Origin of the sequence: Pseudoalteromonas sp. SCQQ13 (genome assembly GCF_015864415.1) — a bacterium.
Classification (GTDB): domain Bacteria; phylum Pseudomonadota; class Gammaproteobacteria; order Enterobacterales; family Alteromonadaceae; genus Pseudoalteromonas; species Pseudoalteromonas nigrifaciens.
In genome coordinates, this window is the sequence record NZ_JADYXG010000005.1 from 1 (window position 1) to 181472 (window position 181472).

Sequence of the window (181472 nt, forward strand, 5' to 3'; positions counted from 1 at the left end):
CTTCTTGCTCTGGCGTAGGATTTAGCCTGTAGTTGTATCTAAGCGTCTTTTTCATATACTGTATAGACTACTGTATGAAAATAAGTTGTCAAGATGGAATATGAAACTAAATCTCACTGTAACTATTTAATAGCGCTACATTTAATACTTGTGGTTAAATATAGAAAACAATTGTTAAAAGGTGATGTAGGTGATTTTGTAAAACAAAAAATCACTGAAATTGCAGAGCGCTCAGAATTTAATATCGAAGAGATCGAGGTGGACAAAGATCATATACACATATTGCTAACGATCTCTCCCAATATTAGCGTTGCGAGTTACGTTAGGAGAATTAAACAATCTACAATGCAAAGTCTATGGTCGAGATTTAAATGGTTTAAAAAGCAATTCTGGGTTAAAAAAACATTTTGGTCTGACGGATATTTTGTTTGCTCTGTTGGAAATGCGGCTGCTGATACAATTCGAAAATACATTCAAGAGCAGGGCTAACTATTCCGATAAAAACCAATAACGCAATTGCAAATCAATATCATTTAGATTAAGTTAAACGCTTTATTTTTGAACCTTTTGGAAAACACCATGTCGTCCTCTAAAGTTTTGCGTTTATCTAAACTAAGCCTTATTACCTCTTTAATTTTATCTGGGCATGCATTTGCAAAAAACGATAAAAGCGAGCAGCAAATTGAAAAGATTGCTGTGTATGGTCAACATCATAAAAACTATATTACCGAAGAAGCACAATCGGCAACCAAACTAGGTTTAACCATAAAAGAAACTCCGCAGTCTATTTCAGTTGTTTCTCGCGCTTTAATGGATGATTTTTCACTCGATGATATAAACGCAGTGCTAGAAAGCACGCCGGGTGTAACGGTAGAGCAAATAGAAACCGATCGTACTTATTTTAAAGCCCGTGGCTTTGATATTACAAATTTTCAAGTTAATGGTTTAGGTATTCCACAAAGCTCGGGATCAATTCAAGGCAGCCTTGATACCTCAATTTACGACCGTGTAGAAATAGTTCGTGGCGCGAACGGTTTAATGACAGGTACAGGTAACCCTTCTGCTACTGTAAATATGGTGCTAAAAAAACCAACTTACACAACCCAAGCTAATGCATCTGTTTCGTACGGCTCATGGAATAAAAAACGCTTAGATTTAGATGTATCAACGCCTATTAATGAAGAGCATGCTGTTAGAGCTGTATTTACCAAACAAAAAGCCGACTCATATCTAGATCGCTACGAAACAGATAAAACCGTTATTTATTTAGCCTACGAGGGAAAGTTAACCGATAACACCCTGCTAAGTGTTAACTACGTTAATCAACAAAAAGATGCCGATAGCCCACTTTGGGGTGCACTACCACTTTATTATACCGATGGCACACCAACAGACTATGACGAATCAACTAGCACTGCGGCTGACTGGTCTTACTGGGATAACAGTGCCGAGCAAGTATATGTAACGCTTGAACAAAATTTATCAGCAACATGGGTGGCTAAAGCGCGTTACGCTCATGTTGAAAACGAGCAAGACTCTGAATTATTTTATGTATACGGTACCCCTGATAAAGACACCGAACTTGGCTTAATCGGTTACGCAAGCCGTTATGATTATAGCGATAAGCACGATTTATTTGATCTATATGCGAGTGGTAAATTTGATTTATTTGGCCAAGAGCACGACTTGTCATTGGGTGTTAGCCAAGCAAAAATGGATTACACCGAGCAATCTCTTTACGATTACACCACAGGGAATGGTTTTCCGGCAATGCCGTCACTTAAAACGTGGGATGGCGTAATACCACAAGCAACACTTACAGATAGTGTAAATGGTAGCAATATAACTAATGAGCAAAAATCTGCTTATATTTCTACTCGTATCAAATTAAGCGAACCTTTAAGTCTACTAGCTGGTGTGCGTTACACTGATTGGAAAACAACAGGCACAGCTTATGGCGTTGCGCAAACACAAAGTGACTCACAGCTAATACCCTACATTGGCACTGTGTATGACTTTAACGAGTCTTTATCGGCTTATGCAAGCTACACAGAAACATTTGTGCCGCAAAAGGAGCTTGATATAAATGCCAACCAACTTGCACCTATTACAGGTAAAAGTAGCGAACTAGGTGTTAAAGCCCAGCTTTTAGACGAGCAAGTTTTTGTAACACTTGCTTACTTTGATACAAAACAAGATGGCCTTGCTATCGCTATACCTAACTCATTACCCGACGATACTCGTTACTACGCAGCGGATGGTATTAACAGTAATGGTTTTGAAGTAGAGCTAAGCGGTAAGTTTACAGATGACTTGAGTGCAAGCATTAGCTTTAGTAATTTAAGCATTGATGGCGATGACACAGTAAAAGATTACACCCCAGAAAATCAACTCAAGGTGGCAGCAATCTATCAAGCTCCTTTCATTGATGGTTTATCGTTTGGTGCAAATTATCGCTGGCAAGATTCAACAAGCCGAGTCCAAGTCAGAGATACTAACAAAATCGCAAGCGTGACTACAAAGCAAGATGCCTACGGATTACTTGATTTAATGGCAACTTATAAATTGAGTGAAAATATAGGCGTTACTTTTAATATTAATAACACCACAGGTGAAAAATACTTACACAGCCTATATTGGGCTCAAGGTTACTATGGTGCACCGCGTAACTACGCTCTATCTGTAAATTGGCAGTTGTAAATTTAAACCAAAAAAAAGCGCTAACCATCACTGGTTAGCGCTGCTTTAAAGCTCGGGTCAAATCAAGCTTAAATATTTAATACTGCTTAAAGGTCAGCTTCATCGCCTAACTTATCTTCACCATCGTCTGGTTCAATAGTTGCTTTAAGTAAAAGCATTTCGCGTAACTTGCCTTCAATTTCGTCTGCGATTTCTGGGTTTTCTTTTAAAAACTTAATTGAATTAGACTTACCTTGGCCAACTTTATTACCACAGTAACTGTACCAAGCACCTGCTTTTTCAACAATTTTGTGCTTCACACCTAAGTCAATTAGCTCGCCTTGTTTAGAAATACCTTCACCATACATAATGATAAATTCGGCTTGCTTAAATGGCGGTGCTACTTTGTTTTTAACAATTTTAACCCGGGTTTCGTTACCAACAACCTCATCGCCTTCTTTTACCGAACCAATACGACGAATATCAATACGTACCGATGCGTAAAACTTAAGTGCGTTACCACCCGTTGTTGTTTCTGGGTTACCAAACATTACACCAATCTTCATACGGATTTGGTTAATGAAAATACATAAGGTGTTCGAGCGTTTAATATTACCTGTTAGCTTACGTAATGCTTGCGACATTAAACGTGCTTGTAAGCCCATGTGCGAGTCGCCCATGTCGCCTTCAATTTCAGCTTTTGGTGTAAGTGCTGCAACCGAGTCAATAATAACTACGTCAACCGCGCTTGAGCGTACTAGCATGTCACAAATTTCGAGTGCTTGTTCGCCAGTATCTGGTTGCGATACAAAAAGCTCATCTATGTTTACACCAAGCTTTTGTGCATAAACTGGATCAAGAGCATGCTCAGCATCAATAAAGGCACATGTTTTGCCTTCTTTTTGTGCTTCAGCGATAACTTGCAAAGTAAGCGTTGTTTTACCAGACGACTCAGGACCATATACTTCTACAATACGCCCCATAGGTAAGCCACCTATACCTAAGGCAATATCGATACCTAATGAGCCTGTAGATACAGATTCAATGTTTAACGCTTTGTTATCACCCAATTTCATAATTGAGCCTTTACCAAATTGACGTTCAATTTGTGATAAAGCCGCGTCCAACGCTTTTTGTTTGTTATCGTTCATTTTACTCTCCAAATCCAGCTAATGCGACAAGTATACTGTATGAAATCACAGTATCAAGTTAATTTTATTATTTTATCTGCTCTATTATAGTTTTTAAAGAAAATACAATAGCTTGCAGTCTAACCTGTGCTCTATCGCCGGTAAATACTTGTTTAAATACCAGCTGCTTGTCGTTAATGTGTAGTCCAAACCATACTAAGCCTACCGGCTTATCTGGGGTTGCTCCTCCTGGGCCTGCAATACCCGATACAGTAATTGCAATATCGGCATTAGTTGCTGCAATTGCGCCTAAAGCCATCTCACGCACCGTTTGCTCGCTTACCGCCCCATATTGCGTTAATGTGGCGGCACTTACATTTAGTAAATCTTGCTTTGCTTGGTTACTGTAAGTTACAAATGCACGGTCAATATAGGCAGAGCTTCCAGGGGTGTCGGTAAGTGCATAACTTACCCCGCCACCAGTACATGACTCAGCAGTAGTGATCCATAAGCATTTATCCGTTAAAATAGCGCCTAATTGCGCAGCAAGTGTTTTAATCTCTTGATGTAATTCCATATTCAGCCTTTGGGTAAATACATGTCGTTTGATCTTTATGCTCCACACACTATAAAACAACAAACCCCTATGATGCAGCAGTATCTAAAAATAAAATCAGAGCATCGCGATATTTTATTGTTTTATCGGATGGGGGATTTTTATGAACTCTTTTTTGATGACGCAAAACGCGCCGCTCAATTACTCGATATTTCGCAAACTCAGCGCGGTAAAGCCGGTGGCGATCCTATTCCTATGGCCGGTGTACCTTATCATGCCGTAGAAAACTATTTAGCCCGTTTAGTGCAAATGGGCGAATCTGTTGCTATTTGCGAACAAGTAGGCGATCCGGCTACCAGTAAAGGGCCTGTTGATCGCAAAGTGGTGCGTATTGTCACCCCAGGTACTATTTCTGATGAAGCCCTACTGCAAGAGCGCCAAGACAACTTACTTACCAGCGTATGGCAGAGTAAAAATGGTACTTATGGCATTGCTTATCTTGATATTAACTCGGGTCGTTTTAACGTTGTAGAAGTTAGTACCGACGAGGCATTTACTTCAACTATACAACGCCTCGCCCCTGCAGAATTACTGTATAGCGAAAGCTTCGAAAATGTTCATTTAATTGAGCACATTAAAGGCGCGCGTCGCCGCCCTGAGTGGGAGTTTGATTTAGACACCGCCCAGCATTTATTGTGTGAGCAATTTGGTACAAAAGATTTAGTCGGTTTTGGCGTTGATAAAGCCCACTGCGCCTTAGTTGCCGCAGGTTGTTTAATGCAATACGTTAAAGACACTCAACGTATTGCATTACCCCATATTCGTGCCATTACTCTTGAACACAACGAGCATGCCGTTATTTTAGATGCTGCTACTCGTAAAAATTTAGAGCTGACCGTTAATTTATCAGGTGGATTTGAAAACACGCTAGCGCAAGTACTTGATAAAACAGCAACCCCTATGGGATCTCGTTTACTTAAGCGCCGTATTCATACCCCGGTGCGTAATAAAGACGAGCTAAACTCGCGGTTAAACGCTATTAGCGCAATTTTAGATGTACAGCTTTGTGGTGAGCTACACGAATCATTAAGAGAAATTGGCGACGTAGAACGTGTTATTGCCCGCCTTGCTTTGTGCACTGCTCGTCCTCGCGATTTAACTCGTTTGCGCAGCGCCTTACAAGCACTTGCACCGCTGCATACTTTATTAAACGATGCCAGCGATCCGCGCATTGCCAGCATTATTAAGCAATCGCCTGAGCTACCTGATTTACAAGCGCTATTAGAGCGTGCAGTAATCGAAAACCCGCCGGTACTTATTCGCGACGGTGGTGTAATTGCCCCTGGTTATAACAGCGAGCTTGATGAATGGCGTAACTTAAGCAAAGGCGCAACCGATGTGCTTGATCAGTTAGAGTTACGAGAGCGTGCACGTACAGGGATCAGTACCCTTAAAATTGGTTATAACCGAGTACACGGCTTTTTTATTGAAGTTAGTCGCGCCAATGCGCATTTAGTGCCTGCCGATTATATTCGCCGCCAAACACTTAAAAATAATGAACGCTATATTATTCCTGAGCTAAAAGAGCACGAAGACAAAGTACTTGGCAGCCAGTCAAAAGCATTAGCGCTCGAAAAGCAGCTTTACGAAGAGCTATTTAGATTTATTGCGCCGCATATTGAGCAATTACAAATAATGGCAGCCGCCCTTGCCGACTTAGATGTGCTAAATAACTTAGCAGAGCGTGCACTTACACTTAACTACGCTAAGCCGATACTTTGCGATAACGACAACATAAGCATTAAACAAGGTCGTCATCCTGTGGTTGAGCAAGTAATGAAAGAACCCTTTATTGCCAACCCAGTAGAGCTAAATGCACAACGTAAAATGTTAATAATTACCGGTCCAAACATGGGTGGTAAATCAACCTATATGCGCCAAACTGCACTTATAGTGCTAATGGCTCATATTGGCAGTTACGTACCCGCAGACAGCGCTAAAATAGGCAATATTGACCGTATATTTACTCGCATTGGCGCAAGTGACGATCTCGCCTCAGGGCGTTCTACCTTTATGGTAGAAATGACCGAAACCGCCACGATTTTAAATAATGCCACAGCGCAATCTTTGGTATTAATGGATGAAATTGGCCGCGGAACAAGCACTTACGATGGGCTTTCGCTTGCGTATGCTACTGCCGATCATTTAGCGTCAAAAATATCAGCAAAAACCTTGTTTGCCACCCACTACTTTGAGTTAACCGAGCTTGCAGAGCAAACGCCTGGGCTGGTAAATGTGCACCTTGATGCCATAGAGCATAACGACACTATTGCCTTTATGCACACGGTACTTGATGGCGCAGCAAGTAAAAGCTTTGGCTTACAAGTTGCTGCACTTGCTGGCGTACCCAAGTCTGTAATAAATCAGGCAAAACAAAAGCTTAAACTACTCGAAAATCACCAAAGTGTCACCGCGCCTAATATTGAGCAGCAAGCATTTACCTTTAATAATCAAGCCCAACAAATTAGCCCTTCTGAAGTAGAATTGCAGTTAACGGCTATCGATCCTGATAATCTATCACCGCGACAAGCTCACGATTTACTCTATAAATTAAAAGCACTTCTTTAATTTACAAACAAAAAAAAGCTGAAGAATAAAACCTTCAGCTTTTTTACACATAACATGGTACTTTATTAAAACTTACGCAAAGTGCTCAAATAAACTCTCTGTGCTTAAGCCTTCTTGTTGCAAAATATCTTTTAAACGACGTAATGCTTCTACCTGAATTTGTCTAACGCGTTCACGGGTTAATCCTATTTCACGGCCAACATCTTCAAGCGTTGATGGCTCATAGCCTAATAAACCAAAGCGACGGGCTAACACCTCACGCTGCTTTGGGTTTAGCTCTCCTAACCAGTCAACAATGTGTTTATTCATATCGTTATTTTGTACTTCGCCCTCAGGACCAACATTGTTGTCATCGGCAATAATATCGAGCAAAGCGGTATCGTTTTCGCCGCCGATCGGCATATCAACCGAGGCTATTTTTTCATTCAAGCGCAGCATTTTGGTGACATCTTCAACCGGCTTATCTAAACAAGCTGCTATTTCTTCGGCGGTTGGTTCATGATCTAATTTTTGAGTTAGCTCGCGCGCGGTACGTAAATATACGTTAAGTTCTTTTACTACATGTATTGGCAAGCGAATAGTGCGCGTTTGATTCATAATGGCGCGTTCTATCGTTTGGCGTATCCACCATGTTGCATAAGTAGAAAATCGAAAGCCACGCTCAGGATCAAACTTCTCTACGGCGCGAATTAAGCCTAAGTTACCCTCTTCAATTAAATCAAGTAACGCTAAACCTCGGTTGTTATAACGACGAGCAATTTTTACTACAAGGCGCAAGTTACTTTCAATCATGCGCTTGCGAGACGCTTCGCACCCTTTTAAAGATTTACGAGAAAAAAACACCTCTTCCTCAGCGCTTAACAACGGAGAAAAACCAATTTCACCTAAATAAAGCTGAGTAGCATCTAAATTTTTAGTGACTTCTTCTTTGACAAAAACGTCATCATCCACAGCTTCAAGCAGCGGTGTTGAATCATCATCAACAGCAGTTTCATCTAATTTATTATCTACGAGGGTGTTTTTATCAACTTTTGCTGCATCAGCCATAAGACTTCTCCTGAGCAAGTTATCAATATCTTTAAAAATTAGGGAAGGTACTTAGCAGGATTTACAGCTTGCCCTCGGTAGCGAATTTCAAAACGAAGTGCCGTTACCGCAGATTCTGTATTTCCTATCTCTGCTATTTTTTGTCCAGCCTTAACTTCCTGTTTTTCTTTAACAAGTAGTTTCGAGTTGTGTGCATAAGCACTCAAGTAGTCGTCATTATGTTTTAAAATAATTAAACTACCATAACCTCGAAGCGCATTACCCGCATAAACCACTGTTCCTTGTGCGGCGGCTAAAACGGCAGCCCCTTTTTTATTAGCAATCTGTAAACCTTTGTAGCCATTTTCCTTGTTCGAAAAGCGTTGTGTTATTTTGCCTTTTGCTGGCCAAAACCACTGCACTTTACTACTCGACAAATGCTTAGAGTTACTAATTTTTTTATTGGCTTGTTTCTGAACATACCCTCGTTGTTTAGGCTTATCAAGCTCTTTCTTTGATTTATTGTTATTTTTTTGTGAAGTTTTTGCGAATTTTTTAATAGGAGGAGTGTATTTTTTTGTCTTTTTGTCTTTTTTTGCTATGGCAGAAAAGGAAATACTCTGCCCGGGGAATATTGTGTAAGGTGCTGGTATTGAATTATTTTTTGCTAAGGTTCTAACATCTTGGCCTGCACTAAATGCAATTGAATAAAGTGTATCGCCTTTTTGAACAGTATATTTATCGCCATTAATGTTAATTTTTCTGCCGTAATTATTAACATCATTATTTAAACTACTGACAGGCGCCGGAACATGGCTAGACGAGCAAGCAAAGAGCAAAATACTAATAAATAAAGCAACATAACATTTTATTTGTTTATTCACTGTATTTAGCTCCTTATGTTAATAACATTATTTTATAGTGCTTAACGTAATAAAATGTATGCAACTGCAATTAAAAGCACAACTGCCCATCCAAGCACTTCAATGTATTGACGTAATTTTTGCTCCATTTTAACACCGCCCCACTTCATCAGTGCAGCAACTAAAAAGAACCGAGCGCCTCGCCCTACTGCAGACGCAATTAAAAACGGCAAAAATGCCATTTGTAATACCCCTGCGCCTATAGTAAATACTTTATAAGGAATAGGCGAAAAACCGGCTATAAATACCACCCACACGCCATAGTTTTTAAACCAATCAAGTGCAATATCAAATTTATCTTGCCAGTGCATTTGTACTATAAGTGGCTCAACAACCGGTTCAAATAACCAAAACCCGAGTAAATAACCTACTATGCCACCAACAACAGACGCTATAGTGGCAAAACTTGCAAACCGCCATGCTTTTTTAGGCTGAGCAAGCGACATTGGTGCCAGCATTACATCAGGAGGGACAGGAAAAAACACAGACTCTGCAAAGCTCATTGCAGCTAAATAACGCTCAGCATGACGGTGCTTAGCCCACACTAGAGCCATATCGTATAACTTAGTAAACAACTTCAAAATGAATTCCTATTCAATATCACCAGCGACTAGCGGTACAAATCTAACCGGCGCAATTACGTGTTCTGTGTAGTTATTGCCATTGCGAATAACCATAGTTAATTTTTGCTCTTGCTCGCCAATTGGGGCAAGTAACACACCACCATCTGCTAATTGAGCTAATAGATCTTGCGGGATTTTAGCCGCGGCTGCGGTGACTATAATGCCGTTAAACGGCGCTTGCGACTCCCAACCTTGCCAGCCATCGCCATGTTTCATTGCCACATTATATAAATCGAGCTGATGTAAACGGCGCTTAGCTTGCCATTGTAATGCTTTAATACGCTCTACTGAGTAAACCTTGGTAAATATTTTAGCCAGTATTGCCGTTTGATAGCCCGATCCCGTGCCTATTTCTAGCACCTTGTCGCGCACACCAGCTAATTGCAACAGTTCGGTCATACGCGCCACAATATAAGGCTGCGAAATAGTTTGCCCTTGGCCTATTGGTAACGCAGTATTTTGATACGCTTTATGTTGCAGCACGTCACCCACAAATATATGTCGTGGTATTTGTGCAATCGCATCTAGTACTTGCGTATCCTCAACACCTTCACGCTGTAATAGCGCTGATAGCGCCTTGGCGCTGCGGGTATAATTAGCCAGCACGGTTTATCTCCAAATCAGCTAACCACTCCCCTACCGCTTTAATACTCTCGTTAGCGGTCATATCAACACTCAGTGGGGTAACCGAGGCATAGCCATTATTAATTGCATGAAAATCGGTACCTTCACCTGCATCACTTTCTGTCCCTAAAGATCCGTACCAGTAAATATCTCGACCCCAAGGATCGGTTTGCTTGGTCATGGTTTCGGCTTTATGGCGCGCACCCAAACGCGTTACCTGCACGCCTTTTAATTCGCTTAGAGGAATGTCGGGTACATTAATATTTATAATTTGATCTTTTGGTAGCGGATGCGACGCTAAACCTTTAATAATACTTATAGTTACCGCTGCCGCCGTTTCAAAATGCTCGCCGTGGTGCGAACACAAAGACACCGCAATAGCAGGCAAACCTAAATGGCGTCCTTCTGTTGCTGCAGCTACCGTGCCTGAGTACAAAGTGTCGTCACCTAAATTAGCGCCGTGGTTTATACCTGCGACCACTAAATCGGGCATTTCATCAACAAGCTGGTTAACGCCTAAATGCACACAGTCAGTAGGTGTACCATTAACCGATATAAAGCCATTTTCAAGCTTTGTAGCACGCAGTGGGTTAAGCAAAGTTAACGAGTTACTTGCACCACTGCAGTTACGGTCGGGGGCAACTAAAGTGACTTCGGCAATTTGCATTAATGCTTGATATAACACCGCAATACCTTTAGCGCCTACACCATCGTCGTTACTTAATAGGATCTTCATCTTTGCTGTCCTTTTCTTTTCGCTCGCGTGGGCTTGCGTCTGTGTAATCCACCAGCTCACGTAATAATGCCGTAGCAAAACAGCCTTTTGGTAAACCAAAACTTAACTTCAAAGTGCTTTCATCTATGGTTTCTACGCTAAAATCTTGCGGGATTAAACGCAGCATTCTGCGCTCATTTTTTAGCCCTAACTCGCCTAAACCATCGCACCAAGACTGATAAGGCCCAAGCCATACTTTTTCTTGTTCGGTGAGCCCTTTTTCGCTTTTACCTACCATAGGTGCCGACATCATAATATCGCCAGAGGCTAAGCGGGCAATATTTTCATCGCTAATAGCGTCTTCAAAAAAGGCGTTACTGCCGCTGAGCATAAATACTTCACGGTGCATGGTTTTAGCTAAACCATGCTCCTTTACTCGTAAACTTACGAGTTGATTAAATACATGCGAGCGCGCTGCAGAAATAATAATACCGCGTAATTTTTTATCGCGAATACGCTCACCTGCAAACATTTTTTCAGCCATTACCAGGTTATGACCATCACGGCCAAAGCGTTGCTCGCCAAAATAGTTAGGCACGCCACTGCGTACCGCATTAATACGGCACAAAATATCCAGAGGATCGGTAACATTGCGCAGCGTAATAGTAAATTTATTACCTTTATGACAGCCCGTTCTCAGTTTACGTTCGTGGCGTTGCTGCGATACAACAAACACGCTTTCGCTGTTTAAATCACTAAAATCAATCGGTTTTTTAATGGGTACTTTTACACTAAACCACTGCGAACACACTCCGTGGCGATCTTTCATCCCGGCATAACTTACATCGCGTGGTGATACCCCAGCTCGCTGCGCAATTAACTTTGCTACGTACTGGGTGTTTTCGCCTTTTTTTACTACTTGCAAACAAACATGCTCGCCGCTACCGGTAAACTCAATGCCTAAGTCTTCATCTACCATAAAGTCTTCGGCTGTGGTTTTAAAGTCAGCTTTTGATAACGGTGCGCCGTATAAATAATTTAAATCGCTCATGCGTTTGTTTTACTCATTGACTCTTTGTTCATAATTACCACTGCATGGCTCGAAATGCCTTCTTTTCGCCCTTCAAAACCGAGCTTTTCGGTGGTTGTAGCTTTAACATTTATTTGCGATAGTTCGCAGTTTAAATCACTTGCAAGGTTGCTACGCATAGCTTGAATATGAGGCAACATTTTTGGCGCTTGTGCCACTATAGTTACATCTCCATTGCCCAATACATAACCTTGCTCTTTAGCTAAGCTCACCACATGACGCAGTAATATTCGGCTGTCGATATTTTCATATTCACTGGCCGTATCTGGAAAGTGTTTACCAATGTCGCCCATTGCAAGCGCGCCTAAAATAGCATCGCACAGAGCATGAATAGCAACATCGCCGTCGGAGTGCGCTAAAAAACCTTGCGGATAATCAATCTTTTCGCCGCCGATAGTTAATGGGCCAACACCGCCAAATTTATGCACGTCAAAACCATGACCAATTCGTATCATAATGCATTCTCGTTTTGTTGTTTTTGAAGTAAAAAACCAGCCAAGTCTAAATCCTCAGGAGTGGTTATTTTAATATTATCGCTACGCCCTGGTATTAATTTTACTGGCTTGTTAGCCCATTCAATGGCGCTTGCTTCGTCGGTAATAACTGCGCCGCTTGCCAGTGCATTTTGCAGCGCATTTTTAAGATCTTCGTATTTAAAAAACTGCGGAGTAAGGGCTTGCCATAAATCATCTCGGGGTACGGTTTGCTCAGCATAAATATGGCCACGTTTTATAGTGTCTTTTACTTTACTGGCTAAAATTCCGCCTTCATCGGCGCTTATACACTCATTTATAAGTGTATTTATGTCGTCAATAGTAACTAGCGGGCGGGCAGCATCGTGCACAAGTACCCAGTCAGGCGGGTTGGCGGCTAAAAAAAGCAAACTATTTAAAACGGAATCTGCACGCTCTTTACCGCCACAAGTACGCACAATGCGCGCATCAATCACTGGCAATTGCTCAAAGTAAGGATCGTTTTCATTTAGGGCTACAACAATTGTATTAAGCTGCGCTAAAGCAGATAATTTTGTGAGCGTATGCTCTAAAATAGTTTTACCTGCTAATTTAATATACTGTTTAGGTGCATTATGTTTCATTCTGCTACCAACCCCGGCAGCAGGTATAATGGCAGCTATAGTTGGTTTATTTGTCATATTATTGTTGAGCTGGTAAAACACGTATAAATGTTTCGCCCGCTTTAATCATTCCTAATTCGTTACGTGCGCGCTCTTCTATGCCTTCATGGCCAAGCTTTAAATCTTCTATATCGGCGGTTAATACTTTATTGCGTTTAATCAATTTTTCGTTAGTTTGTAAATGAGATGCAACCGCACTTTTTAAGCGTGTGTAGTCTTGTACGCCATTATGGCCAAACCACAATCTATACTGCACAAACAGTGCTAAACATAACAAGCCAACCTGAAAAAACCGCATTTAACACTCCTTATTTTAAATTCAAATAAACTTATTTAATTAACCAAGTTACGTTTGTAATCGTTTTACATTGCGCCAATTTATACTTCCTGCCAGTAGCATTTCGCGCAGCGATAAAACCCGTGGCAAACAACGCTTTGAAAACTGCCATTGGTGCCCGCAACACGCCGCGGTTAATGACACTTTACTCGGCGTTAATAATTGCGCGTTTGGCAGCTCAAGTCCCTGCCCCGAAAACGCAAACCAACCTAGCTCATTACAATGCACTTTATTGTCGCTTACTTGGTCTAGGCTGTCTATTCTAACGCGAATTTGCTCATCACTACGTACTAAAATAGGAATTATTAATCCGACTTTGGCATTATGTTGATAAAAAAGTTCATTTGCTTGAATGTTAATCTCTGGTGGGGTCGGTTTTTGCTTTGCAAGCCAAGAGCCATTTTGCGAATCTAGTTTAAAAGGCGAGCTTGTATTAGCAACTAATGTGGCAGCACGTTCAATGTAATAAGGTAGACTTTTTAATTGGCGACGCAGCCTATCGCTATTAGGCTCAGCGACTAAACGCTGAACCTCACGTTGATAAAATGCATTACACAATTGTGCATATAACACTTTTTTTGCATCGGCTTGCCACATTTCAACTTGTTGTGGCGCGCCAACAGGCTCATTTTTTGCTGCCAATTGCCGTACTCAAAAACACTTAGGTAAATGTTTTATAACACAGTACTGCATAATTTTTAAGCGCCGAGTGCTAAATTAAGCGCTTGGCTTTTCACCTAATTTAGCCATGCCCGACTCTAAAAACTGCACTACAGTATTGCGTTTTTTACCTATGAATAAACTGCCGTCGGCTAAAAACATAAAGTTTTGCCAGTTGCGTTTAAACACATCAAAGGTGGTTTCAATAATATTGTCGCGTGCCATGCAAAAATAAACAGTGGTATTAGCTTGCCAATCTAAGTGCGCTAAAATAGCTTCGGGAAGTTGTTCATCGCCGTTTTCCCATGCGCTTTCCCAGTTTACTTCTTGGCTATAACTTTCATCTTGACCACACCAATCTGTTTTATCAAAAAAATCAGGGTGATCAAACTCACGGCTCACCATAGTTGTCCACAGTACAGCTGCGCGCTCAAGGCTCATAGGTTTAATGTTTGCAGCATCGTCGGCTGAAACAGGCATGTCTTTATGGCGAAAAACCCATGCTTTTTTGTAATCATCTAGCGTAATATAGTTCATAGTATTGGCAAATTAGTTAGCATTAAAAGTGCAGAAACAAATTATACAAGAGATCAAAACATGACTACAGCAATAAAACCAATTTCCCTCAAATCAGGCATATACCAACACTACAAAGGGGCACAGTACAAAGTGCTTTATGTAGCCACTCACAGCGAAACCAGTGAGCAACTGGTAATTTACCAAGCGCTATACGGTGAGTTTGGTATATGGGCACGCCCTTTAGAAATGTTTAGCGAAACAGTTGAAAAAGATGGCAAAACTATTCCTCGGTTTAGCTACCTTGGTGAAGCCGGTTAACTATGGCATGATAGGATTATAAAAACTCATCTGACCTGTGACGAAAAGAAGGTAATAAAGTGCAATTTAATTCAACCGACAATTACATCGCCAGCTCTGCGCTTAAGCAAGCTGTAAACGCGGCTATTATGCTCGAAAAACCACTTTTAATTAAAGGTGAGCCGGGTACAGGTAAAACCATGCTAGCTGAAGAGCTGGCAAAAAGCTTAGATACCGAACTTATTCAGTGGCACATTAAATCGACCACCAAAGCGCAGCAAGGTTTGTATGAATACGATGCGGTTTCGCGCCTGCGCGACAGCCAGCTGGGCGACGAGCGCGTACACAATATTAGTAACTACATAGTCAAAGGCAAACTGTGGCAAGCATTTACTTACGCCGACCAACACGGTAAACGCCCTGTATTATTAATAGATGAAATAGACAAAGCCGATATTGAGTTTCCAAACGATCTACTGTTAGAGCTCGATAAAATGGAATTTCATGTTTACGAAACCAGCGAGCGAGTAGTAGCAAAAGAGCGCCCTATTGTGATCATCACCTCTAATAACGAAAAAGAGCTGCCCGACGCATTTTTACGCCGCTGCTTTTTTCATTACATTGATTTTCCATCTGCCGATGAAATGCAGCAAATTATTGACGTGCACTACCCTAACGTTAAGCAAGATTTAGTACGCCAAGCACTCGAAGTGTTTTTTAACCTACGCGAAGCAAACGGTCTTAAAAAGAAGCCATCTACCAGCGAATTACTCGACTGGTTAAAGCTACTTATGGCAGAAGATATAGACGCAAAAACACTCCACGACAAAGCTAAAAAAGGCGGTTTAATGCCAATGTTTGGCGCATTACTTAAAAATGAGCAAGACATAAGCCTAATCGAAAAACTCGCGTTTATGAGCCGCTAGGGCCTGTTGACCTTTCAGGATTAAAATTTGTTCTAACTAAGGACGATTTAATCGTGGCGCGAGGTTTGTAACCTAGTGGGCTAAGTAAAAGCCGAGCAACAAAGAGTTAATCGTCCCTAGGACGAACCTTCAGGCAGCGCGTGTTTGGTATTTATGCTGCGTTATCGCCTATTTATGGGGAATAACCACACTACATAGGCTCTGCCTTGCCTAAATACCAAACACACTGCTGCAAATTTAACCTCGAAAGATAAACAGGCCCTAACATGTTAGTACAGTTTTTTTTCACGCTGCGTAAATACCGTTTACCGGTAAGCCTGCGCGAGTTGCTTGATTTAATTAACGCCTTAAAAAAGGGTGTTATATTTGCCGACGTAGACGCTTTTTACCATTTAGCACGCACTATAATGGTAAAAGACGAAACGCACTTTGACCGATTCGACAAAGCCTTTAGCGACTACTTTAGTGGTATTGCCGACCTTGATTTGCTCGAGAGCTTAAAGCAACAGCACAACTTACCAGAAGATTGGCTGCGTAAAGAGTTTGAAAAAAACCTTAGCGATGAAGAAAAAGCCCAACTTAAAACCATGGGCGGCCTCGACGAGCTAATGAAAACCCTAAAAGAGCGCTTAGAAGAGCAACAAAAACGCCACGCAGGCGGTAATAAATGGGTTGGCACTGGCGGCACCTCACCTTTTGGTGCTTATGGCTATAACCCCGAAGGTGTGCGCATAGGCCAAGACGGCAACCGTAACCGCCAAGCAGTAAAAGTGTGGGATAAACGCGAATATCGCAATTTAGACTCCGACCGTGAAATTGGCTCGCGTACTATTAAACTTGCCCTTAAAAAGCTACGTAAATTTGCCCGCACTGGCGCCAGCGACACGCTAGATTTAAACGAGACCATTCGCGCTACCGCAAAACAAGGCGGTATGCTTGACGTAAAAATGGCACCAGAGCGCCACAATGCAGTAAAAGTACTCATGCTATTTGATATTGGCGGCTCAATGGATGACTACATTCATACCTGCGAAGAATTATTTAGCGCCGCCCATGGCGAATTTAAACATTTAGAGTTTTACTACTTTCATAACTGCCTATATGAGCACGTGTGGCAAGACAACCAACGCCGCCACTCAAACGTAATAGACACCATGACGCTAATTAATAAGTTTACCAGCGACTACAAAGTAATATTTGTAGGCGATGCCACTATGGGCCCGTACGAAATAGCCTACCCCGGCGGCTCGGTAGAGCACTACAACGAAGAGCCCGGCAGTGTATGGTTACAACGTGTCACAAATCACTTTGATAAAGTGGCTTGGCTCAACCCACAACCCGTTGAACACTGGCCGTACTATCAATCAATAGGTTTTATTAAAGAGCTGATGAACAACCGCATGTATGCGCTGAGTTTAGATGGAATAAGTAGAGCGATAAAAGAGCTGAGTTGATATTGCTATTAATGTCAGCTCAGTACAAGTAAATGTCACTCAAAAAGTAGTAAAGGCAGACGCGACTCCATTCTCTATTACTTTTGTGAGTGTTTAATGACATGTAACTGACTACAAGTAGATTATGGACCTAAGAAGTATGGATAAATCAGATAATGAAAACATAGCACACACGGTCAAACTTTATTTGTTTGAAGCGAAAGATCATCCAATAAATGATGAGTGTAGAAAGTATAAAATTCAGTTACTAGCATACTCATCGCTGGCATACTTTTTGTTACTATTCCTCAAAGGTCGAGAAATTACTTCTTTTTTAGGAATAAAGATTGATCCAGGAGTATCTTCTCTTACATTAGCTGGGGCACTATGTTTTATAATTGCTTACTATGTGTTTGTTTACTGGTTAACATTACAAGAATCAATCAACAGTTGGTGCATCAAAAGTGGTAAGTCATCAAGTCCTATTAAAAAACAAAATATTAGTGATACCTTTGATTTTATCCCTTCATCTTCTTTAGCAGTAAATAATTCGAAGGCTATTGCTGCACGTGAAGAGAGTAATGATGCTTTTTACAAAATAGATCGCTTAATACCAGAAGATTGGCGTGAAGAAAGTCTCAAAGCAGAGTTGGCAACACTTGAAAAGTTTACAAAGAACAATAACTTTAAAAATACCATTCCATCTAGCTATGAAAATCTAAGTGATACATATGAGCACTACTTCAATTCGCTAACTACAATTGCAATAACCTTTCAAGAGATGCATAAGCGCTTAAAGCTAGGAGGGAAAATAAATCAAAGTAATTTAGACGACGTTGAATATAAATTACAACAATTAAAAGAATTTTACGGAGATAACCAGCCTGAATTAGTTGTTGTACTCCCTATGGCAAGGCAAGTTCATCAAAAAATGAAATCGTTAGCTGATTATTACAGCGGAATCACGACAACATTCCAACAAGTTGAAAATGAAAGGTGTCAGATAATAAACAATATTTTGAAATCCAATGACTACTTGTCAGAGCAAATTTATACAAAATTAGATAGCTTATCTTTAAAAAGAAACTTTTTTAACGAAACATTGCCATATAAACTAATCCCTTTTGGTTACTCGAGTTTGGTAATACTTTTAACAGTATATTTTTTTGTTTGCCCAGCAGCTAAGTGAAGGAAACCCTCACTCGTATTTTTAGCTTGTTTAAGTGTAGCGAGAAAATAGGTATCAAACACTACATTGAGATCAAAAAATCACATTAAGGTCAGGTCTTTTTTTTGACTTTTAAGATAAATAAGCGGGTTTACCTAAATGCCTCATTCATTTTGATAAGGCTTATAAAACTCTACAACTCAGCTATATGATTCAATGTCTCAGGATGACGCTGCACAAGCTTTAATAAAGTAATTGCTTGCCCATTAGGCGCGCTACGTCCTTGCTCCCAGTTTTCGAGCGTTCTTGCTGAGGTATGTAGAATGTTTGCAAATACATCGCACGCCATAGTAAATTTTTCTCGAATATTCACTATTTCATCGGGTGAGATAGCAAGATCGTTGATATCATTTACTGTATGAGTACGCAATGTAAGCTTATCTTGTGAATGCGCTTTAGCATCAACAAGCGCTGTAGTTAATTCTGAAAACAAATCACGTTTGCTCATTGCGCCACACCTCTAAGAATTATTTCAATTGCTTTTTCTGACCTGCTGTTAAATCGGTTACTTCGTTTTTACTATAGATAGCTATATAGGTAATTAGCGTACAAATGCAATGTACGCTAATTTATTGCTTTATTGAATTTTTTTACTTACATCATCATCCACACAACAAATGCCACAGAAAAACCGACTAAGTACAGTAGCCCTACCCAGCTTAAACTTTTAAGTAGTACGCCGTGTTTAATGCTGGGCTCGGAGCGCACAAGGCTAAAGTTTAGCCAAGCAAATATAGGGGTGGTTACAAATGACAGTGTCATGGCAAAGGTAAGCATAGGACCTAAGGCTGATTCAAAAAATAAAATAACCGCCATACCAGCAAGTGCTTGCAGTATTAGCCATGTATTTAAGCTGTGTTTTGATTGCTTAAAACCAAGTAATTTATGCGATTCGTTTAAAGTACGCGCATAACCATCTAGTACCGTTAATGTGGTGCCAAACATACATAAAAAAGCAATGGCTGATACTAGCGGCCTTGCCCACTCACCAATGGTAAGTGCGTACATATCAATAAGCTGTTTGGCAAAAGCGACCCCACCGAGTTCTATATTACTGCTTTGCCCGTATTGCACTAATACACCTAAGCTAAAAAACACCAGCGCTAAGCCTGCGGTTAACCAGTAACCCACGTTAAAGTCGAATAAGCCTTCGCGTTTAGATATTGTTTGTTGTGTTTGTTTTTCTTTTAACCACAGTGAGCTAAGTGCGGATATTTCAATGGGGGCGGGCATCCAGCCCATTAGTGCCACCATAAAGCTAAGCATGGCTAACTCATACGGCGAAGGGCCTACATAGTCAGCAGGTGCCATTGGGCCATTACTAAAGGCAATAGCGAGTGCTATTAATGTTGCTAATGTAAGTAGCCCCATAATGCCTTTTGCCACGTTATCTAGCGCTTTAAAGTGCCCTAGCAAAAGTATGGTTAAGCACACGCCAAGTAAAATCCAACACAGCAGTGTTATTTCTATTGTGATAGGTAGTGCGTAATGCAACAAGCTTGCGGTGAGTAATAATACGCCTGCGGTATTAACGATAGCGGCAACAACATTAAGAACAATGAAGCTGTAAAAATAAAATGGCCCTTTGCTTTTATAACCCTCTACTAGGCTATTTTTGGTAGCGAGTGTGTACTCCATGCCAAAGCGAAAAAATGGGTACTTTAAAACGTTTACTACTAAAATAAGCCAAAATAATTGCCAGCCAAATATGGCTCCCGCTTGGGTTGATGCCACTAAATGTGAACCACCAATTGCAGCGGTTGCCATTAGAATTCCCGGCCCCAATGCATTTAAGCGAGTTTGCCAATTTGATACTACAGAGCGCATGTGTGTACTTACTGTTTATTTATAATAATGAATAAATTACAGAGTTTTAACGCAAAATGAAAGCTGAAAAGTATTAATAAATGAGGGGGTAAAACGAAGCTAATAAATAATGGTTTTAGGCCCTAAAAGTTAGGGCCTAAACTCTAAAAACGTTAACGAAGATCCATCTCTTGGATGATTTCGTGTGCAATTTCTGGGGTTGTTATTTCTGGTTTTTCATGCAAATTAGCTTTAATTTGCCCTTTGCGATGTTTTAGTGACGTATCTAGTTTTTTTGCGGCACTACTAATTGCTGGATACAGCACTTCGTTTTCGCCCTTAACCGATATACGTGCACCTTCGTAAATAGTGCTAATTTCCGCTTGAAGCTTGTTGTGAACTTTAGAAAGAATAATGTCGAGCGCGATCAAAGATGGAAAGTGATTCGCTATTTTTGAAAACTTTTCGTTTACGTGTTCTCTAATTGAATCAGTAACGTCAACATGGTGACCTGTAAGATTAATTTTCATTTTATATCCTTTTATGTGTTACTTCATAGTTAGTATTGGGGGCAATATGAATTAACACAAGGAGAAATGTAACTATTTAAGCAAATATTTGTTAGTAAAGCTGATTTAGATCACTCACTGAGCATTAAACATGCAAAAGCCCGCATTATACGGGCTCTTTAAGCGGTTAAATAACATACTAACCGCGTTGTATTTGTGCTATTAATCTGTGTATGAACAGCAATAATCAGCAAAATCGCTTACTTTTACCTTAAAGCTTACGTTTGCATCAACATTAAATGATTCGCCCGCATTAAATGTTTTCCACTCGCTTTCACCTGGCAATAAAATATCCCACTGCCCTGCTAATAATTCCATACATTCTTTTTGGTTAGTGTCGAACACAAACTCACCTGGTTGCATAAAGCCTAATGTTTTTGCTTCACCACTGCCTAATAAAACGGTTCGGCTTGACACTTTGCCATCAAAATACACATTGGCTTTTTTAATTACACTAACATTTTCGAACTTTGACATATTTAGCTCCTGCTAATAATTTAAGATTTTTATTTATAAATTTTATCGCACTACCTTGCCTGATAGCTTACTTTCTTGCAAGGAAAGCAGTATTGCTTTAAGTGAAGTTGTTTCATATTCGGGCATAAAAAAACCCGCAACATATGCGGGTTTTTCAATTGCTTACTTTATTTAATCAAAGGCGATTAAAAAAGTTCGTTTGCTTTGTTTACTATGTTCTCAACAGTAAAGCCAAAGTGCTCAAACAGCTCACCTGCAGGCGCTGACTCACCAAAGGTAGTCATACCTACTACTGCGCCATTTAGGCCAACGTACTTGTACCAGTAATCAGCAATACCTGCTTCTACTGCTACGCGGCGTGAAACAGATGCTGGCAATACACTTTCTTTGTATGCTGCGCTTTGCGTTTCAAAAGCATCAGTACACGGCATAGATACAACACGTACCTTTTTACCTTGCTTGCGTAGTTCGCTTGCAGAATCTTGTGCTAGTTGCACTTCAGAACCCGTTGCAATGAAAATAAGCTCTGGATTGCCGTCGCAGCTAAGGATGTAACCACCCTTTTTAACGTCGCTCAGTTGCTGTGCGTTACGTGCTTGTTGCTCTAAACCTTGGCGAGTAAAGATTAGTGATGTAGGACCGTCTTTACGCTCAATAGCTTGTTGCCATGCAATTGCCGACTCCACTTGGTCACATGGGCGCCAGTTGTATAAGTTAGGCGTTAAACGCATGCTAGCAATTTGCTCTACTGGTTGGTGAGTTGGACCATCTTCACCTAAACCAATTGAATCGTGCGTGTATACAAAAATGCTTGGTTGCTTCATTAATGCAGCCATACGTACGGCATTTTTTGCATATTCAACAAACATTAAGAACGTAGCACCGTAAGGAATAAAGCCTTTATGCAGCGCAATACCATTCATAATTGCCGACATACCAAACTCACGTACACCGTAGTAAATGTAGTTACCGCTTGCATCGTCGCGTGTTAAGCCTTTAGAGCCATCCCAAATTGTTAAGTTTGAGCCAGCTAAATCGGCTGAGCCACCCATAAATTCTGGTAATAACGGGCCAAATGCATTTAATGCATTTTGCGACGCTTTACGCGATGCAGGGTTTGCAGGGTTTGCTTGCAGCTCTTCAATGTACGCTTGAGATTTTTCAGCCCAATCGCCAGGCAGTTCGTTGTTAATACGACGCTTGTATTCTGACGCTAGCTCTGGGTATGCTTTTGCGTATGCTGCAAATTTTTCATCCCAGCTTGATTCAAGCTGTTGACCTTTTTCTTTGCTATCCCATTGTGCATAAATGTCTGCAGGGATTTCGAATGCATCGCCAGTCCAACCTAAAAATTCGCGAGACGCTTTAATTTCGTCCTCACCAAGTGGTGCACCATGGCAGTCGTGGCTACCCGACTTATTAGGTGAGCCGTAACCAATAATTGTTTTACAACAAATTAGTGATGGCTTATCGGTAACACTTTTAGCTTCTGCGATTGCAGCACTTATAGCATCGCTGTCGTGGCCATCAACACCGCTAATTACATGCCAACCGTATGCTTTAAAGCGAGCTGGCGTATCATCGGTAAACCAACCTTCTACTTCGCCATCGATTGAAATGCCGTTGTCATCCCAAAATGCAACAAGTTTACCCAGACCTAATGTGCCTGCAAGTGAACCAGCTTCATGAGAAATACCTTCCATTAAGCAGCCGTCGCCCATAAATGCATAGGTAAAGTGATCAACAATATCGTGACCTTCACGGTTAAACTGTGCAGCTAGCGCTTTTTCGGCAATTGCCATACCTACTGCGTTAGTGATCCCTTGACCTAACGGGCCGGTAGTAGTTTCGATTCCTGGTGCATAACCGTACTCTGGGTGACCAGGTGTTTTTGAATGCATTTGACGGAAGTTTTTAATTTCGTCTAACGGTAAATCATAACCCGTTAAATGTAATAAAGAATAAATAAGCATTGAACCGTGGCCGTTCGATAATATAAAGCGATCTCGGTCAGCCCACTCTGGGTTTGTTGGGTTATGTTTTAGATAATCGCGCCATAATACTTCTGCGATATCTGCCATGCCCATAGGGGCTCCAGGATGACCAGATTTGGCCTTTTGTACTGCGTCCATTGACAAGACACGAATAGCATTTGCAAGTTCTTTGCGAGATGGCATGAATTCTCCTACCTTAATATATTTTTGCGCGGGTATTTATGTATTCGATTATGCCGCCGTATAACTTGGCGACTAGTGTATAGTCCATTCTTACTTATTGTAGGGGCGGTGTGCAATTAAAAACCCATAATAATAGGTCATTATGAATATTTTTTGAGACCGAAAAGTTATTAAATATTTTATTTAGACGTCTAGGCGTAAAAACACTATGCAAGATGTTTTGTTTTCGATAAAATACGCCCCTTAATTTTTAAGCGCTAATACCGACGTTTGTGAAGCGCAATATTTGTGAGCAGAAATACAATGGCAAAACATTTATTTACTTCTGAATCTGTTTCTGAAGGTCATCCGGATAAAATCGCCGATCAAATCTCTGATGCGGTACTTGATGCTATCCTTGAGCAAGATTCTCATGCCCGAGTTGCGTGTGAAACTTACGTAAAAACCGGTATGGTTATGGTTGGTGGTGAAATCACTACTAGCGCATGGGTTGATATCGAAGAAATTACACGTAAAACAATTCGCGACATTGGCTACACTAATTCAGATATGGGTTTTGATGCAGATTCATGTGCAATTTTAAACACTATTGGTAAACAGTCTCCTGACATTAACCAAGGTGTTGACCGTACTAGCCCAGAAGAACAAGGCGCTGGCGATCAAGGCTTAATGTTTGGTTACGCATGTAACGAAACTGAAGTACTAATGCCTGCTCCTATTACCTACTCACACCGTTTAGTGCAGCGCCAAGCACAGGTTCGTAAAAGCGGCGAGCTTAACTGGTTACGCCCAGATGCAAAATCACAAGTTACGTTTGCATACGAAAACGGCAAGCCAGTAGGTATTGATGCTGTTGTACTTTCTACGCAGCACAGCGAAGATATTTCACAAAAAGATTTAATCGAAGCGGTGATGGAAACTATCATCAAGCCGGTACTTCCTGCTGAGCTAATTACTAGCGCGACTAAGTTTTTTATTAACCCAACAGGTCGCTTTGTAATTGGCGGACCAATGGGCGATTGTGGCTTAACCGGTCGTAAAATCATTGTAGATACCTACGGCGGCATGGCTCGTCACGGTGGCGGTGCTTTCTCTGGTAAAGATCCATCAAAAGTTGACCGTAGTGCTGCCTATGCTGCACGTTATGTTGCTAAAAACATTGTTGCTGCTGGCCTTGCTGATAAGTGTGAGCTACAAGTATCGTACGCTATTGGTATTGCAGAGCCTACGTCTATAAGCGTAGAAACCTTTGGTACCAGCAAACTAGAAGAAAGCCGTTTAATTGAGCTTATTCGTGAGCACTTTGACTTGCGCCCTTACGGTTTAATTAAAATGCTTGATTTAGAGCGCCCTATCTACCTTCCAACGGCGGCTTACGGCCACTTTGGTCGTGAAGAGTTCCCTTGGGAGCGTACTGATAAAGCAGAAGCACTTCGCGCTGCTGCTGGTCTTTAAGCCAACATACTATTAAAAATATAAACGGCCCTTTTAAGGGTCGTTTTTATATCTAAAGCTTATTATTCAAGCCGTGAAACATAAATCACTCTCGAATTGTTTTGCACTTTCGGTATATACTCGTTTTACTATAAAAGCTTAGGGAATTAAAAATGGCCGACAACTTTCGTGTTACCTTTGTAGGACTCGCTGAGGGCGTTGACAGCAAAGCTGTTACTGCCATGCTTGCTACTAAATTAAAAACATCAAATGAAAAAGTGTCGCTTTTTTTTAATGGTAAACCGCTATTTGTGCCAAGCAATAAAGACAAAGCCCTAAAGCAAGCCAAACTACTTGCCAGCTTAGGTATTAAAAGTAAGCTGCAGGCTGTTACCAACCCTAATCAAAATACTCAACTGGCAAGTGCAACGAGTAGCCAGCGCGATGACAGAATTTTTGATGCGCTTGATTACATTACCAGTAGCTTAATTCGCCTTGAAGAAAAACTAGACGAGCTTGAACAGCGCCTACCCGAGGTTGAAGCCACACCAATTACCGATGAACACATAGAGTGGCAAGACGATGATCTTATGCTTGATGATGAGTTGCTCACACCACTGCAAAAACGCAGTAATGTGTTGTTATATTCACTCATAGCAACTGTGGTTACTTTGCTTATTTTATTAGCAATATATTTAACCGTCCCTAACTTATTCTCTTTTTAATTACGGGGTGAAATCCTAAAGTGAGCAATAAACGTGCAACAATAAGAGCGTCTGTCCGCGAACTGCGTAATAATTTATCAAGTAACCAACAATTAATTGCCGCCCAATCGCTAAAAGTGAATTTTATTCAATACTTAAATGGCAAAAAAAACACTAAAAAAGAACATATTGCCATTTATTTTAGTAACGACGGCGAATTAGATACCTCATTGTTAATTAATGAATTATGGGATAAAGGGCACACCCTTTACCTGCCTGTAATTCACCCCTTTAACGGGGCTAATTTACTATTTCAGCGTTATGAAAAAAACTCACCCATGAAGGCAAACCGCTATGGTATCTTGGAACCTAAGCTCAATTGTACTCAAATATGCCCGTTACCAGAGCTTGATTACCTACTTATGCCATTAGTGGCATTTGATAACCAAGGTAATCGCTTAGGAATGGGGGGTGGGTTTTACGATCGGACATTGGCGCGGCTACACCAGCAACACTGGCAAAAGCCGCAACTTATTGGTTTAGCACATGAATGCCAAAAAGTAACAGCTTTACCCATAGAATCATGGGATGTGCCACTTAAAACAATTATCACCCCAGATAAAACATACTGTTGGTAAAGCGTTACTTTGTATACCAGCAGAAATTTTTGACATAAATGAGCATAAAACAATGACACAAGACGAATTAAAAAAAGCAGCTGCTTGGGCAGCGTTAGAGTTTGTAAAAGAGAACACTATTGTAGGCGTAGGTACAGGCTCAACGGTTAATCACTTTATTGATGCACTAGGCTCAATAAAAGACACCATTAAAGGTGCGGTTTCTAGTTCAGAAGCCTCAACAGCTCGTTTAAAAGCGCTAGGCATTGAAGTATTTGAACTTAATGACGTTGATGTTTTAGATGTATACGTTGACGGCGCTGATGAAATTAACGCCCATAACGAAATGATTAAAGGCGGCGGTGCAGCCCTTACTCGTGAAAAAATAGTAGCAGCGGTAGCTAAACAATTTGTGTGCATTGTAGATGACACCAAATTAGTAGCAACCTTGGGTGGTTTTCCACTGCCGGTTGAAGTTATACCCATGGCACGCAGTTACGTAGCACGCGAATTATTAAAACTTGGCGGTGATCCTGTGTATCGCCAAGGTGTAGTTACCGATAACGGTAACGTTATTTTAGATGTACATAATTTAAAAATTACCCAAGCTAAACAACTTGAAACACAAATTAATCAAATTGTTGGCGTAGTTACCAACGGCCTATTCGCAGAGCGTGGCGCTGATAAAGTGATTATCGGCACTAAAAATGGGCCACAAATTAAATAGGATGAGGTTATGAGTAAGGTATCGTTGGCAAAAGACAAAATTAAAATTCTTTTGCTTGAAGGTGTTCACCAAAGCGCTGTTGAAACGCTAAAACGTAACGGTTATAGCAACATCGACTATGTTAAAACATCCTTACCTGAGGACGAGCTAAAAGAACGTATTAAAGACGTACACTTTGTGGGGCTTCGTTCTCGTACTCATATTAACCAAGCTGTGTTAGAAGCAGCTGAAAAGCTCGTTGCGGTTGGCTGTTTTTGTATTGGCACCAACCAGGTTGACTTAAATGCGGCGCGCGAACGTGGTATTGCTGTATTTAACGCACCATTTTCTAACACCCGCTCGGTTGCAGAGCTTGTACTTGGTGAAATACTGTTGCTATTACGCGGTATTCCACAGCGTAATGCTGCTGCACATCGTGGCGGCTGGTTAAAAACCGCAAACGGCTCGTTTGAAGCTCGTGGTAAAACATTGGGTATTATTGGCTATGGCCACATTGGTACCCAGTTAGGTATTATGGCCGAAAATATTGGTATGCATGTTGAGTTTTACGATATTGAAGATAAGTTATCACTTGGCAACGCTAAGCAAGTACATAATTTAACTCAGCTATTACAACGCTCTGATATTATTACGTTGCATGTACCTGAAACCCCACAAACTAAGAACCTTATTGGTACTGCCGAACTTGCGGTTATGAAACAGGGCGCTATTTTAATTAATGCGTCTCGCGGCACTGTAGTTGATATTGATGCATTGGCAGAAGCGCTTACCGACAAAAAACTCAGCGGCGCAGCAATCGATGTATTCCCGGTTGAGCCTAAATCTAACGATGAAGAGTTTGTATCGCCACTGCGTAATTTCGACAATGTTATTTTAACGCCGCACATTGGTGGTTCAACTCAAGAAGCACAAGAAAACATTGGTATTGAAGTAGCTGGAAAACTAGCTAAATACTCAGATAACGGCTCAACTATTACTGCTGTTAACTTCCCTGAGGTTTCACTACCAGAGCTTGCTAATCGTAGTCGCTTACTGCATGTACATCACAACCGTCCTGGCGTATTAACACAAATAAACCAAGCGTTTGCGCAGCACGGTATTAACATTGCCGCGCAGTACCTACAAACGGATGAGTCAATTGGTTATGTAGTTATTGATGTAGATACCGACCACTCAGAAGTTGCCCTTAAAGAGCTAAGCGCTGTTGAAGGCACGATAAGAGCACGTATTCTGCACTAACTAATTTAAGTTTTAGAAAATTTTAAGCCGCGTTTGCTTTATAACAAACGCGGCTTTTTTATTGTCCTACTTAGCGGTAAAACTAATTAAAAGAGTAATAAATTTAATTTTGATTAACGGCCTGCTCTATTCTTTTATCTGGCACTAACCATAACAGCGCCACTGCCACATATATTACTTGTGCTAACCATGGTGCTACAAATGCTACGCCTACTGCCGATAAGTAAAGCGCCATAGACACTTTGCCTTTCCAGTCTGCACCGATTGCTTTGCGCAATACAGAGCTGCAGCCATCTGTCGCCATTATGCTGCGTTGTAAAATATTATACGCAATCGCCGCCATAAACAGCACGGCACCATAAGTCGCGGTAGGTAGTGTCTCAAAGTGATTACCTCCCATCCAACTGGTCGAAAACGGGAATAATGATAACCAAAAAAGTAAATTTAAATTTGACCACAATACCCCACCCGAAACACTGCCAGCAGCGTGTAATAAATGATGATGGTTATTCCAGTAAATCCCTACGTATACAAAACTTAAAACATAGCTAAAAAAGTTAGGGAGCATAGGCACAAGTGCTTCAATTCCCGCGCCTTCAGGTATTTTTAGCTCCAATACCATAATGGTAATAATAATTGCCAACACACCATCACTAAAAGCTTCTAATCGACCTTTTCCCATCTGTAACCCCATTCAACTTTAAGTAATTAGTTTGAGCCTTAATGGCTATTTAATATGATAAATAACAGTTTTTATAGTAATGAATACTAACGATAAAATGAGTACTGGTAAACTAATTGTTAATTTTGAGAGTTAACACCTAGTCTAAACGCAAAATTTACGCATAAAAAAGCGCGAGTTAAACCCACGCTTTAATTATGTGTATCGTGCTATCATTTTTAACTGATATCGCGATTGCTATAGCTACTTTTAGTCGCCTTTAACTTCTAGATTAATGTACTCTACAAGCTTTTCAGGCTGGCCTATTAGCATCATTATTTGTTGGTTAACTTCCATCATAGTTTTGCCTTCAGGTAGTTTTGCCGACACGCTAAATGAATTTAAGCCTTTAACAAAGCCGCTAATCGCTCCTGCAATTTCTTCGGTTACTGGCGCTTGCTGTAGCTGCTGCTCAACCATCATTTGCATTTGCTCAACACTCATACCTTGCTTAATAAGCTCGCTTTCTAGCAATGCTTTAAGCTCGCCTTGGTTATTAAGTTCAAAGTTAACACTGCGCGGCTCTAACTTACTCATAGCTTGCATTATTAGCGTTTGCTGCTGTAATTCTTGCTCATAAGTTAAAGGTTCGCTGCCCGCTGCTTGCTGCGCTTTACTGATCGCAAGCGATGCATCCATAAGTGCTTGTGTGTTTGCCAGACCCATATTCATATTAAAGCTAACAATGTCTTTTGCATCTAACTTAACTACCACATCGCTGTCGCCCGATTTTTCATCGTAATCAAGTGATGAATGTAAATCGTAACTGGCCGACGCTAACATAGTATTTGTATCGGCTGGTAATTTAGCCACAAAGTCTTTATTAAATTGAAAGCTTTTTACATCAAATGTAGTGTGTGGTGAAATTTTATCGGTTTCGTAGCCTGTCACTTCAATGCTTTGAATACTGGCAACATTATCGCCTTCAGAACTAATGACTTCCATATTGCTAATTTCTACACTATTGGAAATAACACTAGCCGATAAGTCTGCATACTTAAATGTAGCGCCGGTTTGCTCGCTCACTAGTGCTAGTTGCTTATCTATTTCTGCACGTACTTCTTTAGTGGCTACGTGATTTGCATAACTTACGCCACCAACACCGGCAGCTACAATTGCTGCAGCTATAACTAACTTTTTCATGTTATTTCCTTATTTAAGTCTTTATATAAATTGTTTCAGCTCAAGAGTAACATTGCAGAACATCACCGATAAGCGTTTTTGCTAATTAATTAAACTAAGTAACTCATGTACTGTTTTTATCGGGGTGATCTTAGCGCCCAGCCCTTCCATTGATTTATGGTAATTACGAAATGGAATAAATATTTCCGTAAAGCCATGCTGCGCAGCTTCTTTAACGCGCGGTACGCCACTGTCTATTGGGCGTACGTCGCCATTTAAGCTCAGCTCTCCCATAATACAAGTGGTACGTGGCACAACAAAATCATTTAAGCTGCTAAGTAGCGCAGCAACCAACGCTAAATCTATACAGGTTTCTGATTCATCAATTTTTAAGCCACCCACTATATTAAAAAACGTATCGTGAAATATTTTAGTTTTTGTGTGCTTACGCAGTATGCCGGTGAGCATTTTTATTCGGTTCATGTTTAAACCAACGCAAACACGCTGCGGAAATTCCGCCTCAATCTCAGTGGTTAAACATTGAATTTCGAGTAATAAATTACGATTACCTTTACGAATACACGTAATTGCAGAGCCAGGTGAATCTGTAGTTGAGCCTGATAAAAATATTTCGCTGGGGTTATCAACGCTGAGCATACCGCGTTCGCACATTCTAAAAATACCGACTGTATCTATATCACCAAAGCGGTTTTTATTTGCTCGTAAGGTACGAATTTGCCCATCGTTAGTATCTATATGCAATAGTGCGTCAACTATATGCACCAGCGTTTGCGGACCAGCTATTTCGTTGTTTTTATTTACATGGGCAATAATGAACATAGTGACATCATTTTGCTTACAGTATTGCGTAAGTGCTTGCGCGGCACTTTTTACTTGCGAAGGCGAGCCTGGGCTACCGTTAGCTGTGTCGGTAACCACTGCTTGAATGGAGTCTATTACTGCAAACTTAATTTTATTTTTATCGAGTTCTTCAATGATGGTTTCAACACTGGTTTCGGAAAGTAAATAAAGCGCATCAGGGTTATAATTTAACTTTAAACGATTCACTCTGTTTTTAAACTGCGATAAAGATTCTTCTGCGGTACAGTAAAGTGAGGGCATGCGTTGTGACATTCGTGCCACTAAATCAGATAACAAGGTTGTTTTACCAGCCCCTGGATCGCCAGAGATTATATTAACTGACCCCGTTGTTACACCGCCACTTAAAACACGATCGAGCTCGCCAATTTCAGTTAACTGTTTTTCAGTTTCTGCGGTAGCAATATCATTAATTTTTTTAGAACCGCCACCAATCCCCCCAGCATAACCACCTACACTTACGCGTGCCGATGCTTTTTTACTTTGCCCTGCTGACGGTTTAAATTCTGCTAATGTGTTCCATGCACCACAGCGGCATTGACCTTGCCAACGTTGGTAGTTCATGCCACATTCGGTACAAACAAACTCTACTTTTGCCGCTTTAGCCATTTATAACTTTACCTACTATTCTTTAATTTTAAAAATACTTAATGTTAAGTGCTTATTTTACCATTTTAAACTTTCGCCTAACAATGAGTCATACCAACAAGATAATTTAGCACTACTATTATTATCTATTAATGCTGTTTTCTTTTTTACTATACTTTAGGGCATACTTATTGCTTGAATAATAGTTTAAAGTAACTTGCCAATAAATTGGTATTTAACACATAATAACAAGCGCTAAACTGTAGTTACTCGAATAATCGTACCTATATTAACAACAATAACACGATACGACATTTATTGAGTTTTCTAATAAATGGATTTAATAGTATACCTACTTTTTTAATTAGACGGTGATGGTTTTATAAATGGCTGAAGACATACTGCTCAAGCACGAAGATCTTATATCTGAATTAAAACATTATTTAGGCAACCCTAAATTTGATTTAATTTTTAAGTCTAAAATAGCTGGGCTTACAAAGCCTGAACAGTTTTTAATGAAAATGGAAATGACACGCTTATCTCAGCCGATAGCGCGCTTTATTGACTTACGTGGTTTAGTGACTGGGCAGGTAAAGCCTTATGATCACAATGGCAAACAACATTTCATGGATGAAACAGCGATTGAAGTATTTGAAGCTGCGCTAAAACAACACGGTGGTTATACCCTTGCCGTTTATGAGGCAGTGATGAACACCGAAAATAATCATCGGGTGTTACAACGCAAAACCACAGAAAAAATTGCAGAGCAAGCCATTGATGACTCCCTTAATACAAATGTTATAAAGTTTGCCTCTTATGAAAGCCGCTCTGAAGAGCGAATGAACTATTCAATTAAAGTAACGGTTGAATACAAAGACAAAAAAAGTATTGCTGCTAGCACTTCCGATATATCCCTCAGTGGTTGTAAAATAAAGCTAGCCACTCGTTATGTACTAAAAAAAGGACATTTAATCGCCTTGCGTTTGGTAGGTTTAGAGCAAGACTTTGAGCTAGGTTTAAAAAATGGCATTCAGTATGAGGTTGTCGCCGTAGAAAATATTTCTAAAGAGTTTAATCATATTCGTTTAAAACGCACCTTTATTGAAAATAATGAAGCGTTTGATAATTTTTTAGAAAGCTTTATCCACGGTAATAAACGTCGCTATAAAGTAAACCTTGATAATACGCTCGATGCTGTGGTTTCTAAGGGTTACGAGCAATACTATATTCCACGCGTCACCTCTTTATATGTGTTTTTAAGTAAAAAAGACAATGTACTTTATCCTAGCTTAAGTCTAACCACCGAAAACAACATTTTTATTCAACGTTACTTTACCGATGAACGCCAAAACCCTTGTTTATACAGTGTGCTTAATGAGCAACGCATTAATGCATTACTTTTAAAACAGGCTCCAGTTAAAGAAGATTATTTATATACTTTTACTCATATTTCAGCGGGCAAAATTTATTATTATTCTGCAACACGTAATGAGCTTGAACAAAACCCTCAGCTAAAAAACTTATTTTTAGGTTTTGGCAGTCAAAAAGACACTTGGCAGTGCTTTAAAATACAAATTATGCCAAGCCATCCAGATGACTCATTTATTCCTTTATCGTTACCAAACACTGTAAGTAAAAATATTGAAAAGCTCAATAAGCCGCCTTCTCCTCGGGTAGAAGGGTTAGTGAAAAATGTAAAATATATGGTGGTACTAACTGCTATTGGTAATAAAACTGAACAGCAACACTATCAGCAATTAAATTACGATAAAGCTTTGATTAATCAATTGAAGAGTTTTGGCCATAGCAAAAGTAAGTCTGCGCCTTATTTAGATATTGTACCTTTAGAGTATGTAAATCTTCGCTCTGATAAGCGCTACTTATATAAAACGAATGTGTCGATTAGCGTAAACGATGAGGTAGTACATGGCCTTACTCGCGACTTTTCGGTTATGGGCTTGCAGCTTGAATGCAAACAACCAGTAAGCTTAAAAAAAGGCGACATTGTTTTACTCTCGTTTCCTGACTTACAAAAAATAACCAAAACATATCAGCTTAGTGAGCTAAAGTACGAAGTGATGGCTGTAAATAAGTCGTTCACTATTATTAATTTAAAAGCCAGCCGAGTTGCCGACTTACCCCATGCTGGAGTGCTGTTTTTTACGCAGTTAATTAACAGTAATAAAGATAAACTAAAAGTGTCAGAAGAAGCGCCTAAAGTGCCAGGGCTCTCTACAGCACTTAGAAATATGGTAACTAAAAGCGTTTGCCAGTTCCCACTTTATTTACATAAAGAAGGAGCGCACTTTAAAGCAGGTGCAATTGGCTTTGGCTTATACCCTAGCCCACTACATGTGCTTTTACAAAACTTTGGTTTGTTGGGTAATAAAACCGATTTATCGAGCATTATTACTGATGAGCAAATCGTTAATGTGATCACCCCACAGATAAAAGATCTTAGCCGCCAAGATCCGCCAAGCGCCTTTACACTTGTGATTAATTTTGATCCCCGTAAGGGCAGTATTTCAGAGTCTATTACCAGTTATTGCATAGCAGGTGAGGATTATAATGATTTTCAGGAACAAATAAGCAAAGGCTTAAAGTCGAATCTTATTTTTGTTATGCGCTTGTATATATCACGTACTGGACGCCCAGATACCGATTATTTATCTAACGAACTAAAATATGTGAGTCAATATGCGCTGCATAAAGCAAGGGAATTAGAAGAGGCATTGTGGTCTGTAGCGGGTGTCGGTGATATTGTCGATATCACCGAAGAAGCCTTAAGCCATTTAAAACTTGAACAGCAACAAGTTGACCAAATGGGTCGCCGCAAACTGCTTTGGCTAAACCGCCTGCGTTAAACAGTAGCCTCACTATTTAATGGTATAGCTAGCATATACAGTAATTGTAATAACGAGCCTTGGCAAATAGCTGCTTGGGCTTGCTCAACCACTTTTGCTTTACCATGTACTGCTACACCTAGCCCTGCTGTTGCCATCATTTTTAAATCGTTAGCCCCATCGCCAATCGCCACTGTTTGCGACTTTATTAACCCCAGCTGTTGCTGTAATGACTCTAAAATAATGGCTTTTTGCTGTGCATCTACAATTGTGCCTAATACTTTACCTGTGAGCTTATTATCTTTAAATTCAAGCACGTTAGCGTGTACTTCATCTAAATTGATTAACGCTTGTACTTGCTCTGCAAAGGGTACGAAACCACCCGACGCAATGGCTAAGTGCCACTGATGCTGTTTAAGTATTTGGCAAAGCATTTTAATACCCGGCATTAAAGGTAAATTATTTTTTAACTCATCTATTAAGCTTTTTTCAATTCCGGTAAGTTTAGCGACGCGCTGATTTAGGCTTTCACTAAAATCAAGCTTACCAGCCATTGCCAGTGCTGTTACCGAAGCAACCTCATCGTATACGTTAGCTAAGCGTGCAATTTCATCTATGCACTCAATAGTAATAGCGGTTGAATCCATATCCATTACCAATAAACCTGGCTCATACAAGTTGGGTGGGCAAGCTATTTGCACTAGCTGAAAATCAAGTGTGCTGGAAAATTGTTGTAATACTAGCGGGTTAATCGGCAGCTCTGCTTGCTTAATATAAAAACACAGTGCCGCTGGTAAACTTAAGTCCGGCTGATACTGGCAAAGCCCTGTAACGGTTTGATTATGCTTCGCAAAAAAATCTATTATGGCTTTAATATGGGTAATACTAAAATTGCCAGCAAAGGCAATACTAAATAAACCTTGGTGTTTATTAGGTAGGTTTTTTAACGGTAAAAACACCTCATCCTGATAGCTAAACCATTTATTTAATACTAACTGCGTTAATGGTTGCTCAGCACCAGGCTGTGCCATGTTCGTTTGCGACATGGATTCTCCGTGAATTTTTTTGTTATCCTGATAGCTACTTACAAAATGTTAAATATATTACTTGCGCTAAATTCGCCATCAGGTGGGGTTTAAGGTTATAGTATACCCAAACAACTTGGGTATAGCATTTGTAACATCAAATCAAAATGCTGTCAGTAGTATATACGGTGACTATGAAAAATAACCATCTTAAAAACCCTATCACTGCCTCACAAAAAAAACGCTTAGTGCGTTTATTGCTTGCTACTGCCTGCTTAATATTACTGAGCTGGGTGGGCATTAATAGTAGTTTTCAAAGCCACCAATTACTTTATGACAGTGCCGATAGTACGGCAAAATCGCTCACCAAATTTATGGCATTAAATGCTAAAACCCCGTTAATTGAAAAAAACAAACCGCAACTTAATGCATTATGTAACAACATAAGCAAAGATGAATTTGTACTTTCAGCCACAATTTACGACCAGCAAGGCATGCTTATAGCCAGTAGCGATAATTGGCAATCGCTGCATGTTAGCGGCCAGCTATCTGAATCAACTCCTGGTGTTAGTAAACTTAAAACACCGTTTATAGAGCCCGTGGTAAGTGACGACGACAGACCTGTTGGTTTTGTATCTATTACTTATTTAACCCGTGCGGCAGTTACATCTAGCCACAATCATTTTCATGACTTAGGTCGCCAAGTATTATTAATGTTGGTAATTGCATGTATTTTTACTTGGCAATTTGGCCGTGGCTTAAAAATATGGCAGGTTAATCGCTATATACAAAAAACATCACAGCATGAGTCGTAAAGCTCTGTAGCTAGTTGCTCTTTGTGTTGTTTGGGCTTTAATTCACACAATACATCAAATACCCGCACTATTTGCAGCGGCGTATTGATCTCCCCTTGATAACCACATAGCGGCATTGATGGCGAGTCGGTTTCAAGCACTAGGTGCGATGTATTTATATTGGCAATTACATCGCGCGTTTTAACCGCTCGCGGGTAGCTAATAACACCGCCTACACCGAGCTTAAAACCTTGCTTAATATAATATTGAGCTTGTTGAAGTGATCCCGAAAACGCATGAATAACCCCTCCATACTTAGGCTTACAACGCTTAAACGACTGCGCTATTAAATCATGGCTTTGCCTATGATGCACAATTAACGGTAACCCTAGCTGATTAGCCAATGCTATTTGTTGTTCAAATAGAAAGGTTTGTTTGGAGAGGTTTTCAATACTTCGATCTAGACCGCATTCGCCAATTGCCACCAGCTGGTTTTTATTGGCCGTAGCAAATGTAAATAGCAGCTCTATATGGGACTCTTGATGCTGATTTAAAAAGTAAGGATGCAGTCCTGCAGCTATTTTTACGCCTGCAAAGTTAATTTTAAATTCAAGTAATGCACGCGATTGGGCCAAACTAATACCGGGCACCACAAACTGCTCAACTCCCTTTGCTACACACTCGCTAATGAGTGACTCGCGGTTTGAGTCAAACTCTGTAAAGTCGAGGTGGCAATGAGAGTCAATAAATTGCATTGTTACTTACTCATCGATTTATTAAGGGTTTAAGCGTGTAATTTGCCAGCTGTTGTCTGCTTGGCGCTGATACATAAAGCGGTCGTGCAGGCGGTGTGCCCCACCTTGCCAAAACTCAATTTTTTGCGGTACAACACAATAGCCACCCCAAAAGTCAGGTAAAGGAATTTCACCTTTAGCAAACTTGTTTTTCATATTGGCAAAGGTTTCCATCAACACTTTACGCGATGAAACTGGGCGACTTTGTGCTGATGCCCACGCTGCTAGCTGGCTTTCTTTAGGGCGAGATAAAAAGTACTTAGCCACCGCAGAAGTAGGTAAAGGTTTAGCCTCGCCATACACAATTACTTGGCGTTCCATAGGGTGCCAAGGAAAGTGCAGCGATATTTTATTATTACCTTTAAGCTCCTGCGCTTTGCGCGAACCTGTATTAGTAAAAAACACAAAACCATCATTATCTAAATGCTTAAGCAATACAATGCGCTGCGAAGGCTGCCCGGTATCATCAACTGTCGCCACTACCATAGCGGTTGGATCAGGTAAATTACTTGCTACAGCGTGCTCAAGCCAGGTTTCAAACTGTTTAAACGGATCATCAAGCAAGTTATCTTCGCTTAACGCGTTTTGCAGGTATTCACGACGGATATCTTCGAGTTTCATAATAAATCCTTTAAATAAAGCGTTAGAAAAGAGCTTAGAGTAACGAGCTTAAATAGTGATGCTAGTAACAACAAACATCAAGCTTTAGGTATATTCGATACCGGTAAACACAAAATTTTTAGTGTATGCGATAGCAATAAACATCGAGCTTTAGGTATATTCGATAGCAATAAACACAGAGTCTCAAGTTTATGCGATAACAATAAATACAGAGTATCAGGTGTATCGTTGGGTTTCGTTTCACTCAACCCAACCTCGGTGTAAAGCGTTACATCTGCAAGTGTAGGAGTGCTAGCAAGGCGGTAAAACTATTTATGCCAAGGAGCATACGGTTTGTATGTGATCTTAAGCTAAATAGTTTTACCAACGCAGCTAAAGCGAACTACACGCAGCAGAAGGTGATTACATTTGCTCCATGACTTCAATGCCTAGTAAGTCTAATCCCGTCTCTAACGTTTTAGAAACCAAATTACATAACACTAAACGGCTATCACGTACGTTTGGCTCTACGCCTTCTTTAAGTACTGGGCAGGCTTCGTAGAACGTCATATATAAGCTTGCTAGTTCATATAAGTAACCACATAGTACGTGTGGTGTGGCTTCGCTGATCATTAAATCAAGTACTTCTTCAAGCTGCAGTAACTTAAGCGCTAGCGCTTTTTCTTGCGGCTCTACGATAGTAACGTTTGAATTTAGTGTAGCTGCATCAACGCCTGATTTACGAAAAATACTGCGTATACGCGTATAGGCATATTGTAAGTAAGGTGCTGTTGCGCCTTCAAAGCTTAGCATGCTGTCCCAGTTGAAAATATAATCACTGGTGCGGTGCTTAGAAAGGTCGGCATATTTAACTGCGCCAATACCTACTTTGCGGGCAATTTCGCTGCGCTCTTGCTCTGATAAATCAGATTCACGCTCGGCTAATTTTATTGCTGCGCGATTAATCGACTCTTCGAGTAAATCGGCAAGTTTAACTGTGCCACCGGTACGGGTTTTAAATGGTTTGTTGTCGGCGCCCATCATGGTGCCAAACGGGCAAAACTCATAGCTAGTTTCATCGCGTAAAAAACCAGCCTTACGTGCTGTAAGCTCTACTTGGTTAAAGTGCAGGCTTTGGCGCGCATCAACAAAAATTAAGATACGATCGGCACCCAACTTATTTGAGCGGTAATCACATGCGGCTAAATCTGTAGTTGCATATAAAAAGCCGCCACCCGATTTTTGTACAATAAATGCCGATGGTTCGCCATCTTTGTTTGCTAGTTCATCTAAAAATACAACCTGTGCGCCTTGCGACTCCACGGCAATATTTTTATCTTTTAATAAACTAATAATGTCATTTAGCTCAGCGTTGTATGCGCTTTCAGCCATAATATCAGCTTGTGTAAGCGTTACATTTAAGCGCTTATATACTTCTTCAGAGTGCTTAACTGAAGTGGCAATAAAAAGCTTCCACAGTTTTTCACAATGCGCGTCGCCGCCTTGTAATTTAACTACATAATTACGTGCTTTGTCGGCAAAGCCTTCTTCATCGTCAAAACGTTTTTTAGCGTCGCGGTAAAAGGTTTCTAAATCGGCAAGTGCTACTGTATCTAAATCTACGCCTTGGCTAATTTGATCTTCTAAATGCGCAATCAACATACCAAATTGTGTGCCCCAATCACCCATGTGATTTTGACGCACAACGCTGTCGCCTCTAAATTCAAGCGCACGCACAATCGCATCACCAATAATGGTTGAGCGTAAATGGCCTACGTGCATTTCTTTAGCAAGGTTTGGCGATGAGTAATCAACAACCACTTTTTGTGGGTTGGCATGCTCGTTTACGGCAAGCTTGGCATCGCTATTAGCGGCTTTAACGCTTTGCGCTAAAAATTCTGGCTTTAGATGAATATTAATAAACCCTGGACCCGCTATTTCAGTTTTTTCGGCAATGTCGCTTACATCTAGGTTATCAATAATTTTTTGCGCAAGCTCTCGTGGGTTGCTTTTCATTTTTTTAGCCGCGCCCATAGCTGCATTAATTTGGTAGTCACCAAATTGTGGACGAGTACTTTGTGTAACTGCTGGGTTAGTATCTGCTGGTAAGCCTACAGCTGTCATAGCGGCAATGGCTTTTTCTACTAAAATAGTACGAATGTTCATATTTTTTACCTTAATAAGCCCGCCAAAGCAGGCTTTTAAAATTTTACTAAGCTGGCTTTAGTTTTCGCGTGTATGGCTAAAGGTGACTTCTGGGTAGCGCTCTACTGATAAATTAAGGTTTACACGGCTTGGCGCTATGTAAGTTAAATTATCGCCGCCATCTAAGGCTAGGTTGCTTTCACATTTACGCTTAAAGTCTTCAAACTTTTTAACGTCGTCGCTGCTTACCCAGCGGGCTGTATTTACGTTAACCCCTTCGTAAATTGCATCTACGTTATATTCTGCTTTTAAGCGCGCTACAACCACATCAAACTGAAGTACACCTACTGCGCCTACAATTAAATCGTTGTTTATTAGCGGTCTAAATACCTGTACAGCACCCTCTTCTGAAAGTTGTACTAAGCCTTTTAATAACTGCTTTTGCTTAAGCGGATCACGTAAACGAATACGGCGGAATAATTCCGGTGCAAAGTTAGGAATACCACTAAACTTAAGCTTTTCACCTTGGGTAAAAGTATCACCTATTTGAATCGTACCGTGGTTATGTAAACCAATAATGTCGCCAGCGAATGCATCACCTGCGCGCTCACGATCGCCAGCCATAAACGTAACCGCATCAGAAATACTTACTTGTTTGCCAATTCGCACATGATTCATTTTCATGCCTTGGCTGTATTTACCCGACACTATGCGCATAAAGGCAATTCGGTCGCGGTGTTTCGGGTCCATATTGGCCTGAATTTTAAATACAAAGCCAGTAAAGTTCTCTTCAGTGGCAACTACTTGGCGGTCTTCTGTTTCACGTGGCAATGGCGTTGGCGCCCATTTAGTTAAGCCGTCAAGTACATGGTCAACACCAAAGTTACCTAGTGCTGTACCAAAATAAACTGGCGATAGTTCGCCGGCTAAAAACAGCTCTAAATCAAATTCATTTGATGCGCCAATAACCAGCTCTAGCTCATCGCGTAATTGCGCGGCAAGATCGTCCCCAATAGCATCAACCAGTTCTGGGTTATCTATCCCTTTAATGGTGCGCACGTCTTGAATTTTATGACCTTGGCCAGTTTTATATAAAACCGCTTCATCGTTATGGATATGATAAACGCCTTTAAAGCCTTTACCACTCCCAATCGGCCAAGTAATAGGCGCACACGCTATTTTAAGCTCGGTTTCAACTTCGTCAAGCAGCTCCATTGGGTCGCGTATATCACGGTCACATTTATTCATAAAAGTAACAATTGGCGTAGTACGCAGGCGTGTTACTTCCATTAATTTACGCGTACGGTCTTCTACACCTTTGGCCGCATCAATAACCATTAAGCACGAATCGACTGCTGTTAGGGTACGGTACGTATCTTCTGAGAAGTCTTCGTGTCCAGGTGTGTCGAGCAGGTTAACCAAGGCGTTTTTATATGGAAACTGCATTACTGAGGTAGTAACAGAAATACCACGCTCTTTTTCCATGTCCATCCAGTCAGATTTAGCATGCTGGTTAGAGCCACGGCCTTTTACTGTACCGGCTTTTTGGATAGCCTGTCCGAATAAGAGTACTTTTTCGGTGATGGTGGTTTTACCCGCATCTGGATGCGAAATAATCGCGAAGGTACGTCGTTTATTAATTTCACTGAGGAGATTTTGCTCTGCCATTAAAAAAGTTCTTTTAGTTTGAATACGGACATTTATGTATGCTGACGTTTCAGAGCTAATATTGCTCAACCCCGAAAGCTCAACACACCCTAGGAAGAACCCAATTTGGCTCCTCACACGCGATCCGTTATGTTAATCGTAATTGAAGACTATTTTCGCTGATCTTCACTCTATAAACAATCAATGCTTAGTTATTAACTGATTCTTTTTTTATTAACTCTCCCAGAGCGCGTATTTACTCAATTATTGTCCTAAATTGTGCTTAGTTATAAATATTACCAGCACAATAAACAAACGCTAAGCTTGAGTAATATAGCTGTAAAACATATTATTACTAACATTACATGGAGGATGTGTTGTTTGGTAATGAAAACCAGTAAGTTAAGCATTAGGTTATTATGGTATATAACGCCGTTAGTTATACTTCCGCTGTTATTTTTAGGTGGTTTTACGCTAACTAATGTAACCAACTCAACACAAAAACAAGCTGATTTAATTATGAGCCGGTTTGTTGAACAACAACAACAAAAAGTATTTAACTATATTGACTCATTTCAATCCACTGCTAAGCTATTATCCACCTCACCCGTATTGAACGATTTTTTAGCTAACGATTTACATGCTGATGGTGGCTACACCTATCGCCTAGGTGCGTTAATGGATGTGTTTGCCAGTTATAGCGAGGCCTATCCCGATATTATTAGCATTAACTTAATGTCGGTAAATGGCAAAAGCGATGCCTACTACTCAAGTAATTTAAGCATAGCGCCAAAATCGTATCCTTTTTTTGAAAAAGTACAGCAAAGTAATTTAAGCCAACAGCAGTTTATGATGCAAAAAGCAGATGGCACCACCAGCTTGTATTTTATTCAGCGTATTTATAGCATTGACTACTATCTTAAGCGCCCGCAACAGCTTGGTTTTATAGTACTGCATATTGACCCTTCTATTCTTAATACCAGTATTTTAGAAGCCCCTTACAACAACACTCTCAACTTACTCGTTAGTAACGAGGGGAAAATTTTATTTAGTTCCGATTATAATATTCGTGGCCAATACATTAGTGAATTTGAGCTCAACCAGGTACATAACTTAGCCGACATTGGCTCTTTATCAACCATAGAGCTTTCGAGTATAGATAAAATAGAGCGGATGATTTTTGCGGTGCAAATGAGCGGTGGTTATTATGTATCGACTATTCCTAAAGCCGTTTTGTATCAATCGGGTAAGGCTATTAGCTTAATTACCGGCTTAATTGTTATTATTTCGGTTATTACGCTGCCAATACTTATTTTTATTGTAGTGCGTAATTTATTACTTAATCCTATTGAGCTATTAGGTGCAGCTAGCCACCGTGTAGGTGATGGCGATTTAGGTGTTTCACTGCCCGCGCACACAGATGATGAAGTAGGCATATTGTTTAACGACTTTAATCACATGGTTAATCAAATTAGGCATTATCAAGAGCAGTTAGAAGAATATAAACATCACCTCGAAGACAAAGTAGAAAGCCGCACCAAAGCGCTAGAAACCATGAACAGCCAGTTAGAGCTTGCGATTGGCCAAGCAGAGCAAGCAAATCAACTTAAAAGTCGCTTTTTGGCTAATATGAGCCACGAAATTCGTACCCCACTCACGGCAATAATGGGCTTTACCGAACAGCTTTTACATAACGATAAAATCACCAACAACAAACAGCATTTAGGCACTATTTTACGCAACTCTAAGCATTTACTAGAGTTAATAAATAACATTTTAGATTTGTCTAAAATTGAAGCCGAAAAAATTGCTGTAGAGCAAGCCCCACTAAATGTAGTGCGCTTAATGCACGACATTGAGTCAATTATTGAACCGCTGGCACAACAAAAAAAGCTAAAGCTCAGTATTAATTATCAACTCCCGTTACCACACACTATAAACAGCGACGAAACCCGCTTAAAACAAATACTGATCAACATTGCCAGCAATGCAGTTAAGTTTACCGAGCAAGGCCATGTATCTATAACGGTTCATTACCTACCAAGCCAAGAGCTGATGTTTGTAATACAAGATAGCGGAATTGGTATGGTTGAAAGTCAAATTAAGCGCTTATTTACTCCTTTTGAGCAAGCAGACGCTACCACAACCCGTCGCTTTGGCGGCACCGGGCTTGGGCTATGTATTTCAAAAAATTTAGCACAACGTCTTGGCGGTGATATAACCGTTAAAAGCGAATTAGATGTAGGTAGCTGCTTTACTATAACCATAGCCTGTAATTTACAAACGCCATTAGCCGATAACCTGTTTTTAGAGCAATCCAATCAACTCATTCCAGAAAAAGATCCGCTGCTTTCCTTCGCTAGTAATAATTTTGATGCACATATTTTAGTGGCCGAAGATAACCCCGATAATCAATTATTAATAAAGCTGCTGCTGCAAACTTGGGGATTAGAGCCCGACATAGCAAACAATGGCGCTGAAGCGGTAGAAATGGCGCTAGTAAACGACTATCAGTTAATTATTATGGATATGCAAATGCCAGTAATGGGTGGCCTAGAAGCGACTAAAATATTACGCCATGCAGCATACGACGGCCCTATAATCGCACTCACTGCGAATGTAATGAACCATGACGTAGACACATATATTGCTGCAGGATGCGACAAGGCTCTGGCGAAACCTATAGATAAAGATGCCCTAGAAAGCGTATTAGTAAGTTACCTACACCTTGAAAAAGACAATCAAAATAAATGGGACGACATACTCAAAAGTGAAAAATTCCAACAAATAAATGCAAATTACGTCGCTAACCTGCCAACTTATTTAGATGAAATAAAAAGCTTACAATTTTCGGGTAACTTAGTCGCATTACGCGCATTAGCACATAATATAAAAGGCAGTGCTGGGTGTTTTAACTTTGATGATATTTATCACTGTGCTGCGCGTTTAGAAGATCATTTAAAAAGCGATAGCAAAGCCGCGTTAAACGAATTAACAGCTAACTTAATTAACGCTATTGAGCAGGTTATTAGTGAGCAAAGTAAGCCGGTATAAGTTATCGGCTTACTGCAACAATATTCTTTATACAGTTATCACTGCAAACTCTTCACTACAAAATATTATTGAAAGTTTAAGCCCAGTGCCATGCCCATTAAAATAGCGTCTTCAAATCCGTTTTTAGCAGGATTGTCGCTTGGGTAATAGTTTTTACGCACTGACATTTCTATAAAGCCTGCATTTTCGTAGAGCTTTATTGCGGGGGTATTTGATTCGCGTACTTCTAAAAATAAATTTTCAGCATTTTGCTGCTCACCATAATCAATAAACTGGTTCAGTAGCTGTTTTGCAATGCCTTTTCCTTGCTCGCTTGGGGCAACGCAAATATCCATCAAGGTAAAGTCGGGCCCGGCCTTTTCGCCAATATAAAAACCTACCATGGTACCGCCGTTAAACGCTGCTAAATTAAAATAGCGCCCACCAATACATGAGCTCATGGTATTTAACGTCCACGGGTGGCTGTGGCATGCGGTTTCTATAGCCATTAATTGCGGTATAGCGGTTGCGTCTACTAATTTAAAGTTTATCAAGATGGTCACTCATTAAAGCCCATAAAGCACGTTTATCGGCAGTACTGAGCTGTGAATTTGTTAAAACTAACTGATCGCCATGTAATTGCAGTTCCGTGCCTTGTATTACACTATTGATGGTAATGGGGGCTATGGCACGCTTTATATCTGCAAATAACTGGCTTGTGAGCGAAATAGGCTCAGGCGCGACGCTGTCTGCTTTAGTGTCAGTTGCTTTATTATTTATTGGCTGGTTATTAACCGTTTGATAATGCTGATTTAATTCGAGGTTTTCTATACCAAAAACAGCTGCGTAACGTGAATGCATAACGACTCGATGAAATTAGTAAGTAAGGTAATATAAGAAGTAATAAATTCGATGTAAAGAAGAAATGGCAGGGGCGGAGAGATTCGAACTCCCAACCGTCGGTTTTGGAGACCGCTGTTCTACCAATTGGAACTACGCCCCTGCAATACCGACGAATTATAGAGACCTTTGGCCAAAGGTAAAGAAAAAAATCATCTTTTTGGTTTGATTGCCTTTTAAATAAACAAAACGACGAATTAGCAGGCTAATTCTTCATTTTTTAATTACTTAGACTCAGGCAAATATTAATAGCCGAGCACTAAATTAATTATTTTTACGTTTTGTGAATAAAAATATAATAGCAATAAAGTGCTGTCGCTTACTTTATCTCACTGTGCTGATACTACTATTTGTTGTGGTTCAATAAAACTAGGCACTAATTTAGATAGTTTGCTAATAACTTACTGATAGCTTACTGATAGCTTACTGATAGCTTACTGATAGCTTGCTGATAATTTGCTGATGGTTTCTAGGCAGCTTTTAGATACTTTTTAAATAGTTTTTACAATTTGAATAACTCAAGCTCCCTGCCTTATTAATTTTAGCATGCTCTTAAACCTTCGCTATTCCCTTTAAACTTGCTCTTGTAGCTAAATTATCACCTTCAAACCATATTGATAAGAACAAAGCGTACTACTATTCCGCCCCCCTTTGGCTATCGCCTTTTGGCGCATTTTTAGAGCCATGCTGGTGATAATATTACCGGTTACACAAAATAAAATGTAAAGCCGATAGCATTGACACAGAGTCGATTCCTCCTTACCATTGGAATAATAGACCAGTCGTTATAATTTGAGGTATTTTAGTTATGAGTGAAAAAGTAAAGCCGAAAGACGTTCTAATTGAGACGGCATCACGCTTATTTAGAGTGCGCGGATATTGCGGAGTGGGCCTAAATGACATAATTGAAGAAAGTGGCGTACCTAAGGGCTCCTTGTATTACTACTTTCCAAAAGGCAAAGAGCAGTTGGCGACTGCTGCAATTAACAATACTAAAAGACTTGTTATGGAAGATATTCAAAAAAACTTTGCGGGTGTATCCAATCCAATAGATGCTTTTCAAGCTTATGTTTATGAATTATCCAGAGTGTTTGGACAAGGCGGAACCCCTCTTGGTTCTCCAATTGGCACTATTGCTGGAGAAAAACATTCCACTAGTGAACCTATTCGCTTGGCGTGTGAAGCGACCTTTAAAAGTTGGCAATCTATTTATACTGAAAAGTTTCTTGAAGCAGGCTACACAGAACAACAGTCCACAAGTTTAGCTACTGTTTTTCATGCGCTAACTGAGGGCGGTATTCTCTTAGCTTTAACAATGAAAACGGGCAAGCCGCTTGAAACAATAGCAGAGCAAATTCCCTCATTGCTTATTAAAAAGTAAATTTAAAAAGTAAATAAAGTATCAACCAACACAGGTCAATTTAGTTAATCAGCGAAGAGAGTTTTAATGTCTACAATTGCATATGAACAAGATAAAACAGTTATAAGACCAGTCCCTATTCTAATATCCTTTTTAATTGCCGGATTCATTGGCTTATTTAGCGAAACAGCTTTAAATATGGCACTTGGCAATTTAATGAGTGAATTAGATGTTGTTTCCTCTACCGTGCAGTGGATAACAACAGGTTACTTACTGACTATGGGGATCCTCATTCCCGTTTCTGCACTATTAATACAATGGTTTAGTACACGGCAATTATTCGTTGCTTCGTTACTTTTTTCGATTATTGGAGCGATAGTTTCCGGTATAGCCCCCTCTTTTAGTGTTTTGCTATTAGGTCGTATTATTCAGGCAATCGGAACCGGCTTATTAATTCCCTTAATGTTCCATACAGCCCTCATCATTTTCCCTGTTCATAAAAGAGGCACTATTATGGGATTGATTGGCCTTGTTATGATGACAGCACCGGCTGTTGGACCAGCTACTTCGGGGCTGATTATTGAGCTGTTGAGCTGGAATTGGATTCTTTGGTTACTCATTCCGTTTCTTGTTTTTTCATTAGTATACGGGCTGGCTTATGTGCAGAACGTTTCTGTTTTGAGTAAGCCTAAAATAGATGTGCTGTCAATTTTGTTATCGACTGTCGGGTTTGGTGGCATTGTATATGGCTTTAGTATTGCGGGTGAAAAAGGATGGGGGAACTTACTGGTAATTAGTACCATTATAATTGCGCTAATCTCTCTTATTATATTTTCGTTAAGACAGTTTAAACTCGATAAACCAATGTTAGATTTACGTACTTTAAAATATCCAAAGTATACTTTAGGTTTATTGAGTGTATCTGCCACATTCATGATTATTTTATCAACCATGATTCTTTTGCCTTTATATTTACAAATTGGCCTTGGATTAACTGCGCTTACTGCTGGCCTTGTGCTTATGCCAGGTGGAATAATAAATGGTGCTTTGTCTCCGATCGCGGGGCGTATATTTGATAAGTTTGGCTCTAAGTGGCTACTTACACCTGGCTTTATTATTATGATTATTACGCTATGGAATCTGTCGAATGTAACCACAGAAACCTCTATTGCAATGGTTATCTTTTTGCATTCATCTCTCATGATTGGCGTAACATTAATTATGATGCCTGCGCAAACAAATGGTTTAAATGAGCTCCCCAGAGAACTATATGCTGACGGGACCGCTTTAATAAACACTTTACTGCAAGTATCAGGCTCAATTGGCACCGCCTTGGCGATTACAATCATGTCGGCTTCTCAAAATAGTTTTTTGGAAAACGTGGCCGATCCATCAGCGCCCTCTGCAGTAAGTAGCTCATTAACAGCGGGTGTACAAACAGCGTTTATTTTGGGAATTGTACTTGCGATTAGCGGGTTAATTATGTCGTTCTTTATAAAGTCATCTAAAAATACTTAAAGTAATATTAGCAACAAAAAAGCCCATGAAATCATGGGCTTTTATTTTTATATACTGCTAATACTAGCTAGTAGCTAACGCGCGATTATTCCCACTCAATAGTTGCAGGTGGTTTACCCGAAATATCGTAAACAACACGCGAAATACCATCAATTTCATTAATGATACGGTTTGAAACCACACCTAAAAATTCATATGGTAAATGTGACCAGCGCGCGGTCATAAAGTCGATAGTTTCCACGCAGCGCAGTGATACAACCCAATCGTATTTACGCGCATCACCCATAACCCCTACCGATTTAACCGGTAAAAACACAGTGAACGCTTGGCTTACTTTATGGTAAAGCTCTGCTTTGTGAAGCTCTTCGATGAAAATAGCATCGGCGCGACGCAGTAAATCACAGTATTCTTTTTTAATTTCGCCAAGTACACGCACACCTAAACCTGGTCCAGGGAAAGGATGACGGTAAAGCATGTCGTACGGTAAACCTAGCTCTAGGCCAATTTTACGTACTTCATCTTTAAATAACTCACGTAGCGGCTCAACTAGGCCCATTTTCATGTCTGCTGGTAATCCGCCCACATTGTGGTGCGATTTAATTACGTGTGCTTTACCGGTGGCAGATGCCGCAGATTCAATTACGTCTGGGTAAATTGTACCTTGCGCTAACCATTTTGCATTTTTAAGCTTTTTAGCTTGCTCATCAAATACATTAATAAACGTGTGGCCAATGGCTTTACGCTTATCTTCTGGGTCTGACTTACCAGCAAGGTCATTTAAAAATTGCTCTTCGGCTTCAACTTTAACAATGTTTAGGCCAAACTTATTACCAAACATGTCCATAACTTGCTGGCCTTCGTTTAAACGAAGTAGGCCGTTATCAACAAATACACAAGTTAGCTTTTCGCCAATTGCACGGTGAATAAGCATAGCCACAACCGATGAATCAACACCGCCCGAAAGACCTAAAATAACTTCGTCATCGCCAACTGTTTCTTTAATGCGCTCAATGGCATTATCGATAATTTTTGCTGCAGTCCATAATTTTTCACAACCACAAATATCAATAGCAAAACGCTCTAATAAACGCTGCCCTTGATGTGTGTGCGTTACTTCTGGATGAAACTGTACGCCGTAAAAGCGTTTTTCTTCGTTCGACATTGCCGCATGCGGACACGTAGATGTTTTAGCTGTGGTTTTAAAGCTTTGTGGAATATCCATTACTTTATCGCCATGGCTCATCCATACATCTAGTACGCCATTGCCGCCGTCGGTGATATGATCTTCTATCGCATCAAACAACGCACAATTACCCACTTTTTCTACTTGGGCGTAACCAAACTCTTTTTTATCAGAGCTGTGTACACTGCCGCCAAGCTGAGCTGCCATAGTTTGCATGCCGTAGCAAATACCTAGTACTGGCACACCAGCATTAAATACATATTCAGGAGCGCGTGGGCTGTTTTCAAGTGTTGTCGACTCTGGGCCACCAGAGAGAATAATACCTTGTGGGTTGAACTCGCGAATTTGCTCTTCGGTCACATCCCATGCCCACAGTTCACAGTAAACACCAATTTCGCGCACACGACGGGCAATTAATTGAGTGTATTGTGAACCAAAGTCTAAAATGAGAATTCGTGAATCGTGAATGTCTTTGCTCATGGAGTATCTCGTAAAGTCAGATGCTAAATAATGCTACTGATATAGTGAGTAGCTATTTAAAAAGGGCTAGTAAAACTAGCCCATAAATTGATGTAATTACGGCTGATTAGCCTAAACGGTAGTTAGGTGCTTCTTTAGTGATTTGCACGTCATGTACATGCGACTCACCCATACCAGCTGAAGTAACACGTACAAACTGTGGTTTGGTGTTTAGCTCTTCAATAGTGGCACAACCGGTTAAGCCCATTGCGCTGCGCAGGCCGCCCACTTGCTGATGGATAATAGTTGCAATAGGACCTTTGTACGCTACGCGACCTTCAATACCTTCTGGTACTAACTTGTCGGCTTCGTTTGACTTTTGGAAGTAACGATCTGATGAACCTTCTTTTTGATCCATCGCGCCTAACGAGCCCATACCACGGTATGATTTGTAGTAACGGCCTTGGTAAAGCTCTACTTCGCCAGGTGCTTCTTCAGTACCAGCAAGCAAAGAGCCCACCATTACACACGATGCACCAGCAACAAGTGCTTTTACAATATCGCCAGAAAAACGAATTCCGCCATCGGCAATTACCGGAATATCACGGCCTTTTAAGCCATCAACAGCATCTGAAATAGCCGTAATTTGTGGCACACCACAACCCGTAACAATACGCGTAGTACAAATAGAACCTGGGCCTATTCCTACTTTAACCGCATCAGCTCCAGCGTCTGCAAGCGCAACAGCGCCTTCTGCTGTTGCTACGTTACCAGCAATAATTTGTAAGTCTGGGTATTCTTTGCGGGTTTTCGCAACGCGGTCAATAACACCTTGAGAATGGCCGTGCGAAGTATCGATAAGTAATACGTCAATACCTGCTTCTACTAATGCAGCAATACGCTCATCAGTACCTGCGCCAACACTCACAGCAGCACCTACACGCAAACGACCTTGGTCGTCTTTACAGGCATCTGGTTTTTCTTGTGCTTTTTGGTAATCTTTTACGGTGATCATGCCCTTTAGTTTAAACGCATCATCAACCACAAGAATTTTTTCAATGCGGTGTTCGTGCATTAAGCCTAAAATCTCTTCGCGCGCAGCACCTTCGTTTACAGTAACTAGCTTGTCTTTTTTAGTCATAACAGTAGAAACAGGCTGTTCAAGCTTAGTTTCAAAGCGCATATCACGCCCTGTTACAATACCAACAAGATTGTTATCGCTATCGGTTACTGGAAAGCCCGAAAAACCTTTTTCTTGCGACAGCTCAAGTGCATCTGCAATGGTTAAGTCGGCAGTTACTGTAATAGGATAAGTAACAATACCCGCTTCATAGGTTTTAACTTTACGAACGTTTTTCGCTTGTTCTGCAATAGTCATGTTTTTATGAATAAAACCAAGACCACCTTCTTGCGCAAGGGCAATAGCTAAACGAGCTTCGGTAACAGTATCCATAGATGCTGAAACAAGCGGCAAGTTAAGTTTGATTCCACGCGTTAAGCGAGTTGAAATATTTGCCGTATGTGGCAAAACAGTAGAATGACCAGGTACTAAAAGTACGTCATCAAAGGTAAGAGCTTCTTTAGCGATTCTAAGCATTTTGGCAACTTCTCACATGGTGGATCTAAGATAAGGAATTGCGGCCAAATTTTAACAGCGTTGCTGGCACTAGTAAATCATATTTTGTAAATATTTATGATAAACTAGGGTTATAAATAGTTTTTGGTAGTTTTTTATGTTTTCGAAGCCTTTGCAAACGATTTACACCGTGTCACGCCTTAATAGAGAAATACGCGCCCTACTCGAGCAAGGCTTTGCCTCGCTGGTACTAACTGGCGAAATTTCGAACTTTATTACTCCGGCGTCTGGGCATTGGTATTTTTCGTTAAAAGACGATAAAGCACAAATAAAAGCAGCCATGTGGCGCGGCAATAATCGTAACCAAAGTTACCGACCCATTAACGGTGCGCAGGTAACGGTAAAAGCGCGCGTTTCACTTTATGAACCACGCGGCGACTATCAACTTATTGTTGAGCATATGGAACCTGCTGGCGAAGGACAACTTAAGCAAGAGTTTGACGCCCTAAAAATGCGTTTAGCCGCTGAGGGGCTATTTAGCTCGGTTTATAAAAAACCTCTACCGCAAAACATTAACCGTATCGGGGTAATAACCTCTGCAACTGGCGCGGCCATAAAAGATATTTTAACCGTACTAAAACGCCGCGCACCGCAGTTAGAAGTTATTATTTACCCAGCTATGGTGCAAGGTAAAGACGCACATCTGCAGTTAATTAAACAAATAGAGTTGGCTAATATTCGCAGCGAAGTAGACGTGCTTATTTTAGGGCGTGGTGGCGGCTCTTTAGAAGATTTATGGTGTTTTAACCATGAGCAACTTGCACGCGCTATATTTAATAGCCAACTGCCTATTGTGAGCGCGGTAGGCCACGAAATCGACACCACTATTAGCGACTATGTAGCCGACGTACGTGCAGCTACGCCTTCTGCGGCGGCAGAGCTGGTAAGCCCTAATACGCAAGAGTTACATAATAAAGTAACTCAGCTAGTTAACCGTCTTGCTAATGCGTTTAAACACGATATGAGCGAAAAGCGCGCTCAAGCATTACAACTACAGCACAGGTTAAATTTATGCCATCCACGTAATCAGTTAAATCAAAAAGCGCAGCGCTTGGATGAGCTAAGCATTGCACTACAACAAGCTATGCGTAATAGTTTATATCAACAAGAGCGCACCCTTAATAATTTAACGCCTAGATTAATGCGCCAATCACCCGACAAAAAGCTCACTCAAGCAAGTCACCAACTCGCACAATTACAAACTCGGCTTAACCAAGCAATACAGCAGCAATTACAGCAAGCTAATAACAGCTTAGCACTGCAGGCAAGTCGCCTAGATTCGGTAAGTCCACTTAATGTATTAGCGCGAGGCTATAGTATTACAAAAACAGATAAGCAAAAGGTGGTTAAATCAGTAGCGGATGTAAAAGTCGGAGATACTTTAATTACTGAACTGGTTGACGGCACGCTACACTCGCAAGTACTAAGTTAGCAGCGTCTTACTCTTTAGTGCTCACTATAAAGTCTATCTGTTCATCGGTTGAATTTGACGAAGTGAGCTTAAATTGCTGCCACCATGGCATTAGCGCTAATTTATCGTTCAGCTCGCGCCACTGCACATGCCCTTGCTGATTAGTTTTATCGGCAACTAGGCTAAACTTACAAAGTGTTTGTTTGCACTCTAAACTAGTTAGTTGCGCGGTATTACTTAAATCGCTGGTAATTAAAAAATCAGTTAGCGCGGTTTCTACTTCGTAGCTCCACTGGCTATTTTCATCCTCAGCTATAAACTTCTCTTCTAACTGCTTAGCAAAATCAAGCTGATCTAGTTGCGCTAATTTTAACGCTTGTTCAACGCGTTTAAGTTGTTTGTTTTTAAGCTCAAGCTCATTGGTAAGCGTGGCAATTTTATGCGTATATGGCGCAATACTCTCAGCCTGGGAGTTACCATCGGCAGGGTTAACATGCTCGTCAGTACTATTGAGTGACTCATCGTTAGCTTGCTTTATAACAATACTTTTATAAGGAAACGGCTGGCTTTGTTGCGCTTGAATAGGCATAGAATGTAAAAACAAAAAGTAACCACTGGTTAATCCTACGCCTAAAATAAAACAGCACAGGCCAAGTAAGTTACTTTTGTTTAGCATTTTAAATTGCTCATTACTTTATAGCATAGAGCTAGTATGCGATTCATTTTCAGGCTCAGGTTTAGCTAAAAAGTTTTGGTTCATACTTTTTGCAGGGCATTCGCAATCTGGGCGACCAATAATTTTTGCCGGTACACCTACCGCTGTAGTGTGTGGCGGTACATTACTTAGCACAACAGAGCCTGCGCCAATACGCGCGCCCGCGCCCACTTCAATATTGCCTAATATTTTAGCCCCAGCACCAATAAGTACCCCGGCTCTAATTTTAGGGTGACGATCGCCTTGCTCATTGCCCGTACCACCTAAAGTAACCGACTGCAGTATTGATACATTATCTTCAATTACCGCCGTTTCACCAATAACAATACCGGTTGCATGGTCAAACATTATTCCTTTACCCACTTTACAAGCAGGATGAATATCAACGCCAAATACTTCTGAGCTACGGCTTTGAATAAAGCGCGCCAACTCTTTACGGTTTTGCGTCCACAAACAATTAGCTAAACGATGCGCCTGAATAGCATGGAAACCTTTTAAATTTAATATTACCGTAAGGTAAGTTTCGGCTGCAGGGTCACGATCTTTTACCGCTTTAATATCGTGAGCAACGTGCGTTAGCATACGCTCACACCTTACAAACGACTGATCAAATAGCTCACGAATAGTAAATGCCGACACCACCGCATCTGCCAATTTATTAGCAACAATAAAACTCAGCGCCGCCCCTAAACATTCATGGTTCAAAATACACGAATAAACATGGCTCGCTAAAAGAGGTTCGCGTTTTACTACTTCATTTGCTTCGCTGCGAAGCTGTTGCCAAATTTCATGTCGCATATTACTGCCTTTGTTGATCAAAAAGAGCCTTTTGCTAAGTTTAACGGATTTAGTCACTAAGGTGTTAATCCCTTAGTTATTTGTTGTGGTTATTAGATATAACTATTTTTATAAAACAAAAATGCCCCAACTATTTAAAACAGTTGGAGCATTTAGTTTTTTTAAGTTTAAACTTACTTAAATACTTTATCTACTGCTATTACTGCAATATTTTTTGCCGGAATAGCTAATTTGTAATCGGCAATCACTTTATCTTCTGCAACAAGCTCTGCTGGTTTATCGGTATTATAAACCATTGGCGATGTTTGCTCAGGCGCTAAACGCTTTTGCATATCAGCGCCGTCACCGGTAATAAATACATAATGGATATTATCGGTTTGTAGATTATCTTTAATAACGCGGTTTACATCCTTTACTGTTAGCGTTTTAAGTTTGTTAGTTACGTAACTTACAAAGCTGTCGGTATTGTAAAACTGGCTATCAAGTGCATAACCTAGTTGGCGATTTTGGCTTGCCACCATTTGCGGCACAAAGTTAATTAAAAAGTTACGTGTGGCTTCAAAGTCGTCTTCACTCATGCCATTTTTAATTAGCTTATCAAGCTCAAACAAGGCGGTACGAGTCGCAAAATGCGCATCGTTATTAGAGCGAAGTGGGCGTAACCACACTTGAAATATTTGCTCAGAGCGCCCTAGGTTTGCATCAGGCTTAGTTTGAAACATACCACGCGGAAAGTATTCAATGTACGCGTAATCGCCGTAGTTCATGCCACGGGTTTCACGAATACGCTCATATAAAAAGCTGTTAGAACTACGGTGCTCACCAAAGTAAGAACGCACTAACCACAGTGCAGTCCAATCCTCACTACTTCTTATTGTATCAATTGGAAAACCAAACGATACCGCTGTCGACTGCGCACTCTTTTCAACAATAGTAGCATGATGGCCTTTAAGCTCAGGCGCATCAGGAATACTTAAACGGCTTTGCTCGCCTTTAGGCAGGCCTGCTAAATCAGCTAACATAGTGGCTTTTAGTTTTTCCGGTACTGCACCAATTAAGCCAAGTGTTAGCTTAGATTGCGTAAGCTCTGTGTTATAAAACGTTTTAACATCATCAAGCGTAAGTGCTTCTAAATCTGAAATATCACCATAGTTGTAGCTTTCATAAGGATGGCCTTTGTAAAGCGCGCTGTAGAGTACTTCTTTACCTAGTTCTTCATCGTTAGATGCTTTTAAGCCCGATTTAATACCGTCAATTAGCTCTTTTTTAAGGCGCTTAAAGTCATCTTCTCTAAAACCGGGATTAAGTAACTGATCGCTCACTAATGCATACCACTTAGCAGCGTTATCTTTATGAATACGCCCTTGAAACGACAGCATTTCTTTATCTATTTGATAACCAAAGCTACCTGCCAGCGGATAAAGTGCTTGTTTAATATCTTTATAGCTTGTTGATTGTGAGCCACCTTGCGCCAGCATAGCTGCAGTTAATGCGCCAAGGCCTTTTTTACCTTGCGGGTCAGCAGCAGCCCCGGTATTGAATAAAAAGTTAACGTCGATTAATGGCGAGCTGTTAGTTTTATCTAGTACTTTAAATGCAGCAGCCTGAGGTGCTTGCTCCAGTTTTGCAACCAGTGCGTTTAAATCAACCTCTTGCTCAAAATTTGGCGCTTTATCAAGTGCCGACATAGTCACGGTAGTGCGTGCATTATCAACAAAATACTTGTTAGCAATTGCTTTAATATCTTCAGCTGTTATTTCATCTGAGGTTTTATATAGCTGGTTTATTACCCTAGGGTCACGCTCAAAATGCATATAGCTTGCAAGGGTTGCAGCAATTGCTTGCGACGAATCTAAACCATTTATAAAGCTGTATTTAAGGTTAGATTTTAAGTCGCTGAGTTTTTGGCTATCTACTAACTCAGTACGCGCTTGGGCGTAGGTACGATTGATTGCATCGCGTACTTTGGCTAAATCGTCTGCTTTTTCTACTTTTACAAATACATGCAGTAAACCCGGATCTTTGGTTTCTGGATTATAGCTAAACATTTGGCTGGCAATTTGTTTATCTACCACTAGCTCTTGGTATAAATCTGAGTTGTTTGAAAAATAAAGCTGCGAGAGTAAATCAAGCGCAGCTCTGTCTTTTTTAGCCGGCTCCCACGCAGTGCCTTTATACGATACTAATAACCAATGCCCTGGTAAGCCTGGGTTTTGTTGATGACTATATTTTGGCGCTTGCTGTGTTGGCTCTGCTTTAATGTCGGCAACATAGTCACCCTTTTTCCACGCACCCCAGTGTTTTTTAACCATAGCCATAGTGGCTTTTGGGTCTACATCACCCACAATTACAAGTGATACATATTCGGGCTTATAAAATTTGGCAAAAAATTCTTTACCATAAGCCATTTGATCAGGCATGGCTTCTATGTCTTTAAAAAAGCCCATAGTGGTGTGTTTATAAGTGTGTTGCTCAAAGGCCTCTTCGCGTACTGCGCTAAGTAATTTACGCACTGGGCTGGCATTATTTTTTAAGTACTCGCCTTTTACCGTTTGCGCTTCGGTTCTAAATTGCTCTTCGGTATAGGTTAAATTTTGAAAAATATCAGCTTCAAGTTCAAGTACTTTATCAAGATGCTGCTTTGAAAAGTTTAAATGATAGTTAGTGTAATCGTTGGTGGTGTAAGCGCGGTTATCAACGCCAGAATTTTTTAAAATACTTGAATACACGGCCTCAGGAAATTTTTCAGAGCCTTTAAACATCATGTGTTCAAAAAAATGCGCAAAGCCCGTTTTACCCGCTTGCGTTTCATTACGTGATCCTACCGATACAGGAATTTGCAACGAGACTACATCAGGGTAATCGGTTTTAACCACCATAACGCGCAAGCCATTTTCAAGCTCTTCTAGTAAGTAGTCTTGTGAAAAAACGCCCTCGCCCGTAGTGTTTGTTTGTTGTTGTGTTACTGCTTGGCTCGTTTGATTTTGTTCAATAGCGCAACCCGACAGTGCCAGCGATACCGCTAAACTGGTTGCTAAAAATTTAAATTTCATTGTTTTTCCTTTTATAGCAATCAATTTTAATCGCTAAACGTTGAGCTAGTTTAATAAAAAGTACCATCTGATTATGCCGCAAAGCCGCCAATAATAAGAGCCTAAAGCGTTGTTATTATGTAAACAACTGTATCAAATTTACTAATTGGTAACGAGCTTGTATGAATAAACCTCACTACGATTGAAAAACTTTCATTAAATAAAGCTATCTAGCCATCTAAATGGCTGCTATATTAATTCCATCGTAACAAACTAAGCTGGAATGAGGATTATGGCTTTATCACTTCAAGAGAAAATAGAAGATAGCAATCAAGGCGTATACCTTATTGGTACTACGCCGCCAAAAATTGGTACCGATAAAGCGCAACTAAAAACCATTGCAGAAAAGCTATTGGGTCGCCTACACGAAATTGAATACGACGGCGTAATAATTTACGACATTCAAGACGAAAGCAGCCGTACTAATCAAGCGCGTCCGTTTCCATTTAGGCAAACTGTCGATCCACGTGAATACAGCAACCTATTACGTGGCTTATCGCACCTTGATGTAATTACCTATAAAAGTGTGGCGCAACGCAGTGCGAACGAGTTTAAAGATTGGCTAAGTGAAACTAAAAACGACTACGATTTAAAAAATATTGTTTTAGTAGGTAGCCCATCATCGATAGGCGATATAAAACTAAGCCTACCAGATGCGTATAAAACGCTGGCAGAGCAATCTGATGACTTCTTTTTAGGCGGCGTTACTATTGCAGAGCGTCATTCTAATAAACGTAATGAACACGAGCGCCTAATAGAAAAAACCGCTCAAGGCTGTAAGTTCTTTATTTCGCAAGCGGTTTACGACGCACAAGCAACAATAGAGTTAATAACTAGCTATGCACGTAGTTGTAAAGCACAAGGGCTTGAGCCTAAGCGCCTTATTTTAACTTTTACTCCGTGCGGCGGCGAAAAAACCTTAGAGTTTATGCAATGGTTGGGGATCTCAGTGCCAGAGGCCACTAAATGGCGCATGCTTGATGCGAACAATACGCTGAGTGAATCGGTACGTATTTGCCGCGAAAATCTCGATTTAATACTTAAAAGCTGTGCGCATTTAAACGTGCCGCTGGGCTTAAATATAGAAAGCTTAACTAACCGTAAAGAAGAAATTGACGCATCAATTAACTTATACCGCTTATTAAAAGCCACCATGGAATTAAATCTAGCTGAAAAGTTAATAGCTTAAGGGCTAAGCATTTAATACAAAACCAGATTAATTAGTTACACTCTTTGGCAAGCCTTATAGCTTGCCTTTTTTTATTTTAAATTTGAGAAGTAACGTATTTAGTTAAAGGTAAGGGGAAATTAGCAGTTATGTGCTAAATGCATTTTGCGCTTTATTATCAATATTAACTATGTTTACTTTTGTTGCTGGCCGCTTTTGTTACTAACCTTTTGCCCTGAATAGCTTTTTAACGCAGCTCCCATAGCAGCGCACATAACACCAAAAATAACTCCTTCGTTAGATATAAACCTAAAGCTGATAAAAATATCTAATAAACTTATTATTGCCAGCGATAAAACTAAACCTATGCCTGAATACAGCAACCATGTTTTAGTAACTTTGTTCATAAATTAATTCCTTTTAAATGCTAAATTTAGCCTAATACAACCCCGCGGCTATTTTTCGGGGTCGTATTATTTCACTGACAATTGAAAGTCAAAACTAAAAAACTGTTATTTACGTCTTCTACTTGGCTCTCTTTGTCCTGTAATGCGTTTTTTATCGCGGTCTTTTCGTGATTTATTGGTGTTTTTGCGGTTATCTTTTGGCTTTTTGTTTGGATCTGGCTCGTAGCCTGCTAGCCACTGTGGCGTTAAGCGGGTATCTAACAGTACTTCTATTTCTTCAAGTAACCATTGCTCGTCAATACTTACTAGCGACATTGCAAGCCCTTGCTCACCAGCGCGACCTGTACGGCCAATGCGATGTACGTAGTCTTCGGCTATGTATGGCAGTTCAAAGTTAATTACAAATCTAAGTGTTGGAATATCTAAGCCACGTGCGGCTACATCGGTAGCAACTAATACACGGGTAATGCCTTCTTTAAAGTTTTGTAGTGCACGGTCGCGTGCGCCTTGTGATTTATCACCATGGATTGACTCGGTTTTTAAACCGTCTTTACACATTTCTTTAGCCAGTTGGTCGGCCATTTGTTTGGTGCGGGTAAAAATAAGCACTTGGCGCCAATTTTTCATGCCGATCATGTGCGATACCAGCTCGCGCTTGCGATCCTCGTCTACTGAGTAAATTACTTGCTCAACCTCAACTGCTGCTGAGTTGCGTTTATCAACTTCAACTAATTCTGGGTTTTTAAGTAGTTTTTTACTAAGCGCAAATACGCTGTCATCAAAAGTCGCCGAAAATAACAAAGTTTGGCGATCGCCTGGAATATGGCGCAATATACGTTTAATTTCGTCAATAAACCCCATATCAAGCATACGATCGGCTTCATCAAACACCAGTGAGTCAACACTTGAAAGCACCACACTGCCTTTAACAATATGATCGAGTAAGCGCCCCGGGGTGGCTACTATTACTTGCGCATCTTTTAGGGCTTTTATTTGTGGGCCTATGCTTGCGCCGCCATACGCTAATGCCCCTTTAATATTGGTGCCTTGGGCATATTTTTCAAAGCTGGCAAATACTTGCTGAGCAAGTTCGCGAGTTGGCGTTAAAATTACCACGCGAGCAACACCTGGCTCATCTTTTTTAGGGGTGTTTAAAAGTTTGTGTAGCAGTGGTAGTACAAACGCTGCGGTTTTACCTGTGCCAGTTTGTGCACTGCCCATTACATCACTGCCCGCTAAAATAGGCGGGATGGTTTTAATCTGAATTGCGGTAGGTTGAGTGTAATTATTTTGCTCAATCGCAGTTAATAACAACGGGTCGAGATTAAGTGATGAGAACGTAGTGGCAGACATAGGCTTAGCTTTAAAATGACAAAGAGCGCTATTGTACTCATATTCACTCATGCCGTAAATTAGAGTGCTTGAGAAAACTATTTAATCGTATTTATCTGCTTTTATTTGTGCCAATAAAAAAGGCGCTAAATAGCACCTTTTAAAATTCATCTCGTTTTTAAGCTGGTTTTAAATTTGCTTTGCGCTCGTTGTAAAAAGCAATCAAATCATCAACCGTAGCTTGGCAGTACTCGCGAATACCCGATACCACCATGTGCTTTTCACCAAAACCCACTTTTTTACCGTTTTCTAGCAAATTAAAGCGCAAAGTAATTTTGCCGCGTTTACCTGTGTATTCAAAACTAGGCTCTGCAAATTCAAGTGTCGGTGCACTAATTTCAACAGTATCAAGATTTATAATCATCGATTCGTAAATAATCATCGGGCGTGCAGGGTTAATCATTACCTCTTGCTTACCCATGAGCGGAATAATCACGTGCGGAAACGCTGCGCCTGAAAACTCAACATAATTTTTAATCAAGCTATTAGTAAGTGCTGGGCATTTGCTGGTTTTACCTTCGCGTTTTACCTTTAAAATTACTTTATCGCCGTTTGTTACATCAAATTCATCGGCCTCTGCAGGGAAGCTAAGTTTGGTATTTTCGTCAACCATACCCGCAAAAGTAAACTCCATGCGTTCACTAATACCGTAACGATCTAATACTAATGAAAAAAGTAAGTCTCCTGGAGCACAAAATTTCTTCGCATCTTTATCGTGAAGTGGGTTGTAATCATCAGCAATACACTTGGCGAAACGACAGCCTTGCTCACGAGAGATCGAAACATAATCAGCATGTTGCTGATAAAAAGGACTTAACATAGGGTGTTCACTACTTAAACGGCTTATAACCTGGCTATACTAACAGAAAAAATAAAATGAGAGGTCGAATCTGTTAGATTAGTTACTAAATAAAACAGAGTAATAAAAAAATAATGACTTTTTATTTATTAGCATTATCGATTATATGTGTTTTTCCGTACTGTAAAGTATCAATAATACGGCAACCACTTTGGCACTACTTAATGGCTTTAAGTGTTATATGTGCGTATTTTGAGGGTTATATAAATTTATATGGACTGTTCAGTACTGGGCTTTACGTTGCTTTATATCACTTTGTGCTATATACAAAGCAAACAATAATACGCGCTATTTTAAGCACTGTTTTTATAGTTTCCTCATTGGCATTAGCGCTTCATTGGGTGCCTGGTTTTAACAACCTTCCTATTGCTATAAACGAGCATATTACCAGCGATGCAATTGCTTTTACCCTTTATGCTAATTTTGATAAAGCTATGGCTGGCCTCTTTCTTTGTGCTTACTTTTATTCAAATATAAAGCCTTTAAAAGCAGAGTCTAAAAAGACGACTTCATTAATTAACCCCCCTATTTTAATAATTATTACTACCATTTTAGCCGCACTTACTGCAGCTTTAATGCTTGGGCTGGTAAGCTTTAACCCTAAGGTTCCTGACTTCTGGTTAGCATTTATTGCTATAAACCTTTTATTTACCTGTGTTGCTGAGGAAGCTTTATTTAGAGGCTTATTACAAACCAAGCTTAGCCAAATTATTACGCCTACCCGCTTGGCAATATTTGCGCCTGTAATTACTGCAGGTATTTTTGCTTTGGCACATTTTGCTGGGGGAGTTAGCTATGTATTAGTTTCATTTATTGCAGGTTTGGGATACGGCTATGTTTTTTATAAAACGCAGCGTTTAGAGTGGGCTATTTTATGCCATTGGTTAGTAAATATTTGTCATTTCTTTTTGTTTACTTATCCTATGCTAAGTAAAACCGAGTGCATATAAAGTCATTTACAAATACTAACAATTTACTCAGTAGTAAACATTGCCCACATCTGATTTTGTTAGTAATTTACTACTTCAAACAATAAATTAAAGGACTAATTAATATGCTACGTTTTATGGCAATAATAACTGCACTGGCTACTTTAAGTGGTTGCTCAAACATGACTTTTCATACTGATATAAACAACGACGTTTTATCTCAAGAAATTGGTACCTACGTTAATAAAAGAGATTTGCAGCAGTTTTACAGCGACCAAGAAGCACACGAAAGTGGCGCTACACTTTTAGGCCGAATAGCAGGTGAAAGCTGTGATGGCGATGGTATGGGTAACAATAATGTAAGCTATAACCGTTCTAAATCAAATGCTATTGATTTACTTAAAGCTGATGCCATGCGCAGAGGCGCAAATGCTTTTACTATTAACTCTTGTAGCGAAACCTCTGTATCGTATTGCGACCTATCTGTTTTATGTACCGGACAGGCCTACGACTATTAATAAATCATATATTAAGTGCAAAGCTCAGTAGCACACGCTTTCCAGACTCGATTTTAGATACGCTGTGTTCGTACTTATCGGGCCTAAATAAATACACCCTATTAAACCAGTTAATAATACATTTAGCGCATTTAAACACCCCACCGCTTTTAGGTTTTACTAATACAAAGTTGAGTTTGTAATAGCGCCCTTGCTGCACCGGATCAATATGGTTCATAACGCTGTGGTTTGTAGGGTAAGTAACTAAATTTATAGAAAATACACGACTACTAAAAATGGCTTTGTTTTTAACGGTTGCAATCATACTGCCTCCTATGAGTTTATATGCCGCATTGTAGCATTTAGTAAATTATGAATGCTTAGACTAAACAATATCAAAATACGATGTCATATAACTAAACAACCTGAAACAAAAAAGCCGAACTTATTTACTAAGCTCGGCTTTTAAAAATGCATTATTTAGCAATTATGCACTTGGGTATTCGCGGTAGGCACGTTCGATATTTTTAGCCTGCTTTTTAGAAATACCTAAATGCGCCAATGCTACACGTAAACGAGCACGCGATAGGTCAGAGCCTAATATTTCCATAGCATCAAGCACAGAGGTAGATGACGTTTTACCCGTAATTGCCACAAAAATCGGCTCTAAAAAGTCTTTAATTTTAAGCTCGTGGAACGTTGCTACTTCTTTTGCAATGGCAAAAATAGCTGATTTATCAAAGCTACGTAGGCCTTCTAGCTGCCATACAAAAAATTGTAGTGCTTGGCGAATTACGTCTTCATCGGCTTTGCCCGCTGTTAATAGCGCAGGATCATAAGTAGGTATACCGCCTACAAAGTGCCCTGCTAAGTCAACTAAGTCCGACAATGTGTTAATACGTGCTTTGGCTTCTGGTAATACTTTAGCTAGCATTTCGCCATTAAACTTCCAATCAACAAAGCGCTGAATTAACTGCTCGTCAGTTAGGTTTTCGCGGATCCACATGCCGTTTAACCAGCTAAGTTTATCTACGTCGAATACTGGGCCACCTAGTGACACGCGCTTCATATCGAAGTTTTCAATCATTTCGTTAAGAGTGAATTTTTCACGCTCATCTGGCATTGACCAACCCATGCGGCCTAAATAGTTAAGCACGGCTTCTGGCAGGTAACCCATTTCTTTATAGTAGTTAATAGAGGTTGGGTTTTTACGCTTAGACAGTTTTGACTTATCTGGGTTACGCAGTAGCGGTAAATGCCCAAGTACTGGCGCTTCCCAACCAAAATCTTCGTAAAGTTTTAATAGTTTAGGCGCTGAGTTAATCCACTCTTCGCCACGGAAAATATGGCTAATTTGCATATGGTGATCGTCAACTACGTTCGCTAAAAAGTAAGTTGGGAAGCCATCAGCTTTTAATAGCACTTGCATATCGACGTTTTCCCACGGGATCTCAATTTCGTCGCGTAGGTAGTCGTTAAATTTAAAAGTGCCTTCGCTAGGGATTTTCATACGTATAACGTAAGGTTTACCCGCTGCTAGGTTTGCTTTAATTTCGTCGTCTGTGTGGTTTAAGCCACGGCCGTCGTATTTAGGGCGTAGACCTTCTGCCATTTGCTCTTCGCGCATTTTATCCAGCTCTTCGCTTGTTGCAAAACAGTAAAATGCTTTGCCGTCGTCAACGAGTTGGTGTGCGTATTTTTTGTATAAATCGCTACGCTCAGACTGGCGGTACGGGCCAAACTCACCGCCCACATCTGGGCCATGATCCCACTCGAGTCCTAACCAACGCAAACTATCCATAATTGCTTGCTCTGACTCGGCAGTGCTACGTACTTGGTCGGTATCTTCAATGCGAAGTACAAATTCACCACCTTGCTGTTTAGCAAAACAGTAATTAAATAAGGCGATATAAGCGGTGCCAAGATGCGGGTCGCCAGTTGGCGACGGGGCAACACGGGTGCGAATTGTCATGGTAATGTCTCTTTTAATAAGTGAGATGGTAAAGTTATTTATGCTGCTACTTTGTTTATATAAGCAATAATATCGTTTGATTCGTATAGCCAAGTTACTTGGCCATTTTGCTCGATGCGCAGACAAGGCACTTTAACTTTTCCGCCTTGTTCTAGCAGTTCTTGACGATATTGCTCATTACTTTTTGCATCACGCGTTTCTATTTTAAGGCCTTCGCGCTTAATAGCACGGCGCACTTTTACACAAAACGGGCATGCTTTAAATTGATAAAGCTTAAATTGTGCGGTTTGCTGATCAAGCTGCTGTTGCACTTCTGGAGCACGTTTTTTACTACGTGGCGTAAATACAAAATTAAAGAATAAAATTATACTTCCTAATAACCAACGAACTAATTTCATTAACTGCACTCTATTTACAACAAATTTAAGGTGCCAGATTTTAACACAAAAATAGCAGCAAAAAAGCTCAAATATACTCAGCCAGTATATTTGAGCTTTGTAAGCTCAACCTCGGGTCAGGTTAATTATTTAGCTACTAAAATGGGAGCTTATTTATTCAGCTATACTGCTTTTTATTACAGTAAAATTAAGTCATCGCGATGCAGTACTTCTGCCCCGCCATCGTAATCAAGTAATTCACCTATTTGCTTAGAGTGCGCGCCTTTAATTTTATTAACTTCGCTGCTGCTAAAGCGGGTTAACCCACGAGCAATAAGTTGTTTGTCGCTATTTATTACACTTATTAGATCGCCGCGCTCAAATGCCCCCAACGCATTGGTCACGCCTTTAGCAAGTAAGCTTGCACCTTTAGTTTGCAGCGCGGTTATTGCACCGGCATCAATAACAATTTGCCCGCTACTTTTAGGTCCAGCGAGTAACCACTTTTTACGCCCTTCTTTTGGCGCAGTGAGCTTTAAAAAACGTGTGCCGGGCAGTTGCTCGCTCATACATTTTAAAATGACATTTTTACCCGCACCTTTGGCAATTATAACCTCAACCCCAGCACGCCTTGCAATGTCGGCTGCTTGTAGTTTGGTTGCCATACCGCCGGTGCCCAAGTTTGTGCCACTACCACCAGCAAGCTGGCGCAATTCGTCGTTAATATCACTCACTTCACCAATTAATGTGGCATCGGCATTAGTGCGCGGATCGCTGGTAAATAATCCTTCTTGATCGGTAAGCAATAACAGCTTATTGGCATTAGCTAAAATAGCCACCAACGCTGATAAATTATCGTTATCGCCTACTTTTATTTCACTAGTAGCAACCGCATCATTTTCGTTAATGATGGGCACTACGTCGTAGTTTAATAATGCATTTAGTGTATCGCGGGCATTTAAATAGCGCTCTCGGTCGTTAACATCGGCGCGGGTTAACAGCATTTGCCCTACGTTTACACCATACAAAGCAAACAAGCTTTGCCAAATATGAATGAGCTGGCCTTGACCAACTGCTGCTAGCATTTGCTTATCTATTACGCTGCGGCCACAGGGCTTTAGTAATTGTTCTCGTCCGGCCGCCACGGCTCCGCTCGAAACTAAAATAACGTGATGCCCTTGCTTTTTAAGCTCACAACATTGGCGCACTAGTTCAACCATATGCGCTTTATCTAGCTTATCGGTGCCGCCAGTCAGTACGCTTGTACCTAGCTTTACAACGATTACCTGATCCCTTTGCATTTATTTTTACTACTGAATAATTAAAGATGAATTTATTTATACCAGCTGGGTATTTTTCAACAAGTAAAATATATTCATGCTAGGATCTGATTTTATTCAATTGTGTAAATTACCTGCTATGCCTGCCAGTTTATGTTTAATTATTGCCACCTTTTTATGGGGTAGTTCCTTTATTGCACTTAAGTATGCCATTGCTATTTACGACCCCGCTTTGGTGATATTTTTACGCATGCTAACCACATTATTTTTATCGCTGTGCTTATGGCGCTATGTAATACGCTTTGAATACAGAGTTGGTGACTGGAAGTATTTAATTGCTATGTCGCTGGCTGAGCCTTGCTTGTACTTTTTATTTGAAGGCCATGCAATGGAATATACCTCGGCATCGCAGGCGGGGGTAATTGTGTCGTGCTTGCCTATTATTATTGCTGTACTGGCTTTTTTTATGCTTAAAGAATACATCAGTAAATCTATTATTATTGGCTTTACTTTTTGTATTGGTGGCAGCATTTTGCTCACTGTGCTTTCACCAAACTCCGATCAAGCGCCTAACCCATTATTAGGTAATTTTTTAGAACTTATGGCCATGGTATGTGCGGCGTTTTATACCGTTTGCATTAAACACTTAGCGAGTCGTTATTCACCGTTAACGCTTATAGCGCTGCAAGGCATTAGTGGCAGTTTATTTTTTGCACCGTTTTTGCTTTTTATCGACCTACCAAGCGAAAATCAACACAATATAACCGCTTTATTAAGTATTTTATATTTAGGCTCGTTTGTTACTTTAGGCGGTTATGGTATGTATAACTACGCTATTAGTAAGGTATCGGTATTAACCGCAGCGGCTTATTCAAATTTAATTCCTATATTTACGCTGATTCTTTCGGCCATCATTTTAAATGAAGTGCTTAACTTGTGGCAGTGGCTGAGTATATTTGTGGTATTTGTTGGCGTAATGATCAGCCAACGTCATCAAGAATTAGTGGTTGATATCCCCAGCGCCGAGTCGGGCGAGGATATTTCCACCGATCTTACTACCTCCGATATCATATCGGCCGAAACCAATAGCCTAAATTCGGTTCCCGATGCTAACGCGTCAAAAGGGTAGCACGTTAGTAAATACAATTGTGCAGTGTGTAAAAATGTGTTTTCTGACTCATGAATTACCTCGCTGCCGGTTACTTTATAATGCTGCAAGGTGCCATTTTGTAATTGCAGGGTAAACTGCTCTCCCACTTTAACGTGCTGTAAAAAAGCAAAGTGAGTGTCGTTATGCCCTGCAATGAGTGCCCCAGCTTGTTTACTACCAAGCTCTGCTGCGGGTAAAAAGTGGCTGGGCGCAAAAGCTAAATTACGCCCGCTAGCACCTGCTAATACGGTGAGTTTTTCATTATGCGCCGGCCAATTTAATTGTGCGGTTACATAACTATCGGCGTAAAACCATGGCTTAACTTTTGCTTCAGGCGTTTTAAGAGCCTGCTGCCAGGCCTGTTCAATTAGTAATTGCGCCAGCCATGCTTTGCCTTGCATGTAAGCGCCATGACCAAATAACCCCAAACCAAGTATTAATAGCCCCGCGCTTAGCCACTTTTTCATTTAAAACGCCTTACTAGCACAAACCCACTTAACAATAAAATTCCTAATATTATATGTACTTTGCTTTGCCCATCGGTTTGTGGCAAACGCATTGCCATACCCTGAGGAACTGCGTTAGTAGCATTAGCTGTTTGTTGTGCTATTGGATTAATTTGTGTTTGCTCTATTGCTATAAAAGCCGTGAATGGGCTGAGTAATTGATGAGTAAGCGCCAATTGTTGCACTTCGTCTTTAACTGCATTTTGTGAGTTATAGAGCAGCAACGACTTAATTTTTTGACGAGCCCACAGCTTAGCAATTCCTTTAGCATTTGAGCCTGCTTGTGTGTTTAGGTTAATACTAATAGGCCCTTGTGCAGTTTGCCCGTTTAATATTACATTACTGGCATTATTGAGCTTTATAGCCACCATTATTGGCTCATTAAAATAGAGATCTGGCAGTGGCGAAGGCCAAAAGTCTAGGCTATTACCGTTTTCATCGCTTAGCGCTAAATTAGTAATTGCAGGATGTGCGAGCTTATCAAATAACTGCTGCATTTTAGGTTGCACCTCGCTAGTGCTGCCTATAAAAGTAAACGAGCCCTTGCCTACATCTGCCGCACGGCGCATAAAAAAGCTATTGGGGGCGCTGCCAATACCAACTGTAAATAAGCGGCTATCGCCTAATTTAGCTTGAATACTTTTAAACAGTGCATCTTCGTTGCTTACGCTACCATCGGTTAAAAATATTACTTGGCGTACAAAACCATCAAACTGCGAACCATCTAAAACGGCATCAAGTGCGCCTTGTATTTCTGTACCGCCGTCGGCTTGTAACCCATATATAAAGCGCTCTGCGCGGCGTAAATTAAAGCCACTTGCAACTAAAGGTTTATCGCTCATTAGGGTTACTACATTATCAAACCCTATAATGTTAAAACTGTCGTTACTGTCTAGCAGCGATAGCGCATAAAACAATGCGTTTTTAGCTTGCTCCATAGACTGCCCATGCATAGAGCCCGAAGTATCGACTACAAATACTGTTTCGCGGGCTAATCGCTGCGTTGCTATAAAGTTATCTGCAGGCGGCATTAGCATAGCGAGCCCGTAGCGCTCGCCATTTTCAAACTGCTCGGTAAAAAATGCAGCTTGGGCTTGCTCTTTTTGCAGAGGTTTAAACTCCAGTACAAAGTCGCGGTTTAGCGCATTTTGCTCATTTAACTCTATTGAGTATTGTCCAAATGCAGTGTTTTGAATATTTACATTATGAAATTTAGAATTTATATCTACCAGCTCTAAACCTACGTCTATATCTAAGTTTAAATTAAACTGACTACTTGGCTTATCGTCATTTTTTTGCGTGCTATAAACTGGGCTTAGCCAACCATGTGGTAGCGAGTTAGTTGGTTTTTGGCTTTCTTTATTTATGTCAATTTCACCTTGGGTTACATGATAACGCGGTGTGATTGTGCCCGGAAAGCGCACTGTAAAGGTGCCGCTGCTGTAATCAATTATTTCTTGATATTCCAGCTCAATAATAACCTGCTCCCCAGGGGCTATATTAGCTACGTTTGTAATAAACATATTAGCGCGTTGCTGGCGTACTAGTGCTGCTTGCTTGCCGGCCTGTTTGGCTTCTGCGTATTTTTTTTCGGCCGCCACTTTTTTATCAATTTGGCCCTTAATTACTCGCTCGCCAATACGCATGGTCATAGCATGTACTGCGCTTTCATCGGGCAGCGGAAACACATAACGCGCATTAACAGCAAACGGGTTTTGGTTTTGATAAGTTTGTTTAACTACAACATGATTTATAAGTCCGGTTAATGTCATATTTGCATCACTTTTTAATATTATTGCAGGGCCTGCTTGTGCGCCGCTGCTATCAAAAAGTTCTAACTTGGGAGAGTGTGCGTGGCTTTTAAAGCTCGTTAACATCACCAGTATACCCAGTGTAAAAAGGCTTACCCATTTAAGGGTAAGCACTTTGCTTGGTTTACTCAAAAAAAACATAAAATCACTCCATCGAAGGCTTTAATTTAATTACTTGCTGTTTGGCTATTTACAGGATTTATTAAACGAGTAGTAAGGGTTACCCGCCGATCAAACGTGTTGTCTTCTACTGTGTTAGTTTTAGCAAGTGTTTGCTGCTCACCAAATGCTTGCGTGCTTAAGCGCGTGTGGCTTACGCCCTGTTTTATTAAATAGCTTTGCACCGCATTTACACGTGCTTTTGAAAGTAAAAGGTTGGCTTGTTCATCACCGCGTTGATCGGCAAACCCACTTAAATCGAGCGCTAACTGTGGCTGGTTTTTTAAAAGCGTAACGAGTTGGTCTAACTGCAATGCAAAATGTGGCGCAATAACACGTGAGCCGGTTTTAAACTGTACTGTCATGGCAAGTAAATTATTAATTTGCGATTGTGTTAACTGCTCATTTTGATTAGCAAGCACTTCGATTTGTTGCTCTAACTGGCTGTTATGGCTAAGCAGGTGTTGGTAGTCGTTGGTTTTTTCTGTCATTACAATTATTGCACGCTGTTGCTGGGCAATTTTGTTATCAGCAACTTTTGCATCGCCTATTAAACCACCAGCAAATGCTCCCACAAAAGCACCAATAGGGCCGCCTACTACACCACCTATAATAGCGCCCGATCCTAAGCCTATTGCGGTTTTGGTGTGCGCTTCTTTTGTAGCCGTATTATTAGAGGTTGATGCTAATGCGGGACCGCAAAAAACGGCCGCTAGGGTTAGCGCTATTAATGTCTTCTTCATGATTGATCCTTAAACTTACTTTTTAATTTATGATGTTTTGTTTTGATGGGTGTATTAAAACAAGCTCAAGTGGCAACAAAGGGGAGCAAAAATGGCAAACCACTGAGCAATTGTGGCAAAAAAAAGGCAATTGCCTTTTTAAGCGTACTTAGCTTAAAAACTTCGTTATAGTGCGTTGGTAATAAAGAGGATAAACCCAGAAATGAAAAAAATAGCCATTATTGAAGATGAACCCGCCATTCGCGAAAACTACACTGAAATGCTCAGCGCACAAGGTTATCAGGTAACTGGGTATGCAAATCGTAGTAGCGCAGAAGCGGCGTTTAAAAATGCCCTGCCCGATTTAGCCATTGTTGATATTGGCTTAGGTAATGAAATAGATGGTGGTTTTTTGCTGTGCCAAACATTGCGCTCACTGTCTAAAACGCTGCCTATTATTTTTTTAACCGCTCGCGATAGCGAAATAGACACTGTATGCGGCCTACGTATGGGCGCCGACGACTACCTCACAAAAGATATTAGTTTGGCTCATTTAGCGGCGCGTATTGGTGCGCTATTTCGTCGTATGGAAGCACTTAAACAACCTGCCGACGAAAATGCACTTATAACTCGTGGGCCGCTAACGCTCGACACACAGCGCATGCAGGTGTTTTGGCAACAACTATTAGTTGATTTAACAGTAACCGAATTTTGGATGTTGCACTCCCTCGCACAGCGCCCCGGACATGTTAAAAGCCGTAATGAATTAATGAGTGATGCTAAAATTTATGTAGACGACAGCACCATAACTTCACACGTAAAACGTATTCGTAAAAAATTTATAGCACTCGATAGTAACTTTGACTGCATAGATACAGTGTATGGCATGGGCTACAGGTGGGAGCAAATTTAATGTTGCGATTTGGCCTACGTAGTAAGTTTATTTTACTTTCTTGCTTTTTATTTTTATTGCCCTGGTTGGGCTACGAATATGTGTGGGAAATGGAAAAGTTTTTACGCCAAGGCCAAGAAAAAACCTTAGTAGGCACTACCCGTGCCCTCGCCACTGCCCTGCATGAACGCCCTGCATTATTTGATCAGCAAACTAGTTTTTTAGATCAAGTTGTAAAGGGCCGCGATCTATACGCGTACAACCTTAAAAATCCTATTCAACTCGATGGTAAGCTCACAGATTGGGAGAGCTATCAGGCATTATTTTGGCAATACGACAAACGCTACTTACAAAAAACCGACAACAAGCATCAAGCCAGCGATCTGTCGTTTGAGCACATGGTAGGAAAGTTTGATAATTACCTTTATGCACTGTTTAAAGTAACTGATAACCAACTCGTTTATCGGCCAAAAAACAGTTTAAGTATTACTAATAACGACCATTTAAAAATTGGCTTAAAAACACCTGATGGGCAGTTTAACCGCTATATTATTGCGCCACGGCAAGATGGCTGGGTAAACGCTTTTAATGCAGATAGCAAAGTACCCTTTACAAAAATTCAGGGCTATTTTAGCAGTACGACGGCTGGCTACAATATTGAGCTACGCTTTCCTATTAGTATGCTTGGCAATAAGCTTGGCTTTGCCATTGTTGATGTAGATAACAAAGAGCCCTTGTTAGAACCTAAAATAATGTCGACCTCAAATTTAAATAACCCCAGCGATTTAGGTTCAGTACTTGTGCCCTCTCCCGAAATTAATCGTATTTTAAAAGGCATGGGCCACAGTGGCAGCCGTATTTGGGTGGTCGATAAGCATCATAGAGTATTAGCACAATCGGGCTCGATTCATCATGCCGATGGCGTATGGGCTGACGGCCTTGCCAATCAAGCTCCTGAAACTTGGTGGCAACAGTTTGAGCAAAACTACTTGCATCCCCTTTATTATAAAATTTTAACACGCCCCGAAAACGAATTTTTAGATACTCTGCACGACGTAGCAGCTATGCAAGGCAGTCATTTAGCCAAAGCACTAAAAGGCCAGCCTGCATCATCGTGGCGATTAACCCCCGACAGTAAAGCCGTTATTTTATCGGCTGCTTACCCTATTTGGATCCAAGATAAAGTAATTGGCGCGGTAATAGCCGAGGAAACTACCAATGGCGTACGTACACTGCGTAATAAATCGCTCGAAAAATTATTTAACGTTATTTTAGCCGTGATGCTTATTGGCACAGTAACGTTATTCTTTTTTGCCTCTCGAATATCGAGCCGTATTAGGCGTTTGCGCGATACTGCAGAGCAAGCTATAGATGCACAAGGGCGAGTTACTGGCAGTATTAATTACAGCGATGCTAATGACGAAATTGGCGATCTATCACGCAGTTTTGCTAATATAGTCAGCCGCCTTGGTGGCTATACCAACTATTTAGAAAATATGTCGTCGCGGTTATCGCACGAGCTGCGTACACCTGTTGCGGTAGTGCGCTCATCGCTCGAAAACCTACAAATGCAACCACAAAGCGAGCTGAGTCAAAAGTACTTAGATCGCGCCAGTGAAGGCGTTGAACGCTTAGGTAAAATTATTACCACCATGAGCGAAGCCACTCGCTTAGAGCAAAGTATTCAAAGCAATGAGCCTGAGCCATTCGACTTACAAAAAGTAATAAGTGGCTGCATGCAGGGCTACCAGCTGACTTACCCTAAGCAGCTGTTTACACTTGATATATGCCAAGCTGCGCTTCCTATGCAAGGCGCACCAGAGTTTATAGCGCAACTGCTCGATAAGTTAATTAATAATGCAATTGAATTTAGCCACGCAGAAAAGCCAATTAGTGTTAGCTTAAAGCAAAACGACAGTGCAGCAATTTTAACCGTAGGGAATTATGGTCCATTATTACCTGCAGGTTTAACTGAGCATATTTTTGATTCTATGGTGTCGGTGCGTAGCCAGCAAATGCAGCAACAGCCACATTTAGGATTAGGACTCTATATTGTAAGGTTGGTGTGCGACTACCATAATGCCAGTGTAACCGCTAAAAACAATCAGCAGGGCGATGGCGTAGTGTTTACTGTAAGCCTGCCATTAGTTAAGTAAAAGTGGGTTGTAATTTACTTAACTAATACTCGCCACTGGGTTGGCTTTTTTTGGGTTACAATTTAGTAAGAGTTAAAATGTAACTGTTCACTTTTAATTCAGTGGCAAAACCCTAACCTAGCGCTAATCACCCTAAGCTAAGGTTTAATCATGCACCCATTATTAGAGCAAGAAGAGTTAGATTTTATATTTGAATTATATAGGCCAACAACAAGCACTAAACCTGTAAGCGAGCAGAGCCAAAACCGCAACTATAAAAAAGTAACGCAGCGCCAGTGCAATAAAGATAACAGCACATCAAGTTACTTAATTTAATTACTTTTAATGCCCTACTCACTGTGCCTGTTTTTCTCGTGTTAAAAACGCTTTTACACAGTTTATTTCCGCTTGTTTAACTTCCTCGCCTATTTCTGGGCCTTTTTTGCCGCTGTTAAGTGCAGCTTGTACCACTTGTTTTTTATCTAGCTTTAATAGTTCTGCATGAATAGCACGCAGCTTAGCTGCTTGCGGGTAAGGTTTATCTACGAGTGTTTCGCCGCGCCCTTGTGCATCGCATTGGCATGCTTGAGTAAAAGCAATAAAACGTTGTGGATGAACCAAGGCGTTTAAATTAGTCACAATTAACTTATGAACCGTTTCGGGCCTTAATTGCTCTAATGTATGACAAAGAGTGTGATTATCGCTAGTAAGTACGCCAATATCGCGAAAGCAATTAGGTATTTTTAAACGTTCACAAAACTGTTCAACTACAGCAACCCCATCTCGTTCATGGCCACGTAAATTACCGCGTTTTTTAAAACTGATCGCTTTACCAAAGTCGTGAGTTAATGCAGCAAAACGCGTTGCTAAATCAAAATTCAAATCGGCTGCACGCCTAAGTACTAACATGGTATGCACAAACACATCACCCTCGGGGTGATGTTGTTTAGGTTGCGGCACATTAACCATTTTCTCAAGCTCGGGAAAAATCCCTAAGCCTTGCAACGCTTGAAAATAAAGTTCGGGATGCTTTTCACCCAGGGCTTTTTCGGTCTCTAACCATACTCGCTCTGGCACTAAATGATTAAGCTCGCCTTGCTGCTTAAGCTGTTGCATTAGTGCATAAGTGCTCGGATGTATACGCCACTCGCTGCCAAAACGGGCTAAAAAGCGAGCTATACGCAACACCCGCACTGGGTCTTCTACAAATGCATCTGTTGTATGGCGCAGTATTTTATCTTTAAGGTCTTGTTGGCCGTTAAATGGGTCAATTATATTATCGTTAGCATCGAGCGCCATAGAGTTTATAGTTAAATCACGTCTGGCTAAGTCTTCCTCTAGAGTCACATCTGGGCTGGCATCAACCACAAAACCGGTATAGCCTTTACCACTTTTACGCTCAGTGCGCCCAAGTGCATATTCTTCTTTGGTTTTTGGGTGTAAGTAAACCGGAAAGTCGCTACCTATCGGCACAAAGCCTAGCGCTTCCATTGCCTGTGGCGTTTCGCCAATAACAACATAATCGTTGTCATTTGATGCTCTTTTTAGCAGTAAATCACGCACTGCACCACCAACTAGGTAAACCTGCTCCAATGCTTTATCCACGTAACCTCCAAAAACAAATACCAAAACCGCAATTAATGGTACTAATTATACCCAAAACCATATTAAAAGTCTGAGTAGTTTGACCTACCGCTAACTTGCTCATTACAATAGCGCTTTATTTTTAGCTAAAGTCATAACAACAATGAAAAAGCACTCTGCAAAAAAAGAACTCATGCTACTGCCTATATTACTGGTGGTTATTTTAATGTGTGTGGTGGGGCACTTTTTTATGCAAGCGGATTATCAAGACAGTAACATGATTGAATACATGTTAGCAGCGCTGCCATTTGCAATGTTTGGCTTAGTGGTTGTAGCCTTTAAAATGGCGGCTAAAAGCGAAAAAGAAGAACAAAACGAGCAGGATTCTTAATCCTGCGTTATGTGTTTAAAGTACATGATAACCAAACCAATCAGGTTTAATTTTTTGTGCTTGCCCACTTGGGGTCAGTTTTATACTAAGCTGGCTGTCGAGTAAATCTATTGCAAAGCAATCGTCTACGTCGTGTAAATCATCTTTATGAATATGGCTAAAGCCAGCGAGTAAATCGTTTTTAGCGCGCTGTTTGGCCTCTTGACTACTGCTTGCTACATACAGTGCAAAGTCGTGTTGCTCAGCCATTAAATCGCTTCTGTAGGCGCCTAAGTTTACAAAGTAAAGCTGTTTAGTTTGCTCAACGGGCGTGTCGCTTACTGTAACTTTATAACCATCTATGTGGTTAATTGCCATATAGCTATCCATATGCACGCTGTTTTTGTCGCCCACCCATTGGCTTTTTAATTTAGTATAGGTTTGCTCAATGTTTTGCCCAACTACAAAACGAATGTCGTGCATTTCTATATGACAGCCCTGAATTCGCCCACCTAAATACACCATAAATAACTGCATGTTTAGTTCCTATAAATTGGTTATTTAAGCTAAATTATCAACATCTATATTGTGCTTTTTAATCAGTTTATAAAAATCTGAACGGTTACGTTTAGCTAGTTTTGCGCCTTCGGCGACATTTCCACCAGCCATTTTAAGGGTGTTTATTACGTAGTCGCGTTCAAATTCTTTTTTAGCGTCGTTTAGCGACAATGGCTCTACATTTTTTTCGTTGCTATTTAATGCACTTAGCACTAAATGCTCTGAAATAACTTCGCTTGGGGTAAGTGCTACAACTTGCTCTACCACGTTTTGAAGTTGGCGAATATTACCTGGCCAGTCGTAACGCACGAGTGCGTGCATGGCGTCGTTGGCAAAGTGTTTTTCGCTTTGCTTCATTCGCTTTGCAATACTGGCGCTAAAGTATTGTGCAAGTAGACTTATATCTTCGCGACGCTCGCACAAAGGAGGGAGTTTTAAATTAACCACGTTTAAGCGGTAGTATAAATCCTCCCTAAACTGCTGATTTATAATCGCTTCGGGGAGGTTTTTATGAGTTGCCGATACAATGCGAACATCTATGGCTATTTCTTCTTGAAAACCGACTGGACGTATGGTTTTTTCTTGCAATACGCGCAGTAACTTAACTTGTAAATTAAGCGGCATATCACCTATTTCATCTAAAAATAAGGTGCCTCCCTCAGCTTGTTGAAACAGTCCTTGGTGATCTTTTATTGCCCCAGTAAACGAGCCTTTTTTATGACCAAATAATTCTGACTCTAGCAGTTCACCCGGTACTGCGCCGCAGTTTATCGCTACAAATGGGCCTTTACTTACATGGCTATGCTGATGAATAGCTTGAGCTAATAACTCTTTACCCGTACCACTGGCTCCCGATATTAATACGTTAACTTGCGTTGGCCCTAGCAGTTTAACTTGCTCTAGCAAATGTAGCATAGCGCCGCTACGAGTAACTATATTGCTAGTGGGTATTATTTCATCGGCATTTACGCCGTGTATTTCTATCGCTTTTGCTAAGCTGTCGAATAACTCGTCTTTATCTATTGGTTTGGTAATAAATGCAAAAATGCCTTGTTTGGTAGCCTCTACCGCATCAGGAATAGAGCCATGCGCTGTCATCATAATAACGGGCAATGCCGGATAGCGGCTTTGCAATTGGCGGTGCAGTGCCATGCCATCCATTTCGTCCATGCGCAGGTCGGTTACTACGGCATCGAACACTTGGCTTTTTAATATTTGTAACGCAATTAGGCCGCTCTCGCAGGTGGTAACCTCGTAGCCTTTTGATTCGATACGAATAGCGAGCAATTTTAATAAGCTGGCATCGTCATCCACTAATAATACTTTTGCACCTTGCGGTTTTATTGCTGGCATAACTACTGCTCCTTAGTTTCTTCGCGTAATAACAGTTGCTGCTCTATGGTTGCTAATGACGAGAGCGTTTGTTGCATTTTATTATTAAGTGCTTGCTGCTCTTTTTTAGCATTTATTTGTAGTGTTACTTGTTGTTTTTGTAGCCATAAATACTGTTTTATATCGTCTGGCCAATAGTAAGCTTGGTCAAGTTTAAGTAACTTACTCATTACCGTATTAGGATCGCTACTAGTGTTTAAACACATAAATTGAAAAAAGTTTTTTAGTTCTTTTTCGCCAACAAAATCTTTGTTATCTGGGGTTAACTTAAAACCACCACATTTATTAGCATGCCAGGCTATTACTTGCTCCGCAGGGGGATACATAGGATCGCTTTTAGGCCGAGGCTTTGGGCTTGGCTGGCTGTTTTTATCGCTCGTTACTTTAGTTTGAGTTTGCGCCACTGGGCTATCAACCACTTGCTGTTGGGGGTTATTAGTTTTGCACCCCGATAAAATGATGGCACTGCCACACACACATAAAATAGCCATTAAACGCGAGGTCATGCTAGTTAACTCCTTGATTTGTTATTATGGGAAGCGTAATTAAAAATCGACAACCTTGGGGTTCATTTTGCTCTATTAATAATTGTCCGTTTAATTGCTCTACTGACTCTTTAACAATAGTTAAGCCTAAGCCACTGCCTTGTAGCGTAACATTTTTGCTATGCTTACCTTGATAAAATGCGCTAAAAACATGTGCTTTTTCGTGCTCTTTAATTCCGCATCCCTCGTCGCTTATCGCCATTTTTAGCTTACTGTGCTCAAAGGTTAACGCTATAGATACTGCCTGCCCGTGTTGTGAAAACTTTAAGCCATTAGAAATTAATTGCACTAAAATCATTTCAATTAACTCCCCAGGTAACGCAAGCGCCTTATTAGGTAAGTTGTTATGCCAAATAAGGGTTTGCTCTCGGGCTGTTAGGCGGTGCTCAAAATGACTATTAATTTTATTAATTAAATGATTAAACTCAACCTCACTTACGCTGTCTTTACTAGTACGAATCGCGTTATAACTAAGTAGGCTGTCAATCATAGTACGAAGGCGCACCATAGACTGGCTAATAAGCTCAAGTACTGCGCGTTGCTCTTTAGTTATAGGGCCAACTATTTCATCGCTGAGCAAGTCGGTGCCCTCGACCATTGAGGCTAGAGGTGTTTTAAGTTCGTGGGTAACGTGGCGTAAAAAGGTGTCTTTTTGCTGCTCAAGTATATGTAACTGAGCTTGCACCCATTGTAATTTATTACCTAATTCAACTAGCTCTGCTGAGCCTTGCACGGCTATTTTTTGTTGCCAGTCACCTTGCCCTAATTTACCAATAATTTTAGTCAGGCTTTTTAAGCGGCCACTTATACGCCACAAAAAACCGCCTCCTACTAAGAGTGTTAGCGGAATTAGCGCCACCAGCCAGTTAATAAATGAAGTTTGTAACTGCGCTATTTCTTTTTGATTATTAGTAATTTGGGTTTCGCTTTTATCGCGTAACCATAAGGTAAGTTCGGCGAGTAAATCGCTAATAGGTAAAAATAAGGCTACCTGCTGTTGTTTTTGTTCAACAAGTTGAGTGTGTGCTAGTTGCAGAGTATTCGTTAAACGCTGCCATTGTGCGGTGTGACTTTTACTGGGCGCTACACGTGTAAGATCTTCAATACTTTGTAGCGATGCTTGCCACTTATCAACTATGAGCGTATCGAGTGACTCACTTTTTAGTACCCAATTTTGCCGAGTAGCGCGCTCTAAACTATTGAGTTCTTGTTTTAAAATATTAAACGATTTAGTTACTTGGTAGTTATTACTAACAATTTGCTGAGTTACAGCTAACTGCTTATTAAGCGCATTTAAAAATACAATAACCACTAACGATAAGGGTAATAACGACAGCAACATGCTCATTACAAACTGGCTAATTAAATTAGGGCGCCAATTAAGTATTGCTTTGTATTTTTCAGCCATCGCTGCTGGCATTGCATCCATCCTTTAGTAACTTTAAACAGCCTATTATTAAGCGTTTAAGTTATACACTAGCTGAATCAATTTATATATCTGTTATTCGTACTGTAAAGCTGCCTGTTGCCAAACAGCAACAACTCAACTCTTTGATTTGTATTGCTTCTTTATTTATAAGCCAAATTTCGTTGCAAAAAACACACAGATACCTGTAAAACTTGCTTAACCTATAACACCAAAAACCATAAGCAACTGAATTTAAAGGATAAAAATAATTGGCATCGTTTTTGTAATAGTTAATCTAAGTTTATCTTATAAGGAAATGACCATGAGTAATCGCTTTTTAATTATTATGCCAATCGTTGCGCTAGGCTTTTTGAGCGCTAACGCGCTGGCAATGGATGTACAAGCTACTTTTAATGAACTTGATAAAGACAGTAACGGTACTCTCAGCGAAGCTGAAGCTGGTGAGGACGCCGTACTTCATGAAAACTTTTCACAAATAGATACTGATCAAAATGGTCAGCTGTCGCTAGATGAGTTTAAACAGTTTATTAAGTAACTAACCTAGTAACAAAAGGAGTTTTTTATGAAACAGCTTATAGCCGCATTTTCGTTACTGTTTTTAGTTATTAGTGCTACTGCCCTGGCTTCATCGTTTAATGCTCGTTTTGCTTTTTTAGATAAAAATATGGATGGAAAAATATCTATTACCGAAGCCAAAAAAGATAAAGAAGTAATGAAACAGTTTTCTGATTTAGATGAAAATAACGATGAAATGATCTCTAAAAAAGAGTTTGAGGCGTTTAAGCCTTAAGTTTAAATTCAAGTTTGGTCTTGTAAAATTAATTAAAAGTATTTGCTATAACCCCTGAGGGAGTGTGTAAATGGATTTAATGTTGGGCGTTAAATTATGGCAAGTACTTTATTTTATTACGAATGACATTAAAATGAGCTTTGCGAAGGAGCACCATGAAGATACGCGCTTGTTTAGTTAGTTGCTTATTATTACTAAGCTTTAATTCATTAGCACTTGATGTAAAGCAACGTTTTGATCACCTTGATACAGATCAAAGCGGCTATTTAATTCACCATGAGCTTGAGGCTCAACCGCACTTACTAAACAACTTTAGCAAATGGGATAAAAACCAAGATAATAAAATTTCATTGGTTGAATTTAAAAATTATCTTACGAATAACCTCTACTGAGTAATTTATGAAAAATATAAGCTATATAGCGCTCGTTGCGCTTAGTATTTGTAGCACACCAAGCTTTGCCAGCAGCAATAACATTGCCAAGCAATTTGAAAAATTTGATCGTAACCAAAACGGCTTATTAAGCCGAGCAGAAACAGCCAGTGACCCTGCCCTATGGTCTCGTTTTGCAAGTTACGATAAAGACAAAGACGGCCACCTTTCTTTAAGCGAATTTACACTTTATGCAAGTCAGTAATTAATTTACCAATAAATTAACTGGCTTACTCTGCACAAATAACAATCCAACCACCTCAAGTGGTTGGTATTATAAAAGTGAGTTTGTTATGTTAAAGCCATTAACAATAAAAATAAGCTCACTATGCCACTCAAAAAAATAATCAAACCTTTGCTACTCGCTTGCCTTTGCGCAGGCTCAAGCCTTGCGGTTGCGCAAACTAAAGTTATTTACAACGCCAACGGCTACACACCTTTGTACAAAGGTGAAGTGCAGCAGTTTTCTACTTTAGTTATAAAAAACGGTAAAGTAGTTAAACTTGGCGGCGATACGCTAAAAAATAGCTTTCCTGATGCCAAGCTTATTGACGCTCATGGCAATACGCTACTACCGGGTTTAATTGACGCACACGGTCACATTATTGGTTTAGGTAATAACCTGTCACAATTAGATTTACGCGGTGCGCTTTCTATTGATGAAGTTACTAATAAACTCAAGGTATTTGCAAATAACAAACAAGGTTGGATTATTGGCCGTGGCTGGAATCAAGAGCTGTGGCAAAAAAAGCAGTTTCCTACCGCTGCCGATTTAGACAAAATAGTGAGCGATCGCCCTATTGTACTATCGAGAATTGATGGCCACGCTATTTGGGTAAATAGCAAAGCCCTAGAGCTTGCGGGCATTACTGCAAACACCCAATCGCCAGAAGGCGGCGAAATTATTAAAGACGAATTTGGCAATCCTACTGGTATATTTGTAGATAAAGCAGAATCGTTAATTAAACAATTTATGCCAAAACCATCAAAACAAACTCTTAGTGACTCTTTAGATGCTGCCGGTAATCATTTATTAAGTTTAGGGATTACCTCAACCCATGATGCGGGTATAGATAAAACCACTTGGGAATTATACAAAGAACGCGGTGAACTAGGCAATTTACCACTGCGTATTGTGGCAATGCTCAGTGGCGCGAGTCCTGATTTAAAAACTATGTTAAAAGCAGGTCGATACCAAGATGCCAACGACTTTATGTCTATTCGCAGCGTTAAGGTTTATGCTGATGGCGCATTAGGTTCGCGTGGCGCGGCGCTAATTGAGGATTATGCCGACAGAAAAAACCACCATGGCTTAATGCTCGAAACCCAGCAAAAACTAGAAGAGCTATTTACGCTTAGTTTTAAAAGCGGTTTTAGTGCCAACACCCATGCAATTGGCGACAAAGCTAACCACGTTGTATTAGATGCTTATAAAAATGTATTTAAAGCAACCGGCGGAATTTTACTACGTAACCGTATGGAGCATGCACAAATAGTAACGCTTGATGATATTAAGCGCTTTAAAACATTAAAAATTATTCCTTCAATGCAACCAGTGCATGCCACCTCTGATATGCACATGGCAGAACAACGCTTAAGCGAAAAGCAATTAGCGGGTGCTTATGCATGGCAAACCTTTTTAAAACAAGGGTCAGTGATTGCAGCAGGATCTGACTACCCAATAGAATTGGCAAATCCTTTTGATGGCTTGTATGCAACAATTACTCGTATGGATCACAACCAACAACCAACCCAGGGCTGGCGCGCTAGCGAAGTATTAAGCCGTGAAGACGCACTGCGTGCTTTTACCCTAGGCGGCGCTTATGCAGCGCATCAAGAGTTTAAAGTGGGTAGTTTAGAGCAAGGAAAGTGGGCCGACTTTATTTTAATAGATAAAGATTATTTTAAAGCCCCGGTTGATGAACTATATAAAATAAACGTATTACAAACATGGATTGCAGGCAAACTTCGTTACGAAAAAGAGGCTGTGACTGCGCAATAAACTGAATACAAACTGAAAATAATAAATTAATGATAAAATTTAATTAAAGTAATCAAAAAGTGTGTCGATAAAATGGGGTATTTAAAAATCCCCTTATGTTTCAGGAAGAAAACATGTTATCTAAAAAAATATCTCTTACTTTATCGGCACTTTTTACCCTTTCACTTTCAGCTTGTTCTAGTCACCCTGTTTACAATGGTCACGCTCCTCATAATGACTATTCTCATAACAAAAGGCACGTTCAAAATGACTCGCCTCGCGTGAGTAACTGGCAGTTTCCAGAAAAAAATTACCGCCCAATAAATAGCAGTAAATTACTTAGTAATTACACCGAACAATTAGCCATGAAGCTAATTGAAAATATGAATTACATAAATAGTAATACCCCTATTGCCATTACTTCTTTTGTAAATTTAGATGATAACCTACAAACAACTAATATTTTTGGTAACCATTTAGCTGAGAGCTTTATTACTGAACTACAAGAGTTTGGATTATCTGTTGTAGATTACAAACACACAGGTACTGTACATGTAACCCCAAATGGCGACTTTTCATTTAGTCGTAATGGTCGAGAAATTAAAGGCTACCCGCATATTGAATACACTTTAACTGGCACACTTACTTACACCAATCGCGGTGTTATTGTAAACGCACGTATTATTGGCGCTAAGTCAAAGGTAGTGGTGTCTTCGGCTAAAGGATTTGTGCCTAGCTTTGTGGTTGAGTCGTTATATCCCACTCGCCGCGTTGACGGCATAGCGCTTGACGTAATCTTATAAAAACTAAAAAGGATTAGCTTAGACTAATCCTTTTTAGGCTCTGGCTGTTTATTACGGTATAATTTAATAATATGATACGCGTTTACAAACGCGAGTAAGCCGTTAGTAAAGGCAACGGGTACTGCACCAATAGCTAAGCCATAAATAGTAAAGGCGATACACCCAAATAAATTATACCAACGCAGCTTTACCACGTCGGTCATTGTTAACGATGCAACCAGTAAAGCAGATGCTATATAACCTAAATATTCCCAACTCAATTGTTCTCTCCTAGGCTTTAGGTTAGCATTGCATATTAAACTTTAGTACATTGAATCTGTACAGCAACGTAACAGCTAAATAAAAGTTAACCTATAAATGGCTTAAAACTCTGTTGGTTATCAGCAGCTATACTGCTCAAATAATTAGTCCAACAGTGCCAGCCCATTATATTAGCAGCACCTGATATGTTAATTAATTTAACATAATTTCTTAGAGCTTTGATGCTATCGCCATTAAGGTGCAATAAATAGGACAATTGTCCGAAGAGTATGATTGATGTTTCAATACCATTTTTCCAGTTATCTTGTTGAACAACTACTTACCTTTGCCGGTAGTAGTTATCAGCAATCAAAAAAAGAAATATTAATACAACAAGACCAGCCTTTAACTAAGTTGGTACTTGTGCGCAGCGGAACTGTGTCGTTTAGTTACGATGTAGGTAACGGACGACGCCTGCTGCTTGGTCAACTCGATTGCAATAACACCCTCATTGGTGAAATAGAAGCGCTCAATAATAACCCCTGTATTTATACAGTAACCTGTTTTAGCGATGTAACTTATAATTTAATTGAGTTAAAGCATTGGCGTGCGTTATTACTTGAAAAACCTGAGCTGAGTTTATACACAGCACAAACTATAGCGGCTAAATTTCAAGAAAATCAAAAAATAAACCTAGATAAATTATTACTGCCACTGAGCTATAACATAGCTAAAGACTGCCTACTAAGAGCCGAGAACAACAACCCTACACTGCTGCGTGCGTACCCTACGGTAAATGCCGAAGCAGAACGTTTTGCAACCACTGAGCGCGCTTACAGGCGCGTTGTAACAGAGCTCGTAGAAAAAAGCTTAGTACAAAGAAGTACCCAAGGTTTATTAGCAGTAGATATACCGCGCCTAAGCCAATATGTAGATAGCTTTGCGCAATTGTAATTTATTACATCAGGTTACATAGGTTGAAGCGTTAAGTTTTATCCATAAAAAAAGGCCTTAATGGCCTTTTTTTATTTATGCAGGTTGATTATTTTTCTAGCAAAATGTCATGTATTTTTGCTAGGTCTGATTTGCCAGCAATAATTTCATCCGGTGTTAAACCCGATAACTCATGCGGAAACACTAGCCATTCTTCAGACTCATGAATATAGTAATCTGGCTTCATGTCTACTTTAGAGTTTTTAGGCTTGTAGTAAGGGCATGCAATGCGAATATCGCGCGGTAAGTTTAAACGCATTAGCTCTGAAAGCTTTTCTTTTAATGCAAAAATACTGCGGCCAGAGTCAAACACATCATCAACAATAAGTAATGAGTCACCTGCATTAGCATTTTCTACAATGTAGTGTAAACCATGTACTTTTATCTCTTTAGATTGCTTTCCAATGCCATAATAAGACGATGTACGTACCGCAATGTGATCGGTTTCAATGCCTTTGTAATCGTAAAATTCTTGCACTGCAATACCTATGGGTGCACCACCTCGCCAAATACCAATAATGAAATCTGGACGAAAGCCATCATTATACACTTGCGCTGCTACGCGAAATGAATCTTCAAGTAATTGTTGAGCCGTGATATAGCACTTATCTGACATAGTTAGGATCCCAGTGGTGAGTACAACATTTGAGCGCAGCTTAGATTAAAGCTGTAAATGAAACGTTCAAACATCTAAGGCGAGGGATTTTACCGTAATTTAAATCAAAATGCTTGTTTGCAGCACAAAAAAATAGGCACCAAACGGTGCCTATTATAATTTTTTAATAAACTAACTCTGCAAATATTACGCTTTTTCTAACAAGGTGCGAGCAACAGTACGCATGCCTTGTGTGGTAGCGCCTGCAGCCCATTGGTTAGTGCTGCTCATATTAAATGCAGCTGCCAGATCAATATGCACCCAGCCTTTGCCATCATTTGCTACAAAGCGCGATAAGAAACCAGCCGCATTTGATGCACCACCATAACCACCGCCTTTTTGCGCACGGCTGTTAGCTGTATCGGCATAAGCCGATGGGCAGTTTTGCTGATGCCACTTTTCAAGTGGTAATGGCCACGCTGCTTCCATTTCTTGAGAAGCAAAGTCTTCAACTTCACGTACTAGCTCTTTATCAAGTGCAAACAAAGCATTGTACTCTTGGCCAACAGCAACTAGCGCAGCGCCGGTTAGTGTTGCAGCATCAATAATTAATGGCGCACCACTCTCACCTGCAGCCATTAAGCCATCAGCTAATACTAAACGCCCTTCAGCATCAGTATTTACAATTTCAACTGTAGTGCCATTTTTATACGTTAAAATGTCACCTAATTTATAAGCATGGCCAGAAATTAAGTTTTCTGCACAGCATAAAAACAGCTTAATACGTTTTTCAATACCGCGATTAATAGCCAGCGCCAAACCAGCCGTTACTGTAGCAGCACCGCCCATATCGCACTTCATGCCTAGCATACCTTCGCTTGACTTAATTGAGTAACCGCCTGAGTCAAACGTAATCCCTTTACCTACAAGCGCAGCGCTTACTGGCGCATTTGCGTCGCCTGTTGGGTTGTAATCAAGCTCAAGTAAAACTGGCGGGCGAACACTACCACGGCCAACAGCATGAATACCGATCCACTGTTGCTCTAATAATGCATCGCCTTTAATAATTTGGTAGCTCACATGCTCAGGCGCTAACGATTGAATAAATTCAGCGGCTTTTTCAGCAAGGCTTTCTGGGTAAATATCATCGGCAGTACCGTTAACCATTTCGCGAGCCCAAATAGCTGAGGTTTTTAAGTTACCTAGCTCTTTAATATCTGACTGTGCGTTGTCAACAAAGGTAACGCCATTTAACGATTTAGGCGTTACAAACCCTTGATAAAACGCCCACTGGCTTTCGGTACACCAAGTATCGCCAGTTAGTTCAACAGCTTTTACGCCTTGAGTAGCAATAGTACGCGCTGCTTTTTGAACATTTTTTAATGTTTCTTGCTCAGATAAATGAACGGTTGCCCCGTGTTCATTAAAAGATAACGACGCGTTTTCGCCCCAATGGCTTGGTGCTGACTGCTCGCTTAGTTGAACAACAAATTTTTCACTCATGTTAGAATATCCTTGCACTTAAATGTGCCACCGAGTTTACTATAGAGCGCTTGAGTTCCCAACAGCTTGAGATAAATAACATAAATTACGCTACGGAAGTTATTATGAAGTACCAACCTGCCCTGCAATCAGCCACCTTATTAAAACGCTATAAACGTTTTTTAGCTGATTTACAGCTCAGTGATGGCTCAGAGTTTACCGCCCATTGTGCCAATACAGGTAAAATGACTGGCTGCGCTGAACCCGGTTTTAATGCTTTTTACTCCACCAGTACTAATAGCAAACGCAAGTACCCGCAATCGTTAGAGCTCACCCAAAATAGCTTATCGCAACTTATTTGCGTTAATACCGCAGTAGCAAATAAAGTGGTTGCTGAAGCTATAAATGCCAATCTTATTAGTGAGCTTAACAATTATGAGCAATTACAAAGCGAAGTTAAATATGGCAACGAAAACAGCCGTATCGACTTTTTACTAACCAGCGATGAGCGTCCTAATTGCTACGTTGAAGTTAAATCGGTAACGCTCTTAAGCCAAGATAACCCCCGCAGTGGCCAAGGCTACTTTCCTGATGCACCAACTCTGCGCGGGCAAAAACATATTCGCGAATTAATAGAGATGGTGGAGCAAGGTCATCGTGCAGTATTACTTTTTGCTGTACTGCATCAGGGAATAAATCAGGTAAGCGCTGCTGCTCATATAGACAATAAATATGCACAGTTACTAAATGAGGCAATTAACCAAGGCGTTGAGGTATTTGCATATAAAGCAGATATTTCTACCAATGAAATCATCTTAAAAGAGAAGCTCCCTTTTATATAATCATCATTTAATACAAAGTGTTGTAATTAGGTTTTGGTAAATACAAATATAAAGCAGCGGTAATGGGCTAAATATATAAAGTAAACTTTAAGTAACACCTTGTTTTTTAACTTTTAGCCCACATATATAGGCAAGTTTAGAAACCGATAGTGCGATTAAAAAAAGTACAAATATTACTTATCATACTTTTAAATCAATAAACGTGGTTACAGCTAATTCGATTAATTAAAAATAAATTTGCCTAGGGTATAAGATTCTGTTATTTATACCGCCGGCTAATGCTGAGGCATTAAATTAAGGATTTAGGAGAGAGTTATGCCAAACCAAAATAGATTAGGATTATTGGCTCAAGCCGGTTTAGAACCATACCAAGAAAAACCAGGTGAAGAGTATATGAATGAAGCACAACGTGTTCATTTTAAAACAATTTTAGAAACTTGGCGTAACGATTTACGCAACGAAGTTGATCGTACTAAATCGTATATGCAAGATGAAGCTGCTAACTTTCCTGATCCAGTTGACCGTGCTGCGCAAGAAGAAGAGTTCTCTTTAGAACTGCGTACTCGTGACCGCGAACGTAAACTGATCAAAAAAATTGAAAAAACAATCAACTTAATTAAAGAAGATGATTTTGGTTTTTGTGAGTCTTGTGGTATCGAAATTGGTATTCGCCGCTTAGAAGCGCGCCCGACTGCTGATTTATGCGTAGACTGTAAAACACTTGCAGAAATTAAAGAAAAGCAATCTGGACGTGGCTAATTAACTTATATTAATTAGTTATGTTTACTACAGCCGTTATTACGCCAACGCGTAAATACTGCGGTCGCTTTGCACCGTCTCCTTCTGGGCCATTACATTTTGGCTCATTAGTAGCGGCTGTAGGTAGCTATCTTGATGCTAAAGCTAACCAAGGAAAATGGTTAGTTCGCATCGAAGATATAGACACCACTCGCGTTGTAAAAGGCGCCGACACCGACATTCTAAATACCTTACAAGCCTATTCTCTGCACTGGGATGAAAACGTCGTTTATCAAACACAACGTTTAGATTTATACCAAGATGTTGTTAACTCTTTACACAATAAAAACCTTATTTATGCCTGTAGTTGCTCGCGCAAACAAATTAAAGCTATTGGCGGAATTTACCAAGGTCATTGTAAAAACCTGCACCAAGATATAACCCACAGTGCCCTGCGCCTTAGCCAAAGCTTTGCCACCAACCAATTTAACGATTTAATTCAAGGCGACATAAACGTTAATAACGCCTTTGCTGCCGAAGATTACATAATAAAGCGCAGCGATGGTTTATTTGCCTACCAGCTTGTGGTGGTAATTGACGATATAGACCAAGGGATCACGCGCATTGTTAGAGGGGCTGACCTAATTGAGCCTACCGTTCGCCAGATCAGTTTGTTTAAACAACTTAATAGCCCTGTCCCCCAATTTGCTCATTTACCCTTAGCAGTTGCAAAGCCAGGCTTTAAGCTCTCAAAGCAAAATTATGCGCCAGCAATTTGTAAGCAAAACCCTAAACCGGTACTTATCGATGTGTTCGCGTTTTTAGGCCTAGCAGTCCATAGCCAGCTTATGGACTTAAATATTGAGCAACTACTTGCATGGGGGGTAAATAACTTTAGCTTAAATCAAGTGCCAAACCTTGCTGAAATTCAAATTTAGCAGTCCACAACTCCCCGCGCGCAATAATTTAGACCTTTAAGTAAATAAAAATCGCTAAAAATGGCTTAATTTCAGTGCAGCAACTTAATTTTTAAACCTTGCTGGTATATGATAGCCGCCTAAATATATGCTATTTACATTAATCAGCCAGTAATAGGTTATAACACCTACATTTGCTGTAATTTTGATTGCAATGGCAAGTCAATCAACACCTTCTAGGAGACAGACTATTATTTCCAAGCTTTTTCAATTTTGTCGACAAATAATCGGCCCAAATGCCAGTGCCGAAAACACGGCAATAAGCAGCGAACCGCTAGTGATCTCACGAGGTGAACATGGTATTTCTCGTAAACAATTTAGCCCAAATGCAATCAAAGTTTTATACCGTTTAAAAGATGGTGGTTTTGACGCCTACCTAGTTGGTGGTTGTATTCGCGATGTATTGTTAGGTCAACAGCCAAAAGATTTTGACGTGGTAACAAATGCCACGCCAGAACAAGTTAAAAAGTTATTTAGAAACTGTCGTTTAATTGGCCGCCGCTTTCGTTTAGCTCACATTGTATTTGGTCGTGAAATAATAGAAGTAGCTACCATGCGCGGGCACCACGAAGCGCCAGAGGACAAAAACCAAATAAGCCAATCGAGTGAGCAAGGACAATTGCTACGCGACAACGTATTTGGCAGTATTGAGGAAGACGCAGAACGCCGTGACTTTTCAATCAATGCACTTTATTACTCAATTAACGATTTTTGTATTTACGATTACGCCAATGGTTTAGCCGCAATAAAAGCTAAACAAATTGAGCTAATTGGCGATCCAGAAACGCGTTACCGTGAAGATCCGGTGCGCATGCTACGTGCGGTACGCTTTGCCACTAAGCTAGATATGAAAATTGCACCAAACAGCGAAAAGCCGATGACTGCTTTAGCAAGTTTGCTAGATAACATTCCACCGGCGCGTTTGTTTGAAGAAATACTCAAACTGTTTTTAAACGGCAAAGCACAAGCTAACTACTTAATGCTGCGCAAATACGGCCTATTTAACTCACTGTTTCCAGAGCTAAACCGTATTTTAGATAATAATCCTGGCGGGCTTGAAGCCACTTTTATTGAAAACATGTTTAAAAATACAGACGATCGTATTAACGCAGATAAAAAAGTAACCCCTGCGTATGTATTTGCTGCGCTACTTTGGTTTCCGCTATTAGAGCGCACTAAAACAGTACAAAATGAAGAGCAGCTCTCTGAATACGATGCATTTTCGCAAGCAATTAATAGTGTACTTAGCGATAACGCCCAGCACATAGCTGTTCCTAAACGCTTTACTTTAGGCGCACGCGACATTTGGCATATACAGCATCGTTTAGATAAACGTGCCGGCCAACGTGCATACAGATTAACGCAGCAACCTCGCTTTAAAGCCGCATACGACTTTTTATTAATGCGTGTAGAGGCAGGAGAAACACAACATAGCGAGCTTGCTCAGTGGTGGACACAATATTTGAGCCTAGATATTAATGGCCAAAAAGAAATGGTAAGAACCTTGGGTCAGCCTGCGGGGCCAAAACCACGCAGACGCGCTCGCCGTCGTACACCTAAAAAGCCAACAGAGTAACTTCTATGCACTGTGTTTATTTAGGTTTGGGTGCCAATTTAAACTCACCAAAAAAGCAGCTTGATAACGCTATTGCCGCGCTTAAAAAGCTGCCAGATTGTGAATTTATAAGTGTTTCGCATTACTATACGAGTAAGCCCATGGGCCCACAAGACCAACCTGACTATATTAACGCCGTTGCCTGCATAAACACTACGCTTAGCCCTGAAAAGCTGCTTGATTTAACCCAAGCAATTGAGCTTGAGCATGGCCGTGTTAGAAAAGCCGAGCGTTGGGGGCCACGTACTTTAGATATAGATATGTTATTGTTTGACGCACAAACAATTAATACCGAGCGCCTTATAGTGCCTCATTATGGTTTAACTGAACGTGAGTTTGTTGTGTATCCACTGCTAGAACTTGCGCCAAAACTTATTTTACCCAGCGGCATTGCACTACACACTATTGCAAATACATTACCGCTTAACAATTTACAACAATTACCACAGTAATTAACTAAGGCTTATGCCGGTGAGAAAATTATGTCTAAAATAACAGTTTCAACTTTAAATAAAATGAAAGCAGAAAAAAATAAAATTACTGCTTTAACAGCTTATGATGCCAGTTTTGCTAAGTTATTTCATGATAACGGCGTTGAAGTTATTTTAGTTGGCGACTCTTTGGGTATGGTATTACAAGGCGGCGACGATACACTTGGCGTAACTAATCAAGATATTGCCTATCACACTCGTTGCGTACGTGCGGGTAGCCGTGAGCTGTTTGTAATTGCTGATATGCCGTTTATGACTTATTCGAGCCCCAATGACACCTGTAAAAATGCCGCTGAGCTAATGCGTGCTGGTGCTAACATGGTTAAGTTAGAAGGGGGTGAATGGCTTTTTGAGAGCATTGAAGCCCTAACTCAACAAGGTATTCCTGTGTGTGGTCATTTAGGCCTAACGCCGCAGTCGGTACATGTATTTGGTGGTTTTAAAGTACAAGGGCGTGCAGAAGAGCAAGCACTAAAAATAATTGCCGATGCTAAAGCCCTTGAAGCGGCTGGCGCACAATTATTAGTACTGGAATGCATTCCAAGCGCACTGGCAAAACGCGTTACCGACGCATTAACTATTCCTACTATTGGCATTGGCGCGGGTAATACTACCGATGGTCAAATATTAGTAATGCACGACTTAGTAGGTATTTCTGCTGGGTTTATTCCTAAATTTTCGAAAAACTTTTTACTCGAAACAGGCAATATGCCTGAAGCCGTTAAAAAGTATTGTACCGATGTAAAAAGCGGTGCCTTTCCAAGTGCCGAACACGAGTTTAAATAATGCAGTCAATTACTGAAATTAAATCATTACGTAGCCAAATTAAAGCATGGCGCCAAGCCGGATTAAGCATCGCCCTAGTACCCACTATGGGCAACTTGCACTTAGGCCACTTTTCGTTAGTCGAAAAAGCAAAAATGATGGCCGATAAAGTCGTAGTAAGCATTTTTGTTAACCCTATGCAATTTGGCGCTAATGAAGACTTAGACAATTACCCTCGTACCCTTGATGAGGACAAGCGTGGCTTAGCCGACCTTGAAACTGATATTGTATTTACGCCAAGTGTAGAGACTATTTATCCTAATGGTTTAGCTGCACAAAGCTTTGTAGATGTACCTGATATTTCATTAGGTTATTGTGGTGGTTCACGCCCAGGGCACTTTAGAGGTGTGGCAACAGTTGTTACTAAACTCTTTAATTTAGTGCAGCCAGATTACGCTTGTTTTGGCGAAAAAGACTTTCAGCAGCTACAAGTAATTAAAACTATGGCTCGCGACTTATCGATTCCGGTTGAAGTTATTGGTGTATCAACTATGCGTGAAGTCTCTGGGCTTGCTATGAGTTCGCGTAATGGTTACTTATCGAATGAGCAAAAAGACAGTGCCACCGCACTTTTTAAAGTGCTTAATAACTGCGCTGAGCAACTTAAAAGTGGTAATACTGACTTTGCTACGCTGGAAGAAACAGCCAAACAAAGTTTACAGCAAGCTGGATTAAAACCAGACTATTTTTCGATAGCTCAACGAGATACGTTAAAAGCTGCTACACTCGATGATAACAAATTTGTTATTTTAGCCGCGGCCTATTTAGGCAGTGTTAGATTAATCGATAACCTTCAGGTTGAAGTTTAATATAACCGCGACTTTCATTTAAGGATAAGCATGCATACTTTAATAAAAATGAGCGCAGTAGCCCTTACATTTATGCTATTAGCAGGTTGTCAGAATAACGCTGGAAATCCAGAGTTAAATCAATGTGCACAACAAAACTATCAATGCGAAAGTAGTTGTGAGCAACAATCAACTGGCGAAGGTTTAAAGCAGCAAGTATGCTCAGCTAAGTGTGTTGAGAGCTATAATCAGTGTAAAGCACAAGCCGAAAACTTAGGTAACATATAAGTATTAAGCTTGTACCTGAACAGTAAATATAAAAAAACCGCTCAATGAGCGGTTTTTTATTGCGTATAATTTAGTGACTTAATTTAAGCCTAACTTTTTAAGCTCAACTTCAGCCAATTTGGCTGAAAGCGGTACATAACCGTCTTTTTCTACAATTTTTTGCCCATCTTTCGACAATACCATTTTTAAAAATTCAGCTTCAATTGGTGCTAATGGTTTATTCGGGTGCTTGTTCACGTAAAGGTATAAAAAGCGCGACAGCGGATACTTACCTTGTGCTACATTTTCAAGCGTTGCATCAACAAAGTGGCTGCCTTTTTTGGCCAGTGGAACTGTGCGTACACCAGAGGTTTTATAGCCAATTCCTGAGTAGCCAATCGCGTTCAATGAAGATGAAATAGACTGCACTACAGATGCTGAACCCGGTTGCTCATTTACGTTATTACGAAAGTCGCCTTTACACAGTGCTTTCTTTTTAAAGTAACCATAAGTGCCTGATACCGAGTTACGCCCATACAATTGAATATCTTTAGCAGCCCATTCTCCAGTTAAACCTACGTCACTCCAGCGGTTAACTTGCTGCGTTGCACCGCACTTACGAGTAGATGAAAAAATAGCATCTATTTCATCAATACGTAGCCCTTCTATAGGGTTGTCTTTGTGTACAAATACCGCAAGTGCATCGATGGCAACCCGTACTTCTGTGGGTTTATAACCATGGCGTTTTTCGAATGCTTCAACTTCTTTTGATTTCATTTTACGGCTCATTGGCCCTAAATTTGCTGTGCCTTCGGTTAATGCCGGTGGCGCAGTTGATGAGCCAGCTGCTTGTATTTGAATATTTATATTTGGATAAATACGTTTATATTCTTCAGCCCAAAATGTCATCATGTTCGCTAATGTGTCTGAACCTACCGATGAAAAGTTCCCTGAAACACCACTAATTTTTTGATACTCAGGTAGTGCGTTATCCAAAGCGACTGCTTGTGCAGATACAAACGTTGTAACAGCCACACCCATTGCGGCAACTAAGTTTTTAAATTTCATGTGGGGTTCTCCAATTTGTTCGTCCCATTTTTTAACTGTGTTCACTGTAAATTGTGTAGATGACAGTGATATTACCCTTAAATGACACTTTTATGACTTGCCACTTGTTTGTACTGTGCTGCTCATAGGTACTATTTTATTACTTGAAAAATCAAAAGAAAAACACGAACCTTGACCCAAAACACTACTAATCTTTAACTGGCTATTGTGGCGAGTTAATACGTGTTTGGTAATTGCGAGCCCAAGGCCTGAACCACCTGTAGTGCGACTGCGCGCTTTATCTACCCGGTAAAAGCGCTCCGTTAAACGATTTATATGCTCAGGCGCAATACCATCACCATTATCGGTTACGCTAAAGCAAGCTCGATCGTTTTGACGCTGCCAACATATTGTTATTTTTCCGCCTGGTTTAGTGTAATGAATGGCGTTAAAAACTAAATTAGAGAATGCACTGCGCAGTTCATCTGCTGATCCGCTAATATCTAAGGAAGTATCAATATTAAAAATAAGCTGATGCTTTTTTTGCTGATTAATTGAGTTAGCTTCTGTTTGAATATAGTTAAGTAGTAAGGGTACATTAACCGCTTTATCGTTATTTTGCTTACGCGCACCTTCTATACGTGATAGTGATAGCAGCTGAGTAACTAAACTGTCCATGCGTTTGCATTGCTCAAGCATAGTATTTTGGGCTTTATTCCACATTGCGGGCGGTGGCATCATGTCGCTATCCATCATCTCAAGATAGCCTGTAACCACCGTGAGCGGAGTTCGCAGTTCATGCGACACATTGGCAACAAAGTCTTTGCGCATTTGTTCTAGTTGCTTTAAGCGGGTTACATCGCGTACTACTACCATTAACTGTGTGCTGGCATAGGGCATAACTCTAAACTCAAGTATTTGCTCTATGTTATGACCACTTTCAAGCTCCAGTGGCTCGGTAAATTGGCCGCGGTGCATATACTTAGCAAATTTAGGTTCACGAATTAAGTTATCCAGACGCTGCCCTTGATCTGTAGGCCACTGCAAGCCTAATACTTTTAATGCCAGTTGATTACACCAATAAATGGTTAAATCATTTTGCAGCACTATCACCGCATCAGGAATGGCTTCAGCACCATCACGAAAGCGATGAATTAATGCCGATAGTTCATTACGCTTTTTACGATTACGATGCTGCAGCTGATAAATACCTTCGAATACCTGCTCCCATGCGCCCTCTCCTTCGGGCGGGTTAAAGCTTTGTTGATTAAGCAACCAATCACTTAAACGATAAAGTTGGTAGTAGTGCCAAATAAGTAGCGAAAATGAGCCTAAAAATAACAACAAAAATGGGGCACCTACTAACAGCCCTATTAGCAGTAAAGGTATAAAATAGATAAACAGCCGTTTAACTAAGGTGCGTTTATTAATAACTCTATACATACACTGTTACCTTAAAGTCGCTATCCATTGGTACTTAGTTAAGCTGCAAGTACATTATAATTTACTTGAAAAGCGATAACCTGCTCCGCGTACCGTTTGCACTAAGCGGTCATGCCCTAAGGGTGAAATAGCTTTACGTAAGCGGCGAATGTGTACATCAACCGTACGGTCTTCAACGTATACGTTAGTACCCCAAACTTGATCAAGTAATTGCTCACGGCTATATACGCGCTCGGTGTGGGTCATAAAAAAGTGTAGTAATCTAAATTCGGTAGGCCCCATATCAAGCTCACTGCCACCTGAGGTAACGCGGTGCGAAATAGGATCAAGGCGCAGGCCATGTACGTCAATTGCTTCTTCTAATGAGGTGGGCGACACACGACGTATAACCGCTTTAATGCGGGCCATGAGTTCTTTGGGCGAAAATGGCTTAGTAACATAGTCATCGGCACCTACTTCTAGGCCGCGTACTTTGTCTTCTTCTTCGCCACGAGCGGTGAGCATAATAATGGGAATAGCGCGCGTGTATTCATTTTGTTTAAACTTTTTAGCAATTTGAATTCCGCTACCCCCTGGTAACATCCAATCGAGTAATACCATATCTGGGTATGGCTCTACCATTGCCGCAATAGCAGAGTCGTAATCTTCTGCTTCAATTGCCTGAAATCCATTTTGTTCTAAAACAAAAACCAACATTTCTCTGATCGGTGCTTCATCATCAACGACTAATACTTTACGTGACATTCCATTTATCTCTTAGCTATCGAATTTGTTTTCATTATTATGACTAAGTATGACACTTTTATGAAAACCTAGCGCGTAAGTTAATATAACAGTAAAAAAACACAAAATAGTGACAAAATAAATATTTACACGCAATTATAGCGATAAAGCAAAGCGTATAGCAGGATCATTATTTTACTAACATTGTGTGTTAAAGCAGCCAACTTTGTTCACTTAAATAGCATACGCTAACCTAGTAATACAATTATGATCTGCATTGTGATGATCTTAAATTAAAAGATCAGAGTTTTATTAAGCAGATCCGTTTTGGGATCACTATTATACCCAGTGAAATAGCTAAGTTGATGATTGTTTGTACTATTCTTTTATTTAATAATGAATTTAAGTGTCAACTAGGGCTAAAATACCCGTTTACTTAGTAAAGTAATGATCTCAAACTGATCACGTTAGTAATTCAGTGATCCTAATTACCTGCTGTTAGTAAGATATTGATCCCTAAACGGCATAAAAAAAGCCAGTGACAATGCAACTGGCTTTAGTAAAAAGTCTAAAATGATCAATTATTTAATGCGTGGGTCTAACTCGCCGCTTAAATACTTAAGATGCATTTCATCTAATGAAATTGGTTTAATTTTGCTAGCTTGGCCTGCTGTACCAAACGACTCATAACGCGAAATACAAATATCGGTCATGGCTTGAGTTGCTGCCGCTAAAAATTTACGCGGATCGAAGTTTGCCGGATTAAGCGCCAAATGGCGACGCACCGCACCGGTAGATGCTAAACGTAAGTCTGTATCAATATTAACTTTACGTACGCCAAACTTAATCCCTTCAATAATTTGCTCTACTGGCACACCGTAAGTTTCTGGAATTTCGCCACCGTACTGATTAATTATTTCTAACCATTCTTGTGGAACCGATGATGAGCCATGCATTACTAAGTGAGTATTTGGAATACGTGCATGAATTGCTTTAATACGATCAATCGCTAAAATATCATCCGTTGGTGGACGAGTAAATTTATACGCACCGTGCGATGTACCACAAGCAATTGCCAGCGCATCAACATGGGTTTTATTTACAAAGTCAGCCGCTTCTTCTGGATTAGTTAGCATTTGCTCAGTGGTTAATTTACCCTCTGCGCCAATACCATCTTCTTCGCCTGCTTCACCTGTTTCAAGCGAACCTAAAACACCCAGTTCGCCTTCAACAGAAACACCACACGCATGTGCCATTTCTACAGTTTTACGGGTTACTTCTACGTTGTATTCGTAGCTTGAAGGTGTTTTACCATCGCTCAATAATGAGCCGTCCATCATTACTGATGAAAACCCAAGTTGAATTGAACGCTGACATACACCCGGTGATGTACCGTGATCTTGATGCATAACCACTGGAATATGTGGCCACTCTTCAACCGCTGCTAAAATCATATGACGAATAAATGGGGCACCAGCATAAGCACGTGCGCCTGCAGAACCTTGCACAATTACAGGGCTATTGGTTTTGTCAGCCGCTTCCATTATTGCGCGCATTTGCTCTTGGTTGTTAACGTTAAAAGCAGGTACGCCATAACCATGCTCAGCGGCATGATCCAGAAGTTGTCGCATACTGATTAAAGCCATTGGGTTTTCTCCAATTTTTTGATAGCAGTTCTCTGCCATCTAGTTTGAACGGATGTGTTAGTTTGGCGCAATCACTGCGCCACGAATTAGTACTGATAAACTGTAACTAACGCGTAAAATTAATTATTAAATTAGGGTGAGAGGTATTTAATAATTAATTATTGCGGATGAAGTAACCTCCATCCGCTTACGCCTAAATAAAATAAATTACTTAGCGCGCGATTCTAGCATCTCAACTGCTGGTAGCTTTTTGCCTTCTAAAAACTCTAAAAACGCACCACCACCAGTAGAAATATACGATATTTTATCGCTAATGCCGTACTTATCAATTGCCGCTAAGGTGTCGCCACCGCCTGCAATCGAAAACGCATTTGAATTAGCAATAGCTTGGGCAATAGCACGAGTACCGTTACCAAATTGGTCAAACTCAAACACGCCAACAGGGCCATTCCATACTACAGTACCTGCATTAGCAATTATTTTTGCCAGCTTGTTTGCTGTATCTGGGCCAATATCAAAAATCATATCGTCGCTGGTAACTTCACTTACATCTTTAAGTGTTGCTACTGCTGAGTCTGAAAACTCATTACCTACAACAACATCAGTCGGTACTGGAATTTCACCATTGTTAGCAACAGCCGCTGCGCATAAGCGATTCGCTTCATCCATTAAATCAGCTTCGTAAAGCGATTTACCAACAGGATAACCCGCCGCCGCAATAAAGGTATTAGCAATACCGCCACCGGTTACTAGCTGATCAACAATTTTTGATAGTGAATCAAGCACTGTTAATTTAGTAGACACTTTTGAACCACCCACAATCGCCACTAATGGGCGAGCTGGGTTATCAAGTGCTTTGCCAAGAGCTTCAAGCTCTGCCGATAATAATGGCCCTGCACACGCAACATCTGCAAATAAACCTACGCCATGGGTAGAGGCTTGTGCGCGATGCGCCGTACCAAATGCATCCATTACGTAAACATCACATAATGCTGCAAGTTGTTTAGATAGCGCTTCGTCGTTATTTTTTTCGCCTTTGTTAAAGCGTACGTTCTCAAATACCACCACTTCGTTATCAGCAAGTTCAACACCGTTTAGGTAGTCTTTTTCTAAACGTACTGTTTGCTCTAGGGCATCGTTTAAGTAATTAACGACAGGAGCAAGAGAAAACTCTTCGTCATATTCCCCTTCCGTAGGGCGGCCAAGGTGTGACATAACCATTACTTTTGCGCCTTTTTCAAGGGCTAACTTAATTGTTGGTAGCGCCGCACGAATACGCGCATCTGACGTCACTTTACCTGCTTTAACGGGTACATTTAAATCTTCACGAATTAATACACGCTTGCCGTTTAAATCTAAATCTGCCATTTTTATGACCGACATGAACATCTCCTTAGTTAACGATACTAAACCCAATAAAAGGCGGTTATTTTATATTAGTTATTTTTTCTAACGCGACCATTGCACGCGCAGTGTCGAGCATTCGATTAGCAAAACCCCACTCGTTATCGCACCAAACTAGTAACTTTATCAGTCGTTTATGACTAACTCGTGTTTGGGTACCATCTATAATACAAGAATGTGGATCATGATTAAAATCAATCGATACTAGTGGCTCTGCGGTGTAACTTAAAATGCCTTCAAGGCGATCTTTAGCTTGTGCTTTAAGCGCGCTATTTACTGCATTTAAATCTACATCGGTATTAACCGTTACACTTAAATCCATAGCCGTTACGTTAATAGTAGGCACGCGTACAGCAATGGCTTCAAAGCGGCCTTTAAATTTAGGTAAAATACGGTCTATACCGCGGGCTAGTTTTGTATCAACTGGAATAATAGATTGACTGGCTGCGCGTGTACGGCGTAAATCGTGGTGGTAGGCATCAATTACCGGCTGATCGTTCATCGAGGCATGTATTGTGGTAATAGCACCCGATTCAATACCAAATGCATCATCTAACACTTTAATAACCGGCACTACACAGTTAGTAGTACACGAACCATTAGAGACGATAGTGTGCTCTGGTTTTAGCTCATCGTCATTAATACCATAAACAATAGTGGCATCAACATCGTTATCAGCTGGATGCGAAAACAACACTTTTTTAGCGCCTGCGGTTAAATGTAGCTGTGCATGTTCGCGCGAGTGATAAACCCCAGTACATTCAAGTACTACGTCTACACCTAAGGTTTTCCAAGGTAATTCCGCCGGATTTGGCTCACAGAAAAGAGCAATAGCATCGCCTGCTACGCTAATGGTGTCCTCACCAAGCTTTACAGGAAAAGAGAAACGACCATGAGAGGTGTCGTATTTTAATAAGTGAGCAATAGCTTCAGGGTCAGCAAGTTCGTTAATCGCAACAATTTTTATCTCGTTGCTCAAACCTGATTCGTATAACGCGCGGACAATATTTCGACCAATACGACCAAAACCATTAATTGCAAGTTTGATTGCCATGAAATATAAAATCCACTCTTTTGCGTGCAGATAAAGGCAATATGCCTTTTAGATGGCGGTATTGTAATCGACCTTGAGCTTTATTATAAGAGGGAGCGATTAGAAACTTTAAATAAATGATAAGTTAAAAATTAAATATTAACTTATAAGCTGCTAGAGGCTCGGCTATAGCTAAGGTAATAACCTTAGCTATAGCCGAAGCAGTTAAATTTTATGTAGTGTTACTCTAATTAATAGCTACACCCTAGCAGCTAAAACTTAATTATTACCATAGCCATTTATTAAAGTTATTTATCACCTAAATACTCTGCCATTATTTGTTCAATTTTTTGATCTTCTGCAAGCCTTAATAAAACTAAGTTAACGTCGTTAACTAGTTTACTGTCGGCTCTAAATGCGAAGCCGTAACCTTGCTTATAATACTCCGCACTTGGAATATGAATATTCTCTGCTTTATGTTTATTTTTATAAAACAACAATTGTGGACGGTCAAAAACAACGCCATCCACACTTTTATCTTTTAGTCTTTCCATGGCTTGGCTTAGGTTATTTACCAATACTTTTTGGCCTTGATGTTCTTCAATAAAGCCTATAGCTGGCGAGCCTGCTGATGCTGCAATTTTTTTACCTGGAAATTGTTCAACTTGTGTAATAGTAGAACTGCTAAAGCTTGATACGGTAAGAGTACTGGCAATACCTGCAATCATTGATGTAGCAAAAATTAATGAAATAATCATCCAACAACCAGCTACAACTCGGCCTTTTAAGCTCACCGGTGCCATGTCGCCATAACCTGTTGTACTCATAGTCACTATGGCTAGCCACATACCGTTAGCTATCCCTCTTTTTGGATCTGCAGGAAACTGCTCTGGAGAATGTTTGCGCTCAGCAAGCCAAAAGAGCAGCCCAACAATGGCCAGCAAAGATAAAAATATGGCAACAGCAATTAGTAATTGTATGCTAAAAAAAGGTTTTATTTTACCCCAAATACTGGCATTTTCATCGCGCGAGGCAATAGTAAGGCTCGATTGGTAATAAGGCTGAGAAAACAGAAACTTTTCCACTCGCTCCGAGGTAATACTAATCGGCCCAGCAAGTAAATCAACTTCGCCTTGCTGCAAAGCGGTAAGTGCCTCATCAACCGTAGTAAAATATTTATATTGGTATTCCCAATTTTTTTTATCGGCTATATTTTCCCAAATTGTAAGTGAAATCCCCTCTAGTGAATTATTTTGGGGATTGTGTATAACAAAGGGAGCATCCCCCGCTACACCAACGGTCAAACCTGTCTCTGGCAAAGCACTTTGAGCATGCACCGATAAGGTTAAAATTGCCATAAGGCTTAAAGCGCCTACACGTAATGAATTTAATATTTTTGTTAGCATAAAAACTCAATTGTTTGGGGTGATGTGAATAGCTTATAAGCTCACAAACATACTAATAGAATATGTATAAGGTTACGAAAGTGTAAAATAGTTTCAAGCTAAGGTCAAAAATAGCTTGATTTAGCGCTTAATTTTCAGATGGTAGCCTTAGCTTTCAGATAAAAATAAAAGCCAAGTACGGTGTTTAAAATGCATAAACACTATTTATTAAAGAGGTTAAGAGTGCATAAAGTAGTGATTTAAATCGTAGCAAATAAAGCTAGCAACTAAACAAGCTCCCTCACTTTTAATCCTCTGCCACTACTTATTTGATGGCACTGCGCCAAAAATAACTCTGCTGTGGCTTGTGCGTCGGTAAGTGCGTGATGACAATGATAACTAGGCAGTTCGTAGCGATTACGACATTCGTTTAACGTTAAATCATCTTGCTTTATTTCGACGCCTTGATGTTGCAGGCGCTTTTTTTCTATTTGTAAGGTGCAGAGTATTAGTTTTGGCCGCGTAGTAATATTGGCATTTTTAAGCGCTGGTTTTAAAAAACCCCAGTCGAGCATGGCATTATGAAACACTAAAATACAGTCATTAAAGTGCTCACTAAGGTGCTCTAAAATACTATGTAAACTTTGCCCTGCAGCTACATTATCATTATTAATGCCGTGATAAACTGGGCTTTGTGCCAAGTTTTTAACCTCTTTATTAATTAAATGCTGCGACTGACTCATTTTTATACATTGATTTTCTATAACCACCCAAGCTAGCGACACTATTTCGTGCTGCTTGGCGTCAAGCCCAGTTAGCTCTAAGTCAATCACTAGGTAGCGCTGCTTTAAAGCAGCATGTGCCAGTAGCTGTCGCCTTTTAAAATAACGGGTAATTAAGCGCTTAACCATAATGTTTATTACTCGCTTTGTCCGCCGCTTTTTTATAAACAGCCATGCTATAAGCTACCACGGGCAAATTTAAACACAGCGGCTTGCTGCGCTTGTTTTACCAGATAAAATGCTTCTTTGAGTTGGTGGCGCTCTAAAGAGTTTAATTGGTCGGGGTTAATACAATTACTGGGCAGCCCTTCTTGATTTATTTGCGTGCTTAATCGCAGCTGGGTTAAAAAACGCCAGCAATCTTTTAGGTTATAAATATCTTCTTTGCTGAGTAAAGTGTGTTTTAACAATGCGTCTAAACGCTCTTGGGTATTGGCACGGCGAATCCCCGCTCTTAATGCATATAAACGCACTATGTCGTTAATTATTACTACGCCACGTTTTTTTAAGTCGATATATTTATAGTTTTTTTCTGTTTTTTCGGTTTTAAAATTATTAAACAAGCCTATAGGCACGCTGTTTGAGTCAATGTCGTTGGCCATGGCGGCGTAAAATAATTCGTTGCGTGACATGTGCGTAAGTTGCTCATAAAACTTACTATAAAGTGTGTGTGAGCCTTCGATAAAGCGTAAATCAAAAAATATTTTACAGTTGAGCATGGCTTGAGGGGTTGGGCTGCTTATCCATTTAAAAAAGCGCTCGCGCCAGTCACTAATACTCATTCGGCACAACTCGCTACTGGCCATTATATTGCCAGGGCAACGTCTAATGCCGCACTCTACTAAGTTTTCGCAAACATATTCCCCCATGCCTTTAAAGTAGGCTAACTCATCGTCATTTAAACCATCGGGTAATAATAAGCCATTATCTTGATCTGAATGTAGAGTTTGTTCTTCACGGGCTTGCGAGCCAAAACAAATAAAACTAAAACTACTTGGTGCTACTCCATGTTCTTGTTGATACAAATAAATTAGCCGCGAGGTGAGTGCATCGGTTAGGCCACTGAGTAATTTGCCAATTAGCGATATGTCGTCAATATTGTACGAAAAGCCGCGTAGCAACTCTGGGATCTCTTTGGCGTAGCGTTTTAAATCGGCAATAGCACGCGCTTTATAAATACGACCTATAAGTTGTACCGGGTCGCTTTTTTGCTGGCGTAATAAATCGGTACTGGTGATCATTCCCAAAGGTTTGTGGTTTTCGTCAAGTACTGGAATATGATGAATATTATGTTTAAGCATTAAGTGTAGCGCTGAAAACACCCGGTTATTTTCAAAAATAAACTTGGGTTTTGCTGTCATTATGCTGCTTACGCTTTGCTGAGGATCAACTTCATCTGCCAGTACCCGATTACGCAAGTCGCGGTCGGTTACTACCCCAACTAAGTGCGCATCTTGGGTGATCATAATAGATGACACACCATACTCTTGCATTTGTTTTGCCGCGTGGCGAATACTCGAATCTGGCGTTAAAGTAATGGCTTTTCGGGTCATTAACTCTGATATTTTCCTCTCCGACCAGCTTTCTGTTTTACTTTTATAATGTGATGAGAGTAGGCGGTTTGCATGAGCGCGAACAAAATATTGTTCAAACGGTTTATATTCGCGGCGCAAATAATCAAACGACTCCTGAGGCAGCATATACACTATGCCCTCTTTTTGTACTTCTAACCTGTTTTGCATCGCCTCACCGGTTAATAGCGACGGAAAACCAAAATAATCACCTTGTGCTAAACGCGTAACTATATCGCCTTTACTATCCACTAAATCGTATAAACCTGAGCGAATTAAAAATAACTTAGGGTGATCACTTTGCAGCCATTGTGCTTGGTTTTCACGGTTGAGGTAAGCAATATCAAGGTGCTTTACAAAATAGCTGCAAGCACTCGCCTCAAGCATGCTAAACGGGGCCTGCATAGTTACAAACTGGGTTATATCTTGCTGCTCTGCACTCATAGTTACGCTCGTTAAGTGATTTATATAAGGTTTAATGTAATCATTTATTAAACAAATAAAAAGCCCGACTTAAGTCGGGCTTTTGGTACTTTTATTGCCTGTTAAGCAAATAGACTTAGTGATCGTGAGCTTCACTAGATCCTTTAGGATTACGAATACCTTCAACCAACTGTTGAATTTCCAGTGGTGTCGGTTTAGTAAATTTAAGTACTATTGCAGCAACTGCAAAGTTAATTATCATACCCACTAAGCCAATACCTTCAGGTGAAATACCTAAAAACCAATGCTCGGCACTATTAAGCTCTGGGCTAACAAATTTAAAGTAAATAATATAGCCAGCGGTAAAACCAATACCCGTTACCATGCCAGCAATTGCACCTTCTCTGTTCATTGCTTTAGAGAATATACCCATAATAATAGCTGGGAAGAAACTCGCTGCCGCTAAGCCGAAGGCAAATGCAACCACCGATGCCACAAACCCTGGCGGGTTAATCCCAAAGTAGGCGGATATAACAATAGCGACCATGGCAGCTAACCTCGCTGCGAGTAACTCTTGCTTATCGCTAATATTAGGCTTAAGGGTTCGCTTGAGTAAATCGTGCGATACGGAGGTAGAAATAACTAACAGTAAACCTGCGGTTGTTGATAATGCTGCTGCAATACCACCGGCAGCAACTAGGGCAATAACCCATGCTGGTAAGTTAGCAATTTCTGGATTAGCAAGTACCATAATGTCGCGGTCAACATCTACTTCATTAGCACTGTTTGGATCGTCAATGCTGCCTGAAGTGTAAAACATTTTGCCATCACCATTTTTATCATTAAAAGTAATTAAGCCGGTACGTTCCCAGTTTTTGATCCACGTTGGTGCTTGTGCATACTCTGTACCGCTACCATCTTTACCGTTAATAGTATCAACCATGTTTACGCGAGCAAATGCAGCAACTGCTGGTGCTGTAGTATAAACAATAGCAATAAACACTAAGGTCCATGCCGCTGATATACGCGTATCTTTAACGCGAGGTACAGTGAAAAAGCGAACAATTACATGTGGTAAACCTGCAGTACCCACCATTAATGCACCGGTAATAGCAAATACATCAATCATACTCTTAGAGCCTTCGGTATACTGAGAAAAGCCCAATTGCGAACTTATGCCATCTAGCTTATCAAGTACATAAGCACCTTCTCCGCCAATTAATGTGGCACCAAAACCAGTTTGTGGCAAAAAGTGACCTGTCATCATCATAGAGATAAAAATAGCCGGTACTAAGTAAGCAAATACCAACACACAATACTGTGCAACTTGCGTATATGTAATGCCTTTCATACCACCTAAAACAGCATAAAAGAATACAATAACCATACCTATGTATACACCGGTTTCAATTTCTACTTCTAAAAAGCGAGAAAAAACCACGCCTACGCCACGCATTTGCCCTGCAATGTAGGTAAAACAAATGAATATGGCACAAAAAATAGCAACTAAACGCGCTGTACGTGAGTAGTAACGGTCGCCAATAAAGTCTGGCACAGTAAACTTGCCGAATTTACGTAAGTAAGGCGCTAAACACATGGCAAGTAATACATAACCACCTGTCCACCCCATTAAGTAAACGCCGCCGTCGTAACCCGCAAACGAAATAATACCCGCCATTGAAATAAACGACGCCGCGCTCATCCAATCGGCAGCGGTTGCCATACCATTAGCTAAGGGAGGTACGCCGCCACCCGCTACATAAAACTCTTTAGTTGAACCCGCTCGGGCCCAAATTGCAATGCCGATATAAAGCGCGAAGCTTAAACCAACAATTAAAAACGTGAGTGTTTGAACATCCATTGCTTAGCTCCTATTCGTCTACGCCATATTTTTTATCTAACGTATTCATTTTGACTACGTACACAAAAATCAAAGCCACAAAGGTATAAATTGAACCTTGCTGGGAGAACCAGAAGCCAAGTTTAAACCCAAAAAAACGTACTTCATTAAGTACATCAACCAGTAATATGCCAAAACCAAATGACACGACAAACCACACTGCTAATAATTTAAATAACAGTGAAATATTTTCCGCCCAATAAGCTTTTGCTTGTTCTTCATCTTTAAAAGCCATTTTTATTTTCCCCTTTAAGCATCACTAAAAAGTAATGAGTGGTTTATTTTTCATCTACCAATTTAGCAACGCAATGCAAATATTGAATTGCGACCATAGTCGTAACAGCCTGTTAACCTTTTGGCGAAAAACCAGTATTTAGCTGATATTAAAATTAAAAAGCATTATTTTTCAGCTATTTAAAACCTTACTCAGATCCCACCCGTTAACATTTTGATAAAATTTAGATTGCATGCGACATTAGTCTTATACTGTATTGCTATAATTTAATGTTTATAAATAGCAATTAAAAACAACAGCTTAAACTTATAAATAAATATCGCACCCACACTTAATTCAAGCTCTGGTATTGTGTATAGTCCATGCTAGTTGAGTGCATATTCAAAAAGGTTTAATAAATACATGACTGCCGTACTAATTTTTGTTGCTTTGAGCTATATAGGAGTGCTGTTTTGGCTCGCAAGTTGGGGCGATAAAACCACGCCTTTGGCTAAGCGTATTAGTCATCATCCTTTTGTGTATGCATTTTCACTAGGCATTTATTGTACATCTTGGACCTACTACGGCTCGGTAGGAACTGCAGCCACAAGCAGTTGGAGTTTTTTGCCCATACTACTAGGCCCCGCATTATTATTTTTTTTCGGCCAAGGTTTTTTACGTAAATTAGTTTTAGTGAGCAAAAAACAAAATATTACCACCATTGCCGACTTTATTTCTGCCCGTTATGGCAAGCGCCAAACCACCGCTATTATGGTGACTTTAATCGCGCTATTAGCGACTATTCCGTATATTGCGCTGCAATTAAAAGCGCTCAGTTCGAGCTTTTTACTGCTACAAACAAGTAATAAAATATCTGGAGATATAGTCGCCCTGTCGGCAACCTTAATTATGGCGTTATTTGCAATATTTTTTGGCACTCGAAAAGTTGATGTCACTGAATATCGTTCAGGGCTAATGCTTGCTGTAGCGTTTGAATCTCTCATAAAATTAATTGCACTCATGGCTGTAGCTGGGCTGGCTGTGTATTCTTTATTTAACTTACCTGAGTCTTATGCTAACCAAGTAGACGAGCCTTTGTGGACACACTGGGCCGACTTTGACTTTTTTAGTTTTAACTTTGTTGGTCAGTCATTAATGGCTGCGGCGGCTATTATTTGCCTACCGCGTCAGTTTCATGTGACCGTGGTCGACAATCAAGACAAGCGTCATTTATTTACCGCGCGCTGGGCGTTTCCACTGTACTTATTACTTACCGCAGCAATGATTTTTCCAATAGCAACTGCCGCTATTCACCCAGAAATAGGCCGTAGTTTTTCACCCGACAGCTTTGTGTTAGCCCTGCCAATGCTGCACTATAATGCCTTTTTAACCACCTTCGTTTTTATTGGTGGCTTGTCGGCTGCCACTGCTATGATAGTGGTAGCAACACTCACTTTAAGTACTATGATTTCAAACGATGTAGTACTGCCCCTAATACTGCGTCGCAAATTTAAACGCAACTTAATAACCACCAGCTATAGATCGAGAATACTATTAGTACGACGCTTTGCTATTGCCGGTATTTTAACCTTGGCTTATTTTTATCAGCATTGGTTTGGTCACGGAAGTGCATTAGCGAGCATGGGCCTGGTGGCATTTTCGTTAGTAACCCAATTATTACCCGCTATTGTAGGTGGTTTATATTGGCGAAAAGGCCATGCTTATGGCGTTTATGCGGGCTTACTTGCAGGCTTTATATGCTGGGTGCTGTTTTTAATGCTGCCTATTTTAGATGCTGGCAACACGCTAAATAACGAGCTACAACAAACCCTTATGACCCGCGGCACGCTGATTGCGTTATTTGCTAACATAGGTTGTTATATTAGCTTTTCGTTAGGGGCTGAGGAGCGATTAATTGATAAAATTCAGGCTGCTGCATTTGTTAACCCAAAAGATCAGACTATTTTATCAAAGCGTTTAAATAAAGATGTTAAAGCCACAGTATACGACTTTAAAATACTGCTACAGACCTTTTTAGGTATTCAGCGCAGCCAGCAAGTATTAGCCAATTATGCCCTAGCCCATCATTTAAGTGACAACAACGCGCACCCCAAACCTGAGTTTATTGCTTATTGCGAACGTGCGTTAACCGGTGTGCTTGGTGCATCGTCGGCTCAGGCATTAGTGCACACTGTATCGTCTGGTAAGCGCATGGCATTTGAAGAAGTGGTTAACTTTTTTGATGAAACCACCCAAGCACTGCAATTTAACCAAAACTTATTGTTTACCTCGCTTGAAAACTTAAGCCATGGTCTTTCTGTGGTCGACAAAGATTTAAAACTTGTTGCTTGGAATAAACGCTATAGCGAAATGTTTAATTACCCTGAAGGCTTTTTAGAAGTGAGCCAACCGGTAGAAGACATAATACGTTATAACGCAGAGCGTGGTGAATGTGGTCCAGGCGAAATAGAACGCCATGTAGATAAGCGGGTTCGTCATTTAAAAAATGGCACCTCGCATCATTTTATTCGCCACCGCCGCAACGGCCAAGTGTACGAAATGATAGGTAACCCTTTGCCTGATGGCGGCTTTGTTACCAGCTTTTCAGACATAACAACACATATTAATACTCAAAATGCGCTGGAAGAAATTAATATCGATTTAGAAAACCGCATCGAGGCGCGTACTCAAGAAGTACAAACCATTAATAAAGACCTTCAAGCGCAAATAGATAGCCGAGTCCAAACTGAGCAGGCGCTAACTTTAGCCAAACGTGAGGCCGAAAAAGCCAACGACAGTAAAACCCGCTTTTTAGCACTGGCGAGCCACGATATTTTACAGCCATTAAATGCCGCGCGCTTATACCTTGCCGCCATCGACGAAAAGCAGCTCAATAGCACTAATCAAAATAATCTTGATAAACTAGGAGACAGCCTAGACTCTACCGTGCATTTAATGTCGGCTCTGCTCGAAATAGCCAAGTTAGAACAAGGCGCAATGGCGCCTACACCACGCCACTTTTGTATTGACGATATTTTGCAACCGCTTAAAAGCGAGTCGAGTATTTTACTCAGTGTAAAAGGGTTATCGTTCAAAGTGCTTTCTAACCAACAAATAGTGCACAGCGATATTACTTATTTACGACGCATTATCCAAAACCTGCTCTCTAATGCAATTAAGTACACACAAAGCGGTAAAGTTTTAATTGCCTGTAGAAACCGTAAACATAGCCTGCGCATAGAAGTATGGGATACAGGACAAGGGATCAGTGAAGCAGAGCAAGCTAAAATTTTTAATGACTTTTACCGGGTTGAGGCTGGCGACAATAAAGGCATAGGCTTAGGTTTAGGAGTAGTAAAAAGAATGGCTGACTTACTCAGCTTACCGCTTGATGTATGCTCAGTGCCTAATAAAGGCAGCCGCTTTAGTATTGAAGTACCTTATGGTGATGCAAAATTTGTACAGCATAAAAGTATTGCTAATAGTGTAATGGAAAACCGCGCCGCCATTAATATTGTTGCCGTTGACGACGATCCTGCCAATCTAGCTGCCATGGCAAGCTTACTCAACAAATGGCAAGCCAATTACACCTTATTTGATAACGTTGAACAGGTGCTTGCGCACGCTAATGAGCACAGCGCACCCGATGTGATTTTAATGGATTACCAGTTAGGTAATGATTGCGACGGCATAACACTTATAAAAACCCTGAGAGATATTTGGCAACACCAAGTCCCTGCTATCTTAATAACAGCGGTGCGCGATGAAGAGCTTAAACTAGAAACTAAAGCGGCTAATATTCATTACCTAAGTAAGCCTATTAAACCGGGCAAACTAAAAGCGCTGCTAAATCACAGCACTTAAATATTACACCCAGCCTGCTAGTAATAGCGGGCTGGGTTTTCCTTTGCTTTATTTTATAAAGGCTTAAGCCAGATTAGCGCGGCTTCTCAGCTTTTGAAACAACCAGCTCAGCCCCACTAAAGATAACCCTAATCCAATAAACGATATCGCTTTTAGTAAACCTGTTAAGTTTGCCATATCGATTAAAAATACTTTTAAAATAACCGCGGCCAATAAGCCTAAACCTACTTTTTGTATTAGTAGCTGATTTTTAAGATGGCCCACAATAACCGTACTTGCTCCCAGTACTAGCCAAATAATAGAATAGCTGTAAAGCTCAGCGTTACCTACCCCCTTAGATAAGTAAATATACGCCCCTTGCCAATATTGACGAATTAAACTGTTAATTGCCAAGAAGGTAAATGCCCCCGCAATTGCGAGAACTATTGCAATTACCTTAGTATTTATAGCTTTGCTATTTATAGTTTTAAGTAACCTTGCTAACCACAAAGTTAACCCTGCAGGTACTAACCATAATAACAATAACCAGTTAAATATTGGCGTTGTACCAATATCTATTGCACTCAATAACGGATTGTCGTCAACTAAGGTTTTTAGTGCAAACACACCAGCTAAGCCCGCCAATGCAAAGCCGCCAATGCGATACAGTTTTGCTAAACTCCCTGCTATTCGCGCGCGATATAAATACACACAACCTAACCCAAGCCAGTTACAAACCAGTAATACTTGCTCGTAAAAACTCAATGAATCAAATTGTGGATAATGCCCTACTAGCTGATAACTGGTTTCGGTGGTAATAAATAATGCCAAGCAATGCAGCGCTGCACCTTCTAGCCATAACTGCATTTTTGATGTGTTAAAACATCTTGCTGCAACATAAAATAGCACCGTACACAGCGGGTACACCACTATACTCCAGTGCAAACCAAAAATAGTAAGAGCCTCGTAACTTGGTGTCCAAGGTGAGAAAGTTAGTCGCAATAATAATGCTGCCACCAGTGCTTTAATAGGCCAATGTGGCATAGGTATGCTGTGGCGTTTGATCAGCAAGCTAATCAATAACACTTGAATAGCCAGCGCTATAGTTAAGCCACTGTCGTTTAATAGCATAGTAATCGCGAGCGTAATATTAGCATTTGCTGCTATCCAGTAGGTAAAACGCTGATACAAACTAGCACTGTGCTGCGCACTTTTTATTAAAACAGCACTACCAACAAGTAATATAACTGCCCAAAGCGGATACGCTGTACTTAACGCTGAATTAGGAATAAGTGCGTATAACGTGGCTATCATTAAAAAGAAACTAAATGCGCCGGTAATATGAAATGCCAAGCGCTTAGGAAACTTACGACCAAAATAAAGGCCATAAGCAGTCAAAGTAAAACCTAGTATTAAACCTAGTCCATATTCTTGTTTAAATATAAACAAGGCATCATCAAAATCAAAAGTTTGCTGGGTACTGACTAAAACGACCAGGGCTATGACTAAACACACAGCTTGCCATAAATCCCAGCGGCTATTTTTTAATACTAAAAACAGCATTAGCACTAAAGTTATTAAGCTAAATATCTGAAACTGCACGTCGAACCTATGCAATAGCATCATCAAAATAAACGGTGCGGTAAACACTAACATTAACGGGTGATCGGGCAGTACATTAATTAAACGCTTTAAGCTGTGCGGGCGAAACTCAATTAGTGTAAACCTTCCCCCTAAACGAGGGATAGCTACGAGGCCAATAATACTGGCGACTGCATAAACACCCAGTAACCAAATGGTGCTGCTTTCGAGTAAAACAAAACCCGCTAAGTACCAAAAAACATGCCCAGCCCAGAGTAAATACCACAGCCAAATACGCTGTACTTGGTGCGCCACTATGGCGGCAAATAAACTAACAAAGCCAACATACATAAATAAAGAAAATAAATTAACGCTATTACTACTAACCCAAATAGGCACGCTGTAGGCACCAATAATGCCCAAAACAGCAAGTAAAGGGCCAAACTTAATTGCCATAACGCTTGCACTTAAAGCTATAATCGCCAATAGCACAAATGCAACAGTGGAGCTAAGCATGGCGTAGTTACTGTAAGCAAGTAAGGCTAACGCAAAGCAGGTAATAAAGCCGCCACTAGCAAGGGCTGCCGGAATATAGTTATTAAACCCTTCAAATACAATGCGTTTATAATGTAAATACCCAGCAGCTGCTATTAAACCAAGGCCAAATAGTGCACCTAAACTCAACCGCATAACGGGTGAAAGTAACCCAGCTTCTAAGCTGTATTTTGCTAAAAAAATACCGCCAAACGCAAGCGCTATCGCGCCTATCCAGGTCATCCAGTTTTCTTCAAATCCTGCACGTAATTTATTAAATAATGTATGTAAAACGCTAGGTTTTTTAGGGAAGGTATTTGTTTTAGCTGTTTTAGTAACTGCAGCTTCATTGCCGCTTATAGCCGCAGTTTTTACCTGCGTTGAAACAGTTGCTGGTGTGCTTACTTGTGGTTGTGGTTGCGCTTGTGGTGGTGCTTGCTTACTAGCAAGCGGTGTTAATTGCTCTTGTTGCTGGAGTAAACTATTAACTTTAGCTGTTAACTGCACAACTTGTTGCCTTAAACTTTTAAGCTGTGTAAGTGCAATAAACCCGCAAATAGCGCCTGCTATTATCGCTAATATAAATAGCCCTACTAACCCAATCAACTCATCCATGGCATGCTCTTATTATTTTATTTAATATAAATTAGCGGTATTAAATTACCGTCGTTAACCACCATATACCGATTACAAAAACAGTTAAAGTAATCATGGCTTTAGTTTTATGTTTACTAATAAGTTGCTCGGCTTTATTACCGGCGTAATACACAACTACCGCTAAAGCAAAATATCGTATAGCACGCGAAATTGCGCTGGCTAATAAAAATAACCCGAGGGAATATTTAGTCGCCCCCGCTGCCAGCATGGCTATTTGAAATGGAATAGGCACTATGCCTAGCGTTATTACAAACCAGAAGCCTTGATTGTGCATTTGTTGTTTAACATTTTCAAACTGCTCGGGGCTTGAGAAACTATTAATAACCCAATCGCCAACTGCATCAAATAAGTAATAACCCAGCGCATAACCAAATAACGCCCCCACAATACATCCCAAAGTGGCCATTAAAGCAATAAGCCATAATTTTTCACGACGCGCTTGCATTAAGGGTACTAAAACAGCTTCAAGCGGAATAGGTACTATGGTCGACTCTAAAAACGACGCCACGGTAATGCCACTGAGCATATGTTTAGATTCAATAAAATTACGTGTTTTTTGTTTAAGCTTTTTTTGAATCGCCATAGTAAATCCTTTTCACTTATAAATAAGAACAAGAGTATTCAATGAGCTAATAATTACATATTTAGGTTAATACACGCTGAAAACACTGTGCTAAATTTATCAGGTCCTAGGGCGTATTAACAAATTAGTAATATCCATAAGAATATTTTATTATGTGCCCATGCAGTTAGATTCCCTATCACAGTAGTTATTAATTTATGCAAAGTGCGCGTTTTATTCCCTTTAGAAAGCAAGATATTGTTGATATGTGTAGCGAAGAGCTCAATAACAGCACACAACAAACATCGTTTAAACAGTTTTGTGATTTACTAGCTAGCCTTATTCATTACGATTACCACGCAACACTTGAGGCACTTAAAAACAATTATGCACCATTTGATCCCAATAGCGACACACGATCTTTAGCCCCCGTATCGGCAGAACAAAAAGCACAGTGCCAACGTGAGTTTGCTAAAGACTTTGCCAAGGTACTTAACGCCGCTAATTTTGAAGTAATCACCAATGAAGACTTACAAGACGCATTAAACGAAGAATCACTATTTAAGGTGCGCCTTGAAGTTGAATTTGACGACTTTGAAGAAGTGGTATTTTATCGCCGTGGCGAGTCGCAGCTCACTGAAACGATTACCAGCTTTTGGGGCTTGCGTAAAAAGCCGCTGCATTTTACTAATTACGATCGTGTTGCGGTGTTTATTCGCTTTAAAGATAGCGCTTATTTTGAAGCTAAAAACAAAACGCCACTGGGATTTGAGCCAAGTTCAACCATAGTAAAGTTGTTTCAAAATGTGCCTAAGGCCGATCTCGAAATGCTATTTCCTAATAGCGAAGTGCGCATGCGCCCTATCGATAAGGTCATTATTGGATCGTCTGCTTTAGTTGGCGGTGCAGTGGTACTTATTACTAAATTGGGCGCATCAATCGTATTATTGCTTGCTCTGTTTGCTTTTTGGGGTGGTTTTAGAAGTGAAGCTGTAGAAATGACCCAACAACACTTTATTACCTTTGCTATCGGTATGGGCGTGTTTGGCAGCTTTATTTTTAAAGAATGGAGTAAGTTTAAAAACCGCAAAATAAAATTTATGAAAGCCCTAAGCGATAACCTCTACTTTAAAAACCTCGATAACAACGCGGGCGTATTTCACACGCTTATTGATGCCGCCGAAGAAGAAGACATAAAAGAAGCCTTGCTTGCGTATACCTTTTTACTAAAATCGGAAAGCGGATTAAGCGCACAAATGCTTGATGAGCAAATAGAGCATTGGTTTAAAAGCAAATACCAGTGCGTTCTTGATTTTGAAATTAGCGACGCGCTTGAAAAGCTGGTACGTATGCGTTTGGTAACGTGTAGTAACGAAATAGAAGGTAATGAAGTGTATAGCGCGCTGAGTTTAGAACACGCAAAAACCATTTTGGATGAGCGCTGGGATAATCTTTTTCAATATAATTAATGTAGTATTTTTACTAAATAATACTCAAAAAGAGCAGCTGTAAATACAGCTGCTCTTTTGATCAAGCTTTAAATAGCGAGTACTTAAGCTAACTCAGCTTCTGCTTTTTTAGTAAATTTAGAATGCACTAACTTATAAAGCGCAGGCAATATTAATAGTGTTAGTAGAGTTGATGAAATAATTCCGCCAACCACAACCGTTGCTAAAGGTTTTTGCACCTCAGAACCCGTCCCCGAATTAAGCGCCATAGGTATAAAGCCTAAACTTGCCACCAGCGCCGTCATCAGTACTGGGCGCAGGCGCTGTAATGCGCCGCTGTGAATTGCATCAAACAAACTTAAACCATCGCTTCGTAACTGCTTAATAAACGACAGCATAACCACGCCGTTTAATACCGCTACACCACTTAAGGCTATAAAGCCAACACCCGCTGAGATTGAAAGCGGCATATCGCGCAGCAATAACGCAAGTACACCACCCGTTAATGCCAGTGGCACACCACTAAATATAATTAATGAATCACGAAGCGATCCAAAGGCGCTATAAAGTAAGCCAAATATAAGCAGTAAAGTGACCGGCACAACTAATGATAACCGCTTACTTGCCGATTGTAGCTGCTCAAACGTGCCGCCATATTCAAGCCAATAGCCACTTGGTAAGTTAAGTGATTCATTCATGCTCGCTTGCGCATCACTTACAAAGCTTGCTAAATCGCGCCCCTCTACATTGGCAGTTACCACTACGTTGCGCTTACCACTTTCGCGGTTTATTTGATTAGGCCCTTTTTCAATGCTGATTGTCGCTACTTCGCCAAGCGGTACAAATGCAAGTTCTGGGTTGCTATCTTTAGGTAAAGCAACTGGCAAACGGGCAAGTGCTGATACATCGCTCGACCAACGCCTATCAAGGCGCACTAATAACGAAAAGCGTTTATCGCCCTCAAAAATTAGCCCGGTTTGCACACCACCAACAGCGGCGGCAAGTGTTTGTTGAATGTCGTTTACACTTAAGCCTAATAACGCCATGTGGTCGCGCATTGGTGTTACCGAAAGCGTTGGCAACCCTTCCATTTGCTCCAAACGTACATCGGTAGCGCCTGCAATATTACGCATTAAGCCTGTGGCTTTTTCGCCAAACTCTTTAAGTACGCTTAAGTCGTCACCGTAAATACGCAGTGCTACATCGGCGCGCACACCAGCAATTAACTCGTTAAAGCGCATTTCTATTGGTTGTGTGAATTCGTAATTATTACCGGGTACATCGTTAACACGAGTACGAATTTGCTGAACCAACTCTTCTTTAGTGAGTGCTGGATTTGGCCATTGTTTTTGAGGTTTTAACATTAAAAAAGTATCGGCTACGTTTGGCGGCATAGGATCGCTTGCCACGTCAGCAGTACCAATTTTTGAAAAAACGTTAGCGACTTCGGGTTGCTTTAAAATGGCTTGTTCAAGCTCTTTTTGCATTTGTACCGATTGCTCAATACCGGTGCCAGTAATGCGCAGCGCATGCATAGCAATATCGCCCTCATCAAGCTGCGGTAAAAATTCTGCCCCCATATTTTTAACTTTAAAACCAAGCACTAATACTAATGCAGTGGCAATACCCACCATAAGCCACGGTAATTTAAGCGATATACCAAGTAATGGCTTATACACTTTTTTAACGCCGCGCATGACTGCGTTTTCGGTTTCATTAACCTTACCGCGAACAAATACCGCAATAGCAGCAGGTACAAAGGTAACGCCAAATATAAGCGCGCCTATTAATGCAGCAACTACAGTAAACGCCATTGGCTGAAACATTTTGCCTTCAACGCCGCTTAGTGCAAATAAAGGTAAGTAAACCAGCATAATAATAACAATACCAAATACAGCCGGTGTAAATACTTCTTTGGTGGCGGCGGTCACTACATTTAGACGCTCATTTAAGGTAAGTAGCCTGCCATGTTTATGCTGAGCTACACCGAGTTGGCGCAGGCAGTTTTCAACAACAATTACAGCGCCATCAACAATTAAACCAAAGTCGATTGCACCTAAGCTCATTAGGTTACCCGATACGCGATTACCCACCATACCTGTAACGGCAAACAACATACTCAACGGAATAACCATTGCCGTAATTAGCGCGCCCGTTACATTACCCAGCAGTAATAGCAAAACTACTATCACTAAAACGGCACCTTCAAATAAGTTGGTTTGCACAGTTGCTATGGTTTTATCAACAAGCGTAGTACGGTCGTAAACCGCTTCAACAATAACGCCAGCGGGTAAGCTTTTTTGCACATCAACTAACTTATCAGCCATAGCTTTTGCCACCACGCGGCTGTTTTCGCCAATGAGCATCATGGCGGTGCCGAGCACGGTTTCTTCGCCGTTATAAGTCGCCGCACCGGTTCTAAGCTCTTTACCTAAAAGCACGTTAGCCACATCTTTAATGCGTACAGGTGCGTCGTCGCGCTTAGCAACAACGGTATTGGCTATGTCTTCTAGCGTTTTAAGCTGCCCTGGCGAGCGTACTAAATATTGCCCATCAAAGCGCTCAATATAGCCTGCGCCTCGGTTACTGTTATTAACCTCAAGTGCACTAATCACATCGCTAATAGTAAGCTTATAGGCAATGAGTTTTTTGGGCACTGGCGCTACTTGGTATTGACGCTCAAAACCACCTTGGCTGTTTATTTCGGTTACGCCTTTTACTTTTAAAAGCTGCGGACGAATAACCCAATCTTGCAAAGTACGTAAGTCTTCTGCGTTATATGGCGTGCCATCGTCTTTTAACGTATTAGGCTCTGTATGCACAGAGTAAGTAAAAATTTCCCCTAGGCCGCTAGCAATTGGTCCTAAGTTTGGCTCAATATTGGCTGGCAAGTCTGAGCGAATACTTTGAATACGCTCACCTATTTGCTGGCGCGCCCAATAAATATCGGTGCCTTCATCAAAAATAACCGTTACTTGCGAAAGCCCATAACGCGAAAGCGAACGGGTATAATCAAGCTTAGGTATGCCCGCCATGGCGGTTTCTACCAAATAAGTAATGCGTTGCTCTACCTCTAATGGCGTAAACCCCTGCGCTTTGGTATTAATTTGCACTTGTACGTTAGTTATATCGGGTACTGCGTCTACCGCTAAATTTTGAATATTGTATACACCAAATCCAGCAAATAAAAATGTAAGCGCAAGCACCAGCATGCGGCGTTTAACCGCAAAAGAAACTATCCAATTAATCATGGTGCCTCCTAGTGAGCGTGGCTTGCGCCGCTTTTTAAAATATCGGCTTTAATTACATAACTATTGTCTGTTACGTATTCGCTACCCGCGTTTAAGCCTGTTAGTACTTCTACCCATTCGCTATTTTTTGCACCTAAGGTAACGGGGCGCACTTCAAATACATTATTTTTACGAACAAACACACTTGTTTGACCGTTAAACTCTTGAATAGCGTGTGGCTTTACACGCACGCTGGCATTTATTTTAGCCATACTTACATCGCTATTTATATGCATGCCTGGGCGCCAATGCCCGTCTGGGTTATTAAGCTCTATACGTGCACGGGCTATGTGCCCTCCAGTCATCATTGGGGCTATAAAAAACACTTTGCCTTGCGTATTTAAATGATGATGTAAGTCGTACACTTTAGCGCTTTGCCCTATGGCTAGCTTTTCAATGTTTTCGGGAAAAGCCGACAGCTCAACCCATACTTTATCAAGGTTAACTACTTGCATAAGTGCGCTGGTGCTTGCAAGCTCACCACGCTTTAAATATTGCTCAGTTACAACGCCACTAATAGGGCTTTTAATGGTGTAGTTTTGTAGTGTTTCGCGGTTAGTGATACTTACAAGCACCTCGCCTTTTTTAACGCTTTGGCCAATGCTTACAAAAATATCGCTGATCAATCCTGTATACGGCGCCATTACTTCTACTGTGCCGTGCTGGGTTGGCGCAATAACACCAAAAAGCGTGTCGGTAATATCTACCTCACCACTTTGCGCTATCTCAGTTTTAATACCTGCGCGCTCAATAGCTCGCTCTGTTAACGTGGTACGGCCTTCGTGTTGCTCGTACTCATAGCTAATACTCTCACCGTTATAATTAGCAGTAACGGCAAGTACAAATGAATGCGGTTCGTTAATTGATTGCGTGCTTACAAGGTAGTCGCCCTCAGCTGAAAACTGTATATTTTGCGGCGCTTCAACTAATCGTTTTAAACTCATTGTTATGTTTAAATCACTTATATTAATTGGCTTGCTTTGCTTGTAAGCGTATATACGCAGCTCAACATTACCGGCAAATTCTTGTAATTTAAGTTCAAGAGTTAACTTAGGATCAACTAATAAAAAACCACCGTGTGGACCTTGCTTTTGCTCGTGTTGTTCTGTTTCTTTATGACCTGACTCGCCATGCTCAGCAGAGGCAAATACATCTGTGCTTAACACGCTGCCAGCAAGTGAAAGTGATACTAATAATGCAATTATATTTTTATTCATGATTGGTAAGTCTCAATTAAAGATTGGCCAGTTAAACGCTCAAGAGTAAGTAGCACTTGGTACAGCTCTGCGTGGGTTGCAATGAGTGCGCGTTTAGAGTCAAAGTGTGCTTGCTGGGCATCGAGCAACTGCAACACCGAAATTTGCCCGCGTTGATAGCTGTTTAAGCTTTGCTCAATCAATGTTTGTGTCTGAGGAATTATTTGCTTATTTAATAACGTGGCTTGATTTGCTATCCCTTGATAATAAGCATACAGAGTACGTACTTGCTGGCGTAACTGAACTCGCAACTGCCCTTGCTGCTGGTTTAAAAGCGCAAGTTCACTTGCTGCTGCAGCAATATTACCGCTATTAGCATTACTGATTTGCAGTGGCATAGAAAACGAAAACAACAATGAGCTAGAGTCATTTTTTTGGTTGTAACGCACACCACCACCTACATTAATATCGCTTTGCCCATTGGCTTTTTGCAGCGCTAAGTTAGCCGTTTGCTGTATATATTGCTGCTGAAGTAAGGCAAATTCAGGTGCTAAATTTACCGCATCTAAAAGCGCTTGCTGTGACTTAAGCGGCGTGATGACGTTAATATTTCCCGCTAAAAAAGCACTACTTTGCTCATCAATCCAAAGCTCATTAAGTAATAAACGCGCGCGCTCAAACTCACTTGTTAGCTTTACTTGCTCAAGCTCTACTTGGCTAAGTGCATAACGCATACGACTTACATCGGCTTGCGATACAGCCCCGGCATTTGCTCTTTGCTCAATTGTTTTGAGCGCCTGTGTTACAACGCTTTTTCGCTCAACATTTAATGCTAATAAGGTTTGAAATTTAAGTGCGCTATAGTAACGCTCTGCGGTGGTAGCTAATAACGCTAAACGAGTATTTTGATACTGTATAGCCTGCGCTTTAATATTTGCAGTAGCAAAACCTACTCTACTTTGGCGTTTATCGCCCAGCTCAATAAGTTGGCTAAGCCCGAGCGTTATTTCAGCGCCTTTTACGCCACGCGCATCATTGGTGCCTAACACGTTTTCAACCGCAACACTAAGCACAGGGTTTGGCGAAAGTGTGGCTTGTGATTTAAGCGCGCTCAATATTTTTTGATGATAGGGGTAGCGTTTTAATATCGGATTTTGTTGCTCGGTATTACTCAGTGCTTGCTTAAGCGTGAGTATATTTTCACTGGCACTAACATTAGCCAGCGCATTAAATACCGGCAGCACGCAAAGTAGTGCCACCAGCATAATTGGTTTTTTATTCATATAGCTTGTCCGTTTTTTAACAAACAGGGTTAACTTACAAAATAATTTAAAATTAAAAATCGCAATGTAAATTTGTAAGCAACCTAAATATGCATATAACACAGCCTATATAGCGTCTAAACGCAGGCAGTAAAATGCACCATATTTTATTAAGGTAAATTAAAACTAGCTAAGTGAAATAGGAGGGCGCGACATAGGTGGATAAATTAATCCACAATAGCGTACAGGTAACGCGGGGTTACTCTGCTCAGGGCTGATTGAATGATTTACTGTACTGTAATAGCCACTATGACAATGTTGGTGGGCATGAATTTCGGCAGAGGCTTGAGCCTCATTTTGGCTACCATCGGCAGTTATATTACTTTGTAACTGCGCGCTGGTTATGTGATCCACGTCTTCTTGTAAATGATACGCAGCACCATCACAGCTAATAAAGCTGTGTACAAGTACTAAAAGTATCACTATTAAAAAACGCTTTGAATGCATTGTCTGCCTACAAACTCTAAAAAGAAGTCCCTTCTAAATACTTGAATATAAAAGGAGTCAGCAGCATAATAAACCTTCTAGTTACTGGAAGGTCAATATGCAAATCAAGCAACTTGCTCACTTAGTTAATATTAATGCAAAAACAATTCGCTATTACGAACAAATAAACCTTATTCCTGCTCCAAAAAGAGAGAGCAACGGCTATAGAACCTACACCCAAGCAGATACAGAGCGTCTTATTTTTATTCGACGCTGTCGCGATTTACAAATTCCAATAGACGATATTAAAACTCTACTTGTTGCGCAATCATACGGCGATAAATCGTGTGTTGAGGTTGACGATATTATCGAAAACCAATTAATTAAAGTACGAGCGGCACAAAAAGAACTTAAAAAGCTCGAGGTATCGCTTGCCAGCTTATTAACTAACTGCACCGCAAATACTATAAACGACTGCCAAATAATAAAAGAATTAAATAGTTAATACATATAAAAAAACCGCTAACCTGTAAGGCTAGCGGTTTTTATTAATAACACTTTAAATTAAGCGACTGCTTGTTCTAAAATTTCACGACTTTCTTTTAGCGTGATTGCTTGGTTTTCACCAAGGGCAAGCATGCCATGCGCTTCAAGTTTGCCAATAATATTGTCAATCGCTGCTGCTTTATCTTCACCATGTTCAGTAAGCTGCGTAGCTACATCAAGGCTATGGTAAAACGCTTCAATTGCTTGAATTGTTAGCTCTGCTAAATCGTCTGATTGTGCAAGGCCAAATACGTTTTTACCCATTTGCTCAAGTTTTGCTTTTTTAACTGCAAATTGATTGCGTAGTAAAGAAGGCTGAACTATTGCAAGCGAACGTGCATGGTCAACACCGTATGCAGCTGTAAGTTCGTGACCAATCATGTGGGTTGCCCAATCTTGCGATACGCCAGAACCAATCAAACCGTTTAATGCTTGATTCGCTGACCACATAAGATTTGCACGCCATGCGTCATCTTGGTTTTCAAAGTTATCGCCAAGTACTTTAAGTGCTTTAAGCAATGCTTCAGCGTAACCATCTTGTACTAATGCACCTTCAGGGAACGTTAAGTACTGCTCACAGGTATGCACCCATGCGTCTACTAAACCATTTACAAGTTGACGCTGTGGTAATGTTTTCATTACATCAGGGTCCATAATCGCAAATTTAGGTTGTACTGCTGGTGACATAAACGGGAGTTTTTGTTTTGTAGCAGCTTTGCTTACTACTGAGCCTTGGTTAGACTCTGAGCCAGTAGCTGGTAATGTAAGTACTGCACCAATTGGTAATGCGCTAGTTACTTTATGCTTACCAGTAGGAATATCCCAACCTTCGCCATCGTATACTGCTGAAGCTGCAATGTATTTAACGCCGTCAATTACTGAGCCGCCGCCAACACCTAGTACAAAGTCGATGTCTTGTTCTTTACAGATTTTTACTGCTTGATCTAGTACTTCAATTGTTGGGTTAGCGCCAACGCCCGAAAACTCTACCCAATCAAAACCTTCAAGTGCTGCTGCAACTTGGTCGTATACGCCGTTCTTTTTAATTGATCCGCCGCCGTACACAACTAGTACTTTTTGATCTTTTGCGATCAAATCAGTTAGTGAGGCTATTTGTTGTTGGCCAAATTGAATTAGTGTTGGATTTACGTAGCTAAATTTCATTATTTTATCCTAGGGTGACGATTAAACATGGTTCAACTTACTTAGTTACTAACTAAGTAAATTTTCAATGAGTGCATATTACTGGCAAAACAAACATAAAAAAAGCCCAATAACGCGCAAAAGCTTGCCTAAAACTATCAAGATTGTTATTTTACGTAAAAGTCAGCCATGTAAAGATGCTTTTATGTCCACCATTGCCAATATGTTGCAGCAGTACGCAGAACAAAATCAGTTACTCAGTTTTGAAGGCACGATGGAAACCATTATTACTGGGGTTTATTTTCATCGCGCCAGTAAAAGCTCGCCGCGACAGCCGCTTATTTATAACTCTGGGATTATTGTGGTCGGGCAAGGGCATAAAGTAATTCATTTTACAGATCATAAAATACAATATGGTGCGGGGGATTATTTAGTATTGGGCGTTCCTGTACCGCTAGAGTGCGAAGCCTTTACTGATGGCGACTTACCAGTGCTTGGGATTGCTGTTGATATTAACCCTGCGTTATTGCACAAACTCGTTAACCAAATGACTGAGCATAAACAATTTGCTCTGCCACCAACATGCGGGCAAATGAGTGGCGTGCAATCGGCTAAACTCGATAACGCGATGGAGCTGGTAACTAAGCGTTTATTAACCGTGTTAAATAACCCACTTGAAGCACAAGTATTTGGCGAAGATATAGTAAAAGAATTAGTATACCGTGTACTTTGCGGCCCCCAAGGACATACCTTGTTTGGCCTTGCTATGCACGACGGCCACTATGCACGTATAGCGCGCACACTGTCTATTATGCATAGTAATTATGCCAACCCCATCACAGTAGAAGGGTTAGCAGAGGACGTAAATATGAGCATTTCGTCGTTTCATCGCGCCTTTAAACAAGTGACTTTTGAGTCGCCGTTACAATATTTAAAAAAGCTGCGTTTAGCCAAAGCAAAAGCACTTATAACCGCCAGTGGCAGCAAAGCCAACGAAGCCGCATTAAAAGTAGGCTATACCAGCCCATCGCAATTTAGCCGAGAATTTAAACGCCACTTTAATAAAACACCAAAAGAAATGTTACTCTAAGCAAACCGCTAAAGCTGCGTTTTAGCGGTATTAAAAGCAACCGGATTAACGTATTTACGGTTTATAAAATGGCTAAAAATAAGCGTAAACAACACCGAGCTAATAGTTGCCACTGTATAAACTTGCCAAATTAAAATATCGTATTTTAATAGCAATGCAATGGCGGCAAAAAATATACACCCACCTAATGAGCCAATAATACCGCCGTTTAGTATTTTAAACGCTGAGTCTTTTTTATCACTGATATACGCTATGCTGCCCATTACCGCTAAAATAACCGGAAAAGTAGAAAGCAACCCACTCCATGCCGAGCCAATATGCTCAGAAATAAAGGTAACCAACATAATAAAACTAGTTACTAACACTATTTTTATTGGCAGCTCCCATTTTGAATTTAAAGGCTTTGCATCTATCGCTACTTTTAATTTTGTAGTAGCAAAAGTTAAAGCCAATAAAGTACTAATAGAGAACAAGCACGCTACAAAAATATTAACCGGTAAAAATAATGTCAGTATGCTAAATAAACACCACACACTCAGCGCTATTAACAACGACTTTGCTAAGCCACACTTATACGAAACCGCCATATACACAAAGCAAAATAAACCAATACCACTCATGCCATATAAAGCGCCCACCGCTGAGTTAGCTGCAAACAGTTTTCCTTGCTCTATAGCAATAAAATATGAAATAGGCCCAGAGGTGATTGGCAGGCCAGGAATAATACCGCTTATAAAACTACCAAACTTTTTTTGCGCGTAAGAAATAAAGAGCAGTAATAGCGGGGCAACCATTAATTTAACTAACATGACTAATAATAAAAGATGAGTAATGGCGCAAATTCTACTCACTTAGTTAATACAGTCAATCAATATTGAGTTGAATTTAAATCATCTCATCAGGGCGTATTTATCTTTTTATGACTAATTTATAGCTACTTTTTAATAACTTAAAATTATTTACTCAATTGAGAATGAATTGGCATTACAATTAAGCAGCTAAAAATCAAAGGTTGCAATAATTGGTAATATAATAATTGCACTTTGGTATGTTAAGTTGGTTTTAAATACGTTACAGTCATGTGCAACAATGTAAATATTTAACTTTATACTGAGGTACTAATGAATAAAAATAACATTACACATCTTATTAAGCCCGGCGCTTTAATTGCCCTCACTACCTCTTTGGTTATTGGTTGTGTTAGCCAACAACCAAAAAGCAATGAGCAACAAGCTAACCCATTAGTACCCGCCTCTAAATTTGATTTATCTCATTGGAAAATTAATGTACCGGTTGATTTAGATAACGACGGTAAAATTGATGAAATAGATGTTAAAAAAATTCAGACTTACTCACATCCTGATTTTTTCTATCTGGATGATAAAGGTTACATGGTATTCACCTCGCCAAACAAAGCACTCACCAGTGCCAATTCTACCAATACACGCAGTGAATTTAGGCAAATGCTCCGCGGAGCAAATACCAAAATAAAAACCAAAAGTCCTAAAAACAATTTTGCTCTTGCTGTACACCCACTATCGGATCGATTTGGCTCTATTGGTGGCAAAATGGAAGCAACGCTAAAAGTAGATCATGTTGCATTACGTGCTACTGATCCAAGTAAAAATGCGGCCTACTCTGTTGTTGTGGGGCAAATTCACGCAGGTAAAGATCAGGCGCTTATTGACACTAAGCTTGGTTATGGCTGGGGCAACGAGCCACTAAAAATATATTATAAAAAGTGGCCTGGACATAAAACGGGATCGGTTTTTTGGAACTACGAGCGTAACCTACCAAAAACAGATCCTAACCGTACTGATATAGCTTATCCTGTTTGGGGTAACACATGGGAAAACCCTAACGAGCCAGGCAATGCTGGTATCGCATTAGGTGAAGAGTTTAGTTACACAGTAAATGTGTATAAAAATGTGATGCACCTAACATTTAGCACAGCAGGCAAAAACGATGTTAGCTACTCTATTAACTTAGGTAATAACGTAGATGCGTATGGCAACGTAGACGAAAAAGATCACCCGCATGGGTATGCGGCTGATTGGCACTACTTTAAAGCAGGCGCGTATAACCAATGTAGTACCAAAAATGCTAAAGGCATTTGGTATCCGGGCTGTTTAGGTACGGGCGACTGGGCTACAGATAAACAAAACGGTGACTATGCACAAGTGAGCTTTAGTAAACTTGTATTAAGCCCCGCTAGCCCACAATAAAGGTAACTAAATTATTACTGCCCCGCTTGTTTGCCTTATTTAATAAAGTAAACAAGCGAGCGCGTACAATCAACTTTTCTTAAATAAAACCTCGGGGTTAACCATAGTTTTCATTTCGAGTACGTTACCGTTAGGATCTTCTATAAAAAATGTTTCTTGTTCAAACTCATCACCTATAAAACGACGATATGGCTTATCTAAATACTCCAAGCCCGCGCTTTCAATACGTTGCTTTAACGCATTAAATTCGTTTTCAGATAAATGAATGCCAAAATGTGGTACGGCAACTGCGCCCATATCAACATCATGACGAACTGTAGGTAGGCGCTCAACACTTTGGTGCAGTGTTAACTCGTTACCCCAAAAATCAATATCTATCCAGCGTCCTTGCTCGCTATTTCCGGTTTTACAGCCAAGCACATCGCAATAAAAAGTTTTAGCTATATTTAAATCACCAGCCGGAATAGCCAGATGTAAACAGTTAGACATAAATTACCCTTGATAATAGCTTTTAATAAATTAAACAGTCAGCATTATACATGCTTTGTAATTTATAGAACATTAACGAGTATATTTTAGCATTTACAGCCCTTACAACTATTAGGCTAATAAAATGATTAAATTCTGACACCTACTATTTTTGGCAATTAGCTATTATTAGTTATGCTATAAAATTCTAGCTTTGAGCTATCAAACATAAAAGTGTTACTTTATTATACGCACGCTATAAGGTACTAATTTGCGCGCTATGATTAAATTTTTATTATTAAAGTCCATCACATTTTTTGCCGGCTGTATGTCGTGCTTTGTAATGCATACAACATTTGCATTACCACTTGTTATATCTGCAGCATTAACCGGGCTAGCTGGCTCGTTTATTCCTTTTCCTAAGCTTTATCAAAACCACCCTTATGCGGCCATATATGCAGGTAGCTTTGCCGGTATGTGCTCAACTAGCTTAATTACTAGCTACTGGGAAGTGGCGATAATCTCAATTATTGGCGCAACGCTATACACCCTTACCTTAAATGCATTTGCTGGTTTTGGTGGCCGATTAGGCAGCGTAGCCTTTGCAAGTGTTGCTTTGTATTCTTTAGCTAAAGGCTTAGTGTAATGAGTATTGAATATTCTATATTAGCTTTGATAGGCGCTTTTTTAACATTTTATTTAGCCAAGCATAGTCGTTTTGATGGTATTAGAGCTTCTGCGGCCTTATCTATAGTTACTTACTTAATTTTTTACTGGCTTAACCTTGATCCTGAGTTATACAGCGTTGTGTTTTTTGGTGGTACTTTTATTGGTATGAGCGCCCCACACCGCTTTGGCATATATACGCTTGCCAGCTCCGCTGTTATATTTTCGTTATTATTTGAGTACTTAGTACCCATACTCGACGGCTACGGCGGTGCTTTAGGTGTGAGTGCATTTTTGTCGGTATGTATTTGTCACTTATTCATTATATTAGGTGCACCACGCAGTAAAAACATTTCTTTTCGACGTGTTAAATAAGCAGTTAATTGGAACTTGTAGGGTAACCAAATATCACTTTTAGCTTTGCCGTTACCCCTTTTGCTTTAAATGCACTTTTTACTAAATAAGCCCATTGATGAAAAGTTATGGTCAGTGGGTTGTTACTATTTAACTGCCCCACAATACCGTACTTACACGGTTTATCGGCTTTTTCCTCGGCGTAAGTGCCAAATAACTTATCCCAAATAATGAGTACACCGGCAAAATTTTTATCTAAGTAGCCGGGGTTAATAGCATGATGTACTCGATGATGCGATGGGGTGTTAAATACCTTTTCAAACCAGCCTAGTGTACTTACCGTTTGGGTATGCACAAAAAACTGATAGGCCAAATTAAGCGCCACTACGGTAAATACACTCAGCGGATCAAAGCCGATTAATATCATTGGCAACCAAAATAACCACATACCCGCAAGCGGATACATTAAGCTTTGCCTAAATGCGGTTGAAAAGTTCATTTTAGTTGAACTGTGATGCACCACATGGGCAGCCCATAACCAATGAATATGGTGCGACGCTTTATGAAACCAATAATACAAAAAGTCTTGTAGTAAAAATGCGCCAAATATCGTCAGCACCGACAGTTCAATATCAAATAACCTATATTGATGCAGCCAATAAAAAAATGGCATTAGCACAATTAAAGCAATTGCATCGGCGCCTTGGTGCATAAGCGCCAGTGCTGTATTCGCCAAGCTGTCTTTTATGTCGTAATAACGCCGATATTTAATAAATTCATAACTTACAAAAATAATAAATACAGGACTAAGGGCAAGTAAAATTATTTCTATGCTCATGATATGTTGCCCTTAAAGTTGGCTTTTAGTTTATTAAGCGCTTGTGCTATATCTTTTTTAATAAAAAATTTAATCACTAGGCTTGGCAGCCACCACGGTGTTTTACAGCGTATGTTATAGGTAACTTCGGTGCTTGTTGGGGCATTGTCACTAACGCAAAAATAAATATCGCCACGATGCTCTGCAACTGGTTTATTACCTATTATTTGATAACTAATATGATTGCTATCGGCGCTAATTATACGCTCTTCAAAGCGAACTCCTGCCATTATAACTTGCCTAATAGCACCTTTACCGCCAATAATTTCGCCTTCATTTTGCTTTTTTAATAGGACAAATTTAGCATTAAAAAAACGTTCTAATTGCGCATGATCAAGCAAAGCGTCTCTGACTTGTAGAGGCGTTGCTGCAATCTTTTGTTTTAAGGTTATTTGTATCATTTTTATATAATAAGTATTTTCATAATGCCCTACCATATAAAATTTTTTCGTGGCAAACTTGCTGTTACACGACCATTTTTTAGCTTTAGGCGACAAATGAGCACACTTGCCGATCATTATTTTTCAAGCTGTATTGATTACCTTGAAACACTTGGACTTAATAGCCAAGCTGTTTTGTCGGCTATTAACTTTAATGAATACAGTAATAAGCAAGCTCAGCAACTCGCGCCACGCATTAGCTTAAACAGTTACAACGCACTGCTAAATTATGCTCAGCAAACTCTAAACGAGCCTTTGTTTGGCTTTAAGCTTGGTCAGCAAATTCGAACTGCCGACTTTGGCATATTGGGTTACTTAATTGAATCGAGTAATAACTTAGCCAGCGCTATTACCGCACTGCTTAACTACGACAGTTTAGTTGCAGATATTGGTAGAGCAGAGTTTGAACAGCAAGGTGAGTTGGCAATTATTCGTTGGCTACCTAATGCTAACTGTAGCCCACAGGTTATTTTACGTAATATGACCGCTTGGGTAAGTGTTATTCGACAACTATTAAATCCACAGCTATCGCCCAGTACTATTTATTTTACCCAAGCTTTTACCAGCAATGAAAAAACAGTACTCACACACTGGTTTAACTGCCCCGTTAAAACTAACGCACAGTATAACCAAGTGGTATTTCCGAGCAGTTATTTAGCACTGCCATTTAAAACCGACAATACGCAAATTAATTTAGTGCTTAAACAGGTTTCTGAGCAGCAACTTTCACGCTTTAAAAGCCAGCAGCTACTAACCGAAAAAATTAGCCAGTTATTTATAGCTAAAAATGACTTAATCGACTGCAGTTTAATACGCACAGCAGGCGCGCTAAACATGACCCCGCGCACCTTGCAACGCCATTTAAAGCGCGAACAAATATCGTTTGCCGACTTACTTGAGCAAGAGCGTAAAAGGCGCGTAATACTGTGCATTGGCAAAGAGCCATTAAGTAACATAGCAATTAAACTTGGCTTTAACGACCAAAGTTCATTTAATCGTGCTTTTAAACGCTGGTATAACTGCACTCCACTGCAATATCTAAAAACACTACCTAAAAACATTGGCTAAAAATCAAACGTTACTTAACTCTTTAATTCAACATAGGTAATAAAAAGCCGCGGTTAAATTTAACCACGGCTTTTTATTCGCTTACTAATACGCTTACTTTCCTATCGCTTCTTTAGCAAACAAATGCTTTATTGGGCCTAAGTTATCAACCATTGAAAGCCCAACTCCACGAATTAGTTTTTTAATTGGGTTAGCACCGGCAAATAACTCTTTTAAAGAGTACATCATGGCAATGTGTTTTTGCGCATCGAGTTTACGGGTGCGCTCGTAATCACGTAAAGTACGCGTGCTGGCAAATTCTTTATTATCACTTGTTAGTAACTCAATTAAATAAGCGGCATCTTTTAGGCCTAGGTTCATCCCCAAGCCTGCAAGCGGATGAATCGTATGTGCAGCATCGCCAATTAATACGACTTTACCTGCAACCCATTGCTGGGCATAACGCATTTTAAGTGGAAATGCAGCGCGTACACTTTGCACTTCACACAAACCACATTGGCCATCTATTGCCGCCATAATGGCTTTGTTAAACTGGTTGTCGTCCATTGCTAATAGCTCTTCACAATGCGTTGGGTTTGTAGACCACACAATTGAATGGGTGTTGGCATCGCTCAACGGTAAAAATGCTAATGGCCCGCTTGGTAAAAACACTTGGCGTGCGGTATTGGCGTGTGGGTCTTGGGTTTTAACTGTAGCCACCAATGCATGGTGGTCGTAGTCTTTAAAGCTCAGCGCCATATTAAACTGCTTTCGAATTGCCGAATTTGCACCATCGGCGGCCACCAGCAGCTTTGCAATGATTGGCTCACCACTTTTTAAAGTAACAAATACATCCGATTCGCTTTGGTGTATTTGCTGATAACAAGTGTCGAACATCAGCGTAGCATTTGGCTGCTGCTCCAGCTCCTTTACAAGCGCGTAGCAAATAATATCGTTTTCAACTATATGACCTAAATGATCAAGCTCTAGTTGCTCACTATTAAAAGCTATTTTGCCAAAGCTGTCTGCATCGCGCACATCCATATGGGTATAGGCACTAGCACGCAAAGCAACTATGTGTGGCCATACGTTTAATTGTTCAAGCAAGGTTTGACTCGCAATACTCAACGCACTTACGCGCATGCCATACTCGTCTGTTGGCGGTGTTTGCTTTGGCGCAGCGTCAAGCACGACTACGCTTATACCTGCTTTTGCCAACCCAAGCGCTAAGGTAAGCCCTACACTGCCACCACCTACAATACATACCTGTACTTGTTTCATAAACCTTGACCTTGTTTAACTTGCCCCATTAACTGCTTAGCCAATGGCGCTTTTAAAGAGGGGAATAAATCCATCGAAAACAACCCAATACTACGGCCAAGTGCCAGTATGCGTGATGAATTTGAAAAAAGCCTTACTAAACCATCTGTTAGAGTCATCACGTTATTTATATCAGCGCTGCGCTGCTGTGCATACTCGCGAGTAAATGCATAACTGCCTAAGTCATTTGGGCTCTGGGCAATTAAGTTACTAAGTACTTGTACATCTCGCAGGCCTAGATTAAACCCTTGCCCTGCAATGGGATGAATTGCATGCGCAGCATTACCTATTACTACCGTGCGGTGCGCAATAAGCGATTCTACTTGCCCATACACTAAGGGGTAATTAGCACGCATACCCACTTTAGTAAATTGACCACCGCGATAACCAAAGGCACTTTGTAGTGCGCTTATAAAGTCGTCTTCACTTTGTGCCATGTGCTGCTCAACGTGCTGTTGCTGCATACACCACACCAGTGAATAGCGGTTGTTGCTCATAGGTAATAGCGCCATGGGGCCATGTTGCGTAAATCGCTCAAAAGCATGGTTATTATGCCCACCAGCTACTTCTATATTGGCAATAATAGCCCCTTGCTCATAAGCTTGAGTGTTAAACTTAAGTCCAAATAAGCTACGAGTTGGCGACTGTGCACCGTCGGCAATAACTAACAGCTTGGCGGCTATTTGCTCGCCACTTTGCAAAGTAACTATATTATTATGTAATTGCTGCTCAATGGCACTTACGCTATCAGGGCAATATAAACTGATATTTATTTGAGCGTTTAATAATTGATGTAACGAGCGGCCAAACGGGTTTACTTCAACCACATAACCAAGGGCATCTTTAGCAAACTCTTCACAGTTAATATCTGCTTTACCAAAATGGTGACGATCAGACACACTTACTTTTTTAATTGCTGTAGCGTACGGTGAATTTAACGCAAATAAATTTAAGCCTTGCAAGTACTCTACCGACTGCTGAGCAAGTGCTATGCTTCTATCATCAAAGCTCGGGTGATAGTCATTACTTACTTCATTCGCCTCAACAACAGCAATACTAAGCGCGGGATTTATTTTAGCCACGCTTAACGCACAGCTAGCACCGGCTAAACCGCCACCAATAACAACAACATCAAACTGCTTAGGCACTTTTTTCTCCTAGTCTTATGCGCTTTTATTGCTTTGCATAAGTGCTTCTATATCGCTTATGGTTTTTGGCGCACTTAGGGTGAGGTTTTCATAACCACTTGGGGTTACTAATAAGTTATCTTCAATGCGAATACCAATACCTCGGTATTTTTGCGGTGCATTTGAATCTTCGCTGATATAAAGCCCAGGCTCAATGGTTAAAACCATGCCCGCAGCAAATGCGCGTTCGCTATTATTTTGTTTGTAGTCGCCTACATCATGTACGTCTAGGCCTAACCAATGCCCCAAACCATGCATGTAATATTCTTTACAGGCTTGCTTTGCCATTAACTCATTAAAGTTGCCAGTTAAAATACCCAAATCTAGTAGACCTTGGGTCATTACTGCCATTGCTAAAGCATTAGCATGCGACATATAACCGCCGGGTTTAATTTCTGCAAACGCCACTTCTTGCGCTTTAAGAACAATATTATATAACGCGGCTTGCTCGGGGCTAAATTTACCATTCACTGGAAATGTACGTGTAATATCAGCAGCGTAGCCTTGTAGCTCGCAACCTGAATCTATTAACACTAGATCGCCACTTTTAAGGGCGTCGCTGTTTTGGGTGTAATGTAAAATATTAGCATTGTCGCCACTGCCTACAATAGTGCCATACGCTGGGTGCCGCGCACCATGCATTGCATAATGATGATGTAGCTCTGCTTCTAATTGATACTCGGTTGCACCGCTATGGGCAAAACACATTGCCCTAACATGGCCTTGTGCGCTAATTTCGCAGCCTGCGCGCATAATGTTTATTTCACTTGGTGATTTAAATAAACGCATTTCGTGAATTAACAAACGAATATCTTTAATGGTACTTGGCGCTGTGTCACCTTTTTTAGGGGCGCTGCGCAGAGTATTAAGCAAAGAGAAAACACGCCCATCAAAAGCCGAATATGCACCTTGCGCATAATATAAAACCGCTTTGCCATTGAGCAAATTAAATAACTGTTCACTCAACTCACTTAATCCATGGGTTGCATCAAACAAATATTCGTTTTTTGCTTTTTCAAAGCCTATTCTACGGCCATGCCATACTTCGGCTAGTTTATCTTTATTAAGGCAAAATAATGTACTGGGGGTGTCGCTATTTGGAGCAAGTACAAGTACGGCATCGGGCTCATTAAAACCAGTTAAGTAAAAAAAGTCACTGTCTTGTCTAAATGCATAGTGAGTGTCGCGGCTGCGCGTAACTTCGCTCGCCGCAGGTATAATTGCCACACTGTTACTATCCATTTTTGCAAGCAGACACTCACGACGTGCTTTAAACTCTGACTTTTGTATTTCAACCATGTGCAACAAACCCGTTTAACTTAAACTATTAATGAAGTGTTTTTTTAGTGCTAGCAGCACTTTGATCTTTACCTAACTCTGCAAAGCAAAGTAATGCCGACACACGCACATACTCAATCACTTCATGTAGTGCTTGGCTGTCTTCTTCAGTTTCTTCAAAGGTAGTATCAAGGCGAGTAATTTCGCTAAAATCGGTAATAACTTCTTTTACATCGGCTGATAATTTACCGTAATCTTTTTGCTTTAAACCAAAGCCAAGCATAAAACCTGCAACCCAAGAAACCAAACCATTAGCCTGATCTATAAGTGTTTCATCGTCGCTGGGTAAAAACAAATCAAACGCAAACTCTTCATCATTAAAACTAGCAACGACCTGCTTATAAATGCTGCCAAAAAACTGTTTTAAATTATTACTAAACGAATCACCATCGTTAAACACATCGCTTAACAGCCCTAGGTATTCTTTGTCGTCAATCGTTAACCCACAAGCTAATAAACCACTAATTACACCGTGCGCTTCGGCCGGTGATACAAATATTTCGTTTTTTTCTAATAATAATTGGGCTTCTTCGTAATCTGGTAAATCGCTCATTGTTATATCTTCATTTTGCTAGTTAAGGCAATGCTACCACTCGATAAAAAGCAACTCCAATAAATTCTATAATCAAACCGCTTAAGGGGCACTATTAAACACTTTAATAGTGGCAGCTCTTTATTGCTGCGGTATGCTTTATTAAGCCCAATATATAAAAAACATATTTATGGTTAAAAAGCACACTCATAAGTAAATAACTAGTAACAAGAGCATAATAACCACGCAAACAAAATAATATTTTACTTTTGGGGTTTAAGCTTTCGATTATGTCTTATATACTGGATTTGTTCCCTGGGGTGCTGGAGCTTGGTTAAGTCCCTGAGCCGATAAATTTTATACCAGGGTTTCTGTTCGTATACTATTGTGCAAGCTCGGCATGTACCGAGAAGCCTACGGTAAACCGCAGATTCCCGCCCTGAAACCTCAAGGTTTCAGGACTGACACCAACACCACACTTTGGGGAACACCTTCTTATTTTTATAATCCCTCTTATTATTTATTTGTCTTTTTTGTTATAACTTTCTAAATTATTTTTATAATCTTTGGCAAAAAAAAGCTGCAAGTAATTCCTTACTTACAGCTAAATTCTAAATGCTTACACTTATTTACTTAAACCAACCCTGAAAACGCTCCATGAGCATATAATTTACCGGTACTAGCAATAAAGTAATGAAGGTGGCGAATATAATTCCAAAGCCTAAGCTCACAGCCATAGGAATTAAAAATTGCGCTTGAGTCGCTTTTTCAAATAATAACGGCATTAATCCTATAAAAGTGGTTAAGCTAGTTAGCATAACTGGGCGAAAACGTGACGCGCCGGCAAGTTTAACTACCTCAATTAATTCAATCCCTTCTGTGCGTTTTTTATTAATATAGTCAACTAATACCAGCGAGTCATTAACCACTACGCCAATTAATGCTAGCATGCCAAGCAAGCTCATAATGGTTAATTCCATTCCCATGATCCAATGCCCTACTACAGCGCCTATCATGCCAAAGGGTATAACACTCATTACTATTAATGGCTGTAAATACGATTTAAACGGTATCGCTAATAGCGCATAAATAATAAAAAATACAAATACTAACGCCCAAGCAAGTGAACCAAACGACTCTCTTTGCTCTTTTGCTTCTCCTTCTAATGCATAATCAACTCCTGGGTATTGCTGCATTAGCTCATCCAAATACTGGGATAAATCAGCTTGGAGTATGGTCATGTTAGTGTTGCTTTTTTCTATATCGGCGGTCACATTTAAAGTACGGTAACGATCGATTCGATTGATAGTAGACGGGCTTTGCCCTGTAATTAAAATAGCCACATGCGATAAAGGCACTGAGCCACCGGCAGGTGTGTTTATGAGTATATTTTGCAAGTCGGCTACCGAGCGTCTTTCATCAATAGGCAAACGTACCATTACGCGCACATCGTCTCGCCCACGTTGGATCCTTTGTACTTGCGAGCCAAAAAACGAGTTACGCACTTGCCCTGCTACATTCACTCTATTTAAACCCAGCGCTAAGCCTTGCTCTGTAAGCTCTATTTGTAACTCTTCTTTACCATCAGACATACTATCGGCAATATCGAATACAGTTGGGTAGGTCGATAAACGCGTTTTAATATGATCTGCCACGTCTTGTAAAACCTTTAACGATGTACCGCTAAGCTGCACATCTATTGGATCTGAACTACGACCTATTTCGGCTCTAAAGGTGAGACTTTCAGCGCCGGGAATAACGCCAATTAATTCGCGCCATTCACTGGCAAGCTCGCGTGAGCCTATATCTGAATCACGTTTTTCAGCTGGGGTAATTTCAAAGCGTACTGCGCCTGAGTTAGATACTCCGCCGCGCCCGCCCGTTGTTGCTAAAATATTTAAAATAACGCTCTCCCCCGTATCAGGGTCACGGTATTTTTCTTGTAATTGCTGCGCCTTTTGCGACATATCAATCACGTACTTATTAGTTACTTCAAACGGCGTGCCAGCAGGCAGGGTTAAGTTTACCCGTACGGTTTCGCTGGGAATACGTGGAAAAAATACAAACTTAGTCCAACCACTGGTGATCATAGTTAAAATAATTAAAAACACGCCAACAAATAAGCTCACCGTTGCCAGTTTATGGCGCAGAGCTAAATTAAGAATAGGTTGATAATATTTTAAAATCGCACTTTCAAAGCCATCAGCAAAACGTTGCTGTAGCAGATCAAACTTTGATTGCTTACCTTTTTGGTGACGTAGCTTTATATATTTTAAATGTGCAGGTAAAACAAATTTAGATTCAATTAAAGAAAACAATAATACCGGAATAACCACCACCGGAATTTGTGCAAATAATGCCCCGCGTGCACCTTCAATAAAGGCTAATGGCAAAAAGGCCGCTACCGTGGTTAATACACCAAAAGTCACTGGCGTTGCTACTTCTTGGGTACCTAATATGGCAGCTTGTTCGCCCGATTCGGCTGTTTTTAAATGGGTGTAAACGTTCTCTCCGGTGACTATGGCATCATCAACCACAATACCGAGTACTAAAATAAAACCAAACAAGCTCATTACATTAAGCGTTACGCCAAAAATAGGCATAGCAATAAATGCCCCCATGAACGACACCGGAATACCAATAAACACCCAAAATGCGATAGCTGGGCGTAAAAATAAGGTTAGCAGTGCCAGCACTAAAATACCGCCTTGCAAGGCGTTAGTGGTGAGTGTGGCAATACGGCTTTTAACTAGCTCTGAGTCGTCATCCCAATAACTTAATGCAAAACCTTGCGGCAATGAAGGTTGCTGGGCATTTATATAAGCTTTTACTTCATCGGCAACAGTAATTGCACTTTGTGGGCCTATTCGGTATACGTCGATAAAAGCGGCTTGTTTTCCGTTAAAACGTGTACGCACTGGGGTTTCTTCAAAGCCGTCATTAATTGTGGCTATATCACCTAAGCGAATAATAGTACCGTCGCTTTGGTTTTTAACCACTATGCTGGCAAATTCATCTTTTCGGTATGCTTGTCCTTTTGAGCTAATAAGTACATCGCCACCTTGGGTTTTTAAGTTACCCGCAGAAATGTCTGAGCTTGAGTTAGCAACCGCATTAGAAATTTGCGCCAGTGTTAAGTCATATTGGCGCAATGTATCTTGGCTTACTTCAATAGCCAGTTCGTAGTCGCGCACGCCACTTAACTCAACCTGCGTTACACTGGGTAAACGTAATATTTGATCGCGTACTTGCTCTGCATACTCGCGAGTTTCTTTTTCGCCATAATCACTAGATACAGTTACCGCTATAACCTCTCGTTTTCGCTCAGCTAGAGCAACGATGGGTTTTTCAGCATCCCCAGGAAAGGTATTAATAGCATCAACACGGCTTTTTATATCAGCGAGCAACTCTCGAGGATCGTAGCCGCTTTCCACTTCAACAGTGACAGAGCCCGAACCTTCAGATGAGCGGCTAAATATTTGCTTTATACCCTCTAAATCTTGTACAGACTCCTCTATACGTATAGTGACACCTTGCTCAACATCCTCTGGCGTCGCGCCACGTAAACTAACCTGAATGCTGATCATATCGGTTTCAAACGAAGGAAATACTTCGATCGGTATTTTCGTCGATAAACTAAACAGCCCAGACAGCAACAAAGTTACTAACAATAAATTGGCAGCAACATGGTTTTTGGTAAACCAAGCAATCATGGCTTATCTCCTTGCTTTGCTGCGCGACGTTTTTTTACTAGCTCTGCAACACTAATGCCTTGCTCTTTTGCTTGTTGTGCTAATTGCTCTGCTGTTGGGCGTTGCTTCATACTTTGTGGTTTAGTCGCTTTATTATCTTCGCCTAAAATATTCACTTGTGTACCCGAACTAACTTGCCCCAGTGGCGTAATAACAAGTTTATCACCTGCTTTTAAGCCGGTTTTTATCATTGCAAAAGCGGCATTTTGCCATGCAAGCGTTATATCTTTACGCTTTAATACTCCCTGCTCAACAATATAAACGTAAGACCCCTGATAAATAGTGCTATTTGCAATAATAAGTGCATCAGAAACTGTTTTTCCGGTGATCTGCGCTTTAACGTATTGCCCTATTTTTATTGGGTATTGATTACTTTGTGTTGCTTTATAAGGGTCATTAATTTTAGCAACCACGTAGAGTTGCTGTGCACTTTCATCAATAGCACCTTCGGTACGCGCCAACTGCCCTTGCCATGTTTGCTCACCAACTAAATCAGAGCTAAATTTAATCACGGATCCGGCCTGGTTTTTAGCACCGTCGCGGTACTGCTCAGGTAAATTAATAAAAGGTAGGTCTTTGTTTTTTATTGGCAACCGAATCTCTACGCTGTCTATTGCGTAAATAGTAGCGAGCTGAGTATTGTTGCTAACAACTTGGCCTAAATCTACATTACGACTAAGTACTCGTCCTGCAAAAGGCGCTATTATTTGGGTACGTTCTAAGTTTAACTTGGCTTTTTCAAGTGTTGCTTGCGCCGATAATACTTGTGCTTGTGCTGCAGCTAATTGTGGCTCACGTAGCACCAAGCTACTTGCAGGTTTATCATTACCTAAACGCTGCCAATCTGTAATAGCCTGCTGCCCGCGGGCTTGTTCTTCTAAAAGGCCTTGCTTTGCTGTTAATAAGTTAGCCTGTGCCGATTTAACCTCTGCTTGATAGTCTCTATCGTCGAGTTGGATTAGTACCGCACCTTTTTTAAAAAAACCACCTTCTCTAAAGTCATCGCTTATATTTATAATTAAACCCGATGCTTGAGCAACTAATAAGCTTTGTGTACGTGGTTTTACTGTGCCGTAGCTGTCTACCATCACTTGATAGTTTTGCGGCTGCAACATTTGAACTGCTACATTAATTGATGCTTTTGGTGGTGCACCAAAGCGATTAGCTTCTGGCGGGTTACCTTTAATAAACATGACGATTAAAATAGTGGCAATAATAACCGCGATTGGAATAATAATTTTTGCTGTTTTAGTTTTCATTGCTATTACTCTGTAGTTCGGTTGAAGTGTTTGCAAAATCGCCACCAAGGGCAAGGTGTAAATTAACTCGGTTTGCTATCAATTGATTTTTAATACTAATTAAGGAGCTTTGAGCATCGAACGAGCGTCCTTGTGCATCAAGCACTGTAGTGTAGCTAACCAAGCCACTTTGATATTGCTCAAACGATAATTGCTCGGCAGCAAGGGCATTTTCTTGTGCTTCTAGCGTGCTTGTATATTGCGCTTTAAGTGATTGCTGTAGCGTAATCGCATTTTCTACGTCGCTAAAAGCATCGTAAAGTGTTTGTAAATACTGCTGCTCTTGTTTTTGGCTATTTAAACGCGCAATTTCTTCATTCGCTTTTAACCGGCCGCCATTAAAAATAGGCGCTGAAATACTGCCAAGTAATGACCATGCTAGGCTAGATGGCGAAAACAAATCACTTACTCTATCAGTAGTATCACTTAAACTTGCCGTTAAATTTAAACTTGGAAAACGTTGCTTATGGGCATAAGCCAAGTTTGCATCACTTGCTAAAAGCTGATACCAATTTGCACGTAATGTTGGCTTTCGGGTAATTAACTCTGAGGGTAAACCTAGTGGAATGTCAGTATTGATAACTGGTAGGTCATTATTTGCCGAGATAATTCCTTTCGGATAATCTCCCAATAAACGCTCAAGTACTCTTGCTGTAGTTAATAAGCTAGCTTGCTGAGTAGCAATACGTGAACGCTCATTATTTAGCTCGTTGCGAGCTAAATAAACATCGAGAGCTTCGTTTAATCCTTGACGATAACCTGACTCTATAATATCAAGATTTTGCAAAGCATTGGCTTCACGGCGCTTATATAAATCAAGTAATTGCTTTGCGGTTACTACATCAAACCAGCCCTTTACTACATCGGCAACTAGCTGTTGTTTGGCTTGTTCAAAGCGCGCCTGTTGCGCTAAGTAGTTTAAATTAGCTTGGCGATTAGAATCTGACAGCTTGCCCCATAAATCAACTTCGTAACCTAAATTCAAGCTCACTGAACTTGCATTATTATAACTAATTGGGCGGTTATTTTTACTGCGGCTAGTACGCGCAGATAAGTCCAGAGTTGGCCACAACGCAGCGCCCGACACAATTAACTGCTGCTTTTGGATCGCTACATCGTAACTACTTTGTAAAAGCTGCTGGTTATTTTTAAGTGCCTGCTCCACAAGCTTATTCAGCTGTGGATTTTGTAATTGTGTAAGCCATTGCTGCTGTACGTGTAATACCGGCGCAGAGGTTTTTTGTTGCCATTGCTGCGGTACATTGTTAGGTGCTTGTTCGCGCTGCTGTGAATTTATATTGCTCGCACAGCCGCTGAGCAGCACAATACTGAGTGCCAATAAAGTTGGCTGGTATTGTTGCCAAATCATAATTAAACCTGAATTACTGCTATTTATAATGTAATTCAAGCACTTTGAACTAAAACGCTCAACTTACTTTACATAACATTACATAATTAGCCATAAACTATCGGATAACTATTTATACTCTATTTCGACATTAATGATCATTAAGAAAGTTGAAAGTAACTATAAGTGGTTTGTATCACTAAGGGGGTTGCTAAGTAGTGTACTGATAAGCTTAAAATTAGTCTGGAACAATTTTAAGCTGTATGGGATGCAGGGATAAATAATCTTTATAAACAAAAAAACCTCACAAATGTGAGGTTTTTTAATAAATGGTGCCTCGACGCGGAATCGAACCACGGACACGAGGATTTTCAATCCTCTGCTCTACCGACTGAGCTATCGAGGCACATAAACTGTGCGAGTTAACTAAATATTCTAAGCTAACTTTTTACTAAACTGATTTAGTAAATAAATGGTGCCGACTAACCGAGTCGACGGGTAACTTGAACAGACTACTGATTACAGCTTTCTTTTCAAATTACATTATAAATGGTGCCGACTAACCGAGTCGAACGGTTGACCTACTGATTACAAGTCAGTTGCTCTACCAGCTGAGCTAAGTCGGCACACAAAACTGTGTGCTAAGGCACTTTATCAATTTTAAAGATTGATAACTTTTAATAAATGGTGCCTCGACGCGGAATCGAACCACGGACACGAGGATTTTCAATCCTCTGCTCTACCGACTGAGCTATCGAGGCACATAAACTGTGCGAGTTAACTAAATTTTCTAAGCTAACTTTTTACTAAACTAATTTAGTAAATAAATGGTGCCGACTAACCGAGTCGAACGGTTGACCTACTGATTACAAGTCAGTTGCTCTACCAGCTGAGCTAAGTCGGCACACAAAACTGTGTGCTAAGGCACGCATAATACTGTTTAATATCTTTGATTTCAAACACTATTATTTAATAATGGTGCCCAGACGCGGAATCGAACCACGGACACGAGGATTTTCAATCCTCTGCTCTACCGACTGAGCTATCTGGGCGTGCGGCGTATTAAACGAGTTTTGCTGTTACAAGTCAACTTTTTTTTCATTCTTTATAACTGTTTGCACGGTTTTTATGCAACTCGGGTCTTTTTTAATTAACACTGCTCATTTATACTACAAACAAGTGAAAAGTAGCACCATAATTTTAATCTAAACTATGCTAAAGTTGCGGCGAGTTATTTTTACTTGTTTTTGTTTATCCCAAAGTACGGTAAAGGCTTACCGTGTTATTAATATACCAATTAGGAAAAATCCATGCAGAGTAAGTTCTCTTCAGTGATAAAAGGTTTGTTACCTCTTTTTTTATTAAGCAATGTAATTATAACCACACTGTTTATAATTGCCTTTTCACTTTATTCTCAAAGTGAAGTGGATACTAAAAAGAGCGCACCGCTTATTGACATCACTTCACTGGCTAACAAGCTAGAAGCTCCTCTAATCGACGCTTTAACTATATACGGACAAGGTAAAGTACAAGAGCTGCTTGAGCTTACCTCTGTATTTAGTGACAACTTTGAATACACGCTATATCGCTTTAGCGCTACATCACAAACGGAGCTGGTATATAGTACTAACAAACCTGCAATTGCTGCTATTAAACTTAACGAGCATTTAGTTGATCAAGGTGTTTTACATAAAGTTTTAACGCTTAACGATCAACCTATTGGCGAGCTTATTTTAAAACAAAAAAAATCCCCTCCCACTTTAACTAAACAAACGTCATTATTGAGCGCCTATTTTATGGCTTGTATAGCGGTTATTACATTATTTGTATTAGCATTGCTATTAAACCAATATATTAATAACCGTTTACGTAAGAGTACGGGCTTGCTTAGCGAAGAATTACAGGCTGTAACTGATAGCAGTAATTTTAACAGCACTGTAAATGAGCAGTTAGGTAATGGCTTAAATGTGATTGCACTAAATATTAATTTTTTATTGAAAAAAGTACAAGCAGCTTTATCTGAGAATGAAAAAACTCGAAAAGAATTACAAAAACTGCAAAACAATCTTGAAATTGAAGTGCAAACTCGAACTCTTGCACTTGAAAAAGAAACTTTAAATGCGCAAAAAGCAAGTGAAACTAAAACGACCTTTTTAGCAACTATGAGTCATGAAATTAGAACCCCTATGAATGGCGTTATAGGAACTATAGATTTACTGCGCCAAACAAATTTAGACGGTTCACAATATCGGCTTAGTACCATTATTCGTGAATCTGCTTTTTCTTTACTGAGTATTTTGGACGACATTTTAGATTTTTCTAAAATTGAAGCAGGCAAACTAAATATTGACCCGATCCCGTTTTCTGTAACCGATACGATTGAAGAAGTGGTGCGCGTACTTTCTTCTATCGCTAAACACCGTGATCTCGATTTAAATCTATCGATTGCCCCTGATATCCCTATTAACCTTATTGGTGATAACACTCGAGTACGCCAGATACTATATAACCTATGCAGCAATGCGATTAAGTTTACCAGCACGAGTGAATCGCATAAGGGGCAAGTTAATATCTCTGTAGAGGTAGCTCACAACACAGCAGAACACTTCACTTTACGTTTTTGTGTAACCGATAATGGTAAAGGCATGAGCCAAGCGCAATTAAGAGAAATATTTAATCCGTTTATTCAAGCGGAAAGCTCAATAACCAGAGAATACGGTGGAACCGGCCTTGGATTGTCAATTTGTAAAAGTTTAACCGAGTTAATGTTAGGTACTATATCGGTTAATAGTAATATTGGCATAGGCAGTGAATTCATCGTGGAGCTGCCATTTAGTACTTCGGGTAAAATTAAGTTCGCACATAAAAATAGTTTAGATGGCAGGCATATTGTTGTAGTGAGTAATAATGTTGACCGTGAAAAAGTAATCTATCGTTATTTATCATTTATGGGCGCCAAAATAACTTATGTGCACAACGAGCAAGAAATTGAGTCTCTGCACGACGCTAAAGATATCATTTGGGTTGTTGATGGCATTGATGATATGGACAGCATAAATGCATTTTTAAGGCGTTTACTTTACTCTTTAGAGGATAATAATCAGCAGGTTGTCGTTTTAAGCAAGCTAGATGATGCAGCTATTAATCATAAAAATATTTTTTATATTAACGCAACGCCATTATGTAAGTCTAACTTTATGCTATCAATACTTGTAGCTGCAGGTTTACATCAGCCTAAGCACATTAAAAAAACCATAGCATACGATAACCATTTAACTACAGAGCAAGCTTTAGCCGCTAACAAGCTTATTTTACTAGTTGAAGACAACCTTTTGAATCAGCAAGTTATAACTGATCAACTGCACATCTTAGGTTACGGTGTTGAAGTAGCTAATAACGGTGAGGAAGGGATTAATATGTGGCGAAAAGGTAACTATTCGCTCATTTTAACCGATTTACATATGCCGATAATGTCGGGCTACGATATGGTCGAAAAAATCCGCAATGAGGCCGAAATGCTAGGTTCGGTTATTTCACAGCCTTATATAATTGCCGTGACAGCCAACTCTTTAAAAGGTGAAAAAGAACGCTGTTTAGCTGTTGGTATTAACGACTTTATTACTAAGCCTGTTGAGCTTAACGTTTTAGAAAGTACACTAATACGCTGGAATGAAAAAAGTAATCACAAGAGCATAGACATACCACATCAAAAGCCAGCAATGCCAATAGATATGGATTCAGTAGCTAAATACATTAATGGCGATGACGCGAAGAAAATACGTTTCTTTAAAATGTATTTAGAGCAGAGCCAAGAGCTAATAAAGTCGATTAACTTTGGTGTTATGCAAAGCAACGTTAATGAGATTCTTGAGGGGTGTCATCAATTAAAGTCTATATCTAAAACCATTGGGGCGCATCGCGTCGCTGAACTGGCCGTCGTGTTTGAAGAGCAATGTAAAACAGATGAACTAAACAGCGATAAGTTAATTGATTTAAGAGATCAATTAGAAATTGAATATTCTAAAGCTGCTCAATTTTTAAAAGAGCAAATTAAAAGTGCCGAGCAGCAAGAACAACCGAGTTAATTAATTTAGGTATAAAAAAAGGGCTATTTAGCCCTTTTTTTATTCCACATAACAATTACTTTTCTGGTGGTTTGTAGCCTTCAATTTCTACTTCTTTGTTTTCAAACAAAAAACCAACCATTTGCTGCTCTAAAAAGCTACGATGCTCTGGGTCCATCATATTTAAATGCTTTTCGTTAATCAGCATTGTTTGCTTGTGCTGCCACTGCGCCCAAGCCTCTTTAGAGATATTGTTAAAGATTTTTTCGCCTATTTCGCCAGGATATAATTGAAATCCAAGCCCTTCAGCTTCTTTTTGTAACTTTTGACAAAATACTGTACGTGCCATAATTAATTCTCTTTAGCGATAGTTATAAACAAGTCTAACCTATTGGTGCAATTTGTTTAACCAACTTTTTAGTTGGTGCTGCTAAACCCACCTCAATTGACTGATCTAGTGGGTACCAAACTAATTGTCGGTCGTTAATTACATCTGGAATTTGTACTACATTTAGCACATGTGGATTAATAGTAAGTTCAAAGTGCGAAAATATATGGGTAAAGGGTTCAAGCGCCACTAAGTCAGCTGTTAGCCCTTGCTGCGCTATAAACACCTCTAGTTCGCTCAATTCATTAAACTCAAAAAAGCCAAACAACCCGCCCCATATTCCTGAGTTAGGCCGTTTTTCCATGAGCACTTTATCATCATGTTTAATAATTAACTGATGGCAGCTTTTTTTCGGCACTGCTTTTTTAGGTTTTGAGTGTGGGAATGTTTTTACCTGCTGCGTTTTAAATGCACCACAGCGGCTACTTAACGGACATGCAGGGCAGTCAAAACGACTACGCGAACATAAGCTCGAGCCTAAATCCATCATAGCTTGATTAAACTCGGTTACGTTATTTTTAGGCGTTAGCTGCTCGCTCAAATGCCAAAGTTGGCTTTCGACTTTTTTAACACCATACCAGCCTTCAACCATAAAAAAACGGGCTAATACTCGCTTAACATTACCATCGAGTATGGGGTGATGCTGCCCAAGTGAAAGTGATAACACTGCACCGGCTGTAGAGCGCCCTATTCCGGGTAAATCAATAACCTCTTCAAGCGTTGTAGGAAACTGCCCCTGATACTTGTCACGAACTATTTTAGCTGTTTTATGTAAGTTACGTGCCCTTGCGTAATACCCTAAACCAGTCCAGTGATGCAGCACCTGATCTTCATCGGCGTTAGCTAAAGCAATAATATCGGGAAAGCTTTGCATAAACCTTTCAAAATAAGGGATAACGGTCACTACTTGAGTTTGTTGTAACATCACTTCAGACACCCATACTTTATAGGGTGTTTTTGCTAACTGCCACGGCAGCGTTTTTCTACCATGAAGATGATACCAATCAACCACTTGGTTAGAAAACCAATCAGACTGCTGTTTATTTAAATCCAAAATAGTTTACTTTTTACGTATGCTCAATGGCGGCTCAGTTTATTGCAGTTAGTGAAAAGATCAAGCTATAGCGCCTCTATACACCTAGTAAAATCAGCTAGAGCTTGTTATCCATGGCTTGGTCAGGGATAATACGCAACCATTTTTTAAACCAGTTATTTTTGTCAGGCCAATAATATGAGTGAATCAAGTAACACTAATCTTGAGCAAGCAAAGCAAGAAGGTAAGTATATCCGCACTATTCGTAGTTTTGTAAAGCGCGAAGGTCGTTTAACCAAAGGCCAAGCTGCCGCTATCGAAAAATGCTGGCCAATAATGGGCTTAGAGCATAAAAATGGCATGCTTGATTTAAGCGAAGTTTTTGGCAATAACAATGATGTAGTGCTAGAAATTGGTTTTGGTATGGGCAAATCACTGGTTGAAATGGCAAAAAATGCCCCGCATTTAAACTTTATTGGCATAGAAGTACACCGCCCAGGCGTTGGTGCTTGTTTAATGGATGCTGATGAAGCGGGTATTACTAATCTGCGTATTTTTGAACACGATGCGGTTGAAGTTTTAGCCGATTGTATAGCAGATGAAAGTTTAACAACCTTACAATTGTTTTTCCCTGATCCTTGGCATAAAAAGCGTCACCATAAACGCCGTATTGTACAAGGCGAGTTTGTTGAAAAATTACGTTCACAGTTAAAAATGGGCGGTGTTTTTCATATGGCTACCGACTGGGAAAATTATGCTGAGCATATGCTTGAAGTAATGCAAGCTGCGCCTGGCTTTAAAAACCAGTCAACAACAAACGACTACGTACCACGCCCTGATTTACGCCCGTTAACCAAGTTTGAGCAACGCGGCCATCGTTTAGGTCATGGTGTGTGGGATTTAATGTTTGAACGCACTAAGTAATCTGTATTTCGGATAATAAATACCTTAACCTACATTTAGGTTAAGTACATAACTCTGTAAATTATATAATCTGTAAGGTAAAGCCATTTATGAGCGTATTAACCAATCCAAGCCTACTGTTACTTCGCAATAGCGAAAAGTTAGTTGGGAAATCTATATTGGTGGTCAACTTTGTTCAAGATGGCTTTTTAGCCGAGCTTAAAAAGCGCAACCCAGAGAGTAAAATAACCGCCTTTAGCTACAATCATGCTAATGGCGAATTTGCCAAAAACACACCCGGCGTTGATGTATGTGTAAACCACTGTATTAGCGGTAACGACTTTGATTTAGTGGTTCTTTACTATCCAAAATCAAAACCTGAAGTTCTTATGGCGCTTGATAATATACGCGCAGTAATTACAGCAGATGCTGAGTTACTGGTGGTTGGCGAAAATAAGAGTGGTGTTAAATCAATAGAAAAACAGCTTACTGATAAAGCTAATTTTAGTAATAAAATAGACTCAGCAAAGCACTGTGTTTTATATTCATTTGCAGAGCTTAAACAACTTAGTCAGTTTAATATTAGCGATTATCATAAGCCATTTACGGTCAGTGTGGCCGATAGCGAATTTACCGCTATCAGTATTCCTGGGGTATTTAATCACGGTAATTTAGATGTTGGCACTAAAATATTGCTTGAAAACGCTCCGTTTATTAAGCAAGGTACTGTGCTCGATTTTGGTTGTGGCGCTGGCTTAATTGCAACTTATTTAGGGCTGCAAAATCCGGCATTGAGCTTTGTTTGTAGTGATGTGAGCGCTTTGGCAATCTATGCAACAACGCAAACCCTTAAGCTTAATAACATTAAAGGCGAAGCCCTCTTAAGTGATGGACTTACTAACATTACAGGTAAGTTCGATCTTATTATTAGTAACCCACCTTTTCATACCGGTATTGCAACCGACTACACAGTGGCTGAAACCTTTTTAGCCAATGCTAAACAGCACCTAACTAAAGCAGGTAAGTTGAATATTGTTGCTAATAGCTTTTTAAAATACCCGCCAATTTTAGAAGCGCAATTTGATAACTATCACACCGTGTTTAAAAATAATAAGTTTGCCGTTTACAGCAGTTAATAATGCTCATGTTTGAGCACCTCAAGTGCTCAAACTTATTTATAAAATTAATTACCCTCCTGAATTTTTACCGCTTAGCAATAATAGTCAAAATATTGAGGGGAATAGTAAAATCAAGTATTTGACCTTTTTATAACAAATAAATAAGGATAAGGTACGAGAACTATTTCAAGCCGTCTATCTGCTGGCAAACCTGTTAAGTAATATCCAAGTAAACTCTGAGCGTAAGACAGCTTTTATAGTCAAAGTAAAAACGACACTCACCAACAACACCACAGCTTAAACAACGTACTGATTAATTATAAGCATGCTCTTGAATTTTAACTTTATGACCTCATTAATAGAGCATTCGTTATTCAACTATATTATTTAGTGAATTAACTGCTTAAAGTTAAATATTTTCTGAACTTTAATGCTTTTAAGATATCACATACATTGATGAAAGGTTGGAAAGTGATATAATTTCGTTTTGAATTAGTCTGATTATTTTAAGTATCTTTACCTGATTGATGGATGTATCAATTACTAAAGGGAAATGGCTTTGACTTTAATAATTCAAAATATGCATCCAATTTTAAAGATCAATTAAACAGTAGCTTTACTCTATACCTTTTAAGTAGGCTGTGCGGATCCTGCTGTTTTTCTCTAATTGTTTTTACTTGTTAACAATTAGATATAATCCTATACTCTTTTAGTAATCGGTTTATAAAACTATACCGGTTTTTTTTATAAATAAAACACACCAAAAGGTTAATTAAAAATGCAAACGCCAGTCATTCTGATAGTAGAGGATGAAGACGTAACTAGACTAAACCTCGTTAGTTTATTTGAAGCTGAAGGTTACAAAGTTATTGAAGCCATTGATGGCGATGACATGCATGATAAGCTTACAAATAATGACGACGTCAATCTTGTAGTTATGGATATCAATCTACCGGGTAAAAACGGGCTAATTTTAGCACGTGAGTTACGCCAAAAACGCAAAGTCGGTCTTATTTTCTTAACAGGCCGTGACAATGATGTAGATCGTATTTTAGGCCTAGAAATTGGTGCTGATGACTATATTACTAAACCGTTTAATCCTCGCGAATTAACTATTCGTGCGCGTAATTTAATTACTCGTACTGCCCTAGGTGGTGAAGAGTCTGCACTTGAAACAAATGGTGTAATTACGTTTAACGGTTGGGAACTTGACGAAAACAGTCGCTGTCTTACTTCTCCAGGTGGAGACGCAAAACGTCTACCTAAAGGCGAATACAGAGCACTGCGTTTAATGCTTGACTCTCCAGGTCGTATTTTTAGCCGTGAGCAATTAATTAAACACATGACTGGCCGTGAGCTACGTGCAAACGATAGAACAGTTGATGTTACAATTCGTCGTATTCGTAAGCACTTTGAAAGCGACAACTCAACAACTGAGTTGATCAGCACCATTCATGGTGAAGGTTATCGCTTCATTGGTAAAATCGACAGCTAATTAGTTACTCTAATTGCTGTAAGAATAAATGAAGGGCATGCTGTCCTTCATTTATTTTGTCTGCTAAAACATCTAACCACTGCTTTAACACCTCGTCAGATTCATCCAGCGCACCATACTCCATTACTTTTGCATGCAATTGCACATCATTTAAGCCTACAGATCCCGCAGCACCTTTAAGCTTATGTGCAACTGATTTATATTCTTCTCTGTCGCCTGAGTTTAACGAGGTAAGTAACTCTTGCTGATATTGGGGATTGAGTTTTTCAAATAACTGACTACTGCGTTTAAACACCACCAAACCCATTGAGTTTACAAAGTCTTCTATAGTTTCAACATCAAGTAAATGTGCATTAATGTCAGCAAGCGCTGCTGTACTTACTTTTAATTGTGGCTCATTACTTCTTGTTTGTTTTATACCAAATAAATCAGCCAATATTTTATCTAGTTTTACCGTATTGATAGGCTTAGCGAGCGCTCCTTGGATTGAAATCCCCTCTAGCTCTTGCTCTGCACTGCGCACATTTGCGGTAAGCGCTACAATAGGTAGTTTATCAAAATGGCTATCGGCTCTTATTTGCCTTGCTACTTCATCACCGTTTATATCGGGTAACTGCATATCAAGTAAGATCAAATCTAAATCGTCTTCAGTTTCTACAAAAGACAATGCATCTTCGCCGGTCTCAGCCCAAATAACTTCATGACCACGCTGTTCAAGTAAGTTAGTCGCAATTTCGGCATTTAACGGCACATCTTCTACTAACAGTATATTTAAGCTGCGTCCTACATAACTATTCTCAGTGGGTGCGCTACATAAAATTAGCGGTATTTCTACTATAAAGCAGCTCCCCTCGCCTTCGGTACTATTAACCGAAATAATCCCCTGCATTGCATCAACTAAGGCTTTGGTTACTGCTAAGCCAATGCCAGAACCAATAGCATTGGTGCCTTTAAGATCTGGCGCTTTATAATACATATCAAAAATACGAGAGAGCTGTTCGGCTGGTATGCCTTCTCCGGTGTCTGATATTTTCATGGTAAGCCAAGGGCCATCATCTCGATTTTCACGAATACAGGTAAGGGTTACACTGCCCTTATGAGTAAATTTAACCGCATTATTTATTAAGTTCCAAACAACTTGGCGAAGTCGGGTTGGATCTAGTTGCGCATAAATATCTAGCATGCCTAAGCGTTTAATATCAAAAGAAAGATCTTTTTGTTCAGCAATTAGGCCTGCAAAGTTAACCACATCGTTAATAAAGTCTGATACGTTTATAGCATTAGTTGCAATATCTAACTGCTCTCTGTCTATTTTGTCTAAATCTATAATGTCGTTAAATATATTACCTAGTGTTTCGGCACTCGAAAACACCGTATTACACCAACTACGCTGCTGTTTATTAAGCTCTGTATCAAGCAACATACGTGTTAAACCAACAATGCCATTAAGTGGTGTACGCAACTCATGGCTCAAAGTGGCAATAAATTTACCTTTATCCTTGTAGGCTGTTTCAAGTGCTTCTGCAGCCTCTTTACGACTCGTAATATCACGGCCAAATGCAAGTAAACCTATGTACTTACCTTTATCATTAATAAACGGCAATTTACGTAATTCAAACCAACGCGTTTCGCCGCCCACATCGTATTGAACATCTATAGTTAATGCTTGATGAGTTTGCTCTACCTGTTTATCGGTTTTTAAAACTTCAGATAAAAATTGATTAGGAAATATTTGTTCAGCACTCTTACCGATTAATTCGTCACTGGTTTTACCCATTACTTCTTCAAACATTTTATTACAGCCAGCAAACACACCGTTGTCGTCGCGGTAATAAAATAAATCGGGGGAGGAGTCTACTATTGAGCGCTGTAGCATACTTTGCTGGGCAAGCTCTTGTTGTGTTTTTTTACGCTCAGCAATTTCTTTTCTTAGCTCTTCTATTGCCCGGTGCTTGGCATGGAACGCCATTTTACGCTCATCAATTTCTACATTTAAGCGATTTATATTATCTTTTAATGTTTGATTGAGTAGCTTTTCTTGTTTTGTCGCACTGTCTAAATATGCATAGGAGGCATCTAGTTGCCTGATTGAATTTATTAGCACGCTTATAACCAGAGGCGATACCACAGAGGTAAAAAATACCACTGCTAATATATCAACAAGATTAACTTCTCCAACGGCAACATAATAAAACATACTTGATAAAACAAGCGAAACTGCCAATAACAAAGCATAGCAAATGGCTGCAGTTTTAAACTCACCAAACCGAGTTATTAAACTAGAAAGAACTCGAGCCCAAGGGCTCAAAGAGGAATCGGTCATATATCAGTGTGTCTCTTAGCTTAATTACAAAAAGGTTTAAATTGCATGTTATGGTTAATTTTAGCATTTTCTATCAGCTATTTTCATGTTGTGCGATAAAAACTCTAATATTTATTGTTTGAATCATTAGCTGGCTACAACTCATCATTCCAGCAATAAATTATTTAGTGTAAAATGCGGCGCTTTATTATTGCTAATAACGAGTAACACACCATGCAAACTAATATGCCCGATATAGCTAACACGGCTCCCGCCTTACAAACTGGTACATTAGACTGGGTGGGAATGGGTGAAATTGAACTGCCATTTATTTTTGAGTCGCATGGCATAACGCCAGTTACTGTTAATGCTAAAGCCCGCGCTTTTGTAAACTTACACAAAGAAGATGCAAAAGGCATTCATATGTCGCGCTTATTTTTAGCGCTCGACACGCTCTCTACTGAGCAGCAAGTTAATCCTCAAACATTAGCTCAAGCGCTCGATTTTTTTATTAGTAGCCACGAAGGCTTAAGTGATAAAGCACTTATAGAATTTAAGTTTGAATTACCACTGCGCCGTAAATCGTTATTAAGCGGCAAGGCTGGCTGGAAAAGTTACCCCGTTATATTAACCAGCACAATTGAACAAGGTGTTATTAATTACGAGCTAAGTGTTGATGTAACCTATTCATCAACTTGCCCATGTTCAGCGGCACTTGCGCGTCAGCTGATACAAAATGCATTTGCCGAAAAATTCAGTCAAGAAACCCTCAGTCAAAAAGAAGCACTAGAATGGCTAGGTACTACGCAAGGTATTGTAGCCACCCCACACTCGCAGCGCTCAATTGCTAATGTAAAAGTAAAGCTCGACAGTAATATTACTCAATTTGACGTAGTTAATTTAATTAACACGATTGAAGATGAATTAAAAACGCCAGTACAAGCGGCAGTGAAACGTGAAGATGAACAAGAGTTTGCCCGCCTAAATGGTCAAAATTTAATGTTTTGTGAAGATGCTGCTCGTAAAATTAAAGCGCTACTAGAAACACAGCAATACAGTGATTACTGGTTACAAATAAATCATTACGAATCGCTGCATGCGCACGACGCACTCGCTATTGCAGTTAAAGGCGTTGCTGGCGGTTATAGAGCTTAAGTTCTTATTTTGCAGTGTTCAATATCCATACGGGAACATACTACTTAACTAACTAATTTAGGCACGTTAATTGCTTTACTTAAGCAGTGTCAATTTGTTGTTATGGAGTTACCGTATGGAATTCGCTTTATTATCAATTTTAGTATTAGTTGTTGGGGCCTCTGTTGTTGCGTCAAAGTTTAACGATGATGGCGGAAACCCTTATCCTTTTACCCGCAAGCAAAATGTATTTACTCAAGTAGAAAGTGCTTTTTTAAATTTATTAGAACGCGCAGTGGGCGATCAGTATAAAATTGTTAGTCGTGTAAAACTAATCGACGTGATTGATTGCAAACAAGGTTTATCGGCAAAGTCTAAGCGTGCAGCAATGGCTAAAGCTAAAAATAAACAGCTTGATTTTGTGCTAGTCGATAAAGAAAAAATGACCATAGTGGCAGCCGTAGACTTAGTAAACAATGCCAATAAAGATGGCCATAAAGCACAACGCGACTGGTTTGTTAATGGCGCATTAGAGGCCGCTGGCATCCCGCATATTCGTATGAAAGTAAAATCAGGCTATCGCCCAAGTGAAGTACGCGACGCTATTATGTTTAAACTCGGCAAACCTGCGGCTACGCAAACAGCTCGCCCTATTCGTACCCGAGTTCAAAAACCAGCGGTGCTATCACCTTCTCAAGCTAAAGCGCACTCTACAGCACTAGCCGAAATTTAACGTAAATAACATAATAAAAAGCGAGCAAAGTAAAACTGCTCGCTTTTTTGTTTTTTAGCGCTAACTTCACGTATAATCAGCGCATTCAAACTCAGGAACTTAACACTATGAATGTTGGTATTATTGGCGCAATGGAGCCAGAAGTTAAAATTTTGCGCGAAGCAATGCAAAATCCACAAACTTTAACTAAAGCTGGTTTTACTTTTTATACCGGTGAATTAGCAGGTAACACAGTAACATTGGTTCAATCTGGTATTGGTAAAGTAGCATCAACTATTGCAACTACATTACTTATTGACAACTTCGCCCCTGATTGCGTAATTAACACCGGCTCTGCCGGCGGCTTTGATCCGTCATTAAATGTGGGCGATGTAGTTATTTCGTCAGAAGTTCGTCATCATGATGTTGATGTAACTGCCTTTGGTTACGAAATAGGTCAAGTACCACAAATGCCAGCAGGTTTTGCAGCACACCCTAAATTAGTGGCTGCCGCAGAGCAAACTATTGCGCAAATTAGTGACGTAAAAACCTTAGTTGGTTTAATTTGTACCGGCGACATATTTATGTGTGACCCAATACGTATTGAAAAAGCCCGTAGCGACTTTCCTACAATGCTTGCAGTAGAAATGGAAGGGGCATCAATTGCGCAAACCTGTCATACACTTAATACACCGTTTGTGGTTATTCGCTCGATGTCAGATATTGCCGGCAAAGAGTCGCCGCAGTCGTTTGAAGAATACCTAGAAACAGCATCAATCAATTCATCTAAAATGGTAGTGGCGTTACTTGAAAAGCTAACGGCAGTTTCACTGTAAATGCTCAGCAATATGGTTCAAAATCACTTGGACTTTATTGTATTTATAATGGCGCTCCTTGCTGAGCGCTTTTTACCACTTGTTAGTTGGTATCATCCTAACACCGCTTTAACGGCTATTTTTAGCGCTATTGGTAAGCGTATTTATAAAGCAGCAGAACCCAATAGCTATCAATATTTAGCCGCAGCCCTTGCCAGTACACTTATTTTAAGTGTGGTACTTATTATTATTGTATTACTACTGGAATTTGCATTTTACCCTGAATTACTCGCCGGGCTTATTTTATATTTATGCCTTGAGAGTAAAGCTATTGATAAAAAAGCACTACGTATTGCTAAGCTTACCAAACAAAATCAAAAATCTGCCGCCCGTGAGCTATTAAAGCCATTAGTAGCCCGAGATGTTACTAAACTCTCTGGTGCAGGCATAATTAAAGCCTTAATAGAGAGCCTAATATTACGTACTGCAAGATATTACTTTGTGGTGATATTTGTTTTTTTAGTACTTGGCCCTATTGCAGCGCTTGCCTATCGATTACTTACTTTAATTGAGCAGGCATGGCGCAGTAACATTAAACCCAACAGCCCTTTTTTAAAGCCGCTTAAAATTACCTTGTTTATTATTGAATTTATTCCTATGCGCTTATTGGCACTGACTATTGCAGCCAGTAAAGCGAGCAAGCTAAGCATGCATTATATAAAGCATTATGGCAGGCACTTTTATCAAACTAATACCGGGTGGCTTTTAAGCACTTGCTCTGCATCATTAGGCGTACAACTAGGCGGGCCTGCAGTGTATTTTGGCGAACGTTTTAACAAAATGCGTATTGGTACCGAACGCCTCCCTATTGCTGAGGACGTGCCGATTACTATTAATAGACTAAATCAAGCGCGGGTATTTTGGTTACTGGTCGTTGTTTGCATAGAAATACTTAAAAACATTTAGCTAAGGGCGAGTTACACACCTATTATTAAAAATACAAAAAATATAAGCACAAAAAAACCAGCCGTGGCTGGTTTTTAGCGTTTTACCGTTTAGCTTTACGCTACAGTAATATTTGCAAACTTACGCTTACCTACTTGGTAAATAGCCGTACTGCCTTTTGCTATTTCAAGTTTAGTGTCTGTAATTTTATCTTCGCCGTTGAGCTTAACTGCACCTTGCTTAATCATGCGCATTGCTTCTGATGTACTAGCAACTAAGTTAGCTTCTTTAAGCAAGTTAGCAATTAAAATGCTGTCTTGCTCAATGGTTACTGTTAGTTCAGGTATTTCATCCGGCAGAGCTTTTTTCTGAAAGCGCTGAATAAAGTCATCATGAGCTGCTTGTGCATCGGCTTCACTATGAAAGCGCGCAATAAGCTCTTTTGCTAACTCAATTTTAATATCACGAGGATTTGTACCTTGCTCTACACGCTCTTTTTGCGCGTTAATACCAGCAATCGACAGCCCGCTTAATAAGTCGTAGTAACGCCACATTAGCACATCACTAATCGACATTATTTTACCAAACATATCGTTAGGCGCATCGGTAATACCTATATAGTTACCCAACGATTTAGACATTTTTTGCACCCCATCGGTGCCCTCTAATAACGGCGTCATTATTACTGTTTGTGGTTTTTGGCCTTCGTCTTTTTGTAGCTCACGACCCATTAGCAGGTTAAAGCGCTGATCAGTACCACCGAGCTCTACATCAGCCTCAAGTGCAACCGAATCCCAACCTTGCACTAACGGATATAAAAACTCATGAATAGCAATAGACTGGCCACTAGCGTAACGCTTTTTAAAATCATCACGCTCTAACATACGCGCAACGGTTTGGCGTGCTGCAAGTTTGATCATTCCAGCTGCGCCTAAATTTTCCATCCAGGTAGAATTAAATGCGACCGTGGTTTTTGCAGGATCAAGAATTTTAAATACTTGCTCTTTATAAGTCTCAGCATTAGCAAGCACGTCTTCGCGAGTAAGCGGCTTACGCGTTACGTTTTTACCTGTTGGGTCGCCAATCATACCGGTAAAGTCACCAATTAAAAATACAACCTCATGACCTAAGTCCTGAAAGGTTTTCATTTTATTAATAAGTACCGTGTGACCTAAGTGTAAATCAGGCGCGGTTGGATCAAAGCCCGCTTTAATTTTTAGTTTTTTTCCAGATTTTAATTTTTCAACTAACTCATCTTCAATTAATATCTCTTCTGTACCGCGTTTTATCTCTGCAAGAGCGGTTTGTAAATCCACTGTGTGTTACTCCAAAAAATTCTGTTAACGAAGGGGTTAATTATTAATATGCTCGCGGCTTATTACTAGATAAGTAGCACTTTTAGAGTCAATAAACCTATGTAACTAAGATAGCAAATTATTACCTAATTAAAACAACTTTTTAAACGATAGCGTCACTAAATAAGGCAAAGCGGCATAAGTTGCATAAACGAGTAAAGATAACTGTTTGCAACACTTTAAAAACAGCACAAACAGCTGCAGCTTTGGTTTTTAAATTACTAACGTGATGATGCATCATTGTTTTATTATTTTGCTCAAAAATACCGCGGTTTAGCCCTAGTTCTAGATTAATAAAACACCTAGATCATAAGCTGCTTTAATACTAAGATGCCTATAAGCCCTGTGATTTTAGCTTAATTTAGCATTAGTTTAAATCTACAAAATACTAGTATTCGTACATTATTCGTTATATCCTGCAAGATAATCTATTAATTTTCTTGACAGCAGAAAAAGGCACGTTATGGTTCACGTGGTTCACACGCTCCCCAAAAAACACAAATTGCTTATTTTAGGCTTAGTTTCTGCTATTGCTGGCTTAGCTTTTCTCCCTTCTGAAAAAGCCACTGCATCCAAAGACAATAGTGAAAACACGCTAGAAATTGGCAAGCGCTATGAGTTACAAGTTAAAGTTGATGACAACGAAAAATTAACTGCGTTAAACTCAGAGCAAGCAGCAGACAAGCTGCCAGAATACGACTTTGTTGATCACCAAGTAAAAAATGGAGATAACTTAGCTATTATTTTTAAACGTGCTGGCTTTTCAGCTCAAACGTTACATAAATTAATTAACACTAACGCAGAAACTCGCAAACTTACTAAAATTCACCCGGGTGAAACACTGAGTTTTGCCACTGCAAAAGATGGCGATTTAGCACAGCTGCGTTACGTTATTTCAAAAACAGACACTTTATTTGTTACCTTAAACGATGAAGGGCAATACGACACTTCAATCGATAGTAAAGAAATAGAAACACTAACTAAAACAGTAGGCGGCGAAATTTCTAGTAGCTTTTGGACTTCAGCAATAGCTGCAGGTTTAAGCGAGCGCCAAATAATGAACTTTGCCGATATATTTGGTTGGGATGTAGATTTTGCTAACGATATTCGCAAAGGCGATGGGTTTGGTTTAATTTATGAATCTCACTATGTAGATGGTGAGTTTATTGGTACTGGTAAAATTATTGCTGCGGAATTTGTTAACCAAGGCCAGCGCTATGCTGCAATTCGCCACACTGACGGTAGTTTTTATACTCCTGAAGGGCGCAGCATGAAAAAAGCATTTTTACGTGCACCAGTTAGTTTTAAATATATAAGCTCAAGCTTTAACCCGCGACGTTTGCACCCAGTAACGGGGCAAGTTAGAGCGCATCGCGGTATAGACTTTGCGGCGCGCACTGGCACGCCGGTAGTTGCCTCAGGTAATGGTAAAGTTATTAAATCGGGTTACAGTAAATATAATGGTAACTATGTATTTATTAGCCATGGTACACAGTACGTAACTAAGTACTTGCACCTTAATAAACGCCTAGTAAAAACAGGGCAAAAAATTAAGCAAGGTGAGCAACTCGGTACTGTTGGCTCTACTGGTCGTGTGACCGGTGCCCACTTACACTATGAATTTTTAGTTAATGGTGTTCATCGTAATCCTAAAACCGTTAAATTGCCTAAGTCAGAGCCGCTGCCACGTGCAGAGCTTGCCAAGTTTAAGCCTATTGCTGATAACTTTATTGCCCAGTTAGAGCGCAACCGCGAACTACAGTTAGCACTTAAGTAACATTAAATCATTATTAAAAAAGCCTTTGCTAGGTAACTTGCAAAGGCTTTTTTGTACCTATAATTTTTTTGCCTATGAATAATAGACTGACACACTAATTCATTAATACATAAATTAGCTGTACCACTAACGATACCATTACCAGTGGCCATATATACTTACTGTATTTTTTAGCGCCATCTAAGCCTATTTTACTTTGATACTTTTCTAATAACGGAATTAATATTAACAATGCGACAAACAAGCTAATTAAAATAACGAATATATTCATAGTAATACCTTAAGTGGGGGTCTAAATTAGGGTAACTCGTGCCCTTTGGCGCTGACATATAATGCATACCAATGCTCTCGGGTTAATTCTATATTTACAGCGCTGCACGATGCAGCCAGTCGCTTAGCATTAGTTGTGCCTATTACCGGTTGAATTAATGCCGGATGGCGCAGTAACCAAGCCAATACAATAGCCTCGGCAGACGTGCTATAAAGTGCTGCTAACTTATTAACTAATATAGCGGTATTAATATCTGCAGGTGATGCATTTTGCAGCTGTTTTCCTGAATATAATCCTTGGCATAAGCTACCCCAGCTTTGAATTTGTATTTCCTGCTCGGTGCAATATTCTATAAAGCCGGGAGTAAAGTTAATGTCTTTGCCATCGCGGTTACCGACATATACCCCCTCATCAACCCAGGCTGATTGCTTTAAGCTTGCTTCAATTTGGTTGGCAACTATGGGCATATCAAGGGCTGTTTGTAAAAACTGTATTTGTTGCTGCGACATATTAGACACCGCAAAATGACGTACTTTGCCACTTTCTTTTAAGCGACTAAATACCTGAGCTACTTCTTCAACTTGTATCAAAGGGTCGGGTCTGTGCAGCATAAGTACATCTAAATAATCAGTATTTAACCGCTTAAGAGAGCCCTCTACTGATTGCTCAATCCATTGCTTTGATAAGTCGTAGCGCTTTGGCCCTTGCTCATCGGCAAAACGAATTCCGCACTTTGACTGGATATAAATTTGCTCTCTCAGCTCTGGGCGCTGCTTAAGGACTTGGCCAAACACCTGCTCAGCTTTACCAAATGTATAAATATCGGCGTGATCAAAAAAATTAATGCCACCGGCTATTGCTGTATCTATACAAACATGTGCCTGCTGGGTATGAGTATTAGTTAAGGGGTCTTTATTCCAGCCTCCCCCAAGTCCCATACAACCAAATATGAGCTTGCTAACATTAGGTAAATATTTTGCCAAAGGAGTGTCATGCATGCCGGCTATCCTTAATTAATTACAAGTAGCTTACTGTAACAAAAACAGTCAATAAATTAAGCATAAAAAAAAGCGCAGTAAACTGCGCTAATCGGTTGGATTTTAAAATTGATGTTAGCCAACAAGTGCTAATAAAATACCTGCTGCAACTGCACTGCCTAGTACTCCGGCAACATTTGGCCCCATTGCATGCATAAGTAAAAAGTTATGTGGATTGCTCTCAAGGCCTACTTTATTTACTACGCGCGCCGCCATGGGTACAGCCGATACTCCCGCAGCACCAATTAATGGATTAATCGGCGTTTTAGATATTTTATTTAACCCTTTAGCCATAAATACGCCCGAGGCTGTACCTATAGCAAAAGCCAGTGCGCCAAGCACTAAAATACCAATCGTCTCAACAGTTAAAAACTTATCTGCAGCAAGCTTTGAGCCTACAGCTAAACCTAAAAATATAGTTGTAACATTGATGATTTCGTTTTGAGCACTGTTACTTAATCTATCAACAACACCCGACTCTCGCATTAAGTTACCTAAACAAAACATACCAACCAGAGGTATCGCCGCAGGTAAAAACATTGCTGTTAAGCTAAGTACCATTAACGGAAAAATAATTTTCTCTTTTTTAGATACTTTACGCAGCTCTGGCATTTTTATTTGGCGCTCTTCAACCGTGGTTAATGCGCGCATAATTGGCGGCTGAATAATTGGCACTAATGCCATATACGAATAAGCAGCTACCGCAATCGCACCTAACAAGTCGGGTGCCAGTTTAGAGGCTAAAAATATAGCGGTTGGGCCATCAGCTCCACCAATTATCGCAATAGCCGACGCATCTTGCAGGCTAAATTCAAAACCAGGTACATAGTTAAGTAAAATAGCGCCAAACAAAGTCGCAAAAATACCAAACTGTGCAGCTGCACCTAATAGCAACATACGAGGGTTAGCAATTAGCGCACTAAAATCAGTTAACGCGCCTACTCCCATAAATATTAATAGTGGAAAAATACCGGTATCAATACCTACATAATACACATAATGCAGTAAGCCGCCGGGGTCGGATAAACCTGCCACCGGAATATTAGTTAATATTGCACCAAAGCCGATAGGTAATAATAATAGGGGCTCAAATTTTTTGGCTATTGCCAAAAACAATAATAAACAGCCTACCGCAATCATAATCAACGCTGGAAATGTAAAGTTAGCAATGCCTGTGGCATGCCAGAGGTTTAAAATACCATCCATCCTCTATTTACTCCTAAGCTAATGCAATCATAGCGTCGCCGGTAGTTACAGCATCGCCTTCACCAACTAACACTTCAGCAATTGTTCCGGTGTGCGTAGCGCGTATTTCAGTTTCCATTTTCATGGCTTCCATAATAATCACTACATCACCTTCATTCACAACTTGCCCTGCTTTTACCTTTATCTTAAAAATATTACCGGCTAAAGGGGCGTTAAGTGTTTCGCCTGATGCAACCGAAGCAGACTGAGGAATATGTTCTGAGTCTTTTAATGTAACTTCTTTAAGCTCGCCGCCTTGAGCTACAACAACGTCGTAAACCTTACCGTCTACTTTTACGCTGTATTGCTCAGCTTTAACGCTGTTGTTATTTGAAGCTGATTTAGAGGGAGCTTTATTACTTTTATCTTCAACACAAGGAACTGGCTCAAATGCATCTGGGTTGTTACGGTTTTTAATAAACTTCAAACCAACCTGTGGGAATAATGCATACGTTAGTACGTCATCAATTTGCTCATCAGCAAGAGTTAAACCTTGCTCTTGTACTTCTTTTAATAATTCAGCCTCAAGCGTTGCAAGCTCAGGTGCAATATTATCTGCAGGACGACAAGTAATTACCTCTGCTCCATCAAGCACACGCTCTTGTAGCTCTTTATTCATAGGTGCTGGTGTTAGGCCATATTCACCTTTTAATACGCCAGCTGTTTCTTTAGTAATTGTTTTATAGCGCTCACCCGTTAGTACATTAAGTACCGCTTGAGTGCCTACAATTTGCGACGTTGGTGTAACAAGCGGTAAAAAGCCTAAATCTTCTCGTACACGTGGGATCTCAAGTAAAACTTCATTAAGCTTATCTGCTGCGCCTTGCTCTTTAAGCTGGTTTTCCATGTTAGTTAACATGCCACCAGGTACTTGCGCGAGTAAAATACGGCCATCAACCCCTTTTAAGCTACCTTCAAATGCCGCGTATTTTTTACGTACATCTCTAAAGTAAGCAGCAATTTCTTCAAGGTGATTTAAATCAAGCTCAGTATCACGCTCAGTCCCTTCAACTATCGATACAATAGTTTCAGTTGCGGTGTGTCCGTAAGTCATACTCATAGATGAAATTGCGGTATCAAGCATATCAATGCCTGCATCAATCGCTTTTTGATAAGTCGCAGTACTTAAACCTGTTGTGGCGTGGCACTGCATTGCAATTGGAATAGATACAGTTTCTTTTAGTGCTTTAATTAGTTTTTCAGCATCGTACGGCTTTAATAAACCCGCCATATCTTTAATACAAATTGAATGACAGCCTAAATCTTCCAACTGCTTAGCTAGCGTTAACCACATATCAAGCGTATGAACAGGGCTTACTGTATAAGAAATAGTCCCTTGGGCATGTGCGCCTACTTTTATAGCCGCTTTAATTGCCGTTTCAAGATTACGTACATCGTTCATTGCATCAAATATACGAAATACATCAACGCCATTTTTATGGGCACGCTCTACAAATTTTTCTACTACATCGTCAGCATAATGGCGGTAACCTAATAAATTTTGACCGCGTAATAGCATTTGCTGTTTGGTATTTGGCATCGCTTTTTTTAGTGCGCGAATACGCTCCCAAGGATCTTCACCTAAATAACGAATACACGAATCAAACGTAGCTCCACCCCACGACTCAATAGACCAATAACCTGCATCATCAAGCTTTTTTGCAATCGGTAGCATATCGTCAAGGCGCATACGAGTTGCTAACAATGATTGATGCGCATCACGTAGTACCAGTTCTGTTAATTTTAATTTAGCCATTTAAGTGCTCCTTTAATTATTGTTTGTTTTGTACTGAGCAATGGCAGCACTAATTGCGGCGATGTGCTCATTAGGCACACCTTGTGATTTAAAAGACGGTGTTCTGGCAGGCATTGCAAGCTCAGGCTCTGCAAAGCGAGATACCAGCTTAGACATAACCGTAACGCAGGTAATTAATAATGACAGAAACACAAACACCCCCACCATACCGGTTAGCATTAAGTTGCTTGCTGTTGTAAGTAAAGCAGCGATATCCATTTTCCTCTCCTATAAAACTTATACCGAAATCAAAATAAAAAATCATTTTACGTAAATAATTATTCACCGAATAATAACAAAAAACAGTGTTTTGTCTATAGCCTGTAAATTGGTAAAACCAATTTAAACAAAACTAACATGCTATTAATTAACTTAACACTACAAAAAGGACTAGATACGCGCTATTACATAGATAATAAAAATAGTGAATATAAATAAAAGTTATATAGGCGACCTAAAAACCGTTAATAATGCACTTAAAGTAAAGCGTTAACAGTTCTATTAGCATAAAGTAATTTCACCACTGGCAATTGGTCTTACCAAATATATTTGTTAATTATTCAACCATTTAAATAGCCGCTGTTATTAAGCCCGCTATGCTCGTAAGTCTCGAACTGCAATTTAATAGCTCTTAAACTCAATTCTAAAAATCAATATGCGCTAACTTCTCTTATAAAAAACTAACATCCATAATCACTTGTATCAGTATGAATAAATTACATAGCAAAGCGTAAAACTTACCATTGAGTGCACGCTGAAATAACACAAACAAAAGCAAGCCATTGATTTAAAAGCAAAAAAACAATGGCACGTAACTCGCATCATATCCATTGAGCAAATTTGATAAACCAAGGAGAATACAATGTTACGCTGGACAATCACTTTTTTAGTAATTGCTTTAATTGCTGCAGTGTTAGGTTTTGGTGGTATAGCAGGCGCCGCAGCGGGTATTGCAAAAATTATATTTTTTATATTTTTAATACTTTTAGTTATATCTTTAGTATCGGGTGCCCTACGTGGCAAAAAGCCCTAGGTAACAAACTAAAGTTTTAAACTAATTAAAAATCATTTAAATCAAAATTTACAAGGAATTACATTATGAATTCGACAACTTTAAGAGCAGCACTAATTGGCCTATTCGCAAGTTTATTTATTATGGGCTGTGAAGATAACCACGCAGAAGATGCTGGTGAACGTATTGACGAAGCAGTAACTGACGTGCAAAACAAAGTTGAAGATGCATGTGAAGAAGTAAAAGAAGGTGTAAATGCAGAAGAAACTAACTGTTAATTCTTCTAATTTATTAAAAAAACGGCTCTAAAATGAGCCGTTTTTTTATGTGTGTAATAAAATAATATCTAAATTAAAGGTTGGATCTGATAAATAATAAACGCCAATATCTTTATCTATTATGCAGTTATTTATTATATAACTGCGCATTTACTGGTTAGCTTGTTAAAATGCATATAACTATGTTTTAAGAACTTCTATATGACACTTACAACAACCTACACGCTTGATAAGCCTTATTTTTATGAGTGCTTTGACGAATCAGTTGCGCATAGCAAGCGCGCGCAACCAAAATACTTTTTATTGGCGCTATTAGTAGCACTCGGTTTATTTGGAATTTATGGTTTAGACGATCATTACCTAGGATCTTTTCTGATCATGGTTGCGGTACTCGAATGTATTGCCTTTTATTATCGCCGTCCTTGGTGGGTTACTAGACAAATGCTAAGCAAAGCCTCGGGGTCTGAGGTCACCCTTACCTTTGACGAAGAAGGGATTAAATCGAGTAACTTTTATAAAAACACCCAACTTCTGTGGTCAGATATTAACGAAGTTATAACCACAGAGCGCGGCATACTATTAAAAAACAAAAAAGGTATGCAGTATATATCCAAGCACATATTAACTGCCGAAACACTTAATTTTATACACAAAAAAGCCACTCAGTGAGTGGCTTTTGGCAATAACTCAGTATGTAACTAAGTTATATACATTGCTGATTAAGCATTGCCAGGTTCAGGGTTAGACTTTTCAGCTTGAATACGCATGTAAATCTCTTCACGATGCACTGAAACGTCTTTTGGTGCGTTAACACCGATTCGAACTTGATTCCCTTTAACACCTAGAACAGTAACGGTTACTTCGTCACCGATCATTAGGGTTTCACCTACTCTACGAGTTAGTATTAGCATTCTTTTGCTCCCTTGTTCCAATAAAATTATAAGATTCCGCTAAAACATTTTAATGAAAATTAGACTAAAAAGTAAGTAAAACCTATCAATCTATTCATTTTCTGTTAAAAATATCTTATGTAATGCACGAACAGCCAACTCTAGGTATTTTTCATCTATTAAAACCGATATTTTAATTTCTGATGTAGACACTAAAATAACATTAATATTTTCTGCAGCTAATGCATCAAAAAATAAACTAGCAACACCCGAATGTGACTTCATACCCATACCAACAGCAGACACTTTAGCCACTGTTGTTAACCCAAAAATATTTTGTGCTGTTAACTGAGCTTGCTGCTCTGTTAAAACGTCTAATGCGTGTAAATAATCATTTGTGTGTACAGTAAAAGCATAGTCTACTTTGTCAACATTATGATTAACTTGATTAATCATATCTATTTCGATGCCATTATCTGCAAAAAGTTTCAAAATCTTTGCAAGATATTGTGTACCACTAAGTACACCCTCTACATTTATTAAACATTCATCACGATTAAACGCAATACCCGAAACGACATTACCAGGCATATCGCTCTCCTCAAAACTAATCAATGTACCAGCATCAGGGTAAAAACTTGATAGCACCCTAAGTGGCACATTGTGCTTTCCTGCCGCTTCAACTGAACGAATATGCAATACTTTAGCCCCTAAACTTGCTAACTCTAGCATTTCAGCAAAGGTAACTTGGCTCATTCGTCGTGCATTAGGTTCAACACGAGGGTCTGTAGTATATACGCCGTTAACGTCGGTATAGATCTGACATTCGTCAGCTTTTATTGCTCCAGCAATTTCAACCGCCGAAGTATCGGTACCGCCACGCCCTAATGTAGTTACATTTCCTTCAATATCACGGCCCTGAAAACCCGCAATAATTGCAATACGGTTATGCTCAAGCTCATGTTTTAAACGCGTTGCAGCTACATCTGTAATACGGGCTTTGCCAAACATATTATCGGTTAAAATATTAACCTGATCGGCTAATAAACTCACAGCAGAATGACCGCGTTTAATAATAGCCATAGCTAATAAAGCCACCGAAACCTGCTCGCCGGTGCTAATTAATACGTCAAGTTCACGGCTACTTGGCCGAGTATCTATTTGTTTGGCGAGATTAATTAAGCGGTTGGTTTCTCCCGACATAGCCGAGAGCACTACAACCACTTGATGGCCTTGTTGTTTAGTTTTAACAACAAGGTCGGCAACCGCTTCAATTCGCTCTATTGAACCAACTGAAGTGCCACCGAACTTTTGAACAATAAGTGCCACTTAAGCTTGTGTTTTCTCAGTAAACCAAGCTGTTACACTGTCTAATGCTGCAGTTAGGTTTTCTGGCTCAGAGCCACCCGCTTGTGCCATATCTGGACGGCCGCCACCTTTACCACCTACTTGGCTGGCCATATGGTTAACTAGCTCACCGGCTTTAACTCTACCGGTTAAATCTTTAGTTACACCTGCAATTAAGCTCACTTTATCATCGCTTGCAACACCTAGTGCAATAACACCCGAGCCAATTTTGTTTTTAAGATCATCAACCATACCACGTAACGCTTTTGACTCAGTGCCCTTAACGTTGGCTATTAATAGCTTAATACCGTTAATTTCTACTACTGAATCAAGTAATGAGGCACCCGCAGCACTTGCTAGCTTATCGTTAAGTTGCGCAATTTGTTTTTCTAGCTGTTTTGATTTATCAAGCAACGCAGTTACTTTTTCAAGTACTGACGCGCTGTCGGCTTTAACTACAGCAGCTACATCATTTAGCTTTTGCTCTTGCTCACTCACGTAGGCAATCGCGTCAGCGCCGGTTACCGCTTCAATACGACGAACACCCGCAGCAATACCGCTTTCAGATACTATTTTGAATAAACCAATATCACCTGCGCGTTCAACATGTGTACCACCACAAAGCTCAATAGAGTAGTCCCCAATAGTAACTACACGTACTTCGTCATCGTATTTTTCGCCAAATAACGCCATTGCACCTTTTGCTTTAGCGTCATCTATTGCCATAAGCTCGGTACTTAACGCAAAGTTACAACGAATTTCATCGTTTACTACACGTTCAATTTCGCGTAATTCTTCTTTGGTAACAGCTTCAAAATGTGAAAAGTCAAAACGCAAACGCTCTGCTTGAACTAGCGAGCCTTTTTGACCTACATGTTCGCCTAATAATTGGCGCAGTGTTTCGTGTAATATATGCGTAGCAGTATGGTTTTTCTTGATGCGTTCGCGGCGTGCGTCATCAATTGTTGCTTCTACTTTATCGTTAAGACCAATACGGCCTTGTACTATACCGTGGTGTGCAAATGCATTACCTAATTTAGTCGTGTTAGTTACTGTAAACTCGCCACCAGCAACGCTAATTACACCTGTATCACCAACTTGGCCGCCCGACTCTGCATAAAATGGCGTACGGTCTAGTATTACAATGCCTTTTTGGCCATCTTCTAGTAATGAAACCGACTCACTGCCAGCAAACACTTCAACCACAGTCGCACTATGGCTAGTGGTGGTGTAACCTTTGTAAGTTGTTTGTTTGTCTGACTTTAATTGATCGTTATAATCGGCACCAAATTTACCGGCCTGCTGCGCTGTTTTACGCTGCACCGCCATGCACTCTTCAAAGCCTTTATTATCAATCGTCATTTGACGCTCACGCGCCACATCTGCAGTTAAATCCGCAGGAAAGCCATAAGTATCGTAAAGTTTAAATACTAAGTCGCCAGGAATTACATCACCTTTAAGGTCGCTTAAGCTTTCTTCTAAAATAGCTAAACCACGCTCTAGCGTTTTACCAAACTGCTCTTCTTCAATGCGTAATACTTTTTCAATAATTTCTTGCTGCTTTGCAAGCTCTGGGTACGCTTGGCCCATTTGCTCAATAAGTGCAGCTACTAATTTATAGAAAAAGGCACCTTGTGCACCTAACTTATTACCATGGCGAACAGCACGGCGAATAATACGACGTAGTACATAACCACGGCCTTCGTTAGATGGCATAACCCCGTCAGAGATTAAAAATGCACACGAACGAATATGATCCGCCACTACGCGTAGTGATTTGTCGTCCATGTCTTGTGCGTTAGTAACACTTGCAGCAGCGGCAATTAAGCCTTTAAATAAGTCAATTTCATAGTTTGAATGAACGCCTTGTAAAATAGCAGCAATACGCTCAAGCCCCATACCTGTATCAACCGATTGCTTAGGTAGTGGCAGCATAGTTCCGTCGTTTTGACGGTTGTACTGCATAAATACTAGGTTCCAAATTTCGATAAAGCGATCGCCATCTTCCTCAGGTGATCCAGGAGGACCGCCCCAAATATGCTCGCCATGGTCGTAAAATATTTCAGAACACGGGCCACACGGACCGGTATCACCCATTGACCAAAAGTTATCTGCAGTGGCAATTCTAATAATGCGATCTGCAGGTAAGCCTATATCGTTAGACCAGTAGTTAAACGCTTCTTCATCGTCATGGTAAATAGTAACTAACAGTTTTTCTTTAGGTAGCTTTACTTCCTCTGTTAAAAACTGCCACGCAAATTTAATCGCGTCTTGCTTGAAGTAATCACCAAAACTAAAGTTACCTAACATTTCAAAAAATGTATGGTGACGCGCAGTATAACCAACGTTTTCTAAATCGTTATGCTTACCGCCAGCACGTACACAGCGCTGCGAGCTAGTCGCACGCGTATAAGGGCGGCTTTCTGCGCCTAAAAATACATCTTTAAATTGCACCATACCGGCATTGTTAAATAACAAAGTGGCATCGTTACCCGGTATAAGCGAGCTTGAAGGAACAACTTGATGTTGTTTGCTGGCAAAAAAGTCTAAAAACTGTTGTCTAATTTGTGCGGTAGTCATGTGCTGCATGTGAAGGTCTCACCCGTATTTACTGTGCTTGCATTGCAAAATCGATTTCATCGTAGCTAAAGCCTCTATACATTAGGTAGCGCACGCGCTTGGCCTTGTCTTTGTACTCGAGGTCTGCCGGTGTATTTGAATATTTTTTATTGTACGCATCCTGCGCCAGCTCAAACCAATCTACTTCAAGCTCTTCAATTACTTTTTCAAGTAATGAACGGTCAATCCCTTTGCCCATAGCTTCGCTTTGAATGCGCCTTAAGCCATGGCATTTAAATATGTGTTTTCTAACAAAGCCTTCACAGTAACGTTGCTCGTTTACAAAATTGTGCTTTTCGCACCAATCAAGCAAGGTTTCGATAAACTCATCTGTGGCTTCTTTTTTTTGTAATTTGAACGTTAATTCTCGGCGTGAATATTCTTGCCTTGATAACAACCAAAGTACATAGTTTTTTAATTTCTGCTTTAACTTATCATCCATTAAGCGTCAAAACGCCCACTAGACTCACTACTTAATGGCGTAATATTGCTATCGTCACTTGGTGGTACAACCGGCATAAAAATAGCTTGATAAGATACAAAAAAGCTAATGTAGCAAATAGGCATTAAAACCAACAAGGGTAAGAACGATAAAAACATCGAAAGCACAATAAATAACCCGCAAATAATAGCATAAACGCTTAGCGGTAAAATATTATAATAAAACACCATAAAGGATTTTTTAAGAGCGCTAAAAATGCGCTGTTCTTTATTAAAGTAAACTAATGGAACCGCGTAAGCGAATGCAGTTAAATAAACCGACAACGCTAATAAAAATAGCACCACGCTTGCCATAGAAATACTCTCTAACATTTGGCTAATTGCCATATTAGGATCTAAATCTGGCTGCGCCATAACCGCAATTGCATCGGCAAATAAACCGTTTGCTAATAATGCCATTAAAATACCCGCACCCATTTGGTACAAAGCCAAACGCAGTAAACCTAAACGATTACCTTTAGTGGTAATGGGCTTGAGAATATCAGCGAGCATAATTTTACCGCCTTGCTGCTTAGTAAGCACAGCCTGATAAAATCCTGCGGTTAAAAATGGCGTAGCTAAAGCCGCTACCACTTGTAATAGCGGTAAAAATAACGACAACAGGCCAACAATACCAATAAATAAATGCATAAAAATAAAAGTAAGCGGCTGGGTTTTAAAAATAAGCCAGCCCGCTTTAAACCACTTTAGGGCAGCATCGGCCTTAAAAACTCGTAATTGTGTAGACATAGTTACTCTTAATTTAAGGTTTTTTAATTTTTTTGATATCTAACATGTGCGCGCCATGTTTAATTTTGGTTTCTAAATACGCTTTATTACCCGCAACACCGGCTTTAATGTGTGCGTGCGTACCCACAACCGAATCAACCGTAATACCAGCATCTCTTAGTGCATTTAGCTTTTTAGGGTTATTGGTCATTAATTTAACGTGGGGTAAATTAAGCGCATTTAGCATTAGCACCGCATCCGTAAAATCACGTAAATCATCGGCAAAACCTAAATGATTATTTGCCTCATAAGTGTTCATACCTTGCGACTGCAACACGTAAGCATCTATTTTATTATACAAACCAATACCACGACCTTCTTGGCGTAAATACAATAAAATACCGCCTTGCTCGTGCATCATTTCAATACACTCATTTAACTGCTCACCGCAATCACAACGCGACGAGTAAAATACATCACCCGTTAAACACTCTGAATGCATACGAATAAGCGGTACATCTTGCTCTGTATCAGCGTTGTTAAACACCATAGCAATATGTTCTTTGCCATCTTTTAAATCAGTAAACGAGATAATTTCAGCGGGAATATCACTGTTCTTGCCAACATTAAGCTGAACTCTTGCTCTTACTTGCGCCACGACAAATCCAAATATTTAAATAACTACGACACGATAATGAAGTGATATTATCACAAAAGAATACAAAAAGATCGAAATCCAAGGGTATTTATTGCAATTATATGGCGACGAGAAGCTTAATTATCAATGCATAATTACAATATATAATTCTCACTAAAGCCCTTACTGTTTACCTTTATTTACATCAATTCATGACTAATTATAAGTAAATTGTTAATGTGTTAAAAAGTATAATAATTATAATATGGAACATTATGAAACCACATAAACTCGCCTTACTGCTTAGCCTTAACCTTTCAGTTATTACTGCATCGGCTTTTGCAAGCGAAGCTACAAATGCAAACACTGCATTTTCTCAAGCGTACCAAAATTACTTAAGCGCCGTAGATACCAACGAAAACATACAACAAGCTGCCAAACTCGCTTACTCTTTAGGTGCTAAAGTATATGGCGATAACGCAGATAACACCGCAAATTTAGCCATTAATTACGCTAAAGCTATCAGCGGATTTAACCAGGAAGACGAAGCTAAACGCTACGAACTGTATAAACAGGCGTACAATATTTTAGCTAACAATCATGGTGAAAGCTCAGTCGAGACAATAGACGCCTTACTAGGTATGGCAAGCAATACTAAATCAGCGCGTCAGGCCGATAGCCAATTGGAACGTATAGTTGATATAGCAAAGGAGCTTAAAAAACCAAGATTTGTAGCCGACATGCAATTTGCTGCAGCCTCTTTGTTAGTTAAAAAGTTTGTGCCAGAAAAATACCGTTCTGCTAAACACTACGCCGAAGAAGCTGACGAGTATTACCAAGCAAACTTACCTGAAAACGCTGTAGAGCGTATCAAATCAGATTTTTTAATGGCCTCGTTTGATGAAGGTCGTAAAAAATATGATTCAGCAATTACAAGGTTAAACCGCATAGTCACCGTATTTGATAATAACTTAAGCTACGATCACAGCGCCGAGCTAAGCGCTCACTCTAAGCTTATAGCACTATACGAAAAGCAAGGTGAAAGTGAGCAAGCAACTAAGCACTGCTTAGCTATTGCTAAAATGGTGCCTTGGGAAGAAAGTCAAGAACAAACCCCGCTTTATCGTGTTAATCCTGACTACCCTATGGGCAAAGCACGCCAAGGTAAAGATGGCAGTGTAGTTATGGAATTTGAAGTAGACACCGCAGGCTTTGTTAAAAACGTGAGTGTGCTCGATTCAAATGGCGGCGTAACCTTTGAGCACTCGGCAAAAAAAGCAGTAGAGCAATGGCGCTATGCTCCTAAATTTGAAGATGGCATACCTGTAACAGCAAAAACCCAAGTACGGCTCGACTTCAAAATTAACCGATAACTTAGTGAACTACCCAGCGACTAAAGATCACAGGGTTTTCTCGCTAAGTAATCATAAACTCTCTAATAAAAAAGGCGCAATTTAGCGCCTTTATTAATTCACTGTAACGCACAAAGCCATTACTTAAACATTGGCTGTTAATTTAGCTAATATTTTATCACTTGCTGCTTCAATTAAATCTAGCACCTTTTCAAAACCATCGTCCCCACCATAATAAGGATCGGGAATAGCACTTACAGCCTGCTCACCAAACTCTAAAAACAGGGCAAGTTTATACTGTAAATGTGCTGGGCAACGCTGAGTTAAATCGGCTAAATTTTGTTTGTCTGCGGCTAAAATCAAATCGAATTCAGTAAAATCACTACTGCGCACTTTACGCGAATAAACCCCTTTGAAACTATAACCTCGTTTTTCGCCCGCCTGCATAGATCGGCTATCTGGTGAATTGCCTTCGTGATGACCTATAGTACCGGCCGAATCAACTTTAACGGCAATACCTAACTGCTCAGCACGTTTTTTTAATACCGCTTCAGCTGTAGGCGATCGACAAATATTACCTAAACACACAACCAGTATTTTTTTCATAGAGCCTCCCTCTAAACTAAACGTTATTAATTACTGAACTAAATAACCTTAAACACTATTGCATTGACGCAAGCATAGCCTGCTCACTTTGTAATAAAGTTTGCATTGCTGGTAATGCTTTTACACGCTCAAAAAGTGCAGCTAAATTTGGCCAGCGCTGTGCATTAATCTGCTCGCCCGCATGCTGCATATTGATTATCTGCGACGCAAACGCTATATCAGCAAGGGTTAACGCGTTACCTACAAAGTAATCATTATGACCTAGCACGCCTTCAAGGTAGTCAAAGTGCGGTGGTAACTGCTCATTCATAGCCAACTTTACTAAACTTTCATCACATACTTTTTGCATACCTAAATTAATTACTCGCTGTTGAAACACAGTAAAAGTAGTTAATGGGGCTAGTTCATAATCAGCGTATTTTTCTAACCAGCGTACCTGAGCAGTCTGCTCGACAGTGTCGCCAAGTAATGCTGTATTCCCTGTGTATTTATCATCAAGGTATTGGCAAATAACACTCGAATCAGCCAGCACTAAATCACCATCTTTAAGCGCTGGTATACGCCCTAATGGATTTAACTCAAAAAACCAAGCCGGTTGATTAAACGGCGACACTATTTCTAACTTATAATCTAACTGCTTTGCAGCCAAACACAGACACACCTTGCGTACATAAGGAGAAAGAGGTACGCCATAAACAATTAAACTCATGTTAAACCCTTATCAGAAGAAAAAAGCGCAACTAATACGCTAGTTAAAAAGCTATTTAATACTTAAAATCGTTTTAAAATTGCTTTAAAAGTTTTTTAAAATACTTGCATCATAGTCATTGGCATCAAGTGTTAAATTATACTTAGCCGCCACACTATCCAGCTCAGCTTGCTTAATTGCTAAGTCATCCATAGTGATTGTATTGTCATCGAGCTGCCATAACAATTTAGAGCCCGCGTAACTGTAATGAATAGCCAATAGCGCATCACTATTACCTTCACGCCCTGCTGCCTTTAATTTCGCCATTTTACGCGTTATTTTATTAAGCGCTTGTTTAAGCTCCCACACATACACCACTTCAATCATAAACGGATGCGTGCGGTATTTATTAAGTAACCACGCAAGCCCTAATGCGCTAATAACAACGCCCGTTACGTTCCAATGAAAGTGAGTGCCGCTCTCATCAGGAAACAAAGCAATCAGCGTTTGCGATATAGCTAAGCTCCCAACAGCTAAACCCACAGCACAACCGGCAATAACACGGTTTAAATGCTTACGATAACGCGCTTTATTTATTTCAATGAGTTGCATAACAGCCTAAAATTAAGTGAACAAAATATAACTGCCGCCATTGTAACTAAACAATCCACTTATCGAAAAATCTATTTGCGTTCTTTTTGATTTAACAACAGCATTAGTGCTATTAGCCCTCTGCAACGTTAGGAGCTGTTAATCAATGGTTAGCCAACGAATTAATTTGCACTGCGTCTAGATGCGTAGGATAGTAACCAAATAATCGCTGTAACTGTATAGGACTACCATGCTTAAACTACTATTTGCTTCAAGTTTAATTTTTTCTTCTTGCTCGGTTTTGAGTAAAAATTTAACAACCGAAGAGCAACGAATTGAAGCCGCTACCCACGCCATGCCTCAGGTGCTAATGGCCTTTGCTGATGAGGTGAATCAATTTGAACAGCAATGGAAAAGCCTTAACAACTTTCGGCATGCAACTGACTTAATCGCTGATTATTCAAGTCAATTATGGTTAAACGCCAAACAGCGCATTGTTACAACTAAAAACTACGATGATCGCGAGCTTTACTGGGCACGATTACTTTCAAGTAAAATAATTCGCTCTGTTAAGCCAAAATTTATCCTCTCAGTTGCTGAGCAAAATAACCTTTTAACTCAGTTAGAAAAAGGCAGTCGCGGTCATAACGACCTCAGCTTTACTAAAGGCAGCACTAAAAAAATTATCCTTACCGGCTTTGACCCCTTTTTATTAGATAAAAACATAAATCAAAGTAACCCATCTGGGGTTGCTGCCCTCTTACTAGATGGTCAAGTAATTAACTACCAAGGCATTAGCGCTGAAATTAACACCGTTATGGTGCCCGTTCGTTATGCCGACTTTGATCAAGGTATAATCGAAGCACTCCTCGCGCCCTATTACGCCCTGAATAATGTCGATATGATTGTTACTGTAAGCATGGGTCGCAAAGATTTTGATTTAGAAAGATTTCCCGGTAAGCGCCGCAGCGTAACTGCCCCAGACAATGCCAATATTATATTTGGCGGGACACAAACAGCTCCCTTGCTCCCAAGTTTAAATAACCAGCCACTGCCAGGTAACGAATTTGTACAATTTAGCCTTCCCGTGGCAAATATGCAGCAAGCACAAGGGCCGTATAAGGTTATTGATAATCATAAGATCACGACCTTAGAAAAAACCTACGAGCCCGCAACACTTGCCGAGCTAAAAAATAGCATTGCCGTAAATGGCTCTGGCGGTGGATACCTGTCTAACGAAATTTCGTATCGCAGTATACGCCTTCGTAATCAACTTAATTCAACCATTCCAACAGGCCATATTCACACCCCCAGAATTCAACAGTTTGAGCCGAAAACGGAAGCTAAAATAGTAAAGCAAATTACCGCAATGCTAGAGCACAGCTTAAGTGCGTTGTAAGTAGCTGACTTGTCGGATGGCGCGGCTGCGCCGCTTATCCAACCTACGTATAAACAAAAAGCCTGCAAATTTGCAGGCTTTTTGTCATTCAAAATGAGTAATCATAAACACGCTTATAAAACAATTATGCTCGTTACTAAGTAGGCTATCAGTGTCAGGCCACCAGCGAACAAGGCATAGGGTAGCTGGGTTTTAACGTGAGTAAGTAAGTCGCAGCCCGATGCAATTGCCGATACTGCGCTGGTGTCGGATATGGGCGAGCAGTGATCGCCAAATATACCGCCACCTAAAATAGCGCCTAATACCAACGACGGCGGCAAACCCAATGCTTGAATAAGCGGCACGCCAATAGGGATTAAAATTGCAAAGGTGCCCCACGATGTACCCGTAGTAAACGACATAACCGCACCGGTTAAAAACAGTGCCGGTACCACCAAGTAAATAGGGAGGTAATCGCCCACTAAAGATGCCACAAACACACCAGTACCCAACTCTTTTAAGCTCGCTCCTAAAGTTAACGATAACAATACAATGCCTACTAGTGGCAGTAATTCACCCATGCCTTTAAAGCCTGTTTCAACTAACTTATGGTGGCTAAATTGGCGTGATGCTAGCATTAAAAAGTAAGCTACAACTATGGCTAAAACGGTTGCATACAATACCGACTTTGAGCCACTACCTTCTGCCAATACACCGTTACCTGTGTAAAACATAAAGCCTACCATGCTAACAATCAGCGTAATAAGGGGCACTAACATAAAGCGTGCTTTAGAGCCTTTTACTTCTTCTTTTAAGTCAGTTATTTGTAGCTCTAGTTTTTGCTCAGCTTGTTTCATTGGGCCATGTACTTTATCAAACGCAATGGTGTAAAAAACAATAACAAGCGTGATTATGGCGTAAAAGTTATAGCCTACGCTGCCCCAAAGTACCGATACAGCTGATTCACCTAACTCGTAGTTACTTAATAACCCTAGTACAAATGCGCCCCAGCCATTTAGTAATATTAAAATACATACCGGCGCACTGGTGCTATCGATAATATAAGCTAAGCGGGCGCGGCTCATTTTAAATTTATCGAATAATCCGCGCGATAAAATACCCGCAGTAAGTACACTCAGGTTTGACTCTATAAACACCGCAATGCCAGTAAACATAGTTAAAAAGCCAACTTGGCGCTTACTTTTCGCTATACCTTTGTTCATTAACATATTAACGGTAGCGGCTACTCCACCCGACTCGCGAATGTAGGCAAGCAAAGCACCAATCAAAATACTAAAAATTAAAATACGGGTATTGCCGGGCGAGCTTGCTACGCTAACAATACGTTCAATAGTGTTTAAAAAGGTATTAAATACACTACTGCCCTCCCCCTGTAATGCGAGTAAAAACTCTGACGAAGCCACTGCAAGCAACAGCGCCATAATGACCTCTTTGCGCCAAAATACGACAGCAATGGCGATTAACGGCGGTAAAATAGAATACCAAGACATAAATTAACCTTTATTTTAGTGTGCTTATTTACGGGGTAAATATTTTACACTTTGTTATCTAGCTTAAGTTTTACAGTCAAAACCCATTTAAGTAAACCACTAAGCACATTGATATATGCTATTTATACTGTCAGTTTATTGATTTAATAACGCTTCGTATATTAATGAAACAACCGAGCCATATTGTGCAGTTTCATAATTTTTACCACTAAATTGATAACTTTTTTGCGAGCCTGTAATTGGCGTATGCCGCGCATTAGTTAATAAAATAATCGCTAAGTCGTAAACGGGATCAATTACCGTTACTGTGCCTGTCCAACCTGTATGCCCATAAGCCTGTGCGCTTGCGTAAGGGCCAAAGTGCCAACGCCTTGCTTGGTTGTTACCAGCAAGCCTAAAGCCCAGCCCGTAGGTTTCATCGCTACTTTGTGGGGTTAAAAACTGCGCCAAAGCACTTGCACTAAAAAGCTGCTTATCGCCGTAACCACCATTATTTAATAGTAGCTGACAAAGTATGGCTAAATCTGGCGCATTACTAAATAACCCCGCGTGCCCTGCTACGCCACCTAGAGAATAGTACGCACGCTCGTCATGTACTTGGCCTTGTAAAACATGGGTGCGAATATTATCAAATTTGATTCGTCCGTCTCGCGTGTTACCACCCAGCTCTGTGGCGGCAAATTGCTGAGCATTAAAGCCTTTTTTAAGGGGGTTAAACACAGTGTTATGCAATTTTAATGGCGCATATACTTGTTGCTCTAGGTAATCGTCAAGTGAAAGACCGGTTATACGCTCAACCAATACTCCTAAAATCATGTAATCAATGTCTGAATAAACATGCTGCCCGAGCGATTTTGCGCTAAGTGGCACACTGGTAAGTAAGAGCTTTTTTGTAGTATGGCTATTTTGTGAGTAAAACACATCGCCATTGCTACTGTCTTTACGATGAAAATCAAACACCGGCGGATAGCCTGCGCTATGCGTGAGTAAATCTTTTACGCGTCGCTGCTCTCGACCATCGCCTTGATACTCTGGTAAATATAATTGCACTGGCTTATTAATATTTAATAGGCCTTCGCTTACTAACTTCATTAATGCAAAGTTGGTAGCAAATATTTTAGTATTAGAGGCTAAGTCAAATAAGGTATCGGTTTGCATTGGCTCTGGGCGTAATAGCATTAAATCATTTTGTTGATACTGTTTTGCATCGCCATAAGCAGTTAATTTAATTAACTCACCATTTTTTACTACCGCTAAAACAGCACCAGGAAAACCCGCTTTAATATCTCGCTCTATTAATGCATCTACCTCACTAAAATTAGCCTGCTGATGCGATGCTTTATTTAAAGTAGGAAACGCAAAGCGCAGCGTTAAACTTGCTCCCGCTGGTTGAATGTTTGCAACTTTAAAGGTGTTAACCCCGTTATGCGTTAGCTTTGCTAAACTATATTGGTACACAGTATTAGCGCCGAGCAATTGCTTAATATTAAGCAGTTGATTATTTATATAAATGTCGGCACTTTTAGCACTATGATTTTGAATTAACAGCTGCCCATGGCCTTTATAGGCTTTAAACGTGCCGCGATTATTTACATACTTACGGCTACTAGGGTTTGGCTCAGGAAAGGTAACAATTACTTGCGCATTAGGCAGCTCAACAAGTTTACTTTGCGTTAATAGCGCCTTGGGCTCGAGCGGCTCTACAGAGGAGCTACATGCCCCCAGCATAAAACTTAAAGCCACTATTAATAACTTTTTTATACTGTAATAATTTTTATTTTTTAAATATAAGTACATAAGCTACCTTTTACTCATATAACAAATAAGGTGCTCTTTGCTGTTTAAATTGCATCAACCCCGCCTGCCAAGTTTGCTTTATTAGTTGTGCCGATTGCCCCGCCTCAATAGCTAAGCGCAGCTTATCGGTACCTGCTAACTTATCCATAAAATCAGCGCGCTCAAAAAACGTAATATCATTATTATTAAGCTGCTTATAAGCACTTATTAAGTAGCTTAAATCTAACCCTTTAGTGGTGGCTTGGCGTAAGTCGAGCCCCTGCACTGCTTGGTTTTTAAATTTAGGGTTTAGGGCCGCGCCTTTAATTGCACGCGGGGTAAAACTAAACTCTCCTAAAGCAACCGGTGAATACCCTATAATCTGAAACGCAAAATCGGTGCCTCTGCCAATACTAATTGGCGTGGCTTCAAAAAAGCACAAGGACGGATAAAGCGAAATAGCAGTATCATTTGGTAAATTAGGGCTTGGCTTTATCGGTAAACTATAGCTAGTTGCGCGTGTATAACCACTAACTGGGATCACATTAAGCTCTAAAACAGCTGCTTGATTTATCCAGCCTTCACCTTTGATCATGTTTGCAAGCTCGCCCACAGTCATACCATGAACTATAGGAATGGGGTGCATACCTACAAATGACTTAAATTGCGGCTCTAATATGGGCCCATCAACATAAGCAATATTTGGGTTTGGTCTGTCGAGTACAATAAACTCCACCCCTTGCTCGGCAGCTGCTTCCATCATGTAATGCATAGAGCTTATATAAGTATAAAAGCGCACTCCCACATCTTGAATATCAAAAATTATTACATCAACATCAGCTAAAACTTCGGCGCTCGGTTTTTTATTGTTGCCGTAAATGGAAATAAGTGGAATACCGGTTTTACTATCAACGGCATTTTTTACGTGCGCCCCCGCATCGTGATCGCCACGAAAGCCATGCTCAGGTGCAAATATTTTAGTTATGTTTACGTTTTTTTCCCGCAGGCTATCTACTAAATGGATTTGTTCTACTGTTGATGTTTGATTAACCACCAGCCCTACGCGCTTATTTTTTAACTGCGGTAAATACTTTGTGTATTGCTGCGCCCCCACAACAATTGAACCTTTAGCTTCATCAGCTTGTACGCTGAGTATTAAAGTAGCGCTAAAAATAAAAAACAACGTAATAAATAGGGTTTTAAACATACTGCAATATCCTTTTAAACAAGGCGTTTAAAGTAACATAGGTAATAAAAAAGAGCAGCTTTAGAAAGGTGTTAAGTAATTAGAACCTGCCGTTTCTCTCGCGAACAAATTCTCCGTTAACAGGGGTGGCAATCTACAATTTTCACTTTATTTTAGGCATAAAAAACCGACTCAAATGTCGGTTAATTATGAAAGTGGTGGGCACAGGACGTATCTTGTAAGAGTGAACCTGTGACCGCACGGTTCTCGGCCACACAATAATTTCACTTTATTTCAGGCATAAAAAAACCGACTCAAATGTCGGTTAATGTATGAAAGTGGTGGGCGCAGGAGGATTCGAACCTCCGACCGCTCGGTTCGTAGCCGAGTACTCTATCCAGCTGAGCT

Annotated in this window: 164 protein-coding genes, 6 tRNA genes, 1 other RNA gene and 1 pseudogene; 64 read left to right on the forward strand and 108 right to left on the reverse strand. The window is 40.2% G+C overall.

What is annotated here, in order from left to right; translation table 11 throughout:
- Positions 1-55 (reverse strand): helix-turn-helix domain-containing protein (locus I6F41_RS18160; protein WP_197107930.1); only part of this gene is annotated, 55 nt, incomplete at its 3' end.
- Positions 56-93: 38 nt separating this feature from the next.
- Between I6F41_RS18160 and tnpA the strand changes: the two genes are divergently transcribed.
- On the forward strand, positions 94-489 hold the full coding sequence (gene tnpA / locus I6F41_RS05380) for an IS200/IS605 family transposase (RefSeq protein WP_197107900.1): 396 nt from the start codon (positions 94-96) through the stop codon (positions 487-489).
- 90 nt (positions 490-579) lie between these two features.
- Positions 580-2700 (forward strand): TonB-dependent siderophore receptor, encoded by a 2121-nt coding sequence (locus tag I6F41_RS05385; RefSeq protein WP_197107901.1) that lies wholly within the window; start codon positions 580-582, stop codon positions 2698-2700.
- Positions 2701-2786: 86 nt separating this feature from the next.
- On the opposite strand, the gene recA is transcribed toward I6F41_RS05385, so the two are convergent.
- The gene (gene recA / locus I6F41_RS05390) at positions 2787-3830 is read right to left on the reverse strand and encodes a recombinase RecA (protein ID WP_011327391.1); all 1044 of its coding nucleotides are present in this window, start codon (positions 3828-3830) and stop codon (positions 2787-2789) included.
- A 67-nt stretch (positions 3831-3897) separates the two neighbouring features.
- Positions 3898-4386 (reverse strand): CinA family protein, encoded by a 489-nt coding sequence (locus I6F41_RS05395; protein ID WP_041454352.1) that lies wholly within the window; start codon positions 4384-4386, stop codon positions 3898-3900.
- 21 nt (positions 4387-4407) lie between these two features.
- Between I6F41_RS05395 and mutS the strand changes: the two genes are divergently transcribed.
- Positions 4408-6993 (forward strand): DNA mismatch repair protein MutS, encoded by a 2586-nt coding sequence (mutS, locus tag I6F41_RS05400; protein ID WP_197107902.1) that lies wholly within the window; start codon positions 4408-4410, stop codon positions 6991-6993.
- Positions 6994-7065: 72 nt separating this feature from the next.
- On the opposite strand, the gene rpoS is transcribed toward mutS, so the two are convergent.
- The 11 genes from rpoS to I6F41_RS05455 all read right to left on the reverse strand — a co-directional run bounded on the left by rpoS (position 7066) and on the right by I6F41_RS05455 (position 14663).
- A complete protein-coding gene (gene rpoS / locus I6F41_RS05405; protein WP_011327388.1) occupies positions 7066-8040 on the reverse strand; it encodes an RNA polymerase sigma factor RpoS in 975 nt (324 codons plus the stop codon).
- A gap of 38 nt (positions 8041-8078) precedes the next feature.
- On the reverse strand, positions 8079-8903 hold the full coding sequence (locus I6F41_RS05410) for a peptidoglycan DD-metalloendopeptidase family protein (protein WP_197107904.1): 825 nt from the start codon (positions 8901-8903) through the stop codon (positions 8079-8081).
- A 41-nt stretch (positions 8904-8944) separates the two neighbouring features.
- A complete protein-coding gene (locus I6F41_RS05415; RefSeq protein ID WP_041454351.1) occupies positions 8945-9523 on the reverse strand; it encodes a YqaA family protein in 579 nt (192 codons plus the stop codon).
- A gap of 9 nt (positions 9524-9532) precedes the next feature.
- Entirely contained in the window at positions 9533-10171 is a 639-nt protein-coding gene (locus I6F41_RS05420; protein ID WP_011327385.1) for a protein-L-isoaspartate(D-aspartate) O-methyltransferase, read from the reverse strand.
- Positions 10161-10925 (reverse strand): 5'/3'-nucleotidase SurE, encoded by a 765-nt coding sequence (gene surE, locus I6F41_RS05425; RefSeq protein ID WP_011327384.1) that lies wholly within the window; start codon positions 10923-10925, stop codon positions 10161-10163. Before surE ends, I6F41_RS05420 begins: the two co-directional genes overlap by 11 nt.
- A complete protein-coding gene (truD, locus tag I6F41_RS05430) occupies positions 10906-11955 on the reverse strand; it encodes a tRNA pseudouridine(13) synthase TruD (protein ID WP_011327383.1) in 1050 nt (349 codons plus the stop codon). The genes surE and truD overlap by 20 nt, the downstream gene beginning before the upstream one ends.
- Positions 11952-12449, reverse strand: a complete 498-nt coding sequence (gene ispF, locus I6F41_RS05435; protein WP_011327382.1) for a 2-C-methyl-D-erythritol 2,4-cyclodiphosphate synthase — start codon at positions 12447-12449, stop codon at positions 11952-11954. Before ispF ends, truD begins: the two co-directional genes overlap by 4 nt.
- Positions 12446-13147 (reverse strand): 2-C-methyl-D-erythritol 4-phosphate cytidylyltransferase, encoded by a 702-nt coding sequence (gene ispD / locus I6F41_RS05440; protein WP_179808077.1) that lies wholly within the window; start codon positions 13145-13147, stop codon positions 12446-12448. The genes ispF and ispD overlap by 4 nt, the downstream gene beginning before the upstream one ends.
- A 1-nt stretch (position 13148) precedes the next feature.
- Complete coding sequence (gene ftsB, locus I6F41_RS05445) at positions 13149-13427, reverse strand: cell division protein FtsB (protein WP_011327380.1); 279 nt, start codon at positions 13425-13427, stop codon at positions 13149-13151.
- Between the two features lie 48 nt (positions 13428-13475).
- Positions 13476-14108: a hypothetical protein gene (locus tag I6F41_RS05450; protein WP_041454349.1), complete on the reverse strand. Its 633-nt coding sequence runs from the start codon at positions 14106-14108 to the stop codon at positions 13476-13478.
- 75 nt (positions 14109-14183) lie between these two features.
- A complete protein-coding gene (locus I6F41_RS05455; protein ID WP_197107905.1) occupies positions 14184-14663 on the reverse strand; it encodes a DUF2947 domain-containing protein in 480 nt (159 codons plus the stop codon).
- 60 nt (positions 14664-14723) lie between these two features.
- Between I6F41_RS05455 and I6F41_RS05460 the strand changes: the two genes are divergently transcribed.
- From I6F41_RS05460 to I6F41_RS05475, 4 genes are all read left to right on the forward strand, one after another.
- Positions 14724-14963 (forward strand): DUF1653 domain-containing protein, encoded by a 240-nt coding sequence (locus tag I6F41_RS05460; RefSeq protein ID WP_011327377.1) that lies wholly within the window; start codon positions 14724-14726, stop codon positions 14961-14963.
- Between the two features lie 59 nt (positions 14964-15022).
- Positions 15023-15868 (forward strand): AAA family ATPase, encoded by an 846-nt coding sequence (locus I6F41_RS05465; RefSeq protein ID WP_011327376.1) that lies wholly within the window; start codon positions 15023-15025, stop codon positions 15866-15868.
- A 266-nt stretch (positions 15869-16134) separates the two neighbouring features.
- Positions 16135-17322 (forward strand): vWA domain-containing protein, encoded by a 1188-nt coding sequence (locus I6F41_RS05470; protein ID WP_197107906.1) that lies wholly within the window; start codon positions 16135-16137, stop codon positions 17320-17322.
- A 139-nt stretch (positions 17323-17461) separates the two neighbouring features.
- Positions 17462-18490: a hypothetical protein gene (locus tag I6F41_RS05475; RefSeq protein ID WP_197107907.1), complete on the forward strand. Its 1029-nt coding sequence runs from the start codon at positions 17462-17464 to the stop codon at positions 18488-18490.
- Between the two features lie 172 nt (positions 18491-18662).
- Here the strand turns inward: I6F41_RS05475 and I6F41_RS05480 are convergent, their stop codons facing one another.
- The 5 genes from I6F41_RS05480 to tkt all read right to left on the reverse strand — a co-directional run bounded on the left by I6F41_RS05480 (position 18663) and on the right by tkt (position 23558).
- Positions 18663-18977, reverse strand: a complete 315-nt coding sequence (locus I6F41_RS05480; RefSeq protein WP_182683793.1) for a helix-turn-helix domain-containing protein — start codon at positions 18975-18977, stop codon at positions 18663-18665.
- 146 nt (positions 18978-19123) lie between these two features.
- Positions 19124-20296, reverse strand: coding sequence for an NRAMP family divalent metal transporter (locus I6F41_RS05485; protein ID WP_011327371.1), 1173 nt, complete (start codon positions 20294-20296; stop codon positions 19124-19126).
- Positions 20297-20508: 212 nt separating this feature from the next.
- A complete protein-coding gene (gene hpf, locus I6F41_RS05490; RefSeq protein WP_011327370.1) occupies positions 20509-20865 on the reverse strand; it encodes a ribosome hibernation-promoting factor, HPF/YfiA family in 357 nt (118 codons plus the stop codon).
- 201 nt (positions 20866-21066) lie between these two features.
- Complete coding sequence (ppnP, locus tag I6F41_RS05495; protein ID WP_011327369.1) at positions 21067-21381, reverse strand: pyrimidine/purine nucleoside phosphorylase; 315 nt, start codon at positions 21379-21381, stop codon at positions 21067-21069.
- Positions 21382-21566: 185 nt separating this feature from the next.
- The gene (gene tkt / locus I6F41_RS05500; protein WP_089367825.1) at positions 21567-23558 is read right to left on the reverse strand and encodes a transketolase; all 1992 of its coding nucleotides are present in this window, start codon (positions 23556-23558) and stop codon (positions 21567-21569) included.
- A 303-nt stretch (positions 23559-23861) separates the two neighbouring features.
- On the opposite strand from tkt, the gene metK reads away from it, so the two are divergent.
- The 5 genes from metK (at position 23862) to serA (ending at position 28279) form a co-directional block, all read left to right on the forward strand.
- Positions 23862-25013, forward strand: a complete 1152-nt coding sequence (gene metK, locus I6F41_RS05505; RefSeq protein ID WP_011327367.1) for a methionine adenosyltransferase — start codon at positions 23862-23864, stop codon at positions 25011-25013.
- Between the two features lie 152 nt (positions 25014-25165).
- Positions 25166-25717 (forward strand): hypothetical protein, encoded by a 552-nt coding sequence (locus tag I6F41_RS05510; RefSeq protein ID WP_197107908.1) that lies wholly within the window; start codon positions 25166-25168, stop codon positions 25715-25717.
- Between the two features lie 20 nt (positions 25718-25737).
- Positions 25738-26334 (forward strand): 5-formyltetrahydrofolate cyclo-ligase, encoded by a 597-nt coding sequence (locus I6F41_RS05515; RefSeq protein ID WP_197107909.1) that lies wholly within the window; start codon positions 25738-25740, stop codon positions 26332-26334.
- Between the two features lie 52 nt (positions 26335-26386).
- Positions 26387-27040: a ribose-5-phosphate isomerase RpiA gene (gene rpiA / locus I6F41_RS05520; RefSeq protein WP_089368934.1), complete on the forward strand. Its 654-nt coding sequence runs from the start codon at positions 26387-26389 to the stop codon at positions 27038-27040.
- A gap of 9 nt (positions 27041-27049) precedes the next feature.
- Positions 27050-28279 carry a phosphoglycerate dehydrogenase gene (gene serA, locus I6F41_RS05525; protein ID WP_011327363.1) on the forward strand — a complete coding sequence of 410 codons (1230 nt, stop codon included), beginning with the start codon at positions 27050-27052 and terminating at the stop codon, positions 28277-28279.
- A 103-nt stretch (positions 28280-28382) separates the two neighbouring features.
- Here serA and I6F41_RS05530 read toward each other — a convergent pair whose 3' ends face one another.
- The 3 genes from I6F41_RS05530 to radA all read right to left on the reverse strand — a co-directional run bounded on the left by I6F41_RS05530 (position 28383) and on the right by radA (position 31610).
- Complete coding sequence (locus I6F41_RS05530; RefSeq protein ID WP_197107910.1) at positions 28383-28961, reverse strand: TMEM175 family protein; 579 nt, start codon at positions 28959-28961, stop codon at positions 28383-28385.
- 249 nt (positions 28962-29210) lie between these two features.
- A complete protein-coding gene (locus I6F41_RS05535) occupies positions 29211-30143 on the reverse strand; it encodes a hypothetical protein (protein ID WP_011327361.1) in 933 nt (310 codons plus the stop codon).
- Positions 30144-30224: 81 nt separating this feature from the next.
- Positions 30225-31610 carry a DNA repair protein RadA gene (gene radA / locus I6F41_RS05540; protein WP_011327360.1) on the reverse strand — a complete coding sequence of 462 codons (1386 nt, stop codon included), beginning with the start codon at positions 31608-31610 and terminating at the stop codon, positions 30225-30227.
- 365 nt (positions 31611-31975) lie between these two features.
- On the opposite strand from radA, the gene I6F41_RS05545 reads away from it, so the two are divergent.
- Positions 31976-34453, forward strand: a complete 2478-nt coding sequence (locus I6F41_RS05545; protein ID WP_197107911.1) for a PilZ domain-containing protein — start codon at positions 31976-31978, stop codon at positions 34451-34453.
- On the opposite strand, the gene serB is transcribed toward I6F41_RS05545, so the two are convergent.
- Positions 34450-35478: a phosphoserine phosphatase SerB gene (gene serB / locus I6F41_RS05550; protein ID WP_182683798.1), complete on the reverse strand. Its 1029-nt coding sequence runs from the start codon at positions 35476-35478 to the stop codon at positions 34450-34452. The two genes, I6F41_RS05545 and serB, sit on opposite strands and share 4 nt — an antisense overlap.
- A 173-nt stretch (positions 35479-35651) precedes the next feature.
- On the opposite strand from serB, the gene I6F41_RS05555 reads away from it, so the two are divergent.
- Entirely contained in the window at positions 35652-36272 is a 621-nt protein-coding gene (locus I6F41_RS05555) for an AhpA/YtjB family protein (protein WP_011327357.1), read from the forward strand.
- Here the strand turns inward: I6F41_RS05555 and I6F41_RS05560 are convergent.
- The 4 genes from I6F41_RS05560 to prfC form a co-directional block, all read right to left on the reverse strand.
- Entirely contained in the window at positions 36239-37006 is a 768-nt protein-coding gene (locus I6F41_RS05560) for a TatD family hydrolase (RefSeq protein ID WP_011327356.1), read from the reverse strand. The two genes, I6F41_RS05555 and I6F41_RS05560, sit on opposite strands and share 34 nt — an antisense overlap.
- Before the next feature lie 21 nt (positions 37007-37027).
- The gene (pdxH, locus tag I6F41_RS05565; RefSeq protein ID WP_011327355.1) at positions 37028-37666 is read right to left on the reverse strand and encodes a pyridoxamine 5'-phosphate oxidase; all 639 of its coding nucleotides are present in this window, start codon (positions 37664-37666) and stop codon (positions 37028-37030) included.
- Positions 37667-38068: 402 nt separating this feature from the next.
- Entirely contained in the window at positions 38069-39811 is a 1743-nt protein-coding gene (gene argS, locus I6F41_RS05570) for an arginine--tRNA ligase (RefSeq protein WP_089367818.1), read from the reverse strand.
- Between the two features lie 57 nt (positions 39812-39868).
- Positions 39869-41458, reverse strand: coding sequence for a peptide chain release factor 3 (gene prfC, locus I6F41_RS05575; protein ID WP_011327353.1), 1590 nt, complete (start codon positions 41456-41458; stop codon positions 39869-39871).
- A gap of 366 nt (positions 41459-41824) precedes the next feature.
- Here prfC and I6F41_RS05580 point away from each other — a divergent pair, with 366 nt between their 5' ends.
- On the forward strand, positions 41825-44491 hold the full coding sequence (locus tag I6F41_RS05580; protein WP_197107912.1) for an ATP-binding protein: 2667 nt from the start codon (positions 41825-41827) through the stop codon (positions 44489-44491).
- A gap of 65 nt (positions 44492-44556) precedes the next feature.
- On the opposite strand, the gene rimI is transcribed toward I6F41_RS05580, so the two are convergent.
- The 3 genes from rimI to I6F41_RS05595 form a co-directional block, all read right to left on the reverse strand.
- Complete coding sequence (gene rimI, locus I6F41_RS05585; RefSeq protein ID WP_197107932.1) at positions 44557-45024, reverse strand: ribosomal protein S18-alanine N-acetyltransferase; 468 nt, start codon at positions 45022-45024, stop codon at positions 44557-44559.
- Positions 45011-45331 carry a hypothetical protein gene (locus I6F41_RS05590; RefSeq protein WP_182683801.1) on the reverse strand — a complete coding sequence of 107 codons (321 nt, stop codon included), beginning with the start codon at positions 45329-45331 and terminating at the stop codon, positions 45011-45013. Before I6F41_RS05590 ends, rimI begins: the two co-directional genes overlap by 14 nt.
- Before the next feature lie 65 nt (positions 45332-45396).
- A tRNA-Trp gene (locus I6F41_RS05595) sits at positions 45397-45473 on the reverse strand.
- Positions 45474-46178: 705 nt separating this feature from the next.
- On the opposite strand from I6F41_RS05595, the gene I6F41_RS05600 reads away from it, so the two are divergent.
- Both I6F41_RS05600 and I6F41_RS05605 read left to right on the forward strand, forming a co-directional pair.
- Positions 46179-46751 carry a TetR/AcrR family transcriptional regulator gene (locus I6F41_RS05600; protein ID WP_011327349.1) on the forward strand — a complete coding sequence of 191 codons (573 nt, stop codon included), beginning with the start codon at positions 46179-46181 and terminating at the stop codon, positions 46749-46751.
- A gap of 66 nt (positions 46752-46817) precedes the next feature.
- Positions 46818-48248, forward strand: a complete 1431-nt coding sequence (locus I6F41_RS05605) for an MDR family MFS transporter (protein WP_011327348.1) — start codon at positions 46818-46820, stop codon at positions 48246-48248.
- A gap of 85 nt (positions 48249-48333) precedes the next feature.
- Here I6F41_RS05605 and guaA read toward each other — a convergent pair whose 3' ends face one another.
- Together guaA and guaB are read right to left on the reverse strand one after the other, a co-directional pair.
- The gene (guaA, locus tag I6F41_RS05610) at positions 48334-49911 is read right to left on the reverse strand and encodes a glutamine-hydrolyzing GMP synthase (protein ID WP_011327347.1); all 1578 of its coding nucleotides are present in this window, start codon (positions 49909-49911) and stop codon (positions 48334-48336) included.
- A gap of 106 nt (positions 49912-50017) precedes the next feature.
- Positions 50018-51487 (reverse strand): IMP dehydrogenase, encoded by a 1470-nt coding sequence (gene guaB / locus I6F41_RS05615; protein ID WP_011327346.1) that lies wholly within the window; start codon positions 51485-51487, stop codon positions 50018-50020.
- 136 nt (positions 51488-51623) lie between these two features.
- Here guaB and xseA point away from each other — a divergent pair, with 136 nt between their 5' ends.
- A complete protein-coding gene (xseA, locus tag I6F41_RS05620; protein WP_089367813.1) occupies positions 51624-52958 on the forward strand; it encodes an exodeoxyribonuclease VII large subunit in 1335 nt (444 codons plus the stop codon).
- A 7-nt stretch (positions 52959-52965) separates the two neighbouring features.
- Here the strand turns inward: xseA and I6F41_RS05625 are convergent, their stop codons facing one another.
- The 3 genes from I6F41_RS05625 to I6F41_RS05635 all read right to left on the reverse strand — a co-directional run bounded on the left by I6F41_RS05625 (position 52966) and on the right by I6F41_RS05635 (position 57503).
- Positions 52966-53613, reverse strand: coding sequence for a hypothetical protein (locus I6F41_RS05625; protein ID WP_011327344.1), 648 nt, complete (start codon positions 53611-53613; stop codon positions 52966-52968).
- An 18-nt stretch (positions 53614-53631) separates the two neighbouring features.
- Positions 53632-54450, reverse strand: a complete 819-nt coding sequence (cysE, locus tag I6F41_RS05630) for a serine O-acetyltransferase (protein WP_011327343.1) — start codon at positions 54448-54450, stop codon at positions 53632-53634.
- Between the two features lie 173 nt (positions 54451-54623).
- The gene (locus I6F41_RS05635) at positions 54624-57503 is read right to left on the reverse strand and encodes a M16 family metallopeptidase (protein ID WP_197107914.1); all 2880 of its coding nucleotides are present in this window, start codon (positions 57501-57503) and stop codon (positions 54624-54626) included.
- A 271-nt stretch (positions 57504-57774) separates the two neighbouring features.
- Between I6F41_RS05635 and I6F41_RS05640 the strand changes: the two genes are divergently transcribed.
- Positions 57775-58731, forward strand: a complete 957-nt coding sequence (locus I6F41_RS05640) for a methylenetetrahydrofolate reductase (protein WP_011327340.1) — start codon at positions 57775-57777, stop codon at positions 58729-58731.
- A gap of 173 nt (positions 58732-58904) precedes the next feature.
- Here I6F41_RS05640 and I6F41_RS05645 read toward each other — a convergent pair whose 3' ends face one another.
- The 3 genes from I6F41_RS05645 to I6F41_RS05655 all read right to left on the reverse strand — a co-directional run bounded on the left by I6F41_RS05645 (position 58905) and on the right by I6F41_RS05655 (position 61329).
- Complete coding sequence (locus I6F41_RS05645) at positions 58905-59117, reverse strand: hypothetical protein (protein WP_041454345.1); 213 nt, start codon at positions 59115-59117, stop codon at positions 58905-58907.
- A 105-nt stretch (positions 59118-59222) separates the two neighbouring features.
- Entirely contained in the window at positions 59223-60470 is a 1248-nt protein-coding gene (locus I6F41_RS05650; protein WP_041454344.1) for a DEAD/DEAH box helicase, read from the reverse strand.
- A 157-nt stretch (positions 60471-60627) separates the two neighbouring features.
- Complete coding sequence (locus tag I6F41_RS05655; protein WP_182683802.1) at positions 60628-61329, reverse strand: DUF3581 domain-containing protein; 702 nt, start codon at positions 61327-61329, stop codon at positions 60628-60630.
- Between the two features lie 203 nt (positions 61330-61532).
- On the opposite strand from I6F41_RS05655, the gene I6F41_RS05660 reads away from it, so the two are divergent.
- Both I6F41_RS05660 and I6F41_RS05665 read left to right on the forward strand, forming a co-directional pair.
- On the forward strand, positions 61533-62318 hold the full coding sequence (locus I6F41_RS05660) for a CPBP family intramembrane glutamic endopeptidase (RefSeq protein WP_231613427.1): 786 nt from the start codon (positions 61533-61535) through the stop codon (positions 62316-62318).
- 104 nt (positions 62319-62422) lie between these two features.
- On the forward strand, positions 62423-62815 hold the full coding sequence (locus I6F41_RS05665; protein WP_182683804.1) for a hypothetical protein: 393 nt from the start codon (positions 62423-62425) through the stop codon (positions 62813-62815).
- A gap of 4 nt (positions 62816-62819) precedes the next feature.
- Here I6F41_RS05665 and I6F41_RS05670 read toward each other — a convergent pair whose 3' ends face one another.
- From I6F41_RS05670 to proB, 4 genes are all read right to left on the reverse strand, one after another.
- The gene (locus I6F41_RS05670; protein WP_182683805.1) at positions 62820-63119 is read right to left on the reverse strand and encodes a 2OG-Fe(II) oxygenase; all 300 of its coding nucleotides are present in this window, start codon (positions 63117-63119) and stop codon (positions 62820-62822) included.
- A gap of 162 nt (positions 63120-63281) precedes the next feature.
- Entirely contained in the window at positions 63282-64766 is a 1485-nt protein-coding gene (gltX, locus tag I6F41_RS05675; RefSeq protein ID WP_089367808.1) for a glutamate--tRNA ligase, read from the reverse strand.
- A gap of 38 nt (positions 64767-64804) precedes the next feature.
- Positions 64805-65164, reverse strand: a complete 360-nt coding sequence (locus tag I6F41_RS05680; protein ID WP_011327332.1) for a glutaredoxin family protein — start codon at positions 65162-65164, stop codon at positions 64805-64807.
- Between the two features lie 176 nt (positions 65165-65340).
- Positions 65341-66444, reverse strand: a complete 1104-nt coding sequence (proB, locus tag I6F41_RS05685; protein WP_011327331.1) for a glutamate 5-kinase — start codon at positions 66442-66444, stop codon at positions 65341-65343.
- A gap of 118 nt (positions 66445-66562) precedes the next feature.
- Between proB and I6F41_RS05690 the strand changes: the two genes are divergently transcribed.
- The gene (locus tag I6F41_RS05690; protein WP_041454657.1) at positions 66563-67552 is read left to right on the forward strand and encodes a DMT family transporter; all 990 of its coding nucleotides are present in this window, start codon (positions 66563-66565) and stop codon (positions 67550-67552) included.
- Here the strand turns inward: I6F41_RS05690 and I6F41_RS18005 are convergent.
- The 3 genes and pseudogenes from I6F41_RS18005 to pdsO all read right to left on the reverse strand — a co-directional run.
- Positions 67552-68040: pseudogene (locus tag I6F41_RS18005) on the reverse strand (class GN sortase); the annotation flags it as partial. The gene I6F41_RS05690 and the pseudogene I6F41_RS18005 sit on opposite strands and share 1 nt — an antisense overlap.
- A complete protein-coding gene (locus I6F41_RS05695; protein ID WP_089367806.1) occupies positions 68037-70031 on the reverse strand; it encodes a marine proteobacterial sortase target protein in 1995 nt (664 codons plus the stop codon). The gene I6F41_RS05695 and the pseudogene I6F41_RS18005, both read right to left, overlap by 4 nt.
- A gap of 26 nt (positions 70032-70057) precedes the next feature.
- A complete protein-coding gene (gene pdsO, locus I6F41_RS05700) occupies positions 70058-70792 on the reverse strand; it encodes a sortase-associated OmpA-like protein PdsO (RefSeq protein ID WP_197107915.1) in 735 nt (244 codons plus the stop codon).
- Between the two features lie 202 nt (positions 70793-70994).
- Between pdsO and pdsR the strand changes: the two genes are divergently transcribed.
- From pdsR to I6F41_RS05715, 3 genes are all read left to right on the forward strand, one after another.
- The gene (gene pdsR / locus I6F41_RS05705) at positions 70995-71684 is read left to right on the forward strand and encodes a proteobacterial dedicated sortase system response regulator (RefSeq protein WP_011327326.1); all 690 of its coding nucleotides are present in this window, start codon (positions 70995-70997) and stop codon (positions 71682-71684) included.
- Positions 71684-73819: a proteobacterial dedicated sortase system histidine kinase gene (gene pdsS / locus I6F41_RS05710; protein ID WP_197107916.1), complete on the forward strand. Its 2136-nt coding sequence runs from the start codon at positions 71684-71686 to the stop codon at positions 73817-73819. The genes pdsR and pdsS overlap by 1 nt, the downstream gene beginning before the upstream one ends.
- Before the next feature lie 150 nt (positions 73820-73969).
- Entirely contained in the window at positions 73970-74134 is a 165-nt protein-coding gene (locus I6F41_RS05715) for a hypothetical protein (protein WP_011327324.1), read from the forward strand.
- A gap of 18 nt (positions 74135-74152) precedes the next feature.
- Here the strand turns inward: I6F41_RS05715 and I6F41_RS05720 are convergent, their stop codons facing one another.
- Positions 74153-75403 carry a multifunctional CCA addition/repair protein gene (locus tag I6F41_RS05720; RefSeq protein ID WP_197107917.1) on the reverse strand — a complete coding sequence of 417 codons (1251 nt, stop codon included), beginning with the start codon at positions 75401-75403 and terminating at the stop codon, positions 74153-74155.
- A gap of 142 nt (positions 75404-75545) precedes the next feature.
- Between I6F41_RS05720 and I6F41_RS05725 the strand changes: the two genes are divergently transcribed.
- Complete coding sequence (locus tag I6F41_RS05725; protein ID WP_011327322.1) at positions 75546-75773, forward strand: hypothetical protein; 228 nt, start codon at positions 75546-75548, stop codon at positions 75771-75773.
- A 15-nt stretch (positions 75774-75788) separates the two neighbouring features.
- Here the strand turns inward: I6F41_RS05725 and I6F41_RS05730 are convergent, their stop codons facing one another.
- Genes I6F41_RS05730 through I6F41_RS05745 form a run of 4 tightly spaced genes read right to left on the reverse strand, consistent with a single transcriptional unit; the run spans position 75789 to position 79667 of the window.
- Entirely contained in the window at positions 75789-76289 is a 501-nt protein-coding gene (locus I6F41_RS05730; RefSeq protein WP_011327321.1) for a DUF1543 domain-containing protein, read from the reverse strand.
- Between the two features lie 24 nt (positions 76290-76313).
- The gene (locus tag I6F41_RS05735) at positions 76314-77663 is read right to left on the reverse strand and encodes a sigma 54-interacting transcriptional regulator (protein ID WP_011327320.1); all 1350 of its coding nucleotides are present in this window, start codon (positions 77661-77663) and stop codon (positions 76314-76316) included.
- A gap of 2 nt (positions 77664-77665) precedes the next feature.
- The gene (locus I6F41_RS05740) at positions 77666-78208 is read right to left on the reverse strand and encodes a hypothetical protein (RefSeq protein ID WP_011327319.1); all 543 of its coding nucleotides are present in this window, start codon (positions 78206-78208) and stop codon (positions 77666-77668) included.
- A gap of 1 nt (position 78209) precedes the next feature.
- Entirely contained in the window at positions 78210-79667 is a 1458-nt protein-coding gene (locus I6F41_RS05745; RefSeq protein ID WP_011327318.1) for a sensor histidine kinase, read from the reverse strand.
- Positions 79668-79977: 310 nt separating this feature from the next.
- Here I6F41_RS05745 and I6F41_RS05750 point away from each other — a divergent pair, with 310 nt between their 5' ends.
- The 6 genes from I6F41_RS05750 (at position 79978) to I6F41_RS05775 (ending at position 83681) form a co-directional block, all read left to right on the forward strand.
- Complete coding sequence (locus I6F41_RS05750) at positions 79978-80211, forward strand: EF-hand domain-containing protein (RefSeq protein WP_011327316.1); 234 nt, start codon at positions 79978-79980, stop codon at positions 80209-80211.
- A 27-nt stretch (positions 80212-80238) separates the two neighbouring features.
- Entirely contained in the window at positions 80239-80466 is a 228-nt protein-coding gene (locus tag I6F41_RS05755) for a hypothetical protein (protein ID WP_011327315.1), read from the forward strand.
- A 155-nt stretch (positions 80467-80621) separates the two neighbouring features.
- Positions 80622-80858, forward strand: a complete 237-nt coding sequence (locus I6F41_RS05760; protein WP_011327314.1) for a hypothetical protein — start codon at positions 80622-80624, stop codon at positions 80856-80858.
- 7 nt (positions 80859-80865) lie between these two features.
- Positions 80866-81102, forward strand: coding sequence for an EF-hand domain-containing protein (locus I6F41_RS05765; RefSeq protein ID WP_011327313.1), 237 nt, complete (start codon positions 80866-80868; stop codon positions 81100-81102).
- A 123-nt stretch (positions 81103-81225) separates the two neighbouring features.
- A complete protein-coding gene (locus I6F41_RS05770) occupies positions 81226-82899 on the forward strand; it encodes an amidohydrolase (protein ID WP_197107918.1) in 1674 nt (557 codons plus the stop codon).
- A 113-nt stretch (positions 82900-83012) separates the two neighbouring features.
- A complete protein-coding gene (locus I6F41_RS05775; RefSeq protein WP_182683810.1) occupies positions 83013-83681 on the forward strand; it encodes a FlgO family outer membrane protein in 669 nt (222 codons plus the stop codon).
- Between the two features lie 23 nt (positions 83682-83704).
- Here I6F41_RS05775 and I6F41_RS05780 read toward each other — a convergent pair whose 3' ends face one another.
- Entirely contained in the window at positions 83705-83941 is a 237-nt protein-coding gene (locus I6F41_RS05780) for a YgjV family protein (RefSeq protein ID WP_011327310.1), read from the reverse strand.
- Positions 83942-84218: 277 nt separating this feature from the next.
- Here I6F41_RS05780 and I6F41_RS05785 point away from each other — a divergent pair, with 277 nt between their 5' ends.
- Positions 84219-84875, forward strand: coding sequence for a Crp/Fnr family transcriptional regulator (locus I6F41_RS05785; RefSeq protein WP_011327309.1), 657 nt, complete (start codon positions 84219-84221; stop codon positions 84873-84875).
- Between the two features lie 88 nt (positions 84876-84963).
- On the opposite strand, the gene I6F41_RS05790 is transcribed toward I6F41_RS05785, so the two are convergent.
- Together I6F41_RS05790 and pepB are read right to left on the reverse strand one after the other, a co-directional pair.
- A complete protein-coding gene (locus I6F41_RS05790) occupies positions 84964-85530 on the reverse strand; it encodes a phosphoribosyltransferase (protein ID WP_011327308.1) in 567 nt (188 codons plus the stop codon).
- Positions 85531-85716: 186 nt separating this feature from the next.
- On the reverse strand, positions 85717-87012 hold the full coding sequence (gene pepB / locus I6F41_RS05795; protein ID WP_011327307.1) for an aminopeptidase PepB: 1296 nt from the start codon (positions 87010-87012) through the stop codon (positions 85717-85719).
- A 104-nt stretch (positions 87013-87116) separates the two neighbouring features.
- Between pepB and sfsA the strand changes: the two genes are divergently transcribed.
- The 8 genes from sfsA (at position 87117) to I6F41_RS05835 (ending at position 93555) form a co-directional block, all read left to right on the forward strand.
- Positions 87117-87833: a DNA/RNA nuclease SfsA gene (gene sfsA, locus I6F41_RS05800; protein ID WP_182677199.1), complete on the forward strand. Its 717-nt coding sequence runs from the start codon at positions 87117-87119 to the stop codon at positions 87831-87833.
- 315 nt (positions 87834-88148) lie between these two features.
- The gene (gene dksA, locus I6F41_RS05805; protein ID WP_011327305.1) at positions 88149-88592 is read left to right on the forward strand and encodes an RNA polymerase-binding protein DksA; all 444 of its coding nucleotides are present in this window, start codon (positions 88149-88151) and stop codon (positions 88590-88592) included.
- Between the two features lie 20 nt (positions 88593-88612).
- On the forward strand, positions 88613-89509 hold the full coding sequence (gene gluQRS, locus I6F41_RS05810; RefSeq protein WP_182677197.1) for a tRNA glutamyl-Q(34) synthetase GluQRS: 897 nt from the start codon (positions 88613-88615) through the stop codon (positions 89507-89509).
- Positions 89510-89702: 193 nt separating this feature from the next.
- Positions 89703-91124, forward strand: coding sequence for a polynucleotide adenylyltransferase PcnB (gene pcnB / locus I6F41_RS05815; protein ID WP_080516806.1), 1422 nt, complete (start codon positions 89703-89705; stop codon positions 91122-91124).
- Between the two features lie 5 nt (positions 91125-91129).
- On the forward strand, positions 91130-91615 hold the full coding sequence (folK, locus tag I6F41_RS05820; RefSeq protein ID WP_182677195.1) for a 2-amino-4-hydroxy-6-hydroxymethyldihydropteridine diphosphokinase: 486 nt from the start codon (positions 91130-91132) through the stop codon (positions 91613-91615).
- Between the two features lie 30 nt (positions 91616-91645).
- A complete protein-coding gene (gene panB, locus I6F41_RS05825; protein ID WP_011327301.1) occupies positions 91646-92440 on the forward strand; it encodes a 3-methyl-2-oxobutanoate hydroxymethyltransferase in 795 nt (264 codons plus the stop codon).
- Positions 92440-93288 carry a pantoate--beta-alanine ligase gene (gene panC / locus I6F41_RS05830; RefSeq protein WP_011327300.1) on the forward strand — a complete coding sequence of 283 codons (849 nt, stop codon included), beginning with the start codon at positions 92440-92442 and terminating at the stop codon, positions 93286-93288. The genes panB and panC overlap by 1 nt, the downstream gene beginning before the upstream one ends.
- A 30-nt stretch (positions 93289-93318) precedes the next feature.
- The gene (locus I6F41_RS05835; protein WP_011327299.1) at positions 93319-93555 is read left to right on the forward strand and encodes a hypothetical protein; all 237 of its coding nucleotides are present in this window, start codon (positions 93319-93321) and stop codon (positions 93553-93555) included.
- Between the two features lie 78 nt (positions 93556-93633).
- Here the strand turns inward: I6F41_RS05835 and I6F41_RS05840 are convergent, their stop codons facing one another.
- The 11 genes from I6F41_RS05840 to I6F41_RS05890 all read right to left on the reverse strand — a co-directional run bounded on the left by I6F41_RS05840 (position 93634) and on the right by I6F41_RS05890 (position 107126).
- A complete protein-coding gene (locus I6F41_RS05840; protein ID WP_011327298.1) occupies positions 93634-94602 on the reverse strand; it encodes a PstS family phosphate ABC transporter substrate-binding protein in 969 nt (322 codons plus the stop codon).
- 90 nt (positions 94603-94692) lie between these two features.
- Positions 94693-96024 (reverse strand): phosphate regulon sensor histidine kinase PhoR, encoded by a 1332-nt coding sequence (gene phoR, locus I6F41_RS05845; RefSeq protein ID WP_011327297.1) that lies wholly within the window; start codon positions 96022-96024, stop codon positions 94693-94695.
- Positions 96025-96078: 54 nt separating this feature from the next.
- The gene (gene phoB, locus I6F41_RS05850) at positions 96079-96768 is read right to left on the reverse strand and encodes a phosphate regulon transcriptional regulator PhoB (RefSeq protein ID WP_011327296.1); all 690 of its coding nucleotides are present in this window, start codon (positions 96766-96768) and stop codon (positions 96079-96081) included.
- A gap of 560 nt (positions 96769-97328) precedes the next feature.
- Positions 97329-98393: a class II fructose-bisphosphate aldolase gene (fba, locus tag I6F41_RS05855; protein ID WP_011327295.1), complete on the reverse strand. Its 1065-nt coding sequence runs from the start codon at positions 98391-98393 to the stop codon at positions 97329-97331.
- A gap of 207 nt (positions 98394-98600) precedes the next feature.
- On the reverse strand, positions 98601-99776 hold the full coding sequence (locus I6F41_RS05860) for a phosphoglycerate kinase (RefSeq protein WP_011327294.1): 1176 nt from the start codon (positions 99774-99776) through the stop codon (positions 98601-98603).
- A gap of 43 nt (positions 99777-99819) precedes the next feature.
- Complete coding sequence (gene epd / locus I6F41_RS05865; protein WP_182683812.1) at positions 99820-100851, reverse strand: erythrose-4-phosphate dehydrogenase; 1032 nt, start codon at positions 100849-100851, stop codon at positions 99820-99822.
- A 287-nt stretch (positions 100852-101138) separates the two neighbouring features.
- Positions 101139-102236 (reverse strand): transporter substrate-binding domain-containing protein, encoded by a 1098-nt coding sequence (locus I6F41_RS05870; protein WP_226898030.1) that lies wholly within the window; start codon positions 102234-102236, stop codon positions 101139-101141.
- Positions 102237-102502: 266 nt separating this feature from the next.
- On the reverse strand, positions 102503-103126 hold the full coding sequence (locus I6F41_RS05875; protein ID WP_011327289.1) for a 3'-5' exonuclease: 624 nt from the start codon (positions 103124-103126) through the stop codon (positions 102503-102505).
- Between the two features lie 47 nt (positions 103127-103173).
- Positions 103174-105012, reverse strand: a complete 1839-nt coding sequence (locus tag I6F41_RS05880) for a putative nucleotidyltransferase substrate binding domain-containing protein (protein WP_182683813.1) — start codon at positions 105010-105012, stop codon at positions 103174-103176.
- Positions 105013-105127: 115 nt separating this feature from the next.
- Positions 105128-106852: a sodium:solute symporter family protein gene (locus I6F41_RS05885; RefSeq protein ID WP_011327287.1), complete on the reverse strand. Its 1725-nt coding sequence runs from the start codon at positions 106850-106852 to the stop codon at positions 105128-105130.
- A 10-nt stretch (positions 106853-106862) separates the two neighbouring features.
- Complete coding sequence (locus tag I6F41_RS05890) at positions 106863-107126, reverse strand: DUF4212 domain-containing protein (protein WP_011327286.1); 264 nt, start codon at positions 107124-107126, stop codon at positions 106863-106865.
- A gap of 402 nt (positions 107127-107528) precedes the next feature.
- On the opposite strand from I6F41_RS05890, the gene I6F41_RS05895 reads away from it, so the two are divergent.
- Positions 107529-110969: a PAS domain-containing hybrid sensor histidine kinase/response regulator gene (locus I6F41_RS05895; protein ID WP_182683814.1), complete on the forward strand. Its 3441-nt coding sequence runs from the start codon at positions 107529-107531 to the stop codon at positions 110967-110969.
- Positions 110970-111032: 63 nt separating this feature from the next.
- On the opposite strand, the gene I6F41_RS05900 is transcribed toward I6F41_RS05895, so the two are convergent.
- A complete protein-coding gene (locus I6F41_RS05900) occupies positions 111033-113678 on the reverse strand; it encodes a DUF2339 domain-containing protein (protein WP_182683815.1) in 2646 nt (881 codons plus the stop codon).
- A gap of 40 nt (positions 113679-113718) precedes the next feature.
- Entirely contained in the window at positions 113719-114303 is a 585-nt protein-coding gene (locus I6F41_RS05905) for a YqaA family protein (protein ID WP_011327283.1), read from the reverse strand.
- 197 nt (positions 114304-114500) lie between these two features.
- Between I6F41_RS05905 and I6F41_RS05910 the strand changes: the two genes are divergently transcribed.
- Entirely contained in the window at positions 114501-115751 is a 1251-nt protein-coding gene (locus tag I6F41_RS05910; protein ID WP_182683816.1) for a TMEM143 family protein, read from the forward strand.
- A gap of 83 nt (positions 115752-115834) precedes the next feature.
- On the opposite strand, the gene I6F41_RS05915 is transcribed toward I6F41_RS05910, so the two are convergent.
- From I6F41_RS05915 to I6F41_RS05930, 4 genes are all read right to left on the reverse strand, one after another.
- Entirely contained in the window at positions 115835-118981 is a 3147-nt protein-coding gene (locus tag I6F41_RS05915) for an efflux RND transporter permease subunit (RefSeq protein WP_197107919.1), read from the reverse strand.
- 8 nt (positions 118982-118989) lie between these two features.
- Positions 118990-120237: an efflux RND transporter periplasmic adaptor subunit gene (locus tag I6F41_RS05920; RefSeq protein WP_182683818.1), complete on the reverse strand. Its 1248-nt coding sequence runs from the start codon at positions 120235-120237 to the stop codon at positions 118990-118992.
- The gene (locus I6F41_RS05925) at positions 120234-121499 is read right to left on the reverse strand and encodes a TolC family protein (RefSeq protein ID WP_041454652.1); all 1266 of its coding nucleotides are present in this window, start codon (positions 121497-121499) and stop codon (positions 120234-120236) included. Before I6F41_RS05925 ends, I6F41_RS05920 begins: the two co-directional genes overlap by 4 nt.
- Positions 121500-121664: 165 nt before the next feature.
- Positions 121665-121985 (reverse strand): hypothetical protein, encoded by a 321-nt coding sequence (locus I6F41_RS05930; protein ID WP_011327276.1) that lies wholly within the window; start codon positions 121983-121985, stop codon positions 121665-121667.
- Between the two features lie 97 nt (positions 121986-122082).
- Here I6F41_RS05930 and I6F41_RS05935 point away from each other — a divergent pair, with 97 nt between their 5' ends.
- Positions 122083-122469, forward strand: a complete 387-nt coding sequence (locus tag I6F41_RS05935) for a Cd(II)/Pb(II)-responsive transcriptional regulator (protein WP_011327275.1) — start codon at positions 122083-122085, stop codon at positions 122467-122469.
- A gap of 59 nt (positions 122470-122528) precedes the next feature.
- On the opposite strand, the gene I6F41_RS05940 is transcribed toward I6F41_RS05935, so the two are convergent.
- A complete protein-coding gene (locus tag I6F41_RS05940) occupies positions 122529-123674 on the reverse strand; it encodes an iron-containing alcohol dehydrogenase (RefSeq protein ID WP_011327274.1) in 1146 nt (381 codons plus the stop codon).
- 184 nt (positions 123675-123858) lie between these two features.
- Here I6F41_RS05940 and I6F41_RS05945 point away from each other — a divergent pair, with 184 nt between their 5' ends.
- Positions 123859-124743 (forward strand): AraC family transcriptional regulator, encoded by an 885-nt coding sequence (locus tag I6F41_RS05945; protein WP_041454651.1) that lies wholly within the window; start codon positions 123859-123861, stop codon positions 124741-124743.
- A gap of 8 nt (positions 124744-124751) precedes the next feature.
- Here I6F41_RS05945 and I6F41_RS05950 read toward each other — a convergent pair whose 3' ends face one another.
- Entirely contained in the window at positions 124752-125552 is an 801-nt protein-coding gene (locus tag I6F41_RS05950) for a hypothetical protein (protein ID WP_050754469.1), read from the reverse strand.
- Positions 125553-125864: 312 nt separating this feature from the next.
- Here I6F41_RS05950 and I6F41_RS05955 point away from each other — a divergent pair, with 312 nt between their 5' ends.
- On the forward strand, positions 125865-126968 hold the full coding sequence (locus I6F41_RS05955) for a polysaccharide lyase family 7 protein (RefSeq protein ID WP_182683820.1): 1104 nt from the start codon (positions 125865-125867) through the stop codon (positions 126966-126968).
- A gap of 69 nt (positions 126969-127037) precedes the next feature.
- Here I6F41_RS05955 and I6F41_RS05960 read toward each other — a convergent pair whose 3' ends face one another.
- A complete protein-coding gene (locus tag I6F41_RS05960) occupies positions 127038-127457 on the reverse strand; it encodes a VOC family protein (protein ID WP_011327270.1) in 420 nt (139 codons plus the stop codon).
- Between the two features lie 259 nt (positions 127458-127716).
- Between I6F41_RS05960 and I6F41_RS05965 the strand changes: the two genes are divergently transcribed.
- Both I6F41_RS05965 and I6F41_RS05970 read left to right on the forward strand, forming a co-directional pair.
- On the forward strand, positions 127717-128082 hold the full coding sequence (locus tag I6F41_RS05965) for a hypothetical protein (protein ID WP_182683821.1): 366 nt from the start codon (positions 127717-127719) through the stop codon (positions 128080-128082).
- Positions 128082-128477: a hypothetical protein gene (locus I6F41_RS05970; RefSeq protein WP_011327268.1), complete on the forward strand. Its 396-nt coding sequence runs from the start codon at positions 128082-128084 to the stop codon at positions 128475-128477. The genes I6F41_RS05965 and I6F41_RS05970 overlap by 1 nt, the downstream gene beginning before the upstream one ends.
- Before the next feature lie 4 nt (positions 128478-128481).
- On the opposite strand, the gene I6F41_RS05975 is transcribed toward I6F41_RS05970, so the two are convergent.
- Together I6F41_RS05975 and I6F41_RS05980 are read right to left on the reverse strand one after the other, a co-directional pair.
- Positions 128482-129294 (reverse strand): sterol desaturase family protein, encoded by an 813-nt coding sequence (locus tag I6F41_RS05975; protein WP_086997331.1) that lies wholly within the window; start codon positions 129292-129294, stop codon positions 128482-128484.
- Complete coding sequence (locus I6F41_RS05980; RefSeq protein WP_089368931.1) at positions 129291-129734, reverse strand: SRPBCC family protein; 444 nt, start codon at positions 129732-129734, stop codon at positions 129291-129293. The genes I6F41_RS05975 and I6F41_RS05980 overlap by 4 nt, the downstream gene beginning before the upstream one ends.
- A 96-nt stretch (positions 129735-129830) precedes the next feature.
- Between I6F41_RS05980 and I6F41_RS05985 the strand changes: the two genes are divergently transcribed.
- Positions 129831-130841 carry an AraC family transcriptional regulator gene (locus I6F41_RS05985; RefSeq protein ID WP_179807619.1) on the forward strand — a complete coding sequence of 337 codons (1011 nt, stop codon included), beginning with the start codon at positions 129831-129833 and terminating at the stop codon, positions 130839-130841.
- Positions 130842-130934: 93 nt separating this feature from the next.
- Here the strand turns inward: I6F41_RS05985 and I6F41_RS05990 are convergent, their stop codons facing one another.
- From I6F41_RS05990 to I6F41_RS06005, 4 genes are read right to left on the reverse strand one after another with little or no spacing between them, the layout of a single operon-like run.
- Positions 130935-132101, reverse strand: a complete 1167-nt coding sequence (locus I6F41_RS05990; protein ID WP_182683822.1) for an FAD-dependent oxidoreductase — start codon at positions 132099-132101, stop codon at positions 130935-130937.
- Positions 132098-133288, reverse strand: coding sequence for a 2-octaprenyl-6-methoxyphenyl hydroxylase (gene ubiH / locus I6F41_RS05995; protein ID WP_089367785.1), 1191 nt, complete (start codon positions 133286-133288; stop codon positions 132098-132100). Before ubiH ends, I6F41_RS05990 begins: the two co-directional genes overlap by 4 nt.
- Positions 133289-133303: 15 nt before the next feature.
- Complete coding sequence (gene pepP, locus I6F41_RS06000; RefSeq protein WP_182683823.1) at positions 133304-134626, reverse strand: Xaa-Pro aminopeptidase; 1323 nt, start codon at positions 134624-134626, stop codon at positions 133304-133306.
- Positions 134627-134654: 28 nt separating this feature from the next.
- Positions 134655-135218, reverse strand: a complete 564-nt coding sequence (locus I6F41_RS06005; RefSeq protein WP_182683824.1) for a UPF0149 family protein — start codon at positions 135216-135218, stop codon at positions 134655-134657.
- Between the two features lie 288 nt (positions 135219-135506).
- Here I6F41_RS06005 and ssrS point away from each other — a divergent pair.
- A non-coding RNA gene (gene ssrS / locus I6F41_RS06010) (6S RNA) lies at positions 135507-135688 on the forward strand.
- Positions 135689-135826: 138 nt separating this feature from the next.
- Here the strand turns inward: ssrS and I6F41_RS06015 are convergent.
- The 8 genes from I6F41_RS06015 to I6F41_RS06050 form a co-directional block, all read right to left on the reverse strand.
- Positions 135827-138910, reverse strand: coding sequence for an efflux RND transporter permease subunit (locus I6F41_RS06015; RefSeq protein ID WP_011327260.1), 3084 nt, complete (start codon positions 138908-138910; stop codon positions 135827-135829).
- Positions 138907-140208, reverse strand: a complete 1302-nt coding sequence (locus tag I6F41_RS06020) for an efflux RND transporter periplasmic adaptor subunit (protein ID WP_089367784.1) — start codon at positions 140206-140208, stop codon at positions 138907-138909. The genes I6F41_RS06015 and I6F41_RS06020 overlap by 4 nt, the downstream gene beginning before the upstream one ends.
- On the reverse strand, positions 140198-141616 hold the full coding sequence (locus I6F41_RS06025; RefSeq protein ID WP_086993246.1) for an efflux transporter outer membrane subunit: 1419 nt from the start codon (positions 141614-141616) through the stop codon (positions 140198-140200). The genes I6F41_RS06020 and I6F41_RS06025 overlap by 11 nt, the downstream gene beginning before the upstream one ends.
- Positions 141617-141925: 309 nt before the next feature.
- Positions 141926-142001, reverse strand: a tRNA-Phe gene (locus I6F41_RS06030).
- A 144-nt stretch (positions 142002-142145) separates the two neighbouring features.
- Positions 142146-142221 (reverse strand) — tRNA-Thr (locus tag I6F41_RS06035).
- A 59-nt stretch (positions 142222-142280) separates the two neighbouring features.
- Positions 142281-142356 (reverse strand) — tRNA-Phe (locus I6F41_RS06040).
- Positions 142357-142423: 67 nt separating this feature from the next.
- Positions 142424-142499 (reverse strand) — tRNA-Thr (locus tag I6F41_RS06045).
- Positions 142500-142571: 72 nt separating this feature from the next.
- Positions 142572-142647: transfer RNA gene (locus I6F41_RS06050), tRNA-Phe, on the reverse strand.
- 258 nt (positions 142648-142905) lie between these two features.
- Between I6F41_RS06050 and I6F41_RS06055 the strand changes: the two genes are divergently transcribed.
- The gene (locus I6F41_RS06055; RefSeq protein WP_182683825.1) at positions 142906-145680 is read left to right on the forward strand and encodes a hybrid sensor histidine kinase/response regulator; all 2775 of its coding nucleotides are present in this window, start codon (positions 142906-142908) and stop codon (positions 145678-145680) included.
- Between the two features lie 55 nt (positions 145681-145735).
- Here I6F41_RS06055 and I6F41_RS06060 read toward each other — a convergent pair whose 3' ends face one another.
- Together I6F41_RS06060 and mutY are read right to left on the reverse strand one after the other, a co-directional pair.
- On the reverse strand, positions 145736-146008 hold the full coding sequence (locus I6F41_RS06060) for an oxidative damage protection protein (protein ID WP_011327256.1): 273 nt from the start codon (positions 146006-146008) through the stop codon (positions 145736-145738).
- Positions 146009-146042: 34 nt separating this feature from the next.
- Entirely contained in the window at positions 146043-147104 is a 1062-nt protein-coding gene (mutY, locus tag I6F41_RS06065) for an A/G-specific adenine glycosylase (RefSeq protein WP_182683844.1), read from the reverse strand.
- A gap of 174 nt (positions 147105-147278) precedes the next feature.
- On the opposite strand from mutY, the gene trmB reads away from it, so the two are divergent.
- From trmB to arcA, 3 genes are all read left to right on the forward strand, one after another.
- On the forward strand, positions 147279-148004 hold the full coding sequence (gene trmB, locus I6F41_RS06070; protein WP_011327254.1) for a tRNA (guanosine(46)-N7)-methyltransferase TrmB: 726 nt from the start codon (positions 147279-147281) through the stop codon (positions 148002-148004).
- Positions 148005-148093: 89 nt separating this feature from the next.
- Positions 148094-149119, forward strand: coding sequence for a methyltransferase (locus I6F41_RS06075; RefSeq protein WP_182683826.1), 1026 nt, complete (start codon positions 148094-148096; stop codon positions 149117-149119).
- 760 nt (positions 149120-149879) lie between these two features.
- Positions 149880-150596, forward strand: a complete 717-nt coding sequence (arcA, locus tag I6F41_RS06080; RefSeq protein WP_011327252.1) for a two-component system response regulator ArcA — start codon at positions 149880-149882, stop codon at positions 150594-150596.
- A gap of 4 nt (positions 150597-150600) precedes the next feature.
- On the opposite strand, the gene arcB is transcribed toward arcA, so the two are convergent.
- Positions 150601-152919, reverse strand: a complete 2319-nt coding sequence (gene arcB, locus I6F41_RS06085) for an aerobic respiration two-component sensor histidine kinase ArcB (protein WP_182683827.1) — start codon at positions 152917-152919, stop codon at positions 150601-150603.
- Between the two features lie 213 nt (positions 152920-153132).
- On the opposite strand from arcB, the gene folE2 reads away from it, so the two are divergent.
- The 4 genes from folE2 to I6F41_RS06105 all read left to right on the forward strand — a co-directional run bounded on the left by folE2 (position 153133) and on the right by I6F41_RS06105 (position 156525).
- Complete coding sequence (folE2, locus tag I6F41_RS06090; protein ID WP_086993242.1) at positions 153133-154053, forward strand: GTP cyclohydrolase FolE2; 921 nt, start codon at positions 153133-153135, stop codon at positions 154051-154053.
- Positions 154054-154168: 115 nt separating this feature from the next.
- Positions 154169-154765 carry a DUF2726 domain-containing protein gene (locus I6F41_RS06095; RefSeq protein WP_011327249.1) on the forward strand — a complete coding sequence of 199 codons (597 nt, stop codon included), beginning with the start codon at positions 154169-154171 and terminating at the stop codon, positions 154763-154765.
- 107 nt (positions 154766-154872) lie between these two features.
- Complete coding sequence (mtnN, locus tag I6F41_RS06100; RefSeq protein WP_011327248.1) at positions 154873-155580, forward strand: 5'-methylthioadenosine/S-adenosylhomocysteine nucleosidase; 708 nt, start codon at positions 154873-154875, stop codon at positions 155578-155580.
- The gene (locus I6F41_RS06105; RefSeq protein WP_089367778.1) at positions 155581-156525 is read left to right on the forward strand and encodes a cobalamin biosynthesis protein CobD/CbiB; all 945 of its coding nucleotides are present in this window, start codon (positions 155581-155583) and stop codon (positions 156523-156525) included.
- Positions 156526-156620: 95 nt separating this feature from the next.
- Here I6F41_RS06105 and tyrS read toward each other — a convergent pair whose 3' ends face one another.
- On the reverse strand, positions 156621-157820 hold the full coding sequence (tyrS, locus tag I6F41_RS06110) for a tyrosine--tRNA ligase (protein ID WP_011327246.1): 1200 nt from the start codon (positions 157818-157820) through the stop codon (positions 156621-156623).
- A gap of 502 nt (positions 157821-158322) precedes the next feature.
- Between tyrS and I6F41_RS06115 the strand changes: the two genes are divergently transcribed.
- Positions 158323-159636, forward strand: coding sequence for a peptidoglycan DD-metalloendopeptidase family protein (locus I6F41_RS06115; RefSeq protein WP_011327245.1), 1314 nt, complete (start codon positions 158323-158325; stop codon positions 159634-159636).
- A 94-nt stretch (positions 159637-159730) separates the two neighbouring features.
- Here I6F41_RS06115 and I6F41_RS06120 read toward each other — a convergent pair whose 3' ends face one another.
- From I6F41_RS06120 to I6F41_RS06140, 5 genes are all read right to left on the reverse strand, one after another.
- Complete coding sequence (locus I6F41_RS06120) at positions 159731-159907, reverse strand: hypothetical protein (RefSeq protein WP_011327244.1); 177 nt, start codon at positions 159905-159907, stop codon at positions 159731-159733.
- Between the two features lie 26 nt (positions 159908-159933).
- Complete coding sequence (locus I6F41_RS06125; protein ID WP_089367777.1) at positions 159934-160905, reverse strand: aldo/keto reductase; 972 nt, start codon at positions 160903-160905, stop codon at positions 159934-159936.
- A 114-nt stretch (positions 160906-161019) separates the two neighbouring features.
- On the reverse strand, positions 161020-162150 hold the full coding sequence (locus I6F41_RS06130) for a sodium ion-translocating decarboxylase subunit beta (protein WP_011327242.1): 1131 nt from the start codon (positions 162148-162150) through the stop codon (positions 161020-161022).
- A 13-nt stretch (positions 162151-162163) separates the two neighbouring features.
- Positions 162164-163945, reverse strand: coding sequence for a sodium-extruding oxaloacetate decarboxylase subunit alpha (gene oadA, locus I6F41_RS06135; protein ID WP_011327241.1), 1782 nt, complete (start codon positions 163943-163945; stop codon positions 162164-162166).
- A 12-nt stretch (positions 163946-163957) separates the two neighbouring features.
- Positions 163958-164203, reverse strand: coding sequence for an OadG family protein (locus I6F41_RS06140; protein WP_011327240.1), 246 nt, complete (start codon positions 164201-164203; stop codon positions 163958-163960).
- A gap of 643 nt (positions 164204-164846) precedes the next feature.
- Here I6F41_RS06140 and I6F41_RS06145 point away from each other — a divergent pair.
- The 3 genes from I6F41_RS06145 to I6F41_RS06155 all read left to right on the forward strand — a co-directional run bounded on the left by I6F41_RS06145 (position 164847) and on the right by I6F41_RS06155 (position 165943).
- Positions 164847-165017 (forward strand): DUF1328 family protein, encoded by a 171-nt coding sequence (locus I6F41_RS06145; RefSeq protein ID WP_011327239.1) that lies wholly within the window; start codon positions 164847-164849, stop codon positions 165015-165017.
- 65 nt (positions 165018-165082) lie between these two features.
- On the forward strand, positions 165083-165274 hold the full coding sequence (locus I6F41_RS06150) for a hypothetical protein (protein ID WP_011327238.1): 192 nt from the start codon (positions 165083-165085) through the stop codon (positions 165272-165274).
- 201 nt (positions 165275-165475) lie between these two features.
- The gene (locus I6F41_RS06155) at positions 165476-165943 is read left to right on the forward strand and encodes a YcxB family protein (RefSeq protein WP_011327237.1); all 468 of its coding nucleotides are present in this window, start codon (positions 165476-165478) and stop codon (positions 165941-165943) included.
- A gap of 50 nt (positions 165944-165993) precedes the next feature.
- Here the strand turns inward: I6F41_RS06155 and csrA are convergent, their stop codons facing one another.
- From csrA to I6F41_RS06185, 6 genes are all read right to left on the reverse strand, one after another.
- On the reverse strand, positions 165994-166185 hold the full coding sequence (gene csrA, locus I6F41_RS06160; protein ID WP_011327236.1) for a carbon storage regulator CsrA: 192 nt from the start codon (positions 166183-166185) through the stop codon (positions 165994-165996).
- A 90-nt stretch (positions 166186-166275) separates the two neighbouring features.
- Positions 166276-167493, reverse strand: a complete 1218-nt coding sequence (locus tag I6F41_RS06165) for an aspartate kinase (RefSeq protein WP_011327235.1) — start codon at positions 167491-167493, stop codon at positions 166276-166278.
- Positions 167494-170100, reverse strand: coding sequence for an alanine--tRNA ligase (gene alaS / locus I6F41_RS06170; RefSeq protein ID WP_011327234.1), 2607 nt, complete (start codon positions 170098-170100; stop codon positions 167494-167496).
- 19 nt (positions 170101-170119) lie between these two features.
- The gene (locus tag I6F41_RS06175; RefSeq protein WP_011327233.1) at positions 170120-170572 is read right to left on the reverse strand and encodes a regulatory protein RecX; all 453 of its coding nucleotides are present in this window, start codon (positions 170570-170572) and stop codon (positions 170120-170122) included.
- On the reverse strand, positions 170572-171360 hold the full coding sequence (locus I6F41_RS06180; protein ID WP_011327232.1) for a BPSS1780 family membrane protein: 789 nt from the start codon (positions 171358-171360) through the stop codon (positions 170572-170574). The genes I6F41_RS06175 and I6F41_RS06180 overlap by 1 nt, the downstream gene beginning before the upstream one ends.
- A 13-nt stretch (positions 171361-171373) precedes the next feature.
- Positions 171374-171997, reverse strand: a complete 624-nt coding sequence (locus I6F41_RS06185; protein WP_182677153.1) for a GTP cyclohydrolase II — start codon at positions 171995-171997, stop codon at positions 171374-171376.
- Between the two features lie 254 nt (positions 171998-172251).
- Between I6F41_RS06185 and I6F41_RS06190 the strand changes: the two genes are divergently transcribed.
- Entirely contained in the window at positions 172252-173349 is a 1098-nt protein-coding gene (locus tag I6F41_RS06190) for an energy transducer TonB (protein WP_011327230.1), read from the forward strand.
- Positions 173350-173472: 123 nt separating this feature from the next.
- Here I6F41_RS06190 and I6F41_RS06195 read toward each other — a convergent pair whose 3' ends face one another.
- The 3 genes from I6F41_RS06195 to I6F41_RS06205 form a co-directional block, all read right to left on the reverse strand.
- Complete coding sequence (locus tag I6F41_RS06195; RefSeq protein WP_197107920.1) at positions 173473-173934, reverse strand: low molecular weight protein-tyrosine-phosphatase; 462 nt, start codon at positions 173932-173934, stop codon at positions 173473-173475.
- Positions 173935-173989: 55 nt separating this feature from the next.
- Entirely contained in the window at positions 173990-174643 is a 654-nt protein-coding gene (locus tag I6F41_RS06200) for a glutathione S-transferase family protein (RefSeq protein ID WP_011327228.1), read from the reverse strand.
- 84 nt (positions 174644-174727) lie between these two features.
- Complete coding sequence (locus I6F41_RS06205; RefSeq protein WP_086993283.1) at positions 174728-175234, reverse strand: DUF3087 domain-containing protein; 507 nt, start codon at positions 175232-175234, stop codon at positions 174728-174730.
- A 229-nt stretch (positions 175235-175463) separates the two neighbouring features.
- Here I6F41_RS06205 and I6F41_RS06210 point away from each other — a divergent pair, with 229 nt between their 5' ends.
- The gene (locus tag I6F41_RS06210; RefSeq protein ID WP_197107922.1) at positions 175464-176612 is read left to right on the forward strand and encodes a hypothetical protein; all 1149 of its coding nucleotides are present in this window, start codon (positions 175464-175466) and stop codon (positions 176610-176612) included.
- Between the two features lie 113 nt (positions 176613-176725).
- Here the strand turns inward: I6F41_RS06210 and I6F41_RS06215 are convergent, their stop codons facing one another.
- The 3 genes from I6F41_RS06215 to I6F41_RS06225 all read right to left on the reverse strand — a co-directional run bounded on the left by I6F41_RS06215 (position 176726) and on the right by I6F41_RS06225 (position 181085).
- Complete coding sequence (locus tag I6F41_RS06215) at positions 176726-178102, reverse strand: Na+/H+ antiporter NhaC family protein (RefSeq protein WP_197107924.1); 1377 nt, start codon at positions 178100-178102, stop codon at positions 176726-176728.
- 135 nt (positions 178103-178237) lie between these two features.
- Positions 178238-179899: a penicillin binding protein PBP4B gene (pbp4b, locus tag I6F41_RS06220; RefSeq protein ID WP_089368930.1), complete on the reverse strand. Its 1662-nt coding sequence runs from the start codon at positions 179897-179899 to the stop codon at positions 178238-178240.
- Between the two features lie 10 nt (positions 179900-179909).
- The gene (locus tag I6F41_RS06225; protein ID WP_197107926.1) at positions 179910-181085 is read right to left on the reverse strand and encodes an exo-beta-N-acetylmuramidase NamZ family protein; all 1176 of its coding nucleotides are present in this window, start codon (positions 181083-181085) and stop codon (positions 179910-179912) included.
- Between the last annotated feature and the right edge of the window lie 387 nt (positions 181086-181472).

Bases quoted from the DNA above. Each gene is read 5' to 3' on its own strand.
- I6F41_RS05745 (WP_011327318.1), bottom strand. From the start codon at position 79,667: ATGCCAGCAGCGATGGCTGAAAAATACAAAGCAATACTTAATTGGCGC.
- I6F41_RS06190 (WP_011327230.1), top strand. From the start codon at position 172,252: ATGAAACCACATAAACTCGCCTTACTGCTTAGCCTTAACCTTTCAGTT.
- I6F41_RS06020 (WP_089367784.1), bottom strand. From the start codon at position 140,208: ATGAAAACTAAAACAGCAAAAATTATTATTCCAATCGCGGTTATTATT.
- hpf (WP_011327370.1), bottom strand. From the start codon at position 20,865: ATGAAAATTAATCTTACAGGTCACCATGTTGACGTTACTGATTCAATT.
- I6F41_RS05750 (WP_011327316.1), top strand. From the start codon at position 79,978: ATGAGTAATCGCTTTTTAATTATTATGCCAATCGTTGCGCTAGGCTTT.
- pdsO (WP_197107915.1), bottom strand. From the start codon at position 70,792: ATGAAGAAGACATTAATAGCGCTAACCCTAGCGGCCGTTTTTTGCGGT.
- I6F41_RS06195 (WP_197107920.1), bottom strand. From the start codon at position 173,934: ATGAAAAAAATACTGGTTGTGTGTTTAGGTAATATTTGTCGATCGCCT.
- I6F41_RS06150 (WP_011327238.1), top strand. From the start codon at position 165,083: ATGAATTCGACAACTTTAAGAGCAGCACTAATTGGCCTATTCGCAAGT.
- I6F41_RS05545 (WP_197107911.1), top strand. From the start codon at position 31,976: ATGGCTGAAGACATACTGCTCAAGCACGAAGATCTTATATCTGAATTA.
- I6F41_RS05535 (WP_011327361.1), bottom strand. From the start codon at position 30,143: ATGAAAAAGTTAGTTATAGCTGCAGCAATTGTAGCTGCCGGTGTTGGT.
- I6F41_RS05475 (WP_197107907.1), top strand. From the start codon at position 17,462: ATGGATAAATCAGATAATGAAAACATAGCACACACGGTCAAACTTTAT.
- I6F41_RS05910 (WP_182683816.1), top strand. From the start codon at position 114,501: ATGCAAAGTGCGCGTTTTATTCCCTTTAGAAAGCAAGATATTGTTGAT.
- trmB (WP_011327254.1), top strand. From the start codon at position 147,279: ATGAGTGAATCAAGTAACACTAATCTTGAGCAAGCAAAGCAAGAAGGT.
- I6F41_RS05480 (WP_182683793.1), bottom strand. From the start codon at position 18,977: ATGAGCAAACGTGATTTGTTTTCAGAATTAACTACAGCGCTTGTTGAT.
- I6F41_RS05680 (WP_011327332.1), bottom strand. From the start codon at position 65,164: ATGAAATTAGTTCGTTGGTTATTAGGAAGTATAATTTTATTCTTTAAT.
- phoB (WP_011327296.1), bottom strand. From the start codon at position 96,768: ATGTCACGTAAAGTATTAGTCGTTGATGATGAAGCACCGATCAGAGAA.
- I6F41_RS05930 (WP_011327276.1), bottom strand. From the start codon at position 121,985: ATGCATTCAAAGCGTTTTTTAATAGTGATACTTTTAGTACTTGTACAC.
- ftsB (WP_011327380.1), bottom strand. From the start codon at position 13,427: ATGCGGTTTTTTCAGGTTGGCTTGTTATGTTTAGCACTGTTTGTGCAG.
- argS (WP_089367818.1), bottom strand. From the start codon at position 39,811: ATGAACATTCGTACTATTTTAGTAGAAAAAGCCATTGCCGCTATGACA.
- metK (WP_011327367.1), top strand. From the start codon at position 23,862: ATGGCAAAACATTTATTTACTTCTGAATCTGTTTCTGAAGGTCATCCG.
- I6F41_RS05600 (WP_011327349.1), top strand. From the start codon at position 46,179: ATGAGTGAAAAAGTAAAGCCGAAAGACGTTCTAATTGAGACGGCATCA.
- I6F41_RS05890 (WP_011327286.1), bottom strand. From the start codon at position 107,126: ATGGCTTTTAAAGATGAAGAACAAGCAAAAGCTTATTGGGCGGAAAAT.
- I6F41_RS06105 (WP_089367778.1), top strand. From the start codon at position 155,581: ATGCTCAGCAATATGGTTCAAAATCACTTGGACTTTATTGTATTTATA.
- ispF (WP_011327382.1), bottom strand. From the start codon at position 12,449: ATGATACGAATTGGTCATGGTTTTGACGTGCATAAATTTGGCGGTGTT.
- I6F41_RS06125 (WP_089367777.1), bottom strand. From the start codon at position 160,905: ATGCATGACACTCCTTTGGCAAAATATTTACCTAATGTTAGCAAGCTC.
- panC (WP_011327300.1), top strand. From the start codon at position 92,440: ATGCAGTCAATTACTGAAATTAAATCATTACGTAGCCAAATTAAAGCA.
- I6F41_RS05915 (WP_197107919.1), bottom strand. From the start codon at position 118,981: ATGATTAATTGGATAGTTTCTTTTGCGGTTAAACGCCGCATGCTGGTG.
- I6F41_RS06200 (WP_011327228.1), bottom strand. From the start codon at position 174,643: ATGAGTTTAATTGTTTATGGCGTACCTCTTTCTCCTTATGTACGCAAG.
- serB (WP_182683798.1), bottom strand. From the start codon at position 35,478: ATGTCGCAAACGAACATGGCACAGCCTGGTGCTGAGCAACCATTAACG.
- I6F41_RS05455 (WP_197107905.1), bottom strand. From the start codon at position 14,663: ATGAACTATATTACGCTAGATGATTACAAAAAAGCATGGGTTTTTCGC.
- I6F41_RS06140 (WP_011327240.1), bottom strand. From the start codon at position 164,203: ATGGATATCGCTGCTTTACTTACAACAGCAAGCAACTTAATGCTAACC.
- proB (WP_011327331.1), bottom strand. From the start codon at position 66,444: ATGCAAAGGGATCAGGTAATCGTTGTAAAGCTAGGTACAAGCGTACTG.
- I6F41_RS05690 (WP_041454657.1), top strand. From the start codon at position 66,563: ATGCCTGCCAGTTTATGTTTAATTATTGCCACCTTTTTATGGGGTAGT.
- I6F41_RS05760 (WP_011327314.1), top strand. From the start codon at position 80,622: ATGAAGATACGCGCTTGTTTAGTTAGTTGCTTATTATTACTAAGCTTT.
- I6F41_RS05965 (WP_182683821.1), top strand. From the start codon at position 127,717: ATGATTAAATTTTTATTATTAAAGTCCATCACATTTTTTGCCGGCTGT.
- I6F41_RS05875 (WP_011327289.1), bottom strand. From the start codon at position 103,126: ATGGTTAAGCGCTTAATTACCCGTTATTTTAAAAGGCGACAGCTACTG.
- I6F41_RS06075 (WP_182683826.1), top strand. From the start codon at position 148,094: ATGAGCGTATTAACCAATCCAAGCCTACTGTTACTTCGCAATAGCGAA.
- pepP (WP_182683823.1), bottom strand. From the start codon at position 134,626: ATGGTTGAAATACAAAAGTCAGAGTTTAAAGCACGTCGTGAGTGTCTG.
- I6F41_RS05470 (WP_197107906.1), top strand. From the start codon at position 16,135: ATGTTAGTACAGTTTTTTTTCACGCTGCGTAAATACCGTTTACCGGTA.
- I6F41_RS06130 (WP_011327242.1), bottom strand. From the start codon at position 162,150: ATGGATGGTATTTTAAACCTCTGGCATGCCACAGGCATTGCTAACTTT.
- oadA (WP_011327241.1), bottom strand. From the start codon at position 163,945: ATGGCTAAATTAAAATTAACAGAACTGGTACTACGTGATGCGCATCAA.
- I6F41_RS05935 (WP_011327275.1), top strand. From the start codon at position 122,083: ATGCAAATCAAGCAACTTGCTCACTTAGTTAATATTAATGCAAAAACA.
- I6F41_RS06005 (WP_182683824.1), bottom strand. From the start codon at position 135,218: ATGAGCGATTTACCAGATTACGAAGAAGCCCAATTATTATTAGAAAAA.
- cysE (WP_011327343.1), bottom strand. From the start codon at position 54,450: ATGCGACATGAAATTTGGCAACAGCTTCGCAGCGAAGCAAATGAAGTA.
- I6F41_RS05695 (WP_089367806.1), bottom strand. From the start codon at position 70,031: ATGTTTTTTTTGAGTAAACCAAGCAAAGTGCTTACCCTTAAATGGGTA.
- rpiA (WP_089368934.1), top strand. From the start codon at position 26,387: ATGACACAAGACGAATTAAAAAAAGCAGCTGCTTGGGCAGCGTTAGAG.
- pdxH (WP_011327355.1), bottom strand. From the start codon at position 37,666: ATGAAACTCGAAGATATCCGTCGTGAATACCTGCAAAACGCGTTAAGC.
- ppnP (WP_011327369.1), bottom strand. From the start codon at position 21,381: ATGTCAAAGTTCGAAAATGTTAGTGTAATTAAAAAAGCCAATGTGTAT.
- pcnB (WP_080516806.1), top strand. From the start codon at position 89,703: ATGGCAAGTCAATCAACACCTTCTAGGAGACAGACTATTATTTCCAAG.
- guaB (WP_011327346.1), bottom strand. From the start codon at position 51,487: ATGCTTAGAATCGCTAAAGAAGCTCTTACCTTTGATGACGTACTTTTA.
- recA (WP_011327391.1), bottom strand. From the start codon at position 3,830: ATGAACGATAACAAACAAAAAGCGTTGGACGCGGCTTTATCACAAATT.
- panB (WP_011327301.1), top strand. From the start codon at position 91,646: ATGTCTAAAATAACAGTTTCAACTTTAAATAAAATGAAAGCAGAAAAA.
- I6F41_RS05660 (WP_231613427.1), top strand. From the start codon at position 61,533: ATGGCTTTAAGTGTTATATGTGCGTATTTTGAGGGTTATATAAATTTA.
- folE2 (WP_086993242.1), top strand. From the start codon at position 153,133: ATGCAAACTAATATGCCCGATATAGCTAACACGGCTCCCGCCTTACAA.
- I6F41_RS05950 (WP_050754469.1), bottom strand. From the start codon at position 125,552: ATGTTAGTTAAATTAATGGTTGCCCCGCTATTACTGCTCTTTATTTCT.
- I6F41_RS05510 (WP_197107908.1), top strand. From the start codon at position 25,166: ATGGCCGACAACTTTCGTGTTACCTTTGTAGGACTCGCTGAGGGCGTT.
- I6F41_RS05640 (WP_011327340.1), top strand. From the start codon at position 57,775: ATGGCTTTATCACTTCAAGAGAAAATAGAAGATAGCAATCAAGGCGTA.
- csrA (WP_011327236.1), bottom strand. From the start codon at position 166,185: ATGCTAATACTAACTCGTAGAGTAGGTGAAACCCTAATGATCGGTGAC.
- mutS (WP_197107902.1), top strand. From the start codon at position 4,408: ATGTCGTTTGATCTTTATGCTCCACACACTATAAAACAACAAACCCCT.
- I6F41_RS05860 (WP_011327294.1), bottom strand. From the start codon at position 99,776: ATGTCGGTCATAAAAATGGCAGATTTAGATTTAAACGGCAAGCGTGTA.
- I6F41_RS05880 (WP_182683813.1), bottom strand. From the start codon at position 105,012: ATGAGTGCAGAGCAGCAAGATATAACCCAGTTTGTAACTATGCAGGCC.
- surE (WP_011327384.1), bottom strand. From the start codon at position 10,925: ATGAAGATCCTATTAAGTAACGACGATGGTGTAGGCGCTAAAGGTATT.
- I6F41_RS06215 (WP_197107924.1), bottom strand. From the start codon at position 178,102: ATGTCTTGGTATTCTATTTTACCGCCGTTAATCGCCATTGCTGTCGTA.
- I6F41_RS05635 (WP_197107914.1), bottom strand. From the start codon at position 57,503: ATGAAATTTAAATTTTTAGCAACCAGTTTAGCGGTATCGCTGGCACTG.
- I6F41_RS05730 (WP_011327321.1), bottom strand. From the start codon at position 76,289: ATGCAGTTATTTATGGTGTATTTAGGTGGGCGAATTCAGGGCTGTCAT.
- I6F41_RS05590 (WP_182683801.1), bottom strand. From the start codon at position 45,331: ATGCATTCACGTTACGCAGCTGTTTTTGGTATAGAAAACCTCGAATTA.
- I6F41_RS06060 (WP_011327256.1), bottom strand. From the start codon at position 146,008: ATGGCACGTACAGTATTTTGTCAAAAGTTACAAAAAGAAGCTGAAGGG.
- folK (WP_182677195.1), top strand. From the start codon at position 91,130: ATGCACTGTGTTTATTTAGGTTTGGGTGCCAATTTAAACTCACCAAAA.
- I6F41_RS05980 (WP_089368931.1), bottom strand. From the start codon at position 129,734: ATGATACAAATAACCTTAAAACAAAAGATTGCAGCAACGCCTCTACAA.
- epd (WP_182683812.1), bottom strand. From the start codon at position 100,851: ATGGCAATCAAACTTGCAATTAATGGTTTTGGTCGTATTGGTCGAAAT.
- rpoS (WP_011327388.1), bottom strand. From the start codon at position 8,040: ATGGCTGATGCAGCAAAAGTTGATAAAAACACCCTCGTAGATAATAAA.
- I6F41_RS06015 (WP_011327260.1), bottom strand. From the start codon at position 138,910: ATGATTGCTTGGTTTACCAAAAACCATGTTGCTGCCAATTTATTGTTA.
- I6F41_RS05990 (WP_182683822.1), bottom strand. From the start codon at position 132,101: ATGAAACAAGTACAGGTATGTATTGTAGGTGGTGGCAGTGTAGGGCTT.
- I6F41_RS05960 (WP_011327270.1), bottom strand. From the start codon at position 127,457: ATGTCTAACTGTTTACATCTGGCTATTCCGGCTGGTGATTTAAATATA.
- I6F41_RS05765 (WP_011327313.1), top strand. From the start codon at position 80,866: ATGAAAAATATAAGCTATATAGCGCTCGTTGCGCTTAGTATTTGTAGC.
- I6F41_RS05665 (WP_182683804.1), top strand. From the start codon at position 62,423: ATGCTACGTTTTATGGCAATAATAACTGCACTGGCTACTTTAAGTGGT.
- I6F41_RS05485 (WP_011327371.1), bottom strand. From the start codon at position 20,296: ATGGCAACCGCTGCAATTGGTGGTTCACATTTAGTGGCATCAACCCAA.
- I6F41_RS05940 (WP_011327274.1), bottom strand. From the start codon at position 123,674: ATGAAATTTAGCTACGTAAATCCAACACTAATTCAATTTGGCCAACAA.
- I6F41_RS05645 (WP_041454345.1), bottom strand. From the start codon at position 59,117: ATGAACAAAGTTACTAAAACATGGTTGCTGTATTCAGGCATAGGTTTA.
- I6F41_RS06155 (WP_011327237.1), top strand. From the start codon at position 165,476: ATGACACTTACAACAACCTACACGCTTGATAAGCCTTATTTTTATGAG.
- arcA (WP_011327252.1), top strand. From the start codon at position 149,880: ATGCAAACGCCAGTCATTCTGATAGTAGAGGATGAAGACGTAACTAGA.
- I6F41_RS05945 (WP_041454651.1), top strand. From the start codon at position 123,859: ATGTCCACCATTGCCAATATGTTGCAGCAGTACGCAGAACAAAATCAG.
- I6F41_RS05755 (WP_011327315.1), top strand. From the start codon at position 80,239: ATGAAACAGCTTATAGCCGCATTTTCGTTACTGTTTTTAGTTATTAGT.
- arcB (WP_182683827.1), bottom strand. From the start codon at position 152,919: ATGACCGATTCCTCTTTGAGCCCTTGGGCTCGAGTTCTTTCTAGTTTA.
- I6F41_RS05740 (WP_011327319.1), bottom strand. From the start codon at position 78,208: ATGACCTCGCGTTTAATGGCTATTTTATGTGTGTGTGGCAGTGCCATC.
- gltX (WP_089367808.1), bottom strand. From the start codon at position 64,766: ATGACAATTCGCACCCGTGTTGCCCCGTCGCCAACTGGCGACCCGCAT.
- I6F41_RS06225 (WP_197107926.1), bottom strand. From the start codon at position 181,085: ATGTTTAAAACCCTATTTATTACGTTGTTTTTTATTTTTAGCGCTACT.
- sfsA (WP_182677199.1), top strand. From the start codon at position 87,117: ATGAAGTACCAACCTGCCCTGCAATCAGCCACCTTATTAAAACGCTAT.
- pbp4b (WP_089368930.1), bottom strand. From the start codon at position 179,899: ATGTACTTATATTTAAAAAATAAAAATTATTACAGTATAAAAAAGTTA.
- I6F41_RS05905 (WP_011327283.1), bottom strand. From the start codon at position 114,303: ATGGCGATTCAAAAAAAGCTTAAACAAAAAACACGTAATTTTATTGAA.
- tnpA (WP_197107900.1), top strand. From the start codon at position 94: ATGGAATATGAAACTAAATCTCACTGTAACTATTTAATAGCGCTACAT.
- I6F41_RS05605 (WP_011327348.1), top strand. From the start codon at position 46,818: ATGTCTACAATTGCATATGAACAAGATAAAACAGTTATAAGACCAGTC.
- pdsR (WP_011327326.1), top strand. From the start codon at position 70,995: ATGAAAAAAATAGCCATTATTGAAGATGAACCCGCCATTCGCGAAAAC.
- I6F41_RS05985 (WP_179807619.1), top strand. From the start codon at position 129,831: ATGAGCACACTTGCCGATCATTATTTTTCAAGCTGTATTGATTACCTT.
- I6F41_RS05840 (WP_011327298.1), bottom strand. From the start codon at position 94,602: ATGAAATTTAAAAACTTAGTTGCCGCAATGGGTGTGGCTGTTACAACG.
- radA (WP_011327360.1), bottom strand. From the start codon at position 31,610: ATGGCTAAAGCGGCAAAAGTAGAGTTTGTTTGTACCGAATGTGGCATG.
- tkt (WP_089367825.1), bottom strand. From the start codon at position 23,558: ATGCCATCTCGCAAAGAACTTGCAAATGCTATTCGTGTCTTGTCAATG.
- truD (WP_011327383.1), bottom strand. From the start codon at position 11,955: ATGAGCGATTTAAATTATTTATACGGCGCACCGTTATCAAAAGCTGAC.
- I6F41_RS05395 (WP_041454352.1), bottom strand. From the start codon at position 4,386: ATGGAATTACATCAAGAGATTAAAACACTTGCTGCGCAATTAGGCGCT.
- I6F41_RS05650 (WP_041454344.1), bottom strand. From the start codon at position 60,470: ATGTCTGCCACTACGTTCTCATCACTTAATCTCGACCCGTTGTTATTA.
- I6F41_RS05715 (WP_011327324.1), top strand. From the start codon at position 73,970: ATGCACCCATTATTAGAGCAAGAAGAGTTAGATTTTATATTTGAATTA.
- I6F41_RS05670 (WP_182683805.1), bottom strand. From the start codon at position 63,119: ATGATTGCAACCGTTAAAAACAAAGCCATTTTTAGTAGTCGTGTATTT.
- phoR (WP_011327297.1), bottom strand. From the start codon at position 96,024: ATGTATAGAGTTATTAATAAACGCACCTTAGTTAAACGGCTGTTTATC.
- I6F41_RS05785 (WP_011327309.1), top strand. From the start codon at position 84,219: ATGTTTCAATACCATTTTTCCAGTTATCTTGTTGAACAACTACTTACC.
- I6F41_RS05580 (WP_197107912.1), top strand. From the start codon at position 41,825: ATGAAAACCAGTAAGTTAAGCATTAGGTTATTATGGTATATAACGCCG.
- I6F41_RS05655 (WP_182683802.1), bottom strand. From the start codon at position 61,329: ATGTTAAGTCCTTTTTATCAGCAACATGCTGATTATGTTTCGATCTCT.
- pdsS (WP_197107916.1), top strand. From the start codon at position 71,684: ATGTTGCGATTTGGCCTACGTAGTAAGTTTATTTTACTTTCTTGCTTT.
- I6F41_RS05790 (WP_011327308.1), bottom strand. From the start codon at position 85,530: ATGTCAGATAAGTGCTATATCACGGCTCAACAATTACTTGAAGATTCA.
- mtnN (WP_011327248.1), top strand. From the start codon at position 154,873: ATGAATGTTGGTATTATTGGCGCAATGGAGCCAGAAGTTAAAATTTTG.
- I6F41_RS06175 (WP_011327233.1), bottom strand. From the start codon at position 170,572: ATGGATGATAAGTTAAAGCAGAAATTAAAAAACTATGTACTTTGGTTG.
- I6F41_RS06205 (WP_086993283.1), bottom strand. From the start codon at position 175,234: ATGCAACTCATTGAAATAAATAAAGCGCGTTATCGTAAGCATTTAAAC.
- I6F41_RS06180 (WP_011327232.1), bottom strand. From the start codon at position 171,360: ATGTCTACACAATTACGAGTTTTTAAGGCCGATGCTGCCCTAAAGTGG.
- I6F41_RS05555 (WP_011327357.1), top strand. From the start codon at position 35,652: ATGAAAAATAACCATCTTAAAAACCCTATCACTGCCTCACAAAAAAAA.
- I6F41_RS06145 (WP_011327239.1), top strand. From the start codon at position 164,847: ATGTTACGCTGGACAATCACTTTTTTAGTAATTGCTTTAATTGCTGCA.
- guaA (WP_011327347.1), bottom strand. From the start codon at position 49,911: ATGAGCAAAGACATTCACGATTCACGAATTCTCATTTTAGACTTTGGT.
- I6F41_RS05775 (WP_182683810.1), top strand. From the start codon at position 83,013: ATGTTATCTAAAAAAATATCTCTTACTTTATCGGCACTTTTTACCCTT.
- fba (WP_011327295.1), bottom strand. From the start codon at position 98,393: ATGGCTTTAATCAGTATGCGACAACTTCTGGATCATGCCGCTGAGCAT.
- ispD (WP_179808077.1), bottom strand. From the start codon at position 13,147: ATGACAAATAAACCAACTATAGCTGCCATTATACCTGCTGCCGGGGTT.
- I6F41_RS05725 (WP_011327322.1), top strand. From the start codon at position 75,546: ATGAAAAAGCACTCTGCAAAAAAAGAACTCATGCTACTGCCTATATTA.
- I6F41_RS05625 (WP_011327344.1), bottom strand. From the start codon at position 53,613: ATGCTAAACAAAAGTAACTTACTTGGCCTGTGCTGTTTTATTTTAGGC.
- I6F41_RS06025 (WP_086993246.1), bottom strand. From the start codon at position 141,616: ATGATTTGGCAACAATACCAGCCAACTTTATTGGCACTCAGTATTGTG.
- I6F41_RS05870 (WP_226898030.1), bottom strand. From the start codon at position 102,236: ATGCTAACAAAAATATTAAATTCATTACGTGTAGGCGCTTTAAGCCTT.
- alaS (WP_011327234.1), bottom strand. From the start codon at position 170,100: ATGCAGCACATGACTACCGCACAAATTAGACAACAGTTTTTAGACTTT.
- I6F41_RS05770 (WP_197107918.1), top strand. From the start codon at position 81,226: ATGCCACTCAAAAAAATAATCAAACCTTTGCTACTCGCTTGCCTTTGC.
- I6F41_RS05920 (WP_182683818.1), bottom strand. From the start codon at position 120,237: ATGAATAAAAATATAATTGCATTATTAGTATCACTTTCACTTGCTGGC.
- pepB (WP_011327307.1), bottom strand. From the start codon at position 87,012: ATGAGTGAAAAATTTGTTGTTCAACTAAGCGAGCAGTCAGCACCAAGC.
- I6F41_RS06115 (WP_011327245.1), top strand. From the start codon at position 158,323: ATGGTTCACGTGGTTCACACGCTCCCCAAAAAACACAAATTGCTTATT.
- I6F41_RS06210 (WP_197107922.1), top strand. From the start codon at position 175,464: ATGCTTAAACTACTATTTGCTTCAAGTTTAATTTTTTCTTCTTGCTCG.
- I6F41_RS05975 (WP_086997331.1), bottom strand. From the start codon at position 129,294: ATGAGCATAGAAATAATTTTACTTGCCCTTAGTCCTGTATTTATTATT.
- I6F41_RS05835 (WP_011327299.1), top strand. From the start codon at position 93,319: ATGCATACTTTAATAAAAATGAGCGCAGTAGCCCTTACATTTATGCTA.
- prfC (WP_011327353.1), bottom strand. From the start codon at position 41,458: ATGGCAGAGCAAAATCTCCTCAGTGAAATTAATAAACGACGTACCTTC.
- dksA (WP_011327305.1), top strand. From the start codon at position 88,149: ATGCCAAACCAAAATAGATTAGGATTATTGGCTCAAGCCGGTTTAGAA.
- xseA (WP_089367813.1), top strand. From the start codon at position 51,624: ATGTTTTCGAAGCCTTTGCAAACGATTTACACCGTGTCACGCCTTAAT.
- I6F41_RS05955 (WP_182683820.1), top strand. From the start codon at position 125,865: ATGAATAAAAATAACATTACACATCTTATTAAGCCCGGCGCTTTAATT.
- I6F41_RS05900 (WP_182683815.1), bottom strand. From the start codon at position 113,678: ATGGATGAGTTGATTGGGTTAGTAGGGCTATTTATATTAGCGATAATA.
- I6F41_RS05925 (WP_041454652.1), bottom strand. From the start codon at position 121,499: ATGAATAAAAAACCAATTATGCTGGTGGCACTACTTTGCGTGCTGCCG.
- I6F41_RS05895 (WP_182683814.1), top strand. From the start codon at position 107,529: ATGACTGCCGTACTAATTTTTGTTGCTTTGAGCTATATAGGAGTGCTG.
- gluQRS (WP_182677197.1), top strand. From the start codon at position 88,613: ATGTTTACTACAGCCGTTATTACGCCAACGCGTAAATACTGCGGTCGC.
- I6F41_RS05530 (WP_197107910.1), bottom strand. From the start codon at position 28,961: ATGGGAAAAGGTCGATTAGAAGCTTTTAGTGATGGTGTGTTGGCAATT.
- serA (WP_011327363.1), top strand. From the start codon at position 27,050: ATGAGTAAGGTATCGTTGGCAAAAGACAAAATTAAAATTCTTTTGCTT.
- I6F41_RS05970 (WP_011327268.1), top strand. From the start codon at position 128,082: ATGAGTATTGAATATTCTATATTAGCTTTGATAGGCGCTTTTTTAACA.
- I6F41_RS05560 (WP_011327356.1), bottom strand. From the start codon at position 37,006: ATGCAATTTATTGACTCTCATTGCCACCTCGACTTTACAGAGTTTGAC.
- I6F41_RS05385 (WP_197107901.1), top strand. From the start codon at position 580: ATGTCGTCCTCTAAAGTTTTGCGTTTATCTAAACTAAGCCTTATTACC.
- I6F41_RS06095 (WP_011327249.1), top strand. From the start codon at position 154,169: ATGGAATTCGCTTTATTATCAATTTTAGTATTAGTTGTTGGGGCCTCT.
- I6F41_RS05885 (WP_011327287.1), bottom strand. From the start codon at position 106,852: ATGGATGTTCAAACACTCACGTTTTTAATTGTTGGTTTAAGCTTCGCG.
- I6F41_RS06120 (WP_011327244.1), bottom strand. From the start codon at position 159,907: ATGAATATATTCGTTATTTTAATTAGCTTGTTTGTCGCATTGTTAATA.
- I6F41_RS05460 (WP_011327377.1), top strand. From the start codon at position 14,724: ATGACTACAGCAATAAAACCAATTTCCCTCAAATCAGGCATATACCAA.
- I6F41_RS06055 (WP_182683825.1), top strand. From the start codon at position 142,906: ATGCAGAGTAAGTTCTCTTCAGTGATAAAAGGTTTGTTACCTCTTTTT.
- I6F41_RS05735 (WP_011327320.1), bottom strand. From the start codon at position 77,663: ATGCCAGCAATAAAACCGCAAGGTGCAAAAGTATTATTAGTGGATGAC.